Source organism: Foliimonas ilicis (assembly GCF_039939195.1).
Classification (GTDB): domain Bacteria; phylum Pseudomonadota; class Alphaproteobacteria; order Rhizobiales; family Rhizobiaceae; genus Foliimonas; species Foliimonas ilicis.
This window is the reverse complement of sequence record NZ_JBDUUH010000004.1, coordinates 56,146-280,177: the sequence shown is the minus strand read 5'-3', so window position 1 is coordinate 280,177 and position 224,032 is coordinate 56,146. Positions and strand designations below refer to the sequence as shown.

Below are 224,032 nucleotides of genomic sequence, written 5' to 3'. Positions count from 1 at the left end.
GGATCGGGCATGGCGCGGTGATCATGCCGGGCGTAACGATCGGCAATGGTGCGATTGTCGGTGCCAATTCAGTCGTGACGCGCAATGTCGAGCCATTCGAGATCGTTGCAGGCGTGCCTGCGCGCAGGCTTCGCTGGCGCTTTGCGCGGGAGATCATCGAGCGCATTCAAAAGCTGCAATGGTGGGATTGGCCGGTGGAGACGCTGGCCGATGCAATCCCCGATATGCAGGCCATGGAAATTGGCGCTTTTCTGGATCGCTGGGAAAGCTGAATCAGGGCGCGAAGTTAACCATCGCCTTTAAGGTAAAATATTAAAGTTAAAAATTGGAAAACGAGTTGTATAGACCGAGTATCTCAATTTGAGATTGCAAGTATAGTTCGGGCATGGCTTAGTCGTAAGCGGAAGAACACCGCAAGGAAGTTGAGGGTTTTCTCAGCAACCAAAGGGAACCAAGTCATGAAGAAGTTTGTATTCGCAATCGCAGCAGTCGCCCTCTCGTTTTCCGCAGCTTCGGCTCAGGCCAATGGCTGGGGCAAGGGCACTTCGAACGGAAACGTCTCCAGCGGCCTGATCAATATCTCGCCGTCGATCCAGACCGGAAACCTCAAGCTGCTCAGCGGCACATCGATACTGAACGGCATCGGAATCCTGAATGGCAACAATGTTTCAGGCATTCTCAACGGCAACAAGACGGGTATCGTCAGCGGCGTGCTGAGCGGTATCGGCATCAGCGGCATTCTGGGTGGCAACAGCTACAAGGTCCGCAAGTAGGTCGTACCGTGGGGGAAAGCTTATGCTTTGGGGGCGGGAGGATTTTGTCCTCCTGCCTTTTTATATGCGAGTTCGCAGGCCCACAAATGCATCGAGCGTTTCTTTGCGGACATCCACGATTGTCGCAAGCGACCGGCTGAAATCGAGCCTGACGATCAGCGCGAGCTGCTTCGTCCAGTCATAGGTCGCCTCGGCATAGACGCCGCGTTTTCTTTCCTCGTTTTCGAGAAGCAGATTTTCCTTCACTTCGGCAAAGGCGCCGGATGCGAAAACCAGCTTTTCACGAACGGGTATTTTGATTTCGAACTCGCCGCGCTTGAGCCATGAGGCGAGCGGATCGTCGCTATCGGCCGTCTCGAAGCGGGCGAAAACCGCGCCGCGCAATTCCACCCCGTTGGCGAATATTTTCACAGCACTTAGCTGATAGGCGGGCCGTGTGTCGGAAAAGATGTCGAAGGCGCCGCGCAAGGTTTGAGCGCCCAGCCATCCGGTGATGGTCGTTCCATCCGGCGCCTGCCATCCAGCCTCGGCGCGCAGCGTATATTCCGAAAAGGATAGACCTACGGGTGGAAAGCCGAGAGGTTCGACCTTCACACGCGTCGCGGATGCTGCCGCTCCATAGGCGAATGTGCCGGAGGTGCGCACGACCTTTGCGCCCGCATGAATTCTGTCGCGGTCCGGGTCCAGTTTCGCCGGCTCGATAGGCAATCCGCTGAAGCGGCTCTTGCCGACGCGTTCGGTGCCGCTCGCAAGGTCAATGACCAGCGCCGTGCTGTTTCCCAGATCGACGCCGACTTGCGTCTGCACGCCGAAAACCTGCTTCAGGGTGCGCGTGCCGAGCGTGAACGGCCCAAGCTGCAAATCGTCGCCCTCGCTGGACGCGCTGTAGGTCAGCGTGCCGCGCAGTTCGATGGTTTCGTCGAGCCTTTTCCATGCTTCGGCGGAAAATGCGATGGCGCGGTCGTCTTCGATCGATATTTCATCGAAGCGTGTTGCCTGAAATTCCGTTCCGAATTTCAGCGACGCATCCTCGCCTTGCCAACCATGCTGCATGCTGCCGCGCAAGAGCGTGTACCAGTCCGAGACGGCATCGGCGCTGTCCAATGCGTTGGAGGTGAAATGCCGCTCGACGGCGGCAGTCGTCCTGGGAGAATCCTGTCCGGCTTCGGACGCCATCGGGCAAAGCGCAATCGCGATGGGCAGCCATTTGACCCGCATGGAAGCTCCGGTGAAACAGAACCCTTCCGCCATGCGGGGGTGTCGATGGCGGAAGGGCTGGAAGAACCGCCGTGAAGCGGGGTGCAGGTCTGTCTGCACGATTACAATCGCATGCAACTCGCAAAGGCGGCGTTTTCCCGTAATACAACTAAAAAGTGTATATGGTGGTGCTAACCTGCACGCCCGCCCCGAAAGGGAACGGCTTGGCATTCCCCGGCGTTTGAGTGCAGTTTCAGAGGGGATGTACGCGCATGGAAAGCGGTTTCGACCTGACCCGGATTCTGCTGGGAGAGGAGGAGACGGCGACGTTCGTCTTCTACCTCGAAGTCATTTTTCGAACGGTCATCATGTATCTCTACACGATCTTCCTTTCTCGAATGGTCGGGCAGGGCGGCGTCGGACAGATCGGGCCGTTCGAATTCGTTCTCGTCATCGCGATAGGCTCCGCCGCCGGCGATCCGATGTTCTACCCTGAAATCGGATTGCTGCAGGGCATTCTGGTCATCACCGTCGTCATCGTGCTGCACCGGTTCACCACCTTCATTCTGAACCGCCACAAAAAACTGGAGCGCAAGCTAGAAGGTGCTCCGCTTCTGGTGGTGGATGACGGCAGGATCGTCGACAAGGCACTGGGTTCGGGAACGCTGACGGAGCGGGAATTGTTCGCGCTTTTGCGGGTCGAGGGCGTTCGCGATACGGGCGAGGTGGAGCACGCCTATTTCGAACCGAATGGGCGTCTCAGTGTGTTTCGGTATCCGGTGACAAAACAGAAGAAGGAGAGGGTGACGCTTCCGGGGTGAGGGTGTTTGTGGGACGTCTCCTTTGAGGCTCACCACCATTGCAACGCATTGGCGGTTGACGGGGAGCAGGCACGGCGGGCATTTTGCGCCGATGAGTGAAACCGCGACTACCGACTGGCTGGATATCCTGAAGGAGCAGACCCGAACGGGCGAGCAGATGGGCAGGCAAGTGCCGGAAATGCTGGCAAAGCCGGAAATTACCGAGGGCCAGGTGAAGGCGCTTTTTCAGGCATTGGAAACGCAGGCGGAGTTTGTCGAACGCCTGACCGCGATACTCGAAGACAATGGGTATGATTTCGACATCATTTCAGCCGCCGAGCGGCTTGAAGATAAATATGCGGATCTGGCTGGCGAAGTGGCTGAGAAGCTGAAGGGTATGAAGGTCGAGACTTAGTGTCAGACGCTTTAAGCCGCGACGACAAACCCATCCAGCACGCGCTTTTGGCCTGCCTTGTCGAAGTCGATCGTCAGCTTGTTGCCTTCGACCGCGGCTATGTTGCCATTGCCGAATTTCTGATGGAACACGCGGTCGCCGACCTTGAAGGCCGAGGGCGTGTCGGAGACGGATTTCGCGACGAGTTCGCCGTCGATCGTGCGGCCTTTGATCGAGCCGCGTCCAGCGCCGAAGCCTGAATCGGTTTCGCCATAGCCGATGCGCTCGACCGCGTGGCCGGAGCGTGAGCCCCAATTGCGGTCGGTCGCTTCCGTGCGGTTCTGCTGGGCGCGTTGCCAGCCGGGGGTGGCGTAGGTGTTCGAGAACGAGCCGCCACCGCTGCCGACATTATCGAAACGCGAAGCGCCGTAAGGGTTTTGGCGGCCGCCGCCATAGCCACCGTAATTCTGGCCTGCCTCGGCCACCTCGACATGCGCTTCAGGCAGCTCGTCGAGAAAGCGCGACGGGATAGTGGATTGCCAAAGTCCGTGGATGCGCCGGTTCGACACGAACCAGATGTGCAGATTTTTCTTGGCGCGGGTGAGGCCGACATAGGCGAGGCGGCGCTCTTCCTCCAGACCGGAACGGCCGCCTTCATCCAGCGAGCGCTGGTGCGGAAACAGGCCTTCTTCCCAGCCGGGTAGAAACACCGTCTCGAATTCGAGCCCCTTGGCCGAGTGTAGCGTCATGATGGAAACGGCGTCGAGATTCTCGTTCTGCTCGGCATCCATGACCAGCGCAATGTGTTCGAGGAAGGAGCGCAGCGATTCATACTCCTCCATCGAGCGGATGAGCTCTTTCAGATTTTCGAGCCGCCCCGGCGCTTCCGCCGAGCGGTCGTTCTTCCACATGTCCGTGTAGCCGCTTTCTTCCAGAATGGTCTCGGCCAGTTCTGTGTGCGGTGTGTTTTCAAGGGCTGCCTGCCAGCGCGCGAAATTGGCCGCGACCTCGCGCAATGCGGCGCGCGGTTTTGGTTTCAACTCGTCGCTTTCAGCAAGCTTTGCGGCGGCTTCCAGCATGGGAATGCGCAGCGCGCGCGCCGTGTCGTGAACCTGCCGGATGGCCGCTTCGCCAAGGCCGCGTTTCGGCACATTGACGATGCGCTCGAAGGCCAGATCGTCCGCTGGTTGCGCAACCACGCGCAGATAGGCCATCGCGTCGCGGATTTCCTGCCGCTCGTAGAAGCGCGGGCCGCCGATGACGCGGTAGTTCAGGCCGATTTCGATGAAGCGATCTTCGAAGGAGCGCATCTGGAACGAGGCGCGCACGAGGATCGCCATGTCGTTCAGATTGTGCCGCTTGCCGTTGCGGTCCGGGCGCTGGTGCCGCTCGATTTCCTCGCCGATGGCGCGGGCTTCCTCGTCGGAATCCCATGCGGCGTGGACGTTGACCTTGCTGTCTTCCGGGTCTGACTGATCGGTGAACAGCGTCTTGCCGAGGCGGCCTTCATTATGGGTGATGAGGTGGGAGGCTGCGCCCAGAATATGGGCGGTCGAGCGATAATTTCGCTCGAGACGAATGACGGTTGCGCCCGGAAAATCCTTGTCGAAACGCAGGATGTTGTCGACCTCTGCACCGCGCCAGCCATAGATCGACTGGTCGTCGTCGCCAACGCAGCAAATGTTGACTGTATTTTCGCTCGCGGCCGTACCGCCCTTCGGGCTGGCCTCCGCGGGGGCGGGCTGACCGCCCGACGCCCGGTCGGGCTTGCGGCCTTCGGCCGGTTGAATGTCGTTCCGCTCTTTCGGGCGCTGGGCGAGCAGGCGCAGCCACATATATTGCGCGGTGTTGGTGTCCTGATACTCGTCCACCAGAATGTATTTGAAGCGGCGATGATACTCTTTGAGCACATCGGGATGCGCCCGGAGAATACGGATCGGGTGGCACAGGAGATCACCGAAATCGCAGGCATTCAGCGTCTGCAAGCGGTCCTGATACGCCTTGTAAAGCTCGCGGCCTTTGCCATTCGCAAATGCGCGCGCATCGCCTTCGGCGATTTCGGAGGGGCCGAGGCCCTTGTTTTTCCAGCCATCGATCATCATCGCGAACTGACGCGCGGGCCAGCGCTTGTCATCCAGACCTTCGGCCTGAATGAGCTGCTTTATCAGGCGGATGACGTCGTCCGTATCGAGAATGGTGAAATCGGAGCGCAGATTGGCGAGTTCGGCATGACGGCGCAGCAATTTCACGCCGATGGAGTGGAACGTGCCGAGCCACGGCATGCCTTCGACCGCTTCGCCGACAAGCGTCGCTATGCGCGTCTTCATCTCGCGCGCCGCCTTGTTGGTGAAGGTCACGGCGAGGATTTGGCTCGGATAGGCGCGGCCTGTCGCCAGAATATGTGCGATGCGGGTGGTCAGAACGCGCGTCTTGCCGGTGCCGGCGCCCGCGAGAACGAGAACCGGGCCTTCCGTCGTCTCCACGGCCAGCCGCTGTTCGGGGTTCAGTCCGCTCAGATAATCGGGCGCGCTGCCCTGGCGGGCCGCCATGGCGCGCGCGGCAATGCCGCCGCCCGCCGGAGGGGCGGGAGCGTTTGGGCGCGAGCGAGGAGCATCCTCGTCGAAAAATGGCATATCGTCTGGAAAGCCGGACATTTCACCGGAATGTAGTGATTCGGGGGAGAAAGGCCAGTCATTCATGTTCACGATGTGTGCCGCGGCTTGACGATCTGGCCAGTTTCTTTCAAATTTGCGCGGTTACGGGCCGGAGGCGGCCTGCAGTCCGCGCCTTCTCACAGGTTTGGCGAATGCCTCCACGATCCTTCCAATCCGGTTTTTCCGGCGAAGGCATCAGCAATGCGGACACTGGGTTGCCGTCATCGCCGAGAACAAGGACCGGACGATCATGCGTACATTTCAGGACGCCAAGGCCATGGCTGTCACGATGCGCGAGGCGCTTGCCGAAAAGAACCTCGCCGTTTCGCACAGCGAAGCACTGGAAATCGTGGCCCGGCAGTTCGGACTGGCCAGTTGGAATATTCTGTCATCGAAGATCGATGCGCCGCATGCAGGCGACATCAGCTTCGAGCAGGCCATACCCATCGTGCGCATCTTCGACGTGGCGAAGGCGCATGAATTCTATCTGGAGTTTTTAGGCTTCAAGGTCGATTGGGAGCATCGCTTCGGCGAGAATTTCCCGCTCTACACGCAGATTTCCAGAGGAGCGCTGAAGCTTCATCTCAGCGAGCACTCGGGCGATGCAAGCCCGGGCGGAAATATGGTGGTCAATCTGCGCGGCGTGCGCGCATTGCACGGCGAGCTCATCAAAAAGAACTACCGCTACATGAAACCCGGCCTCGAGGATGAGGAATGGGGCCTCGAAGTTACAGTCATCGACCCGTTCGGAAACCGGATACGGTTTATCGAGCGAAAAGGCTGATTTATCTGTTCAGATTCGACCAGTTGGAGGCGAATGTCGGGGACAGCGTGAAGCCCACCGGCAATTCGCAGTCCGGCGGCGGACGCCTTATGCCTTCCTGCAGATAGCGCAGGGAGGCAAGCAGCCCATTCAGCGTGTAGGGTTTGGCGATAACGCCGACTGCGCCTGCGAAATTTTCAGGGATGCGCTTCGGGTTCGCGGTCATGAAGATGACTTTCGAGAACTGCTTGTCCTCGATGTAGTTCGCAACATCGACGCCGGTTGGCCCGTCGGTCAGATGAATATCGACAAAGGCGATATCGGCTTCGATTTCATCGATCATCTTCAACGCTTCCTGCGAGGATGCCGCCCAGCCGACGACCGTATGGCCGGACTCCTCCACGAGCGTTTCGAGTTCCATCGCGAGAAGAGCCTCATCCTCCACGATCAATACTTTGAGAGGCTCATTCATGATTGCAGTGCTCCATTTGCCGGCTTATCGACCGGGATTTTGATGACAACGCGCGTTCCCGGCGAAGCGTTCCGCCATTCGATATCCGCGCGAAGCTGTCTGGCCAAAGACTTCACAAGTCGAAGGCCGAATGTGCTTCCTTCCTTCTCGACCATTCCGACGCCATCGTCCGAAACGTCGATGGTCAAGCTGTTCATCTTCTGGCTCACATTGACGCCGATCGTGCCGGCATGGCCGTTTTCGCGACCCTTGAAGCCATGCTTCATCGCGTTGGTGACCAGCTCGTTGATCATCAGGGCCAGCGGTGCGGCCTTTTCTGCCGGAATGAGAACGGGTTCCAGCTCAAGCACGCGCTTGTAGTTGTGGCCTGAGGCGGCGACCAGATCCGTCACCAGGTCGCGTACGAAATCCGATACGTCGAACGTCGTCACATCGTCGGACTGGTAAAGCCTGCGATGAACCGTGCTCAGCGCTTCGATACGCTCCAGCATGGATTTCAGGGAAGCCTTGATGTTTTCGTCGGGAATCGAACGGCTCTGCATGATGACCAGCGAGGAGATCATCTGAAGGTTGTTCTTCACCCGATGATCGACCTCATGCATCAGCGTTTTCTGGTTTTCGAGAGCGATTTCCAATTCCCTGGTGCGCTCCTTGACCGCTTTTTCGACGCGCTCCTTATCGACATGGACCTGCTGTTCCGCCTGCTTGCGGTCGGTCACGTTGAGCTGCGAAGCGAAATAGAACTGCAACTCGCCGTTCTGGTTGGAAACGGGGCTAATATAGAGCGCGTTCCAGAACTGCGAGCCGTCCTTGCGGTAGTTCAGAATATCTATGCCGATATCTTCGCGATGCTGAACCGCGTCGCGCACTTCATCGACGGACTGAGCATCGGTCTCAGGTCCTTGCAGAAAACGGCAATTGCGCCCGACGACTTCCTGTCGCGTGTAGCCCGTGAGTTTCAGGAACGCGTCATTTGCAAAGACAATCGGATTGTCGTTCTGGCGCGGATCGGTGATGATCATCGCCATGCGTGTCGCGCGCATTGCCGCCGCGAAGGGATCACCCTTGCCTTGCTCTGCGTGGAGATCGCTCGTCAAATGCCAAGCGTCTTCCGATTCATGCAGTACCTTGGGGCTCATTTTTCGCCTTTTTCCGGTTTCTATCCGGGGCGATAACGGCTCCAATGCAGTTTGGTTCAATGTATTGAGGGCTTACACCCTGTGTGGCGCGCGCTTTTTGCGTGCAGTCACAAGAATCTGGCGTGCATAAATCATGCGCATGGGAATGGGCTGACGGTCGCGCTCGATCCGGTACAATTCATTGTTGACCGTCTTCAGGGCACGCCAGAAATCATAGTCGGTCAATGAGCGATCCGAAGCCAGGCGGCTCGAAATCTGCGCCACGTCAATCTTCATGCTGTCCTCCGGAAGACGCGCTGCGCCTTTCCGACCGTTTGAGTCGTTCTGGCTCAATTCTGCGCCGGGGAGGATTTGGATCAAGCGCTGCGGTTTCATCATCCTGTGCAAAACCGCTACGAATAAAGAAGGTGTTGCCGGGTGGCTTCAGAGACGCACGGCTACGTCATTTGCGTTTGATGCCGATTGCGCGGCCCGCCCGTTCCGGGAAGGGCAGATCGGCATGCGCGGCGCGCATTTCGTTTACGCTTTCCATAATGTCTTGCGGGAAAGGCGCGACTTTGGGGCCTGCCATATCGATGTGAAGCGAAAGCGTCTCTGCCGTTGCAGCAAGCCAGCCATCCGCATGGCGGATTTCCTGATAAGCGCGAATCCGTTTTTCATCATTGTCGATAAGCTGGAGCGTCACCGTCACCTTGTCGTCGAGATGCAGTTCGCGCACGTAGCAGACGTGAAGTTCAGCCGTATAGATCGTGTGTTTGCGGCTGGACGCATAGTCCGGCCCCATTCCCATCAGGGCGAACGCCTCGTCGGAGCCGCGGTCGAAAATCACATTGTAATACGCCATGTTGAGGTGGCCATTATAGTCGATCCAGTCTTTCTCGACGGCCATTTCATTGGAGACGAATGGTGCTTGCAGTGTCATCGGGCTTCCTTGTTCGGCTCGAAAATATTAGAGCATGATCCCGAAAAGTGGGAACCGGTTTTCGAAAAAGGTCATGCTACAACAAAGAGATAGAGTTTGACTGCGATTCAGGGAAAAATCCTCAAACTCTATCAACGGTAACAGGTCAACAAAGCGGACCAAAGGTCCAATTGCGGAGGAAAACATGGCGCTGAGCGACCTCATATCGGTCGAACGCAATGAGGCGGGCATTGCGGCCGTCGTCGGCATATTGAAACAGCGTCTGGGCGAGCGCTTCCAGACTGGCCAATCCATACGCGAGCAGCATTCGCACACCACGACCTATATTCCCTCGCAATTGCCGGATGGCGTCGCCTTCGTCGAGACGACTGAGGAGGTTCAGGACATCGTGCGCGCCTGTGCGGAGCATCGCGTTCCAATCATCGCTTTTGGAACCGGAACCTCGCTGGAAGGCCAGGTGAATGCGCCGGGCGGCGGCATTTCCGTCGATACGTCGCGCATGAATCGCATTCTGGCGGTCAATTCCGAAGATCTGGATTGCACGATCGAGCCGGGTGTGACGCGCGAGGATCTGAACAGCCATCTGCGCGATACCGGCCTGTTTTTCCCGATCGATCCGGGTGCCAATGCAAGCCTCGGCGGCATGGCCGCGACGCGTGCTTCCGGCACCAATGCGGTGCGCTACGGCACGATGCGCGAAAACGTCCTGTCGCTCACCGCCGTCATGGCCGACGGGCAGGCGGTGACGACGGCGCGGCGCGCCAAGAAAAGCTCTGCCGGATACGATCTGACCCGGCTTCTGGTCGGTTCGGAAGGCACGCTCGGCATCATCACCGGGCTGACGCTCAAGCTTTACGGCATTCCGCAGGCGATTTCGGGTGGCGTCTGCCCGTTTCCAACCGTCGATGCCGCATGTCAGGCGGTGATTGCGACGATCCAGATGGGCATTCCGGTGGCGCGCATAGAGCTGGTCAATGCGTTGCAGATGCGGGCAATGAAGAACTATTCGAAGCTCGATTACCCCGAAAGCCCATGCCTGTTTCTCGAATTTCACGGCAGCGACAGCGGTGTTGCCGAACAGGCCGAAACATTTGGCGAAATCGCCACGGAATATGGCGGCGGGCCGTTTCTGTGGACGAAGGTGGCCGAAGAGCGTGCCAAATTGTGGAAGGCGCGGCATGATTCTTATTGGTCTGCGATGAGCCTGCGTCCTGGCGCAAAAGCGCTGTCCACGGATGTCTGCGTGCCGATTTCGCGCCTTGCCGAATGCATAGCCGAAACGGAAGCCGACATAGCGCGTTCGGGCCTGATCGCGCCCATCGTCGGGCATGTCGGCGATGGCAATTTCCACACATTGGTACTGATGGATCTCGATAATCCGAAAGAGATTGCCGCATCGGAGGAATTCGTCGCGCGATTGAACATGCGCGCCATCGCCATGGACGGAACTTGCACCGGCGAGCATGGCATAGGGCAGGGCAAGATGGGCTTTCTGGAACACGAGCTTGGCCACGGCGTCGCGATCATGCGGTCCATCAAGCAGGCGCTCGATCCGCTCAACATTCTCAATCCGGGCAAGATATTGCCTGCTGCACACTGAAAAGCGGTTAAGCCAAATTGCCTCTTTATGAACACGCCTATCAAGGTACAGTGGCACCCGGCAAAGGGTGATATACCGAAGCAATGCTGGCTAGAATTTTCGTCATCGTCGGGGGACTGATCGTAATGGCGCTGACCGTAGCGCTGATCGGTCCGTACTTCATCGACTGGACGGGCTACCGCGCGCAATTCGAGCGCGAGGCGAGCATCATTCTTGGCCGCAAGGTCACCGTCGAAGGTGATGCGAAAGCCCGCATCCTTCCATTTCCGTCAGTCACATTCACTGACGTTTCCGTTGGTGCCGAAACAGGCGGCGCGCCTTCGATGACCATCGAGGAATTCTCGATGGATGCCGAACTCGCGCCCTTCCTGCGCGGCGAAGTGCTGATTTTCGACATGCGTCTCGTGCGCCCGCGCGCAACGATCGACGTTGCGGAAGACGGCGCGGTCGATTGGGCGGTACGTCCCTCGACGCCGTTCGACCCGCGCAATATCCAGCTCGAAGATTTGACGATCAGCGACGGGCAGATCTCGATTCGCCATGCCGCGGGCGGTCGCCGTCACCTTCTGGCGGACATAAATACGAAGGTTTCGGCGCGCTCGCTGGCCGGCCCGTGGCGCATGGACGGCACGATGGTTGCCGATGGAATGCCCACGGCATTCGGAATTACTACTGGCTCCGTCGATGAAAATGGCCGAATGCGGGTTCGCATCAAGGCCGATCCGGAAGGCTATCCGCTGTCCGTCGAGACGGATGGCAATGTGGGTCTAGAAAAAGGGGCGGCCGTCTATTCAGGCGGTTTCAAGATTGCAGCGAAAGCGCAGGCCGCCCAAAACGCCGAGCAGGAGAAGGCCGCACCCGGCTATCGCATGAACGGGCGCTTCGCGCTCGACCACAAGCTGCTCGATCTCCCCGAATTCAGGTTCGAAACCGGCCCGCTGGACAATCCTTATACGGCTGACGGCAAGGCCAAGATCGATTTCGGCGAGGCGCCGCATTTCTCGGTCGAGGCGACGGGCGCTCAGGTGCGGTTCGACGAGGCCGTGGGCGGCGAGCAGGCAGGCACGAATCTGACGCTGACGGAGCGCATCACGGCACTTGAAGACGTGCTTGCGAAACTTCCTCATCCGACCATTCCGGGTCAGGTTTCGGTCGATCTTCCGGCGGTGGTTGCGGGCGATACGACTTTGCGCGACATCAGGCTTTCGGCAGAACCGACCGAGGGCGGCTGGGCGCTGAATTCGCTCGCCGCCACGCTGCCTGGCCGCACTGCGCTCGAAGCGCAGGGCAAAGTGCGGACGGATGGCGATTTCGGCTTCACCGGGTCGCTACTGCTCGCAGTCAAACAGCCGTCCGGTTTTGCCGCCTGGGTGTCCAAGGACGTGGATGACGCGATCCGAAATCTGCCCGCCGCCGGATTTCAGGCGAATGTTGAAATGACGCGTCGCAAGCAGGTTTTCAATGACCTCGAACTGGCGTTAGGCGATGCGAAATTCACCGGCACGATGGAAAGCCGCCAGCCGGAAGAGGCGAAATCCTCCGTTCTCATGAAACTCGAAGGCGGCGCGCTGGATGTCGAAGGGCTTTCAGCCTTTGCCTCGCTTTTCGTCAGCGAAAAGGGCGACAACCGCTTTACCGACAGCGATCTCGATTTCCAGATCAAGGCAGGGCCTTTGAGCGTCGGCGGTTTCAAATCCGAGACGGTCGATACGGCACTTCGGCTGCGCGATGGCGTTCTGGAAATCGACAGGCTGGCGCTGGGCGGGCTTGAGGGCGCTTCGATAAGTGCCACCGGGCGCATCAGGAATTTTCCGAAAAATCCGAGCGGGAACCTTGATGCCTCGATCGTCGCGGTCGATCTCGCGCCGCTGATTTCGGTGCTCGGGCAGCGTTATGGCGACAATCCGCTTATTGCCGGGATTGCCGAGCGAAACGCTGCCTATGCCGGGCTTTTCGAGGATTCGCGGCTGGACATCGTGGCAAGTGCCGCGCCCAATGACGATGAGACGACCGGCCTTGCCGTCAGCGCGCAGGGCGAGGTTGGCGGAACCGCGTTTTCCACGACGCTTTCGGCCAAAGGAAAGCTGCCGAACATCGATGGCGGTCCGCTGCTTTTGACGGTCAACGCCAAGAATGACGACATGGCGGATCTGCTGGCACTTTACGGATTTCCCGCGCTGCCGCTCGGTCTGCTCGGACCGGGACAAATGGATTTGACCGCCAAGGGAACGCTGGTCGATGGTCTGGAAACCGCGCTCAAGCTGAGTGGCGACGACTTTACCGCAAGCTTCGACGGCATCGCCAAATTTGCCGGTCAGGGCGCGAAGGTTGAGGGCGGGGTGAGGATCGACGCTGCCGATCTCGAGCCATATCTGATGACGACCGGCGTGAGCTTTCCCGGCATCGGGCTTGGCATGCCGGTCAGCCTTTCGGCTGCTGCAGATTATGGCGATGGGCTGCTGGTGCTTTCCGAACTCGCAGGCGCGATCAATGAAAACGCGATCGCCGGCGACATCAACAGCGAAATGAAGGATGGTCTGCCCAGCCTGAGCGGCGCGATCACCGTCGATGAATTCGACGTCGATCCGCTGGCGCGGATGATGCTGGGCGATGGCTCGACGGCGACGGATGCCGGGCAGTGGAGCACGACGCCATTTTCCTCGAAACCGCAGCTTCCTTTCACGGCGCAGCTCGATGTGACGGCTGGGGCGCTCTCCGCCGGTTCGGCGGCGACAGTTTATGATGCGCGTTTCGGGCTGGGCGTCGATGCGCAGGGGCTGCGCGTGTCCGACCTCAAGGGCCAGATGTTCGGCGGCGCGCTGAGCGGCCTGTTCGAGCTCAAGAATGTCGATGGCTCCGGGCTGGTTTCGGCGCAGCTTGAAATGAAGAATGCCGACATTGACGCTGTTTTCCCGCAAGCCAGTCTGGTCGGCAAGGGCGACACGTCGCTCGTTTTGTCTTCGAGCGGGAAGTCGCTGGAAGCGTTGGTTGCGGCAGCATCCGGTTCCGGCACGGTCGCTTTCCGCGATATGGCGATTACGGGCGTCAATCCGACAGCGTTCCCGGCATTCGTCGCCAAGGCCGACGAGATCGGGCGCGGCATCGACGCGCGCCAGACGGAAGGTTTCGCGCCCGAAATCGCCTCGGACGGAATTTACGAGGCGGCGGATGGTGATGCGGCTTTCACGCTGGCAGGCGGCATCATCAGAATGCCGCCGATGACCCTGAAGAACCCTTCCGCGTCGATTTCGGCTGATATTCGGGCGGATTTGAACGATGGTCAGGTTTCTGCGGATGGGTCGATTGCCTATCAGCCCGGCGACGAAGCCCTGGTCGGTTCGGAACCGGCGTTGCGTTTTTCGATGAGCGGTCCGGTCAGCGATCTTTCGCGACGCTTCGACAGCGCGCCTCTCGCGCAATTCCTGACGCAGCGCGCGCTTGAAAAGGAACAGGCTCGCGTCGAGGCGATGCAGTCGGCACTGCTCGAAAAGCAGAGGCTTCGCCGCGAGGCCCGCTATTATGCAGCCTTGCAGGACCAGCGCGTCCGTGCGGCCGAAGAGGCGAGGCTGAAAGCCGAGGCGGAAGCAAAGGCCAGGGCGGAAGCTGAAGAGGCGGCGCGCAAGCAGGAAGAAGCAGTCAGGCTTGCTGCGCAGGAAAAGGCAAAAGCCGAGGCCGAACGGGCGCAGGAAGAGCAGGCCGCGCCGCCAGCAAACGAAGAAAATGCGCCCGCTTCAGCGCCTCAACCGGGAGGTTTCGACGCAAATTCCATCGAGAATCTGCTGAAATCGCTTTGATATTTACGGCTTCGGACCGTTTTTCGCATTTTCCAGCACGAAAAGACGCAGTGCCGAGGACAGGTTGGCATCGCGCGGACGCGTTTCATCGACTTCGGTGATGAGGGCTGCAAGCGGGATTTCGCGCGCGGCGGCTATCGAGACGAGATCGTCGTAGAAGGGGCGTTCGAGCGAATAGCTGGTGCGATGGCCACGGATCGAGACGGAATATTTCCGCACCATGGTCATAGTCTGGGACTCATGTTTTCGGCGGTTCGCGGCGATGGGCTTCGATGAAGGAGACGGCTTTTTCCTGAGCGGCTTGCTGCTGCTCGCGCTCGGCCTTGGTGCGTCCGAAAAACGTGCGGTTCTGGGCAGCCGTCGTTTCTTTTTCGGAGCGCGCCTTGCGCTTTCTGGCCTGACGGAGATTGACGATCTCGGCCATCGGCGCTGATTATTTCTTGCGGAACGCGTCGAGCGAGACGACGTCGGCACCCTTGGCAGGCGGTGCTTCTTCCTCAGGCTCTTCCGGAGCCTTGTCCTTCTGCGCGGTCTTCTTGCGCGATTCGGCTTTTTTGGATGCAGCCGGGGCGATCGCCACTGGTTTGCTTTCCGGCTCCAGCTCGACGATCTCGCTCTCCTCTGCTTCCGTGGTTTCCGATTTCACGTCGAATTCGAGTTCGAAATTGACGGATGGATCGTAGAAACCACGAACGGCGGAGAAGGGGATTTCCAGCTTTTCCGGCACATCCGAGAAGGAAAGGCCGATTTCAAAACCGGCGTCGGTGACTTTCAGATCCCAATATTGGAACTGTACCACGATTGTCATCTGTTCGGGGTAGCGTTCGCGCAGGCGGCTGGAAATGCGAACGCCCGGCGCGCCGGTCAGAAAGGTGATGAAAAAGTGGTGATTGCCCGGAAGCCCGGTGCGCGAAACCTCCACAAGCACCTTGCGCATAACGCCGCGCAAAGCTTCCTGTGCAAGTATGTCGTAGCGAATGTGGTCTTCGGCCATCGGTGCAGACGCAAGTTCCGTTGAATCGGGTTGCTTACCTCTAATCAAGCTTGGGCCTGCCGTAAACCGGATATAGCAAATGGGTTTGGCGCGAACGGATTTTTCAGGAGCGGATGCGCGGCTCGACCTGCTGCCGGGCGGGGATGGAACCGGCCATTGGTGCCGAGTGGCCATAGGCCTTCAAAAACATCGCAACCGCATTGTTTGCAGCGGAAACGACCTCCGCTTCTGCGGGCGTCGTACCGGACATGAGCTTCATCTGGAGGTCGGCGTTGATGAGTGCCAGAAACTGCCGGGCTGCGACATCAGGGTCGTCAATTTCGAGATATCCGGCATGGGCCAGCCGCGCAAAACGGGCAGCGAGTGCAGAATTCGTCTTGCCTGGACCTTCATCGCGCCAGGCTTCGAACAGCTTTGGATAGCGTTCGCCCTCGGTCTGGAGCAGTTTGCGCAGGAATTTGCCGTCCCTGTTGCAGATGCAGTTCTGGTTCAGCCGCGTCGCGAATGCCACAAGATCGGCCCGCAAATCTTCGGGATGGTCGGGGAAGGTGGCAAGGGTTGCGAATATGCCCGCATTCACGCGCTGGGTAATTTCAGCAACCACCGCGACCAGAAGGCTCTCCTTGTCGCGGTGGTGATTGTAAACGGTCTGCCGGGAAACGCCTGCCTCGGCGGCAATCAAATCAATGTTCGAACCCGCAAATCCTTCGCGGCAAAAGACATCGGCTGCGGCATCCAGTATGGCGTCGCGCTTTGAAGCGTGGCTTCGGCGTTCGGGGGTGCATTTGTCATTCATCTAAAAAACAAGATAGTAGTGATTGACAAATTAGACAAGTGTGTCCAAAAATGTAGACAGTGCTGATATCCGCTCCGGGGAGGAGCCGGATCGTTTATGCGGCGCACGATTTTCAATCCGCCCCCGGCTCGTCGCCCCGGTCGGTCATTCAGAAGCGAAATATCATGACACCAAAGCTTTTGCGCATTGCGCTGGTTCTCGGCCTGCTTTCCGCAATCGGGCCGTTTGCGGTCGATATGTATCTCCCCGCGCTACCGTCCATCGGCGCTGAACTGAATGCAGGCAATACGGCCGTGCAGATGAGCCTGCTGGTCTTCTTTCTTTCAATGGGACTCGGCCAGATCGTCGTAGGGCCGATTTCCGACATGGTTGGACGCCGTTCACCGCTGTTTTTCGGCCTTATCCTGTTCGTGATCGGCGGCGTCGGTTCGGCGCTCGCACCGACCATCGAGTGGCTGATCGCGTTTCGCTTCATTCAGGGGCTTGGCGCATGTGCGGGCATGGTCGTGCCGCGCGCAATCGTTCGCGACCTTCATACCGGCACGGACGCGGCACGACTCATGGGCCTGCTGATGCTGGTGTTCAGCGTTTCGCCGATCCTTGCACCGCTTGCTGGCAGTGTCGTTATCGAATTCTTCGGCTGGCGTGCGGTTTTCTGGGCGGTGACGATCGCGGCATTCATCGCGATGGGAATGGTCGTGTTCATACTGAAGGAAACGCGGCCGGTCGAAAAGCGCGTCGGCAGCAGCCTGAAAAGCGCGCTTTCGGGCTATCGCTTTCTCATGGGCGACCGCAATTTTATGGGCATGACTTTCATCGGTGCGTTCAGCATTTCGAGCTTTTTCGTCTATCTGGCGAGCTCGTCGTTCATTCTGATCGATCATTACGGCCTGTCGCCATCGCTCTACAGCGTGTTCTTTTCGATCAATGCGGTGGCATTCATCGGCGCTTCGCAGTTCACCGGCACGCTGGGCGAGCGCTTCGGCATGCGCCGCGTGGTGCGCTTTGCTGTGGCGGGTTCTGCCACGGCTATGGTCGCGCTGCTGGCGGTGACGGTTGCAGGCGTTGACCGGCTCGATGTGCTGGCGGCAATCCTGTTCGTCGGCTTCGGCTTCATGGGCCTCGTCATACCGACCACATCGGTTCTGGCCCTTGAAGACCACGGCACTATTGCGGGAACGGCGTCCGCCTTGATGGGAACGCTGCATTTTGCGACGGGTGCGGTCGCAATGGCCAGCGTGGGCGTGTTCTTCGACGGCACATCGCTGCCAATGGTCATCGGCATTGCGGCCTGCTCGGTGGTCGCGTTCGCGCTGTCTCAGATGATGCTGGGACGCGCGCCGAACGCCGAAGTTCCGGCAGAATAATCGCTAAAGGCCGGTTTCAGCGCGTATGAAACCGGCCCGCTGCTCGACGGTACCCGGTTCGACGATGGTCAGGGCATAGTCTTGGGCGCTGTAGGCGTCGATCATGGCATCGTAGGTGCGCTGCGCCTCGTCGAAGGATTGCTTGCGCTCGCTGTCGCCCGAAAAGATTTCCCGCCAGGGCGGCAGTATGAAGACTTTGCGATTGTAGCGGAATTTTTCCGCCGCCCTGTGAAAGTGATCGGGAACCGGCAGCCCACTGAGTTTCAGATAGCCGATAAGATCGGGCATGCCGCGATCGAAGAAGACGGGGCCTGTTTCGAGGCTGGCCTGCCGATAATTGCGCATCTCCCATGACAGCATGAGTTCGGCAAAGAGGGCCGGGTCCTTCCAGGGAAGGGCAGGGCCATTGATGGCGGACTGATCCTGGATGATGCCGCGCCCGGCTTCGGGTGTGGTCGCGAAACCGGTGCGCTTCAAAGCTTCGAGCAGCGTGGTTTTGCCTGAGCCGGGTCCGCCGGTGAGGACATAAAAGCGTTCGTGGGTTTGCATGGGTGCCTTTCGTGCGGTTGTGCCTCGAAGGACGCAGTGAAAACAGCGCAATGACGTATCATCTGCGCGTAAGCTGAATAGTAGAATTTTGGGGAAATGAAGTGGAGGTTTCTGTTGCCAGGTACCTCCGAACCCCGCCTAGAAGTGCGAACCTCTAGGGCTTAATTTGAAGCTATCGCACCGCATTAAGCGGCGAGACGTGCTTCCGCATAGTTGTCATTTGCAACTACAAGTTTAGCCCGATAACGGTGGTACAATGCCGGGCAAAAGTACGATCTTTACACCTTCGTCGATCCTGTTTCGCCCCCAGCAAAAGCCGCTTCGAAAAGCGGTTTTTGGTGGAGGCGCCGGGTACCGCCCCCGGGTCCGAACGGCTTATTGCATCGCCTGTTTATCACCATAGTCAGTCAAGCTGACGGGTTTCATATAGTGCTTCGCCGCGCCGTTGGAAAGTGCGCAGGTGCTTTAGCCGCCGAAAGTTTAGGGACAGATACGCACAGAAGCGATGTTGCCCCGATGCAACCCCCACTTGACTTGGCGTAAGACACGCAAGAAGCTCCGTTTCGTGGGGCAGACGAGTTCAGGCACCGACATTCGCCGACTTCAAGCTTCACGTCGATTTCAGAGGAAGCTTTTACGGAGGGACAGATTGTCATGACTGATTATCTCGCGGACGTGAAAAAATACGATGCGGGCGCAAATCCCGATGTGGTCAACAAGATCGTGAAACATCTCGGAATTGCCCTGCGAAATCGCGATTCCTCGCTGGTGTCGGCGACCGACAAGAAAGAGCTCGACCGCGTTCGTGACAATTGGGGTGTGAAAAAGCTCGGCGTCGATGCGGCCAAGGCTGAAGTCGCCGTTGCGGCGACCGCCAAGGATCTTGCGGCAGACCGCACGAAAAGCCGCGTCACCTTCTACTATCTCGTGGCAAAACACCTCGGAAAACTCGAAACCATCTGAGTTTTACGAAGACTGTCGCAGGTTTTCATTATCGGCAGGCGCGGGCTTGCCGATGATGAACCGTGCGATTTTCTGCGGTCTGCTCGCGCAAATGGCCATATAAGTTTTGGATGAAACGCGTGGGGCGGTCGAAAGCCGTGCGCCGCGGCGCTTATCCGGGTTAGTATTCGGTTCCCGATTCTTTCGGGTCGTTGGCGCGTGAGTTCGTGCGCGCTGCCCGGACGCCTGCCGCTGGATCAAGACAATGCGACACCCCGAACATCAATATCTCGATCTCATGACGCATATCCTCGAAACCGGGGACAAGCGCATCGACCGTACCGGTGTCGGCACGCTGTCGGTTTTTGGGGCGATGGCGCGGTTCAATCTGCGCAATGGCGAAGTGCCGATCCTGACGACCAAGCGTGTCTACTGGAAAACGGCGGTCAAGGAGATGCTGTGGTTCCTGACCGGAGATACGCGGCTGCGGCCCTTGCTCGAGCAGAATGTTCGGATCTGGACCGACTGGCCGCTCGACAAATATCGTAAGGCGACCGGCGACCAGATCGAGCAGAGCGAATTCGAGAGCCGTATTCTTTCCGACGATGCGTTTGCCGAAAAATGGGGCGATCTCGGCCCGGTCTACGGCAAGCAATGGCGTCGCTGGATGGGGCCGGACGGGCGTGAACACGACCAGATCGCGACACTGATCGACACGCTTCGCAAGAATCCGACCAGCCGGCGCATGCTTTTTCACGCCTGGAACGTTGCCGAACTCGACCAGATGGCGCTGCCGCCATGCCATATGGTCTATCAATTCCATGTCGCGGACGGGCGGCTTTCCTGCCTTCTGCTTCAGCGGTCCGTCGATCTGTTGCTCGGCGCGCCGTTCAACTGGGCCGAGACTGTGGCGCTGCAGATGATGATCGCGCAGCAGGCCGATCTTGAACTGGGCGATTTCGTCTGGGTCGGCGGCGATGTGCACCTTTATCTCAATCATCTCGAGCAGGCGCGCGAGCAGCTTTCGCGTGAACCGCGCGCGCTTCCGAAGATGCGGCTTTTGCGCAAGCCTTCGAGCATCGACGGCTATAAGATCGAGGATTTCGAGGTGAGCGAATACGAACCGCATGCGCCTATTCACGCCGAAGTCGCGGTTTGAAGGGGAGCTTATGTTAAAGGACCAGCAATCGCCTTTCCTCCGGCCGCTTTGGCGGCGCATCGCGCTTGTCGCGTTCTGCGTGGCGTGGGCGCTTTTCGAATTGTCGAATGGCGAGACATTCTGGGCGACACTCGTCGGAGCATTCGCCGCTTATGGCGCGTGGGTTTTCCTGATCGCCTACAAACCACCGGTCGAGAAGCAAGAGGCTGCCGAAGTTGCGCCTTCCAACGATGAAGCAAAGGACGGCTGATGGATATTGCGCTCTATGTCGCCATTGCGGAAGGCGGGGTGATCGGCAGGCAAGGCGGGTTGCCGTGGAAGCTGTCGACCGACATGAAGCGCTTTAAAGCAACCACGATGGATAAACCAATCGTGATGGGGCGCAAAACCTGGGAGAGTTTTCCCAAGCGTCCCTTGCCCGGCCGCCTTAACATCGTCGTGACGCGGGACGCGAATTATCGCGCTGAAGGCGCCGAGGTTACGGGGTCTGTGGAGGAGGCGATTGCGCTTGCGAAAACGCGCGGACGCTGCACCGGCATTGGTGAAATCGCCGTTATCGGCGGTGGAGAAATCTACAGGCAGGCTCTGCCGATCGCCGACCGTCTTCACGTAACGCATGTTCTGGCAAAGATCGACGGTGACACGTTTTTCCCGCCGATCGACAGTGCGCAATGGCACGTTGTTTCGTCTCTGGATGTCCCCGCCGGTGAAAAGGACAGCCATGCGACACGCTATACAGTTTACGAAAGGCGCCGGGACGTGCATTGAGAGGCGTCCCAGGGGCTATTTATCAGTCATAGTCTCTGAAAAGAGCATTACGGGGAGCGGCTGCGTTGAAAGCGCGGCAGCGGGTCCCTATAGAAGGACAAAGGGAGCGTGCTGGCGAAGCCGGTGCGTTGGGTTTTTAGCGAAAGGACATTCATGCCCTGGAACAATCAGAGTGGCGGAGGAGGCGGCGGCGGCCCATGGGGCGGCGGCGGCGGTAACAATGGAGGCCCCTGGGGACAAGGCCCACGCGGACCAAGCGGACCACAAGGTTCGCCTCCTGACCTTGAAGACATTATTCGCCGCGGACAAGACAGGCTGAAAAACGCATTGCCGGGTGGCAGCGTTGGCGGCTCGTCGCTGTTCCTGCTGATTGCAGCCGGCCTCGTTCTGCTTTGGCTGTTTCAATCCATCTATACGGTCCAGCCTGATGAAATGGCGGTCGAGCTTCGCTTCGGAAAGCCGAAGGAAGAGCTCTCAGGCCCCGGTCTGCATTTCCATTGGTGGCCGATCGAAACGGTCGAAAAAGCCAATACGGCTGAAAAGCTCATCAATATCGGCGCAGGCGGCAATGACCGTTCGAGCTCCGGCCTGATGCTTTCGGGCGACCAGAACATCGTCGATGTTCGTTTCTCGGTCGCTTACGCGGTTTCCGACCCGAACGCTTATCTGTTCAACGTTTCCGACCCGGACGATATGATCCGCCAGGTTGCGGAGAGCGCGATGCGCGAGGCAGTCGGAAGGCGTCCGGCACAGGATATTTTCCGTGACGATCGTCAGGGCATTGCCACCGACGTACGCGATATTATCCAGGGTTCGCTCGACAGTTACGGATCGGGCCTTTCGGTGAATGCAATCTCCATCGAGGACGCAGCACCGCCACGCGAAGTGGCCGATGCGTTCGACGAGGTGCAGCGCGCCGAGCAGGATGAAGACCGTTTCGTCGAAGAATCCAACCAGTACTCCAACCAGAAGCTCGGTCAGGCCCGTGGCGAAGCAGCGCAGATCCGCGAAGAAGCGGCTGCCTACAAGAACCGTGTCGCTCAGGAAGCCGAGGGTGAAGCGCAGCGCTTTATCTCGGTCTATGACGAATACGCAAAAGCGCCTGCCGTGACGCGCCGCCGCCTTTACCTCGAAACGATGGAAAGGGTGTTCAAGGATTCCAACAAGGTGATTGTCGAACAGGGTAATGGACAGGGCGTAGTGCCGTATCTGCCGCTGCCTGAGCTTCAAAGGCGTGCGACGACGGGAGGAAACAACTGATGTCGAACAAACTTCCAGTTATCGGCGTCATCGTCGCAGTTATCCTCTTCCTCGCTTATTCCTCGGTCTTCGTCGTAAACGAACGCCAGCAGGCCATCGTGCTTCGCTTCGGTGAAATCGTCGACGTGAAGAGCGAACCGGGCATCTACTTCAAGGCGCCTTTTGCCTTCCTTGAAGCAGACAATGTGCAGATCATCGAGGATCGCGTGCTGCGCTTCGATCTGGACGACATGCGTGTCCAGGTTTCGGGCGGCAAGTTCTACGAGGTCGATGCGTTCGTTGCGTATCGCATCTCCAATCCGCGCCTTTTCCGTTCGACCGTTTCCGGTAGCATTCCGCTTGCCGAGCAGCGTCTGCGCACACGTCTCGATGCAGCTTTGCGTCGCGTATACGGTGTTCGCGGCTTCGAAGCGGCTCTTTCGGAAGAGCGCGGTTCGATGATGCGCGAAGTGGCAGAACAGCTTCGGCCGGACGCCACCTCGCTTGGTCTCGAAATTCAGGACGTGCGCATTCGCCGTACCGACCTGACTGCCGAAGTCTCGCAGCAGACCTATGAGCGCATGAAGGCGGAACGTCTCGCAGAGGCTGAAAGGCTTCGTGCACGGGGCCGCGAAGCAGCGCAGCGCATTCGTGCTCGTGCCGACCGTGAGGTCATCGAGACGGTTGCCGACGCCCGCAGGGAATCTGAAATCCTGCGCGGTGAAGGTGAAGCCGAGCGAAGCGCTACTTTTGCCAATGCGTTTCAGCGCGATCCGGAGTTCTACGAGTTCTATCGCTCGATGAGCGCCTATTCGGAAGCGTTGGACAACACCGGTACGACCATGGTGCTTTCGCCGGATTCGGAATTCTTCCGCTTCTTCCGCGATCCCGCCGGCATGGTCGCTCCGGCTGCAACGCCGCCTGCCGGAAACTAACGACAGGTGTCGGATTTCCTAGCTGCCGTGGGCCTGGTTCTCGTTTTCGAGGGTCTGGTCTACGGCGGTTTTCCGGGCTTCGCCAAACGGCTCGCCGCGGACGTTATCCATATACCCGACGGTACGCTGCGTAGCGTCGGTCTTGCCGTCATTGCGGTAGGCGTGGGCGTGGTCTGGTTCGTTCGCGGATGACGAAAGATTGTAAAATCACCCGTCTACAAAGCCGCAAACACGCCGTATTCTTCACCAACATGGCGGTCTGACGAACCGGTGCGCGCCGCCGGTCTTTCCGTCGAGGGACATCCGGAGGCTATAGAATGATCGCCAAGACTTTCCTGTCCAGAGCACGCCAAACCTTTACTGCCGGCACCGCTGCAATCGTGCTTGGCGCGTTCGTCGCGCCCGCATTGGTCGCGCCTGCCTATGCCAATGGGCCGGAATCGGTCGCCGACCTCGCTGAAGGCCTGCTCGGCGCCGTGGTCAACATCTCGACCTCGCAAACCGTCAAGGGAACCGAGGGGCCGGGCGCGGTGCCTATGCCGGAATTGCCGGAAGGCTCGCCTTTCCAGGAATTTTTCGACGATTTCTTCAAAAACCGGCAGGGCCAGGGCGGCGGTGGCGGCGGCCCGCAAAAGGTTCAGTCGCTCGGCTCGGGCTTCGTCGTGGATGCGGAGCAGGGCATTGTCGTGACGAACAACCACGTCATTGCCGATGCCGACGAGATCGAAGTCAATTTCTCAGACGGCTCCAAACTGAAAGCGGAGTTGCTCGGCACGGATACCAAGACCGATATTGCGGTTTTGAAAGTCGATGCGAAGGCCAAGAAACTCACCGCGGTAAAATTCGGCGATTCCAACAAGATGAGGATCGGTGATTGGGTGATGGCGATCGGCAATCCGTTCGGGCTTGGCGGAACGGTGACGGTCGGTATCGTCTCAGCGCGCAACCGGGACATCAATTCCGGCCCTTATGACGACTTCATCCAGACCGATGCTGCGATCAATCGCGGCAATTCCGGCGGCCCGCTGTTCAACATGGATGGTGACGTGGTCGGTATCAACACGGCGATCATTTCGCCTTCCGGCGGATCTATCGGTATCGGATTTTCCATTCCATCGCAGCTTGCTGCCGGTGTCGTCGATCAGCTTCGTGAATTCGGCGAAACGCGCCGCGGCTATCTCGGCGTTCGCATCCAGCCGGTGACGGATGAGATTGCCGAAAGCCTCGGCATGCCATCCGCAAAGGGTGCGCTGGTCGCTGGCATCATCAAGGGCGGTCCAGTCGACAATGGCGTTATCCAGCCGGGCGATGTGATCACCAAATTCGACGGCAGGGATGTCAACGAGATGCGCGACCTGCCGCGCGTCGTGGCGGAAAGCCCGGTCGGCAAGGCCGTCGATGTGCTGATCGTCCGCAAGGGCGAGGAGCAGACCGTGAAGGTGACGCTCGGACGCCTTGAAGACGGCGAAAAATCTGCCGAAGCGGAAAGCGCGGATGCAGAGGAAAGCCAGCCTGCGGAGCCGGTCGAGACGACAAGCGTGCTCGGCATGACGGTTGGCGAACTGAACGACGAGGCGCGCAAGAAGTTCGGCATCGGCGCGGACGTTTCGGGCGCCGTCGTGACCGATGTTGCGCCGGACTCGGCAGCCTCGGATCGCGGCGTTGTCGCAGGCGAAGTCATCACCGAAATCGCGCAGGAAACAGTGACGTCAGCCAAGGAAGTGGCAGATCGCATCGACGCTCTGAAGAAGCAGGGCCGCAAGAACGCGTTGCTGATGCTGTCTTCGAAAACGGGTGAGTTGCGATTCGTGACGATCCGGATGGATTGATTCCGGTAAGGGCTACAAGTAATTGAAATCACTTTAGAAAATAGCGTCGATTATTGGCCGGCAGCAGGCCTGCTCTTATCGCCGGCGGCGAAATGAGCCACTTGATCGGCGCGCGCCTTCCTGAACGAAGGGCGGTCGGTCATACGTGTCACGTAGGCATCTGTTGCTGGGCGATCGCCGAAAGAGCGGACTTTCGAGACGCGGAGCACATCTGCCATCAGCAGGTCCGCGACCGTGAAACGATCCGCTGCCAGCCATTCCCGCTCGGTCAGAATTTTTTCGAGCTGGTCGAGGCGGCTTTCCAGCCAGTCGGCAAGGCGGTTGTCCTTCGTGCCGGATATTTCCAGAAACCACCAAGGAACGCTAACCATCTCGATGGAGTTGAGCGCGGCGATCGTCCATTCAACCGTTTCGGCTTCTCCAACCGGCTCGCGCGGCATCAGCTTTTCGCTCTTGCGGGCCAGATGCAGCAGTATGGCGCCGCTCTCGAACATTTTCAGTTCGCCATCGTTCAGGAATGGAACCTGACCGAAGGGTTGGCGTGACAAATGATTGGTCTGTCGCCCCTTGAAGGGGACTGTTTGCACCGAATAACCGAGTCCAGCTTCTTCGCATGCCCATCTCAGCCTTAGATCGCGGACAAAACCGCGGACGCTTTCGGGCACCCAATCGTAAGTCCAGATGATCAGCTCGGTCATATTTACCGGTCCCACTCTCCAAAGCCTCCGATCAAGAACGGCAGTTGAAGTTTCGAGTTCCGATTATTCCATATTTGATTTGGGGCCGGGCTACTTCGCCGCTCTTTTTTGTTTGTGCCAGTCCGCCCGGTCGAGCTTGTAGAGCACATGCCGTTTCAGGTGGGCATGGGAATTTGGAACGTCGGGATGATGAAAATCGTAGCCTACCTGATGCTTCATGCCGAGCCGCTCCATTACGGCGATCGATTTGGCATTGTTCCAGACGGCGAATGAGACGACTTCCGGTTTGTCGAGCTTGTCGAAGGCAAAATCGAGAAGGGCGCTTGCGGCTTCGGTGACATAGCCCGAACCCCAGAATTGCGGCGCCAGTCGCCAGCCGATTTCGATGGAGCCCCGTGCGATGAAGGGTTTGATTTCTACGTCATGAAGGCCGACAAAACCGATGCATTTGCCGGTTGAGGCGAGTTCGACCGCTGTGAAGCCATAGCCCAGGCGTTCGGCTTCCTCGCGCAATTCCTCCATCTTGGCGTCGGACTCGGCCCGATCGCGGCGGAATGGGAAAAATTCCATTACGCGTTCGTCCGAGTTGATCCGGTGGAAAAGGTCGCCGTCTCGCGCGACCCAGTTGCGCAGGATAAGCCGGTTTGTGCGGATAGGCTTCATCGCGCGAACTCTTCGCTTGTGTAGCCCTGAATGTAGAGGAGGGCTGTCAGGTCGCCGTGGTCGATGCGGGCATCCGCCTGTTCGGCAACGACCGGCTTGGCGTGGACGGCGACGCCTATGCCGGCAAGCCGGATCATGTCGAGATCGTTTGCGCCGTCGCCGACTGCGATTGCATCTGCAGGCGTCAGGCCAAGCCGGGCGGCGATTTCGTGGAGCGCTTCGGCCTTCGCGGCACGGCCAAGAATGGGCTCTGCGACGCGGCCGGTGAAATGGCCGCCAGATTCGAGCAGGCGATTGGCACGGTTCTCATCGAAGCCAAGCTTTGCGGCGATGCGGCTGGTGAAAACTTCAAACCCGCCAGAAACGAGGGCGGTCCAGCATCCATGCGCCTTCATGGTCTGCACCAGTTCGCGCCCGCCGGACGCGAGCGTCAGCCGGTCCGAGACGATGCGCTCGACCACGGAAGTCTCGAGGTTTTCGAGAAGTGCCACGCGCTCGCGCAGGGCCGGTTCGAACTCGATTTCTCCATTCATCGAACGCGCGGTGATGGCCGCGACGCGATCTTTTACGCCGATTTCATCAGCCAGCTCGTCGATGCATTCCTGATCGATCATGGTCGAATCCATGTCGGCGATGAGGATTTTCTTGCGGCGGCTTTCAGCGTCGTGCACGACGATATCGAACGGCTCCGAGGCAAGTGCCGCGCGCAGCGTTGCGAGCGCTTCGGCTTGCGCAATGCCTTCCGGCAAGGCCAGATCGCATGCGACAGATTCCGCGAGCCAGCGAATGCCGCTTGCGCCAACCGCCTGCAACGCCATATTCGCAGCCGCAGGAGTGAGTTCTGGCCGGGCCGGATGGGAAATGAGCGTAGCGACAAGTGACATGAAGGCATCCGGTGACAAGGGGCAGGGCGTTCCGATCAGGAATGCAATCCTGATAGCGGGACCGACCGCCAGCGGCAAGTCGAAGCTGGCACTGGACCTTGCCGAAAAGCATGGCGGCGTGATCGTCAACACGGATTCGATGCAGGTCTATTCCGTTTTGAACGTGCTGACCGCCAGACCGGCAAAAGACGATCTGGCGCGCGCGCCGCACCATCTTTACGGGCATGTGAGCCCCGCGACCGCCTATTCGACCGGTACATGGGCGCGCGACGTTTCCGATCTCGCGGCAAGCGGGGTGTTCGAGGAAAAACGTCCGATTTTCGTCGGTGGGACCGGGCTTTACTTTCGCGCGCTCAGTGAGGGCATTTCGGAGATGCCGGAAATCCCAGCCGAAATTCGCGAGCGCTGGCGCTGCAGGCTGGCGGAAGAAGGCCCGGCCAGGCTTCATCGCATTTTGATGCATGAGGACGGCGAATGCGCGCTCGTGCTGCGCGCCTCGGATGGGCAGCGCATCGTGCGGGCGTTGGAGGTGCTGGAAGCGTCGGGCCGTTCGATCCTCGCATGGCAGGCAGAGCAGGGCGAACCATTGATCGATGCCGCGTCTGCACGGTTCTTCGTGATCGATGCCGAGCGCGAGTTGCTGATCGAGCGCATCGAGCGGCGTTTCGATACGATGATCGAAAATGGCGCACTCGAAGAAGTGCGCGCGCTGGCCGCAATGAACCTGTCCGACGACCTTCCGGCGATCAAGGCGATCGGCTTTCGCGAGTTGAATGCAGCCGATAGTGGGCTTTTAACTTTCGAGGAAGCAATTTATCGCGCAAAAGTTGCAACAAGGCAGTATGCAAAGCGGCAGGCGACGTGGTTTCGTAACCAGCTTTCGCCTTCGTGGCAGCGTCTTGCGCTTGCAAATGATGGTACATTAGGAGAGTTGAAACTTTAGGTTAAGTCTTTTGCCAAACGCATGTTCACGAATGGAAAAATACAATCAAAAATTGTAGGTATTAACTCTCCGTAAGGCGGATTATGCGATAACCAATGTGAGCATGCAGTGGGGAGAATATGCGTTTCCACAAGTCGGAATCGGCTTTTTTCGTCTTTATTGCCGTTATCCTGCTGACAGGCGCGGTGACGCTGCATGCCTATGCCGTTTTGCGGGAGTCGGCGGAGATGCTCTATCTGCCGCAACGCATGGAAGGTGTTTCCTATCTTGCGCAGCTTTTGTTCCTGATCGGCGCCCTGCTCGCAACCGCTCTTGTTTTCGGCATTTTCTTCATCTTCCCGCTCATCCGTACGCAGGTGAGGGAGCAGAGCAAGCTCAAGGCGATGACCAAGACGCTGAGCGCGCGTTCCGAAACATTCCAGCAGGCGGCACTGACCGACGCGCTGACCGGAATGCAAAATCGCCGCTATTTCGACGATGCGCTCAAGGAATATCTGGTCGAGTTCCGTCGCATCGCGAAACCGGTGGGTTTGCTGATCGTCGATCTCGATCACTTCAAACTCGTCAACGATACACATGGCCACGATATTGGCGACGAAGTTCTGCGCGCCGTCGCCAAGGCGCTCAAGGATACCTCTCGCCATCACGACATCGTTGCGCGGCTGGGCGGTGAGGAGTTTGCGGTCGTCGCGCCGAATATGAATGCGGCCATGCTCGGCAATTTCGCGGAGCGGCTTCGGCGCGCGATCGCAACGACGCAAGTTCATGTCGGCGGCACCACGCTTAAAGTCACGGCCAGCGTGGGCATGGCCTCATGGGATGGCGAGGAGCGGGCGGAAGAGTTTTTCCGGCGCGCCGACAAGCAGCTTTATCATGCCAAAAGACAGGGCAGGAACCGCGTCAGCGCCTAGCTTCAGGTGAGGACGGGCTGCAAATGGCGATATTTGCGCTTCCGGTGCTCACGTACCAAATGTACGCTCCGCTCCGGTTCTCAATATCACCATTTTCGCCACGTCCTGACCTGAAGCTACCCGCGCATCAGCCCCAAATCCTTATTTTCGACCAAGCAAGACGCATCATGGCGGGCGATTTCGATTCGAATTTCAACGAGGAGAAGCCGTGTATCTGCTGCTCGCCATCTTTCTCGGCACACATGTTCTGCTACCGCTTTTTTTCATTTACGGGCTTTGGGCGGGCGTAAAGGACCGCAGCGATTGGCTGATGCACGCGATCTATGGCGGCATCTTCATGGTGTTCCTGTTCGTGCTTGGTCAGTGGTTCTGGATAAGCTACGAGGTGCGATATGCGAGCCTTGCGGTCTATGCGATTGCGGTCGCTGCATCGGGCTGGCGGCATCGCGACAAATCATGGCGAGCGCCCGGCACACGACCGTTCCTGCTTCGGCATGGCTTCATGGCGTTCATGTGCGTCGTTTTCATAGGCATGATCGGTTATGCGATTTCGGGATATCACCCGGAACATGAGCCGGTCGAGTTGGCCATGCCGCTGGAGGACGGGCGCTACGTCGTCGCTCATGGCGGCGACAATTCGTTGATCAATTATCACAACAGTCATAACAGCCAGCGCTATGCACTCGATATTCTGAGGCTGAATGGATCGGGTGCGCGGGCTTCGGGGCTTTTTCCATCGGAACTCGAAAGCTACGCAATTTTCGGAGCGAAAATCTCAAGCCCTTGCAATGGTATTGTGAGAGCGGTCAGCGACGGCGCGGCCGATAATGTTCCCGGCGAAACAGCAACTGGAGATCCCGCCGGCAATCATATTGTGATCGAATGCCAGGGTGTCCAGGTGCTGCTCGCGCATTTCGTGAAAGACTCCATCGCGGTTTCCCAGAACCAGAATGTCGCGATCGGCGATGCGCTCGGCCTTGCGGGCAATTCGGGAAATTCGACCGAGCCGCATTTGCATATCCATGCTTTCCGTAGCGCGGATGGCGACTATCAAAGCGGGGAAGGCGTGCCGGTTTCCTTCGGCGGCCGTTTTCTTGTCAGAAACTCGACCTTTTAGCCGTCAGAAGCCCGGTTTCACACCGAATGTCGTTTCCTTAAGGCCGAAACTCACATCGAGGTCTTCGATCGGCGCTGCAAGTGTTGCGGGCTTGCGGTATTCCGTATCGCCGGCCTGTCTTTGCGTGCTGACCTGTTCGGCATAGCCGAGCGCGATCTGCGGTCTTGGTACGTTTCGCAGCTTCTGGACGATTGAAACCAGATCGACCGAATCCCGCCCATTGCCACGACTAACCGGCTCTGCATGTCCCGCAGAACATGGAATGAGCGATGGCGTCACATGGTCGAATTTCATGCGCATCGTGGTTGCGACGCCTTCACCGAAGGCAATCGCCTCGCGTTGGCCCATCGATGACAGGAATGACAGCGAGGAAGCAGACGAATCCGCCATCGCCGATCTGATGATCGCCTGATCCTGCTCGTTTGCGAGACGCATCGCGAAGATCGTCGAGCATTGGGACAGAATTGTCGGGTCGAGTTCGCCCGGACGCTGCGTGACGACGCCGAGATAGCAGCCATATTTGCGGCCTTCCTTGGCAATGCGCGAAAGCGCGTGGCGCGTCGGCGCAAAGCCAAGCCGTGGATCGGACGGCATATAGCGGTGCGCTTCTTCGCAAAGCAGAAGCAAGCGCAGTTTGCCTTCGCTCCAGAAGGCGAGGTCGAACGCGAGGCGCGCCAGAACCGAACAGACCGAGTTCACCACTTCCGGCGGCATGCCTGCCATCTCGAAACAGGTGACGGGCCTGCCATTATGCGGCACGCGGAAGATGTTGCCGATCGTTTCGTGGATCGTATCTTCGATCAGGCGCGAATTGAACATGAAACGATAGCGCGGGTCGTTGATTGCGGATTCGATGCGCGTTTTCAGCGAACGGCAGACCGGGCGCTCCAGCTTGCCTTCCAGCATGCCCATGCGCTCATCCAACTGCCGGATGAGATCGGCCACACGATAAGGCACAGGCGTATCGGCAGTCAGTGCCTCGCCGCCGCGCTTGAGAAACGCACCGCTGTTCGGATTGCGATAAAGGCTTTTCGCCTGCGGGATGATATCGCGCAGAATGTCGATTTCTTCCGGCACGGTTTCGCGCCCGCGAAACAGGACTTCCGCAAACTCTTCCAGCTTGAACAGCCAGAACGGCAGATCGAGCGTGCTGGTATCGACTTTTACGCAATGATCGGGCAGGGCGGCTGCAAACTCATTATGCGGGTCGAGGATCAGCACACGAAGATCGGGCTGCGCTTCGATGGTCTTGCGCAGGAGAAGCGATACGGCGGTCGATTTGCCGACGCCTGTCGTGCCGACCACGGCGAAATGGCGTGCCAGCGTGTCGTCGATGGCGATCAGCGCGTCGATGCTTTCATCCTGTGAAAGCTGGCCGATGGTGATCGAGGGACGCCCGGCGAGATCGTAGACCGCCTGAAGGTCGCGCTTGCGGATGCGATGGGCGATGGCACCGATATATGGGTAATTGGTGATGCCGCGGTCGAATACGGGCTTGCCCGTTGGCGGCTGATCGCGCACTTCGCCGACCAGTTCGACGCTGACTTCGATCTGGTTGCCGACGCCGTGGTTCCACACGCGATCCGATTTGCCGATGGCATAGACGAGGCCGACCGTGCGGATATTGCCAAGGTTGATCGAGATCATCTTGCCGACGGTCCAGATGCCGTTGACCACACCTTCGGAGGTGTCGGCCACGGCACTTATGGTCGCGCGCGCGCCGTCGCACTGCACGACATGGCCAAGCACACGCGAATCCGGCTGCTGTTCGTCGCGCCGCTCCTGTGCCGCGTTCGTCCCGGCTGCTGCTTCACCCTCTGGAGACATTATTGTCGATCACCCCAACCCATCAGAGGGCACGTTTACAGGTCCGCGGTTAAAACCGGGTTCCGAGGGATGGTGTAGGTGGTGTTAAGAAAACATGGGGCCTTTTAGAGACCTCCATTTAAAAATGGAAACGTAGGCGGGACAACACCCCCCTCTGCCCTGCCGGGCATCTCCCCCTCAAGGGTGGAGATTACTCTATCATGAACGCGTGGCACCAATTGCCGACGTTACAGAATGAAGGCTGAGAGTTATGTCAGCCAATCTCCACCCTTGAGGGGGAGATGCCCGGCAGGGCAGAGGGGGGTGGCCTCGTGATTCCATCACAAGAAGAACCGCTTCAAAGATCGCAATCAGTGCAAGATTCATGATTGACAGGGGTGCGATTGCGCCATTATGTTTCGCGCCATGAATACGAAACTCATTCTCGTAGTAGGAAGGCGTGTGGGCAAGGCGGTGTAACCGCCGGGCGGAAGCCTCCCATACGCAAGACACAGGCTCCCTCGGGGGCCTTTTTTATTGGCAAAAATACCGATACGACCAGCAAACATAAAAAGCGGAAGAGACGGAACCAGACCGATGAGCAACGGAAAGAACGAGACCGGACGGCGGGAAATGAGCGGCGCCGAGATGGTGGTGCAGGCGCTGAAGGACAATGGCGTCAAGCATCTCTTCGGCTACCCCGGCGGTGCGGTTCTTCCGATTTACGACGAGCTTTTCCAGCAGGACGACGTCGAGCACATTCTCGTTCGCCATGAGCAGGGTGCCGGGCACGCTGCCGAGGGCTATGCGCGCTCCACCGGCAAGCCGGGCGTCGTGCTCGTCACTTCCGGTCCTGGTGCCACGAATATGGTGACGCCGCTGCAGGACGCGCTGTCGGATTCCATACCGCTGGTCTGCATCACAGGACAGGCACCCACGATGCTGATCGGCACCGATGCCTTTCAGGAATGCGATACGGTCGGCATCACGCGGCCCTGCACCAAGCACAATTGGCTGGTGAAGGACGTCAACGAACTCGCAGGCATTCTGCACAAGGCCTTCCATGTCGCGACTACTGGCCGTCCAGGCCCGGTCGTTGTCGATATTCCGAAGGACGTGCAGTTCGCCAAGGGCATCTATACGCCGCCGCCTGCGCAGGCTCTGGAGAGCTACAGCCCGAAACTCGACGGCGACATGGAGAAGATCAAGGAAGCCGTTGCGCTGCTGGCAAAGGCCAAAAGGCCGATCATCTATTCGGGTGGCGGTGTCGTCAATTCCGGCCCGGAAGCCAGCCAGTTGCTGCGCGAACTGGTCGAACTCAGCGGTTTTCCGATCACCTCGACCCTGATGGGCCTCGGTGCTTATCCGGCGAGCGGCAAGAACTGGCTCGGCATGCTGGGCATGCACGGCTCGTATGAAGCCAATATGGCGATGCATGATTGCGATGTGATGCTGTGCATCGGCGCGCGCTTCGACGACCGTATCACCGGGCGCCTGAATGCGTTTTCGCCGAATTCCAAGAAGATCCACATCGACATCGACCCGTCTTCGATCAACAAGATCGTGCATGTCGATGTGCCGATCATCGGCGATGTCGGTCGCGTGCTGGAAGACCTCGTGCGGCTCTGGCGCGCGACGACGAAAACCGACAAGAAGGCGCTCTTTCCCTGGTGGGAGCAGATCGCCCGCTGGCGCGCGCGCGATTCCTTCGCTTACAAGAGCAATGACGATGTGATCATGCCGCAATATGCGATCCAGCGTCTCTACGAGCACTCCAAAAATCGCGACACCTACATCACCACCGAAGTCGGCCAGCATCAGATGTGGGCGGCGCAGCATTTCGGCTTCGAGCAGCCGAACCGATGGATGACATCGGGCGGACTAGGCACGATGGGCTACGGCCTGCCGGCAGCGCTTGGCGTGCAGATCGCGCATCCGGACGCTCTGGTCATCGATATTGCAGGCGATGCATCGATCCAGATGTGCATTCAGGAGATGAGCACGGCGGTTCAGTACGGAGCGCCGATCAAGATATTCATCCTGAACAACCAATATATGGGCATGGTGCGCCAGTGGCAGCAGCTTCTGCACGGCAACCGTCTGTCGAGCTCCTATAACGAAGCGATACCTGATTTCGTCAAGCTGGCGGAAGCCTATGGCGGCCACGGCATTCGTTGCGAAAAGCCGGGCGAGCTGGACGATGCGATCAAGGAAATGATCGAGGTCAACAAGCCGGTGATCTTCGATTGCCGCGTGGCAAGCCTTGCGAATTGCTTTCCGATGATCCCGTCCGGCAAGGCGCACAATGAAATGCTTCTTCCCGACGAGGCGACCGATGAGGCGGTGGCAAATGCCATCGATGCCAAGGGCAGAGAGCTGGTTTAACTCCAGCTCCTCGAACGTCTCGTCACACAGAACACATTCAGAAAGACCCGACCATGAACGCACAGCTACAGCCAACCGGTTCTGCCTACTTCATTTCCAAGGAAACCGAACGGCCCGAAACCCACACGCTGTCTGTGTTGGTGGACAATGAGCCGGGCGTTCTGGCGCGTGTCATCGGGCTTTTCTCCGGGCGCGGCTACAACATCGAAAGCCTGACGGTTTCGGAAACCGAACATGAAAAGCACCTTTCGCGCATTACGGTCGTGACGCGTGGCACGCCGCATGTTCTCGAGCAGATCAAGCATCAGCTTGAGCGCATCGTGCCGGTTCACCGTGTCGTCGATCTTTCGGTTCGCGCGTTCGAACTCGGGCAGGACAAGCCGCTGGCGCGTGAACTGGCACTCATCAAGGTGGCGGGAACCGGCGACGAGCGCGTCGAGGCGTTACGGCTTGCCGAAGCCTTCCGCGCCAAGGTGATCGATGCCAACACCGAGCATTTCATTTTAGAGATTACCGGCGCGGTTTCCAAGATCGAGCAGTTCATCGCCATCATGAAGCCGCTTGGCCTCGTCGAAGTCTGCCGCACCGGCGTTGCAGCGATGAACCGTGGCCCGCAGGGGATGTAGGCTTGCAGAGATAACTGCTAAAATGTATATACATTGGTATATACATGGAGATCGCAATGACTCAGGTGCAAATTTCAAAGTGGGGCAACAGTTCTGCAATTCGCCTGCCCAAGGCGGTGTTGGACGAGCTCGACCTGAAGCCCGGTCAAACGCTCGAACTGACGGTCAAGGACGGCAAGGGCATATTCGAGCCTGTAAAGAAGCAAAAACGCACTTTGGCTTGGATCATTTCGGAAATGGATCGGCTAGGAACCGAGAATGCGCCGGATACAATTGAGTGGGGATCGGATAAGCCCGGTGAGACTATTGACGATGAATATTCTCGCGGCGAGATCACTTTGAATGACCTCATTCGAAGCCGGTGACATCGTCTGGATCGATCTTGATCCTGTAAAGGGAACTGAGCAAGGCGGTCGACGACCCGGAATTGTCCTGACGGGCTCAGAATTCAATTCCCGTGATCAAAGATCGATTATCTGTCCGATTACCCGCAATCTTTCTCCTTGGCCGACAAAGGTAATTTTACCGGATCATTTGCAGACAAAGGGCGCAGTACTGGCAGATCAACCGAGGACGGTGCATCGCCTGGAGCGCGGATTCCGGTTAATCGAAAAGGCACCGGAAGACATCCTCAACGCCGTCCGTGAGATTCTCGGCGAATTGCTCCAGATCGCCAATCGATAATTTTTGCGTCGTTCCATAAGGTTCGTTCCAATGTCTTCCGAGACCCTGTTTGCACTGATCGCCTATGCGTTCGTGACATCAATTACGCCTGGGCCCAACAATTTCATGCTGTTGGCTTCCGGGGTCAATTTCGGATTCTGGCGCACGGTGCCGCATATGCTGGGCATCGGCGTTGGCTTTCTCATCCTGCTTCTGGCGATCGGGTTTGGCCTCGGCGCGCTGCTGACCGCCTTTCCCGCACTTCATCTCGCGCTGAAGATCGCCGGCGGGGCCTACCTGCTTTGCCTCGCATGGAAAATCGCCATGTCTCGCTCGATGGGCAAGAGCGGTGATAACAATGCGCAGCCGATGACATTCCTGCAGGCCGCTGCCTTTCAATGGGTCAATCCCAAGGCGTGGGTCATCGCATTGACGGCGATGGCCCTCTACACGAACCCGCAGGCGCCGGTTCTTTCCGTAGCGCTCATTTCGCTGGTCTTTGCGGGGGTGAACCTGCCGAGCGTTTCAAGCTGGGCCGGTTTCGGTATGGCTCTGCGCGGATTTCTGGCCGATCCGGTACGGCTTAAATGGTTCAACATCGCTATGGGCGTGCTGCTGGCCGCTACGCTTTGGCCGATGCTGAAGTAGAGGCTTGCCCGCGCGGTGCGAATCCTGTCTTTCAGGGCGATGGAACTCTCTCCCCAACAGGATGACGCGCTGCAGGCCGTCGCACGATGGCTCAAAGACGGAAAGCCGCAGGTATTTCGCCTGTTCGGCTATGCCGGTACGGGCAAGACCACGCTCGCGCGCTATTTTGCCGAGCATGTCGATGGCTCGGTGCAATTCGCGGCTTTTACCGGCAAGGCAGCACAGGTGCTGCGCTCCAAGGGGGCAACGAATGCCCGCACGATCCATTCGCTGATCTATCGCCCGCGCGGCGAGGAGGCGGTCGAGGATGAAAGCACCGGCAAGACATCCATGTCGCCGACCTTTTCGCTCAACCGGCAAAGCCCGATTTCCAAGGCGAAGCTCGTCATCATCGACGAATGCTCGATGGTGGACGAGCAATTGGGGCGCGATTTGATGTCGTTCGGCACTCCGATCCTCGTTCTTGGCGATCCGGGCCAGCTTCCGCCGATTTCGGGCGGCGGGTTTTTCACCGAATACGACCCTGATTTTCTGCTGACCGAAATCCACCGTCAGGCCCGCGACAATCCGATTATCCGGCTGGCGCTGGATGTGCGGGAGGGGCGCGAGTTCGGCGAGGGCGATTACGGTGCTGCCAGCGTGATCAGCAAGGGCGAGGTCACGCAGGATCTGGTTCTCGATGCGGACCAGGTGCTGGTGGGGACCAATCGTACGAGGCGGCGCTACAACGCCCGGCTTCGCGAGTTGAAGGGTTTTACGGCGTCCTATCCGCAAGCGGGCGACAAGCTCGTCTGCCTTCGGAACGATCCGGCCAAGGGATTGCTCAACGGTTCTCTCTGGAAAGTCATGACGTCGTCGCGCGAGACGGTGAAACCGGGCATCAACCTGCTGGTTTCGCCGGAAGAAGACGATCCCGATCGCGGCGTTGCCAAGATCAAGTTGCTGAAAGCCGCATTCGAGGCGCCGGAAACGGAAATTTCCTGGCAGCAGAAGAAGCGCTTTGACGATTTCGATTATGGCTATGCGCTGACGGTTCACAAAGCGCAGGGCTCGCAGTGGAACAACATCGTGCTGTTCGATGAGAGCTATGCCTTCAAAGACACGCGCCAGCGCTGGCTTTACACTGCGATTACAAGGGCGGCTGAGAGGCTGACGATTGTCAGGTAGGACGCACCTAGCTCAATCAAGCATCCTCGACCGGCTTCGCCTCGATCCAATCCCAAGCATCCGCCTCATTTTCAAAATGCTTCAACTCGATAGGAATTGCCGGCGCGAAGAAACCACCGAGCCTCGTCGTCCAATCGGGCGAGCCGATGGCGGCGCAGCGTCTGACATGCGCGATTGCATGTTCTTTGCCGATTTCGACCGTTTCGTCTGAAACTTCGCTCCAGTCGATGCCGTCATAATCGACGATGCGGACAAGAAGGTCGATGCGGTCGTGGAGGGCATAGGCGGCTTCGAGAAGGCCATAAAGGTTTTCGACATCGGCTGAAGTCACATGACCGGCGATCTCGAATGCGAATGCATCGGGGCGGTCCGTTTCGATGCGTCGGACGGCGGGAACGGGGTCCAGTGGGTGCATTCTTCTTTCCTTTCGGCTACTCTAATTTTTGTGAGCATCGTAATTTTTGCTTGATGTCCTAACGTTGATGAACACACAAATTGGCTGTCCGTTCCGAACAAAGCCTTTATAACCACTGGTTGAAATTGCATCTCAAGGTCAGTCATGCCCGCAAGCCTTTCCGTAAACCTCAACGCCATCGCCATGCTGCGCAACCGGCGCGACCTGCCGTGGCCGGATGTTTTGAAGATCGGGCGCATCGCGCTGCAGGCAGGCGCTCACGGGCTGACCGTTCATCCGCGGCCCGATGAGCGGCATATACGGTTTTCGGATCTGCCCGGCATTCGCGCGCTGATCGACGATGAATTTCCGCGCGCCGAATTCAATATCGAAGGTTATCCGACGGAAGATTTCCTCGAGCTTGTGGAAAAGACGCAGCCGGAGCAGGTGACGCTTGTGCCGGACGATCCTTCGCAGGCGACATCGGATCATGGCTGGAATTTTAAGCAAAACGCGGAATTCCTGACGCCGATCGTCAAAAGGCTGAAAAAGGGCGGAATGCGTGTTTCGCTTTTCGCCGACCCGGACCCATCATCGGTCGGCACCGCTTTCGAAATCGGCGCGGATCGTATCGAGCTTTACACAGGGCCTTACGGAAGCTTCCATTCGGATTCAGAAAAAGCCGCCAAGGAGTTGGAAAAGCTTGGAGAAACGGCAGACGAAGCGCATCGGCATGGGCTTGCCGTCAATGCCGGACACGATTTGACGGTCGCCAATCTGCCGGCTCTGGCTCGGCGCATTCCCAATCTTTCGGAAGTATCCATCGGTCATGGTTTGACGGCCGATGCACTAGAATACGGTATGACAGAAACGACGAGGCGTTTTTTGAAAGCTTGCGGCTGGTAACTCGGTCAAGCCTGGCGAGGGATGTCGCCAGCGCATGACTGAGGCTCCAGCCTGCACAAAGCAGCATTTGTTGTTGCGGTGCGGCAAGCGTAGAGCAGCGCCCGTTTACCGGAGTGTTTGCCTATGACGCTTGCCAATATTGGCGGTGAGGCGGGAACTATCGAACAGCCGTCCGAAGCGGCTGACCATCCTTCCCAAGATACGAAAATGCTTATGCTGGGCGCGCTCGGTGTCGTTTATGGCGATATCGGCACGAGCCCGATCTATGCGTTTCGCGAAGCCTTGATTGCGTCGTCGGGCGGCAATGTTGCGCAGCGCGAGGATATTCTGGGCGTTCTTTCGCTCATCATCTGGGCGCTGGCGATCATCGTGACCGTGAAATACATCTTGTTCGTGCTGCGTGCGGACAATCGCGGCGAGGGCGGAACACTGTCGCTGATGGCGCTTGCGCAAAGCAGCTTGAAGAAACCTTCGCTGTTCATTCTCGGCATCGGTATTCTGGGTGCAGCGCTTTTCTACGGCGATGCGGTAATTACGCCTGCGATCTCGGTCCTCTCGGCTGTCGAGGGTATGAAAGTGGTGACACCGGCCTTTGAGCCTTATGTCGTGCCGCTGACGCTGGTTATTCTGGCAATCGTTTTTGCGGTTCAGCGCTATGGCACCAGCAAAGTTGCGACGGTTTTCGGTCCGGTTACCGCCCTTTGGTTTCTGGCCATCGGCGCATCCGGGGTCATGCATATTGTCGATGATCCCGAAATCTTGCTGGCGGTAAATCCGGTCTACATCATCTATTTCCTGATGAATTCGCCGGAAGTCGCCTTCATCACCATTGGCGCAATCTTCCTCGCTGTTACGGGTGCCGAGGCGCTTTATGCCGATCTTGGCCATTTCGGGCGCAAGCCGATCGTTCTGGCATGGTTGTCGATCGTCTTTCCGTGCCTGCTTTTGAATTATGTCGGGCAGGGTGCCTTCGTGCTCAGTCATGGCGGTGTTGTCGGCCATCCATTCTTTGAAATGAATGAAGGCTGGATGCTGATTCCCATGGTGGTTCTTGCGACCGCCGCAACGGTTATTGCCAGCCAGGCCGTTATCTCCGGCGCCTATTCTCTCACGCGTCAGGCGGTGCAGATGAACATGCTGCCGCGCCTGGACATCCGGCATACTTCGGAGACGCAATCCGGGCAGATCTACATGCCGCGCGTGAATTTGCTGCTGGCAATCGCCGTTATGCTGCTTGTGGTCGGCTTCGAGGAATCCACCGCACTTGCATCTGCCTACGGCATTTCCGTCACCGGCAATATGCTGATGACGACGATCCTGCTTTACGTGGTCATGCGCCGCATCTGGAAATGGCGTCTTGCCCCGGCAATCGCGCTGACGGCATTGTTCGCCTTTATCGATATCGGCTTTTTCTTCTCCAACATCGTCAAGGTGCTGGATGGCGGCTGGGCCTCACTGATGGTTGGCGGCGTAATCGTCGTGATAATGGCGACATGGGTGCGCGGCACCGGTCTGCTTTTCGACAAGACACGTAAAAATGAGATTCCACTCGATTTTCTGGCCAAGAATCTCGACGAAAAGCCGCCGCATATCGTCAAAGGCACGGCTGTTTTCCTGACGAGCGATCCGCAAAGCGCGCCAACTGCACTGATGCACAGTCTGAAGCACTACAAGGTGCTGCATGAGCAGAATGTGATCCTGTCCGTGGTGACGGCGCAGCAGCCAATGGTGCCGGAAAAAGAGCGCGTCAAAATCGAAAAGATCAACGATCGCTTCATGCGGGTTACGCTGAAATTCGGCTATATGGAGCGGCCAAACGTGCCGAGCGCATTGGCCATATGCCGAAAACTCGGCTGGAAGTTCGACATTATGACGACGTCGTTCTTCCTGTCGCGCCGTTCTCTGAAACCTTCACCGAATTCCGGCATGCCGAGATGGCAGGACCGCTTGTTCATCGGGCTGGCAAGGACGGCAGCCGACGCCACCGGCTACTTCCAGATACCAACCGGGCGCGTGGTGGAAATCGGCACGCAGGTCGCGATCTGATCCGATTGCGTGAGACACGGGAGCGCATTGCAAACGCCTCGCGTTTCGAAGAATGTCCGCCCGCACGAGGGCGGACATGAAGACACTGGATATTGCGATTGCGGGCGCTGGCCCTGCAGGACTGGCGGCAGCGCTTTTTCTGAAACGCGCCGGTCATCGCGTCACGATATTCGAACGCTTCGGCCAGCCGGAGCCTGTTGGGTCGGGCTTGATCCTGCAGCCGACCGGCCTGACGGTGCTTGGCGAACTTGGCCTTTTCGATGAAATCTCCGCCCTTGGCAGCAGGATAGACCGGCTCTACGGCGCAGATGCGCGCTCAGGCAGGCCCGTACTCGACGTTCGCTATTCGGCGCAACGCGGCGGGCGCCATGGCATTGCCGTTCATCGCGCCGCACTTTTCAATACGCTTCATGCGGCAGCACTTCGCGAAGGCATTCCGATTGAAACCGGTTCCGAGATCGCATCGATCGACGCCAGCGGCCAGAATGCAGTGCTTTTCGATGCACATGAAAAGCGCCTTGGCAGCTTCGATCTTGCAATCGATTCGACCGGCGCACGCTCGAAACTGCGTCAATATTCCGATGTTCCCGTAGAACAGAAGCGACTGACTTACGGTGCCTTTTGGGCCTCGCTGAAATGGCCGGAAGGCTTGTTTGACGAGCGGGCGCTTTTGCAGCGCTACCGCAGGGCGAGCGTCATGGTCGGCGTCCTGCCTATCGGCCGGGCAACAAGAGACGGCGACAAGATGGCGGCCTTCTTCTGGAGCCTCAAGCCGAAGGACGCCGAGGCTGTTCAGGCGCGGGGCCTTGATGCCTGGAAGGAACAGGTGCTTTCGATCTGGCCGGATTGTGTGCACTTTACTGACCAGATCACCAGTTTCGACCAGCTTTCGCTGGCGCGCTACGGTCACCACACGCTGAAGCTTCCGATCGGGCGCAAGCTCGCGATCATCGGGGACGCTGCGCATTCGACCAGCCCGCAGCTCGGGCAGGGGGCAAATATGGCGCTTCTGGACGCCGCAGCCCTCGTGCATGCGCTTGAGAAAGGCGCAAGCATCGAGGAAGCGCTTGGGCTTTATGCTTCTGCGCGGCGTTGGCACATGCGGGTGTTTCAGGCGCTTTCCTATGCCTTTACGCCATTCTATCAGTCCGATTCCGTGGCGCTTCCTTTTATCCGGGACAGGCTTGTCTCGACGCTTGCGACGATACCGCCCGCACCCCAGTTTCTGGCGTCGATGGTTGCCGGTACGATCATCGATCCGTTCAAGGCGATAGGGCTTCGCGAGCGCGACTGGACCCTGAAATCTGCGGATCTGGCGCAAACTCAAGCTTGCAATTGACATCGCTCTCCGGCATATAGCCCGAACCGTAACGTACGGTACGGCAACTGGATCGAGCCTGTGCAGGAAGCAACCGAAATTGGAAGCGAAGACGCGCCGACCGCCCGGCAGGGTGAGGTTCTGGACGCTGTTCTCGATCTTCTGGTCGAAGGCGGCGATGCGCTGACCATGACTGCGGTGGCGCGGCGCGCGAGCTGTTCCAAGGAAACGCTCTATAAATGGTTCGGCGGGCGCGACGGACTTTTGACCGCGACGGTTCAATGGCAGGCATCGCGCGTTCGCGCAGGCAATTACGACCGCCAGCATCTCGATATTGCGGCTTTGCGGGTCAGCCTCGAAAGTTTTGGCGAAAACTGGCTGCGGGTCATTTCGAGCCGCACATCCATCGCGCTCAACAGGGTGGCCGTGAGCCATGCCGGTTCCGGCAAGAGCAATCTCGGAAAGATCGTGCTTGCCAATGGCCGTTTTGCCATCGGAAACCGTCTCAAGCCGTTGCTGGAAGCGGGTCGCGACGCTGGTTTGCTCAATTTCGACGATAGCGAAGAAGCGTTTCGCACGTTTTTCGGCCTCGTCGGGCGCGATGTGCAGATCAGACTGCTTCTGGGCGACGACATGGAATTGACTGATGCGGAGCTTGCGCGCGATGCCGCCCATGCCACGCAGCAGTTTCTCGTCTTGTTTGGCGCGGGCAAAAAGGATCGTGCGTCCTTCGATGCTCGCCCTTCGGGCTTCACACCTCAGGATGAGGGAGTGTAGCGCCAGACCATCCTCATCCTGAGGCGCGAGGCGACAGCCGAGCCTCAAAGGACGCAATCAACAATCAAACTTCACGTAACTCAAAGGGAAGGAAACCCACAATGCGTGTCTATTACGATCGTGATGCCGATCTCAATCTCATCAAGGGCAAGAAAGTTGCCATCATCGGCTATGGCTCGCAGGGCCGTGCACATGCGCTGAACCTCAAGGATTCGGGCGCCAAGGAACTTGCCGTCGCGCTGAAGCCCGGCTCGGCAACGGCCAAGAAGGTCGAGGCAGACGGCCTTAAGGTCATGACCGTGTCGGAAGCCGCCAAGTGGGCCGACCTCATGATGATGGCGACGCCTGACGAATTGCAGGCCGACATCTACCGTGACGAAATCGCTCCGAACATCCGTGACGGCGCGGCAATCGCATTCGCGCACGGCCTCAACGTGCATTTCGGCCTCATCGAGCCGAAGAAGACCGTTGACGTTCTCATGGTCGCTCCGAAAGGCCCTGGTCACACGGTTCGCGGCGAATACCAGAAGGGCGGCGGCGTTCCTTGCCTCGTTGCCGTTCATCAGGACGCTTCGGGCAATGCGCTCGACCTCGGCCTTTCCTATGCATGCGGCGTCGGCGGCGGTCGTTCGGGCATCATCGAGACCAACTTCAAGGAAGAGTGCGAAACCGATCTTTTCGGTGAGCAGGTCGTTCTTTGCGGCGGTCTGGTCGAACTCATCCGCGCCGGTTTCGAAACGCTGGTCGAGGGCGGCTACGCTCCCGAAATGGCTTATTTCGAGTGCCTGCACGAAGTGAAGCTGATCGTCGATCTGATCTATGAAGGCGGCATCGCCAACATGAACTACTCGATCTCGAACACAGCAGAATGGGGCGAATACGTCACCGGCCCACGCATCATCACGGATGAAACCAAGGCCGAGATGAAGCGCGTCCTGAAGGACATCCAGTCCGGCAAGTTCACCTCCGACTGGATGCAGGAATACCGTTCGGGTGCAGCACGCTTCAAGGGCATCCGCCGCATGAACGACAGCCACCAGATCGAAGAAGTCGGTGCGAAGCTCCGCGGCATGATGCCTTGGATCGCCAAGAACCAGCTCGTCGACAAGGCGAAGAACTAGTCCCTAAAGGGGACAGCTCGCGGTAGCGAGACAATGGGAAGGGCCGATGGAGAAATCCGTCGGCCCTTTTTGTTTCATTTCGATACATTTTGAACTGGCATGGAATTCGCAACGCTACGTGCGTAGGGAGAATTTCATGAATTCGGCGTGGCCGATTGGCTTCGACGAGACGGTCGCCCTCCAAGGGAGTTATCGATCACGCAAATGATTGATGCTTGCGGGAAGGTGGAGGTGCGCTGGTGCACGATCGCGGAACATGGGTGGCGTTCGCGTAGGAAGTGAAGCCGGTTGAAAGCTACAGGGGCGGGGGCCCCTGTTTTCAGCCGGTGCCAAAGGGGTTTGGCTCATTTCCTGAATGTCAGGGGTCCGTCCGGTCTTGTGCTGGCGCACACTTAAAGAAGCGGCACCGCGTAATGCGGTGCCGTCTCGTCTCGAGGGATGCCGCAAGGCGTTCAAGCTATTCGACCACGTACCGGCAATAAAAAACGGCACCGCTTTCGCGGTGCCGTTTTTTTGTCAGCTTTTTATCAGGTGTAAGGCGACCAGCACTGCTGGCGCGGGCCGTTATAAGGCTGGAACGTGTTGTCATATGGCCTGTATGAGCGGTAGCGGTTCAGGCACCAGTCCACATGTGCACGCGAAAGGTTCGTGCGATAGGTCCTGCGTGGCGGTGCATAATAGCGTGGCTGCTCATATCGATATGCCGGAGCGCCGAAGCCGAAATAGATGCCGGAGCCGCCACCGCGGTAATAGTCGCGACGCCATCCATCGCGTCGATGATGTCTGCGCCAGTCGTCACGCCCTCCATGGCGTCGCCAGTCATCACGACGTCCGCCGCCGCCTCGCCAATCACTGCGTCTGCCATCCCCGCGTCGCCAATCGCCGCGCCTGTCGTTTCTGCGCCAGTCACTTCGGTCGCCGCCACCGCGGCGCTGCTCGACGCGCCGTTCGGAATTGCGTCTGCCTTCGCTACGCGGTCCCGAACGGCGAATGACATTGTCACCGCGAGTTTGAGAGCCGCTGTCATATTCGTTGCGGACCTGAATGAAGTTCGAATTTACAGTCTGCGGCGAAGATGGAACCAGTTTGATAGGGGCGGCAGCCGACGGGGAAGCCAAGCTCATGGCCACGCCTAGCGCCAGTACGCCAACTTTTGCTGCTGTAAAAAGGTAGTTTTTCATTTTTAATCTCCACGGACAGGGATCCGCTTCAAACGCCCGATAGCCGGATCGATGCCGAACATTGCGCTTGTTCAAATGAATGCGCGATGAATGGAAAAGTTCCTCATGTCCTGGTTAATCACGCGACGCTTGGGGCTTGTGTTCGGGCGCGCTTGCGGGCAATTGTCGATGCCATGTCGCTTCGCCTCGCCACGTTCAATGTCGAAAACCTGATGAACAGGTTCGATTATTCCGGTTTTCGAAACCAGCTCAATCAAGACCGCACATTGGCGCTGTTCCAGATCAAGGACGAAGCCGAATACAAGCTGCTGGAGCAGGCGCGGGCAATCGCCTATGCCGACGATACGCGCCAGATGACGGCACTTGCCATCGCTGAAACGCGCGCCGACATCATCTGCCTGCAGGAAGTCGACAATATCGAAGCGCTGAAAGCCTTCGAATATGGCTATCTCTTCAAGATGGTGGGCTTCGGCTATCGCCAGAAATACACGACTTCGGGCAATGATTCGCGCGGCATAGACGTGGCCGTCATGATGCGCACCGAAACCGCTGAGGGCGAGCCGATCGAGTTCGTCCGCATGACCAGCCATGCGCATGTGACGTATGAGATGTTCGATCTGCATACGCCCGAACTTGCCGCAATCAACGAACTGCCTTCCGAGCGGATTTTCCGGCGCGATTGTCTTGAAATCGATGTGAAGATCGGCGGCAATCCGCTGACAATCTATTCGGTGCATCTGAAATCGATGGGGCCGCCACGCAACGGCTTGAATGGGCGCGATGCGTCCATGCCGGTACGTATGGCCGAGGCAAAAGCAGTCCGGCGCATAATCGAGGATCGTTTCGGCTCGGAGCATGCCGCCGACAAACGCTGGGTGATCTGCGGCGATTTCAACGATTATCGCGAGCGGATCATCATCGGCGGGGATTCGCATTCAGGTTACAGTTTCGAACCGGCGGCCGAGGAGCAGTCCTGCCTGAATGTGCTTCTGGCGGACGGTTTTGCGGTCAATCTGGTGGAGCGGCGCGATGAGATGGATCGCTGGACGCTCTATCACACTAGAGGTCCGGCGGAACGCCACCTTTGCCAGCTCGATTACATATTGGCCTCGCCATCCTTCGCGCAGCAGAATGCGGATGCCGTTCCCGACATCATTCGCGGCGGTCAGCCATACCGGACGATTTTCCCGCCGGGGCAGGAGGTGGAGCGGTTTCCACGCGCCGGCTGGGACAGGCCGAAGGCGTCGGATCACTGCCCGGTCGCGGTAACGCTCGACGTAAAATAGGTATTCAGAAGTATGGCATTCGATCTTCCGCGCAACGTCATCTTGCCCGTCGACAGCGTCGATGTGCGGCTCGTGCCGGAACAACATCCGTTCGAGAGAGACAATCTCCCGGCAATCGAGGAAAATTGGCTCGCTGAAAAGGCGGCGAAACCAGCCGTGTTCGACGGCACCGTCGTTCTGCTTTCCGAACTGGCGTATCGCGACAACCGTCTGGTCGGGCGCTGTCATGCGGTGCGCTTTGCGACGTTCCTTTACTGGCGCGGCAACCGCTCCGTTTCCAGCGCGGAACATGCCTTTGCGCATGCGGTTCTGGTGGCTGAGGACAACGCGCTGGTGGCGATCCGCATGGGCGCGCATACGATCAATGCGGGGCGGGTGTATTTCGCTGCGGGGTCTTTCGAACCTGACGATTTTGCCGATGGGCTCGTTCAGGTTGATGCGAACATGATCCGCGAAGTGGGCGAAGAAACCGGGCTGGACCTTTCAAACGTGCCGCGCGGCAAGCGCTATTACGCGCTTTCGACGGACAGCGGCACGGTTGTTTTCCGCCGCTATCACTATCCCGAAAAAGCGGACGAACTCGCGGCTAGAATCGATTGCTTTGTGGCAGCGGACGAAAATCCGGAAATCTCCGGCGCGGCCATCATCCGCAATGCCGAAGATCTGCCGGAAGGGCTAATGCCGCATATGAAGGCCATCGTGGAATGGCATTTTTCGGGTGCGGAATAAGCGTTATTCGTGACGCAAAGCGTCAATAGGGTCGAGCCGCGCGCCGCGCAGTGCCGGGAAAAACCCGAATACCATGCCGATCAGGGCCGAAAAGCCGACCGCCAGCATGATGATCGATAGGCTTGGGCTGAACGGTATCGACAAAGAGAGCGATGCCGCGCCCGCAAGCGCCAGGCCAAGCGCTATTCCGATCAATCCGCCAAGCAGCGATAAAACAGTCGCCTCCACCAGAAACTGGATGAGAATGTGTTTCTCATGCGCGCCGATGGCCAGTCTTATACCGATTTCGCGTGTTCGCTCCGTTACCGACACAAGCATGATGTTCATGATGCCGATGCCGCCTACAAGCAGGCTGACGCCAGCGACTGCGCCCAGCATTCCGGTCATCGTGGTCGTGGTGCTGGTCATGGCATCGGCGATTTGCGTCATGTCGCGGACCGAGAAATTATCCTCACCATCGAGCGGGATACGACGGCTATCGCGCAGAATGTTTTCGATGCGCTCCTGCACGACCGATGTGGCAACGCCATCTTCGGCAGCGACATAGATGTTGTCGATCTTGCGATTTCCGGCAATACGCCGCTGGAAGGCCGAAAGCGGCATCATGACGACATTGTCCTGATCCTGCCCGAAGCCGGAATAGCCTTTCGGCTCCAGCAGCCCGATGACCTTGCAGCTCATGCGGTTGACGCGGATGGTGGCGTCGTCCGGCGTGCCGTTTCCGAAGAATTGCTGGCGCACCGTTTCGCCGATCAGGCAGACGCCCGCGCCGCCGCGCACTTCGGATTCGCTGAACGGGCGCCCCGATATGATGTTCCAGTCGCGGGCGACGAAGAAGGCCGTATCCGTGCCGGTGATCGAGGATGTCAGGCTTTCAGTGCCGAAAACCACGCGTACCTGTTTCTGCGAAGCTGCAGAAACAGCGCGTGTGCCGGTGAGGTTCTTTGAAAGCGCTTCGACATCCTTTTCGCCCAAATCGCGCGTGCCCTGTTCGGGCGGTGAGCCGGGAACAGGCGGGCGGCCTGCGCGAACGACCAGAAGATTGCTGCCGAGCTTCGAAATGTCGGCTTTGACCTTCTCGGTCGTTCCATTGCCGATGGTAATCATGGCGATTACGGCGGCAACACCGATGACGATGCCGAGCAGCGTCAGAAACGAGCGCAGAACGTTGCGGCGTACCGAGCGCAGAGCGAGGCGGAATGTTTCGAAAAGCATCAGACCGCCTCCAGCATCATCGAATCGGACGAGACATTGCCGTCGAGGAAGGCGATGGTGCGGTTCGCATAGGCGGCAATGTCGGCCTCATGCGTGACCATGACGATGGTCAGGCCCAAATCCTCGTTCAGGCCGGTCAGCAAGTCCATGATCTCATGGCTGCGGGCCGTATCCAGATTGCCGGTCGGCTCATCGGCGACCAGCAGAGTGGGGCGGGTGACGATGGCGCGGGCAATCGCGACGCGCTGCTGCTGGCCGCCGGAGAGTTCGGCGGGCGTATGGTTTTCGCGGCCCTTGAGGCCGACTTGCTCGAGCGCATTCATGGCAAGTTCGCGCCGTTCGCCTACTGGCACGCCACGATAGATCAGCGGAAGCTCGACATTTTCGGCGGCGGTGGTGCGCGGCAGAAGATTGTAGCCTTGAAAAACGAAGCCGATATAGAGATTGCGCAGCACCGCGCGCCTGTTGCGATCTAGACGGCCCGCATCGACGCCCAGAAAGCTGTAGGTGCCGCCGGTCGGCGTATCGAGACAGCCGACGATGTTCATGGCCGTCGATTTTCCCGAACCGGACGGTCCCATGATGGCAACGAAAGCACCGCGATCGATGGAAAGATCGACACCGGCCAGCGCGTGGACGCTCGCTTCGCCCTCGCCATAAGTCTTCCAGACGTCCTCGAATTTAATCAGGGAGCTATCGGCCATGGCGCTCAGTTCCGCGCCGGGGCTGATGCGGTGATCACCTGATCGCCTTCGGACAGGCCGGAAACGATTTCCGTGAATTCGCCATCGGTCGAGCCGATCTTGACCTGCACGGCCTCAGGCGCGCCGTTTTTCAGCACGTAAAGCGTGCGCGTTCCGTCCGATGCCGTTGCAGAGCGTGCGTTCGGGCCGCGGTTCGGCCGGCCCATGCGCGGCGGCATGAACAAATTCTGCAGGCTCCATCCGCCCCTGCTTTCCGTAACCTGCGGTCTGTAGCGCAAGGCCGCGGTCGGGACGGTCATGATGTCCTTGGATTCCTTGGTGACGACAGCGACGGTTGCAGTCATGCCGGGACGTAGAAGAAGCTCTTCATTGTCGACATCGAGGCGCGCATCGTAGGTCACGACGCCATCGGTGGTGACGGATGCATAGGCGATGTCGCGGATTTCAGCGTCGAACTGGCGTTCGGGAAAGGCATCGACGGTAAAGCGCGCATTCTGGCCGGGCTTTACCCCGCCAATATCGGCTTCGTCGATTGCCGCTTTCAGTTCCATCTTTTTCAGATCGGCAGCGATTACGAAGAGAACGGGAGCCTGTAACGAGGATGCGACCGTCTGGCCGGGATCGACCGAGCGCGTCAGCACAACTCCGTCGATAGGGGCGTAAATCGTGCTCTTTTCGAGGTCTGCCTGCTGCAGTTTCAAATCCGCAACCGCGATTGCGAGATTGGCTTCCGCGCTTTTGACGGCACTGTCGGCCCGGTCGCGGGTGGCGACGGCCGTTTCAAGCGCCTGCTGCGTCGTCATTCCGCGTGCCGCAAGCTGTTCGGCGCGCACCCGCGTCTGCTCGGTTTCCTTCAACGTCGTCTTGGCTTCGGTGACTTTCGCATCGGCTGCGGCAGCGGATGCTTCGGCGCGTTCCACCTGTGCGGCCAGCCGCGTCGTGTCGAGCCTTGCCAGAACCTCGCCTTGGGCGATTTCCTGGTTCTCGTTGACCTCGACCGTGCGCACCACACCGGAAAGCTCGCTCGAAATATCGACCTGCGTCAGCGGCTGCAACGTGCCGGTTGCGGAAACCTCTATCGTCAGGTCGCCGGTTTTGACGGGCGAGGTGGAATAGACGATCCGTGCGGTGGGCTGGGAGGACCAGTAGTAGAACGCGCCAAGTGCGGCCACGGCCATTGCCAGAAGCGCAACGTAACGCCATAGGCGGCGCGGCTTGGGGCTCTTGCCGTTTTCATTCAGCCCAAGAGCTGCCTGCACCGATTGCGTGCTTTCGGCAGCCGGTCGCTTGATGATCTGGTCCATCCGGACCCTTTCAATTGTTTTCAAAAGTCCCTACGAAATGACAAATCGGCCCTATCACACGGAAATTCAAATTAAATTTCGCTCATGTTCGGGGCGCGCCGCAGAAAGAGAGCACGCGATGACCACGCTTCGCTACGCGATTTATGACGTTTTCACACGGGAGCGTCTGTCCGGAAATCCGCTTGCGGTCGTCATGGATGCGGATGGTCTCGACACGGAAACGATGCAGCGCATAGCCGGCGAGTTCAACCTTTCCGAGACGTCGTTCGTTCTGAAGCCGAAGAATGAAATTCATCAGGCGCGCGTGCGGATTTTCACGCCGCACTACGAAATGCCGTTTGCCGGGCACCCGACTGTCGGCACGGCGATTGCGCTGTGCGAAACTGAAGATGGCGATGAGGGTTCACGGATTCTGGTGCTTGAGGAGAATATCGGCCCGGTGCGCTGTGCGGTTTCCGTGGTCGATGGAGTGCGGTTTGCCGAATTCGATCTGCCGCAACTGCCCGAACGGCAGGCTTTATCGACAAGTGCGGATATGGTTGGGGCGGCTTTGGGCCTGGGACCACACGAAATCGGCTTCGAGAATCACAAGGTCGCCTGCTGGTCGGCCGGTGTGCCTTACGTGACCGTGCCGGTCGCCAATCTGGAAGCTGCCGCGCGAGCGAAGCTGAATGTCGATGCGTGGGGGCAGATTGCGCCTCAGAAAAGCGATGTCGCCTACGCTTCGGCCTATATCTACACGCGGGAGACGGTTCACCATGACAGCGCTTTCCATTCGCGCATGTTCGTCCATGGCAGCCCGTCTTACGAGGATCCGGCAACGGGTTCGGCGGCGGCTGCCTTTTCGGGCGCGGTGGTCGAGTTCGATGAGCCGGTCGATGGCAAACTGGAAATCTGGATAGAGCAGGGGATCGAGATGGGCCGCGCCTCGCGCCTGCGTCTTGAGATCGAGATCGATCAGCAGGCAATCAAAAGCGCCCGCATCGGCGGCCATGCAGTGAAGATCGCGCAGGGCGAACTTCTGGTTTGAGAAACAAAAAAGGCCCGCTGAGCGGGCCTTTTTCGAACAATCGGGTGATTAGTATCGGTTGTTGTAATAGCGCTCGTCGCAAGGCGCGGTGTAGACGCGGCCGTCGCGAGCCTGATAGCGGCAGAGTTCTTCGCCGCGACGCTTTGGCGTCGTTGCAGTGCCGACAGCGGCACCAAGAAGTGCGCCGCCTGCAGCGCCGACGAGGGTCGAACCGGTGTTGCCACCGATGGCCTGGCCTGCCAGGGCGCCAACGCCGCCGCCGATCAATGCGCCGGTTCCCGCGCGCTGGTTCTGTTCGCTGGTTTCGCAGCCTGCTACGCCAAGGGCGAGTGCGGCGACGATGGAGAGGGTAACGATACGCATTTTCACTGTGTTTTCCTCACTCAAATGGATCAATAGCAACTGATCTAGTGCAGCAAGCGGATAAGTCCCGTTCGCGCAGGATAAAATTCTATAGCATTTGAAACAACAACGCGAGACGGCGGGCGAACAAGCTTGGATACAGATTATTGCGGGCTAAGCCTCGGGTCTGGAACTGCGAGAACCTTTTCAGCGTTGAGGTTTTGGCGAGGTGCGACTTCAATAAGGATCATTGCCATGAAACGCATTGTATTCGGAATCGCGGCTCTTTTGATGGTTACGGGGCCGGGCATCGCTGCCGAGCCTGCCTTGGTCGCAAAAACCCCCAACGGAAATGTCTATACCGACGCCAAGGGCATGACGCTCTACACCTTCGATAAGGATAGCGCGGACAAATCCAACTGCTACGACAAATGTGCCATGATGTGGCCGGTCCTGAAGGCCGATGCCGCGGCGAAACCTATGGGCGAGTGGAGCGTCGTGGAGCGCAAGGACGGTTCCAAAATGTGGGCTTACGACAAGAAGCCTCTCTACACCTACGTAAACGACAAGAAAGCCGGAGACGTGACCGGCGATGGCGTGGGTGGCGTTTGGCATGTCGCAAAAGCGGATTAGCGCGAAGCGCTTACGTCCTTATCACACAGTCGGCGCGGTCATTGCTGACATTGCCCAAATCGCGCCGACCGCCGGCAAGGATATGATCCTTGCTTCCGATAAGTAGCGCCTGTTTGTTTTGCTTCAATCAGATTGTCGAACACGCTTTGATTTTCTTTTGCCGCCTTGATACCGTGAGTTTAAACCTGTCTAAGCGTCAGAAGAACCTTTCAGGCTGGAGGCGTTTCCGTGAATCTGGCTGATCTTTTTTTGACATAAGTGGCTGATTTCATTGGCGAAGAAGAGACTTTTTATTGTCGGTAATGGTCCGCTGCTCTCCGATATGTCGGAGCGTGTCGATGCTTCCGATCATGTGATCCGGTTCAATGAGCCAAAAGCGTCAATCGGTATGAGCGGTACGAAAACGGGTTGGCTTTTCGTATGCAATACCGGAAAGCCCATGGAAAGACGGATCAAGAATCCCGATTATCCGGGATCGCCAATCGTCCAGGCTGCTGAACTCATTATTCTCGTCTCGCATCCGACAGCCGTTCAGAAATACGCCCTGAAGCCGAGCCTATGGGCGCGGATCAAGGGAAGGCGCGCCGAGTGGACCTGGGCGGCCATCAAGATGTATGGCGATGCAGGAAAAATGGTAGCCATTCTGCCTCCGGCCTATTACGCGGCCGGTTGTGAAGAACTGGGTTTAAACCTTTCCACCTTGTTGGACGAGCGGACATTTCCCAGCACCGGATATTTCGGGATTCGATACGCCCTGGAGCATTTTCCGGCAGATGAATGGGATGTCGAAATCGCAGGTTTCGGCTGGCAAGGTTGGCATAACCATACCTGGGACCCCGAACGTGAATGGGTGGCGCGCCGGGCGGGAGAGCGAAACATAAAAATCTGGCCTGCTGGCGAAGAATCGAAGCCGAAATACGCGAAAAAAGACAGATACAGTCGAAAAAAAGCGTGATTCGAACGCGGTCCGTGCGTATCGGAGGAAGAATGAGACTGTTCGTCATCAATCTGGATCGTCAGCCAGAGCGATTTAAACGCATGTCGGCAATTTTTGGCAATCTTGGGCTACAGCTTGATCGCGTCAGCGCCGTTGATGGTGCGACATTGTCCGTCGATGATCTCATACGGTTGCGGGACAATGCCAAAGCGCGTCCCGGCGAGACCGCTTGCTTTCTGAGCCATAGGGAGTGTTGGCGGCGCATTGTTGATGAGAAGCTGCCCTATGCGGCAATTTTCGAAGACGATCTGCATATGGGGGATGGGGCAGCCAGTGTTTTGAGTGAAGGCGACTGGATTCCCGCTGACGCGGACATTGTCAAAATTGAAACGATGAATCGTCCAGTCAAAATAGACAAATCACCCGCGGGGCTTGTGGGCGACCGTAAAATCCATCGGTTGCGCGGCAGTCACACCGGCGGCGGAGCCTATATTCTGACGCGAAAAGGCGCAAAAAAGCTACTGGAGACAAGTGAGTTATTCGACAACCCGGTCGATCATTTCATGTTTAATTTCGAATTGCCTTGGGTTAGGTCACTCGAAATATTCCAGCTTTCCCCAGCCGTCTGCATTCAGGATTTCGTGCTCGACAAGCAGGCAAGCTCCTTCATCGGCTTAGGCAGCGATCTGCACCATGAGCGGACCACGAAGCCAAAAGGGCTGGCAAAAGCGTGGCGCGAGATAAAACGGCCGTTTATTCAGCTTTTTAGTTTTATCAGAAGAACGGCTTTCAATCTGCTGACCGACAAACGCTGGGCAATCGTTCCGTTCAGATGAGGCACGCAGTCTTATCCGCCTGCAATTCACTCACCTCTTACGATTGGCGAACACGAGCGCCGCGCCGGTCGCGGCAAGCACGCATCCGAAAACGAATGGCGGGATGAAGTAGGAGAGGGCTTCGGTGTCTTCCCAGCGAAGCCGGAAGCTGTTGCAGCCATTCGGGCTCATGCCGCAGGCGAATGCGTTGAGCCAGACCCAAAAGCCGAATGTCACGATGCAAAGAAGCAGGCCGACGCTGGCGACGATGTAACCGAATATGCGCAGGATCGAGCCCTCAGATTATCCGGCAGCCTGTGTGGCGCGCGCTTCGCGAAACGAGACGAGGCGGCGCTTGTTCTCGTCCCACAGGACAAGTTTGACGGTTCCCAGGCTTTCGAAAAAGGTGATCCGGCCGATGTCGTGAAGTTCGGGAAGGTCGCGCAGCACTTGCGGAAGCCTGTAGAACGGTACTTTGCTCGACAGGTGGTGGACGTGGTGAATGCCGATATTGCCCGAAAACCAGCGCAGCACCGGGTGAAGATCGTAATGCGAGCTTCCGTGAAGAGCTGCATTTTGATGGTTCCAGTCCTTGCCGTCCGACCAATGCGTTTCCTCGAACTGGTGCTGAATGTAGAACAGCCACACACCCGCCGTTGCCGCCATCAAAATAATGGGCATCTGTATCGCGAGGAAGGGGCCAAGGCCGATCAGCCAGATCAGGCCGGCCGCCAGCAGTGCGATGCACAGATTGGTCATCAGGGTCGATACCCATGGCTGGGCACCGTCACGCATCATTCCGATAGGTAATCTGTACTGACAGACGAACAACCACGCCGGTCCAAGGCCGAACATCACCATCGGATGACGATAGAGCCAATAGCGGGCGCGTCCTGACCACGGCAACGCCTGATATTCCTTGACGGTCAATGTATCGATATCGCCAATTCCGCGCTGATCGAGATTGCCCGCCGTCGCATGATGCACGGCATGGGAGCGGCGCCAGTAATCGTAAGGGGTGAAGGTCAGAATGCCGAGGGTTCGGCCGGTCCAGTCGTTGACATCGCGTCGCGTGAAAAGGGAGCCGTGGCCGCAATCATGCTGGAGAATGAACATCCGGACGAGAAAACCGGCAGCAGGGATAGTCAGAAGCAGGCCCCACCAATAGCCATATACGACAGCTATCGAAGCGGTTGCCCATAAAATCACAAACGGAATTACCGTGATCAGAATCTCAAATGTGCTGCGGGCCGTGCTTGGCTGACGATATTTCGCCAGTGCCGCATTCCACGACCGGACTTTTTTCGAAGTGGCGCCCAAGGCGTCAGCATTTGTCATGACTGTCCAGTCTGCGGCTTACGACTGTGTCACAAAGCGGCATAGGAGGTGGCAGAAGAACTCAACGATACCTGACAAACTAGGCAGGTTTAAGTCGCTGTAGCATCTGTTTAGCAATTTGAAAAATAATCAAATCCAATATTTGCAAACAAATGGCCGCAGTTGTTTCTTTAAACCGGCTTGGTTCTACTGAACTCTGGCCGCGACCTCAGATATGGTTCTGAGGTCCATCAAAAATATCAATGTTTTGAAGAAATGGTGGGTGCGACAGGGATCGAACCTGTGACCCGCTGATTAAGAGTCAGCTGCTCTACCAACTGAGCTACGCACCCACACAAGCCGGAAAAACCAACTTGGCGCGGGATATAGCCACAGCTTTCGGGCCTGTCTAGTCCATATCGGAATGTTTTCTTCGAAAGGTGCATTTGTTCTCCGGAAACGTGCCGATCACGCATCGTGTCGATCATGCAACAATCGGTGATCAATTGACCGTGTTGGGTCGATAAACATTTGTGCAATGCAAAAACCGCGTGTTAGTCCGGCGAATGTTCCGAGTGATCGTGCCTTGGTTGCACGAGATTTGCCACAGCAAGTCCGCGGATTTTTCGCCATGCTAAAAACAAAGACTATCGTCCTTACCACCTTGTTCGCGCTTGCATTTTTTCCGGTAGCGAATGCCTCCGACCAGCGCGGTGTGATCTGGTCGCCTTCGCGCGTATCCGACAGTGCGTATCAAATGCGCATGGGTTCGAGATTGCCGACCCGCCTTGAAACAAGTGCCGGCACGGATGTCGGATTCGTCGGCGAAGACTCCCGCAATGGCGGGGTCGCGCCGGGATCGCGGGTCAATTTCTGGGGTTCGGTTAAATTGCCGGCGGCCAAACGAAAGGCCGTTTCCACCGGCGCCGTCGTCAATATGCGTATGAATCCGGCCAGCGGACGCCGCTCCCTGTCGTTCAGCAATACGGGCAAATGGGACATCACACCTGAATGGGCCGCCGAGATTCAGGACAATTACAGTGTGGATTTCGATTGCTGCGGCACTGATAAGCTGAACAGCCGCACCAGCAAATCCGTGCGTATTTCTTCGAAAACCACCGGAACGTCGGTTGTGGCGCGCGGTTCACGTACGGGTACCGACAGTCATTGGCACACAAATGTCGGGCTGGAACAGCGTATCAGCGGAAATTTGAAACTGCGCGCCAATCTCAACGATCTGGCTTCGGATAATGGCACGCAGACGCTTCGCGCTGCCTATTCGCATCGGTGGTAGCTATTCGACGATGGGTTCGCCGCAGGGCTGATAAAGCGTTTCGATAAACCAGTTGCCGTTGTGATTCGGGCGTGTGGCCGTGTCGCCTGCGATGCTATCCACGCCGATACACCATTTGACGAGGCCCGGCGTCAGCCCGAATTCCTGAGCCAGAAAGCTGGATGCCTCGTCCAGTCCTTCGCTGCAATCGTCGGATTTGCAAAGCTGCGCCTGACGGGCGACGTCCAGAAGGGCTTTTTGGCCGCTGGAGGTCACCCAATACCAGATGCCGCCTGCGATAATGGCCAGCATAATGACAAGTGCGCCAAGGATTTTCAGATAAAACGCCATGCGCGGGAAAATATTGCCGCCACGCGGCGGACACAAGGCGTAGCGCGGGATTCAACAGAGAAAGGCGGCTTTTGAAGCCGCCTTTTTCAGGTTCAGTACGGCGAGTAGCAGATTTGCCGCGGACCGTTATAGGGCTGGAACGTATTGTCCGAGGCGCGATACGAGCGGTAGCGGTCATAGCACCAGCGGATATGCGCGTTCGACGCTGCCGGTTGACGATAGACCGGGCGGGGGCGGTAGACGGGGGCGGGCTGAGCGATCGCGCCGCCGACAATTGCGCCCATCGCGAATGCCGCAGGCGGGAACCACCAGCCATTGTGCTGACGCCAGCCGTGACGCGACTGCCTGTAGCCGCGATGGCCATTGTAATAGTGGCGTCCACCGCTTCGATAATAGCCGCGACGATTCTGGATTTGCTGAATGTCGGACTGAGTTTCGACTTTCATAGGCTTCAGCGGCGCTGCAACCACAGGCGCGGAAGTTGTGGCAAAGGCAGTCAGGGCGACCGTCGATGCGCATATCAGCGAGAATATTTTTCTCATGTTGGGCTCCTCAGGAATTAATTTTATTGTGACGCCCTGAAAATCGCGCTCAGACGATGAACGGAAGCTGAATATGAGCATTACATTTTTGTAAGCATTTGCCCCGGCAGCGAATTGACTGATCGTTGCCCCGCAGCTAGCGTTCAATCTGGAATTGGTTCCGCGCAAGCGGATCAAAAGGGAACACGGTAAGGCCTTCAGGCCAAAGCCGCGACTGCCCCCGCAACTGTAACCGGTGAGCAAGCTTCCACTAAGCCACTGACGGCGCATTCGCGTTGTTGGGAAGGCGGAAGATGGCGACGACCCGGAAGTCAGGAGACCTGCCTTTTCCAGTCATCTAGCTTGGGCGCGGGGCGCGGCCAGGTGCGGTTTTCCGTCGCGGTGACATCTGAAAAGTGTTGCCGCGCGCTGGCAGGGCCGGGATACGCAATCATTGCGTCCATTTCTCACCCGTTCAGACCGTGCGGTTTCGATTGAAACCATGGGCGCGTGTGGCGCCCGCGATGCATTTGGGTGGGCAGATATGCAGAAATGGACAATTTACGCCGGCGCATTGGTGCTGGCTTTCTCGAATAATGCTGGTGCGCAGGAGCCGGACGACCGCGACGCGGACGCAATCAGGCTCGACCCGGTCGTCGTCACGACGCCGCTACGGCGTGAAACCACGCTGGCGCGCTCAACCTCGTCAGTTACAGTGATCGACCGCAAGGAGATCGATCAGTCGGCCGCGCCCGATCTGCCTTCGTTGTTGAAATCCTATACCGGCGTTTCTATCATTTCCTATGGAGGGCAGGGGGCGTCGGCCAATGTCTATCTGCGCGGCATGTCAGCCACGCAGACGCTCGTGCTGATCAATGGCGTGCGGGCAAGCTCCGCCACCAGCGGAACGACATCAATCTTCAATATCCCGCTTGCCTCGATTGAACGTATCGAGATCGCCAAGGGTGCGCATTCCGCACAATACGGTGCCGATGCGATGGGCGGTGTAGTCAACATCATAACGAAGCAGGGCGGTGCTTGCGCCGACGGTCGCAACACCTGCGCGACGCTCACAACCGGCGTCACCCATCCCTGGGGCGGATATGTTTCTGGTACGGTTCAGGGACGCAGCGAAAGCGGCGTAAACTATGCGCTCGGTGGCAACCTGCTCGGTACGCGCGGCTATGATTTCACTACGCCGCTCGCCTGGGGTCATGAGCCCGATGATGACGGATTCCTGCAAGGCTCGGCCAATCTTTCATTTTCGAAGGATTTCGACTGGGGACGGCTTTACGCAGATGGTCTTTTCGCACGTGGACGCAGCCAGTACGATGACACATTCCCGTTCGCCAACGAAGTCGATACCACTACATTTGCCGGAAAACTGGGCGCGCATGTCCTTCATTCCGACAGTTGGTCTTCGACAGTGGAGGTGAGTTCAGGCCTGGATTATTCGACGAATTTCCGGGACGACGTGCCTGGCAGCAGCCAATTTGACACGCAGCGCTACGGCATCTTCGCCTCGACTGAGAAACGCTTCGATACCGGCAAGGCCAATCACATCTTCACCGGTGGTGTGGAAGCTTATCGTGAACATGTCGATTCGACCGTCGATTTCGCTGTAGATTCGCGCGACTTGGCCGCGGTGTTCAGCCAATATTCGCTCGAATATGAGGCGCTGCGCGTCGATGCGGGCGTCCGCTACGACCACAGCAGCCAGTTCGGCGGGGCGACCACTTACAATGTCGGCGCGAGCTACGAGGTGCTGCCGGATCTCGTACTGCGTTCTTCTTACGCCACTGGTTTTCGCGCGCCGACCTTCAATGATCTTTACTATCCCGGCTTTTCAAACCCAGACCTGAAGCCTGAAAAATCCCGCTCCTATGAGGTTGGTTTGAATTGGCAGGCGACGGCAGGCACCAGTCTCGATCTCGCTTTCTACCAGACGTGGCTGACTGACGCGATCGCCTTCATTTCTCCGATCCCGTTCAACGTCGCCCGCGCCCGCATAACCGGTTTCGAGGCGACGCTGGCACACCGCTTTAGCGACGAGTGGAGCAGTAAGGCCACGATCGACATCCGCGAGCCGCTTAATCAGGACAATGGCAAATACATTCCCAACCGCGACCGCTTCAAGGCGACCGCCGAGCTCACCTACAGCCCGACCGAGCAGCTCGACCTGATGGCAAAAGTCCTGTATGGCGCGGCGCGCTACTCCAACGCGGCCAACACCGAAAAATTGCCGGACTATGTGACCGTGGATTTTACCGCGCTTTATGCGCTCGATGCGCAATCGCAGTTCAAATTCTCGGTCGAAAACCTGTTCGACGAGGAATACGCCACCGTCACAAACTACCGGGCACCGGGACGCACCTTCAATCTGAGCTTTACGCGAACGTTCTGAACGGAGAGGTTCAGCATCGGGCCTTCTCTTGAGGCCTGATGCCTGGAGAAAAGCATGAAACGGATCATCGCGATCTTGATAGTTTCGGTCCTCAATAGCTGGGCGGCATTTGCCGCTGAAGCCCCGCGCCGCGTCGTTTCCATGAATGTCTGCACGGACCAGCTTGCCATGCTGATTGCGGGCGAGGGGCAATTGTACTCGGTGTCCTATCTTGCGGGAGACAAGACGAGTTCGGTGTTGGCAGATCAGGCCGGTCGCTATGTCGTCAATCATGGTCTGGCGGAGGAAATTTTCCTGATGCAGCCCGATCTGGTGATTGCAGGCACGTTTACCACGCGCACGACCGTTTCGCTGCTTAGACGGCTCGGTTTTCACGTCGAGGAATTTGCGCCGTCCAACTCGTTCGAGGACATAAGGCAGGATATTTTGCGTATGGGCGCGCTGCTCGACCGGCAGGCAAAGGCTGCGGAGTTGCTGGCGGAACTCGATACCGGCTTGGCCGAATTGGCGAAACAGGAGCCGACGGGCAAGACCGTCGCGCTCTATTACCCAAACAGCTACACGTCCGGTTCCGGCACGATGGTCGATGCCATCGTCAAGGCTTCCGGGCTGACAAATCTGGCGGATACACTGGGAATGACTGGCACGGTGAAACTGCCGCTGGAATCGCTGATTATGGCGCGGCCGGATTTGATCGTCGGCGGTTCGGGCGATTATGAAGGTCCGGCACTCGCCGATCAGGGCTTTCAGCATCCGGCATTTCAGGCGCTCGCAACGGATCGGACGCGCGTTTCCGTGCCAAGCAAATACACGATCTGCGGCGCGCCTTTCACGCTGGAGGCCGTGCGCATGATGTCAAAGGCGGCGAAATGAGCGAGACCGCCAGATACCGATTTCTGCTTGCGGGACTCGCGCTGGCGACCGCGATCCTGTTTGCGCTTTCGCTGACAGTTGGCCCCGCCGCAATCGCGTTCTCCGACAGTATCGCGGCGCTTTTTTCAGGAAAAGCCGATGCAATCGGGCTGATTATGCGCGAAATTCGCCTTCCGCGTGCGATTTTGGGCCTGCTTATCGGCGGAACTTTGGGGCTTTCCGGCGCAGTCCTGCAAGGTTATCTGCGCAATCCGCTGGCCGAACCGGGGCTGCTCGGCGTTAGCGCATCTGCCTCGCTCGGCGCAGTCATCGTGATCTACTCAGGGCTGACGGCGGTCTTTCCGCTGGCGCTTCCATTTGCGGCGCTCGCCGGTGCGGTGCTTGCCGTCATCGTCGTGCAGGCGCTGGCAGGGCTTCGCGGCGGGGCATTGACCATCATTCTGGCGGGCGTTGCGGTTTCGAGCTTTGCGGGTGCGATGACCTCGCTGGCGCTCAATCTTTCGCCAAACCCGTTCGCCTCGCTCGAAATCGTATTCTGGATGCTCGGTTCGCTGACCGACCGCTCGATGACCCATGTCTGGCTGGCCGCACCCTTCATCATCGCCGGAAGCGCGATGCTTTTGAGCCTTGGGCGATCGCTCGACATTCTGACGCTCGGCACCGATGCGGCGGCCAGCATGGGCGTCAATCTCAGGCATGTGCAATTGCTGGCAATCCTCGGCACTGCCGCATCGGTCGGGGCTGCGACCGCCGTTGCGGGTGCGATAGGCTTTGTCGGGCTTGTCGTGCCGCATGTGCTTCGCCCGCTTGTCGGGGCGAGGCCGGGCAGGCTGCTGCCTGCAAGCTGGTTCGGCGGGGCAATCGTACTGCTCGCAGCGGACATTCTGGTGCGGCTGATTGCGCCGGAAAAGGATCTGAAGCTCGGCGTTCTGACCGCGATCGTCGGCGCGCCGTTCTTCCTCTGGCTCGTCTTCCGCACACGGAGGTCGCTGCTATGACGCTTCTGTCCTTGAAGAATATCAGCGCCACGCTTGGAAAAACCGAAGTGCTTCATGGTGTCTCGTTGGATGTCGGCAAAGGCGAACTGGTGGGGTTGATCGGCCCGAATGGCGCGGGAAAATCAACGCTGCTGCGCGCCGCACTCGGGCTGGTTCAGGCAAAAGGCGACGTATCGATTGCCGGAAAGCCGGCAAAAGGCATGAATTCGCGCGAAATGGCGCGTTATGTCGCTTATCTGCCGCAGGAACGCGAGATCGGCTGGGCTGTTTCTGTGGAAATGCTGGTCTCGCTTGGACGTGCGCCGCACAGACCGGCTTTTGCCGCGCTGGACGACACGGACCGGGCGCTGATCGAGGCCGCGATGCGACACATGGATGTGGAAAGCTTCCGCGACAGGCCTGCCAACGCGCTTTCGGGCGGCGAGCGGGCGCGGGTGCTGATTGCGCGCGCGCTGGCGCAGGATGCGTCGCTTCTTCTGGCAGATGAGCCGACCGCTGGGCTCGATCCTGCGCATCAGATCGGCTTGATGCAGTCATTCCAGAAACTGGCCGGCGCAGGCAAAAGCGTCGTCGTTTCGCTGCACGATCTGGGCCTCGCCGCGCGCTGGTGCACGCGGCTTGTGCTGCTGGATGGCGGCAAAATCGCTGCCGACGGCACGCCGGAGGACGTGCTGACGCCTGACAATCTTCATCGGGTTTATGGCGTCGAAGCCTATCTCGAACGCAAGGCGGACGGGCTGATCGTGCAGCCGACAGGTCTTTTGCAACGAAACTGAGGGGAGGAACAGATGGCGGGAGATTTGCATCAACTCGTTCGCGAAGGGCTGATCGACTGGCAGACCGGCTGGAGCATGGGGACGTTCGGCGCGATCGCCGAATTCCATCAGGATCGCGACGAACCGGCTGTCATCGACGATTCCTACGCGCTGAAGCGCGCGACGCGGCGCGGCGGCATCAGCCTCGATCACAAGATGCTCGATAGCGTGGTGCCGGTTGCCTACGAGACGATCAGCCCGCGCCCGCATCGCTGGAGCCACGCGATCTCGCTTTGCCTGCCGGAAGCCGAGGCACGGCGCGATGCGCGCAACGTTTTGACGGAAATTGGTCCCGACGACGACGCGGTGCGGGGTATCGACCGCACCGGCATATTGTTCGACATGGGACTTTCACTGCCGCAATGCGATTTCTGCATCCGCACCAGCGATCCCAAGCTGCTCGGCGTATTGCGGGCGCATCTCGGACGTTCGCTGTTCGAGCATGACAATCCGGCAATGGGGGCGATTCTGTCTGTGCATCCGCATCGTGTGGCGCTGACAAACCTCGGGCGCGTCGAGGTTTATCAAAAGATCGGCGGGCCGGACACGGGCGGGGTTTCGCCACCCGGACCGCATACGCATGTGCTGCCGAAATTGCTGCGCAGCGGGCGTACGCACTCGGCCAATACGCCGATACCGGCAGATCTGCTGCCGGTCGGCGCTTTGCATCCGGGCAACCCGGTCGTCGGGCCGCTGGGTGAGGAGCGCGCTTTCGATGGCGCTTTACATGAGCGGTTTCAGCGCCTGTTTGAGCATTATGGTCAACGCGAGACGGTTCTGCTCAAGGAGAGCGTGCTTTCTGCGCTGAATTCCGGGCGCGGCCCTGATGGGTTTGAGGTGCCGGGCGACCGTTTCGGACGCGCATCCATGCGGCTTGCCTTGCGCCAGCAGGCGCGGATCGCCGAATATGAGCGCAATGACGAACTGGCGACGCGCGTAAAATCATGGCGCGCTGCGTTTGATCCGGTAGATGATGTGGCGGATTCCGAAGAGGAAGCGCCGGGGCATTAAACGCTCTTAGAAGCGCCGGCGGGACAGCACCCCCCTCTGCCCTGCCGGGCATCTCCCCCTCAAGGGGGGAGATTGGCTGACATAGCTCTCCGCCTTCATTCGGCAAGGTCTGCAATTGGTATTCCGGGTTCATGACGGAGTGATCTCCACCCTTGAGGGGGAGATGCCCGGCAGGGCAGAGGGGGGTGCTGTCCCGCCTGCGTTTCTATCTAGGGCTCTGATCTGATTATTTGTTGGAAACACCAGCTTCGGCAAAGCTTGCCATGCCGTTGTGGCATTCGAGCGCGGAGCGGACGATGTTGACCGCGAGGCACGCGCCGGATCCTTCGCCGAGCCGCATGCCGAGGTCGAGAAGCGGCGTGAGTTCCAGCGCTTCCAGCAGGCCGCGATGCCCGGCTTCGGCTGAGACGTGGGCGGCAAGTGTGTGGGCGAGTCCGGTTTTATTGAGGCGTGCGAGTGGTGCTGCGGCAGCCGTGCAGACAAATCCGTCGAGCAGAACCGGCACGTTGCGATGGCGCGCGGCGAGGACGGCACCGAGGATTGCAGCGAGTTCGCGCCCGCCGAGGCTGGCTGCGAGCTTCAGTGGATCGTTCAGTGCTTGCGTGTGAAGGGCGAGACCTTTCTGGATTGCGACGATCTTGCGGTTCAAACCTGCATCGTCGATGCCGGTGCCGCGTCCGGTCCATTTCGCGACATCGCCGCCGAAAAGCCCGGCTGCGATCGCTGCGGCGGGCGTCGTGTTGCCGATGCCCATTTCGCCGAAGCAGACCAGATCGAGATCTGCATCGACGGAATCGTAGCCTTTTGAGACGGATTCAAGAAAATCGGCCTCATTCATCGCGAGTTCTTGCGTAAAATCCCCGGTTGGGCGCTCGATTTCGAGCGGAATGACCGACAATTCGGCATTTGCAGCGCGCGCCAACTGGTTGATGGCTGCACCGCCTGCAGCGAAATTCGCGACCATCTGGACCGTTACTTCAGCCGGGAAGGCCGAAACCCCTTGTGCAGTGACGCCGTGCGAGCCAGCGAAGACGATTACTTTTACACGGTCGAGGCGTGGTTTTTCGCGGCCCTGCCAGCGCGCCAGCCACGCGGCTATCGATTCCAAGCGCCCAAGGCTTCCCTGCGGCTTCGTCAGCGTGTCCTGACGCGCCAGTGCCGCCTGTTCCGCTTCGACGTTTCCTGTCGGGAGATCGAGGCAGGCAGCGCGAAGTTCATCGAATGATTTGAAAGGCATAGAGAAAAAATCTCCGAAATTGAATCAGGACAGGGTTGCCGACGCGATGAGAAAGATTGCAATTTCCGCGATCTGTTGAAGCGCACCCAGCGTATCGCCGGTCTGGCCACCGATTTGCTTCATGCACAAATGCCGGAAACCGAAAAAGCAGATTGCGAGAATGATGATTGCGATCAATGCGGTGCTCAGGCCAAGAAGCAGCAGACCGGCCAGCCCCAGCAGTGCGGCAACAATGGCCACTTCGCGTGACGGTTTTCCCGCAACGGCTGCGAGCCCTGCCTGTCGGGCAAGCGGCGTGATATGCATGAATGCCGGGAGCAGACCGCGCGAGGCCATGTGTGCTGCGATCAACGCGACGACCACCGACGAGGGCGCGCCGATAGCGGCAAGCGCGCTCCAGCGCAGCAGGACCGAGACGAGAAACGCCGCAGAGCCATAGCTGCCGATGCGGCTGTCATGCATGATTTCGAGCTTGCGATCGAGCGTCGCGCCGCCGCCGAACCCGTCCGCGGTGTCCGAGAAGCCATCTTCGTGCAGGCAGAAGGTGGTGAGCATTGTGGTGGTGACTGCAAGTGCGGCGGCGGGGCCGGTGGAAAGGCCGACAGCAATCGCGCAGGCATAGACGAGACCTGCGAGCAGCGCGACGATGAGCCCTGCCAAGGGTGCCGCCCAGATTGCGCGGGCAAGCTTTATACCTTCGAGATCAAGACGCGGCAGGGGCAGGCGGGTGAAGAATATGACGCAGAAGGCGACATCCTGAACCAATGTGCGGGGCGGCGGCATGTTCATACGTCAGGCCCTCGCAATGGCATGAAAGAAGGTGCCGCTGACATTTCCGCGCCTGCCGCCGAACGGGCCGAGCGCATTGCCCTGACCGTCGGCAAGTTCTCCGAGCGGCTGATCCGCCCCCTTGTCCAATATCGTTGCATAGTGGAATTCGTGGCCGCGGATAAGCGTATCTGTCTGGCCAAGCGGGCATTTGGAGGTGAGCCGCGCCTGACGGTAGCCGAGGTTCATCTTGCGCTTGGCAAAGCTCGTCGCGTGGCCGAGAAGTCCGAGCATTCTATGGGCAGCGCCATCGGCATCGACGATGCTTTCGCCAAGCACCATGAAGCCTCCGCACTCGCCGTGAACAGGGCGTGTTTCGGCAAAACGGCGCACGCCTTCGCGGAAATTTTCTGCCCGCGCGAGCGTTCCTGCATGAAGCTCTGGATAGCCGCCGGGCAGCCAGCAGACATCGCAATCCATCGACGGTGCCTCATTCGCCAGCGGCGAGAATGGCACCATTTCGGCGCCTGCGGCACGCCAATGAGCGGCGACATGCGGATAAAGGAAGCTGAACGCGGCGTCCTGAGCAAGCGCGATACGCTGGCCGGGCGGGGGCAAGGCGTCATTCGCATCGCCTTGCGATGGGGCAATCGGTTCCGCCAGCGCGAGGATAGCGTCGAGATCGAGCGAGGCTTCGGCCATGTCGGCCAGGCGATCGAGATGGCCGATCAGATCGGAATGTTCGCTGGCCTGAACCAGTCCGAGATGGCGTTCCGGCAGCGAAAGCGTGGGATCGCGCAGGATTGCGCCGATGACCGGCAGGCCGAGCGCTTCGATGGCATCGCCGGTCAGGCGTTTATGGCGCTCGCTGCCTAGGCGATTGAGCACGACACCGGCGATGCGCACGTCAGGATCATAGGTGGCAAAGCCTTTTGCGATGGCTGCGGCGGTTTGCGATTGGCCGGAAACATCCAGCACAAGTAGCACCGGCAGGCCGTATAGCCGCGCCAGATCCGCCGCCGAACCGGAGCGACCGGCGGGGGCCGGAATGCCATCGAACAGGCCCATCGCGCTTTCAAGGATGACCAGTTCAGCATCGTCTGCGGCCTGCGTTGCCAGCGCGTTGAGAAGCGGCGGCGACATGGCCCAACTGTCGAGATTGACGCCCGGACGGCCGGTCGCTGCCGCGTGAAAGGCTGGGTCGATATAATCAGGGCCGGATTTTGCGCCGCGAACCTTGATGCCGCGCCGCGCGAATGCGCGCAAAAGGCCGATGGTGACGCTAGTCTTGCCTGAGCCGGAGCGTGGCGCGCCTATGATGATACCGCGCGCGGTCATGGGCGGCCCAAAAGTTCTGCGCGCATCGAGACGATGCCGCCGATAACGATCAGGACGGGCGACACGACATTCGCGCGCGCGGCGGTTTCGACCAGCGTGCGAAGCGTCGCGGTCACCGTGCGCTCCTGCGGCAGCGAGGCATTCTCGACCAGCGCTGCCGGCGTGTCGGCCGGCAGCCCGCCCGCTATAAGGTCCGCCACCGTGTCGGCCATATGCGTAAGGCCCATATAGATGATGATGGGCTGGCCGGTGCGAGCAAGCGCTGTCCAGTCCGGCCTGTCGTCCGAGGCGGCGGCAAAGCCGGTGGCAAGGATGATCGCGCCGTTGACGCCGCGCACAGTGGCCGGAATGCCCGCCGAGGCAAGGCCGCCGAGCGCCGAAGTGATGCCGGAAAGCACGCGCCAGGGAATGTTTTCGCGGGTCAGCACCAGCGCTTCCTCCGCGCCGCGTCCGAAAACGAAAGGGTGCCCGCCCTTCAGCCGCACGACCTTGCGACCCTCGCGGGCCAGCTTTACCAGCAAAGCGTTGATGTCGCCCTGCGGGATCGACAGCCGCCCGCCGCGCTTGCCGACGAAGAATTTTTCGGCCTGGCTCGCGATGTCGACTATTTCGGGCGACACCAGCGCGTCATGCACCAGCGCGTCGGCTTGGGAAAGCGCCGAAAGCACATCGAGCGTCAGCAGTCCCGGATCGCCCGGACCGGCACCGGCAAGCCACACATGGCCGGGCTCGAGTTTCTTCGGCGTGTATTTCAGGCGGGCGATTGCTTTTTCGAGACTCATGAATGCCGCTTTCGCCGATGACGTAGGGCTCGCGCAAGCCTATAGAACGGATCATGAGCGAAGAAGAAAGCCCACTGAGGCGCGGATGGACGACCGGCGCATGCGCGACCGCTGCCACCAAGGCCGCGTGCGCCGCACTTGCGACGGGTGTTTTCCCCGATCCGGTCGAGATTACGCTGCCCGGCGGCAATGTTACGGCTTTCGCGCTCGCCAATTGGGAACTGCGCGATGGCGAAGCGCAGGTCGGCATCATCAAGGATGCCGGTGACGACCCGGATGTCACGCATGGCGCGCTGGTCACAAGCACGGTGCGAATGGGTGCTGCCGGAAGCGGCATTATCTTCAAGCGCGGTGAGGGTGTCGGGCTGGTAACGCGGCCCGGTCTGCCGATCCCGCCCGGCGAGCCTGCGATCAACCCCGTGCCGCGCAAGATGATCGCTCAGGCGATTGGCGAGATCGCCGGAGATGCAGTGGATTTCGAAGTCGAAATTTCCGTCGAGGGCGGGCAGGAAATGGCGCAACGCACGCTCAACCCGCGATTGGGCATTCTTGGCGGCATTTCCATTCTGGGAACGACGGGTATCGTCATTCCCTATTCCTGCTCGGCCTGGATTCACTCGATCCATCGCGGCATCGATGTGGCGCGCGCTATGGGGTTCAGCCATGTCGCTGGCTCTACGGGCAACGCATCCGAAATGGCGGTCCAGAAGTTCCACGATCTGCATGAGGTGCAGTTGATCGATATGGGCGATTTCGTCGGCGGGATGGTCAAATATATTCGTGCGCATCCGGTGCAGCGCGTGACGATTGCCGGTGGCGTCGCCAAGATGACCAAGCTCGCCCAAGGCATGCTCGACGTTCATTCCAAGCGCGGCGCGGCGGATCTCGATGCTCTGGCAAATGTCGCGGAGACTGCCGGGGCCAGCGCCGATCTTGTCGGTCGGATACGCTCTGCGAATATGGTGGCCGAGGCGTTTCAGCTTGCGGTCGCGGAGGGCGTGGACATTGGAAACGCGATAGCGGCAAGCGCCTGGCAAACGGCGGCGGGCGCATTCAACGCGCCGGAGATCGAACTTGAAATCCTGATATTCGACCGTGAAGGCCAGTTGATGGGGCAAGCGCCCTTCGCATCCGCTCATGGACCCTCACGCCCCCTGAAGCGGCGCTGATAATAGGCATCGTAGAGCGAGCTTTCGCGAAATCCTTCGGCGGCCAGCGACTTTCCGACGAAAATGATCGCGGTGCGCTCTATCGGGTTTTCTGCAAGCATCGCCTCGATGTTCGAGAGCGTACCGCGCAGGATGCGCTCTTCCGGCCAGGAAGCGCGAAAGACGATGGCGACGGGGCAGTCCGCGCCGTAAAGCGGCGTGAGTTCCGCGACAACGCGGTCGATTGCGTGGATCGCCAGATGGATCGCCAGCGTCGCGCCGGTCGCGCCGAAGGCTTTGAGCGTCTCGGCTTGCGGCATGGGCGAAGCACGTCCCGAAATGCGCGTCAGCACAAGGCTTTGCGCGACTTCGGGAATGGTCAGTTCGCGGCCAAGGGCTGCTGCTGCTGCGGCGAAGGATGGCACGCCGGGCGTCAGCGTGTAGGGAATGCCGTTGCGTTCCAGACGGCGCATCTGCTCGGCAACCGCGCTCCAGACGGAAAGATCGCCGGAATGAAGCCGCGCGACGTCCTGTCCGGCCTGATGCGCTGCCACATATTCGCGCTCGATCTCGTCCAGCGACATCGGCGCAGTATCGATCAGCTTCGCGTTCGGCGGGCAGTAATCCAGCAGTTCGGGCGACACGATGGAGCCGGCATAGAGGCAGACCGGGCAGGCGGCGAGCAATTTTGAGCCGCGCACGGTGATGAGGTCGGCAGCGCCCGGTCCGGCGCCGATGAAATGGACGGTCATGGCTCGTCTCCGCTGACAGCGATGGCGCAGGTGACGTCGCCCTCGACATGGCGAGGCCCAAGCAAACGCGAATTTTTGCCTGCAATGGCAAGCGCCGATGCCTCGGACACTGATGGCGTTCCAGCAGCGCTTAGGGACGCCTCGGATCGGGTGAGGAGTTTGGCGTCTACGGCAGCAATCGCGTCGTCATTGGCGATCAGCAGCGGTTTTGCGAGTGTCCTGGCGGCAGCGATGATGCCCGTTTCCTGCGCTTTCAACTGAATGGTCGCGAGTGCTGAAAGTCGCGTGCTGGCGAGGCAGTGGGTGGATAGAGCCGCGTGAGTTGCAGCCAGAACTTCGTGTTCAGTCGCGCCTTTGCGGCAACCGATTCCTGCAACGATCATGGCTTCACCCAAACCCATTGCGTTACCGGCATTGCGGGACGCCAGCCATGCATCGCGCCGACCGGAACTGTGCGGGAAACTGAGAGGCGCAGAAGTTCGCCGCCGCGCGCCGCATGTTGCGCGAGAAGCAATTGTTCCATTTCCAGCGTGACCGCGTTTGCAACGAGCCTGCCGCCTGAGCCGAGCACATCGATTGCGGCATCCAGAACGCCTGCTTCGCTGCCGCCGCCGCCGATGAAAATCGCGTCGGGTTGTTCAAGTCCAGCGAGCGCTTGAGGGGCTGTTCCTTCGACGAGGGTGAGGCTAGGGACGCCGCAGGTGCCGGCGTTGCGCCTGATGCGCGCCGCGCGATCTGGTACGGATTCAATTGCGATTGCGCGCATGGAGGGGTGGGCGAGCATCCATTCGATACAGATCGAGCCTGCGCCAGCGCCGATATCCCATAGAAGTTCGCCGCGCCTCGGAGCCAGCGATGAAAGCGTGACGGCGCGGGTTTCACGCTTGGTGAGCTGACCGTCATTCTCGAAAAGATCGTCGGGCAGGCCGGATGTCAGCGGCAGGATTCGCGCTTGCGATTCTGATTCCACTTCGATCGCCAAGATATTGAGCGGATTGATGTTTTTCAGATCGAAGCTGAAGGCGGTGGCGCTTCGGATGTTCTCGTTTTCACCGCCCAAGGCTTCCATAACCGAGAGGCGCGACTGGCCGAAGCCGTTTTCAGCAAGAAGCGCTGCAATTGCTGCGGGACCGTCCGCATCCGACGTGAGCGCGAGAATGCGCGTCTTTGTGTGAAGAAGTGGCCGGATAAGATCGATGGGCCGTCCATGCAGCGAGATTTGCTCGACATCCTGTAGCGCCCATCCAAGCCGTGCCGCGGCAAGCGACATGGAGGAGGGCGAGGGAAAGACGTGCATTTCGGATGCAGGAACATGCCGGGACAGTGTTACGCCTACGCCGTGGAAAAACGGATCGCCTGAGGCGAGCACGCAAATCCGTCTGCCGCGAAGTGCCAGCACGTCGCGCATCGCCGCGTCGAACGGGCTTGGCCATGCCCGCGCTTCGCCGGAAATCGCGTCTGCCGCGAGTTCAAGGTGGCGCTTGCCGCCGAAGACGATCTCGGCCTCGCCAATCGCCTGCTTGGCCGCGTCGCCAAGACCGGCTAAACCGTCTTCTCCAATGCCAACGATTGTCAGCCAGCGATCACCGGCGCTCCGTTTTTCAGCAGGCATGATGACCCACCGCATTCTCATTCTGGGCGGCACGATCGAAGCGCGTTTGCTTGCGGGCAAGCTTTCCGAACGCGCAGAATTCGACGTGACGCTCTCGCTCGCCGGACGCACCGAAAAACCGGTCGATCACCCTGTTCCGGTTCGAAGCGGCGGTTTTGGCGGGGCTGACGGGCTCGCGACCTACCTCCAAACCGAAAAAATCGACCTGCTGATTGACGCGACGCACCCTTATGCCGCGCAGATTTCGCGCAATGCAGCGGAGGCTTCGCGCATCAGCGATGTGCCGATCATTGCGCTGCGCCGACCTGCCTGGGAGCAGGTTCAAGGCGACCGCTGGACGCTCGTTGACGACGCATCGGGTGCGATAGAGGCGCTGGGCGATGCGCCGCGCCATGCATTTTTGGCGCTCGGACGGCAGGAAGTCGCGCAATTCTCGCAAGCGCCGCAGCATTCCTATGTCATTCGCAGCGTCGACCCGATCGAGCCGCCGCTCAACGTGCCGAACGCCGAATACATTCTCGACCGCGGGCCTTTTCAAGAGGCGGTTGAACTGACGCTTCTGAAAGGTCGCGGCATCGATGCCATCGTCGCCAAAAACAGCGGCGGGAGCGCCACCTACGGCAAGATTGCTGCCGCGCGTCTGCTTGGCATAAGTGTGATTTTGTTTCGTAGACCGGATTTGCCCGAAACGCCGTCCGGCAAAAACGTCGCCGAGGTGATGGCGCTCATCGATCATGCGTTCGGGCCTGCCAAAAAGCGCGGCGTGTAAACGAGGCTTGGGCGCTCGCCGCGCTCGATGATGCGGGTTTCCGGCGAGCCGATGATGACGCAGGTTGCCATATCGGCGTTGGCGGCATCCGCTTCGCCAAGAGGCGCGACGGCGATGCGCTCGTCCGGGCGGCCTGCGGCACGGCCGAAAATGACTGGCGTCGTTGCAGGCAGCGTCTGGCGCAAAATCTCGAACGCCTTGCCAAGTTGCCACGGACGCGCCTTGCTGATCGGATTGTAGAGCGCGATGACGAACCCGGCGCGCGCAGCGGCTTCGAGCCGGTTTTCGATGATTTCCCAAGGCTTCAGATTGTCGGAAAGCGAAATCGCGCAGAAATCATGTCCGAGTGGTGCGCCGATGCGGGCTGCCACGGCCAGCATCGCGGTCACGCCGGGGATGATTTGCAGATCGATGTCGCGCCATTCTGCCGGGCCTGCCTCGATTGCCTCACAGATTGCGGCAGCCATTGCAAAGACACCGGGATCGCCGCCGGAAATGACTGCGACTTTAGCGCCGCCCGCTGCTTTTTCGAGCGCGGCATTGGCGCGGGCGAGTTCTTCGCGATTGTCGGAGGCAAGACGCGTCTGGTCCGGGCGCAGCGACAGGCGGTCGAGGTAGGGTCCGTATCCGAAGAAAAACTCGGCCTCCTGAGCAGCTTTTGCGGCTTGCGGCGTGATCTGGTCTATATTTCCCGGCCCCAGACCGATGACGGTTAAGGTGCCGCTCATGTCAAGCTCTCCGGCTTACCTGCCCAGCCGGGCACAAGCACGATGGAAAAGTAAGGCGCTGTGTCGTCGGCCTTGTCGGCAAGCGGCGTGGAGACGGTATTCGCCATCGTACCGCGCTCGACATAGATCGCCTGTCCCAGCTTTCCAGCAGCCTCCAGTGCGCGCCGGATTTTCGGCAGGTTGCGGCCGACCTTCATGATGACTGCCGCATCCGTGTCGGACAGGCGGCGCGTCAGTTCGAACTCGGCCATCGTGCCGGGAAGGACGCTCAGCACATCGTCGCCTTGTACAATGGGCAGGCCGGTCTGCGACCAGCAGCCGGACATGGCCGTGACACCGGGGATAACTTCGGTCGGGAAACGTCCTGAAAGCCTGACATGCAAATGCATGTAGGAGCCGTAAAACAGCGGATCGCCTTCGCTCAACACAGCGACCGTGCGACCGGCAGTCAGATGCTCTGCCACGGCCTGCGCGGATTCTTCATAAAAACCGTTGATCGCCGTGCGGTAATCGTCGTGGTTTTTATCGATTTCGGTGGTGACTGGATAAAGCAGGGGCAATTCGATTATGCCGGGCTTCAGATGCGCGCCGATGATTGCGCGGGCATTCCCATTGTTGCCGCGTTTTGCAAAATGCGCGATCACATCGGCTTCGCCCAGCGCGCGAACGGCTTTCAGCGTCAAAAGCTCCGGGTCGCCGGGGCCTGTTCCGACGCCGATCAAACGGCCTGTTGGCACAGCGTTCAAAGACCCGGCCTCGCAAGTGAATTGACCGCTGCGGCGGTCATGGCGCTGCCGCCCATGCGACCGCGCACGATGGCGAAGGGAACGCCGAAACTGTTTTCAGCCAGTGCGTCCTTCGATTCCGCCGCGCCGACGAAGCCTACCGGCATGCCGATGATGGCGGCAGGTTTCGGCGCGCCGTCGCGTAGCATTTCCAGAAGGTAGAACAAAGCAGTCGGTGCATTGCCGATGGCGACGACCGCGCCGCCCATGCGCTCACCCCACAAATGCATCGCGGCGGCAGAGCGGGTATTGCCGATTTCCCTGGCGATTTCCGGCGTTTTCGGGTCGCGCAACGTGCAAATCACCTCATTATTGGCAGGCAGACGCGCATGGGTGACGCCGCGCGACACCATTTCTGCGTCGCAGAAAATCGGCGCGCCGTTTTGCAGGGCCGTTCTAGCCGCCGACACGAAGCCTTCCGAAAACACGAAATACTGTGCGGCCTCGACCACGCCGCAGGCATGGATCATGCGGATCGCAACATCGGATTCGGCCTCGGAAAAGCGGGAAAGGTCGGCCTCGGCGCGAATGATGGCGAAGGATTTTTCGTAGATCGCATTTCCGTCGTGAATATAGTCGTAAGCGGACATCGTCATCCTTGTCTGAAGGCAGCGGCGAGGCGGGCGGCACCGATTTTTGCGAGCGTCGCGACCGTGGTTTCCCCTGCGCTGCGCTGCATGCGGATCAGTTTCGCCACGCGACCAAATCCGTCGGCGGGTTCATATCGCGGCGTATAGGATGCGGGAAGCCCTTTTGCCGTTCCGCAGACGACAAAACCGGCCCCGTTTTCGCCGCCGACGATGGTAAGCGCAGATGAAGCGGGGTGCGCGCAGCCCTTGGCGCAGCCGGAAATGTGGAGCGTGACGGAGGGATCGAGCACATCGCCGGATTGTTCGGCTATGCGTTCGGCGATTTCGCGTGTTTCGATTTGGCCCGATGCGCAGGCCGGTGCGCCGGGGCACGCGGCGATGCTGCGGCGGGGGTCGGAAGCGTCGGTGATGAAGCCGAGCGTTGCCGATTCGGTTTGGAGGGTGGCGCAGGTGTTGGTGGAGAGGCCGAGGATGAGGAGGCGACGTTGCAAGGCGGGCCGGATTTCGGATGCGCCGTGTTTCGCCGCTGCGTCGCAGATTGCGATGAGCGTTTCGGCAGTCACGCTGCCATAGGGCAGGGCGATGGATAGGGCGTGGGCTTGGGTGCCCAGATCGACGATGCCTAGCTTTGCAATTTGCCCCTCATCCCCCTGCCGGGACCTTCTCCCCGCAGGCGGGGAGAAGGAGGTTGTCCGCGACGCTTGAGCTTCATTCTTCTCCCCGCAGGCGGGGAGAAGGTCCCGGCAGGGGGATGAGGGGCCGTTTGTGAGTATGCCCAAAACGTTCTGAGAAATTAGATCGCGTGCTCGCGCGTCGCGACCGCGCTCGGCGATGCTTTCGAGGATCGAGATGGCTGCTGTCGGGGCGTCTTCGGTCGATACGCTTCGAAGGAAAGTCGCCGTACCTGCATCGCCTGCGATGGAAAGCTGCCATATATCGCCATCCGCAGTCAGTCGAATGTCGGCCTGCACACTGTCCATGCCGAACTGACCACCGCCATCGACCACGACCGATACTTTCGGGCCAAGACGTTCGGAAAGGTCGCGCTCTGTAATGGCGGCGCGGATGCTTTCCGCAAGTGGCGTCGGGTCTGCGGTTTCGGATGGATCGAGACCGGCCAGCGGTCCGGTTTCGACGGGAACGCCTGTGCGCACGGAAATCCCCAATGCATCCACTTCTTCCGCCAGAAGCGGTGCGCTTGTCTCGGTCAGTCCGCGAATTTGAACGCTGCCGCGCGCCGTTACCTCGATGATGCCATTGCCGTGTCGCAGGGCGGATTTGCAGAGTCCTATCAGAGTCTTGGGCGGCAATCCTTGCGTGATTGGATTAAGCCGGACGAGAAGCCCGTCGCCGGTCTGCATCGGCGCAGAAAGTGCGGGACATGCGCCGCGCCTTGAAAATACGGTCACGCGGCTGCTCCCAGCGCGACGGCTTCTGCAATCAGGGCAGCCAGATCGTCATCGATGGAATTGCGCAACGGGTGCCAAAGCCCGCGACGGCGCGCGGCCGCGAAACGCTCTGCGATGACTTTTGCGGCGGCGGGGTTTTCGCGCAGGATGAAGTCTCGCACGCGCTCATTGCCGAGATAGGCGGCGTGCACCGCATCGATCAGTGCGCCGGGAATGGCGTTTGTGGTTTCGGCAAAGCCGATCAGCCGGTCTACGGTTTCGGCAAATTCCGAGGCACCGCGCGGGCCATGCCGCATCTGCCCTTCGATGAACCGCGCATTGACGGCGCGGGCGCGCACGACGCGTCCGACCGCTTCAGCAACCGAGCGCGGCTGCGGTTTTGCGGGGTCGGTCGTATCGAGCACGATTACGTCGGCATTCTTGCCCAAGGCGGCGATTGCGGCTGAAAACCCGCCGATGAAAGCGACGTCTGCGGAGCCTTCGAGAATGTCGCGGCCGGGATCGTCGCCGGTGTGGACGAGCAGATCGGCGTCGGCCAGTCGTGCCGCGAATGCACCGGGCTGGGCGGCACCTTCGCCTTCCGCTCCGCCATAGGCGTGCGAAGTCGCGTCGAGATAGGCGCGGCCGAGTTCTTCGCGGCTTTCCCAATTGCCGCTCGAAAGCAAATCCTCCAGCCCCGCGCCGTAAGTGCCGGGCGAGGAGCCGAAGATGCGCGACGGCACTTTGCCGGATGCGCGCTGCGCGGCGGCGAGTGGATTTTCGCTCTCGTCCTCGTCGCGCGTTGCGACGGCGGAAGCCGCAGCGTCGATCAGCGCAATCTGCGTTGGGAACATATCGCGGAACAGGCCGGAAATGCGCCACGTCACATCGACGCGCGGGCGACCGAGCGTTGCGGGCGGCAGGACTTCAATGCCGGTCACGCGTCCGGTCGAAGCGTCCCATTGCGGGCGGCAACCCATCAAGGCGAGGCCTTGCGCGATTTCCTCGCCGCCGGTGCGAAGGCTGGCGCTGCCCCACAGATCGATGACCAGCGAGCGCGGCCAGTCGCCATGCGCCTGCATATAGTGCCGAACGATTTCGTCAGCAGCCAGGCGGCCCAGATCGAAGGCGGTAGGCGTCGGCATTGTGCGCGGATCGGCGGTGAAGAGGTTGCGGCCGGTCGGCAGCACGTCGCGGCGTCCGCGCGCCGGTGCGCCGGAAGGCCCAGCCGGAATGTGATGGCCGTCGAGGGCGCGGATCAGGCCGGAACGCTCGGTCGCGGCACTTGAGATGCGGCCTTCGTCGTTTTCGTCCGGTGCGTTGCGGCCATAGATGTGGAGGCCGTCCTTGATCGCAAAGTCTTTCAGATCGCAAAGCCACGCATCAATGCGGCGAAGCGCTTCGTCGGGCGCGTCGGATTGCGCGACGCCCGCCTGTGAGGCCAGTCCGGTTTGCGCGGCGGTTTCGACAATCAGCTTGGCGAGGCGGTCGCGGCGGCGGCGGTCGAGGCCGTCCGCCTGCGCGTATTCGTCGACCAGACGTTCGAGTTTCTGCTGGTGTTCGTCGAGACCGGCTTCGGTGAGAGGCGGCGGCAGGTGGCCGAGCGTGACGGCCGCAATCCGGCGCTTGGCCTGCGCCGCTTCGCCGGGATTGCTGACGATGAACGGATAGATGACGGGCAGGGAGCCGGTGACGATTTCGGGAAAACAGGATTGCGAGAGCGCGACCGTCTTGCCGGGCAGCCATTCGAGCGTGCCATGCGCGCCAACATGGATCAGCGCGTGGGAGGCGAGGGTGTGGCGGAGCCAGAGGCCGAAGGCCATGAGTTCATGCCGGGGTGGTAAGGTTGGGTCGTGGTAGTCACCGCGTCGATCTGCGGAACGTCCGCGGTCGGGGGCGAGTGCTACGGTGATATTGCCGAAATGCGCGGCGCGGAAGTGGAAAGATTCCCCCACTCCGCCTCGCTGCGCGAGGCACCTCTCCCCCACTTCGTGAGGGAGAGGAAGGGCGTCTGGCTGGATGCCATTTTTCCTCTCCCCATTATGGGGGAGAGGTGCCTCGCGCAGCGAGGCGGAGTGGGGGTCTGCGCCGGGCTTGGAATTTATTTTCCCCCAAGCAGCCTCCACGCTCGCGCGGGCCTCCGCGGGCAAGGTCGAGCTGAGGGAATTGTAGGCCTCCAGCGTCATGCCTTTCGTGCCAATCTCCAGCAAATCAAGCAGCGCGCGCGGAGATTCAGGAATCCCTTCAACTGCATAGCCCTCGTTCTTCAGGTCATGCAGCATGGCAAGCACGCTGTTTGGCACGTCGAGACCGACGGCATAACCGGTGCGTCCGGGTGCGCTGGGATAATCGGGAATGAGGATCGTTACGCGGCGCTCGTCGCGCCTTGTGTTGCGCAGGCGCAGGAAGGCGGCGATGCGATTTGCGACCTGAGTGACACGATCGGGTTCGGGCCGGTTGGCGAAGGCGCGGAAGCCGAGTTCGGCGTCGGCTTCCGTTTCAGCCTTGAAGGAAATCGCGCCTGCGAGGATGCGTCCGTCAAGCTCAGGCATGACGACATGCATTGCGAGATCGGCAGGGGCCAGACCGCGCGGGCTTTCCTGCCAGCCTTCGCGGCGGGTCGTTGCGACGATTACTTGGAAAACCGGCACGCCGGCACGGTCGAAAATCGTCTCTACGCCGGGTTCAGCACCCGTCGCGAATGCCGTTGCGGTGATGATTGCCAGGGGTGACAAATCGGCCAAGGCATTTTCGACGAACTTTATCGAGGCCGGTTCCTTGAGGCTGGAAACGAAGATCGGGGCAGGCGACATGCCTTTGCTGCGCAAGGCTTCGCAAAGCGCATCGATGGGCGCTACGTCTGCCGCCAGCAGCATCGATCTATAGAAGAGGAGGGGGACGACCGGCTGGCCGGGCGTGAGGTTCGGCAACTCGACCGGGCCAACGCCCGGTTCGTAGAAGCCTGCCTTTGGAACGGCAATCGTTTCGGGCGTCGATGTCTCGCCGCGTGCGAGCGCCGTGAGGCTTTGGACGAGGCCGCGCATATTGGCCGGGCCGCCTTCGCGGAAATAGGAAAGCAGGCCGTCGAGTTCGGTTCGGGGCAAGGTTGAACCCTCGATCAGTCGAAGGTCTTCCTCCCGGCATTCGCCGGGCAAAAGCGCCAGCTTTATACCCTTGGCGCGCGCGGTCGCGGTTAGCTGGTCGCAGCCGTAGCGCCACCAATCATAACCGCCCAGAATGCGCACCAGAATGACTTTGGCGTGGGCGGCGACACTGTCCACCCAAAGATCGACGGACATGGGATGGCGCAGATCGCGCAGCCGTGCCAGCCGCATCGAGGGCTGATTATCGCCGCCGGTTTTCCATGCGGCGGCGATGCCCGCCAGATCGCTGTCGGTAAAAGACAAAGCCACAATATCCGCTGGCTGCTGCCGCAGATCTACCGGCTCGACCAGATCGTCGAGCGAGGTGGATGTGGTCGTCAATATATGCATGCGAATGCATCTTCTATCTGTCAGGTGCCGTTAGGCCGCGAGTATACGCTCGATTGCTTCCCGGTTCAGTCCTTTCAGGCCGATAACCACGAGCCGCGAGCGGCGCTCGTCATTGGCGTTCCATGCGCGGTCATAATAATGGTTCACGCGCGGGCCGACCGCCTGAACGAGCAGGCGCATAGGCTTGCCGCCGACATCGACGAAGCCTTTCACGCGCAGCACGTTTTCTTCTTCGGCGGCCTTGGCAACGCGGACAGCAAGCTCGTCGGGGTTCGAGATCGACGGGATTTCGATGACGAAGGTGTCGAAATCGTCATGCTCGTGGTCGAACGCGCCATCGTGATGCGTCTTGCGGTTTTCGATGTCGTCTTCCACGGCAAGACCGAGGCCGAGCAGCACCGATGGATCGACCTTGCCGTTGGACGATTGCACGATCTTGACCGCGCGCTTGATGTGCTGATCGATCACCGCATTGGCGCGGGCGACACCCGCATCGTCCATCAGGTCGCGCTTCGACAGGATGATGAGGTCGGCGCAGGCCACCTGGTCCTCGAAGACTTCTTCGACGGGATCATCATGGTCCAGCGTTTCATCTTCGGCGCGCTGGGCGGCGAGCGCATCCATGTCGGACGCGACCTTGCCTTCGGCGAGTGCCGGACCATCGACAACGGCAATGACGCCGTCCACCGTCACGCGGCTTTTGATGGCGGGCCACTGGAATGCCTGAATCAGCGGCTTCGGCAGGGCAAGGCCCGATGTCTCGATCAGGATGTGATCGACTTTCGGTTCCAGCGAGAGAATCTGGTCGAGGGCGGGTGCAAAATCGTCGGCCACAGTGCAGCAGATGCAGCCATTGGCCAGTTCGACGATGTTTTCTTCCGGGCAATCCTCGACGCCGCAGCTTTTCAGAATGTCGCCATCGATGCCGACATCGCCGAATTCGTTGACGATGATCGCGAGGCGGCGGCCTTTCGAGTTTTCGAGCAGATTGCGAATGAGCGTGGTTTTGCCTGCACCCAGAAAGCCGGTGACGACGGTGCAGGGAACGCGAGAAACGGTAGAGGTCATGAATTGTCCTTCAGAATATCGATCGGAGGAATGCGCGCGATGAGCCCGCGCTTCAGAGAATCAGGGCGACCACGCCACGGAATGAGAAGATCGAGCGAGCTTGCGAAAAGCTTTGCGCCCTCGACGAGATCGTCGCCGCTTTCAATTGTAAGGCCGCCGAAGACATAGCTCCACGCGCCATCGCGCAGAACGGCGGCGCTGAGCCGGCGCTTGCAATTGCCGAGGCATTCGACCTCGCGCACCTTGATGTTCGTATTTGCTGCGGCGCGGCGCGTGTCATCAGCGAGAACAACGCCGGCGCGGGGCGGGCCGTCGGAACCGTTTTCATCGCGACACGACGAACACACGACGATTGTGACATCGCTCGCGGCGCCGGCGTCCGGTTCGGGAAATTTACCGTCAAAGTCCAAGCAGTACTCCTTTCCCGGGACACCCGCCGGGCAGTCGGATTATGTTCTAGACGGCAGGTCTCCTGGCTCGCGAGTCGTCACCTTTGCCGCCTTCCCGGGGAAAACCCAGTGGCCTTCGGCTAAGGCTTTTCGCTTACAGTTGCGGGGACAGCTTCGGCTTCGAGACTGAAAATCTCACACCGAATTCCCTCTTAGCTCCTTTCCATGAAGAAAGGAGACCGTCACGTCGCGCAATCTAGGCTTTGCGCCGGTATCGTGTCAACGCGCCGCTAAGCCCGCGCGGCGCATGACACGGGAAGATTGCCGCATCTGTGTCATTGATTTCCAGCGATGCAAAGGTCTATTCCTGCTTCGATCCCGGTCGGGTAATGATCATCGAAAGACAATGAGCAGCAAAGCAGTGACGAACGCAGATAATTCAATGAAAGACCAGCTACGCAGCCTGCCTTCGCTGAAAGGTCCATTTCGCGATGTGGATATGGGCGATTTGCCCGATACGCCGCGCGCGGCCTTTCGACTATGGCTGGAGGAGGCGATTGCAGAGGGCATAAAAGAACCTCACGCCATGACGCTTTCGACCGTCGACGAGCAGGGCTGGCCCGATGCACGCGTTCTCATTCTAAAGAATGTCGATAAGCGCGGCTGGCACTTCGCCATAAAGGCCGACAGCCCCAAGGGGCAGCAGATTGCAGAAGCCCGTCACGTCGCGCTGACATTCTACTGGCCGCAATTGGGACGGCAGATTCGTCTGCGCGGAGAGGCGATCGAGCTTCCGAGCGAAGAATGCGCTGAAGACTTTCTCGGTCGTCCGATCGGATCGAAAATCAGCGCACTGGCCTCGAAGCAGAGCCAAATTCTGGACACGCCGGATGAATTCAAGCGCCGTATAGGCGAGGCGAAAGAGTTTCTGGAAGCCAACCCGGAACATATTGCGCCTGCGTGGAAGGTCTATGCGGTTGCGCCTTCCGTGGTCGAGTTTTGGCAAGGCGCGACGGACCGCGTTCATAAGCGATTGCGGTATGTGCGTTCTGAGACCGGTGAAAACTGGAAAAAGCAGGTTCTTTGGCCGTAATGGTAGAACAGCCCCGCTGCTATAGCGATCTGAGGAGCGCTGGTGCGAGATCGCCTTTTTCGTAGATTTCAAGGCGCTCGAGCCCCAGCCATTCCTGCATGAGGCGCAGCTCGTCCAAGAGTTCCGATGCGGTTTCGGGCGATGCGCCGGGTTCGGCGTGCGAAGCAAGAACGCGCAAGACGCTTGCGGCGCGGTCGGCTTTCAGGTCGAGGCGGGCAACCAGTCTTTCGCCAAGCAGGAACGGGAAGACGTAGTAGCCATATTGGCGCTTGTGGGCGGGCGTGTAGATTTCGATCCGGTAGCGGAAATTGAACAGGCGTTCGGTGCGCGCGCGCTCCCATATCAGTGGATCGAAGGGCGCGAGCAAAGCGCGCGCCTGCACTTTCCGCGGCATACGCGCTGCGGTGTGAAGATAGGCCTGATGCTGCCAGCCTTCGACGCGCACGGGCAGGAGCGTGCCTTCCTCTACCAGTTCGCCGATGCGGTCCTTCACGTCGGCGGGCGAGAGGCGGAAATAGTCGCGCAAATCGTTGATCGTCGCGACGCCCAGCGCTCGTGCCGAAATGCGCAGCAATTCGCGATGCGCATCGGCGGGCGAGGGCGGCGGCGCGGAGACGAGCTCCGCGGGCAGCACGCGTTCAGGCAGGTCATAAAGCCGTTCAAACCCGCGCCGCGATGCGGCCGTCAGCCTGCCTGCCCAAAACAGCCATTCGAATGCCTGCTTGGCATCGCTCCAGCCCCACCAGCCGCCCGGACCCTTGGGGCCTTCCATTTCGGATGCGGCAGTTGGGCCGCGGTTTGAGACTTCCTGAAATATCTCCTCGATATAGTCGGCGCGCTCGCGCCTGAATTTCGCGAGGCCGGAATACATTTCGCCGCTTTGCGCGCGCTCCATGCGCCAGCGCATAAGAGGGTATGTCTCGATCGGCAGAAACGAGGCCTCATGTGCCCAATATTCGAAAAGGATGCGCTTTTTCGGACCAGCCGCATTGTCGAGCACTTCGCGCGGGTAGTTCCCGAGTCGCGAGAAGAGCGGCATATAATGAGCGCGCACGACGACGCTGACGGAATCAATCTGCAGCAGGCCGATGCGCGAAAGCACCTTGTTCAGATGGCGCCGGCTTATTTCGCCGGCGGGCCTCGCCTCGGCAAAGCCTTGCGCGGCGAGTGCGATGCGCCTTGCTGCGGCAAGCGATAGTTTCTCTTTCATGGGCGCATCTTCAAAACGGTTCCTGTGACTTCAGAGCAAGTAAACATCTCGTGCGCAAGGAGTTCTACCCGTGAACTACCCCCAGCGTTATGGCAGGATTAAAAGTGGAGTAAAAAGTGAAGGAAATCAAATATTCAGCAAACTGCCATGATTTTGAAAATGTGACGGGAAGCATCCTGATTTTCGCCAATGTTAGACTTGCTTCGCCCTTCCTGCTGCGCTAACCCTCGCCGCATTGCAGCATGGTTCTGACCGACCTTACGGCCGAGCCAAACTGTCGCGGCACGCTTACCCTCGCGGGTGCTATATAAGTTCAGACGCGTGATCGCCATTAATTGGAAAGTCGGAGCATGAACGAGCTCTTAAGTTCATATCTGCCCATCGTGATCTTCATCGGTGTGGCGCTCGCAGTCGGTCTTGCGCTTATCGCAGCGCCCTACCTTGTCGCCTACCGGAATCCGGATCCCGAGAAGCTTTCGGCGTATGAGTGCGGGTTCAACTCGTTCGACGATGCGCGCATGAAGTTCGACGTGCGATTCTATCTCGTGTCGATTCTCTTCATCATCTTCGATCTGGAAGTGGCCTTCCTGTTTCCGTGGGCTGTCGCCTTCCGCGAAATTGGAATGCTGGGCTTCTGGTCCATGATGGTATTTCTCGGTGTGCTCACCATCGGCTTCATCTACGAATGGAAGAAAGGAGCGCTGGAATGGGATTGAGCGATTCAACCGGTACGCTCGTCGCGCCGCGCCCCAGGGGCATAATCGATCCGAACACCGGCAAGCCGGTCGGCGCGGATGATCCGTTCTTCACCGAGATCAACAATGAACTCGCGGACAAGGGCTTCCTCGTCACCTCGACGGATGCGCTGATCAATTGGGCGCGCGGCGGTTCGCTGATGTTCATGACCTTCGGTCTCGCGTGCTGCGCAGTCGAGATGATCCACACGTCCATGCCGCGTTACGACAGCGAGCGTTTCGGCATCGCGCCACGCGCCTCACCGCGTCAGTCGGACGTCATGATCGTCGCAGGCACGCTGACCAACAAGATGGCTCCCGCGCTCCGCAAGGTCTACGACCAGATGCCGGAACCGCGTTACGTCATCTCGATGGGGTCGTGCGCCAATGGCGGCGGCTACTATCACTATTCCTATTCGGTGGTGCGTGGATGCGACCGCGTCGTGCCGGTCGATATCTATGTTCCGGGTTGTCCGCCTTCGGCTGAAGCGCTGCTTTACGGACTGCTTCTTCTTCAGAAGAAGATCCGTCGCACCGGCACGATTGAGCGGTGATCTGAATGAGTGAAGCTCTCAACGATCTTTCGGCCTATATTTCCGAAAAGCTCGGTTCCAAGATCGGCGAAGCAGTCATCGCTTATGGCGAATTGACCGTAACCGTCGAGCCGGGCGACATTATCGATGTGCTGAACTTCCTGCGCAACGATGTGCAGTGCCAGTTCATTTCATTCATCGATATTTGCGGTGCCGACTATCCGGCGCGCGCAAAGCGTTTCGATGTGCTTTATCACCTGCTTTCGCCGCGCCAGAACCAGCGCATTCGTGTGAAAGTTCATGCAGACGAGGAAACGCTGGTGCCTTCGGCGACCGCCGTCTATCCCGGCGCGGACTGGTTCGAGCGCGAAGCCTACGATCTTTACGGCATTCTGTTTTCGGGACACCCCGATCTTCGTCGTATCCTGACCGATTACGGTTTCGAGGGGCATCCGCTTCGCAAGGACTTTCCGCTGACCGGTTTCGTCGAAGTGCGCTACGACGACGAAGCCAAACGCGTCGTTTACGAGCCTGTCGAGCTGAAGCAGGAATTCCGCAATTTCGATTTCCTCTCGCCATGGGAAGGGACCGATTACGTCCTGCCGGGCGATGAAAAGGCGAAACAATAGAGCGAATAGCGAATAGTGAGTAGCGAATAGGGAAAAAGGAGGTTGTAAAACGGCAATCAATTCGTACAGAGATTTGCTGGTCTGGAAGGCCGCCATGGAATTGGCGGTGGCCTGTTATTCGATAACTAAGGCTTTTCCAAACAGCGAAGTTTACGGAATGACATCGCAGATCAGGCGATCGGCTGCTTCAATAGCGGCAAATATCGCCGAAGGTCATGGCCGGGAAAGTACCGGTGCGTTCATTCAGTTTCTTCGTGTGGCGCAGGGTTCTCTGAAAGAATTGGAAACGCATCTCATCCTATCGGGACAAGTCGGCTTGGCAAACGAGACGGAATTGTCACCTTTGCTCACCAAAGCGGAGGATATCGGTAAGATGCTACGTGCGATGGTCCGGAGCTTGCAACAGAAGATATCATGACAAAAACGCTGCTTTTTCCCTATTCGCTATTCGCTATTCGCTATTCGCTTAACGCCGAAGGCGTGTCCAATGGCTGAAACCTCCGTCCGCAATTTCAATATCAATTTCGGCCCGCAGCATCCGGCGGCGCACGGCGTTTTGCGTCTTGTGCTGGAGCTGGACGGCGAGGTGGTCGATCGCGTCGATCCGCATATCGGCCTTTTGCATCGCGGCACCGAAAAGCTGATGGAGGCCAAGACCTACCTTCAGGCTATTCCTTATCTTGATCGTCTCGACTATTGCGCGCCGATGAATCAGGAGCATGCGTTCGCGCTTGGCGTGGAGCGGCTGCTTGGTATCGAAGTGCCGAAGCGCGGCCAGCTTATCCGCGTGCTCTACTGCGAAATCGGCCGCATCATGTCGCACATCCTCAATGTGACGACGCAGGCGATGGACGTCGGCGCGCTGACGCCTCCGCTTTGGGGCTTTGTCGAGCGTGAAAAGCTGATGGTGTTCTATGAACGCGCCAGCGGTTCGCGCATGCATGCTGCCTATTTCCGTCCGGGCGGCGTTCATCAGGACCTGCCGGACGAACTCGTCGAAGACATCGGCAAGTGGATCGACCCGTTCCTGAAGACCATCGACGATCTCGACAATCTTTTGACCGGAAACCGCATTTTCAAACAGCGTAACGCCGATATTGGTGTGGTTTCGCTGGAAGATGCATGGGCCTGGGGCTTTTCGGGCGTGATGGTGCGCGGTTCGGGCGCTGCGTGGGATTTGCGCAAGTCGCAGCCTTACGAATGCTATCCCGAAATGGAATTCGACATTCCAATCGGCAAGAATGGCGATTGCTTCGACCGTTATCTCATTCGCATGGAAGAGATGCGCCAGTCAGCAAAGATCATGCGTCAGTGCGTGGATCGTCTGCTCGGCACGGAGCGTCAGGGGCCGGTTTCCAATCTCGACGGCAAGGTCGTTCCGCCCAAGCGCGATGCGATGAAGCGGTCGATGGAAGCGCTGATCCACCATTTCAAGCTCTACACCGAGGGCTATCACGTTCCGGCTGGCGAAGTTTATGCCGCTGTCGAAGCGCCGAAGGGCGAGTTCGGCGTCTATCTCGTGGCAGACGGCACCAACAAGCCCTACCGCGTAAAGCTGCGCGCGCCGGGATTTGCGCATTTGCAGGCGATGGATTTCCTCTGCAGGGGCCACATGCTGGCCGACGTTTCAGCCGTGTTGGGTTCGCTCGACATCGTGTTCGGCGAGGTCGATCGATGATCTGCGCCTCATTCCTCGACTGCAGCAACAAAGTGACGAGTTAAAATGTCCGTTCGCCGTCTTGCAGAACCAGAATTTCAGCCCGCAACCTTCGCCTTCGACGAGGCGAATGCAGCGTCGGCGAAGACCTGGATTAAGAAGTACCCGGAAGGCCGTGAGCAGTCCGCCGTTATCCCGCTGCTCATGCTTGCGCAGGATCAGGAAGGCTGGGTCACCAAGGCTGCCATCGAGCATGTGGCCAAGACGCTCAACATGCCGCTGATCCGGGTGCTGGAAGTTGCGACCTTCTACACGCAGTTCCAGCTCAACCCGGTCGGCACGCGCGCCCACATTCAGGTTTGCGGCACGACGCCATGCATGCTGCGCGGCTCGGAAGCGCTGATGGATGTCTGCCGTTCGAAAATCCATCACGACCAGTTTCATCGTAACGATTCCGGTACGCTTTCCTGGGAAGAGGTCGAGTGCGCAGGTACCTGCGTAAACGCACCGATGGTCCAGATTTTCAAGGACACCTATGAAGATCTGACGCCGGAGCGCCTTGCCGAAATCATCGATCTTTTCGAAGCAGGCAAGGGCGGCACTGTTACGCCCGGTCCGCAGATCGATCGCTTCTATTCTTCGGCAGAGGGCGGCCCGACGGCACTTCTGGATGAGAAGGCCGTTCTGAAATCGACGCGCGACAAGGAAACGAAGGCTGCCAAGAAGGCAACGCCCGCTGAAGCCGAGCAGGTTCCGCCGTCAAACGCGGCCAAGCCGAAGACAGATGCGCCGGAAACCGATCCAAGCATCAAGTCGCCTGCTGCCGGCAAAGTCGCCCGCAATGGTGAAAAGAGTGCAAGCGTTGCGCCCGCGACTGCTACCGGAGAAGCCAACAAGGCTGACGAAAGCGTCGAGGCAGTCTCCAAGCAGCGCAAATCCGCTACGCCGAAAGCGCAGCCAGCATCTGCTTTCAAATCGCCAGAACTCAGCCATGCCAAGGCACCGGCTGCTGAAGCGAAGCCTTCACTGGAAGACAAGAGCAGGCCGAAAGGCATCGAGAAGCCCGCTGCCGTGGACGATCTGAAACTGATCTCCGGCGTCGGTCCCAAGATCGAAGGCATTCTGCATTCGCTCGGCATCTTCACCTATGCGCAGGTCGCGTCGTGGAAAAAGGCCGAGCGCGAATGGGTTGACGGATATCTGAAATTCCATGGTCGCATCGAGCGCGAGGATTGGGTCAAGCAAGCCAAGGCTCTCGCCAAGGGCGGCGTTGACGAATATATCCGTGTCTTCGGCAAGAAACCGGTCTGAGGGACGATAAATGCTTCAGGACAAAGACCGCATTTTCACGAATATCTACGGCCGCTTTGACAAGTCGCTGAAAGGCGCAATGTCGCGTGGCGCGTGGGATGGCACAGCCGGCATCATCGGCAAGGGCCGCGACTGGATCATCAACGAAATGAAGGCTTCCGGCCTTCGCGGACGCGGCGGCGCGGGCTTCCCGACCGGCCTCAAATGGTCGTTCATGCCCAAGGCATCCGATGGCCGTCCGTCCTATCTCGTCGTCAATGCCGACGAATCCGAGCCGGGCACCTGCAAGGATCGCGACATTCTGCGCCATGACCCGCACACGCTGGTCGAAGGCTGCCTGATTGCCGGTTTCGCGATGGGTGCAATCGCTGCCTACATCTATGTGCGCGGCGAATTCATCCGCGAGCGCGAAGCTTTGCAGCGCGCGATCGATGAAGCCTACGATGCCGGCCTGATCGGCAAGGGCAACAAGAACGGCTACGATTTCGACATCTACGTTCACCACGGCGCGGGTGCTTACATCTGCGGCGAGGAAACGGCACTTCTCGAAAGCCTCGAAGGCAAGAAGGGCCAGCCGCGCCTGAAGCCGCCATTCCCTGCGAATGTCGGCCTTTACGGCTGCCCGACGACCGTCAACAATGTCGAATCCATTGCGGTCGCGCCGACCATTCTGCGTCGCGGTGCATCGTGGTTTTCGTCCATCGGCCGTCCGAACAATGTCGGCACGAAGCTGTTCATGCTGGTCGGCCACGTCAACACGCCGTGCACCGTGGAAGAATCCATGGGCATCACGTTCCGCGAACTGGTCGAAAAGCATGGCGGCGGCATTCGCGGCGGCTGGGACAATTTGCTTGCAGTCATTCCCGGCGGCGCTTCCTGCCCGGTCGTGAAGGCGGAAGACATCATCGATTGCCCGATGGATTTCGACGGCTTGCGCGAGCGCAAATCGTCCTTCGGCACGGCCGCGGTGATCGTCATGGACAAGTCGACCGACATCGTGAAGGCGATTGCGCGGCTGTCCTACTTCTTCAAGCATGAAAGTTGCGGCCAGTGTACGCCTTGCCGCGAAGGCACGGGCTGGATGTGGCGCGTCATGGAGCGTCTGGTGCGTGGCGAAGCGCAGAAGCGCGAGATCGACATGCTGCTGGACGTTACCAAGCAGATCGAGGGACACACGATTTGCGCGCTGGGCGATGCGGCCGCATGGCCGATCCAGGGTCTGATCCGCAATTTCCGTCCCGAAATCGAGCGTCGCATCGATGAATTTTCGCGCAATGCGCACCGGGTAGAACCCGCACTTGTGGCGGCAGAATAACCAACGAAAGAACGCAGAGCAGCAACCGAAACGGAAGGAATATCAATGTTGTTATTTCCGATGACCGGTCTGTTCGACGCACAGAAAACTGAACGGATGACCACGAAACCACCATTTCAAATGCCGAACGACCTTGCCGGTGCCGCCAATCTCATGGCGCATCCGATGGCAGGGGCGGCCGCGTTTTCCGCGCTGGGCTTCGGCTTTGCGGGACATGCGTTCGGCATCTGGATGGGCGCTGCTGCCGGTGCAGTGGAGGCTTCGAACAAGTTTTTCGCGAACGCTTTCGAAGACGCTTCTGAGCCTGAAGAAAAGAAGCCTACGGAAACCGCTTCAGCCAAGGCGAAGAATGCGGCGCGTGCCGTGATCGACGATGCGCAGGCTGTGGCCCGGCAAACGGCTCATCTGACGCTGGTGCCTTCGCCGCGCGTCGAGAAAGCCAAGCAGGTTTCAGCGCGTAAGCCGAAATCGATCGAGCGGCCGGCGGCTCCCGACGATCTCAAGCAGATCGACGGGATTGGACCGAAGCTAGAGCAGGTGCTGAACGGGCTCGGTATCTGGACCTATTCGCAGATCGCGGGCTGGAAGGCTCACGAGATCGACTGGGTGGAAGACCATCTTTCGTTCAAGGGCCGCATCGTGCGCGATGGCTGGCTCGATCAGGCAAAGAATCTGGTAGCGAAGATAAATTATTGATTTTACGAGGAAAGAGCGATTTGAACGATGCTCTTTCGGATAGTGCGGACACAACCGCAGGGGTTTGAAGCGACATGGCGAAGCTGAAGGTCGACGGCAAAGAGATCGAGGTTCCCGATCACTATACGCTTCTGCAGGCAGCGGAAGATGCGGGCGCGGAAGTGCCGCGCTTCTGTTTCCATGAGCGTTTGTCGATCGCTGGCAACTGCCGCATGTGCCTCGTCGAAGTGAAGGGCGGACCGCCCAAGCCTGCCGCATCCTGCGCCATGGGCGTTCGCGATCTGCGTCCCGGCCCGAATGGCGAGACGCCGGAAATCTTCACCAACACGCCGATGGTCAAGAAGGCCCGCGAAGGCGTGATGGAATTCCTGCTGATCAACCATCCGCTCGATTGCCCGATCTGCGATCAGGGCGGCGAGTGCGATTTGCAGGATCAGGCGATGGCGTTCGGCGTGGATTCGTCGCGCTACACCGAAAACAAGCGGGCCGTCGAAGACAAATATATCGGCCCGCTCGTCAAGACGATCATGAACCGCTGCATTCACTGCACGCGTTGCGTTCGTTTCACGACGGAAGTCGCAGGCATTTCCGAACTCGGCCTGATCGGCCGTGGCGAAGATGCCGAAATCACCACCTATCTCGAAGAGGCGATGACCTCCGAATTGCAGGGCAATGTCATCGACCTTTGCCCGGTCGGCGCGCTGACTTCGAAGCCATACGCGTTCCAGGCGCGTCCTTGGGAATTGACCAAGACGGAATCGATTGACGTTATGGACGCCGTCGGCTCGGCGATTCGCGTGGATTCGCGTGGCCGCGAAGTGATGCGCATCATGCCGCGCGTTAACGATCAGGTGAACGAAGAGTGGATTTCCGACAAGACCCGCTTCATCTGGGACGGTCTGCGCACGCAGCGGCTCGACCGGCCTTATGTTCGCAAGAACGGCAAGCTTGCACCGGCAAGCTGGGCTGAAGCATTTGCGGCCATCAAGAGCGCTGTTTCCGGCAAAAGCGCGGACAAGATCGGCGCGGTCGCTGGCGATCTCGCGGCTGTCGAGGAAATGTATGCACTGAAGCTTCTCATCCAGTCGCTCGGCTCGTCGAACATCGACTGCCGTCAGGATGGTGCTGCGCTCGATCCGTCGCTTGGCCGTTCGAGCTATATTTTCAACCCGACCATCGAGGGCATCGAACAGGCAGACGCCGTTCTGATCATCGGTGCCAATCCGCGCTTCGAGGCATCGGTTCTCAATGCGCGTATCCGCAAGCGCTGGCGGCACGGCGGTATGCCTGTCGGTGTGATCGGCGATGTCGGCGATCTTCGCTACGAATACGAAGCGCTGGGGGCAGGGCCTGACACGCTGAAGGATCTGGCTGGCGGAAACGGCAGTTTCTTCTCGGCGCTCAAAGACGCGCAGCGTCCACTGATCATTGTCGGACAAGGCGCGCTTGCGCGGGGCGACGGTGCTGCGGTGCTCGGTCTCGCGGCCAAGCTTGCAGGCGCGGTCGGCGCGGTGAGCGAAGAATGGAACGGCTTTGCCGTTCTCCACAATGCAGCGTCGCGCGTTGGCGGCCTCGATATCGGCTTCGTGCCGGGCGAAGCAAAGCCGGTCAGCGATATCGTTGGCGGATCGGAAGTGCTCTTTCTTCTTGGCGCGGACGAGCTGGACCTTTCGAAGGCTTCGAACGCGTTCGTCGTTTATGTCGGTACGCATGGCGATGCTGGCGCACACCGCGCCGACGTCATCCTGCCGGGTGCGGCCTACACGGAGAAATCCGGCACCTACGTCAACACGGAAGGCCGCGTTCAGCAGACCAACCGCGCAGGCTTCGCACCGGGCGATGCTCGTGAGGATTGGGCTATCTTGCGCGCCCTGTCTGATGTACTTGGCCATAAATTGCCGTTCGACTCACTTGGCCAGTTGCGCGCGAAACTTCATGCAGAATATCCGCATCTTGCGGAAATCGATGAAATCGCAGCCGGAAATGGCGCGGATATCGCGAAAGTCGCGGCACTTGGCGGTCGGCTTGGCAAGGAAAGATTCGTGTCCCTCATCGGGGACTTCTATCTGACCAATCCGATTGCGCGCGCCTCCGCCGTCATGGCCGAATGTTCGGCCTTGGCGAAGGGCGGCTTCAAACAGGCAGCCGAGTAGGGCGATTATGGATTCTTTCTTCTCCTTTTACGTTCTGCCCGCGCTGATCATTCTTGCGAAGTCGGTTGCGCTGATCGTCATCCTGCTGGTCGTCATCGCCTTCTTGCTTTACGCGGATCGCAAGATCTGGGCTGCCGTGCAGCTTCGCCGTGGCCCGAACGTCGTCGGTCCTTTCGGCCTTTTGCAGTCCTTTGCCGATCTTTTGAAGTTCGTCTTCAAAGAGCCGATCATTCCATCGGGCGCGAACAAGGGCGTGTTCCTGCTTGCCCCGCTGGTTTCTGCGGTTCTGGCCATCGCCACATGGGCGGTCATTCCGGTCAATGAAGGCTGGGCGATCGCCAATATCAATGTCGGCATTCTCTACGTGTTCGCCATTTCCTCGCTCGAGGTCTACGGCGTCATCATGGGCGGCTGGGCATCGAACTCGAAATACCCGTTCCTCGGCGCGCTGCGTTCGGCTGCACAGATGGTTTCCTATGAGGTTTCCATCGGCTTCGTGATCGTAACCGTGCTGCTCTGCGTCGGTTCGCTCAATCTCACCGACATCGTTCTGGCACAGCGCGACGGTCTCGGAACCATGATGGGCCTGCCGAATTCGTTCCTCGACTGGCATTGGCTGGTGCTGTTTCCGATGTTCGTGATCTTCTTCATTTCCGCGCTGGCGGAAACGAACAGGCCGCCTTTCGATCTGGTCGAGGCCGAGTCGGAACTCGTCGCCGGTCACATGATCGAATATTCGTCGACGCCGTTCCTGCTGTTCTTCCTCGGCGAGTATGTCGCGATCGTTCTGATGTGCGCGCTGATGGCGATCCTGTTCATGGGTGGCTGGCTGCCTCCGTTCGATTTCGCGCCGTTCACCTGGGTTCCGGGCGTCATCTGGTTCGTGCTGAAGGTCTGCCTCGGCTTCTTCATGTTCTCGATCGTCAAGGCGTTCGTGCCGCGCTACCGCTACGACCAGCTCATGCGTCTTGGCTGGAAAGTGTTTCTGCCGATCTCGCTGTTCATGGTCGTGGCAACTGCTGCGTTCCTGAAATTCACGGGAATGGCATAATGTCTGCGGGCCTGATCGGCGCGCTTGTGGGGCTGGTTATCGCTGTGGTGGATTTTGCACTGCTGCGGCTTCTGGCTTCGCGGGTCGATCTGCCCGAGACGAAAAAAGTGTTGAATGTTACGGGAGTGAGCCAGTTCGTGCTTCTCCCGATCGTGGGCTACTTCGTTGGCCCGCTGTTTGCTGGAGAATAATGATGTCGGCGTTAGCCCAGGCTGCAAAATCGCTGCTTCTTAAAGAATTCGTGGGAGCGTTCTTCCTTTCGATGCGCCAGTTCTTTGCGCCGAAGGAAACGATCAACTACCCGCACGAAAAAGGCCCGATCAGCCCGCGCTTCCGTGGCGAGCATGCTTTGCGCCGCTATCCGAACGGCGAAGAGCGCTGCATTGCCTGCAAGCTGTGCGAAGCGATCTGCCCGGCGCAGGCGATCACCATCGAAGCTGGCCCGCGCCGCAACGACGGCACGCGCCGCACGGTGCGTTACGACATCGACATGGTGAAGTGCATCTATTGTGGCTTCTGTCAGGAAGCCTGCCCGGTGGACGCCATCGTCGAGGGACCGAATTTCGAATTCGCGACGGAGACGCGCGAAGAGCTTTATTACGACAAGGACAGGCTGCTTGCGAATGGCGACCGTTGGGAGCGCGAAATCGCTCGCAATATGTCTTTGGATGCACCGTATCGCTAAGGCTAGAAATATGGACGGCGCCGCAAGCGTCGTTTAAGTGGACACGCAGCTTTGAACCCGGAGGCGGGGCAGAGCGACAACGGGCGAAGTGCTTATGCGCAGGCCCGAAATGGAAACCCGGGGGAACCCATGCTTAACGGACTTGAGGCGGTATTTTTCTACCTCTTCGCCTTCATCGCGATCGGATCGGCCTTCATGGTCATTTCCGCGCGCAATCCCGTTCATTCGGTTCTCTATCTGATCCTGACCTTCTTCAATGCGGCCGGGCTCTTCCTTCTGACGGGCGCCGAATTCCTGGCGATGATCCTGCTGGTCGTTTATGTCGGCGCGGTGGCGGTTCTGTTCCTTTTCGTGGTGATGATGCTCGACGTCGATTTTGCCGAGCTGAAGCAGGGCGCTCTTCAATATGCGCCTATTGGCGCGATGGTCGGGTTGATCCTCGCAGCCGAGCTGATCGTCGTTGTCGGCGGCTACACCTTCGCGCCGCAGCTTGCGGACACGATTGCGCAGCCGACGCCTGATATCGTGACGCGTCACAACACGGCGGCGCTCGGCGACATTCTCTATACGGACTACATCTTCATCTTCCAGATCGCGGGCCTGATCCTGCTAGTCGCAATGATCGGCGCGATCGTGCTGACGCTGCGCCACAAGCCCAATGTCAAGCGCCAGAGCATCGCGGAGCAGGTGAGCCGCACTCCCGAAAACGCGATCGAGATCAAAAAAGTCGAAACGGGCAAGGGAATTTGACGATGGAAGTCGGCATCTCACATTATCTGACCTTATCGGCCGTGCTTTTCACGATCGGCATTTTCGGCATCTTCCTGAACCGCAAGAACGTCATCGTCATTCTTATGTCGGTCGAGTTGATCCTGCTTGCCGTCAACATCAATTTCGTCGCCTTTTCGGCGGCTCTTGGCGATATGGTCGGCCAGGTGTTCGCCCTGTTCGTGCTGACGGTTGCCGCTGCCGAAGCTGCGATCGGACTTGCCATACTCGTCGTCTTCTTCCGCAACCGCGGCTCGATCGCGGTCGAAGACGTCAACATGATGAAGGGCTGAGCGGATTATGTATCAGGCAATCGTCTTCCTGCCGCTTCTCGGCTTCCTGATCGTTGGGCTTTTCGGAACGTCGCTCGGCGCGAAAGCGTCCGAATACATCACGTCAGGCTTTCTGGTCATTGCTGCGGCCCTGTCATGGGTCGCGTTCTTCATGGTCGGCCTTAGCGGGCAGGAGGCGTTCACCGTTCCGGTGCTGCGCTTCATCCAGTCCGGCGCGCTCGAAGCAAACTGGGCTTTGCGCATCGACACGCTGACGGTGGTTATGCTCGTCGTCGTGAACACGGTTTCCGCACTCGTTCACATCTATTCGATCGGCTACATGCATCACGATCCGCATCGGCCGCGCTTCTTCGCATATCTGTCGCTCTTCACCTTCGCCATGCTGATGCTGGTGACGTCGGACAATCTGATCCAGATGTTCTTCGGCTGGGAAGGCGTAGGCCTCGCGTCCTATCTGCTGATCGGCTTCTGGTACAAGAAGCCATCGGCAAGTGCTGCCGCCATCAAGGCATTCGTCGTCAACCGCGTCGGCGATTTCGGGTTTCTGCTCGGCATCTTCGGCCTGTTCGCGCTGACCGGCTCGGTGAATTTCGACACGATCTTTGCCAATGTCGCAGCTTTCATTCCTGTTGAAGGTGCCGCTGAAAGCACCGATACCGCACTGAACTTCCTTGGCTACGCGCTGAACAATCAGGCAGCACTTACAGTCGTCTGCCTGCTGCTGTTCATGGGCGCGATGGGCAAGTCGGCGCAGGTTCCACTGCACACCTGGTTGCCGGACGCCATGGAAGGCCCGACGCCGGTTTCCGCGCTGATCCATGCCGCGACGATGGTCACCGCCGGCGTGTTCATGCTGGCGCGCTTGTCGCCGGTGTTCGAGCTGTCAGTCACGGCACTCACGGTCGTCACCTTCATCGGCGCGTTCACGGCATTTTTCGCCGCGACTGTCGGTCTTGTTCAGAACGACATCAAGCGCGTCATCGCTTATTCGACCTGCTCGCAGCTCGGCTATATGTTCGTGGCGCTCGGCATGGGCTTTTACAGCGCGGCCATCTTCCATCTGTTCACGCATGCCTTCTTCAAGGCGCTGCTGTTCCTTGGTTCGGGTTCGGTCATCCATGCCGTTTCTGACGAGCAGGACATGCGCAAGATGGGCGGTCTACGCAAGCTGATCCCAAGCACCTACTGGATGATGGTCATCGGAACGATCGCGCTGACTGGCGTCGGTATTCCGGGCACGATCATCGGCACTGCAGGCTTCTTCTCGAAGGACGCGATCATCGAAGGTGCTTTTGTCGGCCACAATGCGGTTGCGGGATTCGCCTTCGCAGTTCTCGTCATCGCCGCCTGCTTCACCAGCTTCTACTCATGGCGTCTGATTTTCATGACGTTCCACGGCAAGCCGCGCGCGACTGCCGACGTCATGCACCATGTGCATGAATCGCCGCCGGTCATGCTGGTGCCGCTGTTCATCCTGGCGGTCGGCGCATTGTTCGCAGGCGTGATTTTCCATGAATACTTCATCGGTCATCACTATGAGGATTTCTGGAAGACGGCGCTGTTCACGCTCGAAAGCAACCACATCCTGCACGACTTCCACGATGTTCCGCTGTGGGTGAAGCTTGCACCGTTCGTTGCGATGCTGATCGGCTTCGCGGTGGCGTGGAAATTCTACATCCGCTCGCCGGAAATGCCGAAGGAGATTGCAGCGCGCCATCGCGGGCTGTACGCCTTCCTGCTCAACAAGTGGTATTTCGACGAACTCTACGATTTCCTTTTCGTGCGCTCGGCCAAGTGGCTCGGCACATTCCTCTGGAAAAAGGGTGACGGCGTTGTCATCGACGGCTTCGGGCCGGACGGTGTGTCGGCGCGCGTGATCGACATTACAGACCGCGTCGTCAAGCTACAGAGCGGTTATCTCTATCACTACGCATTTGCCATGTTGATCGGCGTCGCAGCCCTCGTCACCTGGATGATGCTCGGGAGCAGCTTCTGATGACTGATTGGCCGATCCTATCTACGGTCACGTTCCTGCCGCTGGTCGGTGCGTTCCTGATCCTGCTCATTCGCGAGGAAGGCGAGGGCGCGCGCCGCAACATCCGTAATGTTGCGTTGCTGACCACGGTATTCACCTTCCTGCTGTCGCTGCTCATCTGGATCGGCTTCGACAATGTCGAACCCGGTTTCCAGATGGTCGAGAAGGCTGCCTGGCTCGATTCCGGCATTTCGTATCATATGGGCGTGGACGGCATTTCGATGCTGTTCGTCATCCTCACGACTTTCCTGATGCCGCTCTGCATCCTCGCATCGCTGAGGTCGATCGACACGCGCGTCAAGGAATACATGATCGCGTTTCTGGTTCTGGAAACGCTGATGATCGGCGTGTTCTGCGCGCTCGACATCGTGCTGTTCTACGTGTTCTTCGAAGCAGGCCTGATCCCGATGTTCATCATCATCGGTGTGTGGGGCGGCAAGCGCCGCGTTTATGCAAGCTTCAAGTTCTTCCTCTACACGCTGCTCGGTTCGGTGCTGATGCTGCTCGCCATCATGGCGATGTTCTGGCAGGCCGGTACGACTGACATCCCGACGCTGCTTGCGTATGACTTCCCGGCCAACATGCAGACATGGCTATGGCTGGCCTTCTTCGCGTCCTTCGCGGTGAAGATGCCGATGTGGCCGGTCCACACCTGGTTGCCGGATGCGCACGTCGAAGCGCCGACCGCCGGTTCGGTCATTCTGGCGGGCATCCTCTTGAAGATGGGCGGCTACGGCTTCCTGCGCTTCTCGCTGCCGATGTTCCCGCTTGCGTCCGACATGTTCGCGCCCTTCGTCTTTGCACTTTCTGCCATCGCGATCATCTACACATCGCTGGTCGCGCTGATGCAGGAAGACATCAAGAAGCTGATCGCTTATTCGTCGGTCGCGCATATGGGCTATGTAACGATGGGCATCTTCGCGATGAACCCGGAAGGCATTCAGGGCTCGATATTCCAGATGCTGAGCCACGGCCTCGTTTCCGGCGCGCTGTTCCTTTGCGTCGGTGTCGTCTACGACCGCATGCATACGCGTGAAATCGCGGCCTATGGCGGTCTGGTCAACAACATGCCGAAATATGCGGTGGTGTTCCTGATCTTCACCATGGCCAATGTCGGTCTGCCCGGCACGTCCGGCTTCGTCGGTGAGTTCCTGACGCTGTTCGGCGTGTTCAAGGTCAACACCTGGGTCGCATTGTTTGCGGCATCCGGCGTCATCCTTTCGGCGGCCTATGCGCTCTGGCTCTACCGCAAGGTCATGTTCGGAGCGCTCACCAAGGAAAGCCTGAAGGGCATGCTCGACCTTTCCGCCCGCGAAAAGCTGATCATCTATCCGCTGGTCGTGCTGGTTATTTTCTTCGGCGTCTATCCGGCTCCGGTCCTCGATGCGACCGCTGCCTCGGTACAGGCGCTGGTAAACAACATCACCGTATCGCTCGACGCCGCGCAAACCGCGGCGGCGAACTGACAGGAATGCCCCTATGACGCCGGAACTTCAGACAAGCCTCGCGCTGGCAACACCGGAACTGATCCTCGCCATCGGTGCGCTGGTTCTGTTGATGGTCGGCGTCTTTTCGGGAGAGCGCGCCAACACGACCGTTACCGGTCTGGCCGTTGCGGTTTTCCTCGGAGCAGGCGCATGGCTTCTGCTGTTCGGCGGCGAGGGCAAGGCATTCGGCGGTGCATTCATCGCCGATCCGTTCGCGACCTTCATGAAGGTTTTGACGCTCGTCGGCTCGCTGGTCACGCTGATCATGTCTGTGGGTTTTGCGAAGGCCGAAAAGTTCGACAAGTTCGAATATCCGGTCCTGATCATGCTTTCCACGCTCGGCATGCTGCTGATGATCTCGGCAAACGACATGCTGGCGCTTTATGTCGGCCTCGAGCTTCAGTCGCTGGCGCTCTATGTCGTGGCGTCGATCAACCGTGATAATGTCCGCTCGACGGAGGCAGGCCTGAAGTATTTCGTGCTCGGCGCGCTGTCGTCCGGCATGCTGCTCTACGGTATTTCGCTGGTTTACGGCTACACGGGCAACACCGGTTTCGATGCGATTGCCGCAGCCCTTACGGGTGGAGAGCGCCAGCTTGGCCTGGTGTTCGGTCTGGTCTTCGTGCTTGCCGGTCTCGCGTTCAAAATTTCGGCTGTGCCGTTCCACATGTGGACACCAGACGTCTATGAAGGCGCGCCGACGCCGGTTACCGCCTTCTTCGCCGCGGCCCCGAAAATGGCTGCGATGGCTTTGCTGGTGCGCGTCACCATGGGCGCCTTCGAGCCGATCGCAGCCGATTGGCAGCAGATCATCGTCTTCATCGCAATTGCCTCTATGGCGCTCGGCTCCTTTGCGGCCATCGGCCAGAAGAATATCAAGCGTCTGATGGCCTATTCGTCCATCGGCCATATGGGCTTCGCACTGGTCGGTCTTGCGGCCAACACCGAAGCGGGCGTTCGCGGCGTCGCGATCTACATGCTCATCTATCTGGTGATGACGCTCGGCACATTCGCCTTCATCCTCGCCATGCGCCGCAAGGATGGCAATGTCGAGCAGATCAGCGACCTTGCCGGTCTTTCAAGCACCAACCCGGTCATGACGTCGATCATGACGATCCTGATGTTCTCGCTTGCCGGCATTCCGCCGCTCGCCGGGTTCTGGGGCAAGTGGTACGTCTTCCTCGCCGCGATCAACGCCAATCTCTACGCGCTGGCGATCATCGGCGTCCTGACCTCCGTCGTCGGTGCTTTCTACTATCTCCGCATCATCAAGATCATGTGGTTCGATGAACCCGTCGGCGGCTTCCAGCCGATGGCTGGCGAGTTGCGCCTCGTACTTGGCGTGTCCGGCGCGTTTACGCTGCTCTATGTGCTTTTCGGCGGGCCTATAGCCGAGATGGCGCAGGCTGCGGCCAGCACGTTCTTCTGATGGGATTTTCGCTCGCGCCGACTGCCGTTCTGGAAGGCTTTCGCCTCGAAGCGCACGACACGGTAAGCTCCACAAACGCAATCGCGATGGAGCGCGCGCGCCAAGGCGATCCGGGAAAGCTCTGGATCGTTTCCGACCACCAGCAAAGCGGGCGCGGCAGGCGAGGGCGCGAATGGGTTACGCCCAAGGGCAACCTCGCAGCGACCTTGCTTCTGGTGCCGACCTCCGATTTGCGGCTATCGGCAACGCTCGGTTTCGTTGCTGGTCTGGCAATGGCCGATGCATTGGCGGCGGTCATCCCGGATGGCCGGATTTCCATCGGGCCGGATGGCGGAAGCGGGCCGCATGGCAATCGTTTCGAACTGAAATGGCCGAACGATGTGCTCTCGCATGGTTCGAAACTCGCAGGCATCCTGCTTGAATCGACAATGCTAGAAGGCGGACGCGCTGCGCTTGCAATCGGTATCGGCGTCAATGTTGTCGCGCATCCATCGGAAGTTCCTTATCCCGCGACCTCACTGAAGATGATGGGCGCGAAATGCGACGCGCAAACGCTGTTTCTCGCGCTTTCGGACGCCTGGAGCGAGAATAGCCGCATCTGGAATGAAGGTGCCGGCCTGGAGCAAATCCGCCGCCGCTGGCTTGAGCGCGCAGCCGGCCTCGGCAGCCAGGTTGCGGTGCGCGTCGATGGCAATGTCTTGCGCGGCGTGTTCGAAACCATAGACGAGGATTGCCGTTTCATCATTCGTGACGATAAAGGTGAGATCGTAAAGATCACTGCCGGAGACGTACATTTTGGCGCAGTCGCTTCGGCTGCAGCCGTTTGACAGACAAAGGCGCGGCTTCCGCCGGGCCAAAAGGAACTATTATGGCGAAATCCGAAAATGCCGAACTCGTATTCGTCCCGCTAGGGGGCGTCGGCGAAATCGGAATGAACTTCGCGCTCTATGGCTACGGGCCGGTCAACAGCCGCGAATGGATGATCGTCGATGTCGGCGTCACCTTTCCTGACGCGACGCTGCCGGGCGTCGATCTGGTGCTGCCCGACACGCGCTTCATCGAGCAGGAATTGCGCAATCTTCGCGGCATCGTCATCACGCATGCGCATGAAGACCATTACGGCGCGCTTCTCGATCTCTGGCCGCGCCTGAAGGCTCCTGTCTGGATGACGCCTTTCGCGGCTGGTTTGCTGGACGCCAAGCGGCAGTCGGAAAGCGGCGCGCCCAAAATTCCGGTGACGATCTACAAGGCAGGCGAGACCTTTAAGGTAGGTCCGTTCGAGATCGAGGCGATCCCGGTTGCCCATTCGATCCCTGAGCCGATGTCGCTGGCCATCACCACGCCAGCCGGCACTGTCGTCCACACCGGCGACTGGCGCATTGATCCCGCGCCAACCATCGGCCCCGCAACCGATGAAGCGCGCTTCCGCGCCATCGGCGATAAGGGCGTGCTGGCGCTGATCTGCGATTCCACGAACGCCATGCGCGAAGGGGATTCACCTTCCGAACAGGCGGTTGGCAAAGGGCTTCGCGAAGTCATCGAACAGGCCAAGGGCCGTGTTGCCGTCACCACCTTCTCGTCCAATGTCGGGCGCATCCGCTCCATCGCGGAAGCCGCGCGCGATGCCGGACGTCAAGTGCTGGTGCTCGGCCGCTCGCTAAAACGCGTCATCGATGTGTCGGGCGAACTCGGTTATATGGACGGCCTCCCGGAATTCGTTTCCGAGGAAGATTACGGTTACATCCCGCGCGAAAACCTCGTCGTCATCTGCACGGGCAGCCAGGGTGAGCCGCGCGCTGCCCTTGCCAAACTCGCACGTGACGAGATGAAGAATGTCGCGCTGTCGCCGGGCGATACGGTCGTTTATTCGTCGCGCGTCATTCCGGGCAACGAAAAAGCCATCATAGAAATCAAGAACCTCCTGATCGATCAGGGCATGAAGATCATCGAGGATGGCGACGCGCTGGTTCACGTATCGGGCCATCCGCGCCGCAACGAATTGCGCAAGATGTATGAGTGGGTCCGCCCGCGCATTGCCGTTCCGGTTCACGGCGAGGCGGCGCATCTCGTCGCGCACGGTTCGCTTGCCAGCATGGCCGGTGTGCCCGAAGTCGCGCAGATCCGCGACGGCGACATGCTGCGGCTTGCGCCGGGGCCTGCCGAGATCATCGATCAGGTGCCGGTAGGGCGCATCTACAAGGATGGCAAGCTGATCGGCGACGATCAGGTCATGGGCATCAAGGATCGTCGCAAGCTTTCTTTTGCCGGTCACGTCGCGGTCAATGTCGTTCTGGACGACAAATATGAACTCGCCGGCGATCCCGATATCGTCCCGATCGGCGTTGCCGAAACGGATGCGCGGGGTAACAGCATCGAAGATCTGATGCTGGATGCGGCAATCGGCGCTGTAGACTCCATACCGCGTGCCCGGCGAAAAGACCTCGATCTTGTGCAGGAAGCGGTTCGCCGCGCAGTGCGCGGATCGGCCAACGAGGTCTGGGGCAAAAAGCCCATCGTTACGGTGTTTGTTACGCGGTAGCGGCAAGGAAGCCACTGAACGGGAGGCAGGAATGCTTGGACGCCTCAATCATGTCGCCATCGCCGTGCCGGACCTGACGGCCGCAACGGCAATCTACCGCGACACGCTGGGCGCCCGCGTAACCCAGCCGCAGGTTCTTCCCGAACATGGCGTGACGGTCGTTTTCATCGAAACCGGAAACACCAAGATCGAATTGCTGGAACCGTTGGGCGAGGGCTCGCCGATTGCAGCGTTTCTCGAAAAGAACCCTTCGGGCGGCATGCATCATGTCTGCTACGAAGTGGAGGACATCATTGCGTCGCGTGACAGGCTTAAAGCAGCGGGTGCGCGTATATTGGGTGATGGAGAACCGAAGATCGGCGCGCATGGCAAGCCGGTTCTTTTCCTGCATCCGAAGGATTTTCTGGGTACGCTGGTCGAACTCGAACAGGTTTGAGCTGCCCTCTACCGTGCCGGTTCGTCCGGCGCATGATTGGAGTCTCGTCCCATGACAGTGATTTCGCTGATCGCACTCTCGTTCGTCGTCTGGTGGATCGTGCTTTTTGCCGCTTTGCCTTTCGGACTGCGCACGCAGGAAGAAAATGGCGAAGTCGTGCCGGGAACGGTGGCAAGCGCGCCGGGCAGGCCGCATATGGGCAAGGCGCTTATCCGCACGACGATCGTCACGATCATCATCATGGCGCTTTTTTACGGCGTAACGCGCGGTCTTGGTCTGACCATCGACGATCTTCCGATCTTCATACCGATCCGCGATTGAGCCTGAAACCGCATGACGCAAGGTCATGCGGTTTCTCAATTTAGTCAGCTAAGTTGATGATTGCACAAAAAAAATGCAAGGCACAAGGCCTTGCAATTTAAACGCGTCGATCTGCTTTCCGTGTCCGGCGGCGGCGTGTTAACGCGCCTAGATCGCATCCTCCCAAGACTTTGACCGCGTAGGAAGACAGATTTTCTTCTGCCTTCTCGATTATTAGAACAACATAGCCTGACCTTTTCGGGAATGTCACGAAAATTCTTGCCTTAAATCCCATCAATATGTGCTGCAGTGCACAATAGTTTTGCACGATATGCTTGATCGGTGACCATTTTCCATTGGTAGACCAACCGCCGTCTGCGGGTTCCCTTGCGGCCTTGAAATGGCTATGAAGCGGGTGCAAAAACACTCCTTGGCGCCGATTCTGGCGCGTTCAGCATTTTTACGGATATTCCATGCGTCTTTCGCGCTACTTCCTGCCTATCTTGAAAGAAAATCCCCGCGAGGCCGAGATCGTCTCGCATCGCCTCATGCTCCGTGCCGGCATGATCCGACAGCAGGGGGCGGGCAGCTTTTCCTGGCTGCCACTGGGCAAGCGTGTGCTCGACAAGATCTGCCGCATCGTGCGCGAAGAGCAGGACCGTGCAGGCGCGCTCGAAATCCTCATGCCGACGATCCAATCCGCGGATTTGTGGCGCGAAAGCGGCCGCTACGATGCGTATGGCAAGGAAATGCTGCGCATAAAGGACAGGCACGAGCGCGACATGCTGTTCGGCCCGACCAATGAAGAGATGGTCACGGAGATTTTCCGGTCCTATGTGAAGTCCTACAAGGATTTGCCGCTCAACCTCTATCATATTCAGTGGAAGTTCCGCGACGAGGTGCGTCCGCGCTTCGGTGTCATGCGCTCGCGCGAATTCCTCATGAAGGATGCCTATTCCTTTGATCTGGATTTCGAGGGTGCGCGCGCTGCCTACTACCGGATGTTCGTTTCCTACCTGCGCACCTTCTCGCGGATGGGTCTCAAGGCAATCCCGATGCGCGCCGATACCGGCCCTATCGGCGGCGATCTCAGCCATGAATTCATCATTCTGGCCGATACGGGCGAAAGCCAGGTCTATTGCCATCGCGATTATCTGGAACTTGACGTTCCAGGCGCGGACACGGACTTCTCCAACGATGCGCAGATCGAAGGCATCGTGAAGGATTGGACCACGCCTTACGCCGCGACCGATGAAATGCACGATGAAGAAGCGTGGGAAAAAGTTGCCGAAGGCGATCGCCTTTCCGCGCGCGGCATCGAAGTCGGTCACATCTTCCATTTCGGCGACAAGTATTCCAAGCCCATGGGCGCGACCGTGCAGGGGCCGGATGGCAAGCAACATGCCGTTTCGATGGGCTCATATGGCATTGGCCCGTCGCGTCTGATCGCTGCGATCATCGAGGCAAGCCATGATGAGAACGGCATTATCTGGCCGGAAGCCATCGCGCCCTTCGATGTCGTCATCATCAACATGAAAGTCGGCGATCCTGAATGCGACCGCGTTTCGGAAGAGCTTTATGCCGCGCATGAAGCTGCCGGTCTCGACGTGCTCTATGACGATACGGACCAGCGCGCGGGCGGAAAATTCGCGACCGCGGATCTGATCGGCGTTCCCTGGCAGGTCATCGTCGGGCCGCGCGGCGTGGCCGCAGGCGAAGTCGAGGTCAAGCGGCGCTCGACCGGCGAGCGTGACACGAAGCCGATTTCCGCTTTGCTCGCCTCGCTGGATAAATCTGCATGACAAACACCGCGACCGCTGCTGTTGCTGCTGCGCCGGAAAGGCCTGCCGGTGCGGGGCCGTTTTCGACGTTCGAACGCATGGTCGCGTGGCGTTATCTGCGCGCGAAGCGCAAAGAGACGGTGATTTCCGTCATTGCGTCGATTTCGTTTGTTGGAATCATGCTTGGCGTCGCGACGCTTATCATTGTCATGGCGGTGATGAACGGCTTTCGCGCAGAGCTTCTGACGCGGATTCTGGGTATCAACGGCCATCTGATCCTGCAGCCGGTCGATATGCCGCTGGATGATTACGCGGCTGTTGCCGATCGCATCAACGGTGTTGCCGGTGTGAAATATGCCATTCCGCTGGTCGATGGTCAGGTGCTTGCGCAGGGCAATGTCGGTGCCGGCAGCGGCGCGCTGGTGCGCGGTATTCGCGGTTCAGATTTGGGAAAAATCTCGCTCGTCGCAAACAACATCAAGCAGGGTTCGCTCGTCGGCTTTGACGAGGGCGAGGGCGTCGCTATAGGCACGCGCATGGCCGAGAATATGGGGCTGGCGCTGGGCGACATGATAACGCTCATCTCTCCCGATGGGGACGTGACGCCGCTTGGCACGACCCCGCGCGTAAAAGGTTACGAGGTGACGGCGATCTTCGAAGTCGGCATGTCGGAATACGACCAATCGATCGTATTCATGCCTCTTCAGGAGGCACAGCTTTATTTCAATCAGGAGAACCGCGCCCAGACCATCGAGATTTTCGTCGATAATCCCGATATCGTCGACCGGCTGAAACCTGCCGTCGAGGAGGCGGCGCAGCGGCAAATCTATCTGACGGACTGGCGGCAGCGAAACCAAACCTTCTTCTCGGCTCTTCAGGTCGAGCGGAACGTCATGTTCATGATCTTGACGCTGATCGTGCTTGTTGCCGCGCTCAACATCATTTCCGGGCTCATCATGCTTGTGAAGGACAAGGGCAGGGACATTGCCATTCTGCGAACCATGGGGGCTACGAGAGGCGCGGTCATGCGCATCTTCCTCATGACGGGGGCAGCAATCGGCCTGACCGGCACACTGGCAGGTGTGGCTCTCGGCATCGTCGTCTGTCTGAACGTCGAATCGATCCGCCAGTTCTTCTCCTGGCTGTCGGGAACAGTTCTGTTTAACCCTGAACTCTATTTCCTAAGCCGCTTGCCCGCGCGAATGGATTTCGGTGAGACGCTTTCTGTCGTTCTCATGGCGCTCATCCTGTCGTTCATCGCGACGCTGTTTCCCGCGTGGCGTGCCGCAAAGCTCGATCCCGTCGAGGCTCTGAGGTACGAATGATGCGCCGCGAACCGGTTATCGAGCTCAAGAGCGTTGAGCGGCACTATGTGCAGGGTCCGCGCAAGCTGACCATCCTCAACAAAGCGGATTTCGCGCTGGTTCCCGGCGAAATGGTTGCGCTCGTCGCGCCATCGGGTGCCGGTAAATCGACCCTGTTGCATACGGCCGGTCTTCTGGAGCGGCCGGATGCTGGTGACGTCATTCTTGGCGGCCGCGCCTGCGGACGCCTCTCCGATGATGAACGCACCGCGATCCGCCGCAACGACATCGGTTTCGTCTATCAGTTCCACCATTTGCTGCCGGAGTTCTCGGCCATCGAGAACATCATGATGCCGCAGCTCGTGAAGGGACTTACCGTACCCGTCGCGAAAGAGCGCGCCTTGCAACTGCTCGACTACATGCAGATCGGCAAGCGCGGCGAGCATCGCCCGTCCGAGCTGTCCGGCGGTGAACAGCAGCGCGTTGCGATTGCGCGCGCGGTCGCCAATGCGCCGCTCATTCTGCTGGCCGACGAGCCGACAGGCAATCTCGATCCGGTTACGGCACATTATGTGTTCGATGCTCTCGCTGCGCTGGTAAAGCAGTCCGGTCTGGCTGCTTTGATTGCCACGCATAATCATGAGCTTGCCTCGCGCATGGACCGCCGTGTCACGCTGTCCGATGGCAAAGTCGTCCAGTTCTGACAAACGGGCCGTTTAAAGCTCCTTTCCGACGTTTCCCCTTACGCAAGACGATGCTAGCCTGATCATCGCTGCGAGGGGCGATCAGATTGGAGAATGCGGTGTCGGACTTCATAATGTCGGCATTGATCGGGCTTGCCTTCGTGGCAATCGCAGTGACGATCGTTCTCGGCAGCTACTTTCTCGCCCGCAAGCTTCTCAGCACCGGTAATGAAGGCGACAGGACGCATGATGCGGCCAGCACGGTCGCGGTGCGCATTGCAGCCCTTCATGGCCTCATTCTGGCTCTGGTCTATGCGCAGGAGCTTGACGACTATAAGGGCGTCCGCTCCGTTCTGACGGAGGAGGCTGTGTCCATCTCCGATATCTTCAACGATATAAGGCGCTATGGCGGGCCGGATGTGACGCCGGTGCAAGTCGGATTGGCGCAATACGTCAACACAGTCGTTTCGAAAGAGTGGGATTCGCTTGGCAAGCATCAGGGGTTGCTGGCGCAGGCGTGGATCGAGTGGCAAGGCGTTTATGAGCTGCTCCTCAATCTCGAGCCGTCCACAGAGCGGGAGCGCTTCCTGGCGGAGCGCATGCGCGAGCGGATAACGTCCGTGGCGCGCGACAGGCAATTGCGGGAGGCGACTGCAGGCGGCGGATTCAGCGGTCTGTTCTGGGGGCCGGCGCTTATCGGTCTGTGCCTTGTGGCCGTCCCGTTCTACGTCTTTCGCCCGACACGAACCCACGTCGTGCTCCTGTCTATATTCGGCATATATTCGGGCGTGATCCTGTTTTTCATCTTTGCCTTTTCGAATCCGTTCCATCAGCCCGGACGCCTTGAGCCAAAGGCTTTCAATCAGCTTCTCAAAGGCGATCTCGGCAAGATCCAACTTCCTGCCGGAAGCTGAAAAACTTCATACTCTAAATCCACAGGCGATCACGTCGCTGTGGATCGCAAAACCCGCAATTACCTTTTCTTAACCTTCACAAAAAGGCAGCGCGAACATGCGTTGACTTTGAAACAAATATGGAACAAATTGAGAACATAAGAGATACAGGAGCTGATTATGACCGATTTCGTTCAGGATGTAGCATCGCTGGTATGCATGAGTGCGTTTCTTGTTTCCATGGCTGTCTGGATCGGAGCGCTTTGAGTTTCAAGCGTTTTGACGGCACGACAAATACGTCGGAGGAGCAAATGCACCTCCGAAAATTGCGGCTCGAAGCTGCAAATGAAATCAGGAAATTTCCGGAGAATGTGAATTCGGCTGGTGATTTTTGGCAGGGCCGAACACTTCCTCGAAAGCGCCTTTGAGTGCCAGATCGAGATCGGCCATCGTAACCGGCAGGCCAAGATCAACGAGGCTTGTCACGCCGTGATCGGCAACGCCGCATGGCACGATGCCGCTGAAATGGCCGAGTTCCGGTTCGACATTTATCGAGATGCCGTGAAAGCTGACCCATCGGCGAAGGCGGATGCCGATCGCGGCGATTTTATCTTCGGCCAATGAGCCATCGGGCAGGGGCGGGCGATCCGGCCGCACCACCCATACGCCGACACGATCTTCGCGGCGTTCGCCTTTGACGTTGAAGGCGCCAAGCGTTCGGATGATCCAGTCTTCGAGCGCGGCGACAAATGCGCGGACGTCTTCGCGGCGTCGCTTCAAATCCAGCATGACGTAGGCCACGCGCTGTCCGGGGCCGTGATAGGTATATTCGCCGCCGCGGCCCGCATCGAAAACCGGGAAACGGTCTGGATCGACCAAATCCTTCGACTGCGCGCTGGTGCCTGCCGTATAAAGCGGCGGGTGTTCGACCAGCCAGACCAGTTCGGGCGCGCCTTCATTCCTGATGGCTGCGGCACGTGCTTCCATCACGGCAAGCGCTTCCGGATAAGGTGTCAGGCCTTCTTCGATTCGCCATTCTACCGGCTGGGAGCCATGCGAAGGCGTAAACGACGTGGCGATTTGGCTGCGTTCGGTCATGAGACGTTCCGTTTCACGCTCATATGGAGGTAGAAAACGCAAACGTCCAGTCGGTTAGGGTTGCTGAAACCGCATGGCAAGCTCGCAAAAAGCTGCGTTAAAGCGCGATTTTCGCAGCCTTTTCAGAGAATACAAAACTTAGTCGATGTTTGGTCGAATAATAGCGCCAGTGCACTTGCTCCGCAGGAAACCATTTGCTACATGCCGCTTGCCGGTTTCGACCGGCTCTTTCGTGACGTGCGGTCGTGGCGGAATTGGTAGACGCGCAGCGTTGAGGTCGCTGTGGGGCAACCCGTGGAAGTTCGAGTCTTCTCGACCGCACCATCACGAAGCTTCCGGTGGAAGCTATTGATCCTCAAAGGATTTTACCAATCAATAGCTTAAATCCCGGAGCCGGATAGGCGCGTAAGGCGCCTATTATTCGATCCTTCAGCTCATATCCAGAATTTCAGCTTCCTTGGCCGCGTCCGAGAAGGCGCGTCTTGCCGTTTCCGGCGGCTCGCTTCCGCCCAGCACGCGCATGCATGCCATACGGGCCTGTATACGAATGCCCGTCTCGCCGATCGGCCATTTGTAGAGAAGCATCTCTGCTGCTTCGCGCGTCGTTGAGACTTCGATTTCATCGCCTTCCATCACAAGATGGACGGGCTGTTCGAAGTCTCCGCTGTCGATCCAATCGGCCATAGTAATTCTCCTTTATCCAGGGAGTTTACGTGCCAGCACATGCAATAGTTGCGTCACGTATTCGCGGCGATGATTACAAATTGTGAGATTGGCAATCGAACAAAGAAAAACCCCGCCGGTTTCCCGACGGGGCTTTTTAAAAACTATGAAATGAAATTCCTAGAAAACAGCAAGGTATTTCAAAAGCGAGATGATGCCGATCACGATAACGATGATCTGGACGATCTGTTTGGCGCGTCCATCGATAGGCAGGCGCTGCACCAGATACAGGATGAGAACGATAACGAGAAAGGTGATTAGTGCACCGATCAATACTGAAGAAGCCATGAACCCCACTCCGGTTGGCTGGCCTTGCGGCCGGTAATGCATAAACTATGCACTCCTAAACGGGAAAATGTTCATTGGGTTCCATGGCTTGCGCTCAAACGGCTGGAAATTTCCGGCTAACAAAGGGCGAGGACGCCAGGCCGAAGCGCCAGGGCATTTCGGCAGCACGGGTGATGCCTATGCGCGTCGCGACAATTACTTCGCGAGGATCTTGCGCAATCTCCAGGGAAAATGGCGGTCGATAAAGCGGCAGTGCATTCAATTCGATGTCTATGCCGAGCGCCTGACACAGCCTGCCTGGTCCTGAACACAGATTTCGCAGCGGGACATTTCCTCGCCGGGCTTCCATCGCCGGGATGCCGCGCGTTGGTGCCAGAGCGCGCAGCAGGACTGCGGAGCCGGGCATGCACACGAAATTCATGCACCAGTGGATGCCGTATGAGCGGTAGACATAGGCATGGCCGGGCGGGCCGAACATCGCGCCATTGCGCGGTGTTGGACCGTTGAAGCTGTGCGATGCAGGATCGTCCGGTTCATACGCTTCCGTCTCAACGATTATGCCGCCCACGCCATCGACCGTGAACTCCCAGCCGATCAGGTCGGGCGCGACTGCGAGAGCAGGGCGGGCGAAAAATGAGATCAGTTCTGCATCGTTCATGCTGAGTTTCTAGCTGCAAGCCCCGTGACTTGCACAGGCCGGTCCGCATTTCTTTTTTCGGAACGAGGGCGGATGAGACGAGTTGACTGACAAGGAGACCTGCCCACAAAAGGAATTGATCCGATGAAAACTCTGCTGGCTTTGACGATGCTTCTTGGCGTGAGCGCGCCTGCGCTTGCGCAGCAAACGGAAACGGCGACCGCCAAATTCGAGAACATGAAGGGCGAGGCCAATGGTGAGGCCAACCTAACGGGCACGCCAGTCGGCGTTCTGATCGAGTTCGAAGTCAGTGGTCTTCCGGCAGGCCAATGGGTCGCTTTTCATGTCCACGAGACAGGCAAGTGCGACGCGGCCAGCCATCATGAATCAGCGGGCGGCCATTTCAATCCGACGGACAAGGAACATGGCTATATGTCCGCAACTGGTCCCCACGCGGGCGACATGCCGAACATTTATGTCTCGGAAGATGGCATTGCCCGCGCGCAGGTTCTGAACAGTCAGGTGAAGCTCGACAAGAGCGAGACTGGCATCGTTGGACGTGCGCTTATGATTCATGGCGGCGCGGACGATTACAAAACCCAGCCGACCGGAGATGCGGGCGATCGCCACGCATGCGCGGTCATCGAAGTGAACTGATTTTCATCGAACAAGAAAGATTTGATTATGGACCCGAAGAAGACGCCCGATCCGGCTGTGCCGGAAGACGAAGCTCTGGATGCGCCGACAATTGCCGAGCAGGATTGGGAAGCGATAGAGGGCGGTGAGATATTACCCGATAGCGTCTCCGAGAATGGCGATATTCGCTATGATGTCGAAAAAAGCGGCGAGCTTCCCGAGGAAGACGAGGACAATGCTTATCAGAACAGCGACGAGGCGCTGCCGGACGATCAGGATGAAAAGGCTTTAAAGAGAAATCCCTCGAAAGAGGGCGGTCGCTTCGACGAAGTTTAAAATAGCGAACGGCTCACTCTCTGGAATGAGCCGTTTTCAATTCGATCTCAGGCGCGGTTTTCGGGGATCGATTTTTCGATGGTTTCGAACGCCACGTTGCGGCCCTGGCGGATCGCGGATGCGGCGATCAGATTGACCAACTCACGGTCCGATAGCCCACAGTTCGGCATCACCGTTCGTATGGCGACCACTGCCTGTCCTGTCGAAATAGGTAAATCCGCACGCCTGCGCGTTTCGATATAATGGTCCACGACCTGAGTAGCGGATTTTGGTGAGAAGGCCCTTTTAATCATCTTATTTTTCCTCCCTCAAAGCTTACCTTGGGGCAATCCAATTTGGACGGCAATTAAAAATATTAAACGCAATCACGACATTGATGAATCAGTGCCGTTCAGGCGCCGTTTTCCCCTCATTGTGAGTCAAAACTGCGACGCCCGTACGACAGATTTGCGATTGGGATGATTTCATGAGGGCGTGGCAACGAACGCATTTGCGGTGCGTTGAGAAAGTTCTCAGAAGCGAAGGAATCTTCCATCATGACGGAAAATCTCACCGCATTTGCGCTCAATTGTTCACTCAAGCGCTCCAGTGACGACGAAAAAAGTTCCACTGACAAGCTGCTCACCGACATGCTGGCTGCCCTGAAACCTTACGGCGTGTCGGGCGAGATCGTTCGTGTCGCCGATCACGACATAAAGCCGGGCGTTTATTCCGATATGGGCGATGGCGATGAATGGCCGAAATTGCGCCAGCGCATCGTGGAAGCGGATATTTTCATTCTGGGCATGCCGATTTGGATGGGGCAGCCCTCCAGCATTGCCAAGCGTGTCATGGAACGCATGGACGCATTCCTTTCCGAGACAGACGATCGTGGCCGCATGCCGGCCTTCGGTAAGGTTGCCGTCGTCGCTGTGGTGGGCAATGAGGACGGCGCGCATCATTGTCACGCGGAAACGTTTCAGGCGCTCAACGATGTAGGCTTCACCATTCCGGCAAATGCCGGTGCCTATTGGGTAGGCGAGGCGATGGGCGACGTGAACTATGTCGATCTCAAGAAGATGCCAAAGAAAGTGGAGGAGACGCTCGCCATGTTGGCCTCAAATGCTGCGCATCTCGCATCCCTGCTCAAAAAAACGCACTACCCAGGGCTGAAAAAATAATTGCGTGAGCCATATGTTTTTTTCGAAGGCTGAAATTATAGTTCGGAACTGATCTCTCAGCCGGAAGAATGAGGGGATTCACATGACGGCTTTCTTGGCGGTATTGGTGGGCCTCATCGGCCTTTGCCTTGCGGGCGGCGGCGTATGGCTCATCGCACTTGGCGGATCATGGTATTATCTCATAGCGGGTTTGGGGTTTCTGATTTCCGCGTTCTACCTTTTTAGGCGCAGCCCCCTCGCTCTTTACGTCTTTGCTCTGGTCATACTCGGCTCCATGGCGTGGGCCGTTTATGAGGTGGGTTTCGACTGGTGGGCGCTGGCCCCACGCGGCGCCCTTATCGTCATTCTCGGCGTACTTATGCTCATCCCATGGTTGCGTGAGCGGCCTGAACGCATCGGTACCGCCTGGCCTGCATGGTGCGCGGGCGGATTTGCGCTGCTGGCTTCCATCGTCGTGGCCGCAATCGTCGCGGGCTATTCAATGGCCACCGATGTACATGTCATAGAAGGTCAGGTGGCCGAAGCACCGGCGGGTGCAACATTGCCACCTAGCGAAGCATCCGTTCCTGCCGATGAATGGCTGGCTTACGGCAGAACGCGAGGCGGAAGCCATTATTCGCCGCTTGATACGATAACTCCGCAGAACGCCGGGACATTGCAGCGCGCCTGGGAATACCGAACCGGCGATGTCCGTGGCCCCGAAGATCCTGAGGAGACGACTTACGAAGTCACCCCGACAATGGTCGATGGTCTGCTCTATATCTGTACGCCGCACCATGTTGCCATCGCTCTCAATCCGCAAACCGGCCAAGAGCGCTGGAAGTATGATGCCGATGTCGGCATCGACAAGAAGCGCCAGCACCAGACATGCCGCGGCATAACGCATTACACGGTCGAAGCGACTGCTGCTGATGCGTCCTGCTCGGCTCGCGTGCTCCTGCCGACTTCCGATGCAAGGCTGATCGCGCTCGACGCGAAAACCGGCACGCCTTGCGAAGGCTTTGGCGAAAACGGCACGGTCAATCTCTGGGCCAACATGCCGAATGTCTATGATGGCGCATATTATTCGACATCGCCGCCTGTCGTGGCAGGCGGATTGATCGTCATCGGCGGTGCCGTCAACGACAATGTCTCGACGACCGAGCCTTCGGGCGTGATCCGCGCCTATGATGCGGTGACGGGCGCTCTTGTCTGGAACTTCGATTCAGGAAATCCGGAACAGACCGAACCGCTTGCTGCCGGTCAGGAATATGTCGGCAACTCGCCGAACGCCTGGTCGCTGCTGTCGGTCGATGAAGGTCTTGGCATCGTCTATGCGCCGATGGGCAACCAGCCGCCGGATCAGTGGGGCGGCAATCGCTCCGAAAACACCGAGCGGTTTTCGTCTTCCATCACCGCGCTCGATCTGCGCACGGGTCAGGTTCGCTGGGTGTTTCAGGCCGTTCACCATGATCTTTGGGACATGGATACGCCGTCCCAGCCTCAACTGGTCGATGTGACGACCGCAGATGGTGTCGTGCCTGCACTGGTTCAGGCAACCAAGCAGGGTGACATCTATGTGCTGGACCGCCGCAGTGGTGAGCCGATTCTGCCAGTCACGGAGGAACCGGCGCCGACCGGGGCAGTGGAGGGTGATTTCACCGCGCCGACGCAGCCCACATCCGCAATGAGCTTCAAGCCGACGCCGCTTCGCGAAAGCAATATGTGGGGCGCGACGATGCTCGATCAGCTCTACTGCCGCATACGCTTCCACCAGCTTACCTATGAAGGCCGCTACACGCCGCCATCGGTAAACGGTTCGATCGTCTATCCGGGCAATTTCGGCACGTTCAACTGGGGTGGCGTGGCAGTCGATCCAGTGCGGCAAGTGGTGATTGCAAACCCGGTCTATCTCGCATTTCAGGTCACGCTCATTCCGCGTGCGGACGATACGACGAGCTATGTTTCGGAGGAAAAGCCGGGGTTCAACGAGAATTTCGGTGCGCCTTACGCTGCAAGAATGCGCCCGTTCATGTCGCCCTTGGGTCTGCCATGCCAGGCACCGCCCTGGGGCTATGTTGCGGCCGCAGATTTAAAAACCGGCAAGGTGATCTGGCAGCATAGAAACGGCACCGTGCGTGATCTTTCGCCACTGCCTCTGCCGTTCAAGATGGGCGTTCCGAGCATTGGCGGGCCGATCGTGACGGCTGGCGGCGTCGCTTTCCACAGCGGCACGCTGGATTATTATGCGCGCGCGTTTGACGTAACCACAGGCAAGGAATTGTGGAGTGATCGGCTTCCGGCAGGCGGGCAGGCAACGCCCTCGACCTATCGTGCCGCCGACGGCAAGCAATATGTCGTCGTCGTTGCCGGCGGGCACGGATCGACCGGCACGAAGGCTGGCGACTGGATCATCGCTTATCGCTTGCCCGATTAAGCGAGAAACAAATACATGCCGTCCGCATCATTTGCGGGCGGCATGTATTTCTGTCGTATTCTGATCACAAAACAACTTTATCGGCGGGCTGGGAACGCTCTGTGCAAAGAGCGCATTTCGTTTGATATTTTCATACATAGATCGCCGTGCGTCCTGTCGGACGCACAAAGGACGATCTAAATATTTGATGGAGCATCGGAATATTCCGAAAACCGGATTCCACTTTTCGGTCCGATGCTCTAGGGGATAGACCTGACGCAAATCATTTCCCGATATTCAAAAAAGGGAGGCGCTCGTGGAAAGCCAGCCAGACCACACGACCGGCCCCGATGCAGCCGAAGATATTCACGCCGACATTTATGGCGAAGACGGTGTGATTCGCGCCTCCTACCTGACCCATATCGGCGCAGCCATTGCCGACCGCGACACGATTGCGCTCAAGCATGATGTCGAAAAGCTCCACCAATCCGAGCTTGGCGACCTTCTCGAAGCCCTTTTACCTGAGCAGCGCCGCGCGCTTGTCGAACTCATGGGCGCGGATTTCGATTTCTCGGCGCTGACCGAAGTCGATGAAGTCATTCGTCTCGATATCGTCAACAGCATGCCGAATGCGCAGATTGCGCAGGCCGTGCAGGAACTCGATTCCGACGATGCCGTCTACATTCTCGAAGATCTCGATCAGGAAGATCAGGACGAGATTCTCGAACAACTTCCGTTTACCGAGCGCATTCGGCTTCGCCGTTCGCTCGATTATCCGGAAGAAAGCGCCGGCCGTCGCATGCAGACTGAGTTCGTCGCCGTGCCGCCATTCTGGACGGTCGGGCAGACGATCGACTATATGCGCGACGACAAGGATTTGCCGGAACGCTTCAGCCAGATTTTTGTCGTAGACCCGACCTTCAAGCTGCTGGGCGCCATCGATCTCGACCAGATCCTGCGCTCGCGCCGGGCTGTGAAGATCGAAGAGGTGATGCATGAGACGCGTCACGCCATTCCGGCAACGATGGATCAGGAAGAAGCGGCGCGCGACTTCGAACAATACGATCTTCTTTCCGCCGCCGTTGTGGACGAAAACGAGCGCCTCGTCGGCGTGCTGACCATCGATGACGTGGTCGATGTGATCCAGCAGGAAGCCGAAGAGGATCTTCTGCGCATGGGCGGCGTCGGCGACGAAGAGCTCTCCGATACGGTGAGGGCGACATCACGCTCCCGCGCGCCATGGCTGTTGGTCAATCTCGGAACGGCCTTCATGTCGGCTTCCGTCATTGGCCTTTTCGAAGGCACGATCGAGCATATGGTGGCGCTGGCGGTGCTCATGCCGATCGTCGCATCGATGGGCGGCAACGCCTCGACGCAGACGATGACGGTTACAGTGCGCGCGCTGGCGACCCGCGATCTCGACATCTACAATTCGGGCCGCATCATTCGCCGCGAGGCGGCGGTCGGGCTGATCAACGGCATCATCTTTGCAACGATTATCGGGCTGGTTGCCGGTTTCTGGTTCGAGAATGGTCATTTGGGCGGCATCATAGCGACCGCGATGGTCATCAACATGATGGCGGCTGCAATGGGCGGCATCATGATCCCGCTTTTGCTTCACAAATTCGGCGCCGACCCGGCAATCGCATCTGCGGTGTTCGTGACGATGATCACCGATATCGTTGGTTTCTTTGCGTTTCTCGGTCTGGCGGCCTGGTGGTTCGGCTTTTACTAAAGCTTGTCCTGCGCTTTAGTTTTTTCCTGCTCATATCTTTTTCTTGAAACCGCACCACACTTTCGGGAGACATGAGTTGAGGGATCAAAACTTATCCGGCTTTGCGTCTCTGATTGACTTTTACGTAAATGCCGTGGCAGGATGGCGGCGCTGGACTATCCGGCGCTGGAGCCCATCATGCGGGAATATTACTCGATCACCGAACTGACCCGCGAGTTCGATATCTCGACGCGTACGCTGCGGTTTTACGAGGATGAGGGGCTTATTCAGCCCGTCAGGCGCGGCAGGACGCGCCTGTTTCGTCCCACCGACCGCCATCTCGTTCGCCAGATCATGCGCGGCAAGCGGCTCGGCTTCTCGATCAACGAGATACGCGAAATCATCCAGATGTACCGCGAACCGCCGGGCGAGGTCGGGCAGCTCAACCTCATGATCAAGAAGATCGAGGAAAAGCGCGAGGAGCTACGCCAGAAAAGGCGCGACCTCGAAGAGACGCTGGCCGAACTGGATCACGCCGAGGAATCCTGTGTCGAACGGCTGGTCGAGCTGGGCGTCACGACTTAAATCCAACGCCTCACGCTTTTCGCATAATCCCGATATTTCTTTCCAAAACGCAGTTCGAGATGTTTTTCCTCGCGTTCGATGGCGAGTTTTTGCGTGGCGAATGCCGCAATCAATCCGAACAATATGAACCAGGCGACGCCCGTAATCAGCGCGATTGCGATCATGATGACCGTGTTGGCGAGATAGATCGGATTTCGGCTCAGCGAAAAAGCGCCGTGCGTCACCAGATGGTCCGTGCCGCGATGTGGCAGGATCGTCGTATTTGCCTTTTTCATGGCCCGTGTAGATGAAACGTAGAGCGCAATCGCGCCGAGTATCGACAGCCATCCGATAGCAAAAAGCATGTCGGAAAGCGGTTCGCCGATCCATGGTAGCGGGTAAAGAAAATTCAGGATCGACGCCAATGCAATTGCCGCCAGATAGATGATCGGCGGCCAAGGCAGGACGTTGGGTGTGTTTGCCCGGTCGTTCATGGCGTTCCTCCCTCAAGCATATTCTCGTCGGTTTGCGCGGTACATATGGCTGCGAAGTCGCCGATCTTCGTTTGAAGCTCGTTATTCTGGCCGCCTGTGAAGAGCTTGTCGAGCGCGCCTTCGGCCTGGATGGAATCCAGCATGCAGACGCAATAGGCGGTGCAGAATTCGGTGTCGCGCAGTTCCTCACAGGATGTCTGGCACGATTTCAGAAATTGCACTTCGCGGGTTTCGACCTGTGCCGGCACGATCTGCGAGAACAGCCAGATGCAGGCAATCAGCACCGGCTGATGGATCAGATAGAATGCCAGGCTGTGTTTGCTTGCAAACAGCACGGGCTTTGCCCAGCTTCCGGGCGTGTAAGGCGCCAGACGCTCCAGAAGGCCGGTGCCATAGGCGATTTTGGCCGAGGCAAGACCAAGCAGCACCGCGCCGAACCATGGAAAGAGCGGCACATAGTCGTTTGAACGCGGATTGACCGAGGAAAGCCCGACCCACCAGAACGCCGCATGGTCGAAAAACGGTGAGCGGAGAAAGAATGGCGCCGCAATGACTGCAGCGGCGGCCAATATTGTAACCACGGCAGGGACACGCAAAAAGGCCAGGCCGAGCACGCTTGCCAATGCGATCTGATGCAGAATACCGAAGAAGATGAAACCGCCGGGCACCGCGAAATAGGTCACGGCAGAGATTGCCAATGCCGCCCCGGCAACCATCGCCAAGCGCCACGAGAAGCTTCGCCAGCGAACGCCGTTCACATGGGCGAGAAACAGGCTGAAGCCGACCAGAAACAGGAAGCTGGAGGCGATGCAGCGGGCAAAGAGCTTCCAGCCGCCATGCGCCGTCATGCCCGGATCGGTATAGCCGAAAAACTCAAGATCCCAGGTGAAATGATAGATCGCCATCGCGACCAGAGCCGCACCGCGCGCCAGATCGACTGCGGAGAGCCGCGGCGTCTTTTTGGGCGGCACAGGCTGAACATTCATTGCGCAACAGACTCGGAACGCAGCCGGGAATCGACTGCTCACATCCGTAATCTTAGGCGAGCCTGCGAAAATTTGCATCGAAACCGGGTGTAGCCGGAATGTTTCAACCGCTTTCATGACGTTTCGGGAAGGTTACGTGGCGTAATTTGGTTTGCTGCGACGTAACATTTCAATATAGTGAGCCTGTCGTCGGTTCCAATTGGAACAATAGGGAATGCGGTGAGAATTTCGGTTCAAATCCGCGGCTGCCCCCGCAACTGTAAGCGGCAGCTCTCCCCAGATGCCACTGAAGCAAAAGCTTCGGGAAGGCGGGGAAGGGCGCTTTAATCCGCAAGCCAGGAGACCTGCCGATGACGGAAGAAACTTAAATCGCAGCCCTCGGGTGGAGGGCCAAAGGATTGGACATGAATACAGCAACTTCCGCGCTCGGCGCATCGGCCTCCTCGGCCTCTCGCGTCACCCAGTTGAGCTTCGCGGCACTTTTGGGAATTTTCGTCGTCGGCTTTGTCGGCTTTTCACACATGGATGTGATGCACAATGCCGGCCATGATTATCGCCATTCGATGGCGTTTCCCTGCCACTAAGGAAGGTCTGACATCATGACACTGTTTCGTAACGTCGTTTTCATAGCGGCGCTCGCCGGGCTTGTGTCCGGCATTCTGATGACGGCCCTTCAGGCCTACGCAACTGTTCCGCTGATCCTTCATGCGGAAACCTACGAGAATGCCGACGAAGGCCATTCGCATGACACTGCGGCACCCGCAGCAGACGGCCAGACAGCCGAAGCCGCCCCTGCCGCTCACGAACATGAAGAAGAGGCATGGGCGCCTGAAGACGGCTTTGAGCGCTATGCCTATACCGCTTTGGCCAATGTCATCACCGGCATCGGCTTCGCGCTCGTTCTTGTCGCCGTGTCCGAACTCGCCGGCGGCATAGTCGGCTGGCGTCAGGGCGTATTCTGGGGTTTTGCGGGCTTTGCAGTCTTTACGCTGGCGCCGGGCCTTGGCCTTCCGCCGGAACTTCCCGGCATGCCTGCCGCCGATCTGGCCGCGCGTCAGGTTTGGTGGATCGGCACCGTCATTGCTACTGCTGCCGGACTTTGGCTGATCGCGTTTCGCACTTCCATCGCCTTTGCGTTGATCGGTGTCGCGCTTCTCGTCGTGCCGCACATCATCGGTGCGCCACAGCCGGAAAGCCACGACACTGCGGTTCCGGGCGATCTGCACCATCAGTTCGTCGTCGCAGTCACGATCACCAATCTGATTTTCTGGGTCGTACTGGGCGCGGTTGCGGGCGTCATTCGCAACCGTTTCGTTGCGTCGGCGCAGGGTCTGCGGGACAGCTTTGCCTGAACGCGGACATCTGACCTTTCTGCTCGGCGGTGCGCGTTCTGGAAAGAGCGGCCACGCCGAGCAGCTTGCAACGTCATTTCCAACGCCTTGGGCCTATATCGCAACAGCGCAGGCCTATGATGAGGAAATGACGGATCGCATCGCGACCCATCGCTCGCGTCGCGGCGAGGGGTGGGAAACGATCGACGCGCCGCTCGATCTTGCCGAAGCAATCGCGCGCGTACCCGATGGCCGTCCTCTGCTTGTGGATTGCCTGACGCTCTGGCTTTCCAATCACATGCTTGCCGAACATGATGTGGAACACGAATGCGGGATTCTCGAAGCTCAATTGTCGAATCCGCGCGGGCCATGGTTCGTGGTTTCGAACGAGGTTGGCCTCGGCATAGTGCCCGATAACGCGCTGGCCAGACGGTTTCGCGACGCAGCCGGAAGGCTGAACCAGCAGATCGCTGCCCGCGCAGACCGCGTGCTTTTCATGGTGGCCGGTCTGCCCATGCAGGTGAAATGATGAAAGACATAGACGAGCGGGAAGAACAGAAGCACCGCGCCAAGATGGCGAAACGCAAGGCGGTGCAGGACGCCGAAGTGGCGGGCAAGACCGTCACCGAAAAGGGGCTTCTGATCGTCAATACCGGTCCCGGCAAAGGCAAGACCACGGCCGCCTTCGGCCTCGCATTGCGCATGCTTGGCTATGGAAAACGCGTTGGCGTCGTGCAATTCGTCAAAGGTGCATGGCATACGGGCGAAAAGGACGCCTTTGCCGCGTTCGGCGACCGCGTCGTCTGGCACACGATGGGCGAGGGTTTTACTTGGGAAACGCAGGATTTGAAGCGCGACGTTGCAGCAGCCGAGGCAGCGTGGAGCAAGGCGCTTGAATTGATCGCCGACTTTTCGATCGATTTGATCGTGCTCGACGAGCTCAATATCGCACTGCGCTACGATTATCTGAATCTCGAAAACGTCGTCGCCGCTTTAAAGGCGCGCCGCGAGGGGCTGCATATCGTCGTCACTGGACGCAACGCGAAACCGTTGCTGACCGACGCTGCCGATCTCGTCACTGAAATGGGCGCGGTAAAGCACCATTTCTCGGCGGGGGTAAAAGCCCAAAAAGGCATCGAGTTTTAGATAAGCACTGCAATCAGCCCGAAAGGCACGACCAGCAGGGCATCGGCTGTCCAGTAAAGCCGCAGCGCTTTTCTGATGTCGGCGGGGTTGGCTTCGCGCCGCCCTCCAGCGCCCATGAATTCGTCATCGACCATCACGCCGCCATAGCTGCGTGGGCCAGCCAGAGCCAGACCGAGCGCGCCAGCCATCGCGGCTTCCGGCCAGCCTGCATTGGGCGAACGGTGATGCGACGCATCGCGCCGTACCGCGTTCCATGCCGCCGAAGGGTCGGCGCCCTTCACAAAATAGGCTGCGGCAACGATCAAAAATGCTGTCAGCCGCGAGGCTGGAAGGTTGATCAAGTCGTCGAAGCGCGCCGCTGCCCAGCCGAACGCTTCGTGACGCGGTGTGCGGTGGCCGATCATGCTGTCGGCGGTGTTGGCCGCCTTGTACGCCGCGCCGCCTGCCAGCCCGCCGACGCCCAGCCAGAAGGTTGGCGCGACGATGCCGTCCGAGAAATTTTCGGCAAGGCTTTCTATTGCGGCACGGCTTACGCCCGCTTCATCGAGTTGTTCGGGATCGCGACCAACGATCTGCGATACGGCCTGTCGGCCCGCTGCAAGTCCGCCGGTTTCCAGGGCATCGGCTACGGCTTTGACATGGCTGGCGAGGCTGCGTTGGGCAATCAGCGACGATGCCAAGATCGCGGTCAGGATGATGCCGAAGGGCAGAAGACCGAACAGGCGTTCGATAGAGAGCGCGATGATTGCCGGAACCAGAACCAGCACGATAAGTGCCGCGATGCCCATCATGCGACGTGTCGCGTCGGCGGCGGTCGCGCGGTTGAGTGTGCGGTCGAGGAAGGATATGAGACGGCCAATCCAGATGACGGGATGGCCGATGGCGCGGACCAGCCGATCCGGGTATCCGAGGCCCAGTTCGGCGAGAAGCGACAGGAATGCGAGCGGAAATGACATGGCGCTTCTGAACGAAAATCCGGCTTTACCCGTCGATCATGGCGGAAGCTTCGAGCGCGCGCGCAAACTCTTTCCGAATGCGCCCGAGCCGTGGATCGACCTGTCGACCGGCATCAATCCGCACTCCTATCCGCTTTTCGACCTGCCCGCCACCGCCTTTACGCGCCTGCCGGAGCCATCGCGGGCAAAGGAACTGACGGCGATTGCCGCAAAGGCATATGGCGCTGCCTCGTCGCGCCAGATCGTTGCCGCGCCCGGAACACAAATCCTTCTGCCGCGTGTCGCCTCGCTTGTTGGGCCGGGCAGGGCGATGGTGCTTGGCCCGACCTATGCCGAGCATGAGCGCGCGGCGAGGATCGCAGGTCACGACGTGTCGATTACGGGTGATTTCGAGGCGCTTTTCGGGGCCGATCTGGCGATTCTCGTCAATCCGAACAACCCGGATGGCCGCATCGTTCCTCGTCAGGACGTATTGAGGCTGGCACGCCACCTTCAAGCAAAGGGCGGTCTGCTCGTTGTGGACGAAGCCTTCATGGATGTCGGTCCGCGCGAGGAAAGCGTTGCAGGCGATGTCGCGTTAGGCGGCCTGGTCGTGCTGCGTTCGTTCGGGAAATTCTTCGGACTGGCCGGTGTTCGTCTCGGTTTTGGGATTTCTTCCGAGGAAATCGCTGCGAAGCTGGATGCCGAACTCGGGCCGTGGGCGGTCTCCGGTCAGGCGCTGGAATTTGGCATCAAGGCGCTTTCGGATGAGGTTTGGCAGAGCGAAATCCGCGTTCGCCTTGCGCTGGAAGCGGGGCGTTTCGCGTCTCTTTTCTCGCGATTTGGCGTGGAAGTGAGTGGTGGAACGAGCCTTTTCTCGTTTTTCCGAATTGAAAAAGCGCAAAACCTGTTCGAGTTTCTCGGAAAAAACGGCGTCATATTGCGGAATTTTGCAGACAGGCCGAATGATTTTAGAGCCGGTCTGCCAGCTAGTGAGGCCGAATGGCAGCGGCTTGAAAGCATTCTGCAGCGCTGGGCGGAAGAGGAAAACGCATCATGATCGTCGTTTGCCCGCTGTCGAAAGTCGAAGAAACCGTCGCTTCCGTGAAGGCGCAGCGGCTGCTTTCGCTACTGTCACTCGGCACGGAAATGGTGCGGCCCGCTTCGATCTTGCAGGACAATCATCTGCTGATTTCGATGCACGACATCGCAATTGCGCAGGATGGCATGACACTGCCCGGCGAAGAGCATGTGCGCAGCGTTCTCGATTTCGCGAAGGGCTGGGACCGCAAAGCGCCGCTGGTCATCAATTGTTATGCCGGGATCAGCCGCTCGACGGCTTCCGCCTACATAATTGCAGCGGCTTTTGCGCCGGAGCGCGATGAGTTTGAACTCGCTAAAACGCTGCGTCGTCTTTCGCCGTCAGCCACGCCCAATCCACGATTGGTGGCGGTTGCGGATCAGATTTTGGGGCGGGAAGGGCGGATGGTCGAGGCTATCAAGTCGATCGGGCGCGGTGCGGACGCTTTTGAGGGCGTACCCTTCACACTAAGTCTTAGCTAAGCCAGTCGGCAAGGCGCGCTTTGCGCACATCTTTCAGTAGCCGGATGAAGCCATCCGCCTGATGTTCTGCGGTGAGTTTGCCTTTTTTGGCGGTGGCAGCGCTGGCATCGCCGACCACGCCATGCGGGTTCAGGTCTGTCGCGATCCAAGCGAAGGAATGCGGGCTTTGATGGCGCAGGAGGTCGAATTTTCGTTCGGCTTCGACGATGTTCGAGACGAAATTCTCGGCCTTTTCCATGTCGACCAGATCGGGCCGGAAATGCAGCATCAGCGATGTTTCGATGTCGCCGCCATGGATTCCGCGCCGCACTTCATCGTCGCTGAAAAGGCCCTCGGGGCGACCGAAACGCTCCCAGCTCGTTTTCACGGCGAGCATTTCGAACCGCACCCGCAAATTTCGCGCGATGATGCCGATGATTTCTTCGTTTCCGCCATGGGAATTGACGAAAACGATCTTTTTAACGCCCGCACGAGCGACGGATGCACCGATTTCGGTCCATGAGTCGATCAGGGAAGTGGCTGGAATAGTCAGCGTTCCCGGTGCATAAAGATGCTCGTCCGATTTTCCGATAGCCTGAACTGGAAGAATGCGGACATCCATATCGCCGGGCAGGCGCTCGATGACAGCGTCCAGCATGCCTTCCATGATGGCAGTATCAGTCGAAATCGGCAGATGGGGGCCGTGCTGTTCAATTGCGGCGACCGGCAGGATCGCGATGGTACGTTCGGCATCGACCCATGCGAAATCGGCGGCGTTGAAATCGCCCCACCAGATTTTTCGCTGTTTTGTCACGCCAAACCTCACCTGCTTACGTGAAATACGCCTACAGGCTGAAACGCAATCTGTCGAGTTGGCCTACATGCGAACCCTTTCAGCCTTTGGGTCATACATCGGTTTTAGAGAGGCTTCGGCCTGGAAACGCTCGCCCGCGATCTCGATTTCGTAGGAAGAGCCCAGAATATCGGCCTCGCTCTGGCCTTTTGCCGGCACATAGCCCAAGCCGACCGCACCACCCAGATGATGCCCGTAATTGCCCGATGTGATGATGGAAACGATCTCGCCATCGCGCACCAGCGCTTCGTTGTGGAACAGCAGCGGCTCGGGGTTTTTCAGGCGGAATTGAACGAGCCTGCGGTTGAGGCCACCATCTTTCTTTCGCAGAACGGCGTCGCGTCCGATGAAATCGCCCTTAGCGGTTTTGACGGCAAAGCCAAGACCTGCTTCTAGCACATGGTCCTCATCCGTAATGTCATGGCCGAAGTGGCGGAACGCCTTTTCGATGCGGCAGGAATCCAGTGTGTGCAGGCCGCAGAGTTTCAGGCCCGATGCGGCACCCGCTTCCTCCAAGGCCTCGAAGACATGGGCGGTCTGGTCGGCGGAGACGTAAAGTTCCCAGCCCAATTCGCCGACATAGGTTACGCGATGGGCGCGGGCGAGGCCCATGCCGATCTCGATTTCCTGCATTGTGCCGAAGGGAAATGCCTCGTTCGAGAAATCATTCGGGCTGATGCGCGAAACCACCTCACGCGCTTTCGGCCCCATGAGGCAGAGCACGGATTCGGCGGCGGTGACATCGGTTATGACGACGAACTCGTCCTGCAAATGCTTTCGAAGCCATGCAAGATCGCGTTGCAGCGTTGCGCCGGGAACGACCGCGAGGAAGGCCGCTTCCGACAGGCGGGTGATTGTCAGATCGCTTTCGATGCCGCCCTTTGCGTTGAGCATCTGCGTGTAGACGATCTTGCCCGGCTCGACATCCATTTCGTTGGCGCAGAGCTTTTGCAGAAAAGTCAGCGCGTCGCGCCCCTCGATCCTGATCTTGCCGAACGAGGTCATGTCGAACAGGCCGACGCCACTGCGCACGGCCAGATGTTCCTCGCGCTGGTTGTCGAACCAGTTCTGCCGCTTCCACGAATAGCGGTATTCGCGCTCCTGTCCCTCGCGGGCAAACCAGTTTGCGCGTTCCCAGCCTGCGACTTCGCCGAAGACGGCGCCGCGATTTTTCAGATGTTCGTGGATCGGCGAGCGGCGAACGCCGCGCGAGGTCGCCATCTGGCGATAGGGGAAGTGGTCGGCGTAGAGCAGGCCGAGCGTTTCGGAAACGCGCTCCTTGAGATAGGCGCGGTTCTTCTGGAATGGCTGGGCGCGGCGGATGTCGACTTCCCAGAGATCGAAGGGCGCTTCGCCATCATTGATCCACTGCGCCAGCGCCATGCCCGCGCCACCGGATGAGACGATGCCGATGGAATTGTAACCGGCGGCGACCCAGTAGCCTTTGAGTTCGGGCGCTTCGCCAAGGTAGTAGCGATCATCCGGCGTGAAGCTTTCGGGCCCGTTGAAGAAGGTGTGAATGCCGGCGTCGGCCAGCATCGGCATGCGGTTCACGCCCATTTCGAGGATCGGCTCGAAATGCTCGAAATCCTCCTGCAACTGGTCGAAGCAGAAATCCTCCGAAATGCCGTTCATGCCCCAAGGCTTGGCTTTCGGCTCGAACGCGCCGAGCATCATCTTGCCTGCGTCTTCCTTGTAGTAGGCGCACTCGTCCGGCACGCGAAGGACGGGCAGGCGGCCAAGCCCCCGAATGGCTTCTGTGACCAGATAGAAATGCTCGCAGGCGTGGAGCGGAATGTTGACGCCGGACATTGCCCCGAAATCGCGCGCCCACATGCCTGCGCAGTTGATCACGACATCGGCCTCGATCGTGCCCTGTTCTTCGCCCTGAACCCAGGAAACGCCGGTGACGCGGCCATCCTTCTTGTGAACCGCGCTGACTTTGACGTTCTCAAAAATCTTCGCGCCGCGCTGGCGGGCGCCCTTCGCAAGAGCCATGGCGATGTTGGCGGGGTCGCACTGGCCGTCGAGCGGCAGATGAACGGCGCCGACGACATCGGCAATGTTCAGATGCGGGTACATTTCCTTGACTTCGTTAGGCGAAATCTCGCGAACATCGACATTGAACGCGCGGGCCAGCGAAGCCTGCCGGTAAATCTCGTGCTTGCGCTCTTCGGTCAGCGCGACGGTGATCGAGCCGACCTGCCGCATGCCGGTCGCGACGCCGGTTTCTTCCTCCAGCTTGACGTAGAGGTCTGCCGAATATTTGGCGAGCCGCGTCATATTCTGCGAACCGCGCAACTGGCCGATAAGCCCTGCCGCGTGCCATGTCGTGCCGCTGGTCAATTGCTTGCGCTCGAGCAAAACGACATCTTTCCAGCCAAGTTTTGCCAGATGGTAGGCGACCGAACAGCCCGAAATGCCGCCGCCGATGATGACGGCTCTTGCCTTGGCTGGAATGTCTTTCGAGGGCGATGCGCTCATGCGGATTTGCTCTTGGCTTGAAAGGGATAGGAAGAGGCGAAGCGTTTCAGGCGATGGGCGGCCTCTTTCAGCGTGTCTTCCGGCTGGCAAAGGCTGAGGCGAATGTGGCCTTCGGCTGCTTCGCCGAAGCTCGAACCCGGCATGACGGCGAGTTTTTCGGCTTCCAGCAGGCCCCATGCGAATTTCTCGCAATCCGGCTCGATGTCGCGAATGTCGAGCATGATGTACATGCCTCCTTCCGAACCGCGCACAGTGAAGTCGTTGAAGCCGCGAAACGCATCGAGCATCAGTTCCCGGCGCGCCTTGTAGCGTTCCGCGATCTCGGCCACGCCGAAATCGTTTTCCAGCGCTTCGACGGCGGCATGGCTGACGAAATCGGTTAGGCCGTAAGTGGTGACGAGGTTGAGGCTGATCAGCAGTTCGATCAGCGCCTTTGGCCCCGTCAGCCAGCCGATGCGCCAGCCCGTCATGCCGTGGCTTTTCGACATGGAATTGATGACCAGCGTGCGCTCCGCCATGCCGGGCAAAGCGCGGGGCGAAAAATGCTCGCCGCTGCCAAGCGTCCAGTAGACCTCATCGGAAAGCAGCCAGAGGTCGTGTCTGCGGCAAATATCGGCAATGCCTTCCAGCGTCTCGCGGCTGTAGACCGCGCCGGTCGGGTTGTTCGGCGTATTGATGAGGATGGCGCGCGTGTTCGGTTCGATTGCCTTTTCGATTTCCTCCGGCAGCGGCTGGAAGCCATTGTCCGGCTGCGCTTCGACCACGGTGAACCCTGCGCCTGCCGCGCGGAATGTGGCGGGGTAGGTCGCGTAATAAGGAGCAACGACGATTGCGTGGCCGCCGGGATCGAGCGTCGCCTGCACGGCCGCGAAAAGCGCCAACTGACCGCCGGGCGTGGCGATGACTTCCGAGGCTGACGTCTCGACGCCCGTCATGCGCGTCGAAATCCTGGCCATTGCCGCGCGAAGCGGCGGGATGCCGGGAAGTTGCGTGTAGTGGTGGAATCCGCTGCGGACGGCAGTCACACAGGCTTCTACGGTTTCGGCTGGCGTATCGAAATCATGATCGCCTGCCGACAGCATGATGATTTCCTCACCTGCTAGCCTGCGGGTCATGGCGGCGAAATGCACTTCCCATCCATCCTTGCCCGATGGGGTGATGCCGGAAATTCGTGACGATGGGTGGGGCATAAAGTTATTCCTTTAATCATTTCCGTTTCGATTGCCCCTCATCTGCCTGCCGGCATCTTCTCCCCGTAAACGGGGCGAAGAAAGGTTGCGGCGACGTTTCAGCTTCTTCCTTCTCCCCGCGCTTGCGGGGAGAAGGTCGCGGCAGCGGGATGAGGGGCCGTCTACGCTTTTAATCTCTCGTTCTTCGGGTCCCAGAGGGGTTGATCTTCCTGAACCACAGCGGGGAAGTTTTCGCCGAAAATCTCCACTTTTAGCTTCTGGCCGGGAATAGCCAGATCGGCGCGGATGGTGCCGAGCGCGATGGATTTGTCGATGCGATGGCCCCAGCCGCCGGATGTCGTTTCACCGACGATGCGACCATCGTGCCAGACCGGCGACATGTAAGGCGCATCGCATTCGCCGGCTTCGACCACTAAGGTAACGAAACGCTTTTTTACGCCCTGCTGCTTTTCGCTCTGAAGTGCGGATTTGCCCTTGAAGTCCGGCTTGTCCCATTTCACGAAGCGCTCAAGCCCACCCTGCAGCACCGTGTAATCGGTCGAAAGATCACCTTTCCATGCGCGGTAGCCTTTTTCGAGACGCAGACTGTCGAGCGCGTACATGCCGAAGGGTTTTAGGCCATGCTTCTGGCCTGCCTGCCAGACCGCGTCGAAAATTACAGCCGTGTCCTCGATCTTGGTGTGGATTTCCCAGCCGAGTTCGCCCGCGAAGGACACGCGTACGAGCTGGCACCATCTGTCGGCAATCTGAACGGATTGATGCGAGAGCCACGGCAGCGTGAGATCCGCCTGGCTCACATCGGCCAATATGGCGCGCGAATTCGGCCCCGAAAGTATCTGGCAGGAGAAAGTCTCGGTGACGTTTTGCAGAGTCATTTCCGTGCCTTCCGGCTGATGTTTCTGCAGCCACTCGAAGTCGTGCCACTCGGCAACACCTGCCGTGATCAGGAAGAAAAAATCTTCCGCGAGTGCCATGACCGACATTTCGGTGACGATACGGCCCTTGTCGTCGGCGAAATAGGCAAGGCCGATGCGGCCGGGTTTCGGCACCGCGCCGGTGATGAGCGAGGAGAGCCAATCGCGCGCGCCCGCACCTTGCAGGCGATATCGCGAGAAGCCGGGAAGGTCGAGAATGCCAGCCGTATCGCGTACCGCTAGACATTCCTCGCGGATGCGGGCCTGCCAGGGGCCTTCGCGGTGGAAGGTCTGGGTGGCTTCCTCCGATGTGTCGTCGCCCGGCTGCGCAAACCAGTTGGCGCGTTCCCAGCCATTGTAGGAGCCGAATTGAGCGCCGAGTGCGGCTATCCGGTCGTGGATCGGCGAAAGCTTCTGGTTGCGGCCCGCGGGCCATGAGTGGCGCGGGAAATGGATCGCATATTCATGGCCGTAGATTTCCTTGCCCTTCTCGACGGCATAGTCGTGACCCGCGGCAAAGGCTGTGAAACGGCGCGGGTCGCAGGACCACATATCCCATTCGGTTTGGCCCTGTGTGATCCATTCGGCCAGTACCTTGCCAGCACCGCCGCCCTGCGCGATGCCGAAGGTGAAGACGCAGGCCTCGAACGCGTTCGGCACGCCGGGCATCGGGCCGATCAGCGGATTGCCATCTGGCGTGTAGGGAATCGGGCCGTTGATGACCTTGGAAAGCCCGGCAGTGCCAAGGATCGGGACGCGCGCGATTGCATCGTTCAGATGCCATTCGAGGCGTTCCAGATCGTCCGGGTAAAGCTGGAAGGAAAAATCGTCGGGCATTGGATCGTCGGGAGTTGCCCAATGGGCGCGGCAATTGCGTTCGTACGGCCCGAGATTCATGCCGTTCTTTTCCTGCCGCAGATAGTAGGAGGAATCGACATCGCGCAGCAGCGGCAGTTTTTTGCCGTTTTCCTTCGACCAGGCGGCGAGTTCGGGAATTTCTTCGAACAATATGTACTGATGGCTCATGACCATCATCGGCACTTCGCGGCCGAACATTCTGCCCACTTCCTGCGCGCGATAACCGGCAGCGTTGACGACATATTCGCAGCGGATTTCGCCATTGGGCGTCGAGACGATCCACTCGCCGTTTTCGCGACGTACGCCAGTGACCGGGCAGAAGCGCGCGATCTTCTGGCCCATGTCGCGCGCGCCTTTTGCAAGCGCCTGCGTCAACTGTGCGGGGTCGATGTCGCCGTCGCCCGGATCGTAGAGCGCGCCTTTCAGATCCTGCGTGTCGATGAAGGGGTAACGGCCCACGATTTCGTCGGCGCCGATCACGTCGATATCCATGCCCTGATAGCGGCCCATGCCCTTCACGCGCTGGAATTCGCGCATCCGCTCATCCGTGTGGGCGAGGCGCAGCGAGCCGGTGACGTGGTAGTTCATCGGATAATCGACTTCTTCCGCCAGCCCGCGATAGAGTTCGGCGGAATAGCGCTGCATGTTCATCAGTGACCATGACGACGAAAAAGTCGGGACATTGCCCGCCGCATGCCATGTCGAGCCGGAGGTCAGCTCGTTCTTTTCGAGAAGCACACAGTCGATCCAGCCCGCCTTGGCAAGATGATAAAGAGCCGAAACGCCGACGACGCCGCCACCGATAATGACCACGCGCGCGGTCGAAGGAAGTTCGGCCATTCAATCTCTCCTCAATACACCGGTGGCGAGATGACCCAGATCACCACTGCCGGTTCTGTTCCCGGGTTCTTCCAGCGGAAAGGTTTGCCGCTGAAGCGGAAGCTGTCGCCTTCTGTGAGGCTGTGCCAGATTCCGTCTATTTCGAGGTCGAAGCGGCCGGAAACGACATAGCCTGCTTCTTCGGTGGGCCGCTGCGAGGCGACAGCAAGTTCGGCACCCAGCGCGAATTCCGAGCGCAGCATTTCGAAACTACCGCCGAGATCGGGTGAAAGAAGCTCCTCCACCAGACCCGAATCGCTTGTGCCAAGCGCGCGCCTGCCGGCACTTCGTACGATGACGCCGCGCTCGCCCTCGTTTTCCGGCTCATGACCGAAAAACAGGCTGATCGGCACTCGAAACAGTTCTGCAAAAGCGCGAAGGTCGCTGATCGAAGGAGTGGAAAGCCCGCGCTCGATTTGGCTCAGCCAACCGACGGAGCGCCCGAGGCGGCCCGCAATATCAATCAGCGTAAGGCCTCGCGCACGGCGCAGCGCACGCAAATCGCTCGCCAGCAATGTGCCTTCTTCGGAAAAGTCGTCTTCATCGAGCGCAAGGTTGGTCGGCATGAAAATTCTCCGGATAATTTCATGGAGCCTGATTTCCGTGAAAATTTCAAGTATAATTTCATGGGGTGCCGTCGCTCTTGCGAAGTGGGCGAGGGTGGTGCAAATGCAGTCTTCGGACGTGATCTGAGGGACGCCCGCTCGAAATCAGCATCAGGGTCGGAAGCTGGCGATGCATCCGAACAGACGGTGTCTCACCATCCGGCCTTATAATTGAGTTCATATCCCAGGGACGACCAGACATGCTGGCACCTAAAAAGACGACCCATGTGGCGGATGAAACCGCCATGGTGGACGATGCAATTCTTTCGCGACGCTCCGTGCGCGCTTTCCTGCCGGACCCGGTGGACGAGCAGGCGATCAAGGACATTCTCGAAGTCGCATCGCGCGCGCCATCCGGCACGAATATGCAGCCGTGGAAAGTTTACATCGCAACCGGCGAGACGCGGCAGCAGATCGGCGATGCGATCCTGAATTCAGGCATTCGCGCCGAAAAGGTCGCGTGGGACGAATACAAATATTATCCCGACCAGTTTTTTGAACCCTATTTGCAGCGTCGCCGCGAAAACGGTTTCGGCCTTTACGGCGTGCTTGGCATCGGCCGCCGCGACGTCGATAAGATGCGCGCCCAGCATGACCGCAATTTCGTGTTTTTCGATGCGCCGGTCGGCATGATCTTCACGATCGACCGCAGGCTGAACAAGGGTTCGTGGATCGATTACGGCATGTTCCTGCAAAACATCATGATTGCGGCGCGGGGGCGGGGGCTGCACACCTGCCCGCAGGCGGCGTTCGCGCCTTATCACAAGCAGATAAGGCCAATCCTCGACATTCCCGAAGAGGAGATCGTCGTGTGCGGCATGGCGCTTGGTTACGAGGATACGTCGAAGGTCGAAAACACCTTCCGTACGCCGCGTGCACCGCTGGAAGACTGGGTCAAGTTCTGCAAATAACCGGCAGCGTTTCCGCCGCCGGTCTTTTATTCCTTACGACAGGAATTTCAGCAGATCGTTGTTCAAACGGTCCGCAGCAGTGTGGTAGAGGCCATGCGGCTGGTTTTCGTAAATTCTGTATTCCGCCTTCGGCAGCAGTTTTGTCGTTACCCCGGCTGAAGCGTCGATCGGCACTGTCTTGTCATCATCGCCATGGATGATGAGGGTCGGGATGTCGAATTTGGCGAGATCAGCCCGGAAATCCGTGCCGGAGAATGCGCGCACGCAATCCAGTGTCGCCTTCGGTGAGGCAAGCATCGCGACCTGACTTGTCCAATCCAGCATTGCACTGCTGACTGGATGATTCAGCATCGAGGCACCGAAGAACTGCTTGCCGAAATCGCCCAGAAAGGCGGGCCGGTCTTTCTTGATGCCTTCAATAATGTCATCGAAGACCTTCTGCGGCACGCCGGTATCGTTCTCGGCGGTCTTGAGCAGATATGGCGTGACGGCGGAAATCAGCACGGCTTTTGAAAGGCGCGACGTGCCGTTTTTGCCGATGTAGCGGGCGACTTCGCCGCCACCCATCGAGAAGCCGACGAGAGAAGCGTCCTTGAGATTGAGCTTTTCGATGATGGTTTTCAGATCGTCGGCGAATGTATCGTAGTCATAACCCGAATAGGGCTGGCTCGACCGACCGAAGCCGCGCCTGTCGTAGGTGATGACGCGAAAGCCGTTTTCGGCGAGAAACAGCGACTGGTGTTCCCACATGTCGCCGTCGAGCGGCCAACCGTGGATGAGCACGACCGGCTTGCCGCTGCCCCAATCATTGTAGAAAAGCTCTGTACCGTCTGAAGTCTTGATGAATGGCATGCCGGGTGTCTCCTTGGACGTTGAGGAGAAATAACTTCCGGCATGCTGAGACGTTCCGTCGCCTACCTGACTTCATAGCCCACTTCTTCGGCCGCGTGGCACAGCACGTGCCAGAAGCTGCGGGCGAATGAGCGGAAGACGTAGAGGTCGAATTGCGAGGGGCCGGTTCGCTGGATTTGCGTGAAAATCTCGTGATGCGTGGTCGAGCGGCCCGCACCTTCGGGAAAGGCGGATGGCGAAAAATCCAGAGCGAAGATTTTTGCCAGAACCCATTCTGCTTTCGGGCCAAATACGCGAAGTGCCGTGCGGCCATGTGAAAGATCGGTGACTGTGCCGATTGCTTCCGAAACGCCTGCGGTCAGGCGGTTTGCCAAATCTTCACTGTCATCCATGATTAGAAATCTGCGCGGTGCGATGCCGAACGCGGCTTTTCCATCGACCGATGTTCCGGCACCTGGCCCATCACCGAAGGAAAGCCCGGTGACGCTGGAAATGGCAGCTATAAGTGCCTTCTCCTGCCCCGGCCAGCCTGCAACCTGAACGATGGAGCCGGGTGCGGTTTCGCTGAGAGTGACACCGGTTCCGCGCGTGAAATTTCCAAGCGAGCCGGGTTTCAGGACCGGCTGCAAAGGCGACAATTGATCAACCATGCATGCGGCTCCCTTCAGGGTCGTACATATGATGACTCACGATCTCGACAGGACCGAACCTGTTTCTGAGCGGATCGGAGATGAAGGCGCGGCTGCCATGGCGGGTCTTGCCGCCCTTGACCAGCGCAAGCCCGATATACTGGCCGAAGACCGGCGAGTAGCACATGGCCGTGACATGGCCGAGCGAGTTGCGCGGCGCGCCTTCTTCCAATTGCTCGACGATGTGAGCGCCGCCGTTGAAAGGCCGGTTGTCGAGCGATTTGATGCCGACGAGCTGGAGCCTGTCTTCGCGCAGAAACCCCTCGCGGTTCATCATGGCTGAGCCGATGAAGGGCTTCTTCTTCGAGATCATCCAGTTGAGGTGCAGATCGTTGGCGCTGGTGCGCCCGTCGATTTCCGCGCCCGTCACATGGCCTTTTTCGATGCGCAACGTGCCAAGCGCTTCCAGCCCGTAAGGAACGATGCCGAAGCTTTCGCCAGCGCGCAGAAGCGCTTCCCAGACGTAAGTTCCATGGCCCGACCCGCAATAGACCTCATAGGCCAACTCACCGGAGAAGGAGAGGCGGCAGATGACGACCGGCGCTTCGCCGATGCGGCCATGCACGATGCCCATGAATGGCAGTGTCGTGTTCTCGAGAGCGGTTTCGGTGACGCAGGCGGCGAGCACGTCGCGCGCCTTCGGCCCGGCGATTGCAGCACCCGCCCATTGGTCGGTAACGGAGGTGACATGCACTTTGAGGTCCGGCCAAATCACGTCGAGGAAATATTCCAGATGCTGCATGACCTTGCCCGCATTGGCCGTGGTCGTCGTCATCAGGAAATCGTTTTGCCCAAGACGCCAAGTCGTACCGTCATCCATAGCGAGGCCGTCCTCGCGCAGCATCAGGCCGTAGCGTGCCTTGCCGATGGCAAGCGTCGAGAACATGTTGGTGTAGACGCGGTCGAGGAATTCGGCCGCATCCGGCCCCTGAACCGCGATCTTGCCGAGCGTCGAGACGTCGACCAGGCCGACGCCTTCGCGCACCGTTTTCGCTTCGCGCACATAGGCCTGCTCGACCGTTTCGCCGGAGTCGGCATAAATCATCGGGCGGAACCACAGGCCCGCCGAATACATGCACGCGCCGTTCTCGACATGCCAATCGTGCATCGGCGTCAGGCGTTCGGGCTTGATGTCGCCGTAGCGTTCGGCGGCAAGCGAACCTGCAGATACGGGCGCGAAGGGCGGGCGGAAACGGGTCGTGCCGACTTCCGGGATCGGCTTGCCGAGCGCTTCGGCCATGATGGCGAGGCCTGGAATGTTGGACGTCTTGCCCTGATCGGTTGCCATGCCGAGCGTCGTGTAGCGCTTGAGGTGCTCGACCGAGACGAAGCCTTCGCGGTGCGCGAGACGAACGTCTTCAGCCGTCACATCGTGCTGATAATCGACGAACGCCTTACCCTTCGCGCCGATTTCGAAAACCGGCGCGGGGCGCAAATCCAGCAAAGTGCCGGAAACGCCCGGCGTGTCGATTTCTTCTTCCGCGATACCTGCGGCAAGCGAACCGGCGCGGTGGCCGTCATCGATGGCTTCAGTGGTCGCGAAATTGCCGCGGAACGCGCCTGCGCCGATCCAGTTCTGGCCGTTCGCATCGGGTTCCGGTGGCAGGAATGCCTGAAGCTCATCGCTCCACACGGCCTTCGCGCCTGCCTGGCTTGCCAGATGGATCGTCGGCGACCAGCCGCCGGACACGATCAGGCTGTCGGCATGGATGCTGCGCGCATCGCCGGAAAGGGAGCGGGTGGCGAGATCGAATTTCTGGACTTTCAGACCCGAAAGCTTCTTGCCGCCTTCGGTTGCGACGACTGCGTGGCCGGTCAGGAATTCGCCGCCGATTTCGCTCGCCAAGGCGCGCGCGGCTTCGGAAATCTCGGTGCGCACATCGGCAATTGCCACAATGTCCGCACCTGCCTTTTTCAGCGCGAGTGCGGCGCGATAGGCGCTGTCATTGTTGGTCAGCACCGCGATTTTGCGGCCCGGCAGAACACCAAACTGATTGGCGTAGCGTTCTGCTGCACTGGCAAGCATGACGCCCGGCATATCATTGCCGGGGAAAACGAGCGGGCGTTCGAAAGAGCCGGTCGCCAGAACGACCGAGCCGGTGCGGATAAGCCAATAGCGATGGCGCGGCTCGCCCTTTTCCGGTGCTGCCTTGTGGTCCGAAACGCGTTCGAGCGCGGCCAGCGTGTTGCCATCATAATAGCCCCAGACCGTGGTGCGGGACAGGAGCTTCACATTGCTGAAACCGGAGAGTTCGCGGATCGTCTTCGATGCCCATTCGGCGCTGCTTTCGCCGTCGATGGTTTCCGAAGACCAGTTGGCTGAGCCGCCGAAGCGCGCTTCGAGATCGGTAAGGATCACGCGTTTTCCCGACTTCGCCGCAGCCATGGCGGCGGCCAGACCGGCAGGGCCGGAACCGACGATAAGCACGTCGCAGAAAGCGTTCATGCGCTCATAGCGCGCCGTGTCTTTTTCGATGCCTGCGCGTCCCAAACCGGCCGCGCGGCGAATGAACTTTTCGCAGAACATCCAGAAGCGCGTGCCCTTCAAAGGGCCGAATACCGGACCCATGAAGGTCTTGTAGTAGAAGCCCGCCGAAAGCAGGCTGCCTGCAAGCTGGTTTACCGCGCTGACGTCGAAAGCAAGGCTTGGGAAGCGGTTCTGGCTGACGACGGTAAGCCCGTCGTAAATTTCCAGCAGCGTTGCCGGAATGTTCGGCTCGCGGATTTCGCCGTTCAGCACGGTGACGAGCGCGTTGGGTTCATCGACGCCAGCGGTCAACACGCCGCGCGGGCGGTGGTACTTGAACGAGCGTGCGAACAGCGTCACGCCATTGGCGAGAAGCGCGGAGGCCAGCGTGTCGCCGGGATGGCCGCTGAAAGCGCGCCCGTCGAAGGTGAAGCGGATGGTGCGCGTGCGGTCGATCAGCCCGCCAATATCGGTGCGTCTGCCGCTCATGATGCGCGCTCCATGAAGCTGACGCTCGAAATTACGTGGGTGAGGGTGTCGCGAACGACGCGCAGATGCGCGCGGCATCCGCCGGAGTGCTGCCAGATTTCATTGTGCTCGCCGGCCGGGTTCAGCCGCTCGTAAACATAGGTGTTCCAGGCGGCCTGATCGGTCGAGGCCTGATCCGGGCGCGGGCGGTTGCCGTCTCCCTGATAGGTGTATTCGGAAGCGTCGCGCGGGCCGCAATAGGGGCAGGTAATCAGCATCGGAATGTCCGCTTCAATGAAGGCGGGGCGTTGCGCCCTGGCCCTTGTCGTCGATCACGAGGCCGCGTTGGAAACGGTCGAGCGTGAATGGCGCGTTCAGTTCGTGCGGCGCGTCCTTGGCGATCGTCCAGGCGAAGCAAAAGCCCGAAGCTGGCGTCGCCTTGAAGCCGCCATAACACCAGCCGGTGTTCAGATACATGCCGGGCAGCGGGCCAGTGGTGATGATCGGCGAGCCGTCCATCGACATGTCGCAGACGCCGCCCCATGAGCGCAGCACGCGAAGGCGCGCCAGCCCCGGAAAGAGCGTCAGCATTTCGCTCATCACATCTTCGACGATGGGCAGATTTCCGCGCTGGGCGTAGCTGTTGTAGCCGTCGATGTCGCCGCCATAGACGAGGCCGCCCTTGTCGGATTGCGAAACATAAAAGTGGCCCATGCCGAAGGTCATGACAGTGTCGAGGATCGGCTTGACCGATTCCGAGACGAATGCCTGAAGCACATGGCTTTCGATGGGCATCGTGTCGATGCCTGCAAGCTTCATGACGCGACCGGTTGAGCCCGCGACGGCGACCGCGACCTTTTTCGCGCGGATTTCGCCGCGCGTGGTGGTGACGCCGACGATCTTGTCGCCTTCACGCAGAAAGCCGGTGACTTCGCAATTTTCAAGGATGTCGACGCCGCGCCGGTCCGCGCCGCGTGCATAGCCCCATGCGACGGCGTCGTGGCGTGCGGTGCCAGCACTGCGCTGCATCAGGCCGCCGAGGATCGGGAAGCGTGCCGTGTTCGAAATGTCGAGGCCGGGCGCCAGTCGTGCAATCTGTGCTGGTGTCATCAATTCTGCATCGACGCCCTCATGGCGCATGGCGTTGCCCTTGCGGGCGAGCTCGTCGATCTGGCCGGGCGTATGGGCGAGATTGAGCACGCCGCGCTGCGAGAACATGACGTTGTAGTTCAGATCGTGCGAGAGATTTTCCCAAAGCTTCATCGAATGCTCGTAGAAGCGGATATTTTCAGGCAAGAGGTAGTTCGAGCGCACGGCGGTCGTGTTGCGGCCGACGTTGCCGGAGCCCAGATAGCCCTTTTCCAGCACGGCGACATTGGTGATGCCGTGTTCTTTCGCCAGATAATAGGCGGTGGAAAGTCCGTGTCCGCCACCGCCGACGATAATCACGTCGTAGGAGGGTTTGGGGTCTGGCTTGCGCCATGCCGGTTTCCAGTCCTTGTTGCCATTCAACGCGTTCTTGAGAAGCGCGAAGGCTGAATATTCGGCCATGATTCCAGTTTCCGGTTAGGCAATGCGGCAGACTATAGAGCAGGGCAGCCCATGAAAGCCAAGATTGCGCCATGGCTTTTCAACTGTCCGACTTCCTGCCGGTATAAATTTCAGGCGACTTGCCCGAAAACAACCGCATCTTTATCAGTATGTGGCCTATACGGCCAATCGCTCGAGCTTGTGAGTCGTCCGCGAACCATGTCCTTCTCTACGATCAGTCGCATCGCCGCTTTTATCATTCTGCTTTTCTGCTCGCCATTGATGGCGCAGCCGGCGGCTGTGCCCGCCAGTGGCTCATCGCTGGTCGAGACGCAGCAACGGGTGATCGAGGGTATCTCGAAGCGCGTCGACGAGATCGAAAAGAAAGTCTCGGCCGATGAGACCGACGACAACAAGCTGCTCGAAGTCCGCATGCGGCTTGAAACGCTGGTGCAGGAGGCGCTGCAGAGCGGCGTTGCCTTCCGTCCGCGCCTTTCCGAAATAAACGGGCGTCTCGAGCAACTCGGCCCGGCCCCGGCGGATGGGGCAACGCCCGAACCTGATCTGGTGCGCACCGAACGGCAGAATCTGCTTGCAGAGAAGGCGGAAATAAACGCCGTGCTCGGTCTGGCCGAGAATTTGTCGATACGCATCAGCGCGCTTATCGAGAAAATTGTCGAATTGCGGCGCGATCTGTTCGCGAAACTTTTGACGAGCCGCTACGATGTCAATTACGGGCTGTTCGGCGATGTATGGGCGGCATTCCACAGTGAAGGAATGAAGCTCTACCGCGTCATTTCCTCCTGGCTGACTTTCGTCTTCAATTTCAAACTCGAATCCGTCATCGCCGCCACGCTGCTCGCACTGATTGCGGCGGCGGTCATGTTGTTCGGCGGAAGGCGCCTGTTCGGCAGGGCGTTCGAGGCAAATGAAGACGTTGAGGATCCGTCCTATCTCAGCCGTCTGTCGGTTGCTTTCTGGTCGACGCTCGTTCCCTCTGTGTCGCTCGCCGTGTTTTTCGGCGTCATCTATTTTCTATATGACTATTTCGCGATCCTGCGTGGCGACATCGGCATCATGCTGTGGTCACTCGTCTACGTCGTATCGATCGTGTTTTTCGTTCACCGGTTGAGCGTTGCGGTGCTATCGCCGAAGCTGCCGAACTGGCGCCTGATACCTGTAGAGACGAAACCGGCGCGATTTCTGGTCCTGCTGATCTTCGCGACCGCCTTTTTCTCCGGCCTGGATTCGTTTCTGAGCACGGTCTACCGCGTGCTTGGTTCCCCTCTGCAATTGACGGTGGGCGAGGCACTTATCTCCACGGTTATCATCGGCATATTGGTGATATTCATCGCGCTGGTGAAGCCGTTTTCGGACGAGGAAGGCCAGCCGAAGCCATGGCCGCGGCTGCTTCGCTATCTGCTGTTTGTGCTTGGCGGCGGAACGATCATCTCGGCGCTGCTCGGCTATATCGGTCTGTCGCGCTTTCTCTCGCAGCAGATCGTGGTCAATGGCGCGATACTGACGACAATGTATATCGGCTTCCTGTCGGCGCGGGCCGTATCGGAAGAGGGCGGCTTTGCCTCGACCGGCTTCGGCCAATGGTATCAGCGTTTCTTCAATTCGGAAGAAAGCTCGCTCGACCAGATGGGGCTGCTGGCCAGCATCGCCATCAACATATTCATCGTGCTGGTCGGTCTGCCGTTGATACTTCTGCAATGGGGTTTCCAGTTCGGCGATATGCAGACCTGGCTCTATAAATTCGCGACGGGCTTCCAGATCGGAACATTCTCGTTCTCGCCCATCGGCTTGTTGAGCGGCATTCTGATCTTCGCTGTCGTTTATTTCATCGTGCGCTGGTTCCAGGGCTGGCTCGACGGCTCCGTGATGGCGCGTGGCAAGGTCGATGCCGGCGTGCGCAATTCCATCCGGCTGGTCGTCGGCTATGCCGGTATCGCGCTGGCCCTCATCATGGGCATCTCGGCTGCGGGGCTTGACCTTTCCAATCTCGCACTCGTCGCCGGTGCGCTCTCTCTGGGTATCGGCTTTGGTCTCCAGAATATCGTGTCGAACTTCGTTTCGGGCCTGATCCTGCTGGTAGAGCGGCCGTTCAAGGTCGGTGACTGGGTGGTTGCGGGCGCCTTTTCCGGCACGGTGCGCAAGATCAGCGTGCGCGCTACCGAGATCGAGACCTTCCAGCGCCAGACGGTCATCCTGCCCAATTCCGAATTCATCAACAGCGCGGTCGGCAATTGGACGCATCGCAACAAGATTGGCCGCGTCGATATAAAGGTGAATATCGCCTATGACAGCGACATCAAGCAGGCACATGCGCTCCTGCTTGAAATCGCGCGGTCGCATCCGCTGGTGCTGAAAAATCCCGAACCTTTCGTGCTTTTTGCGAATTTCGGCACTGCCGCAGTCGAATTCGAGGTTCGCGTGTTCCTTGCCGACATCAACAATGGCGGAACGGTCCAGAACGATATCCGGTTTGCGATACTGGAGGCGTTCGACGAGGCCGATATCGATATTCCTTCGACCGCGCGCGAACATTGGCGGGCCGCCAAAGAGGCCGAACCCGATACCGAAATCTATGTCGAGCAGGACGATCCGGTCCCCGAAGAACCGGCAGGAAAGCGCAAACGCAAACCCGATCCGGCCTAGCTCCCGCGTCAAGTCACAAAATGTGGCGTGAACGTGTCATTCAGTTGCGGTTCAGTTTCGCTGTCCTATAAGGTGCATGCAAAGGGCGAAAATGCCTTGCATGGCAACAGGGACGGTGGAAACACCGGAAAGACGATGAACAAGTTCTGCGTTACGTTTGCGGCGATGCTGGTGTCCGGTTCTGCGTTTGCGGCAAGTGCAGTCAACCGGGACGCGGAAACGCGTACTCTGATCGTCACTGAAGGCAGCAGCAAGTCCGAACTCGCAATCGCATCGGGCCAGACCGTCGATTTCTGCGACAGCGGCTGCTTCGTCACCATGCCCAATGGCGACCGCGAAGCACTGACCGGCAGCGAGAGCATCGAGATCATCGACGGCACTGCGCGTATCAAGTAATCGCCGAGTAAAAGCCGATTTGTGAAGGCCGGGATTTCCCGGCCTTTTCTGTTTGTGGTAACAACGTTTTAACGATGCAATATGAAATGCGGACTGAAAGGGAGCGGCTTGTCCTCCAGTTTACAGTTCCGTAGGCCAAAAAGGCTATAGCACCCGAGACAAAACGGGGCAGTACTGTGAACGCTGGGCAAAAAGCAATGGATTTGCGGCCGCAAAGCAAAGCAATTCCGCTTGCCGTCGATCTCGACGGCACCTTGATCGTGACCGATCTTCTTTGGGAGGGATTGTTCCTTCTGTTAAGAAAGCATCCCTTTTGCATTTTTCTATTGCCGTTCTGGCTTTTGAAAGGCCCGGCCGGGCTGAAACAGGCGATTGCGCAGCGCATCGACATTGAACCTGCCACATTGCCTTACCGTGAAGAGCTGATGGTTCGACTTCGCCAGGAGCGAGCGCGGGGACGCAGCATCGTGCTGGCCACCGGCACGCCGCGCAAATTCGCCGAAGCCATCGCGCGCCATCTGGGCGTATTCGATGCGGTTCTTGCAACGGACGGGTTCGACAATCTCACCTCGGCCAGAAAACGCGCTGCACTTGTATCGGCCTATGGCGATGGCGGTTTCGATTACGCAGGCAATAGCCGTCACGATTTGAAGGTCTTCGACGCTGCCCGCGAGGCTATCATCGTCGCACCCGATCGGGCCGCGGCTCGCTGGCATGCGAAGAATGGCGGCGAGCTGATGCCCGGATCGCAGCCGACGCTCCGATCCGTGCGCAAGATGCTGCGTGTGCATCAATGGCTGAAGAATTCGCTGATCGCCGTGCCGATGGTGCTTTCGCATGAATATCTGAACTTTCAGATGTTCGTCGAATGCCTGCTCGCGTTCATTTCGTTCAGCGCTGCGGCATCCGCAATCTATATCATCAATGATTTTTTCGATCTTTCGCTGGACCGCAAGCATCCGACCAAGCGCGAGCGCCCCTTCGCAAGCGGCGCGCTTTCGATCCCCTTCGGGTTGAGCTCCACCTTCGTTCTGCTCTGCATCAGCTTTGCTGCCGCAGCGTTTCTGCCGTGGCAGTTCGCTGTTACGCTGCTTGGCTATCTGATTGCGACGACGGCCTATTCCGTCGCAGTGAAACGTATGCTGCTGATCGACGTGCTGACGCTGGCGGGCCTCTACACGATGCGCATTCTCGCCGGTGCCGCCGCCACGGAAGTCGATGTGTCCTTCTGGCTGCTTGCCTTCTCCATCTTCTTTTTCCTATCCTTCGCACTGGTCAAACGCTTCGTTGAGTTGCGCTCCTCCGACCTCGTGCGGGGCGAGCGGATCGCCGGTCGCGGCTACCGCGCCGAAGATCAGGATGTCATCGCGCAGGCAGGCATGGCATCGGCCTTTTCGGCGGTGCTGGTTCTGGCGCTCTACATCGACAGCGCGGCCGTACGCGAACTTTACCCGCATCCGTGGATGGTCTGGCCGCTGGCGCCCATCGTTCTCTACCTCACCATGCGCGTCTGGATTCTGGCGCGGCGCGACGAGATGAATGACGATCCGGTCGTCTTCATCATCAGGGATTGGCGCAGCCAGCTTTTCATCCTCGGCGGTGCGCTGATGCTTTTGGGGGCGGGGCTTTGGGACTGAGCGCCAATCGCTATAAAAGCTTCGGGCTTGCCGGGCAGCGCGAACCGCGCGCCATGAATGCAGTGGATGCCGTTGCGCTACTGCAGTCGGGAAAGGCTGCGAAAGATTCCCTGCTGGCTTATGGCAATGGCCGTTCCTATGGCGATACCTGCCAGAACAGCGGCGGTTCGCTTGTCGATATGCGCCCGATGAAGCGCATCATTTCGTTTCATGAAGAAACCGGCGTTCTGGAAGCCGAAGCCGGCGTTTTCCTAGCCGACATAATTGCCTATGCCGCGCCATACGGCTTCTTTCCGGCAGTCGTTCCGGGCACGCAATTCGTGACGCTGGGCGGCGCGATTGCCAATGATGTCCATGGTAAGAACCACCATCGTCGCGGCACGTTCGGCTGCCATGTCGAATCCTTCACGCTGCTGCGTTCTGACGGCACTATTCATGAATGCTCGTTGAGTTCGAACACGCGCCTGTTCTGGGCGACGATCGGCGGAATGGGGCTGACCGGCATCGTTTTGACCGCGCGTATCCGGCTTATGCGCGTGCCATCGCTCGATATTGTCGAGGAAGTTAGGCCGTTCGGAAACCTCGAAGAGTTCTTCGGACTTGTCGGTTCGGCGGATGAAGAAAACGAATATGCGGTAGCGTGGATCGATCAGCTTGCGGGCGGACGTGGTGCGGGCAGGGGCCTGCTCTTCACCGGCAATCACGCAAAAAGCGGATCGCGGGCCGTTGGTGATGCACAGTCGCGGCTCTCGGTGCCGTTCCAGCCGCCGCTCAACGTGTTGAACCGGCCGTTCCTGACGGCGTTCAACGCCGCTTATCGCTGGAAGAAGAGCCGTTCAACCGCGCCGCATAACGTCAATTACCAAGGCTTCTTCTTCCCGCTGGACGGTGTCGGCGATTGGAACAGGCTTTACGGTCCAAGGGGCCTTTTCCAGCACCAGAGCGTGCTGCCGGAAGACAGCGCGCGCTTTGCTGTGCCGATCATGCTCGAGGCTGCGCGCAAGGCAGGGCAGGGTTCGTTCCTGACCGTGCTCAAGCGCTTCGGCAATGCACGCTCGCCGGGCATCCTGTCGTTTCCGAGGCCGGGTTTCACGCTGACGCTCGATTTTCCAAATCGCGGCGAGAAGACCTTGAAGCTGCTGCGCGAACTCGATGCGATTACCGTCGATGCAGGCGGCGCGGTCAATCCGTACAAGGATGCGCGCATGAGCGCCGAGACGTTTTGCGCGTCATTCCCGGGCTGGCAGCGGCTGGAACTGCTTCGCGATCCGGCGTTCACATCGGACTTCTGGAACAGGACTGCAAAGGTGCTTCAGGCGCGGCATTGCGGGGATGCACAGGCCGCAGAATAAAAGAGGTATTTCCGTAAAATTATCACTATAATTTCACGGAATATTTCCGGCTGCTAAAATACAAGTGCCACAGAGGGGTAGGCATGAAATATATCGGCTTCATTCTGTTTACGGTCATGACCAATGCAGCGGCACAATTGATGCTGAAGCATGGCATGATGACGCTTGGGCCGATCAGCTTTGCGGGCGTCAACCCGATCATCAAGCTGTTGCAGATCGTGTTCAGCCCGTGGATTTTCCTTGGATTGTTCACCTTCGTCATTTCGATGGCGTCGCATCTCTATGTGCTTTCGAAGGTCGAACTTTCCTTCGCCTATCCTTTCCTCAGCCTTGCCTATGTTGCGGTCGCCGTGTTCGCCTATTTCGTGTTCCGCGAAGATCTCAACGCATGGCGCATTGCCGGTATCGCCGCTATCTGCGTCGGCACGGTGCTGATTGCGCAGGGTGGGAGCGGCCATGAAGAGCCGGTGATTTCCGCCAATTCCGAAACCGTCAAGACCAGCGAGCTTGCCCGATGAGACATGTTATTTTTGGTGGCGACGGCTTTGTCGGCCGCCATCTTGCTCCAAAACTGCTTGCCGATGGCGAGGAAGTCATCGTCGCCGACATCGCGAAAGGCGATCTCGCCCATTACCGGCAGGCGCGCTTCGTGCAATGCGACGTGACCGATCAGGCGGCGGTCCATGCAGTCGGCATCAAGCCGGACGACATGGTCTACAATCTGTCCGCCAAGATGCTGTCGCCGTTGCAGGTTCGCGCCAAGCGTCACGATTTCTTCTGGCCGGTGAATGTTCACGGTACGGAAAATATCGTTGCGGCGATGGACAAGGCCGGTGCGCCCAAGCTCGTGCATTTCACCACCGACATGATCTACGGCCATACGATGACGTACCCGATGACCGAGGATCATCCGGTCGCGCCGCTTGGCGAATACGGGTTTTCCAAGCTGAAGACCGAGGAACTCGCCGTGGGCTGGCGCGAACGCGGTATGAATATTTCGCTGTTTCGTCCGCGCCTTATCATCGGGCCGGGGCGTCTGGGCATCCTCGAAAAGCTGTTCAAGCTGATCGACTGGAACATGCCGGTCCCGATGATCGGTTCAGGCAAGAACCCGTACCAGTTCATTTCCGTGTTCGATTGCGCCGAGGCTGCGCGGCTTGCATGGAAGGCAGGCGTGCCGAACGAGGCCTATAATCTCGGTTCGCTCAACCCGCCGCCGGTGCGCAAGCTGCTCGGCGATCTGGTGAAACATGCAGGCTCGAAATCCATTCTGGTGCCAACACCCGGCTGGGCCGTCAAACGCACGCTCGATCTGCTCGACTGGGCAAACATGCCGATCATGGACCCGGAACAATATCTGATTGCCGACGAGGAATGCGTTCTCGACGTTTCCAAGGGTAAGCGCGATCTCGGCTGGGTGCCGCAGTACCGCGATGAAGACATGCTGATCGCCGCCTACAAGGAATACCGCGCCAAGAAGGATGGTGTTGCGCCAGCCGCAGGCCAGGTTTCCGCCCGTCAACAGGAGCATTCATGACCGTGATGACCAGAGCCGACACGATTGCCGCTCATAAGGTTCCCAAGCCCGACCTTCTGACGGTCGAGCAGGCCAAGGCGCTCGATATCGTGCGCATGACCGATCTGTTCAAGGCGCATCTGAACCCCGGCCAGCTTCATTTCATGAAGCTTCTGGGTTTCCACAAGATCAAGATCGAACGCGCCGAAGGCATGTTCTATATCGACCAGAACGGTCGCAAGATCCTCGATCTTTTCGGCGGTTTCGGTTCGCTGGCGCTTGGGCACAACCATCCGCGCATCGTGGCCGAGCGCAAAAAATTCCAGGAAGAAAACCGGCACGAAATCGCGATTGCCTTCATGTCGCAATATGCGGCGGCACTTGCGCATAATCTGGCGAAAATTTCGCCGGGCGATCTCGACATGGTGTTCCTCGGCTCGTCCGGTTCGGAAGCCATGGAAGCGGCGATCAAGCTTGCGGAGCGCGCCGCCGGGCCGAAGCGCTCGAAGATCGTCTATGCGGAGAATTCGTTTCACGGCAAGACGAAGGGCGTGCTCTCCATCACCGACGGGCAGCTTTACCGCGGCGAGTTCAAGCTGGGCGACAACACTGTCCGAGTGCCTTTCGGCGACATCGACGCAATCGAACGCCTGTTCAAATCAGATCCCGAAATCGGCGTGGTCGTGCTGGAAACCATTCAGGGCGGCGGCGGCATCGTGCAGGCCCCGGCTGCGTTCTGGCACAGGCTGCGCGCGCTTTGCGACCAGTATGGTGTGATCTGGATCGCGGACGAGGTGCAGTGTGGTGTCGGGCGATCCGGTCGGTTCTACGCATTCGAGCATTACAATGTCGTGCCCGACATTACCGCCGTTGCGAAGTCACTGGGCGGCGGCAAGTCGGCAATGGCCGCGATGATAGCCAAGCGCGACATCTACATGAAAGCCTATGGCACGCCAAAAACCGCGATGATCCACGCCGCGGCTACCTTTGGGGGTATCGGCGAGGCGTCGATTACGGCCATCGAAACGCTGAATGTTCTTTACGATGAAGGCTTGATCGAGAACGCCGCCGTCACTGGCGACTATCTCCTCATGCGGCTGGAAGCGCTTCAGGCGAAATATCCGAAGATCATCAAGGATGTTCGCGGCAAGGGCTTCATGGTCGGCCTCGAATTCCACGATTTCTCGCAAACTTTGCCGATGGTGCTGCGCCCGGTCGTCAGTGTGCTCGACGACAAGCTGAAGGGTTCGCTTTCCGGCTTCGTCGGGGCACTTCTGCTGCGCGACTACGATGTTCTGGTGGCTTTCACCGAATACAACCGCAACGTCATTCGCCTGCTGCCGCCGCTGATCTGCCAGCGTGAGCATGTCGATCAGTTCGTCGATGCGCTGGACAGCCTTCTTGGGCGCGGCATTGTCGCGATCGTCAAGGATTTCGTGAAAAGCCAGGTGAAGTAACGAAAAACCGTAAGGCAGGGGCGGAATATGGCGCAGTCTCAAGGCAGCGTGGTTGGTTGGGCAGTGAATACGGGTGCAGCCGATGCAATCGGCCGTGCCGCGTCGAACCGGACATTGCTCGACAGCCTGTCCGCCTTGTTTTTCCTCGCCATTTTTCTGGTCGTGGCCGCATATTCATGGGTAAGGCCAGACTACAATTGGGACATGGTCGCCTATGTCGCGACCGCACTTGAAAACCGCACGGACAGCCCCGAACAACTTCATGCCGAGACGTGGAAAGCGATAGAAGAAGGTGCGCGCGAGGCACAGCTTTATAATCTTCAGCGCGGCAATCCGTATAATCTACACCAATGGGAAAACCCTGCCGATTTCGAGTCACAGCTTTCCATGTACCGGGTAAAAATTGCCTATATCGGACTGATCCGGCTTCTTGAACCGGTATTCGGCATTGCGAAAGCCTCCATCCTGCTCTCGACATTACCGTCACTCTTATTCGGTCTGGGATGCCTTTGGTGGCTCTGGCGCGAGAAGGCGCTGCAAGGTGCGATCTTTCTGGCTCCTGCGCTGGTTATCGCCGATCTGTTCCATATGACCACGGCGGTCACGCCCGACATGCTGCTGGCGCTGGTTTCAATGGCTGCAATTTATCTGCTCGTGAAAAAGCAGGATTTCGCAGCCTGTACCCTGCTGTTCTTGTCGGTTTTCATCAGGCCGGACAACATAATCCTGATTTTCGCGCTGCTTTTGACCGCGATTGCGTTCGGTTGGCGGTTGCTGCCGATTGCCTTTACCTTCATCGTTTCGCTCACTGCCTGTGTCTTGATCTCCAAGCTTGGCGGGCATCCGGGGTGGTGGGCGCATTTCTACTTCTCATGTGTCGAAATCCAGAATTCCATGGCTGGATTCAGCCCGGATTTCTCGCTGACTACTTTTTTCAAGGGCTATCTGCGTGGAGCGGTGGTGGCGCTGCTCGACAATGACTGGCCGCTGCTCTCCGTCGTGATTATGGCCGGATGGGCGCTGCTGTGGCGCGCGGGCAGGCAGGGGACGGGCCGCGAAAATGCGCTGATGTTCGCGCTCGCCATCGGCACGCTCGGCAAGTTTGCAAGCTTCCCGCTGCCGGATGACCGCTTTTACTTCGTCTTTTTGTCGGGCATGCTGATGCTGCTCGCCATCATGTGGAAACCGCGTTTCGACATCTTTGCAAAGGCATGATCATGGATGGGACCGAAGCTTCAATATTCATGGAATTTGCGCGCATTTTTCTGGCGCTCGGACTTCCGGTAGGCATTCTGAACCGTGGCGCTCCGCTAAGGGGTACAAGGTTTCTCGCTTTGGCGGCCCTGAGCGCGCGTTTCGGTTCATCGCGCCCGTTCCAGATGGTCAATGTCGGCGCTTGCGATGGCGCGCTTTTCGACGATGTCACGCCGTGGCTGAAGCGTATTCCTCGTTCGCGCGCCGTGCTGGTGGAACCCATTCCCTATAATCAGCAGCGGCTTCGAGCCAATTACCCCGATAAAGAGCGTTTCAGGATCGAGCCGCTCGCGATTACGCGGACACCGGGCAGCATCACCGTCAAGACGTTCGATCCTCTGGCGCTTGAAAGCGGGGAACTGCCTATCGAGTTCATCGGCTGCTCATCTATCACCGACACCAATTTGATGTCGGGCAAGAATGCCTGGGGCAAGGCCGATCTTAACTTCAATAAATTCGAGGCACATTTGAAGGACATTCAGGTTCCCTCCGATACACTGCAATCCGTACTCGACCGCAACGATGTTGAGCATATCGACGCATTTCTGGTGGATTGCGAAGGTGCGGACTGGCTGGTTTTCGACCAGCTTGACCTCAATCGTTATCGACCGGGTATGATCAAGATCGAGATCGGCGCGCTGCCTGCGGATGGAATCGGCAATGTCGTGGTCAAGCTCAAGACTGCCGGTTATCATGTCGGGATCTATGCCGAGGATGTCTGGGCGTTTGCTTGAGTTCGCAGCGAGCCTCGAAGGACGCACCGAAAACGTAAACTTCATCTCGTCGCTCGGCTTTTTTGGAATGTCGCAAACAGGCTGCATTCGCGTCCGCGCATCGCCCTATAGTCTCGCCGCAACAGCACTTTGGAGTCGCGGGCAATGGCAGGGTTTCCGGAAAAGGCGAAGGTCGTCATTATCGGGTTGGGCGGTATTGTGGGCGCGTCTGTGGCCCATCACCTGATCGAGCGGGGATGGGACGACATCGTCGGTATCGACAAATCCGGCATCCCCACCGACATCGGCTCGACGGCACACGCTTCCGATTTTTGCTACACGACCAGCCATGATTTCCTGTCCTGCTGGACGACGCTCTATTCCATCGATTTCTACGAAAAGATGGGCCATTACGCGCGCATCGGCGGCTTGGAAGTCGCCCGCGTCGGCGACGATGCCCGCATGGACGAAATCAAGCGCAAGATCGCTTCGGCCAAAGCCTTCGGCACCCGCGCCCGCCTGATCGAGCCTGCCGAGATCAAGGAAAAATTTCCGCTGATCGAAGAAGATATGGTGCAGGGCGGTTTGTGGGACCCGGATGCCGGTCTTGTCATCCCGCGCTCGCAGACGGTTGCGGGAAAGCTGGTCGATCAGGGTGAAGCCTCCGGCAAGCTGAAGGCTTTTGCGAATACCTCCGCCAAATCGCTGATCATCGAGAATGGCCGCATCAAGGGCGTCGTGACCGATCGCGGCACGATTCATGCTGACTATGTCGTGGTTTGCGCCGGTATCTGGGGCCGCTTGATTGCCGAAATGGCGGGCGAGGATTTGCCTGTCATGCCGATCGATCACCCGCTGACCTTCTTCGGCCCGTACAATGAATTCGCCGGCACCGGCAAGGAGATCGGCTGGCCACTGCTGCGCGATCAGGGCAATTCGGCCTATATGCGCGACACCGGCGACCCGAAAACTGCCGAAGGCGGGCAGATCGAGTGGGGCTACTACGAGGAAACCAATCCGCGGCTTTGCCATCCGCGCGATCTTCTGGAAAAGCATCAGGCCCGGCTTTCGCCATCGCAGCGCGATCTCGACATGGAACAGATCATCGAGCCGCTTGAGCGCGCGATGGAACTGACGCCGATCCTCGGCGAGCTCGGCTACAATGAAAGCCATTCCTTCAACGGTCTTCTGCAGGTGACGAGCGATGGCGGGCCTTCCATGGGCGAAAGCCAGAAAGTGCGCGGGCTTTGGTATGCTGTCGCGATCTGGGTCAAGGATGGCCCCGGCATGGGCAAGCTCATCGCCGACTGGATGACGGACGGACGCACCGAAATCGATCATCACGCGGTGGATTATTCACGGTTCTACCCGCATCAGACGCAAGAGCAGATGATCTGGGATCGCTGCACCGAAACGGCGATGAAGGTCTACAATCCAGCCGTCCACCCGCGCGAACCGTTTTCGAAAGGCCGCAATGTGCGCCGTTCGCCCTTCTATGAGCGCGAAAAGGAACTCGGCGGCTATTTCATGGAGCTTGGCGGCTGGGAGCGCGCTCATGGCTACGCGGCCAACGAGCATCTGCTCGAAAAATACGGCAACCGCATTCCGGTGCGCGAAAACGAATGGGACAACCGCCATTTCTGGCGCGTTTCCAATGCCGAACATCTCGCCATGAGCGAGGATTGCGGCATCGTGAACCTCTCGCATTTCGCCATGTACGACATAGAGGGGCCGGATCATGTCGAGCTGCTGGAGTGGCTGTGCGCGGCCAAAATCGGTGGCGATAACAATATCGGCAAGGGCATCTACACCCACTTCCTCGACGAGGAGGGCATGGTGCGCGCCGACTTCACCGTCATCCGCATGGCTGATCGTTGCAGGCTGATCGACGGTGCCGACGCTGGCCCGCGCGACTACCAATACATGCGCCGGGTAGCTCAGGATAAGGGTTTCGACGTCAAGATTACGGATGTGACGGAGAAATACGTCACTGTCGGCATATGGGGTCCGAATGCGCGCGAAACGCTTCAGAAGGTTGTCGAGAACCCGGAAGGTCTGACGTCTGAGAATTTTCCTTTTGCGGCGATCAAGCCCGTCAAAATCGGCGGCAAGGACGTCACCGCCTTCCGCATCTCCTATGTCGGGGAGCAGGGCTGGGAATTGCACATGCGCTATGAGGATGGCCTGGCGGTGTGGGACGCGCTGCGCTCGACCGGTGTGATGCCTTTCGGCGTCGAGACTTATGCCAACACGCGCCGCATGGAAAAAAGCCTTCGCCTGCAGAACGCCGACCTTTTGACCGAGTACAATCTGCTTGAGGCCGATCTTGCGCGTCCGAAGGTCAAGGAAGCCGATTTCTGCGGCAAGGCGAAGCATGTCGAGTATCGCGCCCGCGAAAACCAGCCTGCCATGTTGTGCACGCTTGTCATGACGGAGAATGTCGATGCAAAGGGCGTTGCCCGTTACCCGGTCGGTATCATGCCGGTGATGGACCCGCAAACCGGCGAGACGCTGGTCGATGAACTTGGCCGCCGGTCCTTCACGAGTTCGGTCGCCTATGGCCCGACCCTCGGCAAGAATATCGCACTTGCTTATCTGCCCTGGGCTTACTGTCAGGAAGGCCGGAAGCTCAATGTCGAATATTTCGACGAGACTTATCCGGTCGAAGTGGCGGCTGTCGGCTATAAGCCGCTTTACGACCCGGAAAACCTCAAACCAAGAAGCTGAGGTTTATTACCAATCGCGAAAATGTGAAGGGAGAGGCGAGGGGAAAACCGCCGCCTTTCTTTTCAACCTTGGATTTTCGCGTAACCTTGCGTCATGTCTCGTTTGCATCGCATCAGACATGGTCTTGCAGGCAGCGCTGCACTGGCGCTGACACTTCTATTTCCCATACATATTGAAGCGGCCGAGCCGGTCGATGTCGAGCTTGTGCTCGCGGTCGATGTTTCGCTTTCCATGTCGCCGAATGAGCTGGAAATTCAACGTGCGGGATATTCTGCAGCACTTACGCATGATCTCGTCATCCAGGCGATCCGGGAAGGCGTTCACGGCAAGATCGCCGTGACCTATTTCGAATGGGCGGGAACGACGTCCCAGCATATTATCGTACCCTGGACGGTCATCGAAACGCGCGAGGACGCTGAAAAAGTGGTGGCGCAGCTTTCGCGCATGCCAGCCAACAGCGCGCGGCGCACATCCATATCGAGCGCATTGGAGTTCGGTGGCGATCTGTTCGCGGAAAGCGGCTTTCGCGGCATGAAGCGCGTGATCGATATTTCAGGCGACGGGCCGAACAACCAGGGCGCGCCGGTGACAATAATCCGCGACTCGCTCGTCGCAAACGGTATCGTCATCAACGGTCTGCCTTTGATGACCAATGGCGGCATGGCCAGCGCCTACGATATGAAAGATCTCGACAGATATTATACCGACTGTGTGATCGGCGGTCCGGGCGCCTTCATGATCCCGGTCAATGATTGGTCGCAGTTTCCCGAAGCGATCCGCCGGAAACTGGTGCTCGAACTGGCCGGTCCGTTGTCGCCATCATGGGCGCAGGAAACCACGCTTGCGCCGATCAAGGTTTCGACGGCGACAAGCGGCTACGACTGCCTCGCGGGCGAGAAGATGTGGCGCGACCGGTCCTGGATGTGGGAAAGCCGTTAATCAGCATCTTACCGGCAACTCCGGTACGTAGCAGGGATATTCCTTTTTCTGCCGCGCCGTTGCATTGGTATCTATCGAGATCGTCGCAATCGAGCTTTCTGCGGAAGTCGCAGCAATCAACGTTCCATCTGGTGCAAACGCCATGCCGTTGCCGCCAAACAATGGGCCAGGCTGGCTTTGCCCGGAACGGTTTGAACTGACGACGTAGCTGCCGGAGACGATTGCCGCCATTGCTGCGGCTGTTGTCCATCTTGCGTTGGCGGTGCCGCTCGCCCTCGGAACGGCAATCAGATCGGCGCCCGCTCTGCCGTAGTGACGTGCGTGCTCGTTGAACATCAATTCCGTGCAAAGCAGAATGCCGACTTTCAGCCCCGCAATTTCATGAATCTCGAAGCCGTTTTCGTCGCCCTCATACCATCTGGCTTCGTACCATCCTTCTTCATTGGGAAAGAGCTGCTTACGATGAAGGGCACGTATTTGCTCATGCTCAAGCACGAAAGCTTCGTTTGCCAATCTGTCGCCGGACAAGACCGGTCGAGAGGAGATGACGGCGCCGATGCCAAGGGAACGGAGCGCAATGATGCCTTCATCATGCGCATCCATGCTTTTGCGGGCTGCTTCAGCGTCGAATTTTTCTGCCGAAGCTATCCATCGCCCGAAAGGCAATTCGTTGGTGACAAGCAAATCCGGCGCAGCCTTATCGAGCGAATGGCGAATGGAATCCCAGACAGGCCCGCTTGGGCGCAAATCTTCGGGCCATTCGACGAATGCGCATACCGTCAAGCTTGAGTCCTCAAGCCGCGATGAGTTGTTTGCGGTCGACGCGTTCCTGCTGCGGTGAGCGGGAATAGAGTTCGCGGTAGCATTTCGAGAAATGCGATGCCGAGACGAAACCGCAGGCGACTGCCACTTCCACGACCGGCAGGGATGACTGCAGCAACAGGTGCCGGGCGCGGTCGAGGCGGATTTCCAGATAGTAGCGCGCTGGCGAACGGCCCATTTCAGTGCGGAAAAGGCGCTCGATCTGGCGCCGAGACAGATCGACATGATCGGCGATCTCGATCAGCGACAGCGGTTCGGCCAGATTTCCTTCCATCAGTTCGATGATGGTCAGAACCTTCGAGTTCTGAACGCCGAGGCGTGCGCGCAGCGGTAGACGCTGGCGATCCGTGGGGCTGCGCACACGGTCGGTCAGAACCTGTTCGCAGACGCGGTTGACGAGGTTGTCGTCGAAATCGTCGCCGATCAGCTTCAGCATCATGTCGAGAGCGGCAGTGCCGCCGGCGCAGGTGTAGATGTTGTGATCCACCTCGAACAGATCGGCAAAGACATTGGCTTTCGGGAAGGCCTCAGCAAAACCCGGCAGATTTTCCCAATGGATCGCGCAGCGCTTGTTGGAAAGCAGTCCGGCGGCGGCCAGTACATGCGCGCCCGTGCAAAGACCGCCCACCGACACACCGCGATTATATTCTTCGCGCAGCCACGCGAAGACGGATTTGTTGGCGTATTTTTCGATGTTTATGCCGCTGCAGATGATCGCCATGGAAGGGCGCTCGGGGCCTGCCATCTTGCGCCGCTCGTCGTCGAGCGAGGTGTTGACCGCGCATTCCACGCCGTTTGAAGCGCGAACCGGCTTTCCATCGATGCTGGCGAGACGCCATTTATAGGCCTCATAGCCGATCATGCGATTGGCTATGCGCAATGGCTCGAGCGCTGTTGCAAACGCAACCATCGTGAAATCGGGAATGAGGAAGAAGACCAGCGATCTTTTGATCGGGTGATTCACGGCGTTCAAGCAAACCTCACGCAAACCTGAGTGACGCGATCAATGTCGCGATCAACAAAGTGTCACAACCAAACCCCTTGTTTGTCAACGGGGTAGAAGGCCTGTCGAAGATTAAATTTGCGACATGCGTTGCTGTCTTGGCAGATAAGACCAATCTGCCCGGCAAGATGAGATCAAACTTGCAGGGCGCTCACCCATGCAAAAACCGCCTCGATCCTTCGATCGAAGCGGTTTCATATCGGCTTGAACTTGCAACTGCTTCGGTTTTAGCGAATCAGGAAGCCAAGGCGCGCTGCAGCGACAGCGCCGGTCTGGCCGGGCATCGTGCGGCCAAGCTTCTGGCGCTCAAGGGCAGTATTGATGTTCATTTCGCGGTTTCTGCGAAAGAAGCGGGAAAAGAATTTCATGACACGTCTCCATGCGTAGAGTTACACGGGGTGCCTTCGCGTTATGGAGTGGGGCAGCTCGTTTGATAGCTGTCATATAGTGACGGCCTGAGCGTTTGAGAGCGGCGAAAACGAACAGCAACATACAAAATGCGACATCGATAGCGACATCAGGGTGTCGTTTGCCGAAATTTACAGCAATTTCTTAGACTTAGCGCATAAATTGCGAGCTATGTGATTGCTTCATATGCGTCATGCTGCCGACGCATGACAGGAATGGTCATTTTTTCATCAATGACGTCGCCGGAGCAGCTACCTGCCGTGCTCCGGCGCGCCTGTTCGATGATTGCAATTTAGCGATCTCCCGCCCACGAACCGATCAGCGGGCGAGGGTGCCTGCGTGTGTTCGGGCGGTACGATTCCGGCCAGCCGATGTCCTTCTGAATTTCGAAGGGCAGGGAGCGTATCGAGCGCTCGGTCAGATACTGGTTGCGGGCGGTCTTGAACTCAGTCGCCAGGCGACCGATCTTCGACAGGATAGACATGACATTTCGTTCCTTTTCCTTTTGCACCAACGCTTTTCGATGGCCGCGAATGACGCTTAATCGCCCTTTGTGTCGGCCGCATTTCGCGCTGGTGGCGTTTTGGTGACAGAACCAAGTTCCGTCATCGACATCTTGACTATCGGCCTTATTCGATGTTCAATCAAACGAAATGGAATGAAGCTTTCGATCAGAAAAACTGAAGGTAGAAAGTCATGAACGCACCGCTCAATCACCCATTGCCGCTGCTCGATCTCGATGTTCTGCGTACCTTCGTGGCGATTTCCGAAACGGGCAGCTTTACGGCTGCTGCAAATTCGGTGTTCCGCACGCCCTCGGCGGTGTCGATGCAGATCAAGAAGCTTGAAGAGATACTTGGGCGCACGGTCTTCGCACGCGATGCGCGCTCCGTAACGCTGACGACTGATGGTGAAATGCTTCTCGGCTATGCGCGGCGCATGCTTTCCATCAACCGCGAGGCGGTGGCGAAATTCATCGTGCCGGAAATCGGCGGCATTGTCCGCCTCGGTTCGCCGGATGATTACGGCGAGCGTGTCCTGCCGCATGTGCTCAAGCGCTTTGCCCAGTCGCATCCGGCAATCGCCGTCGACGTGGTCATCGATCAGAGCAGCAAATTGCGCCGCCGGATGGATGAACATACGCTGGACATCACGCTGCTGACCAATTCCTACAAGAGCAGCGCACTCGGCGCGGAAGTGCTGATGACCGAGCCTATCGTCTGGGCGGGCGCCAAGGGCGGCTGCGCGCATATGCGCGAGCCATTGCCGGTGTCGCTATGGGAAGAGGGCTGCGCCTGGCGTGCGGGCGCGCTGGAAGCGCTGGGCCGGGAAGGGCGCAATTATCGTGTCGCCTATATGAGCGCGCATACGGCAGGCCAACGCGCCGCCATTCTCGCCGATCTTGCGGTGGCCCCGTTGCCGAAATCGTTCATCGGCGAGGATATGGTCGAGCTTTGCACCAATGACGGCATGCCTGACATCGGCAATTACAGCATCTCCATGCTCGTCGCGCCGGATGCCAGCGCGCCGGTTCTGGCCGTAGCCGATCATATTCGCGCGGCAATCGACCTGTTCAAGGAAACAGGCAAGTTCTGATTTGCGGAACCTCAGCGTGAAACCGGTCGTTTGCTATTCCTGAATAGAGGAGCAAGCCATGGCCGCCACGGATTACGAGGCCTTCTTTCAGGACTATGTCCAAGCCTTCAATCAATCGCTCGTTGAAGATGCATCGGATTTTATTCGCGCCAGCTATGCCGAATATTTCGTGTCAGCCGGTGTTGGCGAGGCCGTTCAAGGCGGCGCGAATGACGAGAAGTATGCCGATATATTGCGCAAAGGCGCGGAATTTTATCGCGCTTTGGGCTTTAGAAAAATGAGCCTTCTGGAAATCGAAGTCACGCCTATAGACGAAGGGCACGACATGGCGAGGCCATTTTTCCGGGCAGATTATGTCAGACGCGACGGCACGCCTGTCTCGATTGATTTCGATCTCGTCTACATGCTTCAGAAGCGAGCCGATGGCCCGAAAATATTCGCCTTCGTTGCCGGTGACGAAATAGCGCTCTACCGGAAATACGGGCTTGTGGATGAAAGCGGAAAGCCTGCTTGAGCTAGATATTCACTCTCAGATAGAAAGGCTGGCGGGACAGCGCGCCCCTCTGTCCTGCCGGACATCTCCCCCACAGGTGGGGAGATTGGCTGTCCGCTTTTGCAGAAGCCAGATTTTGCAACGATTAAAATTGGCGAAATCATAGATGAAATCTAATCTCCCCACCCGTGGGGGAGATGTTCGGCAGGACAGAGGGGGGCGCCTCGTGATTCCGTCAACCAGGAAACGCTCTATTCTCTCGACCGGCGGGCGGCGCGTTCTTCGCGTGAGCGGCGGCGGGGCGGGCCGTCCGAACCGGCGCTTTCTTCACTGTTCATCTTGCGCGGCGGCAGTTTTACCGCAGCCGAAAGTTTCGGAAACGGATCGACCTTGTTGGGAAGCGCCATGGCGTCGATGAAAAGCTGCTGGAAATGCGGCTCAAGCGCCGTCTCGATCTTCTCGATCCGGCTGACTTCGCGTTCGATTTCGCGCCTGTAGTCGCGGTTCAGCAGCGACATCAAAGCGCCAGTGCCTGCGGCATTGCCGACAGCCTTGACCTCCGCGAGGTCGCAATCCGGTATCAGGCCCAGCACCATCGCGTATTTCGGATCGATGAACGAGCCGAACGCGCCCGCGAAGCGGATCGTGTCCACTTCCGCCACGCCCTGCTTTTCCATCAAAAGTTTTACGCCCGCATAGAGTGCGGCCTTGGCCAACTGGATCGCGCGAACGTCGTTCTGCGTGACTGTGAGGCGCGGCTCGCCATCCTTCAACAGATACGAGAAGGTGCGGCCATTCTGGATGATGCGCGGGCTTCTGGCGGCCATCGTTCCATCGACCACGCCATCTTCCGAAATGATGCCGGAGAGGTACATTTCCGCGACGACTTCGATGATGGCCGAGCCGCATATGCCGGTGACGCCGACAGACGCGACTTCCTCTGCGAAGCCTGGTTCGTCGGACCATTTTTCCGCGCCGATGACGCGGTATTTCGGCTCCAGCGTGTCGGGATCGATGCGCACGCGCTCGATTGCGCCGGGTGCCGCGCGCTGCCCGGACGAGATTTCCGCGCCTTCGAATGCAGGGCCGGTCGGCGACGATGCCGCGACGACGCGTTGCCTGTTGCCCAGCACGATCTCGGCATTGGTGCCGACATCGACCAGCAGCATCATTTTGTCCTGCCTGTGCGGGCCCTCCGAAAGCGTCGCGCCCGCCGCATCCGCGCCGACATGGCCTGCGATGCAGGGCAGGAGATAGACGCGCGCGCCTTCGTTGATTTTTAGCCCGATCTCACTGCCCCAGGTGTGCACCGCGCCCGAAACGGCGAGCGCGAACGGTGCTTGGCCAAGTTCGGTTGGATCGATGCCGAGGAACAGATGGTGCATGATCGGATTGGCGACGAAGACGGCATCGAGCACGTCTTCGGCATGCACGCCGCCTTCCGTGCAGACCTTGTTGGTCAAATCGTTGACGGCCTCGCGCACGGCCTTGGTCATGGCCTCGCGCCCATCCGGGTTCATCATGACGTAGGACACGCGGCTCATCAGATCTTCGCCGAAGCGGATCTGCGGGTTCGAGGTGCCGGACGTCGCGACGATGCGGCCGGACAGAAGCGAGACGAGATGCATGGCAATCGTCGTCGAGCCGATGTCACAGGCGATGCCGTAGGCTTCGTTTTTCAGGCCTGGCCAGATGGCGATGATCGTCGGGCGCGATTGTTCGAAATCGCGGTGAATGGCGACCGTCACGCCCCAATTGCCCTGACGCAGGATTTTCTGGACGTTTGGCAGCAAATGCTGGGAAACCAGCAGATCCTGCCAGCCCCAATCCTTCTCCAGCATCACTTTCAGCCGGTCGAGATCGCCGAGCGGCTTGTGCATGTCGGGTTCGTCGACCTCGACATAGCAAAGCTGGACGGCTGGGTTGCGCTCGATGATGCGGTCGATGGCGGCCTTGCGGATGACCTGCGCATTGATGACCGTATCCTGCGGCACATCGACAACGAGATCGCCCGTGATCTCTGCCGAGCATGAAAGACGGCGGTTTTCCGGCAGGCCGCGAACGCGCTCATAGCGTTCTTCCTTCGCGCCCTTGGGCGTGATGTGATCGTTGGATGAGATGATCTTGTGCTTGGCGAAATTGCCTTCCTGCACCTCGATCTGGCACCGTCCGCAAGTCGCGCGCCCACCGCACACGCTCTCGACATAAACGCCCAGCGAACGTGCCGCATCGAGTACCGACGTGCCAACAGGAAAGCGCCCGCGCTTGCCCGAAGGCATGAACAGGACGAGGGGGTCTTTTATGTTGGCGGGCGAGTTCATAAAATGGTGCTTTCCGAAATGCATTCGGCGCCGGTGCTCGACGGCGCGCCCCTCTGTCCTGCCGGACATCTCTCCCACAGGTGGGGAGATTGGCTTTCATCTATGATTTCGCCAATCAGCTTCGTTCCAAGAAAAAGTCCGGCGCCAGCGGCCAGCCAATCTCCCCACCTGTGGGGGAGATGTCCGGCAGGACAGAGGGGGGCAACGTAGAGCACGGCTTTATCCAATCATCCCCGCGCCATCCGCGCCTCACGCCCGCCACGGCGGCGTCCACCGGCGGCGCCGTCTCCGGGAGCGTTTACGGCTGTGGGAGCAGGCGTGGCGTGTTCGCCCGGCTTGTAATCCTTGTAGGTGCGGATCCAGTTCGTGCAGTCCCTGTCCGTGCCGTTCAGCACGTTGGCGGCGCGAACCGCTTCCATTTCCTGTGGGCGAACCGGGTTCATGATAGCCGACGTCATGCCCGCGCCGATGACCATCGGAATGAAGCCTGCATTGATGCCGTGGCGATGCGGCAGGCCGAAGGAGACGTTGGAAAGGCCGCAGGTCGTGTTGACCTTCAGCTCCTCGCGAAGACGGCGCAGAAGCGCGAACACCTGACGACCCGCATCGCCAAGCGCGCCAATCGGCATGACCAGCGGATCGACCACGACATCATGCGCCGGAATGCCGAAATCGGCGCAGCGCTCGACGATTTTCTTGGCGACGGCGAAGCGCACATCCGGATCCATCGAAATGCCCGTCTCGTCATTCGAAATGGCAACGACCGGCACGTTGTACTTCTTGATGAGCGGCAGGATCGCTTCGAGCTTTTCTTCCTCGCCGGTGACGGAATTGACCAGCGGGCGGCCTTTTGCGACCTTGAGCGCTGCCTCGATGGCCGCAGTCACCGAACTGTCGATCGAAAGCGGCAGATCGACCAGTCCCTGCACGATTTGCAGCGTCTGCACCAGAAGCGCAGGTTCCGTCGCGTTCGGATCGACTGCCGTGACACCGGCATTGACGTCCAGCATGGTCGCGCCGCAGGCGGCCTGTTCCAGTGCGTCCTTGATGACGGTTTCGAAATTTCCCGCGATCATTTCGGCGGCCAGCTTCTTGCGGCCTGTCGGGTTGATGCGCTCACCGATCACGCAGAACGGTTGATCGAAGCCGATGATGATTTCCCTGGTCGCCGAGGCAACGATCGTACGGGTCATTAATTTCTCCCTTGGGTGTTTGTTTCAAGCCGACGCGGACGAGGCCGTCAATGGCTGGCCTTTTCGACCATCTGACCCGGTTGCTGTGTTTCATTGTCGTGCAAAATATGGTCGAGCCGGTCCGCGACCGTCTGGTCGTCGGCGCGCGCTTCGCGATTCCACGGCCTGCGGCCTTTCAGAACGCCGGATTCATGAACGATTTCGGCCACATATTCCTCCTGCCGATACGCCATGACGTGGATGCCGGAAACGCCCGCAATCTCCTTCACCTCGTTGATGATGTCGATGCAAAGCTGCTTGCCTTCCTTCTTCTGGTCCTGCGCGCCTTCCAGCCGCTTGATGACCGAATCCGGGATGTGAATGCCCGGCACATTCGAACGTATCCATTTCGCCGTCTTGGCAGAGGCGAGGGGGCCGACGCCGCACAGAATATAGCAATCCTCGATCAGTCCAAGATCGCGAACGCGCTCCATATAGGTGCGGAACATGGGCACATCGAAGCAATACTGGCTCTGCACGAATTGCGCGCCAGCGGCGATTTTCTTGGCCAGCCGATGCGGGCGGAAATCGTAGGGCGGCGCAAACGGGTTGATGGCTGCGCCAAGGAAGACTTCCGGCGGTGTCGTCAGCTTGCGGCCGGACAGGAATTTTCCGTTGTCGCGCATGATGCGGATGGTTTCGAGAAGCGACATGCAGTCCAGATCGAAAACCGGCTTCGCGCCCGGCTGGTCGCCTGCCTGCACACCGTCGCCGGTGAGGCACAAAATGTTGGCCACGCCCATCGCGGCCCCGCCCAGAACATCACCCTGAATGGCTATGCGGTTACGGTCGCGGCAGGAAATCTGCATGATCGGCGCATAGCCCATGCGCGTCAGAAGGGCGCATATGCCGACCGACGACATGTGGCAGTTGGCGCCCGAAGCATCGACGGCGTTGATGCCGTCCACCCAGCCGTCGAAAATCGCTGCCCGCTCATAAACGTCTTGCGGGTTTGCGCTGTCGGGCGGGTTGAGTTCGGTCGTGACCGCGAATTCGCCACGGCGCAGCACGCGCTCCAGACGGCCGCGCGACGAATGGCCGGGCTGCGGGTCGAGCGGAAGTTCGATGCCGCCGGGGTTTTCATCGGGATGGCGCGTGCGGGGCGGGGTCATGCGGCTGGCCTGTTGGCGGCATCGCGTGCTGCTGCAGCCTGTGCCGTTACGCGCAGCCAGGCGGAGGTCTCGCGCAGCGACTGATCGACCGGTTTCTGCACGTTCAGGATGGCGTCGCCATGAACCATTTGCTGAGAGCCTTCCCACGCCTTGACCCAAACGCAGGGCATGTCCGGCTCGACTTCGCAATTTCCATTGGCGCGCACGCCGCCGCAAGGCCCGTTTCGCAACTGTTTGGGGCAGTTCATCGGGCAGGACATTCCCGTCGATGAAAGCACGCATTGCCCGCACATGCGGCAATCGAACATGAAGCCTTTTACGCGCTTTTCGACGAATTTCACCGGGCCTTCGACGCGGCTGTAGCCGATGCCTTTCCAGAGCGGGTGCAGCAGCAGAAAGGCGTCCGCGAATTTCGCGTAGAACCATTCGAGCATGCGCGAATGGCGGACCGACCACAAACGAATAGCGTATGAACGCTGCACGCGCCGCTGGGGAGAAACGTCAGCGGGCTTGTAGTCGCTTTTCGGCGCTGCCTTCTTGACCAATGTGGCCTGGGTAACCGCCGGGGTGTTTTCAGACATTTTCTGACCCGCCTGCCTTTACCAGCGCGACGAGCCGTTCGCGGTCGTATTTTGCGTCGAAATCGGCCAAAGCCTTTTCAGCTTCGGCTTCGAGATCGTCGCCGACGGGGATCGGCTCGCCCTTGCGCCATTCGGCGAGATAAGCGTCGGTACCGCCCGCACCGGTTCGCATCGCGCACATGTCGATCGCCTCGGTGAAACGCAGCGGCAATTCACGCTTAGCGTTCTGCCGTCCCTTCTTGACGATGATCTGCGCGGGGATGTCGCGCCAGTAAACGATGATGAGGTCCGCCATGCTGGTCTCGCTTTTCCAGATAAGCGAGCATTGCCGGAACGGCCAGGGCGCTGCTTGTTATGAGACGACGCCCGCGCATTCAAAAGCGACAGAGATAAGAGGCTTTACCACACGCCGCGGCGAATACCGTTGCAGAGATAGGTCCAGATTGGCGGGTGATACCATTGTTTTGAAGATAGGCCGGTGTTCACTGGCTTCAGATCGCCCGACAGCGCGTCTTCTATAGCCTGCACGCAGATATCGCCTGAAAACGACGCAAGGCGCATTGCGTAGATCATCAGATTGTCGCCGGGGCCAGGTTTTCCGCGCACTTGATAGAGCACTGCTCCGGTGTCGACGCCTTCGTCAACCAAATGGACAGTCGTGCCAAAATTTTTGTCGTCGCCTGTCGCAAGTGCCCAATAGCCGCCGTTCATGCCACGATATTTCGGCGTAATGCCTGCATGGTAGTTCAGGATCGGGCATTTTATTGCGCTGAGCGTTTGCCGCGAAAGCATCCGGCAACCTGCAAGCAGAGTGACGTCCGGGTTCAAACGTTCGATCGTTTGACGGAATTCCGGCGAATTGGCTGAAGGAACTTCGATAATTCGCTGGCCGGGGCGGGGGCTGGTCTGCAAACGCTTCTGCTCGACGATCTTTGCGATGCGGGCTGAGAACAGTTTCTTGCCGAGACGGTTGAGGATCATTGTCGCGATCTGGCCGCCGGCATTGAACCAGCCCTGTTTGCGAGCGCGTCGCTGCAGAAGAAGTTTTTTCGATTCAGGCGTTTCCAGAATGACAGTCACGGAGCCAAGCCTGTCGGATATGAAATTAATGAGCGCCCAGATATGCGGGCCGCCTTCCGTCACGATGACGATTTCTTTTGTCTGCGACATGATCCGTCCGAAAAGGGCCTCTGAACCAGAGACCCTTTTCGCATCATCGGCTTACCGTCGAATTAAAGAGAACTCAGCGGCGGAATTCCAGAATATCCAGTTTCGATTCGAAGCGAGGTGCTGGCAGTTCGATGCGCCATTCGTTTTCGCCGGTGCGATAGGTGTAGCCGACCTGATCGCTATCGGGGCCGGAACCGTATTTCTTGGGCGTTTCGCCCGCGATGAAGAATGAACCGAGATAGGTCTGGCGGGTGTCGCTTTCGGTGTAGAAACGGCCCTTGGTGCGCTGCGAGCCGGTGAGCTTCTCGAGCATCCAGCCGGAGCCGTCATCGGTCACGCGGCATTTGAACCAGCCATAGACGACGAGCGGCAAATTGCCTCCAACCTTGATGGTGCGGCATTGCCAATTGCCGGTCATGTCGAAATCGGAAAAGCCAAGTTTCGGCTTTGCCATTATAGCGTCGAGCGTCGCAACGTCGCCCGGATTGCCGGTCTTGGCTTCTCCCAACGCGGTTTTCAGCGTCGCATCATAATTTTCGAGACGGGCCTTGTCGGCAGGCGTGATGATTTTCAGAATTGCGCCGTCCGCGAATGCCTGACCGGCCGATAAGCTTAGAAAAACACCAAGAAAAAGCGTGCGAATCCGCATGAAAATCCTCCATTTTCGATGAGTTCAGGTGAGAAACGGGGCGCTTTCGTGATCAAGCGTGGAGTTTTGCAGCAGTTTCCAGCGCTTTTGGCAGGTCGCCATAGCCGGTTTCGCGGCGCTCATAGGCCAATCCCAGCATTTTCGCGGCATTCTCCGCGACCTTGTCCAGTTCTGGATCATTGGTCTGCGCCAGATAAACGACCTTCTGGTAATGGCCGAAATAATCCGCGGCAAGTTCAGGGTGACGGTCGAGGCCGAGCGGCTTCATGAAGAACGCATCGAACTGGCGGCATAGAAAATCCGTCATGTAGAAGGACATCATGTCGTCGTCTTCCAGCGCCCGGAAGGCAGCGTCGCCCTGATAAAAGGCGAAACAATGCGGACCTGCGACGCGCTCTACGCCATGCTTTTCGCAGACCATGTCGAGCATCCCGCCGGTTCCGCAATCTGCATAGCCGACGAAAATATTGCGATAGCCCTCGGCGCGCGCCTTCGTAATGGCGTCGTCCATCGCGGGCGGAATGCGGTCGGGGTAATAATGGAATTCGGCGGGAAGGCAGGTGAGGTCGAGATGATCGAGGCGAAGCCGTGATTTGATCGCCAGGATTTCCCTTGCGATCATTCCGCAGGCGATGACCAGAAGCCGATCTTCAATCCGGCTGTTTTTCTGCATTGCAGCCATGGAACCACTTTGCCGCGCACACGTTCATGTGCTGATGATATTCAAGTGAGGGAGCCATCATACCATGAAAATTACACGCTTTGCATCTGTCGCCGCCGTTCTGGCTTGTGCTCTGGCCATTACGGCTTGTGCGAACACCGTTCGTGGCGTTGGCCGCGACGTGAAATCGACCGCGAATGCCGTTGAGGATACTGTTCAGCAGCCCTGAACCAGAATACCTCCCAGAATAAAGGCTGTGCCTCAAGCACAGCCTTTTTTATTTAGGCGGAAGCGCGGATATTGTGCTTGCGCTTCATGTAGTCCTTCGCGGTTTCGACCGCGACAGCCGCATCGCGGCAATAGGCGTCGGCACCGACTGCCTTGCCGAATTCCTCGTTCAGCGGCGCGCCGCCGACCAGCACGACATAGTCGTCGCGAATGCCTTTTTCCTTCATCGTGTCGATAACGACCTTCATATAGGGCATGGTGGTCGTCAGAAGCGCCGACATGCCGATGATGTCAGGCTGATGTTCTTCGATCGCCGCCAGATATTTCTCGACCGGATTGTTGATGCCGAGGTCGATCACGTCGAAGCCAGCGCCTTCCATCATCATGCCGACAAGGTTCTTGCCGATGTCGTGGATGTCGCCCTTGACCGTGCCGATCACCATCTTGCCCTGCTTGGGCGCGCCGGTCGCGGCAAGGAGAGGGCGCAGGATGAACATGCCGGCCTTCATGGCGTTTGCCGAAAGCAGCACTTCAGGCACGAACAGGATGCCGTCGCGGAAATCCTCGCCGACGATGCGCATGCCTTCGACCAGCGCCTCGGTCAGAACCTTGTAAGGCACCCAGCCGCGCTCGAGCAGGATGTTCGTTCCTTCCTCGATTTCCTCTTTCAATCCATCATAAAGATCGTCGTGCATCTGCTGCACGAGTTCGTCGTCGGAAAGCTCGGAAAGGATGATCTCGTCGTCGGACATTTTCAGGCTCCTCGTGGCCGCATCATGCTTCGCTTGGGAGATGCGGAATTTCAGGCCAATACGTAACGTGCAACACTTGCAATTCCATAGCTGATTTGCGACTTCCGCCAAAAGGAAAGCGACTGGAAACCCGCATGGTTTCTTGTCGATATTGCGACAGTGCTTGGCGCTGGCTGGCCGTTTTGCGTCGCGTCGGTGGCTACGATCCGAAAGTGCGCCGCGTCAGTTGGCGCCACAAATGATTCAGGGAAGAACGTCGATGAGCGATAACGCGGCACCGGAAGCGCCTGCAGGAAACGATCAGGAAGCAAGCAACGCACGGCGCGGACGCGGCGCAAGCGGCGGTGCAGCAGCACGGCGCGCGGCGCGCTCCGGTGGCGGGCCGGGCATCCAGCAGACCTACGTAAACCGCAAGGTGAACGTCTATGAGGTGCTTGACGAGGAAGGTCTGGCGATCATCGAAAAGAACGCCGATACCGTGCTCGAAGAGATCGGCATCGAGTTTCGCGACGACGCCGAAGCGCTGGCGCTGTGGAAGGAGGCCGGTGCCGACATCAAGGGCGAGCGCGTGCACTTTCCTAAGGGCCTGCCGCGTTCCCTGCTGAAGACTGCGCCCTCCATCTACAAGCAGCATGCGCGCAATTCGGCGCGTTCCGTGCAGATCGGCGGAAATGCGACTGTGTTCGCGCCGGTTTACGGCCCGCCCTTCGTTCGCGACCTCGACGGCAACCGCCGTTATGCGACGATCGAGGATTTCCGCAATTTCGTGAAGCTCGCCTATATGGCGCCGTCGATCCACCATTCGGGCGGCACGGTGTGCGAGCCCGTCGATGTGCCGGTGAACAAGCGCCACCTCGACATGATCTACAGCCACATCAAATATTCCGACAAGCCGTTCATGGGCTCGGTGACGGCACCTGAACGTGCCGAAGACACGATTTCGATGGCCAAGATCGTTTTTGGTGACGATTTCGTCGACCAGAACACGGTGCTGACCAGCTTGATCAACGCCAATTCGCCGATGGTTTTCGACGAAACCATGCTCGGTGCGCTGAAAGTCTATGCGCGCAACAATCAGGCCTGCATCGTCACGCCGTTCATTCTGGCGGGCGCGATGAGCCCTGTCACTGTTGCCGGTACGCTGACGCAGGTTCTGGCCGAAGTGCTGGCAGGCGCATCCTTCACGCAGCTTATCCGTCCGGGCGCGCCGGTTCTGTTCGGCACGTTCGCATCGTCCATTTCCATGCAATCGGGTGCGCCGACATTCGGTACGCCGGAGCCTTCGCTGGTTTCTTACGGTGCCGCGCAGCTTGCGCGCCGCCTCGGCCTGCCATTCCGCACGGGCGGTTCGCTTTGCGCCTCCAAAGTGCCGGATGCGCAGGCGGCTTACGAAAGCGCCAACACGCTGAACTCCACCATGCTCGCCGGAACGAACTTCGTTCTGCATTCGGCAGGATGGCTCGAAGGCGGGCTGTCCTCCTGCTATGAAAAATTCATGATGGACATCGATCAGCTCGGAATGAGCCAGAAATTCGCCGAGGGCGTCGATCTGTCGGAAAACGGCCAGGCGATGGACGCCATCCGTCAGGTCGGTCCGGGCAGCCATTATCTCGGCTGCGACCACACGCAGGCGAATTTCCAAACGGCGTTCTACCGGTCCTCGATTGCCGACAATAATTCCTACGAGCAATGGCTGGCGGAGGGCCAAAAGACCGCGCCGCAGCGCGCCAACGAACTCGCCCGCCGCTGGCTGGAAACTTACGAGGCACCGGCGCTCGATCAGGGCATCGATGATGGTTTGAAGGACTTCATTGCCAAGAAGAAGGAGTCCATGCCCGACGCCTTCACTTGAAAGGAGCCCGATTCAGGCGGGGCTAAAGTCGCCGACATTATTCACAAGGAAGTCTGGCGCAGCGCCATTCGCGGGCCTGACGGGAAGAGGTGAGATGTTTGTTCATCAAGCCGCGCTCCGTCCAACACCCCTCATCCGGCCCTTCGGGCCACCTTCTCCCACAAGGGGAGAAGGGAGCGCGCTGCATTCTCGCCTCTGCACATTGCCAGCGCCTGTATTTTGCTCGAACTGCAATGCGGCGCTTTCCCTTCTCCCCTTGTGGGAGAAGGTGGATCGGCGCGTAGCGACGAGATGGATGAGGGGTGTTGGCCGGATCGGGACTAATTCGGATGAAGGATGACCTTTCCGATCTCATCTCCGGTGCTCTCGCCGCCCATGGCCTCATCCTGCGCGGCGGGCTGAATTTTTCCGCGAACGACTATCCGCCTGCCAAAGCCGTACTCCTCGTCGGAAATGCGGGAGCGTCATACTGGCCGCATTTCTCGCGCTGGTGCGAAACACAGCCGCGCGACTTGAACAACCCGCTCGACACATGGTCGCGCGAGGTGATCGGAGCCGTCGCAGACACGTTCGGCGCACGCGCGATTTCTCCATCGGATCGCCCGTTTGCGCCATTCCAGCAATGGGCGATGCGGGCCGAGGGTTTGAAACCGTCGCCGCTGGGCATTCTTATGCATCCCGAATACGGCCTCTGGCATGCTTATCGCGGGGCGCTTCTGTTCGATCATGAGATTTCGATTCCAGAAGCTCTCAAACCGATTCACCTTTGCGACCTATGTGTTGGAAAACCTTGCCTTAAAGCCTGTCCGGTGAATGCCCATTCCGAGACGGTATTCGCCTATCAGGACTGCCTTGCGCATGTGCGCGGCGCTGGCGGCCAGGCATGTCGAAGCGATGGGTGTCTCGATCGAAATGCCTGCCCATATGGCGCGGCCTATCGCTACCCCGCGCATGTGCAGGCGTTTCACATGGCTGCCTATGCGGGCCTTTGAAACAAAAAAGCCGGCGAAGCAGCTTCGCCGGCTCTTATTCAATGTGATTGCGTTTCAGGCGCGGGCGCGGCGGCGTTCGCGGCGATTGCGATCGCCTTCCTGCGGTCCGCTGTTGGCGGCCAGCTTGTTGCGCAAGGGGCCGATGCGCTCGACAATGGCCTCGATGGACGGGCGCTCGCCCTTATTATGCGCGTCCAGCGCCCTGCGCATGGCGGCCAGATGCTCATACGAGGTTCCGCAGCAGCCGCCGATGATCTTCGCGCCGCCATCGATGGCGAGGCGCACATAATCCGACATGAGTTCGGGCGTGCCGGAATAGTGGATTTCGGTGCCGCGAAATTCGGGAATGCCGCAATTGCCCTTCACGATGATCGTCGCTTCAGGCCTGGCTTCGGCCATATCGAGCAGAGTTGCCAGAATGTCAGAGGCACCGACGCCGCAATTCGCACCGACGCCGACCGGCTGGTTCGAAAGCCCATCGGTCACACCATGAATATCTTTCGGCAGCAGGCCCATCATGGTACGGCCAGCCGTGTCGAACGAACCCGTATAGGTGTAGGGCAGGCCGACGCGGATCGCCGCTTCGGCTGCTGCGCGAATTTCATCGGGCGCAGACATCGTCTCGATCCATGCGACTTCCGCGCCGCCAGCCTTTAGGCCCTCGATCTGCTCGGCAAAGGCATCGACCGCCTCGTCATAGGTCATGGCGCCGAGCGGAACCAGCAATTCGCCGGTCGGGCCGACCGAACCCGCAACGATGACCTTGCGATAAACCGAATCCGCCGCTTCGCGGGCGATTTCTGCGGCAAGCTTGTTCAGTTCGTGAACGCGGTCCTGCGCATGGTGAAGTTTTAGCCTGTGGCGCGTGCCGCCGAAGGAATTGGTGAGAATGATATCCGCACCGGCCTCAACGAAATTGCGGTGGAGCGCTGCGATTTTTTCCGGCGCAGTCTCGTTCCAGAGTTCCGGCGCGTCGCCTGCTTCCAGTCCCATCGCGAACAAATTCGTGCCTGTGGCGCCATCTGCAAGCAGGACACCTTTTTCGGCGATCAGGGCATCGATCGGATTGGTCATGGGAACACCGTGTCTGGAAAATCTAATAAAGATATAAGGAAGTCTTTATATCACGTCAATGCATTTGCGGGGCGGGCGATGTCGCCTTCGGCGAGCCTGCGCGTATAGGCAGCCGCTTCATGTGCGTTGATTTCGGCGGAGCGGATAAGATTGTCGAAGTGTCGCGTCAGCGTTTGAATAGGGGCCGTGGCATTCAGCACGAGGTACATGTCGCCCGCATAGATCGCCGCGCGGTAGGGTCCGAAGATCGTGTAAGGCACCGAATAGCGCAGCCTTCCATCATAAAGAAACAGCCGAAAGGTCGGATAAAGATCGTCCAGAAGCGTCGCCATATGCAGCAATTGGCGGCGGCGCGCTTCTTCCGGCAGGCCGCTCCAGACGCCCAGCCCATGGGCGAACACTTCGAGCGTATGGCGCGGCATGCAGACTTCCATATCCGTTTCGGGCCGCCGGTTGTAGTCGATGCGATACTGCGTTTCTCCTTGCTGCGACTCCCGGCTCTTGTTGGTGATGCCCGCTTCGTATTCGATCAATTCACTCGTTCGCAAAAGATCGGGGATACCGGCAGGCACATAACGGATCTTGGTGCCGACTGCCTCGGCATGCCATTTGGCGAGCAGTGTACCGTCGAAACCGCCTGTGCCTTCCTCGATCTCGAAACTGTCGCGCATCTCGCCTGTCAGCCCTTCGTCCTGGCTGAGACCCAGCAGCCAATCGAGCGAAACCTTGTGGGTCGCGGCAACCGTCATCAGCGTTTCGGCGCGGGGCAGGCGGGTCGTCGCGCCGGAAAGCAATTGCGAGAGCGCAGAACGATCGATGCCGACCGAGGCTGCGAACGCAGATTGGTTCATGCCAGAGCGGCCGATCAAAGTGCGCAGGCGCGCCCTGAAAAGGCCTGAGAGATCACGTTTGTCCAAATCACACCAAAAGCAGAAAACTATTCCCGATTATGCTCAATCAAAGCGATTTCGAGAACATTCGTTCTTCCAGATTGTTTATAAAATATAACATCGGTGGCTTCGTGTGCGCAATATAAACATTCTGTTTGCATTGTCTCGTTGCGCATGGGCGAGGCTACTGACAGCCTTGTGTCAGGAGTCATGTAATTCCGGATCGGGGCAGATTGAATGAGCGGTGACAGGATAGTCAGGCAGAGACACGGCAAGGTCGAATGGCCGACAGTGTTGCTGATCGTTGCCTGCTATGGTGTCTGGGCGTTTGCCGGTCTGGTTCTTTGGCCTGCTTATCCGATCATCGCGCTGCTTGTTCTGGCTTTCACGGTCGCGCTGCAATCTTCGCTCGTTCATGAAGTTCTGCACGGCCATCCGACACGCAATGTGCGGTTGAACGAGGCGTTCGTTTTCCTGCCAGTCGGCCTGTTCTGGCCGTTTCGCCGGTTCAAGACGCTGCATCTGCGCCATCACGCCGATGAACGGCTGACCGACCCGCTCGACGATCCCGAAAGCTATTATCGTACGCTCTGGCAGCATGAAGATTTGCCGGCAACGCTGAAATTCCTGCTTCGGTTCAACAATACGATGGTTGGTCGTTTCATCATTGGGCCATGGATTTCATTGGCCGGTTTTCTGGCAAGTGATGTGCGCGCTCTGCTGGCCGGGGATCGCGGCATTCGCAAGGCCTGGCTGCTTCACGCTGCCGGTATGGTGGTCGTTTTGGGTATCATCACGTACGGCTTTTCGATGCCGCTCTGGATTTACATTGTTGGACCGGCATGGCTCGGCCAGTCGCTGATTTCGGTTCGCACATTTGCCGAGCACCAATGGTCGGAACAGCCGGAAGGCCGCACAATTATCGTCGAGAAATCGCCGCTTTCGCTGCTTTTCCTGAACAACAATCTGCATTTCGTGCACCATAATTCCCCGACCGTTGCGTGGTACCAGCTTCCAAAGCTGTTCCGGGAACGTCGCGAGGAATGGCTGCGCATGAACAATGGCTATGCCTATCCGAACTATTTCGCGCTGATCCGCGAGTACGCTTTCAAGCCGAAGGAACAGGTGGTTCACCCGGTTTTGCGCCGTGTGCCGGAAGCCGGTCGCGCTTTCAGGCCACGCGTTCGCGGGCATTCTTCGACCTATGGCGCTGGCACGGTTCCGCTGCCTGCAGAGCCGCCCAAGGAATGATCGAACCGATCTTGCGCACGTCCACATCATGCCGCAGATGAGGCGATGACGAAATTTATCGCCGCCCTCCCGATGTATGACTGGCCGGAAACCCGCGCTGAAACCGATGCGCAATGGGTGATATTGCGCGAGGCATTTCGTGAAGCAGGCATCGATGTGCCTGAAAATCTGACGCGCGATTTCGAGCTTTCAGCGCTTTGGCGGCACCCCGACCTGCTTTTTGCGCAAACCTGCTGGGGGCCGATGGAGCAAGGCTTGGCGGATGAAGTGCAGTTCGTTGCACAGCCGAGTTACGACACGTTTGAAGGCGGGCAGGGCGAGTTTTATTCTAGCGCGATAGTCATGCGACGTGGTTTGATGGGAGCACCCCCCTCTGTCCTGCCGGACATCTCCCCCTCAAGGGGGGAGATCAGCAGTTGCGAGGTTGGTGATTGTCTAATCTCCCCCCTTGAGGGGGAGATGGCTGGCAAGCCAGAGGGGGGTGGTTACAAACGCAACCTTCAATCGTCCGACAACGGAAAAGCCCCAATCCCGCTCGATCTGCTGCGGGGAAAGCGCTTTACCTACAATGGACCGGATTCGATGTCCGGCATTATCGCGCTGACGCGCGATCTCGAAGCGCTTGGCGAAAGCATCGATATATTCTCGGAGCGAACGCAAAGCGGTGGGCATCGCGCGTCGATCGTCGCGGTTGCAGAAGGCAGGGCAGATGTTGCGGCAATTGATTGTCGTAGCTGGGCCATGGCGCAGACTTACGAAAAGGCGGCGGAAGGTGTCGAGGTTGTGGGATGGACGGCGAGGCGCAAGGGCCTGCCGTTTATCACTTCGCGCAAAACGCCTTCAGAGATTATCGAAAAGATGCGCGATGCGCTGAAGTCATTGAACACATAAAGCGCTGCATATCCACCGGACATGCAGCGCCTTCTTATTTAACCGCGCATCTTCTCACCGCTCGGGTCGAATGGCGGCTCGACATTGATGCGGGCAGGGCGGCGGTGGCCTAGAATTTCGATCTCGAACAAGCCGGAATCCTCGTTTTCGGCGAGAGCCGCCGGGACATAGCCCTGCGCCATCGATTTTTCGACGTGGTGGCCGTAGCCGCCTGATGTGATCCAACCGACCACGCGCCATTCGCCATCGACGATGCCGCGAATGGCTGACGCGCCTTCCGAAGCATTCGATCCGCGCCGTTCCTTGCCGTCTTCGCCAAAGCGCGGTGCGCCGTAGCCATGCGGCTTGTCGATGGTTCCGAAATCCTTGTCGCCGATCTTTGCCCAGATGGGTTCGTCGCCCATGACATCGGCGTCCAGCGCATCGACTACGAATGATACGCGGCGAAGTTTTGGGCTGTCTTGATGCTCCTTGGCAGCAACATCGCGGCCGATAAAGTCGTTCTTTTCGAGCTTGATGAAGCGATCCATCGAGCCTTCGTAAACGCCGTAGATCGGGCGCAGCTCGCGGAACCATGTCGGGAAGTTCTTTTCCAGACGCATCGAAAGCAGGGCGCGCATGCCGAAATCGGCAATGCCAAACTCTTCGCCTTCCTGCTTGATCGCTTCATAGACAAGCCGCTGATAGGCGGGCGCCATCCAGATTTCGTAGCCCAGATCGCCGGTGTATGAGATGCGGTTGACGAGGCACGGCGCGCCGCCGACCGCGATTTCGCGGAAATCCATGAATTTGAACGCGCCGTTCGACACATCTTCATCCACCAGCTTCTGCAGGAGGGCGCGCGATTTCGGGCCGGCGATGGACAGGCCGACCAGCGTCTGGTCGAAGCGGTGGATCCGAACCGATCCGTCTTTTGGCAGATGCTTTTCGAACCAGCGCATATGGTATTTCTGCGCCGCCGACGAGCCCCAGATCATGAAGCGCTCGGCACCTGCCTTTGCGATGGTGAAGTCGCCTATCAACTTGCCAAACTCATTGAGCATCGGCGTCAGCACGATGCGCCCGATTTTCGGCATGCGATTGGTCATCAGGCGGTTGAGGAAGTCTTCCGAGCCGGGTCCGCTCACCTCATATTTCGCGAAATTCGCGATTTCGGTGACGCCGACGCCGTTGCGTACGGCGCGGACCTCGTTGCCGATATGCTCGAAATCGTTCGAACGATGGAAGGAAACGATGTCTTTCGGCTCGGTACCTTTCGGCGCGAACCAGAGCGGGGTTTCGAGACCCCATGAATCGCCCATGACTGCGTTCTGCGCGACCATCGTGTCGTAAAGCGGCGTGGTCTGCGCCGGGCGCGCGGCGGGCAGTTCCTCGTTCGGATAGCGGATCGAGAAGCGGCGCGAATAGTTTTCGCGCACCTTGGCGTTGGTGTAGCGCAGCGATGCCCATTCGCCGAAACGGGTCACGTCCATGCCCCAGACATCCGCGCCGGGGTCGCCATGCACCATCCAGTTGGCCAGCGTCAGGCCGACGCCGCCGCCCTGGCTGAAACCCGCCATGACGGCGCAGGCGGTCCAGTAATTTGTCAGGCCCTGAACGGGGCCGACCAGCGGGTTGCCGTCGGGCGCGAATGTAAACGGGCCGTTGATGATCTGCTTTATACCGGCATTGGCAATGCCCGGAAAATGCTTGAAGCCGATTTCCAGCGAGGGCGCGATGCGGTCGAGATCGGGCGCAAGCAGTTCATGGCCGAAATCCCATGGCGTATTGACCGGCGACCATGGCTTCGCAGCTTTTTCATAGGTGCCGAGCAGGATGCCGTTACGCTCCTGCCGCGTGTAAATCTCGCCCTTGAAATCCAGCACGCCGACCATTTCGCGGCCGGTCGATTTGTTGAATTCCTCGACCTCCGGCATCGGTTCGGTGAGCAGATACATGTGCTCCATGGCCAGAACCGGCAGTTCGAGGCCGACCATACGGCCAACTTCGCGCGCCCATAGGCCTCCGCAATTCACGACATGCTCAGCTTTCACCGTGCCCTGTTCGGTCACGACGTTCCAGGTGCCGTCCGTTTCCTGCGTCAGTTCGATGACGCGGTTGCGTAGCACGATTTCAGCGCCGAGTTTTTGAGCCGCCTTGGCGTAGGCATGGGTGGTGCCGGATGGGTCAAGATGGCCTTCGACCGGATCCCACATTGCGCCGACGAAATTCGTCTCGTCCATCAGCGGGAACATCGCCTTGGCCTCGGACGGCGTAATCAGCTCGGTATCCATGCCGAGATAACGGCCCTTGGCATGCGCGAGGCGCAGGAAGTCCATGCGCTCAGGGCTATCCGCCATCATGATGCCGCCGGTCAGATGCAGCGAGCAGGACTGGCCCGAAAGCTCCTCCAATTCCTTATAGAGCTGTACCGTGTAGGCCTGCAGCTTGGCGACGTTCGGATCGCCATTCAGCGTATGAAAACCACCCGCCGCATGCCAGGACGAGCCCGATGTGAGCTCGGAGCGCTCAATCAGCATGACATCTTTCCAGCCTGCTTTCGCCAGATGGAAGAGAACCGAACACCCAACGACACCGCCGCCGATAACAACCGCTTTAACGTGAGATTTCATGAGGATAGATCCATGCGTGGGGAAAATGATTCAACTTTTGGGTGTGCCGCGAATATGAAGCGAAGATCGAATGCAGTGACGTTTTCGGCCAATCTGCCGTCGAGAGCGGCGAGGATCGTTTCGCAGACGGAGGCGCGGTTCTTCAGGATGTCGGTGTTCCAGAAGCGGAGCGTTGAATAGCCCTGCGCTCGCATGAATTCGTCGCGGCGACGGTCGTACGTGCTTTCGGCATGTTGGCTGCCGTCTATCTCGACGACGAGATTGGCTTTACGGCAGGCGAAGTCTGCGAAGTAGGGGCCGATTGGGAGTTGGCGGGTGAATTTATAGCCGCCGAGTTTGCTGCGCTTCAATTCGAGCCAGAGGAGGGCTTCGGCTTCATTCCTGCCTTGACGAAGTGTGCGGGCGCGATTGGTGGTGCCTGGCTTTCGGCGAGTCCTCGTATCAGAAGTGCCTTCCCCCACTCCGTCGCCGCTTCGCGGCGCCACCTCTCCCCCCGCTGGGGGGAGAGGAAAGGAGCTGGGATTTGCGAGTTCGCGCCTTTCCTCTACCCCATGAAATGGGGGAGAGGTGGCGTCGCGGAGCGGCGACGGAGTGGGGGTTCTTTTCCGCATCAGCCCTCAAAAATCAGTCGGTGCGCCGCCTTCGGCGATGCGTTTTTCGACGAAATCATTCAGTTCTTCGCGGATTGCCGGGTCCATCGGCGGTTCTTCGTATTGAGCCAGGCGTTCTTTCCAGATGCGGTTGGCGCGTTCCATTGCGGTGGGGCTGCCGGCTTCCGCCCAAGTCTCGAAATTGCGCCAGTCGGACAGGATCGGCGAGTAGAATGCGTTCTTGTAGCGGTCCTGTGTGTGCTGGGTGCCGAAGAAGTGGCCGCCCGGACCGACATCGCGGATCGCCTCTACGCCGAGTGCATCTTCCGAGAGATCGAGCGGGGTCAGGAACTCGGTGACCATCTGCAAAAGATCGATGTCGAGGATCATTTTTTCGTAAGAACAGCGAAGACCGCCTTCGAGCCAGCCCGCCGAATGCAGGATGAAATTACCGCCGCCCTGTATCGCGCCCCACAGCGAAAACACGCTTTCATAGGCTGCCTGTGCATCGACCGTATTGGCGGCACAGACATTCGAAGTGCGGTAGGGGATGCCGTAGCGCCGGGCGAGCTGCCCGCCGATCATCTGCGCCTTCATATATTCCGGCGTGCCGAAAGCGGGCGCGCCCGATTTCATATCGACATTGGAGGTGAAGCCGCCATAACCGACCGGCGCGCCCTTGCGCACCATCTGCGTGAAGGCGATGCCTGCCAGCGCTTCCGCATTCTGCTGGACGAGTGCGCCGGCAATCGTCACCGGGGCCATTGCGCCTGAAAGCGTGAACGGCGTGACGATGACGACTTGGCCGCTGCCCGACATCTGGATGATGCCTTCGAGCATCGGTATATCCAGTTTCAGCGGCGAATTGGTGTTGATGATCGTATAGACCGACGGCTCTTCGAGAAGCTGCTCGCGCGTCAGGCCGCGTGCGATGCGGGCGATCTCGATGCCATCGACATTGCGCTCCTTGCCCAGCGAATAGATGTGGAAGGGCTTGTCGGTCAGCGTCGCCAGATCGCGGATGCATTCGAGATGGCGGATCGACGGGTGCAGGTCGATAGGTTCGACCGGGTAGCCGCCGGTCGTGCTGATGACGTTGTGCAATTGCGCAAGCTTGATGAAATTGCGGAAATCCTGCTGGTTTCCGGGGCGGCGGCCACCATCCATATCAGAGCAATTCGGCGCGGAGCCCATTTGCGAGAAAATGAGATTGTTGCCGCCGAAGCGCACATTATGTGCCGGGTTGCGCGCATGAAGCGTGAACTCGGAAGGGCAGTGCGAGATGAGTTCCAGGAGCATATCCGCATCGAAACGCACACGCTCGGTGCCTTCGCGGACATCTGCGCCGTGCTCCTTCATGATCTGGCGCGCGCCGTCATGCAGCACATCGACGCCGATTTCGCGCAGAACTTTCAGGGAGGCGAGGTGGATCGATTCTAGTTCATCTTCGGAGACGAGGCGCGTCGGTTCGAAAGGAATGCGCAATTGCTGGAACGGGGGCTGGTCGAAACCTGCAGCTCCACTGGAGCGCTTGCCTGCACGGCCGCCACGTCTCGAGCGATCGTTGGCCGTTGCCGGCTCTGTTGGCTCTGATACAGCGTTCATGCTTATCCTCGATGCGATTAAATTTCGAACGCATATTGGACTGAGCGGGACGTTGCTATTGCGGATGCGGCGACCCGTTGCATGAGCAAAACGACATCAGTCTCCCGGCATAATCCTTCTGGACGAACAGATTTCCTTTCTGCCGCATTTCCGTTTCGTCAAAGTCGTGCGAGAGAATTTCATGGTCCTGCGAGAAGAGCCGACAATAGATGCTGTGAAGATTCCGTGGGCGCCAATATTGGCGGTCATTGCCACCGTGTCGGTATTTGCGATCGCGCAGGGGCTGAGCTACCCGCTCTTCACCTTCATCATGAAAGAGCAGGGCATGTCGCCCGCCATGATCGGGCTTTCCGCGGCGATGACGCCGCTTGGCCTGATCCTCTCCGCGCCTTTCGTTCCCTATCTCGCCCGGCGGTTCGGACAAGCGCCGCTCGTGGTGTTCTGCGCGCTTTCGGCGGCCGCTTTGTTCCTGGCCGTGGGACTGTTGAAGAACGAGTTCGCGTGGTTCGTCCTGCGTTTCCTCATCGGCGTCGTCATCGACCCGCTTTATGTCCTGAGCGAAGTGTGGATGCTTTCGCTCGCGCCGCCTTCAAAGCGCGGGCGGCTGATGGGGATTTATACGGCGATCATCGGGGCAGGGTTCGCGGCAGGGCCGCTGAGCCTCATGTTGGTCGGCTCGCAAGGCTGGCCGCCCTTTGCAATCGGCATAACCGCGTTTCTGATCTGCGCGCTGCTGTTATCGATCGTGGCGCGCAGGCTGCCTTCGATGAACGATGGAAAAGAACATGTGTCGGTCATGCGGTTTTTCCGCTTTGCGCCCGCCTTGCTGCTTGCGGTTGCGGTTGCGGCGGCATTCGAACAGAGCGCGCTGGCGCTTCTGCCGATTTACGGGGGCGATTACGGCATAGGCGAGCGCCTTATGTCGGCAATGCTCGCAGCGATGATTGCAGGCAATATCGCGCTTCAGATACCGCTTGGCCTGCTGGCGGAGCGGTTCACCGCGCGCGCCGTCATGATTTTCTGCGCTCTGGCCAGCGTATTCGCCGTTCTGCTTTTGCCGCTGATCATGCAGAGCCTGGCGGTCTGGCCAGTGCTTTTCGTGCTCGGCGCTGTTTCATATGGCATCTACACAATGTCGCTGATCGAGCTGGGAAATCGTTTTTCCGGCTCGATGCTGGTGACGGGCAATGCGGCCTTTGCGCTCATGTGGGGCCTTGGCGGGATTGCCGGTCCACCCGGTTCGGGCGGCGCCATGCAGATTTTCGGAAATCATTCGCTGCCGTTTTTTCTGGCCGCGATGTGCGTCGTGCTCGTCCTGTTTACGGTTTATCGCGAATTGCAGCGGCGTTAATGTGCTGCATCGTGCTTTCCTCAGCCGAAGATTCCGGCTTCGGGCCGATGCAATAGCTTGAAGGCTGATGCGGGCTTCGGCTAGTATCGCTCCATGTCGGAATTCCTGATCCTATCGGAAAGGCACAGATACGCGGCGACGCCCTCGCAGCGTACCCGTCATGCCGAATTGATGCGCCTTTGCGCGCGCATCGGATATTCGCCGCCGACCACTTCCTGAAATCGCCTCCGGCTGCTGCCGGATTGATTCAACAGGAAGCCATAACGTCATGACTTATCAGAATTTTTCCCTGAAGCAGCTTCAGGATATCGATGCGTTGCATCACCTCCACCCGTTCACGGATCACCGAGATTTGCGCACGTCCGGATCGCGCATGATCGTGCGCGCCGATGGACCTTACGTCTACGACTCCGAAGGCAACGAGATACTCGACGGCATGGCCGGGCTCTGGTGCGTGAATGTCGGCTATGGCCAGCATGAACTCGCCGAGGCTGCCTATGAGCAGATGAAGGAACTGCCATATTACAATTCCTTCTTCCGCTGCTCGTCGCCGACGCCGGTTCTTCTTGCGAAGAAACTTGCGGAACTCGCGCCGAAAAACATCAATCAGGTGTTTTACGGCTCGTCCGGTTCGGAATCGAACGATACCGCGCTGCGTCTGGTGCGCCATTACTGGGCGCTTGAAGGCAAGCCGGAAAAGAACATCATCATTTCGCGCAACATGGCCTATCACGGCTCCACTGTTGCGGGCACGTCGCTGGGCGGCATGGAAGGCATGCACGGCCAGCTTGGCGGCGCGGTGCCGAACATCGTTCATGTGATGATGCCTTACGCCTTCGAACTGGCACAGCCGGGCGAGAGCGACCATGATTTCGGCATTCGCGCCGCAAAAGCGGTCGAAGATGCCATCCTCGAGCATGGCGCCGACAAGATCGCCGCCTTCATCGGCGAGCCGATCATGGGCGCTGGCGGTGTGAAAATCCCGCCGGAAAGCTATTGGCCGGAAATCCAGCGCATCTGCCGCAAATACGATGTGCTTTTGATGCTGGACGAAGTCATCACCGGCTATGGCCGCACTGGTGAATGGTTCGCCGCGCAGAAATTCGGCATCGAAGCCGATACGATCACCACGGCGAAGGCGCTGACATCCGGTTATCAGCCGCTTTCAGCACTTCTGGTGGGGGATCGTATTGCCTCGACGCTGGTCGAAAAGGGTGGCGAGTTCTATCACGGCTACACTTATTCGGGGCACCCGGTGGCCTGTGCCGTTGCGCTGAAGAACATCGAGATCATGGAACGCGAAGGGCTTGTCGATCGCGTAAAGAACGACACCGGTCCTTATTTCGCGGAAATGCTGCGCACCCGTATTGCCGGGCATTCGCTGGTTGGCGAGGTTCGCAGTGTCGGCCTGATGGGCGCAATCGAGATCGTTCGCGACAAGGCGACGAGGGAGCGTTTCAAGCCCGTCGGCAGTGCTGCGGTTGCCATTCGCGACCATGCAATTGCGCAGGGGCTTATGCTGCGTGCGACGGGCGATACGATGATCCTTTCGCCGCCACTGATCTGGACACGCGAAACGATCGACCTAGCGGGAGACCGCATCCTCAAGGCGCTCGACCTTGCGGCAAAAGACCTGAAATAGATGCAAGGGCAGGGTGGCTATGCTGCCCTGCCTTTCCCATTTGTAATGTGCTTACTAGCAACTGTTTGCGCATGAGTTCGTTTTAGTGATGGCCAGTGAGATTTATCGACCGCTCGGATATGGCCTCCCAGGAAACAAAATGACCAGAAAAAAATCGGTGAAGTCGGCACGGGCGGCAATGTCGCTCGGCGGCACGTTGATGCTTGCTCCTGCCGTCATGGCGTTGCGTTTGCCGTTGATGGCAAGCGAAGCGCAAAGCCTAAATCCTTGGCGCGGCGAGACGGCTGGTGCCTTTACGGAAAAGGCTGGTGCTTTCGCGGAAGGCATGATGGCGGCGCAGCTATCTTATGCGCAATCGGCGGCCAGTTTCTGGCTGGAAGCGTTTTCGGGCAAGACGCCTTCGCTTTTGTCTGGCGTGGCAGCCGAACGTGCCATGGTTGCGGCGCTGAAACCTTCCGGCAAGCGCGTGAAGGCCAATTACGACAGGCTTAGCAAAAGGGGCTGATACGGCAAAAACCGCGTGCCAAACTGGACGCGGTCTTGCCACTCTTACGCATGGCCTTCGCAGACGCAAACACTTGCGAAGGTAACGGCTCCGGTACGCAGTACCTGATCCGGAGCGATGGGCAGATGCGATGTCTGCCCTGCGCTCGGTTCTAGGCTAACAATGTTACCGTGTGGTTAGCGAGAGCTTAAGCAAATCTAAATTTGCGATGTTTTCCGGTTTACGCGCGAAAAAATTGATGACGCTACGTAAGGTCGCCACGCAGGAATTTGACGATACCGGAAAAATCGGTGCCGCCATGACCCATCGCGTTGAACAGCGCATAAAGCTGCGCGGCCTCTGCACCGAGCGGTGTGACCGCACCGGCCGATTGCGCGGCCTCCTGCGCCAGCTTCAAATCCTTGAGCATGAGAGCTGCCGCAAATCCCGGCTGATAGTCGCGATTTGCGGGTGAGGCGGGTACAGGCCCCGGCACCGGGCAATAGGTGGTGAGCGACCAGCACTGACCCGATGAGGTCGAGGCCACGTCGTACAGCGCCTGATGAGAGAGGCCGAGCTTTTCGGCCAGTACGAAGGCTTCGCCGACGCCGATCATCGAAATGCCGAGGATCATATTGTTGCAGATCTTGGCGGCCTGACCCGCACCGGCATCGCCGCAATGGACGATGCGCCCAGCCATCGGTTGAAGGATCGGCTCGGCCTTGGCGAATGCTTCCGGCGAACCGCCCGCCATGAAGGTCAGCGTGCCAGCACTTGCGCCGCCCGTACCGCCGGAAACCGGCGCGTCAATGGAAAGCAGGCCGTGTTTTTCTGCAATTGCATGCGCTTTTCTGGCGGAATCGACGTCGATGGTCGAGGAATCGATGAAAAGCGCGCCTTTTTCTGCCTTTCCGGCGATGTCGTCATAGACGGAAATCACATGCTTGCCCGCTGGCAGCATGGTGATGACGATTTCCGCACCCTTGATCGCGGCAGCCGCATCCGGGGTAATGGTGATGCCATGCTCCTTGGCCGTGGCAAGATTTTCGGGCATCAGGTCGAAACCTTGCACCGTGTGGCCAGCCTTGACGAGATTGGCCGCCATCGGGTTGCCCATATTGCCCAGGCCGATAAAAGCTATCGTGCTCATGAAATTCCTCCGCTCGATATGAAAGTCAGCGACCGATCAGGTGCCTGGCGATGATGACGCGCATGATCTCGTTGGTGCCTTCGAGAATCTGGTGGACGCGCAGGTCGCGTACCAGCTTTTCGATGCCGTAATCATGCAGATAGCCGTAGCCGCCGTGGATTTGCAGCGCATTGTTGGCGATGTCGAAGCCCGTATCGGTGACGAAGCGCTTGGCCATGGCAGACCATTTCGAGGCGTCCGGCGCCTTGGCGTCGAGTTTGGATGCGGCTGTGTAAAGGAAAATGCGCGCTGCCTGAAGTTCGGTTTCCATGTCGGCAAGCTTGAACTGCAAGGACTGGAAGCGATCGATTGTCTGGCCGAACGCCTTACGCTCGCCCGCATATGAAAGTGCCTTGTCGAGCGCTGACTGCGCGCCGCCAAGAGAGCAGGCGGCAATGTTGAGCCTGCCGCCATCCAGACCGGCCATGGCAATGGAAAAGCCTGCGCCTTCCGTGGAAAGCAGGTTTTCCGCAGGTACGCGGCAATCAGTGAAATTCACCTGCCGTGTCGATTGCATGTGCCAGCCCATCTTGTGCTCAAGCGCTCCAAATGACAGGCCGGGCGCATCTTTCGGCACGACTATCGTGGAAATGCCCTTCGGGCCTTCATCGCCCGTGCGCACCATCGTCACGTAAACATCGCTGTCGCCCGCGCCGGAAATGAACTGCTTGGCGCCGTTCAACACGTAGTGATCGCCATCGCGTACGGCGCGCGTCTTTAGAGCGGCGGCATCAGACCCCGAACCTGGCTCGGTCAGGCAATAGCTCGCCAGCCATTCCATCGAGGTGAGTTTCGGTACGAAAAGCTGGCGCTGCTCCTCATTGCCGAAACGGTCGATCATCCAGGCGCACATATTGTGGATGGAAATGAAGGAGGAGAATCCAGGGCAGGCTCTTGAAAGCGCTTCGAACACCAGCACTGCATCCAGCCTGCCGAGGCCCGAACCACCCACATCCTCGCTGACATAAATGCCACCAAGCCCAAGCGGGCCGACTTCGCGAATCACATCTGCCGGAAAATGGCGATCCTTGTCCCATTCCAGCGCCTTGGGCGCGACGCGATCAGCGGCGAATGCATTCGCCATGTCCTGAATTGCGCGTTGGTCCTCATTGAGGTCGAATTGGCCCGCTGTCTGATTTGTAACGGCGTCCATGGCGTCCTCCCAGACGTTCTTGTGTCGGCGTGGCAGTCAATCTAGACCAATGAAACGCGCACGCAACCCGACCTGATGCGGAGCGGTTGTGCGAAATAGCGCTAGCGAGGATCTGGTGACTTCAATTTTCGATCATCATTTTGCTGCGGAGGCCGGGAATGGCTAAGGCGATCATGCTGCAGGGCACGGGCTCCGATGTCGGCAAGACGGTTCTGGTCGCAGGCCTTTGCCGTGTCGCTCTGCGGCGCGGGATGAAGGTTCGGCCGTTCAAGCCGCAGAACATGTCGAATAATGCGGCTGTCGCGGATATTCCGGGCGAGGCGAATGGCGGCGAGATCGGTCGCGCGCAATGGCTTCAGGCAGTGGCCTGCGGCGTGCCTGCCTCAATCCACATGAACCCGGTGTTGCTGAAACCGCAAAGCGACATCGGTTCGCAGGTCGTCGTTCAGGGCAAGGTCTATGGCGAGGCGAAAGCGCGCGACTATCAAATCCTCAAGGCCAAGCTCATGGATGCCGTGCTCGATTCCTGGCGCAAGGTCGGTGAGGACGCGGATATTGTGATCGTCGAAGGCGCTGGCTCGCCTGCCGAAATCAATCTGCGCAGCCGCGACATCGCCAATATGGGCTTCGCCACGCGGGCCGATGTGCCGGTGATACTGGTTGGAGATATCGACCGTGGCGGGGTCATCGCTTCGATCGCAGGTACGCATCTGATCCTTTCCGAAGAAGACCGGAACATGATCGCCGGCTACCTCATCAACAAATTTCGCGGCGACGTTTCGCTGTTCGATTCGGGCCTGACGGCCATCAACGGCTTTACCGGCTGGCGTTCCTTCGGCGTCGTGCCGTGGTTGCGCGCGGCAGCGTTGTTGCCGTCTGAGGATTCCGTCGTGCTGGAAAGGCTGAGCCGCGGCGAGGACCGTGCGCTGAAAGTCGCCGTGCCGATGCTTGGTCGCATCGCGAATTTCGACGATCTCGACCCACTGCGCGCCGAGCCGCAGGTCGAAATCGTGTTCGTTCCGCCGGGCAAGAGCCTGCCCAAAGACGCCGGGCTGGTGGTCATTCCCGGCTCCAAATCGACAATCGGCGATCTGCTGCGTTTTCGCGAAAACGGTTGGGATCGCGATCTGGCCGATCATAGGCGTCGCGGCGGGTATGTCGTCGGTATTTGCGGCGGCTATCAGATGCTGGGGCGAGTGGTGCGCGATCCGCAAGCCATCGAAGGCAATGTTCTGGAAGCGGAAGGGCTTGGCCTGCTCGAAATCGAAACCGTCATGGAGCCGGAAAAGACCGTGCGCAACGTCGATGCGCGCTCGACACATTTTGATGTCGCGCTTTCAGGGTATGAAATCCATCTTGGCCGCACGACCGGACCGGACACTGCGCGGCCCGCCACGATCATCAACAATACGCCCGATGGCGCCACATCCGCAGATGGCAAGGTGTTCGGCACCTATCTGCACGGCCTGTTCGGCTCGGATGCTTTCCGCGCCCGCTTTCTTGAGGGGTTGGGCGTCGAAGGCGGCGGCATCGATTATCGCGCGCAGATCGAGAATGCGCTGGACGAGATCGCAACGCATCTCGAAAAGCACCTGGACTGCGACGCGATTTTTGCGGCGGCGCGCTAGGCCGGATCGCTTGCCTTCGGCCAATAGGTGCCGAAGCACCAGATATTGTCTTCCGGGTCGCGGCAGATGAATTCGCGACTGCCATGGTCGCGATCGGTCAGTTCCTGAACGATTTTCGCGCCTTCTGCAGTCGCGCGCGCATATAGCTTGTCGGCGTCATCGACAGCGACGTAAATCGACTTGCCGCCATTCTGGCCCGGCATTCCGACGATCGATCCGTAATCGTCTTCGCGGGCCGTTCCAAGCATGATGATGGCCGACCGGGAATGATGTTCCGTTAAATGCCGATAAAGAGGCGCAGCGGGTTTGCCGGGTCCATCAGCAGGCGGATCGCAAGTGCCACGCATGTAAAGACGAGCAGTGGCTTGATGAGCTTTGAGCCGATGCGAATTGCCAGCGTCGCACCAAGCCGTGCACCGAGGAACTGCGCGATGCCCATGACGATTCCGATTTTCCAGAATATCGCGCCCGCGAAAGCGAAGATCGCGAAGCCGCCGATATTCGAGGTGAAGTTCAGGAGTTTCGTGTGTGCAGTGGCCTTGAGCACGCCATAACCTGCAAGTGTCACGTATGCCAGCATGAAGAACGAACCGGTTCCGGGGCCGAACAAGCCGTCATAAAAGCCTATCGCCGGTACGAGTGTCAGGCCGAAAACAAACGGCGTTATGCGCTGGGCGCGGTCCACATCGTTCATGTTCGGCTTGAGTGCGAAATAGAGTGCGATGGCAACGAGGATGACGGGAAGAGCGGCGCGCAATATGTCGCCCGGAAGAACCGTCGCGACAGCCGCGCCCGCGATGCCGCCGATGAAGGAGATGAAGGCAGGCCACAATTGGCGCCTTACATTCACAAGGCCTCTGGACGCATAGATGAATGTTGCGGAGCCGGAACCGAAAAGGCTTTGCAGCTTGTTTGTGCCGAGCGCGGTGACCGGCGGCAAACCGGCCAGCAGCAGGGCGGGAATTGTGATCAGGCCGCCGCCGCCTGCAATGGAATCGATCATCCCTGCGAAAAAGGCTGCGAGCGCCAGCAGCAGGACGACATCAGTGGCAAGTTCAAACATTTTGGGAGGCCGCACTTTGCGGGTGGGAAGGTGCCGCCTTCGACCACATGCAACGGTTTCGCGCAAGACGGATATTCACGCCGCTATCGCGCCCTTGCAACACTCGGCTGAGGATCGTGCGCTGCGCATAAATTTAGATATGTCTTTTCAATCGTTTCAGCTAACAATCGCAGACATGGCAGAGGACACCAGCATGGCGGCAAGCCTTATTGCGCAGATACGCTCGATCTTCGACGGCGATCCAGGCGTTCGCAAAGTTGCCGACGATCCGGTTCTTTCGGCTGAACTGCTTCTGCTTTTCCGCATGATTCTGGCGGACGGCTCGGTCGATGAAGCCGAAATGGAGGTTTTCAAGCGCATCTGCCGCGAATCCTTCGGCATTCAGGCCGAAAGCCTCGACGGGGTCATCGAGTACCTCAACGATTTTGGATACGAGACCAATGCGGCGCAGGCCATCGCGCTGTTTCAGGATCTCGACATCGACCGCCGCAGGCTCCTCGCGCAGCACATGGCCGACATCGCCAAGGCGGATCATCAACTGGCCGAGAATGAAGTGCGGCTGCTGCGCCGTACGCTCGATATGCTGGGCATCAGCCCGGTCGATGCGGTGAAGTCGTCTAGCTGATTTTCTTGTTTAAGGGCTGGCGTTCCTTCGCGCCCCCCCTCTGGCCTGCCGGCCATCTCCCCCACAGGTGGGGAGATTAGCAGTGGCCTCGACGGCTCTAATCCGTCAAAAATTGGCGAAATCATAAATGACATCTAATCTCCCCACCTGTGGGGGAGATGTCCGGCAGGACAGAGGGGGGCAACGTAGAGGGCAGCCCTCATTCACCCCTGCTCATGAAGCCGCCGCGCCATAGCACGGCTCAGGTCCGGCGCTGCGGCAACCAGCGCCTTTGCAGCATCTGACTTTGGATTATCAAGCACATCGGCGGTGCGTCCGCGCTCGACGATCCGGCCGTCATGCATCACCAGAACATCGTCGGTAATTGCGCGGGCAACGTGCAGATCATGCGTGATGAACAGATAGGCGATGCCAAGCCGCTGGTTTAGATCCGCAAACAAATCCAGCACCTGCGCGCGGATCGAAACGTCCAGCGCCGAAACCGGCTCATCTGCGACGATCAGCTTCGGGCGGTTTATCAAAGCGCGGGCAATGGAAATGCGCTGGCGCTGGCCACCTGAAAACTCATGCGGATATTTGTCCATGTCGTCTGGCGTGAGGCCAACTTCGTGCAAGGCCCTCGCGACCATATCGCGGCGCTGCGATGACGAAGGTTTTTTCTCCAGAAGATGCAGCGGCTCGGCCACCAGCCGCTCGACCTTGTGGCGCGGGTCGAAAGAGCCATAAGGGTCTTGAAAAACCACCTGCATGTTGCGGCGTGCGGGTTTCAGCGCCGCCTCGTTTCGGCCGGTCAATTCCTCACCCATGAAGCGGATGTTGCCGCCGGTCGGTTCGTCCAGCGCCAGGATCATGCGAGCGAGAGTGGATTTTCCGCAGCCGGATCGCCCGACGAGCGCTGTCGATTGGCCATGCGCCAAAGTCAGCGATACGTCATCGACGGCGCGGAATGGCTCTGGTTTTCGGAAAAACGAGACGCGCTGGCCTGGATAGTCGCGCGACAGGTTTTCGACCGAGAGGAGAGGCGTTTCGTCGGCTTTGGGGACGACGCGGCGCGACGGCACATGCATCGAGGCTTGCGCGAGCTGGCGTGTGTAGGGATGGCTCTGCTCGGAGAGTGTCTGCACCGTATTGCCGCTCTCCATCACCTCGCCGTGGCGCAGAATGGTAACGCGGTCGGCCATGTCGGCCACCACCGCCAGATCGTGCGAGATCAGCAGCAGGCCCATGCGGTTTTCAGCCACCAGATCGCGCAGAAGGTCGAGGATTTGGGCCTGCAAGACCACATCGAGCGCCGTCGTCGGTTCGTCTGCGATCAGCAGTTTCGGGTTCAGCGCGCAGGCGATGGCGATCACCACGCGTTGCCGCTGGCCGCCCGAAAGCTCATGCGGATAGCGCGAGAGCGGGAATTTGGCTTCCGGCAGCCCAACCCGGTCGAGGATTTTGCGCGCGCGGTCTTCGGCTTCGGCGCGGCTGACGCGCATGTGCAGGCGAATGCCTTCGGCGACCTGTTCGCCGATCGTCTTGACCGGGTTCAGCGCCGTCATCGGCTCCTGAAACACCATGCCGATATCATCGCCGCGCAGCGCGCACATCTGGTCTTCGGTGGCTGATAGAATGTCGATGCCGTCGAAACGAACCGTGCCGGTCGCATGTGCTGCCTGCGGTAGAAGCTGCATGATGGTCAGCGCCGTCATCGATTTTCCGGAACCGGATTCACCCACCAGCGCCATGATCTCGCCCGGCTGGATGGACAAATCCACGCCGTTCAGGATCGGCGTGCCGCCGATGTCGAGCTTCAGCCCTTCGATGTCGAGCAGGCTCATCGCTTGCGCCTCAGCTTCGGATCGAGGAGGTCACTGAGGCCGTCGCCCAGCATGTTGAGTGCAAGTACAGTCAGCACGATTGCCATGCCGGGAAACAGAGCCAGATGGGGTGCTGCCATCATGCGGGTCTGTGCATCGAACAGCATGCGGCCCCAGCTCGGCATTGGCGGCTGCGCGCCCAGCCCGACATAGGACAGGCCAGCCTCGGCCAGAATGCCCAGTGCGAACTGGATCGTGCCTTGCACCAGCAGCAGATTGGCGATGTTGGGCAATATGTGCTCGACCGTGATCAGCGCCTTGCTCTTGCCGGAGGCGCGCGCTGCCAGAATGAATTCGCGCGGCCAGATCGACAGCGCGCCAGCCCGCGCGACGCGCGCGAAGACCGGTATGTTGAAAATGCCGATGGCGATGATTGCGTTGACCGCGCCGGGGCCAAAGATCGCGGTGATCATGATGGCCGAAAGCAGAGCCGGAAACGCGAAAACCACGTCGTTGAAACGCATCAGCGCTTCGTCGATCCAGCCGCCGCGCGCCGCCGCCCAGCAGCCAAGCGGCACTCCGATGCACATACCAATACCGACCGCGACCAGCGCCACGGCGATGGAATTTCGCGCGCCAACCATGATCATGGAAAGTATATCGCGTCCGAAATGGTCGGTTCCGAACCAGTGCGACCATGATGGCGACAATTGCTTGTCAGCGATGATCAGCTTTGTGACGTCGTATGGCGTCCAGAAAAACGAGACGAGCGCCATTGCGGCGATGAGGGCTGTGACGATCAATCCGATGACGAAGGAGCGGCTTGAAAACGCGTTGCGCAGAAACGAGCGTTGCGCGGGCAGGGTGGCGTGGTCGCTCATCGCCTTGCCCTCAGGCGCGGATCGACGATGGCATAAGAGAGGTCAACCAGCAAATTGACGATGATAACGGCTGCGACCAGCAGCATGACGACGCTTTCAACGACGATCAAATCGCGCTGGGTGATCGCCTGAAACACCAGCCTTCCGAGACCCGGCAGGTAAAACACGTTTTCGATGATGATCGTGCCTGCCAGCAGGAAGGCGAATTGCAGGCCGAGGATCGTCAGGACGGGGATCATCGCGTTGCGCAGTGCGTGGCGCCACAAGACGGCGCGGCGCGGCAGACCCTTGGCACGCGCGGTGCGGATATAATCCTCGCTCAGCGCTTCCAGCATGGCCGAGCGCGTGACGCGCGCTAAGATCGCGGCTTGCGGCAGCGCCAGCGCGACAGCGGGCAGGATCAGGGCTTTCGTTGCGGGCCAGATGCCGGCGCTCCAGCCCGGAAAACCGCCTGCGGGCACAAGGCGCAACCACACTGCGAAAACATAGATCAGAAGCAGTGCAAACCAGAAATTCGGCACTGCGACCCCGAATTGCGCAGCCCCCATCGACAGCGTGTCGGCGGGCTTGCCGCGCCTTGCCGCCGAGAAAATGCCGACCGGAATCGCAATGGCCGTAGAGAGGACGAGAGCGATGATAGCCAGCGGCAGCGAAACTGCGGCGCGCTCTTTTATGAGGTCGATTACCGGCACGGAGTAGGTGTAGGAACGGCCGAAATCCAGCGTCAGCATGCCGCTTACCCAGTCGAAATAGCGAACGGGCAACGGCAGATCGAGGCCCAACTGGCTACGCAGCGCCTGAAGCGCGTCTTCCGTGGCGTTCATACCCAGCATCAGCCGCGCCGGGTCGCCGGGCAGGATTTCAAGCACGGAGAAGACGACCATCGATGCGATGACGAGGGTGATGATGCCGACGATCAGGCGCTTTGCGAGATAGGCGGTCATTAGCGGAAAGCCGCTTTTGAGCAACATAACATGAAATGCTTTTGCTCTACGTTGCCCCCCTCTGTCCTGCCGGACATCTCCCCCACAGGTGGGGAGATCAGACTGCCGCTTTGTTGATGCTCAATTGCCGACCTATACGATTGGCGAAATCGGAAATGAAAGCCAATCTCCCCACCTGTGGGGGAGATGTCCGGCAGGACAAAGGGGGGCAACGTCGAGCGCATGCTTTGCAGCCGCTTTCTCAATCCACCCATTTCACCTTGGTCAGATCATTCGCCTGAATGGGCGCATTCTCCCACATGCCTTCAAGCTTGGCGTCCCAGACGCCGACTTTCGGGAGTTCGTAGAGGAACCCGGCGACCGCATCGTCGGCCAGTATCTTTTGCGCCTGGCCGTAGAGTTCCTTGCGCTTGGCCTCGTCGGAGGTGAGGTTCAATTCTTCTATGACCTTGTCGAAGGCGGGGTTGTCGTAATTGAAGTAGTAGTCCTTGCGCGCGTAGATATCGATGTCGTTCGGCTCGGTATGCGAGACGATGGACATGTCGTAGTCCTTGTTTGTGAAGACCTGGCTTAGCCATTCGGCCCATTCGACTGGAATGATCTGCACATCGATACCGACTTCGCGCAGTTGCGAGGCGATGATCTCGCCGCCGAGCCGCGCATAGGAGGGCGGCGGCAGCTTGAGCGTTGCGGAGAAGCCGTTTTCCAGCCCTGCTTCCTTCAAAAGTTCCTTCGCCCGCTCGACGTCGTGCGGGTAGGTTCCGGTCAAATCCACATAGGCGGGATTGTGCGGGGCGAAATGCGAGCCGATGGGAACGCCGAGCCCAGCGGACGCGCCATCGATGATTGCCTGACGGTCGAGCGCGTAGGAAACCGCTTGCCGTACCTTGAGATTGTCGAAGGGCGCCTTCTTGTTGTTCATCGAGAGGATCGTTTCGCCCTCGGTCGAGCCGACGACGATTTTGAAGCGGGGGTCGCCCTGTATCTGCTCGACGCCTTCCGGCTGGAAGAAAGGAAATGCCTGCACATCGCCGGAAAGCAGTGCCGGAATTGCGGCCGCCGCATCCGGCACGATACGGAATTCCGCTTTTTCGAGGAACGCTGCTTCGCCCCAGTAATCAGGATTTTTGGTGAGCGTGATCGACGAACCCTTGGCCCAGTTCTGGAAGGCGAAAGGGCCGGTGCCGATCGGCTTTTCCTTGTTGGTATCTGCCGATTCCGGTGCGACTATAACGGCATCGCCCCAGCCAAGATTATAAAGGAACGAGCCGAAGGGTCGTTTCAGCGTGATTTTCACGGTCGCCGGATCGACCACTTCGACGGTGTCGATTGGCTCGAAGAGTCCCTTCTGCGCATTCACAGAGTTCTCTGCACGGGCGCGATCCAGCGAGAATTTCACGTCTTCCGCGTCGAAAGCGCTGCCATCGTGGAATTTCACGCCCGTACGCAGCTTGAATGTGTAAATCTTGCCGTCTTCGGAAATCTCCCAGCTTTCGGCAAGGGCGGGCAGAACCTCGCCCTTTGGCCCGATGCGGGTCAGCCCTTCGAAGACGTTCGCATAAAGCACTTCGTCGATTGCGGCGGCGGCCCCTGCCGTGGGGTCGAGATGCGGAGGCTCCAGTGGAACACCGAGAATGAGATCGGTTCTTGCCGCAAGGGCTGCACTGCCTGAAATCAGCGCAAACGCGGTCGCGGCCAGAGCGATTTTCATAAAGTTCATCTGGTAGAGCTCCCGTTACCTCTGAATTTGCCGGATAGAAGCGCGATTTGGCGCATGAGTAAATCGGCTTTGTCGCCTCTGCACAGATGGACGCGCGTTTCAGCCATTGTCGCCGCGCAGCAATATGTCGAGGCCTATGGCCATGACCTTGGCGGATTCGACCATGTCGGTAATGCCTACCCATTCGTCCGGCCTGTGCGCGAGGTCGAGGATTCCGGGACCGTAAGCGATGCAATCGAACAGATGGCCGATGCGCGCGACGTGTTTTTGGTCGTAAGTGCCGGGGGAGATGACATATTCCGGCTCGCGGTCGAAAATCTCGCGAATACCCTTGGCGACCGCCGTGACCACCGGCGCATCGCGTTCGGTCATGTTGGGCTGCACTTCCATGATGTCGCGAATGTCGTAGTCGAATTTCGGGCGGTCCCGTTTCAGCCGGTCGAGGATCGACGTGACTTCGCCTTTCACGTCCTCGATCTTTTCTTCCAGCAGAAAGCGCCGGTCTATCGTTAACTGGCATCTGTCGGGCACGTTGGGCGAGGGCAGGCCCGGCCGGAAATCGTCGGTCTGGCCGCCATGGATCGAATTGATGTTCATGGTCGAACGGCGCGCGCCTTCGGGCACGACTGGCATTCTCGTCTGCTTCTTGTCCAAGGCCGGGAAAAGCTCGTCTTCGAAAGCCTGCAGCACGGCGCCCATGTGGCGCACGGCGCAATCACCGAGAAACGGCATCGAGCCATGCGCAATCTCGCCCTTGGTTTCGATTTCGGCCCACCAGACGCCGCGATGGCCGAGGCAGATGCGGTCCTTGTTCAGCGGTTCGGGAATGATGACATGATCGACGCGCGGCTTCGAGAAATAGCCCTTTCCAGCAAGATAGGCGACGCCACCGAACCCGCCGGATTCCTCGTCTACCGTCCCGGAAATCTCGATTGCGCCGGGAAAGTCCCGATAGGTATCGATGAAGGCTTTCGCCGCGATGATCGATGCGGCAAGGCCGCCCTTCATATCGCAAGCGCCGCGCCCATAGATCCTTCCGTCTTTTATGACGCCTGCGAAGGGATCAACGGTCCAGCCGTTGCCTGCCTCGACCACGTCGATATGCGAGTTGAAATGAACGGTCTTGCCGGGTGATGCGCCTTCGAAGCGCGCTACGACATTGGTGCGCGGATAGCGATCCGTATCGCCGGGCGTTCCTTCTGCGCGAATCAATTCAACGGCAAAGCCGCGTTTCTTCAACCGGCTCGCGATGTATTCGGCGCAGGGGCGATAGGCTTCGCCGGGCGGATTTACTGTCGGAAACCGGATCAGATCGACCGTCAGGGCGACCAGTTCGTCAACTCGCGCGTCGATCGTTTCTTTGAGCTTCTCATTCATGGCTCGAATTGAGCAGGGGAATGCCGCATCTGGCAAGTCCGAACTGCTTTGCAATCGATGCGGGAAATCGTTCCAATTCGAACGATCTCATTGGGGAAATTCTTAAATTATTGGTGGGATGATCATCATTCCCTCTGTTGAAAGAGGGTTGTTCTTTGCGATGTCAGAAAAGAGGGCTGATCGCATGAAGAAAATAATTCTCGTTATGGTTGCATTCGCTTCGCTGTTTCTTGGCGCTTCTTCGAGTGGCTTTGCCGCAAGTCTTGTCGCGCGTGTCGATCTTGCAAGCCAGACCATGACTGTGGCGCGGCACGGCAAGGTGATCCACACATGGCGTGTTTCGACGGCGCGCAAGGGCTTTGTCACGCCGCGCGGAAGCTGGCGGCCGACGCGCATGCACAAGATGTGGTATTCGCGCAAATACGACATGTCGCCCATGCCTTACGCCGTGTTCTACCATGGCGGTTATGCGGTTCATGGCACGAGCGCGGTGAGGCGTCTGGGCAGCCCCGCATCGCATGGCTGTGTGCGTCTCGACACTGCCAATGCGGCGAAATTCTACAATCTTGTCCGCAAGGTAGGGCCGGGCAATACGCGTATCGTCGTCACAAACTAAACTTTAGCCATGCGGGGAATGAACTTCCGATGTGGCTGTAATTAATAGATAAATTTTGCTGTAAAAGCATCCGAAAAGGCATTTCCTTTCGGATGCCGGTTCTGTACCACTTGGCGTATGGAGCCACGTCAATGAAGCCCGACCCGCAGCTCGATTTGTCGAAGCCAGTCGGAGACGAAATCCGAAAGACGACTTGCTATATGTGCGCATGCCGTTGCGGCATCGATGTGCATATCAAGGACGGCAAGATCCGCTACATAGAGGGCAACCGCGACCATCCGGTCAATCGCGGGGTGCTGTGCGCCAAGGGCTCGGCCGGCATCATGCAGCATTATGCGCCTGCAAGGCTGCGCGCGCCGCTGAAGCGCGTCGGTCCGCGCGGCTCCGGCGAGTTCAAGGAAATCTCCTGGGACGAGGCGCTGGAAACGGCAACGGAATGGCTTGGTACGGTGCGCCAGTCCGACCCCAAGAAACTCGCCTTTTTCACCGGGCGCGACCAGTCGCAATCCCTGACGGGCTTCTGGGCGCAGCAGTTTGGCACGCCGAACTATGCCGCGCATGGCGGCTTCTGCTCGGTCAACATGGCGGCTGCCGGTATCATGACGATCGGCGGCGCGTTCTGGGAATTCGGCGCGCCGGATTGGGAGCGCACAAAGCTTTTCGTGATGTTCGGCGTGGCGGAAGACCACGATTCCAACCCGCTCAAAATGGGCATCGCCAAGCTCAAGAAAAACGGTGCGCGCTTCGTTTCGGTCAATCCAGTTCGTACCGGCTATTCGGCGGTCGCCGACAATTGGATCGGCATTCGCCCCGGCACGGATGGTCTGTTAATCCTCGCCGTCGTTCATGAATTGCTGAAGGCGCGCAAGATCGACGTCGATTATCTCGTTCGCTATTCCAACGCGACGTGGCTGGTGATCGACGCGCCCGGCACTTCCGAGCATGGCCTGTTCGCGCGCAATAAAGACGGCACACCACTGGTGTTCGAAAGCGTCACGGAGCACGCCGTACCACTTGGCACGAAGGGTGCCAGAGCCGCCCTTTCCGGGCGCGTTCAGCTTGAGGATGGGCGCTTTTGCGTGCCTTCCTTCCAGCTTTTGGCCGAAAAATACCTCGATCCGCGCTATTCGCCTGAAAATGTGGCCACAGAAACCGGAATTTCAGCCGAGACGATCCGTGGTTTGGCCGCCGAGATTGCGCGCGTTGCCTTTGACGAGGAAATCTTCCTCGACCAGCCATGGACGGACATGAACGGCCAGAAACATCAGGGTTTCGTCGGGCGTCCGGTTTCCTTCCATGCCATGCGCGGGCTTTCGGCGCATTCGAATGGCTTCCAGACGACGCGCGCGCTGCATATGCTTCAGGTGCTGATCGGCGCGGTCGATTGCCCCGGCGGCTTTCGCTATGAGCCGCCTTACCCAAAGCCTTTTCAGTCGCATCCCAAACCGCATGGCAAGGCCGAGCATTTCGGCTCTAATCAGCCGCTTTCCGGCCCGCATCTGGGCTTTCCGCGCGGGCCTGAAGATTTGCTGGTGGATGAGGACGGCAAGCCGACCCGCATCGACAAAGCTTTCTCATGGGACGCGCCGTTTTCCGCCCACGGGCTGATGCATATGGTGATCCCGAACGCCTATGCGGGCGATCCATATCCGGTCGATGTGATGTTCCTCTACATGGCCAACATGGCGTGGAACTCGTCGATGAATACGGCGGGCGTCATCAAGATGCTTGAGGACAAGGACCCGGAAACCGGCGAATACCGCATCCCGAAAATCATTTATTCGGATGCCTATGCCTCCGAAATGGTCGCCTATGCGGATCTGATCCTGCCCGACACGACCTATCTGGAGCGGCACGATTGCATTTCGTTGCTCGACCGGCCGATTTCGGAGCCGGACGCGGTTCAGGACGCGATCCGCTGGCCGGTGGTCGAGCCTGACCGCGATGTGCGCGGCTTCCAGACCGTGCTGATCGATCTCGGCGCGCGTCTCGGCCTGCCGGGCTTTGTCGATAGCCGGAAAAAGCCGCTCTACAAGGATTACGCGGATTATATCGTCAACCATGAGCGGCGGCCGGGCATCGGCCCGCTGGCCGGTTTCCGTGGACCGAATGGCGACCGCGCGGGGAGGGGCGCTGCCAATCCCGACCAGCTCAAGCGCTATATCGAAAACGGGTCGTTCTTTTCGGCACATATTCCGCTGGAAGCGCAGTTCATGAAGCATGCCAACCGCGCCTATCAGAATTTCGCGGTTCGCATGGGCTTTTTCGATACGCCACAGCCGGTGACGTTCGAGCTCTATCAGGAGGCGTTGCAGAAATTCCGACTCTCGGCGGAAGGTTTGCGCGAGCCGTTTGCGCCCAGAACCCATTGCAAGCGTATTCTCGAAACCTTCGATCCGCTGCCGCTCTGGTACCGCCCGTTCGAAGAGGCGATGGTGGACCGGACCGAATATCCACTTCACGCGATCACGCAGCGCCCGGCCGCGATGTACCATTCATGGGGGTCGATGAATGCCTGGCTGCGGCAAATCCATACCAAAAACCCGCTCTATGTGCCGGGTCCGATCTGCGACCAGCATGATCTGAAGGACGGCGATTGGGTGTGGGTGATCTCGCATCATGGCCGCATCAAGGTCGAAATTGCGCGCACCGAGGCCGCGAACATGCATACGCTGTGGACATGGAACGCCATCGGCAAACGATCGGGAAGCTGGGCGCTTGACCGCGACGCGCCGGAAGCAAAAAAAGGCTTCCTCATGAATCATCTCATCAACGAACTTCTGCCGCCCAAGGGCGACGGCATGCGCTGGTCGAATTCCGACCCGATAACCGGGCAGGCGGCGTGGTACGATCTGCGCGTGCGCATCGAGAAGGCCGAGCCGGGCGAATTCAGCCAGCCGTATTTTCCGCCGGTTTCGGAGCCGGTTGCGGAGCGTCCGGAAGAGCTTCGCTACGGGCAGGAGTGGAGCAAGTGAGAGGTTTTGATCTAACCCGTCAAGCACCCCCACTCCGGTCCTTCGGACCACCTCTCCCCCTGTTTGGGGGAGAGGAAACCAAGCTGGATAAGCGTTTGCATCGCGGCAGCCCTTTCCTCTCCCCCAGGCAGGGGGAGAGGTGGTCCGAAGGACCGGAGTGGGGGTGCTTTGAGGCGTTTCCTCGAGAACCAGACGCAAGAGGGATGCGCCAATGACCTCCCTCCCATCGCTTCCCACGCCCAAAAAGCTCGGACTGGTCATCGATCTCGATGTCTGCGTCGGCTGCCATGCCTGCGTGGTCAATTGCAAGGAATGGAATACCGGCGGCTACGGCTCGTCGCTGTCGGATCAAGACCCTTATGGGGCAGATGTTTCCGGTGCATGGCTGAACCGCGTCCACACATTCGAGGTCATGCCGGAAGGCGGGGAGATCGTTGGCGAGGCGGGTGATGCGCGCATCGTGCATTTTCCGAAATCCTGCCTGCATTGCGAAGACGCGCCATGCGTCACCGTTTGCCCGACCGGCGCTTCCTACAAGCGATCTTCGGACGGCATCGTGCTTGTCGACGAAGACAAATGCATAGGCTGCGGGTTATGCGCATGGGCTTGTCCATACGGCGCGCGCGAGATGGACTTGGCCGCTGGCGTAATGAAGAAGTGCACACTTTGCATCGACCGTATCTACAATGAGACGCTGAAGGAAATCGACCGCGAGCCAGCCTGCGTTCGCACATGCCCCGCAAATGCGCGCCACTTCGGCGATTTTGCCGATCCGGGTTCGAATGTATCGATCATGGTCGCAGAGCGCGGCGGCATGGATCTAATGCCGGAGCAGGGCACCCGCCCGGTGAACAAATATCTGCCGCCACGCCCGCGCCATTCACTGGCGGACAATGCTTCGCGGCTGCAGGCCGAAAACACGGAAGGCGCCAGCGGGTTTTTTGCCTGGCTGGATGGGATGTTGGACCGGATTTGATGGTTGCGCTCTACGTTGCCCCCCTCTGTCCTGCCGGACATCTCCCCCACAGGTGGGGAGATCAGCTAATCTCCAGAGTTGAAACTGCCAATCTCCCTCCTTGTGGGGGAGATGTCCGGCAGGACAGAGGGGGGCAACGTAGAGCGCAACCTTTTTCAATTGCTGCTATCTCGCCCCTCACGGACGTCCACTAAATGCACCCCGCCTTCTCCATCATCGTTTTCACGGCGCTTTCCGGCCTTGGCTACGGCCTCGCAGCCATGCTCGGCCTCGGCCTGCTCGACCCGTCGGCTATCTCCACCAAGATTGCGCATGTCCTTGCACTGGCGCTGGTTGCTGGCGGGTTGACGTCTTCGCTTCTGCATCTGGGAAATCCGAAACGCGCATGGCGGGCTTTGTCGCAATGGCGTACGAGCTGGCTTTCGCGGGAAGGCGTGATGGCGATCCTGACATTCGTGCCTTTGCTGGCATCAGCCTGGGCTGCGATTTTCGACGACCGGTATCTGGTCGTGTTCGGCCTATTCGGCGCAGTGCTTTGCGGCGTGACGGTTTACTGTACGGCGATGATTTACGCCTCGCTGCGCTCAGTCGGTGCGTGGAACACAAAGCTTACGCCGATTTGTTATCTGCTGTTTTCAGGCGCGGGCGGGGCGGTTCTTGCGAGTTTCTTTGCGCTTGCGGGCGGCGGCTGGCCACTGCCGCCGCTGATTCTGGCATTGATTTTTCTTGGGAGTGCGTGGTTCGCCAAGGTGAAGTGGCGCGAGCACATGTCAAATCTTGTCCCGCTTTCGACCCCGGAAAGCGCGACTGGTCTTGGCAACATTGGCAAAGTCCGGCTGCTGGAACGCCCGCATATCAACGAGAATTATCTGACCAACGAGATGGGCTTCAAGATCGCGCGCAAGCATGCGGTGAAGCTATGGCGCATCGCGATTGCGCTTGGCGGCGTGGTGCCTGCGATCATTCTGGCTGCGCTGCTGATATTCGGCGCACAGGGCTGGGTTTCCGGCCTGTTCGCCGCGCTCGCGGTGCTTTGCCATCTGGCGGGAATGATGGTCGAGCGCTGGCTTTTCTTCGCAGAAGCCCGCCATGCGGTGATGAATTATTACTGATTGCGGCGCGCGCGGCGGCCCTTGCTCAAGCTCCAGCGCTTGTGGAACCACATCCACTGGCCGGGGTCTTCGCGTACCCAACGCTCGACAACGTCGTTCAAAAGCTGTGCGGTCGGATAGACGCTGACTGAGCCGTCCGGGTCGCGGGGCAGATCAAGCTTGTCCTCGATTTCCAGCCGGTAGCGATTGCCCGGAAGCCGGATGCAGCGGGCCGGATAAACATCGCAATCATATTGCCGTACGAGTTTCGGCAGCAGCGGGCTGGTTTCGCAGGGACGGCCAAAGAAGGTGGTGCGCAGGCCGTTCATGAATTTCTGATCGACCAGAACGCCGATATTGCCTCCACGCTCCAGAATGCGTGCCAGCGTCAAAGCCGCGCCGTTTTTCGACGCGAGAAGCCCGCCCATCTTGGTCTCGCGGGTCGAGAGAATGTAATCCGCGATGAAGCGGTTGTTCGGCGGGCGGAACATGGAGGTGACTTCCATGCCGTAGGTCGCGCCTGCGATCGGCAGAAGCTCGAAATTTCCGAGATGGCCGGTGAAGATGATGTGCGGCTTCTGCTCGCCTGCGATCTTCACAAAATGCTCGATGCCGCTGACCTCGATGCGACCGGGCGTCGTCGCTTCCGGGTCGTAGTCGAAGATCGTGTCCAGAAAGATGTACTCGGCGGCAAGCCGGGCCATATTGCCCCACATGTCCGACGCTATCGTCTGGATTTCGGCTTCGCTCTTTTCAGGGTAAGCCTTGCGCAGATTGTCGAGCGCGACGCGGTTACGGCCGACCATCGGTCCGATGCGCCGCGCGGTGCGATCGGCAAAATTAAGCGCCTTGTCCGGCGGCAGAAGGCGCAGCACGGCAAGAATGGAGAGCGCGACCTGCGCGATCAGCCAGTCTTTCGCCGTGTTGAGTTTTACGGCGTATTTTGTGACAAAGCGCTTCAATTTACGCGCAGGATGATCTTGCCGAAGACGTCGCGGCCTTCCATGCGCTTCAAGGCAGCGTCGATGGAATTGAAGTCGACTTCGGTATCGATGACCGGCTTGACGATGCCTGCAGCCATTTTCTGCATGGCGTTTGCCATGTTTTCCATGCGGCACCCGAACGAGCCGAGCAGTTTGAGTTGCTGCTGAAAGAGCATCATCAGGTTCATTTCGGTCGAGACGCCGGAGGTCGAGCCGCATGTGACGAGGCGGCCGCCGCGCTTCAGGCTGAACATGGAACCCGCCCATGTGTCCTTGCCGACATGTTCGAAAACGACGTCGACGCCTTTCTTCTTGGTCAGTTTGCGCACCACGCCTTCGAAGCGGTCTTCGCGGTAGTTGATGACGTGATCGGCGCCAAGCGCCTTGGCCTTTTCGATCTTGTCGTCCGAGCCGACCGTCGTGATGACCGTACAGCCCATGCGCTTTGCAAGCTGAATCGCTGCGGTGCCGATGCCCGATCCGCCAGCTTGGATGAGGATCGTTTCGCCGGGCTGAAGTTTCGCATTGTCGAACAGCATGTGCTCGACCGTACCGAAGGTAACGGGCGCCACTGCTGCGCCAATATCATCGACGCCGGGAGGGGCAGGCACGAGAAGGCGGGCGGGCAGATTGATCTTTTCCTGCGCGAAGCCGTCCAGATGGAAGCCATGCACGCCAGAAACATGCTCGCAGAGATTATCGCGGCCTTCGCGGCAGGGGCGGCAAATGCTGCAGGTGCGCGCGCCGTAGATCGAGACGAGCTGCCCCGGCTGAAGGTTCGATACGCCCTGACCGACTGATTCCACTTCGCCGGATGCTTCCGCGCCGATAACAAGCGGCATCTTGCGCTTGGCAAAAGCCATGCCGCGCCAGCCCCAGACGTCGATATGGTTGAGCGCGACCGCCTTGATGCGCAGCGTTACTTCGCCGAGGCCCGGTGGCGGCGGGGGCGGAAGATCGACGGTTTCGAGTTTGCGATCTTCGATGAGTTGCAATGCGCGCATATTATCTCGCTGGCTTTAACTGGTTGGTGCGTCCTTCGAGGCTCCCCTTCGACAGGCTCAGGATCGCACCTCAGGATGAGGGAGGTCTTACCAAAATTGTGAGCGCTCGTGGGCTCGATTCAATCTCAGCCACCACTTCCCTCATCCTGAGGTGCGAGTGAAACGAGCCTCGAAGGACGCACCCAATGCTTAAAGAGGCCGCTACTAAACCGGTTCCCGCGCCATGACAAGGCAGGTGTTCTGGCCGCCGAAGCCGAAGGAATTCGAAAGCACGGTGCCGACCTGCGCTTCGCGCTTGACGTTTGGCACCACATCGAGCTCGATTGCCGGATCGGGATTGTCGTAGTTGATCGTCGGCGGTAACACGCCTTCGCGCATGGTCATGAACGAAACCGCGGCCTCGATTGCACCGGCTGCAGACAGCGTGTGACCGATCATCGACTTGTTCGACGACACCGGGATTTTGCGGATGCGCTCGCCGAAAACGGTGGAGAGCGACATGTGCTCCATCTTGTCGTTTTCAGGCGTCGAGGTGCCGTGGGCGTTCACATAGTCGATGCCGGTATCGTCCAGACCTGCATCCTCGATCGCTGCCCGAACCGCGCCGATGGCTGGCGAGCCGTCCGGCTTGGAGCGCGTGCGGTGGAAATCGTCGGCCTTTTCGCCGCAGCCGCGCAGAATGCCGAGTATCGTCGCGTCGCGGGCGACCGCACTTTCCAGAGATTCGAGCACGAGTGCTGCCGAACCTTCGGCCAGAACGAAGCCATCGCGGTCCTTCGAGAAAGGTTTCGATGCTTTTTCCGGCACGTCATTATTGGTGGAAAGTGCTGAGAGCAGCGAAAAGCGGATCAGCGCTTCGGCGGTCGCGGAACCGTCTGCGCCTATCGACAGCGCGCGGTCGCATTCGCCGCGACGGATCGCTTCGACGCCAAGCTGGATAGCTGTGGCACCGGATGCACAAGCAGTCGACAACGTGATCGGCAGGCCGCGCGTGCCGAATTCATCGGCAAGGCGTGCAGCGATCGAGCCGAATTGCGATGTCTCGAATATGTCGAGCGACTTCAATGCAAGCGAGGCCGAAAACAGGCGTTCGGATGCGGAGCCGGTTTTTTCGGAATTGTAGAGCGAAAAGCGATCGCGCCAGTCAAGTTCCACAGGTGGCGAGGCGAGAAACAGCGGGCCGTTAAAGTCGGTGCTGCTCAGGCCGGATTCGGCAACCGCTTCACGCGCTGCGGTCTGCGCCAGTTCAAGAGTAAGCGCGCTGGCGCCCTTATTGCTCGAAGCCAAAAAATCGACGGTGCCGGAGATGCGCGTGTTGAGGTGATCGACCGGAAAGCGCGTGATCGGGTGAATGCCGGAGCGGCCGGACGTAAGGGCCGCCCAATTGTCGGCCTTGCCGACGCCGAGCGAGGTGACGACGCCGATGCCCGTAACGGCAACGACCGGCCTGCCAAGATGATCCGTGTACTTAGCCATGCGCGTCTGCCGCAGCGACGAGCGCTGCGCCCTCGAAATAATGATAGCCGATGGCTGTCGCGAGTATGGAGGCGGGAACGCCGTCGTAGGATTTTTCAGCGCTTGAATCGAACGCCGGGTAGCCCGCCTTGCGATCCAGTGCGAGTGCCGCAAGCGCAATCGCGAAAGGGAACTGCGCTTCCTTCAAATGGCCGGTCAGCGTGCCGAATGCGCGGGCAACAAGCGCCGGGTTCGCATCGAGTGCGGCTTTCTCGGCCTTCGTCGCGGCATGTGCGCCGGATGCGCCGGAAAGCGTCAGCAACGGATTTTGTTGTCCGTCTGCCTTCTTGATCAACTCGGAGATCGCATCACCAAGGTCTTCGCGACTGCGCCGTGCCGCACCCGAAATCACCGGGCCGAGCGTCGCATAGATATGACGGCCACGCTTTTGCGCATGTTCGCGCGATTCCAGAACCAGAAACGCAGCGCCCGAACCGCTGACCAATCCGCCGCCTTCAGCGCCTTCGCGCTGCCAGACCGGCTTCCATGGGCCGCGATGCAGAAACGCACCGAGTTCATAGCCGAGCAGCATGTCTGGGTGTTCGGTCTGGAATGCACCGCCGACCAGCATATGCGTCGACTGGCCTGAGCGGATACGCGCGGCTGCGGTCTCAATGGCCGAAACGCCAGCGCCTTCTTCGCCCATGAAGGTGCGCGAAGAGCCGGTGACTTTGTGGACGATCGAGATATTGCCGGCCAGAAGGTTGGAAAGCTGCGCCAGAAAAAGGGTAGGGCGCAGTTCGGTGGTCAGTTTCTCGTTGAGCAGGATGTCGTGGTCATTACGCGCTTCGGAGGCTTCGAGGATCGCGCTGTCGACGGCTACGTCGCGCTCGCCGCCGCCTGCCGCAACGACCATGTCCATGGTCGCGCATAGCGCTTCATCGGTCTTTATGCCTGCATCGTCGAGTGCAAGACCGGCGGTGTAGGTGCCGAGCCTCTGCCACGTTTCCATCTGGCGCTGGTCGCCGCGCTTGGCGATCTGCAGGCTCCAGTCGATTTCAGGCAGCGGATGGATCGAGTAGGGCGCAAAACGCGTCGAATCGACGTTGGACACCGGCTCCTTAGCCGTCAGTTTTTGCCAATGCGCGTCGGTGCCTTCTCCCAGCGAGGAGACGAGGCCGATGCCCGTTATGACGACGTCGTGAGAAGCCATGCCTTTACCGATCAGCCTGAATGAATCAGGCGTTCTTTGCGGCGACGAGGCCGTCGATTTTGGCGCAGAGGTTCTTCATGACGAAGTATTCCTCGGTGGTCGCCTTGCCGTCGTTCACGTCCTGCGTCCACTTTTCAAGCGGCACCTTGATGCCGAATTCCTTGTCGATGGCGAAGACGATGTCGAGGAAATCGAGGCTGTCGATGCCCAGATCATCGATCGTGTGGCTTTCAGGGGTGATCGTATCGATGTCGATCTCGCTCGTATCTGCGATAATCTTGGCGACTTTTTCAAATGTGGTGGACACGGCTTTTCCTTCGAATACGGAGCAGATATTTCCGCGTTTGCTTTGTGGCGCTTCCTAATCGGTTTTTTCAGGCAGGAAAAGGGCCAAATCCCTGCTCAGTTGAATACGATCCGGCCGAGCACATGCAAACCTTCGCCCTCAGCACGTACAATTACGGCTTCGCCCTCGCGCGCATTGGCATCGAGAAGCGCGTTTATATTTTCAATCTGCGTGACGAGAACCATGTTGCCCGAGCCCGAGAAATCCCGGATTTCTGTGAGGATGAGTTCTTTTTCGCTTGTCGCATTGGCACTGTCGAGCGGTTCGAATTCCTCCAATACGCGGTCACCAAATGCCAGACGCGCGGTTTCCAGCGTGCGGCAGTAGCGGCTGGAGAGAACGCGCTCGACCGGCGCTGCGCGCGTTGCGAACAATGCACCGATTTTCTTGGCCTGCTGCTTTCCGCGCTCGGAAAGATTGCGCTGCGTGTTGCATTTTTCAATGTCGAAATTCGGCGGATCGATGGTGCCGTTGGAAAGTGCATGGCGCAAAATCACGACATGACCACCTTCGCGTAGCAAAGCCCATCCGGCTTCTGTTGCCTGTGCAGGTGCTGCCATCAATAAAGCAATCAAAAAGAATCCAAGCCGACGCATCAATTATCCTTATGCAATTTCATACATATAGGGATGGCAAAGCCGAACGAAAGGCAAGCCGTCGCCTTGTCGCGCCCGAAGCTTGATCTGACACGCAGCAGTTGCGCTCTTTCCAGCCCGCGCATATCAAGCGAGCGATGTCTTTTCTCTTCGAAACAATCCTGTTCGTTTTCGGACTTGTGGCCCTCGGTTATGCTGCGGGCAAAACAAACTATCTGAGTTCGGATACGGGCGATGGACTGTCTGACTTCGCGGTGAATGTCGCGATGCCGCTTCTCCTGTTTCGAACGATGGTAAGCGCCGATTTCAACGGCTCGATTCCCTGGTCATTATGGGGCGCATATGCGGTGGCGGTCGCTGTTGCGTGGACGGTCGGGCATCTGGTGACCACGCAGATATTCGGACGCGATTCGCAGGCGGGCGTGGTCGGCGGCGTCGCGACGTCGTTTTCCAATCTGGTCCTGCTGGGTATTCCCTTCATAATCGGCATCTATGGGCAGCAAGGCTTCGAGATACTCTCGCTGATAATCTCCGTGCATCTTCCAACCATGATGATGGCCTCGATCATATTGTTCGAGGTTTTCGGACGCGGAAATGGCGGGGCAGTCCAGATTTTCCGCATTTTCTTTCGCCGGTTGAGCGCCAATCCGCTGATATGGGGCATAGTTCTGGGGCTTTTCTGGCGACTTACGGGCATCGAAATGCCGGCCCTGCCTGCTCGCCTCATCGATGCGCTGGCCAGCATCGCCGCGCCGGTCGCGCTTTTCGCCATGGGGCTCAGCCTCGTTAAATTCGACGTGCGCGGCAATCTTCGCCCAGCCTTCGCGCTGACGGTCGTAAAACTCATGCTCATGCCGGCAGTGGCACTGGCTTCAGCTTGGGTGTTCGGCCTTTCGCCAATGTCTGCCAAAATCGTTGTTGCGGCGGCTGCTTTGCCGTCCGGCGTCAATTCCTACCTGATCGCCGCGCAATTCGGCACCGGTCAGGCATTGGCGTCCAACCAGATGACGATTGCGACGGCCTGCGCGGTTGTCACCACCGCGTTCTGGCTTTGGCTTTCGGTTCTGATTTTCGGTTAATGCCCGCTGGCATATTGTTTTGGTCATGCAAGCGGAATTGCCTTGCGAGGAGAGGCAGGCATAAGATCGGATCGACATCCGCCCATAACAGTTAGACAAGTTCCGGTTAGTTCGAAAAGCATTCTGCAGAGGAGGCATGACCATGCTCCAGAAAACAAGCCATTTCATGAAACAGGCCAATCTCATCAACGGTGAGTGGGTGCAGGCCGATTCCGGCCAGACGATCGACGTCACCAATCCCGCAACTGGCCTCAAGATCGGCACCGTGCCGAAATCCGGCAAGGCTGAAACCCGCCGCGCCATCGAGGCTGCGGATGTCGCTTTCAAAAGCTGGCGCAAGACGTCGGCGCTGGAACGCTCAAAGCTGCTGCGCAAGCTGCATGACGCCATCATGGACAATCAGGATGCCTTGGCCGAACTGCTGACGATGGAGCAGGGCAAGTCGCTGTTCGAATCGAAGGGCGAGGTGGGTGCCTCTGCCGCCTATGTTCTGTGGTTCGCGGAAGAAGCCCGCCGCACCTATGGCGATGTCGTGCCGTCGCCCTGGGCGGATCGGCGCATTCTCGTCACCAAGGAGCCTGTCGGCGTTATCGCGGCGATAACGCCCTGGAATTTCCCGTCTTCGATGCTGGCGCGCAAGATCGGCCCGGCACTTGCGGCGGGCTGCACGGCAGTCGTCAAGCCAGCCTCGCAGACACCCTTTTCGGGCCTCGCCTGGGGTGCGCTGTGCGAGGAAGTCGGTATTCCGAAAGGTGTCGTCAATGTCATCACCGGTTCCGCCGGTGAAATCGGCGACGAGATTTGCGCTAACCCGCTTGTCAGCAAGATCACCTTCACCGGATCGACCGAGGTCGGCAAGATCCTCATCGAGAAATCCGCTTCGACGGTGAAAAAGGTTTCGATGGAACTCGGCGGCAATGCGCCCTTCATCGTGTTCGAAGATGCCGATATCGACCGCGCGGTCGAAGGTTCGATCACCGCCAAATACCGCAATTCCGGCCAGACATGCGTCTGCACAAACCGGTTTTTCGTTCAGTCCAGCATCTACGACAAATTTGTCGAAAAGCTCGCCACGGCGTCAAACAAGCTCAAGGTCGGGTCCGGTCTGGACGAGGGTGTCCAGCAGGGGCCGTTGATCGATGAGAAGGCAGTCGAAAAGGTTGAGGAACTGATTTCGGACGCAACCTCCAAGGGCGGCAAGATCGTCGCGGGTGGCAGGCGTCATGAACTCGGCGGCTCGTTCTTCCAGCCGACCGTGATTGCCGACGCCACGCCGAAAATGCGCTTCATGAAGGAAGAGATATTTGGCCCGGTGGCGCCGGTCTTCAAATTCGAAACGGAAGAAGAGGCCGTAAGCCTCGCCAACGACACCGAATTCGGCCTCGCCTGCTATTTCTACACTGGCGATCTCGGCCGCGCCTTCCGCGTCATGGAAGGACTGAAATACGGAATGGTCGGCATAAATGAAGGCCTTATCACCACACCCGAAGCGCCGTTCGGCGGCGTGAAGGAATCCGGCCTCGGCAGGGAGGGCGGACACCAAGGCATCGAGGATTATCTGGATACGAAATATGTTTGCATCGGTGGTTTGGGGCTGTAGAGCCTGACTATAAACCGTTTGGGGGCGCACACTTTTGAAGTGCGCCCTTCAGGATGAGGAGCGATATCTGTTTCGACGGAATCACGAGGCGCCCCCCTCTGTCCTGCCGGACATCTCCCCCACGGGTGGGGAGATTGGCTGACACAACCTTCGCCTCTTCATTCTGTAGCGTCCGCAATTGGTGCCGCGCTTTAATGATAGTGTAATCTCCCCACCTGTGGGGGAGATGTCCGGCAGGACAGAGGGGGGCGCTGTCCCGCCAGCGTTTCTATCTAAAAATGACGGACACACCAAAACGCCAAGCCTGCGCGGTCAGGAAATTCCTACCTATCCTTCACCGTCTCCATCGCCACATAAGTCGAAGTCTGAGCCACATGCGGCAGTGCTGAAATGCGCTCGCCCAAAACGCGGCGGTAGGCAGCTATATCCTTGGTGCGCACCTTCAAAAGATAATCGAAATTTGATGCAATCATGTGGCATTGCTCGATTTCCGACACCGAAAGCACTGCCCGGTTGAACGCGTCGAGCGCGGCGGAGCGTGTGTCGGACAGCTTCACTTGGACGAAAGCGACGTGCCCTTCGCCCATGCGCTCGCGGTCGATGATTGCCGCATAGCCGCGAATGAAGCCGTCACGCTCAAGCCGTTTCACCCGCGCCTGCACCGGCGTCTTGGACAAGCCCACCTTCGCGGCAAGTTCCGCCATGGAAATCCGCCCATCGCGCGCGAGCGCGGTCAGGATGTTTCTGTCCAGGCGGTCCAACTGAACTTCTTCCATCGATGTGGCGATCCATATGTGTGAGATTTTGCCTCATATGTAGTCTGAACGGTCTGAAAAGTCGATATATTCGGTCCGATGCGTTTTCTGCAGCCATGCTAGGATGAGGCCAATCCATCTCAACGCCCGCAGGGTTTCGATGACAGTCCAGACGCTTTCCTCTCTCCGCAAGCAAATCCGCGCAAATTATCTTCCCGACGAAGGCGAGGCCCTGGAGCGTCTGGCAGGTCTGGCAGCTCTTTCCAAAGACGAGCGCGCCGCGATTTCTTCGCGCGCCGCCGATCTCGTTCGCGCTGTGCGCGGCTCTTCCGATCCACGGCTGATGGAAGTGTTTCTGACGGCTTACGGCCTCTCGACCAAAGAGGGCGTGGCGCTGATGTGTCTGGCCGAGGCGCTGCTGCGCGTGCCGGACACGGAAACGATGGACGAACTGATCCGCGACAAGATCGCGCCGCAGGATTGGTCGGTTCACTCCGGCGAATCCACCTCTATCTTCGTCAACGCCTCGACCTGGGCGCTGATGCTGACGGGCCGCGTTCTGGACGAAGGCGAGGGCAGCATCGAGCGCACATTGCGCGGCATGGTGCGTCGCCTCGGCGAGCCGGTTATCCGCAAGGCAGTTGCGGCTGCAATGCGCGAAATGGGCGAGCAATTCGTGCTTGGCCGCACGATTACTGAGGCGGTAAAGCGCGGCCGCCAGATGACGGGCAAGGGCTATCTCTATTCCTTCGACATGCTGGGCGAGGCCGCGCGCACGGAAGCCGATGCGCTGCGCTATCACAAAGCCTATTCGGACGCGATTTCATCGCTGGACAGCGGCTCGACCGGTCCTGACATTCGCTACAATCCGGGCATTTCGGTGAAGCTTTCCGCGATCCATCCGCGCTACGAAGTGGCGCAGAAGGAAGCGATGCTGCCCGTCATGGCAAAGCGGCTTTTGTTGCTGGCGCAGGCCGCCAGACATGCCCGCATGGGGCTGAACATCGATGCCGAGGAAGCCGACCGGCTCGATCTTTCTCTGGATGTCATCGAAGGTGTGCTTTCCCATCCTTCGCTGGAAGGCTGGGATGGTTTCGGCGTCGTCGTGCAAGCCTATGGTCCACGCGCAGCCTTCACCATCGATTGGCTTCATGAATTGGCGACACGGCTCGACCGCAAGATCATGGTGCGGCTCGTGAAGGGTGCCTATTGGGACACCGAAATCAAGCGCGCGCAGACGATGGGGCTCGATGGCTACCCGGTTTTCACGCGCAAGGTGAATACCGACGTTTCCTACATCGCCTGCGCCCGCAAACTGCTCTCGATGACGGACCGGATTTATCCGCAATTCGCGACGCATAATGCGCATACGGTGGCCGCCATCCTCGCAATGGCTGGAGACCGCGACAGTTTCGAATTCCAGCGGCTTCACGGCATGGGCGAGGCGCTGCACGAAGCTGTGCGCAAGGCCGAAGGCACGCGCTGCCGCATCTATGCGCCCGTCGGCGCGCATGAGGATTTGCTGGCCTATCTGGTGCGCCGCCTGCTGGAAAATGGTGCGAATTCCTCCTTCGTGCATCAATTGACCGACGAAGATGTGAAGCCGGAAGACATTGCCCGCGACCCGTTCGAAGTGATCGAAGCGCAGGAAGGCGCGCGAAATCCGGCAATCGTCGCGCCATCCGAGATTTTCGGGGCGGGGCGCGAGAATTCGGAAGGCTGGGACATTACCGACGCCGTCACGCTCGAAAACATCAATGCCGCGCGCAAACCATTCGAAGCGCCGTATAAATGGGATGCGTGGCCGCTGAGCGGCAAGAAATCGGCGGGAAAACCGCGTGATGTCGTCAATCCGGCGAACTCTTCAGAGATTGTCGGCACCATCGTCGAGGCGAGTGCGGGCGAGGTCGAAAAGGCGATTGGTTCTGCATTGAAAGCGCAGCCTTCATGGGCCGCGATGCCTGTCGCGAAACGCGCGACGATCCTGCGCCGTGCCGCCGATCTCTATGAAGAAAACGCCGTCGAATTTTTCGCGCTCGTATCGCGCGAAGCGGGTAAGATGCTTGCAGATGGCGTTGCAGAACTGCGCGAAGCGGTCGATTTTCTGCGTTACTACGCTGCCGAAGCTGACAGTGCCGAGAAAAACAGCGAGGCGCGGGGCGTAATCGCGTGCATTTCGCCGTGGAACTTCCCGCTTGCGATCTTCACCGGCCAGATTTCCGCAGCGCTCGTCACCGGGAATGCGGTGATTGCGAAACCGGCAGAACAGACGCCGCTGATCGCATTCCGTGCCGTGCAGATGCTGCATGAGGCGGGTGTTCCTGCCGATATTCTGCATCTTTTGCCGGGCGATGGCCCCTCGGTCGGCGGCCCGCTTACTGCCGATCCGCGCATAGCGGGCGTGTGTTTCACCGGCTCGACCGAAGTCGCAAAGCTCATCGAACGCCAGCTTGCCGAGACGGCAGCGCCCGATGCGATGCTGATTGCCGAAACGGGCGGTCTCAACGCGATGATCGTCGATTCGACCGCGCTGCCTGAACAGGCTGTGCGCGATATCATCGCCTCGTCGTTCCAGAGTGCCGGTCAGCGCTGCTCGGCACTTCGCATGCTCTACGTTCAAAAGGACGTGGAAAAGAAGATGCTGGTCATGCTGGAAGGCGCGATGAAGGCGCTGGTGATCGGCGATCCGCTGAAACTCTCCACCGATGTCGGGCCTGTGATCGACGACGAAGCGCAGGCCTCGATCCGCGATTATTGCGCAGATATGGAGGCCAAGGGCCGGCTCATGGCCAAGCTCGATGCGCCAGCCGATGGCCGCTTCGTTGCGCCGCATGTGCTGCGGGTGTCGGGCATTGGCGAAATGGAGCGCGAGGTGTTCGGGCCAGTCCTGCATGTCGCGACCTTCGATGCCGACAATATAGACAAGGTCATTTCCGATATAAATGCAAAGGGTTACGGGCTTACCTTCGGCCTTCACACACGCATCGAAGCGCGCGTGCAGCACATTGTCGATACGGTCCATGTTGGCAATATCTACATCAACCGAAACCAGATCGGCGCGGTGGTTGGTTCTCAGCCTTTCGGCGGTGAGGGGCTTTCCGGCACCGGCCCGAAAGCTGGCGGTCCGCACTATCTGAAGCGGTTCCGCCGCTCCGTCAGTGCCGATGCGGCGGTGAAAGATGCCCCGGCACTTTCCGCCGAGGTGCTCAACAAAGAGCTTTCGAAGATCGCGGCAGCAGGCTGGGCGACCCAGCCGGATCGCATCACGACGCTTCGGCGTCATCTGCGCGGCAAGGCTGCGCGCGCGATTTCTGCCGCAGCCGCGCTCGATTTCGGCCCGGTCGATCTTCCAGGACCAACAGGCGAGGGCAATGCGCTTTCGCTGGCACCGCGCGGAAGGGCATTGTGCCTTGGCCCAGATAGCGAAACGCTTCTGCTTCAGGCGGTGCAGGCGTTGGCTGCGGGAAATGCCGTTCTGGCAATCGCGCCAGGTGCGGTGGCAGCACTCCAGCCGCTGAGCGGGAAGGGCCTGCCGATTGCCGTTCTGGACGGACGCGTCGGGGCCGGCGAACTTGCCAGCCTTCCGATCGATCTCGTCGCTTTTTCTGCGGAAAAGGAAGCGCAGCGGGCCGTTCGACAGGCGCTTGCGAAGCGAAAGGGGCCAATCGTGCCGCTTGTCAGCGAAATTCTCGACCCGGCGGCCTATGCGCATGAACGCGCGGTTTGCGTGGATACGACCGCTGCAGGCGGCAATGCGAGCCTGTTGGCTGGGGCGGCGTAAGGTTCTTACGCCTCCTCCGGTGCGCAGCCAAATCGCAGCAGATTGCCGTGCGGGTCATGGACATAGAATTCCTTCATGTTCCACGGCCGGACGGTGAACGGGCTCAATCTCTCCACGCCGCGTTTTGAAAACTCGGCGTGCAGTGCTGATACCTCACCGCCGCGAATATAGCAGGACGAAACCTGTGGCAGCGCGGTGTCGGCCGTATACCAGAAATGGATCTCCATCTCGCCGCGCCGGACGATCAGATATTCATCCATTTCCGGCTGAATGGCCTCGAAACCAAGCTGGTCGCGATAGAAATCCCGGCTCGCCCTTATGTCGGGCGAAGGCAGGATCGGTATCGTGCGTGCGAAATCGATGGTTTCGCCCGGCATTTCAGGCGCCTTCGACGACCGAAAAGCCTTCGAAATTCGGATGGCCGATGTAGAGCGGCTTGTTGTCGCCTGCGTTTCTGTGGGCTGCGCGGAAATTCTCCGACTTGGTCCACGCCACGAAATCGTCCTGGCTCGCCCAGACCGTATGCGAGGCGAACAGCGTGTAGCCTTCGGCCTCGTTGAACGCGCCGCGCAGAAGGTGAAATTCCTTAAAACCCTTCATCTGATCCAGCGTCGATTCGCGGTTCTTCCAGACGTTTTCGAAAGACTCTTCCGAGCCTTTCTGGACCTTGAAGCGATTCATTGCGATGTACATCATTTGCCTTTCGTACTGCGTGTCGCGGATTGCCTGTGAAACGTGATAACCTTGTCGTCGTCCAGACCTTCCGCCGTCCCTTTCGGGTTAGGCCCAGCCTGGCTCGTAAACGTCTCGCGATAGTTGTCCAGCCGTGCGACATTCGAGCTTGTTTCGATAGCTTTTTCGCGACCGTGAAGCAAATCGGCGAATTCGGGCAAAAGACCGTCCTTGCGACCGGATGCCAGATGGTGAAACGCTGCTAAGGGGAACATGCGGGGCCTATCCTTGCGTAGTGAGGCCAGCTCAGAGCCCGAAGGCTATGCCGGTCTTGGTGGTGGGCTTGAGGGCGGAAAGACATGCGGCGGGCTCTATGCCGTCGCCTGCGCATTCGGTCGCCTGATTGATGAGAATTCGGCTGATTTTTGCGCAGTCCACGCCTGAAAGATCGAACCGCGTCACCTTGGTTTTATCGACCGGCAATTCCTTGAAATCGAGAACCGTCAGGCGGTCCACCACGCCCGAGTCGTTGAACAGCGCGATTTCGAATGCGGCTTTCGAGAGTTCCTTGCCGAGATGGTTGGCGACCACGAATGTCAGGCGGCACCCCTTTTCGGAGGGCTGCGCCGCGTTCAGTTCAAGGTCGAGAGTAGAGGCCGGCGCGCTCTCTTGGGCGCGCGCCGGACCTCCTGCCGCGAACGACAAAATCACTGCGGAGGTCAATAAATTCATGATCGTCGTCGTGCGCGGCATTTCTGTTATCCTCCAAAACGCATTGTTGCGGCGAGTTTCAACGTTACGCCCGGCTCGTAAACGGTCGAGGTCGTCGTCGCGTTCAGCGGATTGGCGTATTTCTTGTCGAAAATGTTGTCGGCGCGGAAATCGACCTTGAAATTGTCGTTGACCTTGTAGTTCACGAAGGCGTTGACCAGCGTGTAGTTTTCCGCAGTCGTATTGCCGTCCGGTGCGCCGTTGTACTGCACTTCGCCGCCTATGGTCAGGCGCTCGTCAAGCAGGCGGAAGCCGAGATGTGCCGTCACCTGCGATGACGGGACGGTCAGCAAATCCTCGCGAACGCCTTCCGAATAGGTGTGTCCGTCGATGACCGAAACGCTCAAGCCGCCGAAGAAACGCCCGGCATCGTAGATCGCTTCAAGCTCGACACCGTTGATCTTGGCCTCGGCGAAGTTCTGATACTGGTAGCAGATTGGAACTGTGCCCGGAATGAAGGGGCAGCCGCTGCCGGGAGCGAAGGCCGAGAGTGTCTTGCCGCCGATGTAGTCGGATACGTCATTGTTGAAATAAGCGGCCTTCAAGCGAAGACCGTCATCCGCATAGAACAGACCGTCACGCTTGTAGTTTATGCCGAATTCCACGGTCTTGGCCGTTTCGGGCTTCAGGTCGGGATTGGGAAGGAACGGGAAGGCGATGCCGTTGGGGTGCAGGCCGCTGATCAGCGTTTCCGTCACACTCGGCGAGCGATAGCCCTCGGCGTAAGTGCCGTAGAATTGCAGGCCGTTCAGTTCGGTCTTTTCGAATGGCGAGACGCCCACCGTGATGCGCGGCGAGAGGCGATCGCCAGAACTATCGGCTTCGCCGGCCAGCTTGTAGCTGTCGTAACGCAGGCCGCCGATGATCTCCAGCCAGTCGTCATAGGACGCCTTGTTCTGCACATAGGCACCCCAGACCGAACGTCTGCCGGATGGTGTGTAGACGTCGCTGCCGCCAGTCGGGCTGGCCGTCACGACGTCGTCCTTCAGCCAGTCGCCGCCATAGGTCAGCTCGTGCGAGAAGGCGCCGGTGTCGAAGCGCGAGGTGTTCCAGATGTCGATGCCATAGGTGTCGAGGTCGTAATTTGTTTCGGCACCCGCAGGAACCAGTGTCGGAATTCCGGTGACGGAATCGAACTGCATCCCGGGCTTGAGGCGCGTCTGCGTGAGATCGGCCTTGTTGTAGGAGGCGTTGATGTGCAGATCGACCCATGGGTTTTCGGGGTCTGCTAGTTCATAGCGCGCGGTGAAGGTGTTCTGCTTCAGATCGGAATCGTAGGTGTCGATACCTTCCTTCCAGCTATCGCTGGCACCAACCCAGCCAAGCTTCAGCTTGCTGTTTTCCGTCGGGCGAATCGTCGTCTTCAGAATGCCGCTGAGAACATCGAAGCCGGTGCCTGCGACGCGGTCGCCGTCGCCATCCTTGTAATCGCCGAAATCGCGCCAGACGATATTTCCGATGACGTCCGCCACTTCATTGAAGCGGTATGCGCCGGTAGCACTTGTCGTGTAGCCGCTGCCATTGGTCTCAAAGCGGCCCGTCACCGATCCCGCGTAGGTTTCGCCAGGGTTCAGGAAGTCTTCCGCGTCTTTCGTCTCGAACGCAACGACGCCGCCGATCGCGCCCGAACCATAGGTGTTGGCAACGGGACCGCGGATCACATCGACCTGCTTGATCAGTTCGGGATCGATGAAGAAAACGCTCTGCGTGCCGTGGCCGGAGCGTTGGAAATTTTGCCTCGCGCCATCGACGATCACGGCAACACGCCCGAAATCCTGAAGGCCGCGAATGTTGATCGAGGAAATTGCGCGCTTGGTGTCGGACTGCGCCGAAACGCCCGGAACGCCGAACAATATGTCACCCGGCGTGGAAGCCATGCGGCGCTCAAGCTGTTCCGGTCCGACATGGCTGACGGAAGCCAGCGTATCGATGGCAGTTTCGCCGGTTCGGCTGACGACCGTGATCTGGTCGAGAACGACAGGCGCTGCCTCGTCGGTGGATGCTTCTGCTGCAGTCGTTTCGGTGGTCGCTTGCTGTGCCGATGCGGCCGAAATGCTGATCGCCAGGATCGCGGCGCTGGTCAGAAGTGTGCGCCTTGTGTTGAAACGCCTGCCTGAAACTGCTCCGCCACAAGCATAATGCAGCGTATTTTTGCTGTTGCCGAACCCCATCGCCCTAACTCCGTCATCGGTGCTGGCTCGCTAATGCTGGCTCGCGGTTTTCATTCGGAGGGGAGTGGTATAAAACTTGACTCGCTTACTCCGGTATTGCACTGAGTATTAAACCTGATAATTAGTGTCAAGATTGATTGCCGATTCAAACCGGCCCAATCCGAGCAGGTCGGAACGGCCGAACAGGAGTGGAGACAGATATGAACACGCACAACCCGCACCACTTCCACATGCGCCCGCGTCGCACGGCCGAAACGACGGTCGTTCGCACCGATTTTGCACGGCCGGTAACGCGTACCGTGGCAAGCGACACGCTTTTCCGCGGCGATCACGAAATCGGGATCGAGCATCACGGCGCGCTCTACAGGCTCAAAATTACCCGTCAGGGAAAGCTCATTCTCAATAAGTAAGGTGAAGTATGGACGCGCGAGTTAAGCCAAGCCCGGCGGAAATCCGTCGAGCACGGATCGACAATCCAAAAACGCGCGAGCGTGATCTCGCCGCGCAACTCGGTATTTCAGAAGCCGATCTGGTGGCGGCGCATTGCGGGGAGGGCGTTTTGCGCATCGAACCGCGCGTCAACGATTTGCTCGTCGGTCTGGAAGCAGTCGGCGAAGTCATGGCGTTGACCCGCAATGAAAGCGCGGTTCACGAAAAAATCGGCGTCTACGACAAGGTCGTGACCGGCAAGCACAATGCGTTGGTGCTTGGCGAGCAGATCGATCTGCGCATATTCCCGAAAGCGTGGGTGCATGGTTTCGCTGTCGAAAAGCGCGACGGAAACGACATTCGCCACAGCCTGCAGTTCTTCGATGCGAAGGGCGAGGCGGTTCATAAGGTGCATCTGCGCCCGTCTTCCAACCTTTACGCCTATCAGAAGCTGGTCGGAACATTGGCCATCGCAAATCAGGAGCAGGTGGTCGATTTCGCACCGGCTCCCGCCGAGGCTGCGAAACCCTCGCGTCCCGTTGCCGATGCGCTGGAACTGCGCGAGCGCTGGAGCAAGCTCACCGACACGCATGAGTTTTTCGGCATGCTTCGCGATCTCAACCTCGACCGCCGTCAGGCGGTAAGGCTGATCGGCGAGGATTACGCCTGGAAGCTCGATGGCGACGCGCTGACGGCGCTGTTCAATCTGGCAGCCGATGGCGATCTGCCGATCATGTGCTTTGTCGGCAATCAGGGCTGCATCCAGATACATTCCGGGCCGATCAAGAGCATCAAGCCGATGGGGCCATGGATCAATGTGCTCGACGAGACTTTCCATCTGCATCTGCGGCTCGATCACGTTCAGGAATTCTGGGCGGTTCGCAAACCGACCAAGGACGGCCATGTCACCTCGCTCGAAGCCTACGGTGCCGATGGCGAGATGATCATACAGTTCTTCGGAAAGCGTCATGAAGGTGAGGCGGAGCGCGAGGATTGGCGCTTTCTGGTCGAGCATCTGCCGCGCGTGCCGCATAGCGATCTGGTGTCGAAGGTCAGCCAATGAGTTTTCCGAGCAAACGAATCCGCACCGCAATTTTCGCGGGCGTCGCTTCCTGTCTGGCATTTGCCGGCGCCCATGCGGAAGAGACGACCGGCGTCTTCAAGGATTCGTCGCGCATCGTGGCCGTCGGCGGGGCGATCACGGAAATCGTCTATGCGCTGGGCGAGCAGGACCATCTGGTCGCTCGCGATTCGACTGGCCTCTATCCGCCGGAAGCGGCAAAACTTCCCGATGTCGGATATATGCGCGCGCTTTCGCCTGAAGGCGTGCTTTCGGTAAACCCGACGGGCATTCTTGCGCTGAATACGAGCGGGCCGAAGGAAACCATCGACGTTTTGAAAAAGGCCAGCGTGCCTTACATCGAAGTGCCGGAAACCTTCGATCATGAGGGCGTGGTCGAGAAAATCCGTATCGTCGGCACGGCGCTCGGTGCTGACGATAAAGCGGAAAAGCTTGTCGCTGCCGTCGAAACCAAGCTGGAAGCTGCCGAAAAACTCACATCCGGCATCAATGAGCGCAAGCGCGTCCTGTTCATTCTCAGCGTACAGGACGGCAAGATCATGGGTTCGGGCACCGGCACTGCCGCAAACGGCATCATCCAGCTTGCGGGCGGCGTAAATGCGATTGAAGGCTTTCCCGGCTACAAGCAATTGAGCGACGAAGCGATCCTTACTGCCGCGCCCGATGTCATCCTGATGATGAACCGTGGCGGCGACCATGCTGCGGCAAGCTCAGAAATCCTTTCGCTGCCAGCCTTGGCCTCAACACCAGCCGGAAAGGCCGGAAAGCTGGTGCGCATGGATGGCGGGTATCTGCTCGGTTTCGGCCCGCGTACAGCCGATGCGGTTCACGATCTGGCCGTTGCGCTCTACGGTGACGAGCTCAAGGACTGAAAGTGGCAGACGAAGCAATGGCCGGCATGTTCGGCAGAGCGCGCAGACCGGCGGTCGAGGGCGACCGCTCGGCGCGCGCGAAACTCACCATCATCCTTCTTTGCGCAGCACTCGCCGTGACTGTGTTCATCAGTCTCGCGTCCGGCGCATCGGATGCGTCCTTGTCTCTGGTGCTTCGTGACTGGATTTTCGGATCGGATGTCGACGTGCTTTCGGTTCGCGACAAGATCATCATCTACGACATAAGGCTGCCCCGCGTGGTGCTTGGCGTGCTTATTGGCGCATCGCTGGCGGTTTCGGGGGCGGTCATGCAGGGGCTGTTTCGCAACCCGCTGGCAGACCCTGGTCTGGTCGGTGTTTCCGCCGGTGCGGGCCTCGGCGCAATCGTCGTCATCGTGCTGGGCGGCACGGTGCTTGGCCCGGTTCTGGCAATTTTCGGGATTTATACGCTGCCATTCGCAGCCTTCGGCGGCGGGCTCGTCACGACGCTTATTCTCTATCGCGTCGCGACCAGACGCGGCCAGACATCCATCGCAACGATGCTGCTGGCCGGTATTGCGCTAGGCGCTATGGCGGGCGCGTTTTCCGGCATCCTTGTCTATCTGGCGGATGACCGGCAATTGCGCGACCTGACATTCTGGGGGCTCGGCTCTCTCGCCGGCGCAACATGGCTGAAGATCGCGGCGTCCGGCCCTATCATCGTCATTGCGCTACTGGCTGCACCTTTTCTCGCAAGAGGGCTGAATGCGCTGGCGCTCGGTGAGGCTGCGGCCCACCATCTCGGCGTTCCGGTCCAGCGTTTCAAGAATGTTGCAATTGTAACTGTTGCGGCTGCAACTGGCGCATCCGTTGCCGTCAGCGGCGGTATCGGCTTTGTCGGCATCGTCGTGCCGCATCTTCTGCGGTTGCTGATCGGGCCGGATAATCGCTATCTTCTGCCTGCGTCAGCACTTCTTGGTGCTTGCCTTCTGCTTCTGGCGGATGCGGTCAGCCGAACGATCGTTGCCCCTGCCGAATTGCCTATAGGCATCATCACGGCAGCCGTCGGCGGTCCATTCTTCCTCTGGATTCTGCTGCGCAAACGCGGCCTTTTGGACCTTTGAGGCGGGAAAAATGATCGAAGCACTCGATATATCCGTCTCAATCGGCAAAAAACGCATCGTCAGCGAGGTGGATTTCGCAGTTCGGCCGGGGAAATTCGCGGCAATCGTCGGCCCGAACGGGTCGGGCAAGACGACATTCCTGCGCGCGCTTTCGGGCGACCTTCCTTATGAGGGGTATATTTCGCTGAACGGGCAGGACATGGCTTCGATGAAGCCGTGGCAGTCCGCTACCTGCCGGGCGGTGTTGCCGCAATCGACGGCTTTGTCGTTTCCCTTCACCGTACGCGAAATCGTCAAGCTTGGGCTCATGCATGGCCGTTCCGGCGTTTTGCCGGGACAGGAAGCCGGCCTGCCCGATCTGGCGCTTCAGCGTGTCGATCTCGAAGGGTTCGCCGGGCGATTCTATCAGGAGCTTTCGGGCGGCGAGCAGCAGCGCGTTCAGCTTGCGCGGGTTCTCTGTCAGGTATGGTCGCCGGTTCTTGAAGGCCAGCCGCGTTATCTGTTTCTGGACGAGCCGGTTTCCAGCCTCGACATCAAGCACCAGCTTATCATTATGGAAATCGCGCGCGATTTTGCGCGTAGCGGCGGCGGCGTGGTGGCGATTCTTCATGATCTGAACCTGACCGCGATGTTCGCCGACGAGATTTTCGTCATGCACAAGGGGCGGCTGGCCGCATCAGGCACGCCGCAAGACGTGCTGACCGACGCGCTGATCGAGAATGTTTTCGAGTGCCGCTTGAGGGTAGGGCAGATGCCTACGGACAATATGCCGTTCGTGTTGCCACAAACGGCATTGAATTAGGACCTACGCCGCGGGTGCGCGGCGTTCTTCGAAATTTATGCCCAGAAGCGAGCCGATATCCGCGCGTTCCTTGACCAGATCGGCGATGGAATGGCTTGCGAGAACCGCGAAAAACGCATTCAGGGCTTCGCGAAGTGCCGAATTCAGCGCGCAGCTATCGACCAGCGGGCATTCGGTGGCGTCGTTTTCGAAGCACTCTGCCATTGCAAAGTTTTCTTCAGTCACACGCACGACATCGAAAAGGGTGATCGTGCTTGCAGCGCGTCCAAGCCGGACACCGCCATTGCGGCCGCGAACGGTTTCAACGAGGCCGTGCTCGACCAATGGCTGAAGGATCTTGAACAAAAACAATTCGGACACCGTGTAGGCGGCGGCGATTTCAGGAACGCGGCTCAGCCGGCCGTCATTGACGGCGCAGTACATGAGTATCCGCATTGCGTAGTTTGTCTGGCGCGTCAGGCGCATGGTCATTCCTCTGCGATACGCTCTGGATGGAGCACCGAAATATTCCGAAAACCGGCGACCACTTTTCGGCCCGATGCTCTAATCGACCAAATATGGCCTATAGATTAGAATTATTCCAGAAAAATTCCAAAAATGTGACTGCAATCATCACCTTTTATTGAATGGGATGCAAATTCTGCAGATTAGCCATGCGATCCGCGCGCTTGTAAAACATGTTGCGGCGCACAATATAGGGCGCATCGACGTTCTGGGAGGATACCGAGGAGTGCAACATGCACCATCCGCCCTATCACGAAACAGGCATTATACGGCAGCTTCGTCCGTCCGATCTGCCGCGATTCCGGGATCATCTCCTGCGACTCGACGCTGAAAGCAGGCGTGACCGTTTCAACGCGGTAAGCAAGGACGATTTTCTGAAACAGTACGCCGAACGCTGCTTTTCGCAAGGCGCGACCGTTATCGGTTTCGAGCGCGACGGAAAGCTGCTTGGTGCTGCCGAACTGCACGAACAGCCGCATGAAATCGAGCCAACCGCTGAAATCGCCTTCAGCGTCGAGCGCGAGATGCAGAATCGCGGTCTTGGCGGCAAGCTGTTCGAACGGCTGATCGGAACCGCACTTGGCTTCGGCTATACGAAGCTGCATGTCACCACGCACTCGAACAACCGGGCCATGAAAAGCCTGGCGCGCCGCTTCAAGGCTTCGCTGACATTCGGTGCCGAGGAAACGGTGGGTGTGATCGATCTGAGAGCAGCGCTCGAAGGCTATGCTCCATTCAGTCTCGTTGCTTCCGATCTGGCAAGCGGCATCGCCAAGGTGCCGCAGACCAGCAATTGAAAAATGCCTGCAACGGCTTAAGTCTCCATAGAGCCCGCTTCAGGCGGGCTTTTTGTTGCGATAAGACCGCATGAGACAGGATCGCCGATGTCATCTGCTGAAAGCAAAGTAACCGTGCTTGGCGACGATGAAGCCAAACGAAATGCTTTGCGGCGGACAAAATTCGTGGCCACCGCATCTTTGGTCCTTTGCCTTGCAGTGTTCCTGACCGCAAAAAGTCTGGAAGGCCGTTGGCCGTGGCTCGGTTTCGTCGCAGCCTTTGCCGAGGCGGCGACCATTGGCGGGTTGGCCGATTGGTACGCGGTGGTCGCGCTGTTCAAGCGTCCGCTCGGGCTTCCCATCCCGCATACGGCGATCATTCCTTCGAATCAGAACCGCATTGCCGACAATCTCGGCCGTTTCATCGAAACGAACTTTCTGGCTGCTGGTCCGGTCCGTGAGAAGTTGAAGGAAGTCGATTTCGCTGCATTGGTGGCGGATTGGCTTTCCGATCAGCATCGGGCAGCCGGATTGTCGCGTTTCATCGGAAAGCTTGCACCCCGCATGCTTTCCGCAATCGAGAATTCGGGTCTGCGCGGCTTTGTCGGCGAGCGACTGGTCGAACAGGTCGAAAAAGTGAAGGTAGCGCCGCTGGCCGCCGAAATTCTGTCCGCCTTCACCGACGACCGCCAGCATCAGAAGCTTTTCGACGAATTCATGCGGGTTGTCGGAAATCTTCTCAAGGACGAAGATTCGCTGGCGGCGATTCGCGGAAAAATCCACGACGAACTGCCTTCCGTGTTCAATCTGTTTCGGGCTGACGCCTATCTGCTCAAAAAGGTCGTATCTTCCGCGGGCACTTTGCTTGATGAGGTGAGGGCCGACAAAAACCATCCGATTCGCGGCGAATTCGATAAATTCGTGCATCATTTCATCGACGATCTGCGCAATTCGCCTGCCTATGCGCGCCGTGCCGAAACGATAAAGCGCAATTTCCTGAAAAGGCCGGAATTGGCCAATCTCGGCCAAAGCGCATGGGATGGCATCCGGCAGTTCATCGAAGCCGATCTTGCGTCGCCGAAATCAAAGATTTCCGAACATCTCGCGACGATGTTCGTGGAGGTCGGACGCCAGCTTGCCGCCGATCCGCGCGTGCGCGCCGATATGAACCAGGGATTTGTTGTCGCGCTCTCGGCCTTCGTGGAAAACCAGAAGAGCGGCGTTTCCTCGTTTATTGCCGATCAGGTCAAACGCTGGGATCTCGGCCAGCTCACCCGCCTCATCGAAACGAATATAGGCAGGGATCTGCAGTATATCCGTTTCAACGGCATGATGATCGGTGGCATTGCCGGTCTGGTGCTTTATTGCTCGGAACTCCTGCTTTTTCGTAATTGACCCGAAGGGCCAGCGCACTAGTCTCTTCAAGGTCAAGGAGGAGACAGAATATGGCGAAAAAGCCCGACGCGGACCCGTTCACAAGCCTGTTCACCAAGTTCGGCAAGGATTTGAAGATGCCGGGCATGGATGTGCAGGCAATCCTCGACCATCACCGGAAAAACTTCGAAGCCCTGCAGAAATCCGCTACCGCTTCAGCTTCGGGTGCACAGTCGATCATGGCAAAGCAGCGCGACATGCTGCAGGAAACCATGCGGGAGATTACCGCCATGGCTGAAAATCTAAGGTCTGCCGGATCGCCGCAGGAAGCGATGAACAGGCAGGTGGATTTCGCGCGGCGCTCTTTCGAACGGGCGGTTGAGAACACAAGCGAAGTCGGTGAAATTGCCAAGAAGTCCGGCACCGAATCCGTCGAGGTTTTGCGCGAGCGCATAAAGGACATGATGCAGGAAATACGCGCTTCCTACGAAGCGCAGAAGTAATTCATGGCGGATCGTGCAGGGAACGCATCGCCCGGCAGGCTGCGGCAAACGGAAATCTATGTGACAGGCGCCGGCGGGAAGCGGCCCGCCGTGCCGGTGTCAGTGGAAGCGCTGGAGCGCAAGGCCGTGCGCCTGATGAGCGTCCAGGCCGCCGCCTATATCGCTGGCGGCGCTGGCTCGGAAGCCACAATGCGCGCAAACCGTGCGGCTTTCGACAGTCACCGCATCGTTCCGCGCGTTCTGCAAAGCGTCGAGAAGCGCGATCTTTCCATCTCGCTTTTCGGGCGCACGCATAAGGCGCCCCTTCTTCTGGCGCCGGTTGGTGTTCTGGAAATGGTTCATCGCGATGCCGACCTTGCTGTTGCGCGTGCGGCAAATGCGGAGGGCATCGGCTACATCTTCTCCAATCAGGCTTCCGTTCGGATGGAAGATTGCGCGCAGGCGATGCGTGAAGCGCCGCGCTGGTTCCAGCTTTACTGGAGCAGCGACGACGCCTTCGTACAATCGCTCGTGAGCCGCGCCGAAAAAACTGGCTGCGAGGCGATCGTCGTGACGCTCGATACGACGCTGCTTGGCTGGCGGCCGCGCGATCTCGATTGTGCCTATCTGCCGTTTCTGCGCGGTTTGGGCTTGGCGCAATATCTGAGCGATCCGGTGTTTCGCAAAAGCATTCCGGAAAGCCCGCCCGAGACGGGCTTTCGCCCCAGCGGTCTGGCATTGCCTGCGACCATTCTCAGCCTGATGCGCAAGGGGCGTCAA

Annotated in this window: 219 protein-coding genes, 2 tRNA genes, 1 other RNA gene, 1 pseudogene and 3 riboswitches (2 of these 226 running past the window's edge); of the genes and pseudogenes, 124 read left to right on the top strand and 99 right to left on the bottom strand. The window is 59.0% G+C overall.

Annotated elements, in window-relative coordinates:
- Positions 1–272: the end of a DapH/DapD/GlmU-related protein gene (locus ABFT80_RS11755; RefSeq protein WP_347972095.1), read on the top strand. The gene continues 361 nt to the left of window position 1, outside the view; the window shows 272 of its 633 coding nt (coding positions 362–633); its start codon lies beyond the left edge, outside the window; its stop codon occupies positions 270–272.
- A gap of 186 nt (positions 273–458) precedes the next feature.
- On the top strand, positions 459–773 hold the full coding sequence (locus tag ABFT80_RS11750) for a hypothetical protein (RefSeq protein WP_347972094.1): 315 nt from the start codon (positions 459–461) through the stop codon (positions 771–773).
- 60 nt (positions 774–833) lie between these two features.
- Here ABFT80_RS11750 and ABFT80_RS11745 read toward each other — a convergent pair whose 3' ends face one another.
- Positions 834–1,991, bottom strand: coding sequence for a hypothetical protein (locus tag ABFT80_RS11745; protein ID WP_347972093.1), 1,158 nt, complete (start codon positions 1,989–1,991; stop codon positions 834–836).
- Between the two features lie 251 nt (positions 1,992–2,242).
- On the opposite strand from ABFT80_RS11745, the gene ABFT80_RS11740 reads away from it, so the two are divergent.
- The gene (locus tag ABFT80_RS11740) at positions 2,243–2,791 is read left to right on the top strand and encodes a DUF421 domain-containing protein (RefSeq protein WP_347972092.1); all 549 of its coding nucleotides are present in this window, start codon (positions 2,243–2,245) and stop codon (positions 2,789–2,791) included.
- A 91-nt stretch (positions 2,792–2,882) separates the two neighbouring features.
- Complete coding sequence (locus ABFT80_RS11735) at positions 2,883–3,185, top strand: hypothetical protein (protein WP_347972091.1); 303 nt, start codon at positions 2,883–2,885, stop codon at positions 3,183–3,185.
- Positions 3,186–3,196: 11 nt separating this feature from the next.
- Here ABFT80_RS11735 and ABFT80_RS11730 read toward each other — a convergent pair whose 3' ends face one another.
- The gene (locus tag ABFT80_RS11730) at positions 3,197–5,818 is read right to left on the bottom strand and encodes a UvrD-helicase domain-containing protein (RefSeq protein WP_347972217.1); all 2,622 of its coding nucleotides are present in this window, start codon (positions 5,816–5,818) and stop codon (positions 3,197–3,199) included.
- A gap of 250 nt (positions 5,819–6,068) precedes the next feature.
- Between ABFT80_RS11730 and ABFT80_RS11725 the strand changes: the two genes are divergently transcribed.
- Positions 6,069–6,602 (top strand): glyoxalase superfamily protein, encoded by a 534-nt coding sequence (locus ABFT80_RS11725; RefSeq protein ID WP_347972090.1) that lies wholly within the window; start codon positions 6,069–6,071, stop codon positions 6,600–6,602.
- 1 nt (position 6,603) lies between these two features.
- On the opposite strand, the gene ABFT80_RS11720 is transcribed toward ABFT80_RS11725, so the two are convergent.
- The 4 genes from ABFT80_RS11720 to ABFT80_RS11705 all read right to left on the bottom strand — a co-directional run bounded on the left by ABFT80_RS11720 (position 6,604) and on the right by ABFT80_RS11705 (position 9,114).
- On the bottom strand, positions 6,604–7,053 hold the full coding sequence (locus tag ABFT80_RS11720; RefSeq protein ID WP_347972089.1) for a response regulator: 450 nt from the start codon (positions 7,051–7,053) through the stop codon (positions 6,604–6,606).
- Positions 7,050–8,192 carry a histidine kinase dimerization/phosphoacceptor domain -containing protein gene (locus ABFT80_RS11715; RefSeq protein ID WP_347972088.1) on the bottom strand — a complete coding sequence of 381 codons (1,143 nt, stop codon included), beginning with the start codon at positions 8,190–8,192 and terminating at the stop codon, positions 7,050–7,052. The genes ABFT80_RS11720 and ABFT80_RS11715 overlap by 4 nt, the downstream gene beginning before the upstream one ends.
- Positions 8,193–8,264: 72 nt before the next feature.
- Positions 8,265–8,468 carry a hypothetical protein gene (locus ABFT80_RS11710; protein WP_347972087.1) on the bottom strand — a complete coding sequence of 68 codons (204 nt, stop codon included), beginning with the start codon at positions 8,466–8,468 and terminating at the stop codon, positions 8,265–8,267.
- 166 nt (positions 8,469–8,634) lie between these two features.
- Positions 8,635–9,114: a thioesterase family protein gene (locus ABFT80_RS11705; protein WP_347972086.1), complete on the bottom strand. Its 480-nt coding sequence runs from the start codon at positions 9,112–9,114 to the stop codon at positions 8,635–8,637.
- 184 nt (positions 9,115–9,298) lie between these two features.
- Here ABFT80_RS11705 and ABFT80_RS11700 point away from each other — a divergent pair, with 184 nt between their 5' ends.
- Together ABFT80_RS11700 and ABFT80_RS11695 are read left to right on the top strand one after the other, a co-directional pair.
- Positions 9,299–10,714 carry an FAD-binding oxidoreductase gene (locus ABFT80_RS11700; protein WP_347972085.1) on the top strand — a complete coding sequence of 472 codons (1,416 nt, stop codon included), beginning with the start codon at positions 9,299–9,301 and terminating at the stop codon, positions 10,712–10,714.
- Positions 10,715–10,797: 83 nt separating this feature from the next.
- Positions 10,798–14,508 (top strand): AsmA family protein, encoded by a 3,711-nt coding sequence (locus tag ABFT80_RS11695; RefSeq protein WP_347972084.1) that lies wholly within the window; start codon positions 10,798–10,800, stop codon positions 14,506–14,508.
- Positions 14,509–14,511: 3 nt separating this feature from the next.
- Here ABFT80_RS11695 and ABFT80_RS11690 read toward each other — a convergent pair whose 3' ends face one another.
- The 4 genes from ABFT80_RS11690 to ABFT80_RS11675 all read right to left on the bottom strand — a co-directional run bounded on the left by ABFT80_RS11690 (position 14,512) and on the right by ABFT80_RS11675 (position 16,298).
- Entirely contained in the window at positions 14,512–14,736 is a 225-nt protein-coding gene (locus ABFT80_RS11690) for a ribbon-helix-helix domain-containing protein (RefSeq protein ID WP_347972083.1), read from the bottom strand.
- Between the two features lie 10 nt (positions 14,737–14,746).
- Positions 14,747–14,932, bottom strand: coding sequence for a DUF4169 family protein (locus ABFT80_RS11685; RefSeq protein WP_347972082.1), 186 nt, complete (start codon positions 14,930–14,932; stop codon positions 14,747–14,749).
- A 9-nt stretch (positions 14,933–14,941) separates the two neighbouring features.
- On the bottom strand, positions 14,942–15,502 hold the full coding sequence (locus ABFT80_RS11680; protein WP_347972081.1) for an SspB family protein: 561 nt from the start codon (positions 15,500–15,502) through the stop codon (positions 14,942–14,944).
- 103 nt (positions 15,503–15,605) lie between these two features.
- Complete coding sequence (locus tag ABFT80_RS11675; RefSeq protein WP_347972080.1) at positions 15,606–16,298, bottom strand: TetR/AcrR family transcriptional regulator; 693 nt, start codon at positions 16,296–16,298, stop codon at positions 15,606–15,608.
- Between the two features lie 164 nt (positions 16,299–16,462).
- Between ABFT80_RS11675 and ABFT80_RS11670 the strand changes: the two genes are divergently transcribed.
- Positions 16,463–17,665, top strand: coding sequence for a multidrug effflux MFS transporter (locus tag ABFT80_RS11670; RefSeq protein WP_347972079.1), 1,203 nt, complete (start codon positions 16,463–16,465; stop codon positions 17,663–17,665).
- Between the two features lie 3 nt (positions 17,666–17,668).
- Here ABFT80_RS11670 and ABFT80_RS11665 read toward each other — a convergent pair whose 3' ends face one another.
- Together ABFT80_RS11665 and ssrA are read right to left on the bottom strand one after the other, a co-directional pair.
- Positions 17,669–18,214: an AAA family ATPase gene (locus ABFT80_RS11665; protein WP_347972078.1), complete on the bottom strand. Its 546-nt coding sequence runs from the start codon at positions 18,212–18,214 to the stop codon at positions 17,669–17,671.
- A gap of 100 nt (positions 18,215–18,314) precedes the next feature.
- Positions 18,315–18,670: a transfer-messenger RNA gene (gene ssrA, locus ABFT80_RS11660) on the bottom strand.
- A gap of 198 nt (positions 18,671–18,868) precedes the next feature.
- Between ssrA and ABFT80_RS11655 the strand changes: the two genes are divergently transcribed.
- The 8 genes from ABFT80_RS11655 (at position 18,869) to ABFT80_RS11620 (ending at position 25,086) form a co-directional block, all read left to right on the top strand.
- Complete coding sequence (locus ABFT80_RS11655; RefSeq protein WP_347972077.1) at positions 18,869–19,177, top strand: DUF2853 family protein; 309 nt, start codon at positions 18,869–18,871, stop codon at positions 19,175–19,177.
- A gap of 244 nt (positions 19,178–19,421) precedes the next feature.
- Positions 19,422–20,315 (top strand): thymidylate synthase, encoded by an 894-nt coding sequence (locus tag ABFT80_RS11650; RefSeq protein ID WP_347972076.1) that lies wholly within the window; start codon positions 19,422–19,424, stop codon positions 20,313–20,315.
- Positions 20,316–20,325: 10 nt separating this feature from the next.
- Entirely contained in the window at positions 20,326–20,565 is a 240-nt protein-coding gene (locus ABFT80_RS11645) for a DUF3329 domain-containing protein (protein WP_347972075.1), read from the top strand.
- Positions 20,565–21,083, top strand: a complete 519-nt coding sequence (locus tag ABFT80_RS11640; RefSeq protein ID WP_347972074.1) for a dihydrofolate reductase — start codon at positions 20,565–20,567, stop codon at positions 21,081–21,083. Before ABFT80_RS11645 ends, ABFT80_RS11640 begins: the two co-directional genes overlap by 1 nt.
- 153 nt (positions 21,084–21,236) lie before the next feature.
- A complete protein-coding gene (gene hflK / locus ABFT80_RS11635) occupies positions 21,237–22,343 on the top strand; it encodes an FtsH protease activity modulator HflK (protein WP_347972073.1) in 1,107 nt (368 codons plus the stop codon).
- A complete protein-coding gene (hflC, locus tag ABFT80_RS11630; RefSeq protein ID WP_347972072.1) occupies positions 22,343–23,257 on the top strand; it encodes a protease modulator HflC in 915 nt (304 codons plus the stop codon). Before hflK ends, hflC begins: the two co-directional genes overlap by 1 nt.
- 6 nt (positions 23,258–23,263) lie before the next feature.
- On the top strand, positions 23,264–23,449 hold the full coding sequence (locus ABFT80_RS11625; RefSeq protein ID WP_347972071.1) for a DUF2065 domain-containing protein: 186 nt from the start codon (positions 23,264–23,266) through the stop codon (positions 23,447–23,449).
- 125 nt (positions 23,450–23,574) lie between these two features.
- On the top strand, positions 23,575–25,086 hold the full coding sequence (locus ABFT80_RS11620; RefSeq protein ID WP_347972070.1) for a DegQ family serine endoprotease: 1,512 nt from the start codon (positions 23,575–23,577) through the stop codon (positions 25,084–25,086).
- Between the two features lie 50 nt (positions 25,087–25,136).
- Here the strand turns inward: ABFT80_RS11620 and ABFT80_RS11615 are convergent, their stop codons facing one another.
- The 3 genes from ABFT80_RS11615 to serB all read right to left on the bottom strand — a co-directional run bounded on the left by ABFT80_RS11615 (position 25,137) and on the right by serB (position 27,331).
- Positions 25,137–25,784, bottom strand: coding sequence for a glutathione S-transferase family protein (locus ABFT80_RS11615; RefSeq protein WP_347972069.1), 648 nt, complete (start codon positions 25,782–25,784; stop codon positions 25,137–25,139).
- 90 nt (positions 25,785–25,874) lie between these two features.
- A complete protein-coding gene (locus ABFT80_RS11610) occupies positions 25,875–26,447 on the bottom strand; it encodes a GNAT family N-acetyltransferase (RefSeq protein ID WP_347972068.1) in 573 nt (190 codons plus the stop codon).
- A complete protein-coding gene (serB, locus tag ABFT80_RS11605; RefSeq protein WP_347972067.1) occupies positions 26,444–27,331 on the bottom strand; it encodes a phosphoserine phosphatase SerB in 888 nt (295 codons plus the stop codon). The genes ABFT80_RS11610 and serB overlap by 4 nt, the downstream gene beginning before the upstream one ends.
- Between serB and miaA the strand changes: the two genes are divergently transcribed.
- From miaA to ABFT80_RS11590, 3 genes are all read left to right on the top strand, one after another.
- Complete coding sequence (gene miaA, locus ABFT80_RS11600) at positions 27,309–28,274, top strand: tRNA (adenosine(37)-N6)-dimethylallyltransferase MiaA (protein ID WP_347972066.1); 966 nt, start codon at positions 27,309–27,311, stop codon at positions 28,272–28,274. The genes serB and miaA overlap by 23 nt on opposite strands.
- Before the next feature lie 119 nt (positions 28,275–28,393).
- Complete coding sequence (locus ABFT80_RS11595; RefSeq protein ID WP_347972065.1) at positions 28,394–29,185, top strand: GGDEF domain-containing protein; 792 nt, start codon at positions 28,394–28,396, stop codon at positions 29,183–29,185.
- Positions 29,186–29,393: 208 nt separating this feature from the next.
- Entirely contained in the window at positions 29,394–30,302 is a 909-nt protein-coding gene (locus ABFT80_RS11590; RefSeq protein ID WP_347972064.1) for a M23 family metallopeptidase, read from the top strand.
- 3 nt (positions 30,303–30,305) lie between these two features.
- On the opposite strand, the gene ABFT80_RS11585 is transcribed toward ABFT80_RS11590, so the two are convergent.
- Positions 30,306–32,129 (bottom strand): ATP-binding protein, encoded by a 1,824-nt coding sequence (locus ABFT80_RS11585; protein WP_347972063.1) that lies wholly within the window; start codon positions 32,127–32,129, stop codon positions 30,306–30,308.
- A 576-nt stretch (positions 32,130–32,705) separates the two neighbouring features.
- Between ABFT80_RS11585 and ABFT80_RS11580 the strand changes: the two genes are divergently transcribed.
- The 6 genes from ABFT80_RS11580 to ABFT80_RS11555 are packed head-to-tail and all read left to right on the top strand — an operon-like array spanning position 32,706 to position 37,597.
- Positions 32,706–34,493 (top strand): acetolactate synthase 3 large subunit, encoded by a 1,788-nt coding sequence (locus ABFT80_RS11580; protein ID WP_347972062.1) that lies wholly within the window; start codon positions 32,706–32,708, stop codon positions 34,491–34,493.
- A 53-nt stretch (positions 34,494–34,546) separates the two neighbouring features.
- Positions 34,547–35,119, top strand: a complete 573-nt coding sequence (gene ilvN, locus ABFT80_RS11575) for an acetolactate synthase small subunit (RefSeq protein WP_347972061.1) — start codon at positions 34,547–34,549, stop codon at positions 35,117–35,119.
- Between the two features lie 56 nt (positions 35,120–35,175).
- On the top strand, positions 35,176–35,484 hold the full coding sequence (locus ABFT80_RS11570) for an AbrB/MazE/SpoVT family DNA-binding domain-containing protein (protein ID WP_347972060.1): 309 nt from the start codon (positions 35,176–35,178) through the stop codon (positions 35,482–35,484).
- Positions 35,462–35,803, top strand: a complete 342-nt coding sequence (locus ABFT80_RS11565) for a type II toxin-antitoxin system PemK/MazF family toxin (protein ID WP_347972059.1) — start codon at positions 35,462–35,464, stop codon at positions 35,801–35,803. The genes ABFT80_RS11570 and ABFT80_RS11565 overlap by 23 nt, the downstream gene beginning before the upstream one ends.
- 30 nt (positions 35,804–35,833) lie before the next feature.
- Entirely contained in the window at positions 35,834–36,430 is a 597-nt protein-coding gene (locus ABFT80_RS11560; protein ID WP_347972058.1) for a LysE family translocator, read from the top strand.
- Positions 36,431–36,469: 39 nt separating this feature from the next.
- Positions 36,470–37,597, top strand: coding sequence for an ATP-dependent DNA helicase (locus tag ABFT80_RS11555; protein ID WP_347972057.1), 1,128 nt, complete (start codon positions 36,470–36,472; stop codon positions 37,595–37,597).
- 16 nt (positions 37,598–37,613) lie between these two features.
- Here the strand turns inward: ABFT80_RS11555 and ABFT80_RS11550 are convergent, their stop codons facing one another.
- Positions 37,614–38,012, bottom strand: a complete 399-nt coding sequence (locus ABFT80_RS11550; protein ID WP_347972056.1) for a SpoIIAA family protein — start codon at positions 38,010–38,012, stop codon at positions 37,614–37,616.
- Positions 38,013–38,156: 144 nt separating this feature from the next.
- On the opposite strand from ABFT80_RS11550, the gene ABFT80_RS11545 reads away from it, so the two are divergent.
- The 5 genes from ABFT80_RS11545 (at position 38,157) to ilvC (ending at position 44,159) form a co-directional block, all read left to right on the top strand.
- Positions 38,157–38,897, top strand: coding sequence for a pyridoxine 5'-phosphate synthase (locus ABFT80_RS11545; protein ID WP_347972055.1), 741 nt, complete (start codon positions 38,157–38,159; stop codon positions 38,895–38,897).
- A 123-nt stretch (positions 38,898–39,020) separates the two neighbouring features.
- The gene (locus tag ABFT80_RS11540) at positions 39,021–40,943 is read left to right on the top strand and encodes a potassium transporter Kup (RefSeq protein ID WP_347972054.1); all 1,923 of its coding nucleotides are present in this window, start codon (positions 39,021–39,023) and stop codon (positions 40,941–40,943) included.
- A 76-nt stretch (positions 40,944–41,019) separates the two neighbouring features.
- Positions 41,020–42,282: an FAD-dependent oxidoreductase gene (locus ABFT80_RS11535; RefSeq protein ID WP_347972053.1), complete on the top strand. Its 1,263-nt coding sequence runs from the start codon at positions 41,020–41,022 to the stop codon at positions 42,280–42,282.
- Between the two features lie 60 nt (positions 42,283–42,342).
- Positions 42,343–43,038: a TetR/AcrR family transcriptional regulator gene (locus ABFT80_RS11530; RefSeq protein ID WP_347972052.1), complete on the top strand. Its 696-nt coding sequence runs from the start codon at positions 42,343–42,345 to the stop codon at positions 43,036–43,038.
- Between the two features lie 101 nt (positions 43,039–43,139).
- Positions 43,140–44,159 carry a ketol-acid reductoisomerase gene (ilvC, locus tag ABFT80_RS11525; RefSeq protein WP_347972051.1) on the top strand — a complete coding sequence of 340 codons (1,020 nt, stop codon included), beginning with the start codon at positions 43,140–43,142 and terminating at the stop codon, positions 44,157–44,159.
- Positions 44,160–44,686: 527 nt separating this feature from the next.
- Here the strand turns inward: ilvC and ABFT80_RS11520 are convergent.
- Positions 44,687–45,340, bottom strand: a complete 654-nt coding sequence (locus ABFT80_RS11520) for a BA14K family protein (protein ID WP_347972050.1) — start codon at positions 45,338–45,340, stop codon at positions 44,687–44,689.
- A 173-nt stretch (positions 45,341–45,513) separates the two neighbouring features.
- Here ABFT80_RS11520 and ABFT80_RS11515 point away from each other — a divergent pair, with 173 nt between their 5' ends.
- Together ABFT80_RS11515 and ABFT80_RS11510 are read left to right on the top strand one after the other, a co-directional pair.
- Positions 45,514–46,626 carry an endonuclease/exonuclease/phosphatase family protein gene (locus ABFT80_RS11515; RefSeq protein ID WP_347972049.1) on the top strand — a complete coding sequence of 371 codons (1,113 nt, stop codon included), beginning with the start codon at positions 45,514–45,516 and terminating at the stop codon, positions 46,624–46,626.
- A 12-nt stretch (positions 46,627–46,638) separates the two neighbouring features.
- Entirely contained in the window at positions 46,639–47,355 is a 717-nt protein-coding gene (locus tag ABFT80_RS11510) for a hypothetical protein (protein ID WP_347972048.1), read from the top strand.
- Between the two features lie 3 nt (positions 47,356–47,358).
- Here ABFT80_RS11510 and ABFT80_RS11505 read toward each other — a convergent pair whose 3' ends face one another.
- The 3 genes from ABFT80_RS11505 to ABFT80_RS11495 are packed head-to-tail and all read right to left on the bottom strand — an operon-like array spanning position 47,359 to position 50,578.
- A complete protein-coding gene (locus ABFT80_RS11505; protein ID WP_347972047.1) occupies positions 47,359–48,570 on the bottom strand; it encodes an ABC transporter permease in 1,212 nt (403 codons plus the stop codon).
- Complete coding sequence (locus tag ABFT80_RS11500) at positions 48,570–49,274, bottom strand: ABC transporter ATP-binding protein (RefSeq protein ID WP_347972046.1); 705 nt, start codon at positions 49,272–49,274, stop codon at positions 48,570–48,572. Before ABFT80_RS11500 ends, ABFT80_RS11505 begins: the two co-directional genes overlap by 1 nt.
- Before the next feature lie 5 nt (positions 49,275–49,279).
- A complete protein-coding gene (locus ABFT80_RS11495; protein WP_347972045.1) occupies positions 49,280–50,578 on the bottom strand; it encodes an efflux RND transporter periplasmic adaptor subunit in 1,299 nt (432 codons plus the stop codon).
- A gap of 118 nt (positions 50,579–50,696) precedes the next feature.
- Here ABFT80_RS11495 and ABFT80_RS11490 point away from each other — a divergent pair, with 118 nt between their 5' ends.
- Complete coding sequence (locus tag ABFT80_RS11490) at positions 50,697–51,608, top strand: PhzF family phenazine biosynthesis protein (protein ID WP_347972044.1); 912 nt, start codon at positions 50,697–50,699, stop codon at positions 51,606–51,608.
- Positions 51,609–51,656: 48 nt separating this feature from the next.
- On the opposite strand, the gene ABFT80_RS11485 is transcribed toward ABFT80_RS11490, so the two are convergent.
- Positions 51,657–51,971, bottom strand: a complete 315-nt coding sequence (locus ABFT80_RS11485) for a glycine zipper 2TM domain-containing protein (RefSeq protein ID WP_347972043.1) — start codon at positions 51,969–51,971, stop codon at positions 51,657–51,659.
- 234 nt (positions 51,972–52,205) lie between these two features.
- On the opposite strand from ABFT80_RS11485, the gene ABFT80_RS11480 reads away from it, so the two are divergent.
- The 3 genes from ABFT80_RS11480 to ABFT80_RS11470 all read left to right on the top strand — a co-directional run bounded on the left by ABFT80_RS11480 (position 52,206) and on the right by ABFT80_RS11470 (position 54,356).
- Positions 52,206–52,583, top strand: a complete 378-nt coding sequence (locus tag ABFT80_RS11480; protein WP_347972042.1) for a COG4315 family predicted lipoprotein — start codon at positions 52,206–52,208, stop codon at positions 52,581–52,583.
- Positions 52,584–53,022: 439 nt separating this feature from the next.
- Entirely contained in the window at positions 53,023–53,538 is a 516-nt protein-coding gene (locus ABFT80_RS11475; protein WP_347972041.1) for a hypothetical protein, read from the top strand.
- A gap of 32 nt (positions 53,539–53,570) precedes the next feature.
- Positions 53,571–54,356, top strand: coding sequence for a glycosyltransferase family 25 protein (locus ABFT80_RS11470; RefSeq protein WP_347972040.1), 786 nt, complete (start codon positions 53,571–53,573; stop codon positions 54,354–54,356).
- 30 nt (positions 54,357–54,386) lie between these two features.
- Here the strand turns inward: ABFT80_RS11470 and ABFT80_RS11465 are convergent, their stop codons facing one another.
- The 3 genes from ABFT80_RS11465 to ABFT80_RS11455 all read right to left on the bottom strand — a co-directional run bounded on the left by ABFT80_RS11465 (position 54,387) and on the right by ABFT80_RS11455 (position 56,005).
- Positions 54,387–54,572 (bottom strand): hypothetical protein, encoded by a 186-nt coding sequence (locus ABFT80_RS11465; protein WP_347972039.1) that lies wholly within the window; start codon positions 54,570–54,572, stop codon positions 54,387–54,389.
- A gap of 66 nt (positions 54,573–54,638) precedes the next feature.
- Positions 54,639–55,673 carry a fatty acid desaturase gene (locus tag ABFT80_RS11460; protein ID WP_347972038.1) on the bottom strand — a complete coding sequence of 345 codons (1,035 nt, stop codon included), beginning with the start codon at positions 55,671–55,673 and terminating at the stop codon, positions 54,639–54,641.
- A gap of 256 nt (positions 55,674–55,929) precedes the next feature.
- Positions 55,930–56,005, bottom strand: a tRNA-Lys gene (locus ABFT80_RS11455).
- A 278-nt stretch (positions 56,006–56,283) separates the two neighbouring features.
- On the opposite strand from ABFT80_RS11455, the gene ABFT80_RS11450 reads away from it, so the two are divergent.
- A complete protein-coding gene (locus ABFT80_RS11450; protein WP_347972037.1) occupies positions 56,284–56,946 on the top strand; it encodes a hypothetical protein in 663 nt (220 codons plus the stop codon).
- Here the strand turns inward: ABFT80_RS11450 and ABFT80_RS11445 are convergent, their stop codons facing one another.
- A complete protein-coding gene (locus ABFT80_RS11445; RefSeq protein ID WP_347972036.1) occupies positions 56,947–57,276 on the bottom strand; it encodes a hypothetical protein in 330 nt (109 codons plus the stop codon). It abuts the gene before it with no gap.
- A gap of 92 nt (positions 57,277–57,368) precedes the next feature.
- Positions 57,369–57,818: a BA14K family protein gene (locus ABFT80_RS11440; protein WP_347972035.1), complete on the bottom strand. Its 450-nt coding sequence runs from the start codon at positions 57,816–57,818 to the stop codon at positions 57,369–57,371.
- A 138-nt stretch (positions 57,819–57,956) separates the two neighbouring features.
- Positions 57,957–58,160, top strand: a riboswitch (cobalamin riboswitch).
- Positions 58,161–58,341: 181 nt separating this feature from the next.
- On the opposite strand from ABFT80_RS11440, the gene ABFT80_RS11435 reads away from it, so the two are divergent.
- From ABFT80_RS11435 to ABFT80_RS11415, 5 genes are read left to right on the top strand one after another with little or no spacing between them, the layout of a single operon-like run.
- A complete protein-coding gene (locus ABFT80_RS11435; protein ID WP_347972034.1) occupies positions 58,342–60,201 on the top strand; it encodes a TonB-dependent receptor domain-containing protein in 1,860 nt (619 codons plus the stop codon).
- Positions 60,202–60,255: 54 nt separating this feature from the next.
- On the top strand, positions 60,256–61,074 hold the full coding sequence (locus tag ABFT80_RS11430) for an ABC transporter substrate-binding protein (RefSeq protein WP_347972033.1): 819 nt from the start codon (positions 60,256–60,258) through the stop codon (positions 61,072–61,074).
- Positions 61,071–62,072, top strand: coding sequence for a FecCD family ABC transporter permease (locus ABFT80_RS11425; RefSeq protein ID WP_347972032.1), 1,002 nt, complete (start codon positions 61,071–61,073; stop codon positions 62,070–62,072). The genes ABFT80_RS11430 and ABFT80_RS11425 overlap by 4 nt, the downstream gene beginning before the upstream one ends.
- A complete protein-coding gene (locus ABFT80_RS11420; RefSeq protein WP_347972031.1) occupies positions 62,069–62,848 on the top strand; it encodes an ABC transporter ATP-binding protein in 780 nt (259 codons plus the stop codon). The genes ABFT80_RS11425 and ABFT80_RS11420 overlap by 4 nt, the downstream gene beginning before the upstream one ends.
- A 12-nt stretch (positions 62,849–62,860) precedes the next feature.
- A complete protein-coding gene (locus ABFT80_RS11415; protein WP_347972030.1) occupies positions 62,861–63,898 on the top strand; it encodes a DUF6925 family protein in 1,038 nt (345 codons plus the stop codon).
- Between the two features lie 226 nt (positions 63,899–64,124).
- On the opposite strand, the gene cobT is transcribed toward ABFT80_RS11415, so the two are convergent.
- The 4 genes from cobT to cobA are packed head-to-tail and all read right to left on the bottom strand — an operon-like array spanning position 64,125 to position 68,023.
- Complete coding sequence (gene cobT, locus ABFT80_RS11410) at positions 64,125–65,135, bottom strand: nicotinate-nucleotide--dimethylbenzimidazole phosphoribosyltransferase (RefSeq protein ID WP_347972029.1); 1,011 nt, start codon at positions 65,133–65,135, stop codon at positions 64,125–64,127.
- A gap of 24 nt (positions 65,136–65,159) precedes the next feature.
- Positions 65,160–65,918: an adenosylcobinamide-GDP ribazoletransferase gene (locus ABFT80_RS11405; RefSeq protein ID WP_347972216.1), complete on the bottom strand. Its 759-nt coding sequence runs from the start codon at positions 65,916–65,918 to the stop codon at positions 65,160–65,162.
- Between the two features lie 9 nt (positions 65,919–65,927).
- Entirely contained in the window at positions 65,928–67,241 is a 1,314-nt protein-coding gene (locus tag ABFT80_RS11400; RefSeq protein ID WP_347972028.1) for a cobyrinate a,c-diamide synthase, read from the bottom strand.
- Positions 67,238–68,023, bottom strand: coding sequence for a uroporphyrinogen-III C-methyltransferase (gene cobA, locus ABFT80_RS11395; RefSeq protein ID WP_347972027.1), 786 nt, complete (start codon positions 68,021–68,023; stop codon positions 67,238–67,240). Before cobA ends, ABFT80_RS11400 begins: the two co-directional genes overlap by 4 nt.
- Positions 68,024–68,076: 53 nt before the next feature.
- Here cobA and ABFT80_RS11390 point away from each other — a divergent pair, with 53 nt between their 5' ends.
- Positions 68,077–69,192: a cobalt-precorrin-5B (C(1))-methyltransferase gene (locus ABFT80_RS11390; protein ID WP_347972026.1), complete on the top strand. Its 1,116-nt coding sequence runs from the start codon at positions 68,077–68,079 to the stop codon at positions 69,190–69,192.
- Here the strand turns inward: ABFT80_RS11390 and cobM are convergent.
- From cobM to cbiE, 3 genes are read right to left on the bottom strand one after another with little or no spacing between them, the layout of a single operon-like run.
- A complete protein-coding gene (gene cobM / locus ABFT80_RS11385; protein WP_347972025.1) occupies positions 69,159–69,923 on the bottom strand; it encodes a precorrin-4 C(11)-methyltransferase in 765 nt (254 codons plus the stop codon). The genes ABFT80_RS11390 and cobM overlap by 34 nt on opposite strands.
- Positions 69,920–70,306: a cobalamin biosynthesis protein gene (locus tag ABFT80_RS11380; protein ID WP_347972024.1), complete on the bottom strand. Its 387-nt coding sequence runs from the start codon at positions 70,304–70,306 to the stop codon at positions 69,920–69,922. Before ABFT80_RS11380 ends, cobM begins: the two co-directional genes overlap by 4 nt.
- The gene (gene cbiE, locus ABFT80_RS11375; RefSeq protein WP_347972023.1) at positions 70,303–71,535 is read right to left on the bottom strand and encodes a precorrin-6y C5,15-methyltransferase (decarboxylating) subunit CbiE; all 1,233 of its coding nucleotides are present in this window, start codon (positions 71,533–71,535) and stop codon (positions 70,303–70,305) included. The genes ABFT80_RS11380 and cbiE overlap by 4 nt, the downstream gene beginning before the upstream one ends.
- Position 71,536: 1 nt before the next feature.
- On the opposite strand from cbiE, the gene ABFT80_RS11370 reads away from it, so the two are divergent.
- Positions 71,537–72,304 carry a cobalt-precorrin-6A reductase gene (locus tag ABFT80_RS11370; protein WP_347972215.1) on the top strand — a complete coding sequence of 256 codons (768 nt, stop codon included), beginning with the start codon at positions 71,537–71,539 and terminating at the stop codon, positions 72,302–72,304.
- On the opposite strand, the gene ABFT80_RS11365 is transcribed toward ABFT80_RS11370, so the two are convergent.
- Genes ABFT80_RS11365 through ABFT80_RS11335 form a run of 7 tightly spaced genes read right to left on the bottom strand, consistent with a single transcriptional unit; the run spans position 72,268 to position 80,767 of the window.
- Complete coding sequence (locus ABFT80_RS11365) at positions 72,268–73,032, bottom strand: precorrin-3B C(17)-methyltransferase (protein WP_347972022.1); 765 nt, start codon at positions 73,030–73,032, stop codon at positions 72,268–72,270. The two genes, ABFT80_RS11370 and ABFT80_RS11365, sit on opposite strands and share 37 nt — an antisense overlap.
- Positions 73,029–73,778, bottom strand: a complete 750-nt coding sequence (locus tag ABFT80_RS11360; RefSeq protein WP_347972021.1) for a precorrin-2 C(20)-methyltransferase — start codon at positions 73,776–73,778, stop codon at positions 73,029–73,031. Before ABFT80_RS11360 ends, ABFT80_RS11365 begins: the two co-directional genes overlap by 4 nt.
- Positions 73,775–74,407, bottom strand: a complete 633-nt coding sequence (locus ABFT80_RS11355) for a precorrin-8X methylmutase (protein WP_347972020.1) — start codon at positions 74,405–74,407, stop codon at positions 73,775–73,777. Before ABFT80_RS11355 ends, ABFT80_RS11360 begins: the two co-directional genes overlap by 4 nt.
- 2 nt (positions 74,408–74,409) lie before the next feature.
- Positions 74,410–75,816 carry a precorrin-3B synthase gene (gene cobG / locus ABFT80_RS11350; protein WP_347972019.1) on the bottom strand — a complete coding sequence of 469 codons (1,407 nt, stop codon included), beginning with the start codon at positions 75,814–75,816 and terminating at the stop codon, positions 74,410–74,412.
- A complete protein-coding gene (gene cobN / locus ABFT80_RS11345; RefSeq protein ID WP_347972018.1) occupies positions 75,813–79,289 on the bottom strand; it encodes a cobaltochelatase subunit CobN in 3,477 nt (1,158 codons plus the stop codon). The genes cobG and cobN overlap by 4 nt, the downstream gene beginning before the upstream one ends.
- 30 nt (positions 79,290–79,319) lie before the next feature.
- Entirely contained in the window at positions 79,320–80,357 is a 1,038-nt protein-coding gene (gene cobW, locus ABFT80_RS11340; protein WP_347972017.1) for a cobalamin biosynthesis protein CobW, read from the bottom strand.
- On the bottom strand, positions 80,354–80,767 hold the full coding sequence (locus tag ABFT80_RS11335) for a DUF1636 family protein (RefSeq protein ID WP_347972016.1): 414 nt from the start codon (positions 80,765–80,767) through the stop codon (positions 80,354–80,356). Before ABFT80_RS11335 ends, cobW begins: the two co-directional genes overlap by 4 nt.
- A gap of 35 nt (positions 80,768–80,802) precedes the next feature.
- Positions 80,803–81,005, bottom strand: a riboswitch (cobalamin riboswitch).
- A gap of 183 nt (positions 81,006–81,188) precedes the next feature.
- Here ABFT80_RS11335 and ABFT80_RS11330 point away from each other — a divergent pair.
- A complete protein-coding gene (locus ABFT80_RS11330; RefSeq protein WP_347972015.1) occupies positions 81,189–81,839 on the top strand; it encodes a pyridoxine/pyridoxamine 5'-phosphate oxidase in 651 nt (216 codons plus the stop codon).
- A gap of 19 nt (positions 81,840–81,858) precedes the next feature.
- On the opposite strand, the gene ABFT80_RS11325 is transcribed toward ABFT80_RS11330, so the two are convergent.
- Entirely contained in the window at positions 81,859–83,049 is a 1,191-nt protein-coding gene (locus tag ABFT80_RS11325) for a winged helix-turn-helix domain-containing protein (RefSeq protein WP_347972014.1), read from the bottom strand.
- Between the two features lie 350 nt (positions 83,050–83,399).
- Between ABFT80_RS11325 and ABFT80_RS11320 the strand changes: the two genes are divergently transcribed.
- The 25 genes from ABFT80_RS11320 to ABFT80_RS11200 all read left to right on the top strand — a co-directional run bounded on the left by ABFT80_RS11320 (position 83,400) and on the right by ABFT80_RS11200 (position 107,782).
- Entirely contained in the window at positions 83,400–83,765 is a 366-nt protein-coding gene (locus tag ABFT80_RS11320) for an NADH-quinone oxidoreductase subunit A (protein WP_347972013.1), read from the top strand.
- Positions 83,756–84,337, top strand: coding sequence for a NuoB/complex I 20 kDa subunit family protein (locus ABFT80_RS11315; protein ID WP_347972012.1), 582 nt, complete (start codon positions 83,756–83,758; stop codon positions 84,335–84,337). The genes ABFT80_RS11320 and ABFT80_RS11315 overlap by 10 nt, the downstream gene beginning before the upstream one ends.
- Positions 84,338–84,342: 5 nt before the next feature.
- On the top strand, positions 84,343–84,945 hold the full coding sequence (locus ABFT80_RS11310) for an NADH-quinone oxidoreductase subunit C (protein WP_347972011.1): 603 nt from the start codon (positions 84,343–84,345) through the stop codon (positions 84,943–84,945).
- Positions 84,946–85,000: 55 nt separating this feature from the next.
- Positions 85,001–85,363 carry a four helix bundle protein gene (locus ABFT80_RS11305; RefSeq protein WP_347972214.1) on the top strand — a complete coding sequence of 121 codons (363 nt, stop codon included), beginning with the start codon at positions 85,001–85,003 and terminating at the stop codon, positions 85,361–85,363.
- A 69-nt stretch (positions 85,364–85,432) separates the two neighbouring features.
- Positions 85,433–86,623, top strand: a complete 1,191-nt coding sequence (locus tag ABFT80_RS11300) for an NADH-quinone oxidoreductase subunit D (protein WP_347972010.1) — start codon at positions 85,433–85,435, stop codon at positions 86,621–86,623.
- 45 nt (positions 86,624–86,668) lie between these two features.
- Entirely contained in the window at positions 86,669–87,913 is a 1,245-nt protein-coding gene (locus tag ABFT80_RS11295) for an NADH-quinone oxidoreductase subunit E (protein ID WP_347972009.1), read from the top strand.
- A gap of 10 nt (positions 87,914–87,923) precedes the next feature.
- Complete coding sequence (nuoF, locus tag ABFT80_RS11290) at positions 87,924–89,228, top strand: NADH-quinone oxidoreductase subunit NuoF (RefSeq protein WP_347972008.1); 1,305 nt, start codon at positions 87,924–87,926, stop codon at positions 89,226–89,228.
- A gap of 45 nt (positions 89,229–89,273) precedes the next feature.
- Positions 89,274–89,924, top strand: a complete 651-nt coding sequence (locus tag ABFT80_RS11285; RefSeq protein WP_347972007.1) for an NADH-ubiquinone dehydrogenase — start codon at positions 89,274–89,276, stop codon at positions 89,922–89,924.
- 74 nt (positions 89,925–89,998) lie between these two features.
- Positions 89,999–92,077, top strand: coding sequence for an NADH-quinone oxidoreductase subunit NuoG (gene nuoG, locus ABFT80_RS11280; RefSeq protein WP_347972006.1), 2,079 nt, complete (start codon positions 89,999–90,001; stop codon positions 92,075–92,077).
- 7 nt (positions 92,078–92,084) lie between these two features.
- A complete protein-coding gene (nuoH, locus tag ABFT80_RS11275) occupies positions 92,085–93,128 on the top strand; it encodes an NADH-quinone oxidoreductase subunit NuoH (RefSeq protein WP_347972005.1) in 1,044 nt (347 codons plus the stop codon).
- A complete protein-coding gene (locus ABFT80_RS11270; protein WP_347972004.1) occupies positions 93,128–93,319 on the top strand; it encodes a hypothetical protein in 192 nt (63 codons plus the stop codon). The genes nuoH and ABFT80_RS11270 overlap by 1 nt, the downstream gene beginning before the upstream one ends.
- Before the next feature lie 2 nt (positions 93,320–93,321).
- The gene (nuoI, locus tag ABFT80_RS11265; RefSeq protein ID WP_347972003.1) at positions 93,322–93,813 is read left to right on the top strand and encodes an NADH-quinone oxidoreductase subunit NuoI; all 492 of its coding nucleotides are present in this window, start codon (positions 93,322–93,324) and stop codon (positions 93,811–93,813) included.
- A gap of 129 nt (positions 93,814–93,942) precedes the next feature.
- Positions 93,943–94,563, top strand: coding sequence for an NADH-quinone oxidoreductase subunit J (locus ABFT80_RS11260; protein ID WP_347972002.1), 621 nt, complete (start codon positions 93,943–93,945; stop codon positions 94,561–94,563).
- A gap of 2 nt (positions 94,564–94,565) precedes the next feature.
- Complete coding sequence (gene nuoK, locus ABFT80_RS11255; protein ID WP_347972001.1) at positions 94,566–94,874, top strand: NADH-quinone oxidoreductase subunit NuoK; 309 nt, start codon at positions 94,566–94,568, stop codon at positions 94,872–94,874.
- A 7-nt stretch (positions 94,875–94,881) separates the two neighbouring features.
- Positions 94,882–96,870 (top strand): NADH-quinone oxidoreductase subunit L, encoded by a 1,989-nt coding sequence (gene nuoL, locus ABFT80_RS11250; RefSeq protein ID WP_347972000.1) that lies wholly within the window; start codon positions 94,882–94,884, stop codon positions 96,868–96,870.
- The gene (locus ABFT80_RS11245) at positions 96,870–98,375 is read left to right on the top strand and encodes an NADH-quinone oxidoreductase subunit M (protein ID WP_347971998.1); all 1,506 of its coding nucleotides are present in this window, start codon (positions 96,870–96,872) and stop codon (positions 98,373–98,375) included. The genes nuoL and ABFT80_RS11245 overlap by 1 nt, the downstream gene beginning before the upstream one ends.
- A 13-nt stretch (positions 98,376–98,388) precedes the next feature.
- A complete protein-coding gene (gene nuoN / locus ABFT80_RS11240) occupies positions 98,389–99,825 on the top strand; it encodes an NADH-quinone oxidoreductase subunit NuoN (RefSeq protein ID WP_347971997.1) in 1,437 nt (478 codons plus the stop codon).
- A complete protein-coding gene (locus ABFT80_RS11235) occupies positions 99,825–100,652 on the top strand; it encodes a biotin--[acetyl-CoA-carboxylase] ligase (protein WP_347971996.1) in 828 nt (275 codons plus the stop codon). The genes nuoN and ABFT80_RS11235 overlap by 1 nt, the downstream gene beginning before the upstream one ends.
- Positions 100,653–100,693: 41 nt before the next feature.
- Positions 100,694–102,364 (top strand): ribonuclease J, encoded by a 1,671-nt coding sequence (locus ABFT80_RS11230; protein ID WP_347971995.1) that lies wholly within the window; start codon positions 100,694–100,696, stop codon positions 102,362–102,364.
- A gap of 31 nt (positions 102,365–102,395) precedes the next feature.
- Positions 102,396–102,800, top strand: a complete 405-nt coding sequence (gene mce, locus ABFT80_RS11225; protein WP_347971994.1) for a methylmalonyl-CoA epimerase — start codon at positions 102,396–102,398, stop codon at positions 102,798–102,800.
- A 51-nt stretch (positions 102,801–102,851) separates the two neighbouring features.
- On the top strand, positions 102,852–103,121 hold the full coding sequence (locus ABFT80_RS11220; protein WP_347971993.1) for a DUF1467 family protein: 270 nt from the start codon (positions 102,852–102,854) through the stop codon (positions 103,119–103,121).
- 452 nt (positions 103,122–103,573) lie between these two features.
- Positions 103,574–104,902 (top strand): proline--tRNA ligase, encoded by a 1,329-nt coding sequence (proS, locus tag ABFT80_RS11215; RefSeq protein WP_347971992.1) that lies wholly within the window; start codon positions 103,574–103,576, stop codon positions 104,900–104,902.
- Positions 104,899–106,206 (top strand): lipoprotein-releasing ABC transporter permease subunit, encoded by a 1,308-nt coding sequence (locus ABFT80_RS11210; RefSeq protein ID WP_347971991.1) that lies wholly within the window; start codon positions 104,899–104,901, stop codon positions 106,204–106,206. The genes proS and ABFT80_RS11210 overlap by 4 nt, the downstream gene beginning before the upstream one ends.
- A complete protein-coding gene (locus ABFT80_RS11205) occupies positions 106,206–106,889 on the top strand; it encodes an ABC transporter ATP-binding protein (protein WP_347972213.1) in 684 nt (227 codons plus the stop codon). The genes ABFT80_RS11210 and ABFT80_RS11205 overlap by 1 nt, the downstream gene beginning before the upstream one ends.
- 98 nt (positions 106,890–106,987) lie before the next feature.
- Complete coding sequence (locus ABFT80_RS11200) at positions 106,988–107,782, top strand: bestrophin-like domain (RefSeq protein WP_347971990.1); 795 nt, start codon at positions 106,988–106,990, stop codon at positions 107,780–107,782.
- 330 nt (positions 107,783–108,112) lie between these two features.
- Here ABFT80_RS11200 and lipB read toward each other — a convergent pair whose 3' ends face one another.
- The gene (gene lipB / locus ABFT80_RS11195; protein ID WP_347971989.1) at positions 108,113–108,859 is read right to left on the bottom strand and encodes a lipoyl(octanoyl) transferase LipB; all 747 of its coding nucleotides are present in this window, start codon (positions 108,857–108,859) and stop codon (positions 108,113–108,115) included.
- Positions 108,860–109,098: 239 nt separating this feature from the next.
- Here lipB and ABFT80_RS11190 point away from each other — a divergent pair.
- Positions 109,099–109,183, top strand: a tRNA-Leu gene (locus ABFT80_RS11190).
- A gap of 105 nt (positions 109,184–109,288) precedes the next feature.
- Here ABFT80_RS11190 and ABFT80_RS11185 read toward each other — a convergent pair.
- The 3 genes from ABFT80_RS11185 to ABFT80_RS11175 form a co-directional block, all read right to left on the bottom strand.
- On the bottom strand, positions 109,289–109,543 hold the full coding sequence (locus ABFT80_RS11185; protein ID WP_347971988.1) for a DUF982 domain-containing protein: 255 nt from the start codon (positions 109,541–109,543) through the stop codon (positions 109,289–109,291).
- Between the two features lie 159 nt (positions 109,544–109,702).
- Complete coding sequence (locus ABFT80_RS11180; RefSeq protein ID WP_347971987.1) at positions 109,703–109,870, bottom strand: Thivi_2564 family membrane protein; 168 nt, start codon at positions 109,868–109,870, stop codon at positions 109,703–109,705.
- Positions 109,871–109,964: 94 nt separating this feature from the next.
- The gene (locus ABFT80_RS11175; RefSeq protein WP_347971986.1) at positions 109,965–110,528 is read right to left on the bottom strand and encodes a DNA-3-methyladenine glycosylase; all 564 of its coding nucleotides are present in this window, start codon (positions 110,526–110,528) and stop codon (positions 109,965–109,967) included.
- Positions 110,529–110,642: 114 nt separating this feature from the next.
- Here ABFT80_RS11175 and ABFT80_RS11170 point away from each other — a divergent pair, with 114 nt between their 5' ends.
- Together ABFT80_RS11170 and ABFT80_RS11165 are read left to right on the top strand one after the other, a co-directional pair.
- Positions 110,643–111,164, top strand: coding sequence for a superoxide dismutase family protein (locus tag ABFT80_RS11170; RefSeq protein WP_347972212.1), 522 nt, complete (start codon positions 110,643–110,645; stop codon positions 111,162–111,164).
- Between the two features lie 27 nt (positions 111,165–111,191).
- Positions 111,192–111,479, top strand: a complete 288-nt coding sequence (locus ABFT80_RS11165; protein WP_347971985.1) for a hypothetical protein — start codon at positions 111,192–111,194, stop codon at positions 111,477–111,479.
- 47 nt (positions 111,480–111,526) lie between these two features.
- On the opposite strand, the gene ABFT80_RS11160 is transcribed toward ABFT80_RS11165, so the two are convergent.
- Entirely contained in the window at positions 111,527–111,772 is a 246-nt protein-coding gene (locus ABFT80_RS11160; protein WP_347971984.1) for a hypothetical protein, read from the bottom strand.
- Positions 111,773–112,015: 243 nt separating this feature from the next.
- On the opposite strand from ABFT80_RS11160, the gene ABFT80_RS11155 reads away from it, so the two are divergent.
- The 4 genes from ABFT80_RS11155 (at position 112,016) to ABFT80_RS11140 (ending at position 117,333) form a co-directional block, all read left to right on the top strand.
- Positions 112,016–112,639: a flavodoxin family protein gene (locus ABFT80_RS11155; RefSeq protein WP_347971983.1), complete on the top strand. Its 624-nt coding sequence runs from the start codon at positions 112,016–112,018 to the stop codon at positions 112,637–112,639.
- Between the two features lie 82 nt (positions 112,640–112,721).
- The gene (locus tag ABFT80_RS11150; RefSeq protein WP_347971982.1) at positions 112,722–115,055 is read left to right on the top strand and encodes a glucose/quinate/shikimate family membrane-bound PQQ-dependent dehydrogenase; all 2,334 of its coding nucleotides are present in this window, start codon (positions 112,722–112,724) and stop codon (positions 115,053–115,055) included.
- Positions 115,056–115,350: 295 nt separating this feature from the next.
- The gene (mgtE, locus tag ABFT80_RS11145) at positions 115,351–116,769 is read left to right on the top strand and encodes a magnesium transporter (RefSeq protein WP_347971981.1); all 1,419 of its coding nucleotides are present in this window, start codon (positions 115,351–115,353) and stop codon (positions 116,767–116,769) included.
- 177 nt (positions 116,770–116,946) lie between these two features.
- Complete coding sequence (locus tag ABFT80_RS11140) at positions 116,947–117,333, top strand: MerR family transcriptional regulator (protein WP_347971980.1); 387 nt, start codon at positions 116,947–116,949, stop codon at positions 117,331–117,333.
- Here the strand turns inward: ABFT80_RS11140 and ABFT80_RS11135 are convergent.
- Both ABFT80_RS11135 and ABFT80_RS11130 read right to left on the bottom strand, forming a co-directional pair.
- A complete protein-coding gene (locus tag ABFT80_RS11135; protein WP_347971979.1) occupies positions 117,330–117,806 on the bottom strand; it encodes a methyltransferase family protein in 477 nt (158 codons plus the stop codon). The genes ABFT80_RS11140 and ABFT80_RS11135 overlap by 4 nt on opposite strands.
- Positions 117,803–118,792 carry a heparan-alpha-glucosaminide N-acetyltransferase gene (locus ABFT80_RS11130; protein ID WP_347971978.1) on the bottom strand — a complete coding sequence of 330 codons (990 nt, stop codon included), beginning with the start codon at positions 118,790–118,792 and terminating at the stop codon, positions 117,803–117,805. Before ABFT80_RS11130 ends, ABFT80_RS11135 begins: the two co-directional genes overlap by 4 nt.
- A gap of 173 nt (positions 118,793–118,965) precedes the next feature.
- Positions 118,966–119,158, top strand: a riboswitch (cobalamin riboswitch).
- Between the two features lie 38 nt (positions 119,159–119,196).
- Here ABFT80_RS11130 and ABFT80_RS11125 point away from each other — a divergent pair.
- From ABFT80_RS11125 to cobO, 4 genes are read left to right on the top strand one after another with little or no spacing between them, the layout of a single operon-like run.
- Positions 119,197–119,376 (top strand): CbtB domain-containing protein, encoded by a 180-nt coding sequence (locus tag ABFT80_RS11125; RefSeq protein ID WP_347971977.1) that lies wholly within the window; start codon positions 119,197–119,199, stop codon positions 119,374–119,376.
- 15 nt (positions 119,377–119,391) lie between these two features.
- The gene (locus ABFT80_RS11120) at positions 119,392–120,144 is read left to right on the top strand and encodes a CbtA family protein (protein ID WP_347971976.1); all 753 of its coding nucleotides are present in this window, start codon (positions 119,392–119,394) and stop codon (positions 120,142–120,144) included.
- Positions 120,137–120,652: a bifunctional adenosylcobinamide kinase/adenosylcobinamide-phosphate guanylyltransferase gene (gene cobU, locus ABFT80_RS11115; protein WP_347971975.1), complete on the top strand. Its 516-nt coding sequence runs from the start codon at positions 120,137–120,139 to the stop codon at positions 120,650–120,652. The genes ABFT80_RS11120 and cobU overlap by 8 nt, the downstream gene beginning before the upstream one ends.
- Positions 120,652–121,269, top strand: a complete 618-nt coding sequence (gene cobO / locus ABFT80_RS11110; protein WP_347972211.1) for a cob(I)yrinic acid a,c-diamide adenosyltransferase — start codon at positions 120,652–120,654, stop codon at positions 121,267–121,269. The genes cobU and cobO overlap by 1 nt, the downstream gene beginning before the upstream one ends.
- Here cobO and cbiB read toward each other — a convergent pair.
- On the bottom strand, positions 121,266–122,225 hold the full coding sequence (gene cbiB, locus ABFT80_RS11105) for an adenosylcobinamide-phosphate synthase CbiB (protein WP_347971974.1): 960 nt from the start codon (positions 122,223–122,225) through the stop codon (positions 121,266–121,268). The genes cobO and cbiB overlap by 4 nt on opposite strands.
- On the opposite strand from cbiB, the gene cobD reads away from it, so the two are divergent.
- Positions 122,224–123,264, top strand: a complete 1,041-nt coding sequence (gene cobD / locus ABFT80_RS11100; RefSeq protein WP_347971973.1) for a threonine-phosphate decarboxylase CobD — start codon at positions 122,224–122,226, stop codon at positions 123,262–123,264. The two genes, cbiB and cobD, sit on opposite strands and share 2 nt — an antisense overlap.
- On the top strand, positions 123,261–123,767 hold the full coding sequence (locus ABFT80_RS11095; RefSeq protein ID WP_347971972.1) for a tyrosine phosphatase family protein: 507 nt from the start codon (positions 123,261–123,263) through the stop codon (positions 123,765–123,767). Before cobD ends, ABFT80_RS11095 begins: the two co-directional genes overlap by 4 nt.
- Here ABFT80_RS11095 and ABFT80_RS11090 read toward each other — a convergent pair.
- The 5 genes from ABFT80_RS11090 to ABFT80_RS11070 form a co-directional block, all read right to left on the bottom strand.
- Entirely contained in the window at positions 123,760–124,560 is an 801-nt protein-coding gene (locus tag ABFT80_RS11090) for a creatininase family protein (RefSeq protein ID WP_347971971.1), read from the bottom strand. The two genes, ABFT80_RS11095 and ABFT80_RS11090, sit on opposite strands and share 8 nt — an antisense overlap.
- A 63-nt stretch (positions 124,561–124,623) precedes the next feature.
- Positions 124,624–127,083, bottom strand: a complete 2,460-nt coding sequence (locus ABFT80_RS11085) for a GcvT family protein (protein ID WP_347971970.1) — start codon at positions 127,081–127,083, stop codon at positions 124,624–124,626.
- Positions 127,080–128,273 carry a pyridoxal phosphate-dependent aminotransferase gene (locus ABFT80_RS11080; protein ID WP_347971969.1) on the bottom strand — a complete coding sequence of 398 codons (1,194 nt, stop codon included), beginning with the start codon at positions 128,271–128,273 and terminating at the stop codon, positions 127,080–127,082. Before ABFT80_RS11080 ends, ABFT80_RS11085 begins: the two co-directional genes overlap by 4 nt.
- A gap of 161 nt (positions 128,274–128,434) precedes the next feature.
- A complete protein-coding gene (locus tag ABFT80_RS11075) occupies positions 128,435–130,885 on the bottom strand; it encodes a GcvT family protein (protein WP_347971968.1) in 2,451 nt (816 codons plus the stop codon).
- Positions 130,886–130,896: 11 nt separating this feature from the next.
- The gene (locus ABFT80_RS11070) at positions 130,897–131,490 is read right to left on the bottom strand and encodes a helix-turn-helix domain-containing protein (protein WP_347971967.1); all 594 of its coding nucleotides are present in this window, start codon (positions 131,488–131,490) and stop codon (positions 130,897–130,899) included.
- Positions 131,491–131,729: 239 nt separating this feature from the next.
- Here ABFT80_RS11070 and ABFT80_RS11065 point away from each other — a divergent pair, with 239 nt between their 5' ends.
- The gene (locus tag ABFT80_RS11065; RefSeq protein WP_347971966.1) at positions 131,730–132,440 is read left to right on the top strand and encodes a nitroreductase; all 711 of its coding nucleotides are present in this window, start codon (positions 131,730–131,732) and stop codon (positions 132,438–132,440) included.
- A gap of 33 nt (positions 132,441–132,473) precedes the next feature.
- Here ABFT80_RS11065 and ABFT80_RS11060 read toward each other — a convergent pair whose 3' ends face one another.
- The 5 genes from ABFT80_RS11060 to ABFT80_RS11040 all read right to left on the bottom strand — a co-directional run bounded on the left by ABFT80_RS11060 (position 132,474) and on the right by ABFT80_RS11040 (position 138,467).
- Complete coding sequence (locus ABFT80_RS11060; protein ID WP_347971965.1) at positions 132,474–133,292, bottom strand: alpha/beta fold hydrolase; 819 nt, start codon at positions 133,290–133,292, stop codon at positions 132,474–132,476.
- Positions 133,293–133,354: 62 nt separating this feature from the next.
- A complete protein-coding gene (locus tag ABFT80_RS11055; protein WP_347971964.1) occupies positions 133,355–133,942 on the bottom strand; it encodes a sarcosine oxidase subunit gamma in 588 nt (195 codons plus the stop codon).
- A complete protein-coding gene (locus ABFT80_RS11050) occupies positions 133,935–136,937 on the bottom strand; it encodes a sarcosine oxidase subunit alpha family protein (RefSeq protein ID WP_347971963.1) in 3,003 nt (1,000 codons plus the stop codon). Before ABFT80_RS11050 ends, ABFT80_RS11055 begins: the two co-directional genes overlap by 8 nt.
- Positions 136,934–137,194 (bottom strand): sarcosine oxidase subunit delta family protein, encoded by a 261-nt coding sequence (locus ABFT80_RS11045; RefSeq protein WP_347971962.1) that lies wholly within the window; start codon positions 137,192–137,194, stop codon positions 136,934–136,936. The genes ABFT80_RS11050 and ABFT80_RS11045 overlap by 4 nt, the downstream gene beginning before the upstream one ends.
- Before the next feature lie 13 nt (positions 137,195–137,207).
- Entirely contained in the window at positions 137,208–138,467 is a 1,260-nt protein-coding gene (locus ABFT80_RS11040; protein ID WP_347971961.1) for a sarcosine oxidase subunit beta family protein, read from the bottom strand.
- Between the two features lie 198 nt (positions 138,468–138,665).
- On the opposite strand from ABFT80_RS11040, the gene ABFT80_RS11035 reads away from it, so the two are divergent.
- The 11 genes from ABFT80_RS11035 to ABFT80_RS10985 all read left to right on the top strand — a co-directional run bounded on the left by ABFT80_RS11035 (position 138,666) and on the right by ABFT80_RS10985 (position 153,101).
- On the top strand, positions 138,666–141,110 hold the full coding sequence (locus ABFT80_RS11035) for a mechanosensitive ion channel family protein (protein WP_347971960.1): 2,445 nt from the start codon (positions 138,666–138,668) through the stop codon (positions 141,108–141,110).
- Between the two features lie 135 nt (positions 141,111–141,245).
- Positions 141,246–141,506: a hypothetical protein gene (locus tag ABFT80_RS11030; RefSeq protein WP_347971959.1), complete on the top strand. Its 261-nt coding sequence runs from the start codon at positions 141,246–141,248 to the stop codon at positions 141,504–141,506.
- Between the two features lie 197 nt (positions 141,507–141,703).
- Entirely contained in the window at positions 141,704–143,143 is a 1,440-nt protein-coding gene (locus tag ABFT80_RS11025; RefSeq protein WP_347971958.1) for a UbiA family prenyltransferase, read from the top strand.
- Positions 143,140–144,495 carry an FAD-binding oxidoreductase gene (locus ABFT80_RS11020; protein WP_455189926.1) on the top strand — a complete coding sequence of 452 codons (1,356 nt, stop codon included), beginning with the start codon at positions 143,140–143,142 and terminating at the stop codon, positions 144,493–144,495. The genes ABFT80_RS11025 and ABFT80_RS11020 overlap by 4 nt, the downstream gene beginning before the upstream one ends.
- 83 nt (positions 144,496–144,578) lie before the next feature.
- Positions 144,579–145,013 carry an EamA family transporter gene (locus ABFT80_RS11015; protein ID WP_347971957.1) on the top strand — a complete coding sequence of 145 codons (435 nt, stop codon included), beginning with the start codon at positions 144,579–144,581 and terminating at the stop codon, positions 145,011–145,013.
- Positions 145,010–146,032 carry an NAD-dependent epimerase/dehydratase family protein gene (locus ABFT80_RS11010; protein ID WP_347971956.1) on the top strand — a complete coding sequence of 341 codons (1,023 nt, stop codon included), beginning with the start codon at positions 145,010–145,012 and terminating at the stop codon, positions 146,030–146,032. Before ABFT80_RS11015 ends, ABFT80_RS11010 begins: the two co-directional genes overlap by 4 nt.
- Positions 146,029–147,468, top strand: coding sequence for an aspartate aminotransferase family protein (locus ABFT80_RS11005; RefSeq protein WP_347971955.1), 1,440 nt, complete (start codon positions 146,029–146,031; stop codon positions 147,466–147,468). Before ABFT80_RS11010 ends, ABFT80_RS11005 begins: the two co-directional genes overlap by 4 nt.
- Before the next feature lie 27 nt (positions 147,469–147,495).
- Entirely contained in the window at positions 147,496–148,683 is a 1,188-nt protein-coding gene (locus ABFT80_RS11000) for a hypothetical protein (RefSeq protein WP_347971954.1), read from the top strand.
- Positions 148,684–148,712: 29 nt separating this feature from the next.
- Entirely contained in the window at positions 148,713–149,456 is a 744-nt protein-coding gene (locus ABFT80_RS10995) for an FkbM family methyltransferase (protein ID WP_347971953.1), read from the top strand.
- Between the two features lie 144 nt (positions 149,457–149,600).
- Positions 149,601–152,162, top strand: coding sequence for a GcvT family protein (locus tag ABFT80_RS10990; RefSeq protein ID WP_347971952.1), 2,562 nt, complete (start codon positions 149,601–149,603; stop codon positions 152,160–152,162).
- Between the two features lie 93 nt (positions 152,163–152,255).
- A complete protein-coding gene (locus ABFT80_RS10985) occupies positions 152,256–153,101 on the top strand; it encodes a DUF1194 domain-containing protein (RefSeq protein WP_347971951.1) in 846 nt (281 codons plus the stop codon).
- Here ABFT80_RS10985 and ABFT80_RS10980 read toward each other — a convergent pair whose 3' ends face one another.
- Positions 153,102–153,884, bottom strand: coding sequence for a carbon-nitrogen hydrolase family protein (locus ABFT80_RS10980; RefSeq protein ID WP_347971950.1), 783 nt, complete (start codon positions 153,882–153,884; stop codon positions 153,102–153,104).
- A gap of 10 nt (positions 153,885–153,894) precedes the next feature.
- Complete coding sequence (locus ABFT80_RS10975) at positions 153,895–154,833, bottom strand: GlxA family transcriptional regulator (protein ID WP_347972209.1); 939 nt, start codon at positions 154,831–154,833, stop codon at positions 153,895–153,897.
- A 113-nt stretch (positions 154,834–154,946) separates the two neighbouring features.
- Here ABFT80_RS10975 and ABFT80_RS10970 point away from each other — a divergent pair, with 113 nt between their 5' ends.
- Entirely contained in the window at positions 154,947–155,360 is a 414-nt protein-coding gene (locus ABFT80_RS10970) for a hypothetical protein (protein ID WP_347972227.1), read from the top strand.
- Positions 155,361–155,626: 266 nt separating this feature from the next.
- On the opposite strand, the gene ABFT80_RS10965 is transcribed toward ABFT80_RS10970, so the two are convergent.
- Positions 155,627–155,818, bottom strand: a complete 192-nt coding sequence (locus tag ABFT80_RS10965; RefSeq protein ID WP_347971949.1) for a hypothetical protein — start codon at positions 155,816–155,818, stop codon at positions 155,627–155,629.
- Positions 155,819–156,030: 212 nt separating this feature from the next.
- Here ABFT80_RS10965 and ABFT80_RS10960 point away from each other — a divergent pair, with 212 nt between their 5' ends.
- Together ABFT80_RS10960 and ABFT80_RS10955 are read left to right on the top strand one after the other, a co-directional pair.
- A complete protein-coding gene (locus tag ABFT80_RS10960; RefSeq protein WP_347971948.1) occupies positions 156,031–156,930 on the top strand; it encodes a LysR substrate-binding domain-containing protein in 900 nt (299 codons plus the stop codon).
- A gap of 58 nt (positions 156,931–156,988) precedes the next feature.
- Positions 156,989–157,444, top strand: coding sequence for a nuclear transport factor 2 family protein (locus tag ABFT80_RS10955; protein WP_347971947.1), 456 nt, complete (start codon positions 156,989–156,991; stop codon positions 157,442–157,444).
- 230 nt (positions 157,445–157,674) lie between these two features.
- Here the strand turns inward: ABFT80_RS10955 and ABFT80_RS10950 are convergent, their stop codons facing one another.
- The 8 genes from ABFT80_RS10950 to ABFT80_RS10915 form a co-directional block, all read right to left on the bottom strand.
- Entirely contained in the window at positions 157,675–159,744 is a 2,070-nt protein-coding gene (locus tag ABFT80_RS10950) for an ASKHA domain-containing protein (protein ID WP_347971946.1), read from the bottom strand.
- Positions 159,745–159,971: 227 nt separating this feature from the next.
- Positions 159,972–160,937 carry a methyltetrahydrofolate cobalamin methyltransferase gene (locus tag ABFT80_RS10945; RefSeq protein ID WP_347971945.1) on the bottom strand — a complete coding sequence of 322 codons (966 nt, stop codon included), beginning with the start codon at positions 160,935–160,937 and terminating at the stop codon, positions 159,972–159,974.
- 47 nt (positions 160,938–160,984) lie between these two features.
- Positions 160,985–162,088: a methylenetetrahydrofolate reductase gene (locus tag ABFT80_RS10940; RefSeq protein ID WP_347971944.1), complete on the bottom strand. Its 1,104-nt coding sequence runs from the start codon at positions 162,086–162,088 to the stop codon at positions 160,985–160,987.
- Positions 162,085–162,669: a methylenetetrahydrofolate reductase C-terminal domain-containing protein gene (locus ABFT80_RS10935; protein WP_347971943.1), complete on the bottom strand. Its 585-nt coding sequence runs from the start codon at positions 162,667–162,669 to the stop codon at positions 162,085–162,087. Before ABFT80_RS10935 ends, ABFT80_RS10940 begins: the two co-directional genes overlap by 4 nt.
- A complete protein-coding gene (locus ABFT80_RS10930; protein ID WP_347971942.1) occupies positions 162,662–162,964 on the bottom strand; it encodes a virulence factor in 303 nt (100 codons plus the stop codon). Before ABFT80_RS10930 ends, ABFT80_RS10935 begins: the two co-directional genes overlap by 8 nt.
- A 104-nt stretch (positions 162,965–163,068) precedes the next feature.
- A complete protein-coding gene (locus ABFT80_RS10925) occupies positions 163,069–163,839 on the bottom strand; it encodes a formyl transferase (RefSeq protein WP_347971941.1) in 771 nt (256 codons plus the stop codon).
- Positions 163,840–163,912: 73 nt separating this feature from the next.
- Positions 163,913–164,488 carry a DUF4893 domain-containing protein gene (locus ABFT80_RS10920; RefSeq protein ID WP_347971940.1) on the bottom strand — a complete coding sequence of 192 codons (576 nt, stop codon included), beginning with the start codon at positions 164,486–164,488 and terminating at the stop codon, positions 163,913–163,915.
- Positions 164,489–164,540: 52 nt separating this feature from the next.
- The gene (locus ABFT80_RS10915; RefSeq protein WP_347971939.1) at positions 164,541–165,170 is read right to left on the bottom strand and encodes a DUF1638 domain-containing protein; all 630 of its coding nucleotides are present in this window, start codon (positions 165,168–165,170) and stop codon (positions 164,541–164,543) included.
- 64 nt (positions 165,171–165,234) lie between these two features.
- Between ABFT80_RS10915 and ABFT80_RS10910 the strand changes: the two genes are divergently transcribed.
- Entirely contained in the window at positions 165,235–165,378 is a 144-nt protein-coding gene (locus tag ABFT80_RS10910) for an EncA/B family entericidin (protein WP_347971938.1), read from the top strand.
- A gap of 52 nt (positions 165,379–165,430) precedes the next feature.
- On the opposite strand, the gene ABFT80_RS10905 is transcribed toward ABFT80_RS10910, so the two are convergent.
- The gene (locus ABFT80_RS10905; protein ID WP_347971937.1) at positions 165,431–166,129 is read right to left on the bottom strand and encodes a corrinoid protein; all 699 of its coding nucleotides are present in this window, start codon (positions 166,127–166,129) and stop codon (positions 165,431–165,433) included.
- Positions 166,130–166,388: 259 nt separating this feature from the next.
- Here ABFT80_RS10905 and ABFT80_RS10900 point away from each other — a divergent pair, with 259 nt between their 5' ends.
- Positions 166,389–167,981, top strand: coding sequence for a trimethylamine methyltransferase family protein (locus ABFT80_RS10900; protein WP_347971936.1), 1,593 nt, complete (start codon positions 166,389–166,391; stop codon positions 167,979–167,981).
- A gap of 329 nt (positions 167,982–168,310) precedes the next feature.
- Positions 168,311–168,973 (top strand): hypothetical protein, encoded by a 663-nt coding sequence (locus tag ABFT80_RS10895; protein WP_347971935.1) that lies wholly within the window; start codon positions 168,311–168,313, stop codon positions 168,971–168,973.
- 54 nt (positions 168,974–169,027) lie between these two features.
- Here ABFT80_RS10895 and bmt read toward each other — a convergent pair whose 3' ends face one another.
- Both bmt and ABFT80_RS10885 read right to left on the bottom strand, forming a co-directional pair.
- Entirely contained in the window at positions 169,028–170,047 is a 1,020-nt protein-coding gene (bmt, locus tag ABFT80_RS10890; RefSeq protein WP_347971934.1) for a betaine--homocysteine S-methyltransferase, read from the bottom strand.
- A gap of 50 nt (positions 170,048–170,097) precedes the next feature.
- Positions 170,098–170,964 carry a helix-turn-helix domain-containing protein gene (locus tag ABFT80_RS10885; protein WP_347971933.1) on the bottom strand — a complete coding sequence of 289 codons (867 nt, stop codon included), beginning with the start codon at positions 170,962–170,964 and terminating at the stop codon, positions 170,098–170,100.
- A gap of 210 nt (positions 170,965–171,174) precedes the next feature.
- Between ABFT80_RS10885 and ABFT80_RS10880 the strand changes: the two genes are divergently transcribed.
- Together ABFT80_RS10880 and ABFT80_RS10875 are read left to right on the top strand one after the other, a co-directional pair.
- Positions 171,175–172,188 (top strand): fatty acid desaturase, encoded by a 1,014-nt coding sequence (locus ABFT80_RS10880; protein ID WP_347971932.1) that lies wholly within the window; start codon positions 171,175–171,177, stop codon positions 172,186–172,188.
- 45 nt (positions 172,189–172,233) lie between these two features.
- Entirely contained in the window at positions 172,234–173,079 is an 846-nt protein-coding gene (locus ABFT80_RS10875; RefSeq protein ID WP_347971931.1) for a phosphate/phosphite/phosphonate ABC transporter substrate-binding protein, read from the top strand.
- Positions 173,080–173,117: 38 nt separating this feature from the next.
- Here the strand turns inward: ABFT80_RS10875 and ABFT80_RS10870 are convergent, their stop codons facing one another.
- The 3 genes from ABFT80_RS10870 to ABFT80_RS10860 form a co-directional block, all read right to left on the bottom strand.
- A complete protein-coding gene (locus ABFT80_RS10870; protein WP_347971930.1) occupies positions 173,118–175,691 on the bottom strand; it encodes a GcvT family protein in 2,574 nt (857 codons plus the stop codon).
- The gene (locus tag ABFT80_RS10865; protein WP_455189925.1) at positions 175,688–176,176 is read right to left on the bottom strand and encodes an endonuclease domain-containing protein; all 489 of its coding nucleotides are present in this window, start codon (positions 176,174–176,176) and stop codon (positions 175,688–175,690) included. Before ABFT80_RS10865 ends, ABFT80_RS10870 begins: the two co-directional genes overlap by 4 nt.
- Positions 176,177–176,308: 132 nt before the next feature.
- Complete coding sequence (locus ABFT80_RS10860) at positions 176,309–177,886, bottom strand: trimethylamine methyltransferase family protein (protein ID WP_347971929.1); 1,578 nt, start codon at positions 177,884–177,886, stop codon at positions 176,309–176,311.
- 181 nt (positions 177,887–178,067) lie between these two features.
- On the opposite strand from ABFT80_RS10860, the gene ABFT80_RS10855 reads away from it, so the two are divergent.
- The 3 genes from ABFT80_RS10855 (at position 178,068) to ABFT80_RS10845 (ending at position 181,384) form a co-directional block, all read left to right on the top strand.
- A complete protein-coding gene (locus ABFT80_RS10855; protein ID WP_347971928.1) occupies positions 178,068–179,237 on the top strand; it encodes an MFS transporter in 1,170 nt (389 codons plus the stop codon).
- 268 nt (positions 179,238–179,505) lie between these two features.
- Complete coding sequence (locus ABFT80_RS10850; RefSeq protein ID WP_347971927.1) at positions 179,506–180,879, top strand: aspartate aminotransferase family protein; 1,374 nt, start codon at positions 179,506–179,508, stop codon at positions 180,877–180,879.
- 139 nt (positions 180,880–181,018) lie between these two features.
- Positions 181,019–181,384 (top strand): hypothetical protein, encoded by a 366-nt coding sequence (locus tag ABFT80_RS10845; RefSeq protein WP_347971926.1) that lies wholly within the window; start codon positions 181,019–181,021, stop codon positions 181,382–181,384.
- A 244-nt stretch (positions 181,385–181,628) separates the two neighbouring features.
- On the opposite strand, the gene mmsB is transcribed toward ABFT80_RS10845, so the two are convergent.
- Positions 181,629–182,513, bottom strand: coding sequence for a 3-hydroxyisobutyrate dehydrogenase (gene mmsB, locus ABFT80_RS10840; RefSeq protein WP_347971925.1), 885 nt, complete (start codon positions 182,511–182,513; stop codon positions 181,629–181,631).
- Between the two features lie 25 nt (positions 182,514–182,538).
- The gene (locus ABFT80_RS10835; protein WP_347971924.1) at positions 182,539–183,705 is read right to left on the bottom strand and encodes an isobutyryl-CoA dehydrogenase; all 1,167 of its coding nucleotides are present in this window, start codon (positions 183,703–183,705) and stop codon (positions 182,539–182,541) included.
- 158 nt (positions 183,706–183,863) lie between these two features.
- Here ABFT80_RS10835 and ABFT80_RS10830 point away from each other — a divergent pair, with 158 nt between their 5' ends.
- Positions 183,864–185,333, top strand: coding sequence for a cobyric acid synthase (locus tag ABFT80_RS10830; protein ID WP_347971923.1), 1,470 nt, complete (start codon positions 183,864–183,866; stop codon positions 185,331–185,333).
- On the opposite strand, the pseudogene ABFT80_RS10825 reads toward ABFT80_RS10830, so the two are convergent.
- A pseudogene (locus ABFT80_RS10825) lies at positions 185,330–185,593 on the bottom strand (VOC family protein); the annotation flags it as partial. The gene ABFT80_RS10830 and the pseudogene ABFT80_RS10825 overlap by 4 nt on opposite strands.
- 17 nt (positions 185,594–185,610) lie before the next feature.
- Positions 185,611–186,396, bottom strand: a complete 786-nt coding sequence (locus ABFT80_RS10820; RefSeq protein WP_347971922.1) for a TSUP family transporter — start codon at positions 186,394–186,396, stop codon at positions 185,611–185,613.
- Positions 186,397–186,589: 193 nt separating this feature from the next.
- On the opposite strand from ABFT80_RS10820, the gene ABFT80_RS10815 reads away from it, so the two are divergent.
- Positions 186,590–187,021, top strand: coding sequence for a tellurite resistance TerB family protein (locus ABFT80_RS10815; protein ID WP_347971921.1), 432 nt, complete (start codon positions 186,590–186,592; stop codon positions 187,019–187,021).
- A gap of 203 nt (positions 187,022–187,224) precedes the next feature.
- On the opposite strand, the gene ABFT80_RS10810 is transcribed toward ABFT80_RS10815, so the two are convergent.
- The 5 genes from ABFT80_RS10810 to ABFT80_RS10790 form a co-directional block, all read right to left on the bottom strand.
- A complete protein-coding gene (locus ABFT80_RS10810) occupies positions 187,225–188,844 on the bottom strand; it encodes an ABC transporter ATP-binding protein (protein ID WP_347971920.1) in 1,620 nt (539 codons plus the stop codon).
- The gene (locus tag ABFT80_RS10805) at positions 188,841–189,704 is read right to left on the bottom strand and encodes an ABC transporter permease (protein ID WP_347971919.1); all 864 of its coding nucleotides are present in this window, start codon (positions 189,702–189,704) and stop codon (positions 188,841–188,843) included. Before ABFT80_RS10805 ends, ABFT80_RS10810 begins: the two co-directional genes overlap by 4 nt.
- Positions 189,701–190,648 carry an ABC transporter permease gene (locus ABFT80_RS10800; RefSeq protein ID WP_347972207.1) on the bottom strand — a complete coding sequence of 316 codons (948 nt, stop codon included), beginning with the start codon at positions 190,646–190,648 and terminating at the stop codon, positions 189,701–189,703. Before ABFT80_RS10800 ends, ABFT80_RS10805 begins: the two co-directional genes overlap by 4 nt.
- A gap of 241 nt (positions 190,649–190,889) precedes the next feature.
- Positions 190,890–192,368: an ABC transporter substrate-binding protein gene (locus ABFT80_RS10795; RefSeq protein ID WP_347971918.1), complete on the bottom strand. Its 1,479-nt coding sequence runs from the start codon at positions 192,366–192,368 to the stop codon at positions 190,890–190,892.
- 99 nt (positions 192,369–192,467) lie between these two features.
- Entirely contained in the window at positions 192,468–193,745 is a 1,278-nt protein-coding gene (locus tag ABFT80_RS10790) for an acetylornithine deacetylase/succinyl-diaminopimelate desuccinylase family protein (RefSeq protein WP_347971917.1), read from the bottom strand.
- A 184-nt stretch (positions 193,746–193,929) separates the two neighbouring features.
- Between ABFT80_RS10790 and ABFT80_RS10785 the strand changes: the two genes are divergently transcribed.
- From ABFT80_RS10785 to ABFT80_RS10770, 4 genes are all read left to right on the top strand, one after another.
- Complete coding sequence (locus tag ABFT80_RS10785; RefSeq protein WP_347971916.1) at positions 193,930–194,361, top strand: L,D-transpeptidase; 432 nt, start codon at positions 193,930–193,932, stop codon at positions 194,359–194,361.
- A gap of 131 nt (positions 194,362–194,492) precedes the next feature.
- A complete protein-coding gene (locus ABFT80_RS10780) occupies positions 194,493–197,336 on the top strand; it encodes a molybdopterin oxidoreductase family protein (RefSeq protein WP_347971915.1) in 2,844 nt (947 codons plus the stop codon).
- Positions 197,337–197,547: 211 nt separating this feature from the next.
- Positions 197,548–198,312, top strand: a complete 765-nt coding sequence (locus ABFT80_RS10775; protein WP_347971914.1) for a 4Fe-4S dicluster domain-containing protein — start codon at positions 197,548–197,550, stop codon at positions 198,310–198,312.
- Between the two features lie 194 nt (positions 198,313–198,506).
- Positions 198,507–199,424: a dimethyl sulfoxide reductase anchor subunit family protein gene (locus ABFT80_RS10770; RefSeq protein WP_347971913.1), complete on the top strand. Its 918-nt coding sequence runs from the start codon at positions 198,507–198,509 to the stop codon at positions 199,422–199,424.
- Here ABFT80_RS10770 and ABFT80_RS10765 read toward each other — a convergent pair.
- The 6 genes from ABFT80_RS10765 to ABFT80_RS10740 form a co-directional block, all read right to left on the bottom strand.
- Complete coding sequence (locus ABFT80_RS10765; protein WP_347971912.1) at positions 199,418–200,365, bottom strand: lipid A biosynthesis lauroyl acyltransferase; 948 nt, start codon at positions 200,363–200,365, stop codon at positions 199,418–199,420. The genes ABFT80_RS10770 and ABFT80_RS10765 overlap by 7 nt on opposite strands.
- On the bottom strand, positions 200,362–201,390 hold the full coding sequence (locus ABFT80_RS10760; RefSeq protein WP_347971911.1) for a zinc-binding dehydrogenase: 1,029 nt from the start codon (positions 201,388–201,390) through the stop codon (positions 200,362–200,364). The genes ABFT80_RS10765 and ABFT80_RS10760 overlap by 4 nt, the downstream gene beginning before the upstream one ends.
- A 204-nt stretch (positions 201,391–201,594) precedes the next feature.
- Positions 201,595–202,866, bottom strand: a complete 1,272-nt coding sequence (locus ABFT80_RS10755; protein WP_347971910.1) for a beta-ketoacyl-ACP synthase — start codon at positions 202,864–202,866, stop codon at positions 201,595–201,597.
- Positions 202,859–204,058, bottom strand: a complete 1,200-nt coding sequence (locus ABFT80_RS10750; protein WP_347971909.1) for a beta-ketoacyl-ACP synthase — start codon at positions 204,056–204,058, stop codon at positions 202,859–202,861. The genes ABFT80_RS10755 and ABFT80_RS10750 overlap by 8 nt, the downstream gene beginning before the upstream one ends.
- A 25-nt stretch (positions 204,059–204,083) precedes the next feature.
- Positions 204,084–204,365: an acyl carrier protein gene (locus tag ABFT80_RS10745; protein WP_347971908.1), complete on the bottom strand. Its 282-nt coding sequence runs from the start codon at positions 204,363–204,365 to the stop codon at positions 204,084–204,086.
- A gap of 95 nt (positions 204,366–204,460) precedes the next feature.
- Complete coding sequence (locus ABFT80_RS10740; RefSeq protein WP_455189918.1) at positions 204,461–205,000, bottom strand: histidine phosphatase family protein; 540 nt, start codon at positions 204,998–205,000, stop codon at positions 204,461–204,463.
- A 137-nt stretch (positions 205,001–205,137) separates the two neighbouring features.
- Between ABFT80_RS10740 and ABFT80_RS10735 the strand changes: the two genes are divergently transcribed.
- Positions 205,138–206,079: an AEC family transporter gene (locus tag ABFT80_RS10735; protein ID WP_347971906.1), complete on the top strand. Its 942-nt coding sequence runs from the start codon at positions 205,138–205,140 to the stop codon at positions 206,077–206,079.
- 142 nt (positions 206,080–206,221) lie between these two features.
- Complete coding sequence (locus ABFT80_RS10730) at positions 206,222–207,679, top strand: NAD-dependent succinate-semialdehyde dehydrogenase (protein WP_347971905.1); 1,458 nt, start codon at positions 206,222–206,224, stop codon at positions 207,677–207,679.
- Between the two features lie 323 nt (positions 207,680–208,002).
- Here ABFT80_RS10730 and ABFT80_RS10725 read toward each other — a convergent pair whose 3' ends face one another.
- Positions 208,003–208,455 carry an Lrp/AsnC ligand binding domain-containing protein gene (locus ABFT80_RS10725; protein WP_347971904.1) on the bottom strand — a complete coding sequence of 151 codons (453 nt, stop codon included), beginning with the start codon at positions 208,453–208,455 and terminating at the stop codon, positions 208,003–208,005.
- Between the two features lie 139 nt (positions 208,456–208,594).
- On the opposite strand from ABFT80_RS10725, the gene putA reads away from it, so the two are divergent.
- On the top strand, positions 208,595–212,215 hold the full coding sequence (gene putA / locus ABFT80_RS10720; RefSeq protein WP_347971903.1) for a bifunctional proline dehydrogenase/L-glutamate gamma-semialdehyde dehydrogenase PutA: 3,621 nt from the start codon (positions 208,595–208,597) through the stop codon (positions 212,213–212,215).
- 5 nt (positions 212,216–212,220) lie between these two features.
- On the opposite strand, the gene ABFT80_RS10715 is transcribed toward putA, so the two are convergent.
- Genes ABFT80_RS10715 through ABFT80_RS10695 form a run of 5 tightly spaced genes read right to left on the bottom strand, consistent with a single transcriptional unit; the run spans position 212,221 to position 215,829 of the window.
- Positions 212,221–212,592: a bleomycin resistance protein gene (locus ABFT80_RS10715; protein ID WP_347971902.1), complete on the bottom strand. Its 372-nt coding sequence runs from the start codon at positions 212,590–212,592 to the stop codon at positions 212,221–212,223.
- Between the two features lies 1 nt (position 212,593).
- Complete coding sequence (locus tag ABFT80_RS10710; protein ID WP_347972206.1) at positions 212,594–212,908, bottom strand: antibiotic biosynthesis monooxygenase family protein; 315 nt, start codon at positions 212,906–212,908, stop codon at positions 212,594–212,596.
- Positions 212,908–213,162 carry a hypothetical protein gene (locus ABFT80_RS10705; RefSeq protein ID WP_347971901.1) on the bottom strand — a complete coding sequence of 85 codons (255 nt, stop codon included), beginning with the start codon at positions 213,160–213,162 and terminating at the stop codon, positions 212,908–212,910. Before ABFT80_RS10705 ends, ABFT80_RS10710 begins: the two co-directional genes overlap by 1 nt.
- 31 nt (positions 213,163–213,193) lie before the next feature.
- Positions 213,194–213,640, bottom strand: a complete 447-nt coding sequence (locus ABFT80_RS10700; RefSeq protein WP_347971899.1) for a hypothetical protein — start codon at positions 213,638–213,640, stop codon at positions 213,194–213,196.
- A 5-nt stretch (positions 213,641–213,645) separates the two neighbouring features.
- A complete protein-coding gene (locus ABFT80_RS10695; protein ID WP_347971898.1) occupies positions 213,646–215,829 on the bottom strand; it encodes a TonB-dependent hemoglobin/transferrin/lactoferrin family receptor in 2,184 nt (727 codons plus the stop codon).
- A gap of 200 nt (positions 215,830–216,029) precedes the next feature.
- On the opposite strand from ABFT80_RS10695, the gene hemP reads away from it, so the two are divergent.
- Genes hemP through ABFT80_RS10670 form a run of 5 tightly spaced genes read left to right on the top strand, consistent with a single transcriptional unit; the run spans position 216,030 to position 220,116 of the window.
- The gene (hemP, locus tag ABFT80_RS10690) at positions 216,030–216,239 is read left to right on the top strand and encodes a hemin uptake protein HemP (protein WP_347971897.1); all 210 of its coding nucleotides are present in this window, start codon (positions 216,030–216,032) and stop codon (positions 216,237–216,239) included.
- 8 nt (positions 216,240–216,247) lie between these two features.
- Positions 216,248–217,321, top strand: a complete 1,074-nt coding sequence (locus ABFT80_RS10685) for a hemin-degrading factor (protein WP_347971896.1) — start codon at positions 216,248–216,250, stop codon at positions 217,319–217,321.
- A complete protein-coding gene (locus ABFT80_RS10680) occupies positions 217,318–218,211 on the top strand; it encodes a heme/hemin ABC transporter substrate-binding protein (protein ID WP_347971895.1) in 894 nt (297 codons plus the stop codon). The genes ABFT80_RS10685 and ABFT80_RS10680 overlap by 4 nt, the downstream gene beginning before the upstream one ends.
- A gap of 17 nt (positions 218,212–218,228) precedes the next feature.
- A complete protein-coding gene (locus ABFT80_RS10675; RefSeq protein ID WP_347972205.1) occupies positions 218,229–219,314 on the top strand; it encodes a FecCD family ABC transporter permease in 1,086 nt (361 codons plus the stop codon).
- A gap of 10 nt (positions 219,315–219,324) precedes the next feature.
- Positions 219,325–220,116 carry a heme ABC transporter ATP-binding protein gene (locus ABFT80_RS10670; protein WP_347971894.1) on the top strand — a complete coding sequence of 264 codons (792 nt, stop codon included), beginning with the start codon at positions 219,325–219,327 and terminating at the stop codon, positions 220,114–220,116.
- Positions 220,117–220,119: 3 nt separating this feature from the next.
- Here the strand turns inward: ABFT80_RS10670 and rirA are convergent, their stop codons facing one another.
- Positions 220,120–220,581: an iron-responsive transcriptional regulator RirA gene (gene rirA / locus ABFT80_RS10665; protein ID WP_347971893.1), complete on the bottom strand. Its 462-nt coding sequence runs from the start codon at positions 220,579–220,581 to the stop codon at positions 220,120–220,122.
- A 272-nt stretch (positions 220,582–220,853) separates the two neighbouring features.
- Here rirA and ABFT80_RS10660 point away from each other — a divergent pair, with 272 nt between their 5' ends.
- From ABFT80_RS10660 to ABFT80_RS10645, 4 genes are all read left to right on the top strand, one after another.
- A complete protein-coding gene (locus ABFT80_RS10660) occupies positions 220,854–221,417 on the top strand; it encodes a GNAT family N-acetyltransferase (RefSeq protein ID WP_347971892.1) in 564 nt (187 codons plus the stop codon).
- An 87-nt stretch (positions 221,418–221,504) separates the two neighbouring features.
- Entirely contained in the window at positions 221,505–222,791 is a 1,287-nt protein-coding gene (locus ABFT80_RS10655) for a DUF445 domain-containing protein (protein ID WP_347971891.1), read from the top strand.
- A 50-nt stretch (positions 222,792–222,841) separates the two neighbouring features.
- Positions 222,842–223,273: a phasin family protein gene (locus ABFT80_RS10650; RefSeq protein WP_347971890.1), complete on the top strand. Its 432-nt coding sequence runs from the start codon at positions 222,842–222,844 to the stop codon at positions 223,271–223,273.
- 3 nt (positions 223,274–223,276) lie between these two features.
- Positions 223,277–224,032, top strand: partial view of an alpha-hydroxy-acid oxidizing protein gene (locus tag ABFT80_RS10645; protein WP_347971889.1) — the 5' portion only. It continues 528 nt past the right edge of the window; only the first 756 of its 1,284 coding nucleotides appear in the window; it begins with the start codon at positions 223,277–223,279; the stop codon falls past the right edge of the window.

Bases quoted from the DNA above. Each gene is read 5' to 3' on its own strand.
- mmsB (WP_347971925.1), bottom strand. From the start codon at position 182,513: ATGAGCACGATAGCTTTTATCGGCCTGGGCAATATGGGCAACCCGATG.
- ABFT80_RS11645 (WP_347972075.1), top strand. From the start codon at position 20,326: ATGTTAAAGGACCAGCAATCGCCTTTCCTCCGGCCGCTTTGGCGGCGC.
- ilvC (WP_347972051.1), top strand. From the start codon at position 43,140: ATGCGTGTCTATTACGATCGTGATGCCGATCTCAATCTCATCAAGGGC.
- ABFT80_RS11675 (WP_347972080.1), bottom strand. From the start codon at position 16,298: ATGAATGACAAATGCACCCCCGAACGCCGAAGCCACGCTTCAAAGCGC.
- ABFT80_RS11185 (WP_347971988.1), bottom strand. From the start codon at position 109,543: ATGGCCGATTGGATCGACAGCGGAGACTTCGAACAGCCCGTCCATCTT.
- ABFT80_RS11400 (WP_347972028.1), bottom strand. From the start codon at position 67,241: ATGACCGCGCGCGGTATCATCATAGGCGCGCCACGCTCCGGCTCAGGC.
- ABFT80_RS10655 (WP_347971891.1), top strand. From the start codon at position 221,505: ATGTCATCTGCTGAAAGCAAAGTAACCGTGCTTGGCGACGATGAAGCC.
- ABFT80_RS10760 (WP_347971911.1), bottom strand. From the start codon at position 201,390: ATGCGCGCATTGCAACTCATCGAAGATCGCAAACTCGAAACCGTCGAT.
- ABFT80_RS11180 (WP_347971987.1), bottom strand. From the start codon at position 109,870: ATGGCTTCTTCAGTATTGATCGGTGCACTAATCACCTTTCTCGTTATC.
- ABFT80_RS10990 (WP_347971952.1), top strand. From the start codon at position 149,601: ATGGCAGGGTTTCCGGAAAAGGCGAAGGTCGTCATTATCGGGTTGGGC.
- cbiB (WP_347971974.1), bottom strand. From the start codon at position 122,225: ATGTCATTTCCGCTCGCATTCCTGTCGCTTCTCGCCGAACTGGGCCTC.
- ABFT80_RS11380 (WP_347972024.1), bottom strand. From the start codon at position 70,306: ATGATCGTTGCAGGAATCGGTTGCCGCAAAGGCGCGACTGAACACGAA.
- ABFT80_RS10845 (WP_347971926.1), top strand. From the start codon at position 181,019: ATGACCAGAAAAAAATCGGTGAAGTCGGCACGGGCGGCAATGTCGCTC.
- cobT (WP_347972029.1), bottom strand. From the start codon at position 65,135: ATGCCTTTCAAATCATTCGATGAACTTCGCGCTGCCTGCCTCGATCTC.
- ABFT80_RS11665 (WP_347972078.1), bottom strand. From the start codon at position 18,214: ATGCAAACCCACGAACGCTTTTATGTCCTCACCGGCGGACCCGGCTCA.
- ABFT80_RS11130 (WP_347971978.1), bottom strand. From the start codon at position 118,792: ATGAATGTTCAGCCTGTGCCGCCCAAAAAGACGCCGCGGCTCTCCGCA.
- ABFT80_RS11405 (WP_347972216.1), bottom strand. From the start codon at position 65,918: ATGCCGCCGCCCCGCACATTGGTTCAGGATGTCGCCTTCTGCGTCATA.
- hflK (WP_347972073.1), top strand. From the start codon at position 21,237: ATGCCCTGGAACAATCAGAGTGGCGGAGGAGGCGGCGGCGGCCCATGG.
- ABFT80_RS10725 (WP_347971904.1), bottom strand. From the start codon at position 208,455: ATGGAAGAAGTTCAGTTGGACCGCCTGGACAGAAACATCCTGACCGCG.
- ABFT80_RS10750 (WP_347971909.1), bottom strand. From the start codon at position 204,058: ATGGCTTCTCACGACGTCGTCATAACGGGCATCGGCCTCGTCTCCTCG.
- ABFT80_RS11140 (WP_347971980.1), top strand. From the start codon at position 116,947: ATGCGGGAATATTACTCGATCACCGAACTGACCCGCGAGTTCGATATC.
- ABFT80_RS11440 (WP_347972035.1), bottom strand. From the start codon at position 57,818: ATGAGAAAAATATTCTCGCTGATATGCGCATCGACGGTCGCCCTGACT.
- miaA (WP_347972066.1), top strand. From the start codon at position 27,309: ATGAGCGTAGCGACAAGTGACATGAAGGCATCCGGTGACAAGGGGCAG.
- ABFT80_RS10660 (WP_347971892.1), top strand. From the start codon at position 220,854: ATGCACCATCCGCCCTATCACGAAACAGGCATTATACGGCAGCTTCGT.
- cobO (WP_347972211.1), top strand. From the start codon at position 120,652: ATGAAAGACATAGACGAGCGGGAAGAACAGAAGCACCGCGCCAAGATG.
- ABFT80_RS10785 (WP_347971916.1), top strand. From the start codon at position 193,930: ATGAAGAAAATAATTCTCGTTATGGTTGCATTCGCTTCGCTGTTTCTT.
- ABFT80_RS11595 (WP_347972065.1), top strand. From the start codon at position 28,394: ATGCGTTTCCACAAGTCGGAATCGGCTTTTTTCGTCTTTATTGCCGTT.
- ABFT80_RS11070 (WP_347971967.1), bottom strand. From the start codon at position 131,490: ATGCCGACCAACCTTGCGCTCGATGAAGACGACTTTTCCGAAGAAGGC.
- ABFT80_RS10805 (WP_347971919.1), bottom strand. From the start codon at position 189,704: ATGAGCGACCACGCCACCCTGCCCGCGCAACGCTCGTTTCTGCGCAAC.
- ABFT80_RS11620 (WP_347972070.1), top strand. From the start codon at position 23,575: ATGATCGCCAAGACTTTCCTGTCCAGAGCACGCCAAACCTTTACTGCC.
- ABFT80_RS11685 (WP_347972082.1), bottom strand. From the start codon at position 14,932: ATGGCCGAGATCGTCAATCTCCGTCAGGCCAGAAAGCGCAAGGCGCGC.
- ABFT80_RS10895 (WP_347971935.1), top strand. From the start codon at position 168,311: ATGAAGGATGACCTTTCCGATCTCATCTCCGGTGCTCTCGCCGCCCAT.
- cobM (WP_347972025.1), bottom strand. From the start codon at position 69,923: ATGACCGTCCATTTCATCGGCGCCGGACCGGGCGCTGCCGACCTCATC.
- ABFT80_RS11515 (WP_347972049.1), top strand. From the start codon at position 45,514: ATGTCGCTTCGCCTCGCCACGTTCAATGTCGAAAACCTGATGAACAGG.
- ABFT80_RS11050 (WP_347971963.1), bottom strand. From the start codon at position 136,937: ATGAGCGGCAGACGCACCGATATTGGCGGGCTGATCGACCGCACGCGC.
- ABFT80_RS11570 (WP_347972060.1), top strand. From the start codon at position 35,176: ATGACTCAGGTGCAAATTTCAAAGTGGGGCAACAGTTCTGCAATTCGC.
- ABFT80_RS11730 (WP_347972217.1), bottom strand. From the start codon at position 5,818: ATGTCCGGCTTTCCAGACGATATGCCATTTTTCGACGAGGATGCTCCT.
- ABFT80_RS11230 (WP_347971995.1), top strand. From the start codon at position 100,694: ATGGCGAAATCCGAAAATGCCGAACTCGTATTCGTCCCGCTAGGGGGC.
- ABFT80_RS11715 (WP_347972088.1), bottom strand. From the start codon at position 8,192: ATGAGCCCCAAGGTACTGCATGAATCGGAAGACGCTTGGCATTTGACG.
- ABFT80_RS10815 (WP_347971921.1), top strand. From the start codon at position 186,590: ATGGCGGCAAGCCTTATTGCGCAGATACGCTCGATCTTCGACGGCGAT.
- ABFT80_RS11610 (WP_347972068.1), bottom strand. From the start codon at position 26,447: ATGAAGCCTATCCGCACAAACCGGCTTATCCTGCGCAACTGGGTCGCG.
- ABFT80_RS10910 (WP_347971938.1), top strand. From the start codon at position 165,235: ATGAAAATTACACGCTTTGCATCTGTCGCCGCCGTTCTGGCTTGTGCT.
- ABFT80_RS11315 (WP_347972012.1), top strand. From the start codon at position 83,756: ATGGGATTGAGCGATTCAACCGGTACGCTCGTCGCGCCGCGCCCCAGG.
- ABFT80_RS11450 (WP_347972037.1), top strand. From the start codon at position 56,284: ATGCTAAAAACAAAGACTATCGTCCTTACCACCTTGTTCGCGCTTGCA.
- ABFT80_RS10795 (WP_347971918.1), bottom strand. From the start codon at position 192,368: ATGAACTTTATGAAAATCGCTCTGGCCGCGACCGCGTTTGCGCTGATT.
- ABFT80_RS10930 (WP_347971942.1), bottom strand. From the start codon at position 162,964: ATGGCGGACCTCATCATCGTTTACTGGCGCGACATCCCCGCGCAGATC.
- ABFT80_RS11055 (WP_347971964.1), bottom strand. From the start codon at position 133,942: ATGGTTGATCAATTGTCGCCTTTGCAGCCGGTCCTGAAACCCGGCTCG.
- ABFT80_RS11670 (WP_347972079.1), top strand. From the start codon at position 16,463: ATGACACCAAAGCTTTTGCGCATTGCGCTGGTTCTCGGCCTGCTTTCC.
- ABFT80_RS11015 (WP_347971957.1), top strand. From the start codon at position 144,579: ATGAAATATATCGGCTTCATTCTGTTTACGGTCATGACCAATGCAGCG.
- ABFT80_RS10860 (WP_347971929.1), bottom strand. From the start codon at position 177,886: ATGAACGCTGTATCAGAGCCAACAGAGCCGGCAACGGCCAACGATCGC.
- ABFT80_RS10820 (WP_347971922.1), bottom strand. From the start codon at position 186,396: ATGTTTGAACTTGCCACTGATGTCGTCCTGCTGCTGGCGCTCGCAGCC.
- ABFT80_RS11485 (WP_347972043.1), bottom strand. From the start codon at position 51,971: ATGCGTATCGTTACCCTCTCCATCGTCGCCGCACTCGCCCTTGGCGTA.
- ABFT80_RS11125 (WP_347971977.1), top strand. From the start codon at position 119,197: ATGAATACAGCAACTTCCGCGCTCGGCGCATCGGCCTCCTCGGCCTCT.
- lipB (WP_347971989.1), bottom strand. From the start codon at position 108,859: ATGACCGAACGCAGCCAAATCGCCACGTCGTTTACGCCTTCGCATGGC.
- ABFT80_RS11705 (WP_347972086.1), bottom strand. From the start codon at position 9,114: ATGACACTGCAAGCACCATTCGTCTCCAATGAAATGGCCGTCGAGAAA.
- ABFT80_RS11640 (WP_347972074.1), top strand. From the start codon at position 20,565: ATGGATATTGCGCTCTATGTCGCCATTGCGGAAGGCGGGGTGATCGGC.
- ABFT80_RS11325 (WP_347972014.1), bottom strand. From the start codon at position 83,049: ATGAAAGAGAAACTATCGCTTGCCGCAGCAAGGCGCATCGCACTCGCC.
- ABFT80_RS10685 (WP_347971896.1), top strand. From the start codon at position 216,248: ATGGACGCGCGAGTTAAGCCAAGCCCGGCGGAAATCCGTCGAGCACGG.
- ABFT80_RS11005 (WP_347971955.1), top strand. From the start codon at position 146,029: ATGACCGTGATGACCAGAGCCGACACGATTGCCGCTCATAAGGTTCCC.
- ABFT80_RS11205 (WP_347972213.1), top strand. From the start codon at position 106,206: ATGCGCCGCGAACCGGTTATCGAGCTCAAGAGCGTTGAGCGGCACTAT.
- ABFT80_RS11075 (WP_347971968.1), bottom strand. From the start codon at position 130,885: ATGGCCGAACTTCCTTCGACCGCGCGCGTGGTCATTATCGGTGGCGGC.
- ABFT80_RS10715 (WP_347971902.1), bottom strand. From the start codon at position 212,592: ATGCCGGGCGAAACCATCGATTTCGCACGCACGATACCGATCCTGCCT.
- ABFT80_RS10975 (WP_347972209.1), bottom strand. From the start codon at position 154,833: ATGGTTGCGTTTGCAACAGCGCTCGAGCCATTGCGCATAGCCAATCGC.
- rirA (WP_347971893.1), bottom strand. From the start codon at position 220,581: ATGCGCCTGACGCGCCAGACAAACTACGCAATGCGGATACTCATGTAC.
- cobW (WP_347972017.1), bottom strand. From the start codon at position 80,357: ATGACCTCTACCGTTTCTCGCGTTCCCTGCACCGTCGTCACCGGCTTT.
- ABFT80_RS11720 (WP_347972089.1), bottom strand. From the start codon at position 7,053: ATGAATGAGCCTCTCAAAGTATTGATCGTGGAGGATGAGGCTCTTCTC.
- ABFT80_RS10680 (WP_347971895.1), top strand. From the start codon at position 217,318: ATGAGTTTTCCGAGCAAACGAATCCGCACCGCAATTTTCGCGGGCGTC.
- ABFT80_RS11435 (WP_347972034.1), top strand. From the start codon at position 58,342: ATGCAGAAATGGACAATTTACGCCGGCGCATTGGTGCTGGCTTTCTCG.
- ABFT80_RS11750 (WP_347972094.1), top strand. From the start codon at position 459: ATGAAGAAGTTTGTATTCGCAATCGCAGCAGTCGCCCTCTCGTTTTCC.
- ABFT80_RS11010 (WP_347971956.1), top strand. From the start codon at position 145,010: ATGAGACATGTTATTTTTGGTGGCGACGGCTTTGTCGGCCGCCATCTT.
- ABFT80_RS10775 (WP_347971914.1), top strand. From the start codon at position 197,548: ATGACCTCCCTCCCATCGCTTCCCACGCCCAAAAAGCTCGGACTGGTC.
- ABFT80_RS10790 (WP_347971917.1), bottom strand. From the start codon at position 193,745: ATGAATGAGAAGCTCAAAGAAACGATCGACGCGCGAGTTGACGAACTG.
- ABFT80_RS10670 (WP_347971894.1), top strand. From the start codon at position 219,325: ATGATCGAAGCACTCGATATATCCGTCTCAATCGGCAAAAAACGCATC.
- ABFT80_RS10965 (WP_347971949.1), bottom strand. From the start codon at position 155,818: ATGTCTATCCTGTCGAAGATCGGTCGCCTGGCGACTGAGTTCAAGACC.
- ABFT80_RS10915 (WP_347971939.1), bottom strand. From the start codon at position 165,170: ATGGCTGCAATGCAGAAAAACAGCCGGATTGAAGATCGGCTTCTGGTC.
- ABFT80_RS10705 (WP_347971901.1), bottom strand. From the start codon at position 213,162: ATGTTCCCCTTAGCAGCGTTTCACCATCTGGCATCCGGTCGCAAGGAC.
- ABFT80_RS11500 (WP_347972046.1), bottom strand. From the start codon at position 49,274: ATGGCCGATAGCTCCCTGATTAAATTCGAGGACGTCTGGAAGACTTAT.
- ABFT80_RS11735 (WP_347972091.1), top strand. From the start codon at position 2,883: ATGAGTGAAACCGCGACTACCGACTGGCTGGATATCCTGAAGGAGCAG.
- ABFT80_RS10855 (WP_347971928.1), top strand. From the start codon at position 178,068: ATGGTCCTGCGAGAAGAGCCGACAATAGATGCTGTGAAGATTCCGTGG.
- ABFT80_RS11690 (WP_347972083.1), bottom strand. From the start codon at position 14,736: ATGACCATGGTGCGGAAATATTCCGTCTCGATCCGTGGCCATCGCACC.
- nuoH (WP_347972005.1), top strand. From the start codon at position 92,085: ATGGATTCTTTCTTCTCCTTTTACGTTCTGCCCGCGCTGATCATTCTT.
- nuoI (WP_347972003.1), top strand. From the start codon at position 93,322: ATGTCGGCGTTAGCCCAGGCTGCAAAATCGCTGCTTCTTAAAGAATTC.
- ABFT80_RS11520 (WP_347972050.1), bottom strand. From the start codon at position 45,340: ATGAAAAACTACCTTTTTACAGCAGCAAAAGTTGGCGTACTGGCGCTA.
- ABFT80_RS11725 (WP_347972090.1), top strand. From the start codon at position 6,069: ATGCGTACATTTCAGGACGCCAAGGCCATGGCTGTCACGATGCGCGAG.
- ABFT80_RS11655 (WP_347972077.1), top strand. From the start codon at position 18,869: ATGACTGATTATCTCGCGGACGTGAAAAAATACGATGCGGGCGCAAAT.
- ABFT80_RS10955 (WP_347971947.1), top strand. From the start codon at position 156,989: ATGGCCGCCACGGATTACGAGGCCTTCTTTCAGGACTATGTCCAAGCC.
- ABFT80_RS10870 (WP_347971930.1), bottom strand. From the start codon at position 175,691: ATGAAATCTCACGTTAAAGCGGTTGTTATCGGCGGCGGTGTCGTTGGG.
- ABFT80_RS10850 (WP_347971927.1), top strand. From the start codon at position 179,506: ATGACTTATCAGAATTTTTCCCTGAAGCAGCTTCAGGATATCGATGCG.
- hflC (WP_347972072.1), top strand. From the start codon at position 22,343: ATGTCGAACAAACTTCCAGTTATCGGCGTCATCGTCGCAGTTATCCTC.
- hemP (WP_347971897.1), top strand. From the start codon at position 216,030: ATGAACACGCACAACCCGCACCACTTCCACATGCGCCCGCGTCGCACG.
- ABFT80_RS11540 (WP_347972054.1), top strand. From the start codon at position 39,021: ATGACGCTTGCCAATATTGGCGGTGAGGCGGGAACTATCGAACAGCCG.
- ABFT80_RS11220 (WP_347971993.1), top strand. From the start codon at position 102,852: ATGACAGTGATTTCGCTGATCGCACTCTCGTTCGTCGTCTGGTGGATC.
- ABFT80_RS11150 (WP_347971982.1), top strand. From the start codon at position 112,722: ATGACGGCTTTCTTGGCGGTATTGGTGGGCCTCATCGGCCTTTGCCTT.
- ABFT80_RS11695 (WP_347972084.1), top strand. From the start codon at position 10,798: ATGCTGGCTAGAATTTTCGTCATCGTCGGGGGACTGATCGTAATGGCG.
- ABFT80_RS11415 (WP_347972030.1), top strand. From the start codon at position 62,861: ATGGCGGGAGATTTGCATCAACTCGTTCGCGAAGGGCTGATCGACTGG.
- ABFT80_RS11580 (WP_347972062.1), top strand. From the start codon at position 32,706: ATGAGCAACGGAAAGAACGAGACCGGACGGCGGGAAATGAGCGGCGCC.
- ABFT80_RS11060 (WP_347971965.1), bottom strand. From the start codon at position 133,292: ATGCCATTCATCAAGACTTCAGACGGTACAGAGCTTTTCTACAATGAT.
- ABFT80_RS11065 (WP_347971966.1), top strand. From the start codon at position 131,730: ATGCTGGCACCTAAAAAGACGACCCATGTGGCGGATGAAACCGCCATG.
- ABFT80_RS10830 (WP_347971923.1), top strand. From the start codon at position 183,864: ATGGCTAAGGCGATCATGCTGCAGGGCACGGGCTCCGATGTCGGCAAG.
- ABFT80_RS10780 (WP_347971915.1), top strand. From the start codon at position 194,493: ATGAAGCCCGACCCGCAGCTCGATTTGTCGAAGCCAGTCGGAGACGAA.
- ABFT80_RS10995 (WP_347971953.1), top strand. From the start codon at position 148,713: ATGGAATTTGCGCGCATTTTTCTGGCGCTCGGACTTCCGGTAGGCATT.
- ABFT80_RS11160 (WP_347971984.1), bottom strand. From the start codon at position 111,772: ATGATTAAAAGGGCCTTCTCACCAAAATCCGCTACTCAGGTCGTGGAC.
- ABFT80_RS10920 (WP_347971940.1), bottom strand. From the start codon at position 164,488: ATGCGGATTCGCACGCTTTTTCTTGGTGTTTTTCTAAGCTTATCGGCC.
- ABFT80_RS11330 (WP_347972015.1), top strand. From the start codon at position 81,189: ATGAAAGACCAGCTACGCAGCCTGCCTTCGCTGAAAGGTCCATTTCGC.
- ABFT80_RS10905 (WP_347971937.1), bottom strand. From the start codon at position 166,129: ATGTCCGACGACGAGATCATCCTTTCCGAGCTTTCCGACGACGAACTC.
- ABFT80_RS10960 (WP_347971948.1), top strand. From the start codon at position 156,031: ATGAACGCACCGCTCAATCACCCATTGCCGCTGCTCGATCTCGATGTT.
- ABFT80_RS11365 (WP_347972022.1), bottom strand. From the start codon at position 73,032: ATGAGCGGCACCTTAACCGTCATCGGTCTGGGGCCGGGAAATATAGAC.
- ABFT80_RS11175 (WP_347971986.1), bottom strand. From the start codon at position 110,528: ATGAACGATGCAGAACTGATCTCATTTTTCGCCCGCCCTGCTCTCGCA.
- ABFT80_RS10985 (WP_347971951.1), top strand. From the start codon at position 152,256: ATGTCTCGTTTGCATCGCATCAGACATGGTCTTGCAGGCAGCGCTGCA.
- ABFT80_RS10700 (WP_347971899.1), bottom strand. From the start codon at position 213,640: ATGCCGCGCACGACGACGATCATGAATTTATTGACCTCCGCAGTGATT.
- ABFT80_RS11425 (WP_347972032.1), top strand. From the start codon at position 61,071: ATGAGCGAGACCGCCAGATACCGATTTCTGCTTGCGGGACTCGCGCTG.
- ABFT80_RS11085 (WP_347971970.1), bottom strand. From the start codon at position 127,083: ATGAGCGCATCGCCCTCGAAAGACATTCCAGCCAAGGCAAGAGCCGTC.
- ABFT80_RS10695 (WP_347971898.1), bottom strand. From the start codon at position 215,829: ATGGGGTTCGGCAACAGCAAAAATACGCTGCATTATGCTTGTGGCGGA.
- ABFT80_RS11420 (WP_347972031.1), top strand. From the start codon at position 62,069: ATGACGCTTCTGTCCTTGAAGAATATCAGCGCCACGCTTGGAAAAACC.
- ABFT80_RS11430 (WP_347972033.1), top strand. From the start codon at position 60,256: ATGAAACGGATCATCGCGATCTTGATAGTTTCGGTCCTCAATAGCTGG.
- ABFT80_RS11475 (WP_347972041.1), top strand. From the start codon at position 53,023: ATGGAAAGACGGATCAAGAATCCCGATTATCCGGGATCGCCAATCGTC.
- ABFT80_RS10730 (WP_347971905.1), top strand. From the start codon at position 206,222: ATGCTCCAGAAAACAAGCCATTTCATGAAACAGGCCAATCTCATCAAC.
- ABFT80_RS11710 (WP_347972087.1), bottom strand. From the start codon at position 8,468: ATGAAGATTGACGTGGCGCAGATTTCGAGCCGCCTGGCTTCGGATCGC.
- ABFT80_RS11650 (WP_347972076.1), top strand. From the start codon at position 19,422: ATGCGACACCCCGAACATCAATATCTCGATCTCATGACGCATATCCTC.
- ABFT80_RS11585 (WP_347972063.1), bottom strand. From the start codon at position 32,129: ATGTCTCCAGAGGGTGAAGCAGCAGCCGGGACGAACGCGGCACAGGAG.
- cobA (WP_347972027.1), bottom strand. From the start codon at position 68,023: ATGAGTCTCGAAAAAGCAATCGCCCGCCTGAAATACACGCCGAAGAAA.
- cobN (WP_347972018.1), bottom strand. From the start codon at position 79,289: ATGCATATATTGACGACCACATCCACCTCGCTCGACGATCTGGTCGAG.
- ABFT80_RS10950 (WP_347971946.1), bottom strand. From the start codon at position 159,744: ATGAACTCGCCCGCCAACATAAAAGACCCCCTCGTCCTGTTCATGCCT.
- ABFT80_RS10880 (WP_347971932.1), top strand. From the start codon at position 171,175: ATGAGCGGTGACAGGATAGTCAGGCAGAGACACGGCAAGGTCGAATGG.
- ABFT80_RS10650 (WP_347971890.1), top strand. From the start codon at position 222,842: ATGGCGAAAAAGCCCGACGCGGACCCGTTCACAAGCCTGTTCACCAAG.
- nuoL (WP_347972000.1), top strand. From the start codon at position 94,882: ATGTATCAGGCAATCGTCTTCCTGCCGCTTCTCGGCTTCCTGATCGTT.
- serB (WP_347972067.1), bottom strand. From the start codon at position 27,331: ATGTCACTTGTCGCTACGCTCATTTCCCATCCGGCCCGGCCAGAACTC.
- ABFT80_RS11210 (WP_347971991.1), top strand. From the start codon at position 104,899: ATGACAAACACCGCGACCGCTGCTGTTGCTGCTGCGCCGGAAAGGCCT.
- ABFT80_RS11390 (WP_347972026.1), top strand. From the start codon at position 68,077: ATGAGCGAAGAAGAAAGCCCACTGAGGCGCGGATGGACGACCGGCGCA.
- ABFT80_RS11270 (WP_347972004.1), top strand. From the start codon at position 93,128: ATGTCTGCGGGCCTGATCGGCGCGCTTGTGGGGCTGGTTATCGCTGTG.
- ABFT80_RS11165 (WP_347971985.1), top strand. From the start codon at position 111,192: ATGGACCCGAAGAAGACGCCCGATCCGGCTGTGCCGGAAGACGAAGCT.
- bmt (WP_347971934.1), bottom strand. From the start codon at position 170,047: ATGACCAATCCGATCGATGCCCTGATCGCCGAAAAAGGTGTCCTGCTT.
- ABFT80_RS10800 (WP_347972207.1), bottom strand. From the start codon at position 190,648: ATGACCGCCTATCTCGCAAAGCGCCTGATCGTCGGCATCATCACCCTC.
- ABFT80_RS10810 (WP_347971920.1), bottom strand. From the start codon at position 188,844: ATGAGCCTGCTCGACATCGAAGGGCTGAAGCTCGACATCGGCGGCACG.
- ABFT80_RS11680 (WP_347972081.1), bottom strand. From the start codon at position 15,502: ATGGCCGAAGACCACATTCGCTACGACATACTTGCACAGGAAGCTTTG.
- ABFT80_RS10900 (WP_347971936.1), top strand. From the start codon at position 166,389: ATGAGCGATAACGCGGCACCGGAAGCGCCTGCAGGAAACGATCAGGAA.
- ABFT80_RS11045 (WP_347971962.1), bottom strand. From the start codon at position 137,194: ATGCTGATTACCTGCCCCTATTGCGGCCCGCGCGACGCTTCCGAATAC.
- ABFT80_RS11000 (WP_347971954.1), top strand. From the start codon at position 147,496: ATGGCGCAGTCTCAAGGCAGCGTGGTTGGTTGGGCAGTGAATACGGGT.
- ABFT80_RS11155 (WP_347971983.1), top strand. From the start codon at position 112,016: ATGACGGAAAATCTCACCGCATTTGCGCTCAATTGTTCACTCAAGCGC.
- ABFT80_RS11460 (WP_347972038.1), bottom strand. From the start codon at position 55,673: ATGACAAATGCTGACGCCTTGGGCGCCACTTCGAAAAAAGTCCGGTCG.
- ABFT80_RS11310 (WP_347972011.1), top strand. From the start codon at position 84,343: ATGAGTGAAGCTCTCAACGATCTTTCGGCCTATATTTCCGAAAAGCTC.
- ABFT80_RS11260 (WP_347972002.1), top strand. From the start codon at position 93,943: ATGCTTAACGGACTTGAGGCGGTATTTTTCTACCTCTTCGCCTTCATC.
- ABFT80_RS11505 (WP_347972047.1), bottom strand. From the start codon at position 48,570: ATGCTTTTCGAAACATTCCGCCTCGCTCTGCGCTCGGTACGCCGCAAC.
- ABFT80_RS11245 (WP_347971998.1), top strand. From the start codon at position 96,870: ATGACTGATTGGCCGATCCTATCTACGGTCACGTTCCTGCCGCTGGTC.
- ABFT80_RS11700 (WP_347972085.1), top strand. From the start codon at position 9,299: ATGGCGCTGAGCGACCTCATATCGGTCGAACGCAATGAGGCGGGCATT.
- nuoN (WP_347971997.1), top strand. From the start codon at position 98,389: ATGACGCCGGAACTTCAGACAAGCCTCGCGCTGGCAACACCGGAACTG.
- mce (WP_347971994.1), top strand. From the start codon at position 102,396: ATGCTTGGACGCCTCAATCATGTCGCCATCGCCGTGCCGGACCTGACG.
- nuoG (WP_347972006.1), top strand. From the start codon at position 89,999: ATGGCGAAGCTGAAGGTCGACGGCAAAGAGATCGAGGTTCCCGATCAC.
- nuoF (WP_347972008.1), top strand. From the start codon at position 87,924: ATGCTTCAGGACAAAGACCGCATTTTCACGAATATCTACGGCCGCTTT.
- cobD (WP_347971973.1), top strand. From the start codon at position 122,224: ATGGCGCTTCTGAACGAAAATCCGGCTTTACCCGTCGATCATGGCGGA.
- ABFT80_RS11120 (WP_347971976.1), top strand. From the start codon at position 119,392: ATGACACTGTTTCGTAACGTCGTTTTCATAGCGGCGCTCGCCGGGCTT.
- ABFT80_RS11480 (WP_347972042.1), top strand. From the start codon at position 52,206: ATGAAACGCATTGTATTCGGAATCGCGGCTCTTTTGATGGTTACGGGG.
- ABFT80_RS10740 (WP_455189918.1), bottom strand. From the start codon at position 205,000: ATGCGTCGGCTTGGATTCTTTTTGATTGCTTTATTGATGGCAGCACCT.
- ABFT80_RS10835 (WP_347971924.1), bottom strand. From the start codon at position 183,705: ATGGACGCCGTTACAAATCAGACAGCGGGCCAATTCGACCTCAATGAG.
- ABFT80_RS11300 (WP_347972010.1), top strand. From the start codon at position 85,433: ATGGCTGAAACCTCCGTCCGCAATTTCAATATCAATTTCGGCCCGCAG.
- ABFT80_RS11740 (WP_347972092.1), top strand. From the start codon at position 2,243: ATGGAAAGCGGTTTCGACCTGACCCGGATTCTGCTGGGAGAGGAGGAG.
- ABFT80_RS11560 (WP_347972058.1), top strand. From the start codon at position 35,834: ATGTCTTCCGAGACCCTGTTTGCACTGATCGCCTATGCGTTCGTGACA.
- ABFT80_RS11490 (WP_347972044.1), top strand. From the start codon at position 50,697: ATGACCACGCTTCGCTACGCGATTTATGACGTTTTCACACGGGAGCGT.
- ABFT80_RS11030 (WP_347971959.1), top strand. From the start codon at position 141,246: ATGAACAAGTTCTGCGTTACGTTTGCGGCGATGCTGGTGTCCGGTTCT.
- ABFT80_RS10940 (WP_347971944.1), bottom strand. From the start codon at position 162,088: ATGACCCCGCCCCGCACGCGCCATCCCGATGAAAACCCCGGCGGCATC.
- ABFT80_RS11550 (WP_347972056.1), bottom strand. From the start codon at position 38,012: ATGCACCCACTGGACCCCGTTCCCGCCGTCCGACGCATCGAAACGGAC.
- cbiE (WP_347972023.1), bottom strand. From the start codon at position 71,535: ATGCCTGCTGAAAAACGGAGCGCCGGTGATCGCTGGCTGACAATCGTT.
- ABFT80_RS11545 (WP_347972055.1), top strand. From the start codon at position 38,157: ATGCCCGCAAGCCTTTCCGTAAACCTCAACGCCATCGCCATGCTGCGC.
- proS (WP_347971992.1), top strand. From the start codon at position 103,574: ATGCGTCTTTCGCGCTACTTCCTGCCTATCTTGAAAGAAAATCCCCGC.
- ABFT80_RS11035 (WP_347971960.1), top strand. From the start codon at position 138,666: ATGTCCTTCTCTACGATCAGTCGCATCGCCGCTTTTATCATTCTGCTT.
- putA (WP_347971903.1), top strand. From the start codon at position 208,595: ATGACAGTCCAGACGCTTTCCTCTCTCCGCAAGCAAATCCGCGCAAAT.
- ABFT80_RS10735 (WP_347971906.1), top strand. From the start codon at position 205,138: ATGTCTTTTCTCTTCGAAACAATCCTGTTCGTTTTCGGACTTGTGGCC.
- nuoK (WP_347972001.1), top strand. From the start codon at position 94,566: ATGGAAGTCGGCATCTCACATTATCTGACCTTATCGGCCGTGCTTTTC.
- ABFT80_RS11510 (WP_347972048.1), top strand. From the start codon at position 46,639: ATGGCATTCGATCTTCCGCGCAACGTCATCTTGCCCGTCGACAGCGTC.
- ABFT80_RS11320 (WP_347972013.1), top strand. From the start codon at position 83,400: ATGAACGAGCTCTTAAGTTCATATCTGCCCATCGTGATCTTCATCGGT.
- ABFT80_RS10925 (WP_347971941.1), bottom strand. From the start codon at position 163,839: ATGTCGCAGACAAAAGAAATCGTCATCGTGACGGAAGGCGGCCCGCAT.
- ABFT80_RS11495 (WP_347972045.1), bottom strand. From the start codon at position 50,578: ATGGACCAGATCATCAAGCGACCGGCTGCCGAAAGCACGCAATCGGTG.
- ABFT80_RS10710 (WP_347972206.1), bottom strand. From the start codon at position 212,908: ATGTACATCGCAATGAATCGCTTCAAGGTCCAGAAAGGCTCGGAAGAG.
- ABFT80_RS11040 (WP_347971961.1), bottom strand. From the start codon at position 138,467: ATGGCCGAATATTCAGCCTTCGCGCTTCTCAAGAACGCGTTGAATGGC.
- ABFT80_RS11235 (WP_347971996.1), top strand. From the start codon at position 99,825: ATGGGATTTTCGCTCGCGCCGACTGCCGTTCTGGAAGGCTTTCGCCTC.
- ABFT80_RS11135 (WP_347971979.1), bottom strand. From the start codon at position 117,806: ATGAACGACCGGGCAAACACACCCAACGTCCTGCCTTGGCCGCCGATC.
- ABFT80_RS11745 (WP_347972093.1), bottom strand. From the start codon at position 1,991: ATGCGGGTCAAATGGCTGCCCATCGCGATTGCGCTTTGCCCGATGGCG.
- ABFT80_RS11355 (WP_347972020.1), bottom strand. From the start codon at position 74,407: ATGTCCGCTTACGACTATATTCACGACGGAAATGCGATCTACGAAAAA.
- ABFT80_RS11025 (WP_347971958.1), top strand. From the start codon at position 141,704: ATGGATTTGCGGCCGCAAAGCAAAGCAATTCCGCTTGCCGTCGATCTC.
- ABFT80_RS11095 (WP_347971972.1), top strand. From the start codon at position 123,261: ATGATCGTCGTTTGCCCGCTGTCGAAAGTCGAAGAAACCGTCGCTTCC.
- ilvN (WP_347972061.1), top strand. From the start codon at position 34,547: ATGAACGCACAGCTACAGCCAACCGGTTCTGCCTACTTCATTTCCAAG.
- ABFT80_RS10935 (WP_347971943.1), bottom strand. From the start codon at position 162,669: ATGTCTGAAAACACCCCGGCGGTTACCCAGGCCACATTGGTCAAGAAG.
- ABFT80_RS11535 (WP_347972053.1), top strand. From the start codon at position 41,020: ATGAAGACACTGGATATTGCGATTGCGGGCGCTGGCCCTGCAGGACTG.
- ABFT80_RS10875 (WP_347971931.1), top strand. From the start codon at position 172,234: ATGACGAAATTTATCGCCGCCCTCCCGATGTATGACTGGCCGGAAACC.
- ABFT80_RS10755 (WP_347971910.1), bottom strand. From the start codon at position 202,866: ATGGCTAAGTACACGGATCATCTTGGCAGGCCGGTCGTTGCCGTTACG.
- ABFT80_RS11295 (WP_347972009.1), top strand. From the start codon at position 86,669: ATGTCCGTTCGCCGTCTTGCAGAACCAGAATTTCAGCCCGCAACCTTC.
- ABFT80_RS11285 (WP_347972007.1), top strand. From the start codon at position 89,274: ATGTTGTTATTTCCGATGACCGGTCTGTTCGACGCACAGAAAACTGAA.
- ABFT80_RS11555 (WP_347972057.1), top strand. From the start codon at position 36,470: ATGGAACTCTCTCCCCAACAGGATGACGCGCTGCAGGCCGTCGCACGA.
- ABFT80_RS11615 (WP_347972069.1), bottom strand. From the start codon at position 25,784: ATGACCGAGCTGATCATCTGGACTTACGATTGGGTGCCCGAAAGCGTC.
- ABFT80_RS10945 (WP_347971945.1), bottom strand. From the start codon at position 160,937: ATGACCCGTACGATCGTTGCCTCGGCGACCAGGGAAATCATCATCGGC.
- ABFT80_RS11080 (WP_347971969.1), bottom strand. From the start codon at position 128,273: ATGCCCCACCCATCGTCACGAATTTCCGGCATCACCCCATCGGGCAAG.
- ABFT80_RS11565 (WP_347972059.1), top strand. From the start codon at position 35,462: ATGACCTCATTCGAAGCCGGTGACATCGTCTGGATCGATCTTGATCCT.
- ABFT80_RS10770 (WP_347971913.1), top strand. From the start codon at position 198,507: ATGCACCCCGCCTTCTCCATCATCGTTTTCACGGCGCTTTCCGGCCTT.
- ABFT80_RS10675 (WP_347972205.1), top strand. From the start codon at position 218,229: ATGGCCGGCATGTTCGGCAGAGCGCGCAGACCGGCGGTCGAGGGCGAC.
- ABFT80_RS11445 (WP_347972036.1), bottom strand. From the start codon at position 57,276: ATGGCGTTTTATCTGAAAATCCTTGGCGCACTTGTCATTATGCTGGCC.
- ABFT80_RS11470 (WP_347972040.1), top strand. From the start codon at position 53,571: ATGAGACTGTTCGTCATCAATCTGGATCGTCAGCCAGAGCGATTTAAA.
- ABFT80_RS11370 (WP_347972215.1), top strand. From the start codon at position 71,537: ATGACCCACCGCATTCTCATTCTGGGCGGCACGATCGAAGCGCGTTTG.